The organism is Hydrogenophaga luteola (assembly GCF_042648585.1).
In the GTDB taxonomy this organism is placed as follows: domain Bacteria; phylum Pseudomonadota; class Gammaproteobacteria; order Burkholderiales; family Burkholderiaceae_C; genus Hydrogenophaga; species Hydrogenophaga luteola.
In genome coordinates this window covers 494,815-718,694 of sequence record NZ_JBHRXX010000002.1, presented here as the reverse complement: position 1 = coordinate 718,694, position 223,880 = coordinate 494,815, and the positions used below count along the sequence as shown (strand labels likewise).

At 67.9% G+C, this 223,880-nt stretch carries 213 protein-coding genes, 2 pseudogenes and 1 riboswitch (2 of these 216 only partly in view); of the genes and pseudogenes, 117 read left to right on the top strand and 98 right to left on the bottom strand.

The genetic code is table 11. The features are described from left to right. Window positions 1-364: the 5' portion of a LysR substrate-binding domain-containing protein gene (locus tag ACFOPI_RS07220; RefSeq protein ID WP_382172479.1), read on the bottom strand. It extends 593 nt beyond the left edge of the window; 364 of the gene's 957 nt are visible here — the first part of the coding sequence; its start codon is at window positions 362-364; the stop codon falls past the left edge of the window. A gap of 115 nt (window positions 365-479) precedes the next feature. Between ACFOPI_RS07220 and ACFOPI_RS07215 the strand changes: the two genes are divergently transcribed. The 13 genes from ACFOPI_RS07215 (at window position 480) to dgoD (ending at window position 15,931) form a co-directional block, all read left to right on the top strand. After that, window positions 480-1,931, top strand: a complete 1,452-nt coding sequence (locus ACFOPI_RS07215; protein WP_382172478.1) for an aldehyde dehydrogenase family protein — start codon at window positions 480-482, stop codon at window positions 1,929-1,931. Window positions 1,932-1,970: 39 nt separating this feature from the next. Continuing rightward, on the top strand, window positions 1,971-2,939 hold the full coding sequence (locus ACFOPI_RS07210; RefSeq protein WP_382172476.1) for an ABC transporter substrate-binding protein: 969 nt from the start codon (window positions 1,971-1,973) through the stop codon (window positions 2,937-2,939). Window positions 2,940-3,004: 65 nt separating this feature from the next. Next, the gene (chvE, locus tag ACFOPI_RS07205; RefSeq protein WP_382172474.1) at window positions 3,005-4,075 is read left to right on the top strand and encodes a multiple monosaccharide ABC transporter substrate-binding protein; all 1,071 of its coding nucleotides are present in this window, start codon (window positions 3,005-3,007) and stop codon (window positions 4,073-4,075) included. 82 nt (window positions 4,076-4,157) lie between these two features. Continuing rightward, window positions 4,158-5,663, top strand: coding sequence for a multiple monosaccharide ABC transporter ATP-binding protein (gene mmsA / locus ACFOPI_RS07200; RefSeq protein ID WP_382173083.1), 1,506 nt, complete (start codon window positions 4,158-4,160; stop codon window positions 5,661-5,663). A 5-nt stretch (window positions 5,664-5,668) separates the two neighbouring features. Then, window positions 5,669-6,877, top strand: a complete 1,209-nt coding sequence (gene mmsB, locus ACFOPI_RS07195) for a multiple monosaccharide ABC transporter permease (RefSeq protein WP_382172472.1) — start codon at window positions 5,669-5,671, stop codon at window positions 6,875-6,877. After that, on the top strand, window positions 6,874-8,397 hold the full coding sequence (locus tag ACFOPI_RS07190; protein WP_382172470.1) for a sugar ABC transporter ATP-binding protein: 1,524 nt from the start codon (window positions 6,874-6,876) through the stop codon (window positions 8,395-8,397). Before mmsB ends, ACFOPI_RS07190 begins: the two co-directional genes overlap by 4 nt. After that, window positions 8,390-9,436 carry an ABC transporter permease gene (locus ACFOPI_RS07185; RefSeq protein WP_382172468.1) on the top strand — a complete coding sequence of 349 codons (1,047 nt, stop codon included), beginning with the start codon at window positions 8,390-8,392 and terminating at the stop codon, window positions 9,434-9,436. Before ACFOPI_RS07190 ends, ACFOPI_RS07185 begins: the two co-directional genes overlap by 8 nt. Beyond that, a complete protein-coding gene (gene yjfF, locus ACFOPI_RS07180) occupies window positions 9,433-10,425 on the top strand; it encodes a galactofuranose ABC transporter, permease protein YjfF (protein ID WP_382172466.1) in 993 nt (330 codons plus the stop codon). Before ACFOPI_RS07185 ends, yjfF begins: the two co-directional genes overlap by 4 nt. Before the next feature lie 26 nt (window positions 10,426-10,451). After that, window positions 10,452-12,185 carry an IlvD/Edd family dehydratase gene (locus ACFOPI_RS07175; protein ID WP_382172464.1) on the top strand — a complete coding sequence of 578 codons (1,734 nt, stop codon included), beginning with the start codon at window positions 10,452-10,454 and terminating at the stop codon, window positions 12,183-12,185. A gap of 8 nt (window positions 12,186-12,193) precedes the next feature. Continuing rightward, window positions 12,194-13,126: a dihydrodipicolinate synthase family protein gene (locus tag ACFOPI_RS07170; RefSeq protein ID WP_382172462.1), complete on the top strand. Its 933-nt coding sequence runs from the start codon at window positions 12,194-12,196 to the stop codon at window positions 13,124-13,126. A 1-nt stretch (window position 13,127) separates the two neighbouring features. Further along, window positions 13,128-14,126: a 2-dehydro-3-deoxygalactonokinase gene (locus ACFOPI_RS07165; RefSeq protein WP_382172461.1), complete on the top strand. Its 999-nt coding sequence runs from the start codon at window positions 13,128-13,130 to the stop codon at window positions 14,124-14,126. After that, window positions 14,123-14,767 carry a 2-dehydro-3-deoxy-6-phosphogalactonate aldolase gene (locus ACFOPI_RS07160; protein ID WP_382172459.1) on the top strand — a complete coding sequence of 215 codons (645 nt, stop codon included), beginning with the start codon at window positions 14,123-14,125 and terminating at the stop codon, window positions 14,765-14,767. Before ACFOPI_RS07165 ends, ACFOPI_RS07160 begins: the two co-directional genes overlap by 4 nt. A 15-nt stretch (window positions 14,768-14,782) precedes the next feature. Next, window positions 14,783-15,931 (top strand): galactonate dehydratase, encoded by a 1,149-nt coding sequence (dgoD, locus tag ACFOPI_RS07155; RefSeq protein WP_382172457.1) that lies wholly within the window; start codon window positions 14,783-14,785, stop codon window positions 15,929-15,931. Between the two features lie 22 nt (window positions 15,932-15,953). On the opposite strand, the gene ACFOPI_RS07150 is transcribed toward dgoD, so the two are convergent. Genes ACFOPI_RS07150 through ACFOPI_RS07140 form a run of 3 tightly spaced genes read right to left on the bottom strand, consistent with a single transcriptional unit; the run spans window position 15,954 to window position 18,469 of the window. Continuing rightward, entirely contained in the window at window positions 15,954-16,601 is a 648-nt protein-coding gene (locus ACFOPI_RS07150; protein ID WP_382172455.1) for a hypothetical protein, read from the bottom strand. Further along, window positions 16,598-17,620 (bottom strand): MlaD family protein, encoded by a 1,023-nt coding sequence (locus ACFOPI_RS07145; RefSeq protein WP_382173081.1) that lies wholly within the window; start codon window positions 17,618-17,620, stop codon window positions 16,598-16,600. The genes ACFOPI_RS07150 and ACFOPI_RS07145 overlap by 4 nt, the downstream gene beginning before the upstream one ends. A gap of 30 nt (window positions 17,621-17,650) precedes the next feature. Then, entirely contained in the window at window positions 17,651-18,469 is an 819-nt protein-coding gene (locus tag ACFOPI_RS07140) for an MlaE family ABC transporter permease (protein WP_382172453.1), read from the bottom strand. 582 nt (window positions 18,470-19,051) lie between these two features. On the opposite strand from ACFOPI_RS07140, the gene ACFOPI_RS07135 reads away from it, so the two are divergent. The 3 genes from ACFOPI_RS07135 to ACFOPI_RS07125 are packed head-to-tail and all read left to right on the top strand — an operon-like array spanning window position 19,052 to window position 23,985. After that, a complete protein-coding gene (locus ACFOPI_RS07135; RefSeq protein ID WP_382172451.1) occupies window positions 19,052-23,206 on the top strand; it encodes an RHS repeat-associated core domain-containing protein in 4,155 nt (1,384 codons plus the stop codon). Between the two features lie 2 nt (window positions 23,207-23,208). After that, a complete protein-coding gene (locus ACFOPI_RS07130; protein ID WP_382172449.1) occupies window positions 23,209-23,508 on the top strand; it encodes a hypothetical protein in 300 nt (99 codons plus the stop codon). A 24-nt stretch (window positions 23,509-23,532) separates the two neighbouring features. Next, entirely contained in the window at window positions 23,533-23,985 is a 453-nt protein-coding gene (locus tag ACFOPI_RS07125; RefSeq protein WP_382172448.1) for a hypothetical protein, read from the top strand. On the opposite strand, the gene ACFOPI_RS07120 is transcribed toward ACFOPI_RS07125, so the two are convergent. Both ACFOPI_RS07120 and queG read right to left on the bottom strand, forming a co-directional pair. Next, window positions 23,915-24,382, bottom strand: a complete 468-nt coding sequence (locus ACFOPI_RS07120) for a DUF2798 domain-containing protein (RefSeq protein WP_382172447.1) — start codon at window positions 24,380-24,382, stop codon at window positions 23,915-23,917. The two genes, ACFOPI_RS07125 and ACFOPI_RS07120, sit on opposite strands and share 71 nt — an antisense overlap. A gap of 69 nt (window positions 24,383-24,451) precedes the next feature. Continuing rightward, complete coding sequence (gene queG / locus ACFOPI_RS07115; RefSeq protein ID WP_382172446.1) at window positions 24,452-25,540, bottom strand: tRNA epoxyqueuosine(34) reductase QueG; 1,089 nt, start codon at window positions 25,538-25,540, stop codon at window positions 24,452-24,454. Between queG and tsaE the strand changes: the two genes are divergently transcribed. Both tsaE and ACFOPI_RS07105 read left to right on the top strand, forming a co-directional pair. Continuing rightward, a complete protein-coding gene (gene tsaE, locus ACFOPI_RS07110; protein WP_382173079.1) occupies window positions 25,523-26,086 on the top strand; it encodes a tRNA (adenosine(37)-N6)-threonylcarbamoyltransferase complex ATPase subunit type 1 TsaE in 564 nt (187 codons plus the stop codon). The genes queG and tsaE overlap by 18 nt on opposite strands. Beyond that, window positions 26,083-27,480 carry an N-acetylmuramoyl-L-alanine amidase gene (locus ACFOPI_RS07105; protein WP_382172445.1) on the top strand — a complete coding sequence of 466 codons (1,398 nt, stop codon included), beginning with the start codon at window positions 26,083-26,085 and terminating at the stop codon, window positions 27,478-27,480. Before tsaE ends, ACFOPI_RS07105 begins: the two co-directional genes overlap by 4 nt. On the opposite strand, the gene ACFOPI_RS07100 is transcribed toward ACFOPI_RS07105, so the two are convergent. Further along, window positions 27,481-28,146: a DedA family protein gene (locus tag ACFOPI_RS07100; RefSeq protein WP_382172443.1), complete on the bottom strand. Its 666-nt coding sequence runs from the start codon at window positions 28,144-28,146 to the stop codon at window positions 27,481-27,483. A gap of 38 nt (window positions 28,147-28,184) precedes the next feature. On the opposite strand from ACFOPI_RS07100, the gene mutL reads away from it, so the two are divergent. Continuing rightward, window positions 28,185-30,134 carry a DNA mismatch repair endonuclease MutL gene (mutL, locus tag ACFOPI_RS07095; protein ID WP_382172441.1) on the top strand — a complete coding sequence of 650 codons (1,950 nt, stop codon included), beginning with the start codon at window positions 28,185-28,187 and terminating at the stop codon, window positions 30,132-30,134. 21 nt (window positions 30,135-30,155) lie between these two features. Here the strand turns inward: mutL and ACFOPI_RS07090 are convergent, their stop codons facing one another. Continuing rightward, window positions 30,156-30,557: a GreA/GreB family elongation factor gene (locus ACFOPI_RS07090; protein WP_382172439.1), complete on the bottom strand. Its 402-nt coding sequence runs from the start codon at window positions 30,555-30,557 to the stop codon at window positions 30,156-30,158. Window positions 30,558-30,883: 326 nt separating this feature from the next. Between ACFOPI_RS07090 and ACFOPI_RS07085 the strand changes: the two genes are divergently transcribed. From ACFOPI_RS07085 to ACFOPI_RS07070, 4 genes are all read left to right on the top strand, one after another. Then, on the top strand, window positions 30,884-31,726 hold the full coding sequence (locus tag ACFOPI_RS07085; RefSeq protein ID WP_382172438.1) for an alpha/beta hydrolase: 843 nt from the start codon (window positions 30,884-30,886) through the stop codon (window positions 31,724-31,726). A gap of 132 nt (window positions 31,727-31,858) precedes the next feature. Next, window positions 31,859-33,115 carry a Bcr/CflA family efflux MFS transporter gene (locus ACFOPI_RS07080; RefSeq protein ID WP_382172437.1) on the top strand — a complete coding sequence of 419 codons (1,257 nt, stop codon included), beginning with the start codon at window positions 31,859-31,861 and terminating at the stop codon, window positions 33,113-33,115. After that, entirely contained in the window at window positions 33,105-34,079 is a 975-nt protein-coding gene (gene miaA, locus ACFOPI_RS07075) for a tRNA (adenosine(37)-N6)-dimethylallyltransferase MiaA (protein WP_382172435.1), read from the top strand. Before ACFOPI_RS07080 ends, miaA begins: the two co-directional genes overlap by 11 nt. Further along, on the top strand, window positions 34,076-34,735 hold the full coding sequence (locus ACFOPI_RS07070; RefSeq protein WP_382172433.1) for an ABC transporter ATP-binding protein: 660 nt from the start codon (window positions 34,076-34,078) through the stop codon (window positions 34,733-34,735). Before miaA ends, ACFOPI_RS07070 begins: the two co-directional genes overlap by 4 nt. A gap of 89 nt (window positions 34,736-34,824) precedes the next feature. On the opposite strand, the gene ACFOPI_RS07065 is transcribed toward ACFOPI_RS07070, so the two are convergent. The 6 genes from ACFOPI_RS07065 to ACFOPI_RS07040 form a co-directional block, all read right to left on the bottom strand. Next, complete coding sequence (locus ACFOPI_RS07065) at window positions 34,825-35,382, bottom strand: hypothetical protein (protein ID WP_382172431.1); 558 nt, start codon at window positions 35,380-35,382, stop codon at window positions 34,825-34,827. Window positions 35,383-35,404: 22 nt separating this feature from the next. Then, a complete protein-coding gene (locus tag ACFOPI_RS07060; protein ID WP_382172430.1) occupies window positions 35,405-36,652 on the bottom strand; it encodes an ROK family protein in 1,248 nt (415 codons plus the stop codon). Window positions 36,653-36,668: 16 nt separating this feature from the next. Beyond that, window positions 36,669-37,121, bottom strand: coding sequence for an RbsD/FucU family protein (locus ACFOPI_RS07055; RefSeq protein WP_382172428.1), 453 nt, complete (start codon window positions 37,119-37,121; stop codon window positions 36,669-36,671). 9 nt (window positions 37,122-37,130) lie between these two features. Next, window positions 37,131-37,922 carry an ATP-binding cassette domain-containing protein gene (locus ACFOPI_RS07050; RefSeq protein ID WP_382172426.1) on the bottom strand — a complete coding sequence of 264 codons (792 nt, stop codon included), beginning with the start codon at window positions 37,920-37,922 and terminating at the stop codon, window positions 37,131-37,133. Next, window positions 37,922-38,881 (bottom strand): ABC transporter permease, encoded by a 960-nt coding sequence (locus ACFOPI_RS07045; RefSeq protein ID WP_382172424.1) that lies wholly within the window; start codon window positions 38,879-38,881, stop codon window positions 37,922-37,924. Before ACFOPI_RS07045 ends, ACFOPI_RS07050 begins: the two co-directional genes overlap by 1 nt. A 195-nt stretch (window positions 38,882-39,076) precedes the next feature. Continuing rightward, on the bottom strand, window positions 39,077-40,060 hold the full coding sequence (locus tag ACFOPI_RS07040) for a sugar ABC transporter substrate-binding protein (protein ID WP_382172423.1): 984 nt from the start codon (window positions 40,058-40,060) through the stop codon (window positions 39,077-39,079). Window positions 40,061-40,229: 169 nt separating this feature from the next. On the opposite strand from ACFOPI_RS07040, the gene ACFOPI_RS07035 reads away from it, so the two are divergent. The 7 genes from ACFOPI_RS07035 to ACFOPI_RS07005 all read left to right on the top strand — a co-directional run bounded on the left by ACFOPI_RS07035 (window position 40,230) and on the right by ACFOPI_RS07005 (window position 48,011). Beyond that, window positions 40,230-41,237: a PfkB family carbohydrate kinase gene (locus ACFOPI_RS07035; protein WP_382172421.1), complete on the top strand. Its 1,008-nt coding sequence runs from the start codon at window positions 40,230-40,232 to the stop codon at window positions 41,235-41,237. Window positions 41,238-41,346: 109 nt separating this feature from the next. Continuing rightward, a complete protein-coding gene (zwf, locus tag ACFOPI_RS07030) occupies window positions 41,347-42,816 on the top strand; it encodes a glucose-6-phosphate dehydrogenase (protein WP_382172419.1) in 1,470 nt (489 codons plus the stop codon). Window positions 42,817-42,818: 2 nt separating this feature from the next. Next, entirely contained in the window at window positions 42,819-43,523 is a 705-nt protein-coding gene (gene pgl / locus ACFOPI_RS07025; RefSeq protein WP_382172418.1) for a 6-phosphogluconolactonase, read from the top strand. A 5-nt stretch (window positions 43,524-43,528) separates the two neighbouring features. Next, window positions 43,529-45,364 carry a phosphogluconate dehydratase gene (edd, locus tag ACFOPI_RS07020; RefSeq protein ID WP_382172416.1) on the top strand — a complete coding sequence of 612 codons (1,836 nt, stop codon included), beginning with the start codon at window positions 43,529-43,531 and terminating at the stop codon, window positions 45,362-45,364. 16 nt (window positions 45,365-45,380) lie between these two features. Next, the gene (gene eda, locus ACFOPI_RS07015; RefSeq protein ID WP_382172414.1) at window positions 45,381-46,019 is read left to right on the top strand and encodes a bifunctional 4-hydroxy-2-oxoglutarate aldolase/2-dehydro-3-deoxy-phosphogluconate aldolase; all 639 of its coding nucleotides are present in this window, start codon (window positions 45,381-45,383) and stop codon (window positions 46,017-46,019) included. 34 nt (window positions 46,020-46,053) lie between these two features. Then, window positions 46,054-47,643, top strand: coding sequence for a glucose-6-phosphate isomerase (pgi, locus tag ACFOPI_RS07010; RefSeq protein ID WP_382172413.1), 1,590 nt, complete (start codon window positions 46,054-46,056; stop codon window positions 47,641-47,643). Next, window positions 47,643-48,011, top strand: a complete 369-nt coding sequence (locus tag ACFOPI_RS07005; RefSeq protein WP_382172412.1) for a methylglyoxal synthase — start codon at window positions 47,643-47,645, stop codon at window positions 48,009-48,011. The genes pgi and ACFOPI_RS07005 overlap by 1 nt, the downstream gene beginning before the upstream one ends. A gap of 41 nt (window positions 48,012-48,052) precedes the next feature. On the opposite strand, the gene ACFOPI_RS07000 is transcribed toward ACFOPI_RS07005, so the two are convergent. The 6 genes and pseudogenes from ACFOPI_RS07000 to ACFOPI_RS06975 all read right to left on the bottom strand — a co-directional run bounded on the left by ACFOPI_RS07000 (window position 48,053) and on the right by ACFOPI_RS06975 (window position 51,352). After that, entirely contained in the window at window positions 48,053-48,427 is a 375-nt protein-coding gene (locus ACFOPI_RS07000; protein WP_382172410.1) for a putative quinol monooxygenase, read from the bottom strand. A gap of 134 nt (window positions 48,428-48,561) precedes the next feature. After that, window positions 48,562-48,948 (bottom strand): carboxypeptidase-like regulatory domain-containing protein, encoded by a 387-nt coding sequence (locus ACFOPI_RS06995; protein WP_382172409.1) that lies wholly within the window; start codon window positions 48,946-48,948, stop codon window positions 48,562-48,564. Window positions 48,949-49,016: 68 nt separating this feature from the next. Next, window positions 49,017-49,631, bottom strand: a complete 615-nt coding sequence (locus tag ACFOPI_RS06990) for an HD domain-containing protein (protein WP_382173077.1) — start codon at window positions 49,629-49,631, stop codon at window positions 49,017-49,019. 405 nt (window positions 49,632-50,036) lie between these two features. Next, window positions 50,037-50,312 (bottom strand): annotated as a pseudogene (locus ACFOPI_RS06985) (VOC family protein); the annotation flags it as partial. A 10-nt stretch (window positions 50,313-50,322) separates the two neighbouring features. Continuing rightward, window positions 50,323-51,039 carry a hypothetical protein gene (locus ACFOPI_RS06980; protein ID WP_382172407.1) on the bottom strand — a complete coding sequence of 239 codons (717 nt, stop codon included), beginning with the start codon at window positions 51,037-51,039 and terminating at the stop codon, window positions 50,323-50,325. A gap of 33 nt (window positions 51,040-51,072) precedes the next feature. Continuing rightward, a riboswitch (FMN riboswitch) is annotated at window positions 51,073-51,248 on the top strand. Next, window positions 51,221-51,352, bottom strand: a complete 132-nt coding sequence (locus tag ACFOPI_RS06975) for a hypothetical protein (protein WP_382172406.1) — start codon at window positions 51,350-51,352, stop codon at window positions 51,221-51,223. Its footprint overlaps the riboswitch before it by 28 nt. On the opposite strand from ACFOPI_RS06975, the gene ribBA reads away from it, so the two are divergent. Then, the gene (ribBA, locus tag ACFOPI_RS06970) at window positions 51,351-52,460 is read left to right on the top strand and encodes a bifunctional 3,4-dihydroxy-2-butanone-4-phosphate synthase/GTP cyclohydrolase II (protein ID WP_382172404.1); all 1,110 of its coding nucleotides are present in this window, start codon (window positions 51,351-51,353) and stop codon (window positions 52,458-52,460) included. The genes ACFOPI_RS06975 and ribBA overlap by 2 nt on opposite strands. Here the strand turns inward: ribBA and phhA are convergent, their stop codons facing one another. Then, window positions 52,461-53,345, bottom strand: a complete 885-nt coding sequence (gene phhA, locus ACFOPI_RS06965) for a phenylalanine 4-monooxygenase (RefSeq protein ID WP_382172403.1) — start codon at window positions 53,343-53,345, stop codon at window positions 52,461-52,463. It abuts the gene before it with no gap. 1 nt (window position 53,346) lies between these two features. Further along, window positions 53,347-53,655, bottom strand: coding sequence for a 4a-hydroxytetrahydrobiopterin dehydratase (locus ACFOPI_RS06960; RefSeq protein ID WP_382172402.1), 309 nt, complete (start codon window positions 53,653-53,655; stop codon window positions 53,347-53,349). 115 nt (window positions 53,656-53,770) lie between these two features. On the opposite strand from ACFOPI_RS06960, the gene ACFOPI_RS06955 reads away from it, so the two are divergent. Beyond that, window positions 53,771-54,265, top strand: coding sequence for an Lrp/AsnC family transcriptional regulator (locus ACFOPI_RS06955; protein ID WP_382172401.1), 495 nt, complete (start codon window positions 53,771-53,773; stop codon window positions 54,263-54,265). Between the two features lie 12 nt (window positions 54,266-54,277). Here ACFOPI_RS06955 and ACFOPI_RS06950 read toward each other — a convergent pair whose 3' ends face one another. The 4 genes from ACFOPI_RS06950 to ACFOPI_RS06935 form a co-directional block, all read right to left on the bottom strand. Further along, a complete protein-coding gene (locus ACFOPI_RS06950) occupies window positions 54,278-54,946 on the bottom strand; it encodes a metal-dependent hydrolase (protein ID WP_382172400.1) in 669 nt (222 codons plus the stop codon). A 13-nt stretch (window positions 54,947-54,959) separates the two neighbouring features. Further along, the gene (gene creD / locus ACFOPI_RS06945) at window positions 54,960-56,324 is read right to left on the bottom strand and encodes a cell envelope integrity protein CreD (protein WP_382172398.1); all 1,365 of its coding nucleotides are present in this window, start codon (window positions 56,322-56,324) and stop codon (window positions 54,960-54,962) included. An 87-nt stretch (window positions 56,325-56,411) separates the two neighbouring features. After that, complete coding sequence (locus tag ACFOPI_RS06940) at window positions 56,412-57,773, bottom strand: MATE family efflux transporter (protein WP_382172396.1); 1,362 nt, start codon at window positions 57,771-57,773, stop codon at window positions 56,412-56,414. Then, window positions 57,766-58,236, bottom strand: coding sequence for a MarR family winged helix-turn-helix transcriptional regulator (locus ACFOPI_RS06935; RefSeq protein ID WP_382172395.1), 471 nt, complete (start codon window positions 58,234-58,236; stop codon window positions 57,766-57,768). The genes ACFOPI_RS06940 and ACFOPI_RS06935 overlap by 8 nt, the downstream gene beginning before the upstream one ends. A 52-nt stretch (window positions 58,237-58,288) precedes the next feature. Here ACFOPI_RS06935 and ACFOPI_RS06930 point away from each other — a divergent pair, with 52 nt between their 5' ends. Beyond that, window positions 58,289-58,843 carry a PaaI family thioesterase gene (locus ACFOPI_RS06930; RefSeq protein ID WP_382172393.1) on the top strand — a complete coding sequence of 185 codons (555 nt, stop codon included), beginning with the start codon at window positions 58,289-58,291 and terminating at the stop codon, window positions 58,841-58,843. A gap of 19 nt (window positions 58,844-58,862) precedes the next feature. Here ACFOPI_RS06930 and creC read toward each other — a convergent pair whose 3' ends face one another. The 9 genes from creC to ACFOPI_RS06885 form a co-directional block, all read right to left on the bottom strand. Next, window positions 58,863-60,302, bottom strand: a complete 1,440-nt coding sequence (creC, locus tag ACFOPI_RS06925; protein ID WP_382172392.1) for a two-component system sensor histidine kinase CreC — start codon at window positions 60,300-60,302, stop codon at window positions 58,863-58,865. A gap of 50 nt (window positions 60,303-60,352) precedes the next feature. Then, window positions 60,353-60,721 carry a hypothetical protein gene (locus ACFOPI_RS06920; protein WP_382172390.1) on the bottom strand — a complete coding sequence of 123 codons (369 nt, stop codon included), beginning with the start codon at window positions 60,719-60,721 and terminating at the stop codon, window positions 60,353-60,355. Then, complete coding sequence (creB, locus tag ACFOPI_RS06915; RefSeq protein ID WP_382172388.1) at window positions 60,708-61,409, bottom strand: two-component system response regulator CreB; 702 nt, start codon at window positions 61,407-61,409, stop codon at window positions 60,708-60,710. The genes ACFOPI_RS06920 and creB overlap by 14 nt, the downstream gene beginning before the upstream one ends. 19 nt (window positions 61,410-61,428) lie before the next feature. Further along, complete coding sequence (locus ACFOPI_RS06910; RefSeq protein ID WP_382172386.1) at window positions 61,429-61,734, bottom strand: hypothetical protein; 306 nt, start codon at window positions 61,732-61,734, stop codon at window positions 61,429-61,431. A 27-nt stretch (window positions 61,735-61,761) separates the two neighbouring features. Continuing rightward, window positions 61,762-62,610: a shikimate dehydrogenase gene (gene aroE, locus ACFOPI_RS06905; RefSeq protein ID WP_382172385.1), complete on the bottom strand. Its 849-nt coding sequence runs from the start codon at window positions 62,608-62,610 to the stop codon at window positions 61,762-61,764. 103 nt (window positions 62,611-62,713) lie between these two features. Then, window positions 62,714-63,727 carry a TRAP transporter substrate-binding protein gene (locus ACFOPI_RS06900; RefSeq protein WP_382172384.1) on the bottom strand — a complete coding sequence of 338 codons (1,014 nt, stop codon included), beginning with the start codon at window positions 63,725-63,727 and terminating at the stop codon, window positions 62,714-62,716. 37 nt (window positions 63,728-63,764) lie between these two features. Then, complete coding sequence (locus tag ACFOPI_RS06895; protein WP_382172382.1) at window positions 63,765-65,057, bottom strand: TRAP transporter large permease; 1,293 nt, start codon at window positions 65,055-65,057, stop codon at window positions 63,765-63,767. A gap of 4 nt (window positions 65,058-65,061) precedes the next feature. Next, window positions 65,062-65,568: a TRAP transporter small permease gene (locus ACFOPI_RS06890; RefSeq protein WP_382172381.1), complete on the bottom strand. Its 507-nt coding sequence runs from the start codon at window positions 65,566-65,568 to the stop codon at window positions 65,062-65,064. Further along, window positions 65,565-66,092 (bottom strand): gluconokinase, encoded by a 528-nt coding sequence (locus ACFOPI_RS06885; RefSeq protein ID WP_382172380.1) that lies wholly within the window; start codon window positions 66,090-66,092, stop codon window positions 65,565-65,567. The genes ACFOPI_RS06890 and ACFOPI_RS06885 overlap by 4 nt, the downstream gene beginning before the upstream one ends. Window positions 66,093-66,242: 150 nt before the next feature. Between ACFOPI_RS06885 and ACFOPI_RS06880 the strand changes: the two genes are divergently transcribed. From ACFOPI_RS06880 to ACFOPI_RS06845, 8 genes are all read left to right on the top strand, one after another. After that, on the top strand, window positions 66,243-67,280 hold the full coding sequence (locus ACFOPI_RS06880) for an HTH-type transcriptional regulator GntR (RefSeq protein WP_382172378.1): 1,038 nt from the start codon (window positions 66,243-66,245) through the stop codon (window positions 67,278-67,280). A gap of 320 nt (window positions 67,281-67,600) precedes the next feature. Further along, window positions 67,601-68,803 (top strand): ABC transporter substrate-binding protein, encoded by a 1,203-nt coding sequence (locus tag ACFOPI_RS06875; RefSeq protein ID WP_382173075.1) that lies wholly within the window; start codon window positions 67,601-67,603, stop codon window positions 68,801-68,803. Window positions 68,804-68,883: 80 nt separating this feature from the next. Beyond that, window positions 68,884-69,756 carry a carbohydrate ABC transporter permease gene (locus ACFOPI_RS06870; protein WP_079366209.1) on the top strand — a complete coding sequence of 291 codons (873 nt, stop codon included), beginning with the start codon at window positions 68,884-68,886 and terminating at the stop codon, window positions 69,754-69,756. A 7-nt stretch (window positions 69,757-69,763) separates the two neighbouring features. Next, entirely contained in the window at window positions 69,764-70,594 is an 831-nt protein-coding gene (locus ACFOPI_RS06865; RefSeq protein ID WP_382172376.1) for a carbohydrate ABC transporter permease, read from the top strand. Between the two features lie 21 nt (window positions 70,595-70,615). Further along, window positions 70,616-71,659: an ABC transporter ATP-binding protein gene (locus ACFOPI_RS06860; RefSeq protein ID WP_382172375.1), complete on the top strand. Its 1,044-nt coding sequence runs from the start codon at window positions 70,616-70,618 to the stop codon at window positions 71,657-71,659. A 4-nt stretch (window positions 71,660-71,663) separates the two neighbouring features. Then, window positions 71,664-72,398 (top strand): SDR family oxidoreductase, encoded by a 735-nt coding sequence (locus tag ACFOPI_RS06855; RefSeq protein ID WP_382172374.1) that lies wholly within the window; start codon window positions 71,664-71,666, stop codon window positions 72,396-72,398. Window positions 72,399-72,423: 25 nt separating this feature from the next. Further along, window positions 72,424-73,815: a D-arabinitol 4-dehydrogenase gene (gene dalD / locus ACFOPI_RS06850; protein WP_382172373.1), complete on the top strand. Its 1,392-nt coding sequence runs from the start codon at window positions 72,424-72,426 to the stop codon at window positions 73,813-73,815. A 38-nt stretch (window positions 73,816-73,853) separates the two neighbouring features. Continuing rightward, a complete protein-coding gene (locus ACFOPI_RS06845; protein ID WP_382172371.1) occupies window positions 73,854-74,789 on the top strand; it encodes an AraC family transcriptional regulator in 936 nt (311 codons plus the stop codon). Here the strand turns inward: ACFOPI_RS06845 and ACFOPI_RS06840 are convergent. Beyond that, window positions 74,773-77,811, bottom strand: coding sequence for a transglycosylase domain-containing protein (locus ACFOPI_RS06840; protein ID WP_382172370.1), 3,039 nt, complete (start codon window positions 77,809-77,811; stop codon window positions 74,773-74,775). The two genes, ACFOPI_RS06845 and ACFOPI_RS06840, sit on opposite strands and share 17 nt — an antisense overlap. Before the next feature lie 134 nt (window positions 77,812-77,945). On the opposite strand from ACFOPI_RS06840, the gene ACFOPI_RS06835 reads away from it, so the two are divergent. Next, window positions 77,946-80,228 carry a penicillin-binding protein 1A gene (locus ACFOPI_RS06835; RefSeq protein ID WP_382172368.1) on the top strand — a complete coding sequence of 761 codons (2,283 nt, stop codon included), beginning with the start codon at window positions 77,946-77,948 and terminating at the stop codon, window positions 80,226-80,228. A 24-nt stretch (window positions 80,229-80,252) separates the two neighbouring features. On the opposite strand, the gene ACFOPI_RS06830 is transcribed toward ACFOPI_RS06835, so the two are convergent. From ACFOPI_RS06830 to ACFOPI_RS06815, 4 genes are all read right to left on the bottom strand, one after another. Next, window positions 80,253-81,233 (bottom strand): NAD(P)H-dependent flavin oxidoreductase, encoded by a 981-nt coding sequence (locus ACFOPI_RS06830; protein ID WP_382172366.1) that lies wholly within the window; start codon window positions 81,231-81,233, stop codon window positions 80,253-80,255. Window positions 81,234-81,264: 31 nt separating this feature from the next. After that, window positions 81,265-83,055, bottom strand: coding sequence for an acyl-CoA dehydrogenase (locus tag ACFOPI_RS06825; RefSeq protein ID WP_382172365.1), 1,791 nt, complete (start codon window positions 83,053-83,055; stop codon window positions 81,265-81,267). Between the two features lie 73 nt (window positions 83,056-83,128). Beyond that, window positions 83,129-84,058 carry an electron transfer flavoprotein subunit alpha/FixB family protein gene (locus ACFOPI_RS06820; protein ID WP_382172363.1) on the bottom strand — a complete coding sequence of 310 codons (930 nt, stop codon included), beginning with the start codon at window positions 84,056-84,058 and terminating at the stop codon, window positions 83,129-83,131. 37 nt (window positions 84,059-84,095) lie between these two features. After that, a complete protein-coding gene (locus ACFOPI_RS06815) occupies window positions 84,096-84,845 on the bottom strand; it encodes an electron transfer flavoprotein subunit beta/FixA family protein (protein WP_079365935.1) in 750 nt (249 codons plus the stop codon). A gap of 367 nt (window positions 84,846-85,212) precedes the next feature. On the opposite strand from ACFOPI_RS06815, the gene ACFOPI_RS06810 reads away from it, so the two are divergent. The 3 genes from ACFOPI_RS06810 (at window position 85,213) to ACFOPI_RS06800 (ending at window position 88,102) form a co-directional block, all read left to right on the top strand. Further along, a complete protein-coding gene (locus tag ACFOPI_RS06810) occupies window positions 85,213-86,229 on the top strand; it encodes a TRAP transporter substrate-binding protein (RefSeq protein WP_382172361.1) in 1,017 nt (338 codons plus the stop codon). 86 nt (window positions 86,230-86,315) lie between these two features. Continuing rightward, window positions 86,316-86,810, top strand: coding sequence for a TRAP transporter small permease (locus tag ACFOPI_RS06805; RefSeq protein WP_382172359.1), 495 nt, complete (start codon window positions 86,316-86,318; stop codon window positions 86,808-86,810). Next, window positions 86,807-88,102 carry a TRAP transporter large permease gene (locus ACFOPI_RS06800; protein ID WP_382172357.1) on the top strand — a complete coding sequence of 432 codons (1,296 nt, stop codon included), beginning with the start codon at window positions 86,807-86,809 and terminating at the stop codon, window positions 88,100-88,102. The genes ACFOPI_RS06805 and ACFOPI_RS06800 overlap by 4 nt, the downstream gene beginning before the upstream one ends. Here ACFOPI_RS06800 and ACFOPI_RS06795 read toward each other — a convergent pair. Genes ACFOPI_RS06795 through ACFOPI_RS06785 form a run of 3 tightly spaced genes read right to left on the bottom strand, consistent with a single transcriptional unit; the run spans window position 88,079 to window position 91,134 of the window. Further along, window positions 88,079-89,404, bottom strand: coding sequence for a mechanosensitive ion channel family protein (locus ACFOPI_RS06795; RefSeq protein WP_382172355.1), 1,326 nt, complete (start codon window positions 89,402-89,404; stop codon window positions 88,079-88,081). The genes ACFOPI_RS06800 and ACFOPI_RS06795 overlap by 24 nt on opposite strands. Then, on the bottom strand, window positions 89,398-90,171 hold the full coding sequence (locus ACFOPI_RS06790; RefSeq protein WP_382172353.1) for an enoyl-CoA hydratase: 774 nt from the start codon (window positions 90,169-90,171) through the stop codon (window positions 89,398-89,400). Before ACFOPI_RS06790 ends, ACFOPI_RS06795 begins: the two co-directional genes overlap by 7 nt. 9 nt (window positions 90,172-90,180) lie before the next feature. Then, window positions 90,181-91,134, bottom strand: a complete 954-nt coding sequence (locus ACFOPI_RS06785) for a histone deacetylase family protein (RefSeq protein ID WP_382172352.1) — start codon at window positions 91,132-91,134, stop codon at window positions 90,181-90,183. 26 nt (window positions 91,135-91,160) lie between these two features. Here ACFOPI_RS06785 and ACFOPI_RS06780 point away from each other — a divergent pair, with 26 nt between their 5' ends. From ACFOPI_RS06780 to mltB, 4 genes are read left to right on the top strand one after another with little or no spacing between them, the layout of a single operon-like run. Next, window positions 91,161-92,081 (top strand): AAA family ATPase, encoded by a 921-nt coding sequence (locus ACFOPI_RS06780; protein ID WP_382172350.1) that lies wholly within the window; start codon window positions 91,161-91,163, stop codon window positions 92,079-92,081. A gap of 5 nt (window positions 92,082-92,086) precedes the next feature. After that, window positions 92,087-93,070 (top strand): DUF58 domain-containing protein, encoded by a 984-nt coding sequence (locus ACFOPI_RS06775; RefSeq protein ID WP_382173073.1) that lies wholly within the window; start codon window positions 92,087-92,089, stop codon window positions 93,068-93,070. Continuing rightward, window positions 93,067-95,175: a transglutaminase family protein gene (locus tag ACFOPI_RS06770; RefSeq protein ID WP_382172348.1), complete on the top strand. Its 2,109-nt coding sequence runs from the start codon at window positions 93,067-93,069 to the stop codon at window positions 95,173-95,175. Before ACFOPI_RS06775 ends, ACFOPI_RS06770 begins: the two co-directional genes overlap by 4 nt. Continuing rightward, the gene (gene mltB, locus ACFOPI_RS06765) at window positions 95,172-96,392 is read left to right on the top strand and encodes a lytic murein transglycosylase B (protein ID WP_382172347.1); all 1,221 of its coding nucleotides are present in this window, start codon (window positions 95,172-95,174) and stop codon (window positions 96,390-96,392) included. The genes ACFOPI_RS06770 and mltB overlap by 4 nt, the downstream gene beginning before the upstream one ends. A gap of 9 nt (window positions 96,393-96,401) precedes the next feature. Here the strand turns inward: mltB and ACFOPI_RS06760 are convergent, their stop codons facing one another. From ACFOPI_RS06760 to ACFOPI_RS06745, 4 genes are read right to left on the bottom strand one after another with little or no spacing between them, the layout of a single operon-like run. After that, window positions 96,402-97,235, bottom strand: coding sequence for a transglutaminase family protein (locus tag ACFOPI_RS06760; protein WP_382172345.1), 834 nt, complete (start codon window positions 97,233-97,235; stop codon window positions 96,402-96,404). 45 nt (window positions 97,236-97,280) lie between these two features. Continuing rightward, complete coding sequence (locus ACFOPI_RS06755) at window positions 97,281-98,240, bottom strand: alpha-E domain-containing protein (protein ID WP_382172344.1); 960 nt, start codon at window positions 98,238-98,240, stop codon at window positions 97,281-97,283. Window positions 98,241-98,252: 12 nt separating this feature from the next. Then, window positions 98,253-99,692, bottom strand: coding sequence for a circularly permuted type 2 ATP-grasp protein (locus ACFOPI_RS06750; RefSeq protein ID WP_382172343.1), 1,440 nt, complete (start codon window positions 99,690-99,692; stop codon window positions 98,253-98,255). A gap of 46 nt (window positions 99,693-99,738) precedes the next feature. Then, window positions 99,739-102,111: a DNA internalization-related competence protein ComEC/Rec2 gene (locus ACFOPI_RS06745; protein WP_382172342.1), complete on the bottom strand. Its 2,373-nt coding sequence runs from the start codon at window positions 102,109-102,111 to the stop codon at window positions 99,739-99,741. Between the two features lie 125 nt (window positions 102,112-102,236). Between ACFOPI_RS06745 and ACFOPI_RS06740 the strand changes: the two genes are divergently transcribed. Genes ACFOPI_RS06740 through ACFOPI_RS06720 form a run of 5 tightly spaced genes read left to right on the top strand, consistent with a single transcriptional unit; the run spans window position 102,237 to window position 109,907 of the window. Continuing rightward, window positions 102,237-105,755, top strand: coding sequence for a transglutaminase family protein (locus ACFOPI_RS06740; protein WP_382172341.1), 3,519 nt, complete (start codon window positions 102,237-102,239; stop codon window positions 105,753-105,755). 23 nt (window positions 105,756-105,778) lie between these two features. After that, complete coding sequence (locus tag ACFOPI_RS06735) at window positions 105,779-108,436, top strand: circularly permuted type 2 ATP-grasp protein (RefSeq protein ID WP_382172339.1); 2,658 nt, start codon at window positions 105,779-105,781, stop codon at window positions 108,434-108,436. Window positions 108,437-108,439: 3 nt separating this feature from the next. Further along, a complete protein-coding gene (locus ACFOPI_RS06730; protein WP_382172337.1) occupies window positions 108,440-109,414 on the top strand; it encodes a transglutaminase family protein in 975 nt (324 codons plus the stop codon). Window positions 109,415-109,462: 48 nt separating this feature from the next. Continuing rightward, window positions 109,463-109,609 (top strand): hypothetical protein, encoded by a 147-nt coding sequence (locus ACFOPI_RS06725; protein ID WP_382172336.1) that lies wholly within the window; start codon window positions 109,463-109,465, stop codon window positions 109,607-109,609. A 16-nt stretch (window positions 109,610-109,625) separates the two neighbouring features. After that, window positions 109,626-109,907 (top strand): DUF427 domain-containing protein, encoded by a 282-nt coding sequence (locus ACFOPI_RS06720; RefSeq protein WP_382172334.1) that lies wholly within the window; start codon window positions 109,626-109,628, stop codon window positions 109,905-109,907. Window positions 109,908-109,926: 19 nt separating this feature from the next. On the opposite strand, the gene ACFOPI_RS06715 is transcribed toward ACFOPI_RS06720, so the two are convergent. From ACFOPI_RS06715 to ylqF, 3 genes are all read right to left on the bottom strand, one after another. Then, on the bottom strand, window positions 109,927-110,523 hold the full coding sequence (locus tag ACFOPI_RS06715; protein ID WP_382172332.1) for an NAD(P)H-dependent oxidoreductase: 597 nt from the start codon (window positions 110,521-110,523) through the stop codon (window positions 109,927-109,929). A gap of 61 nt (window positions 110,524-110,584) precedes the next feature. Further along, a complete protein-coding gene (locus tag ACFOPI_RS06710; protein WP_382172330.1) occupies window positions 110,585-110,986 on the bottom strand; it encodes a carboxymuconolactone decarboxylase family protein in 402 nt (133 codons plus the stop codon). Window positions 110,987-111,002: 16 nt separating this feature from the next. After that, window positions 111,003-111,986 carry a ribosome biogenesis GTPase YlqF gene (gene ylqF, locus ACFOPI_RS06705; RefSeq protein ID WP_382172328.1) on the bottom strand — a complete coding sequence of 328 codons (984 nt, stop codon included), beginning with the start codon at window positions 111,984-111,986 and terminating at the stop codon, window positions 111,003-111,005. 72 nt (window positions 111,987-112,058) lie between these two features. Here ylqF and ACFOPI_RS06700 point away from each other — a divergent pair, with 72 nt between their 5' ends. Continuing rightward, window positions 112,059-112,541: an SRPBCC family protein gene (locus ACFOPI_RS06700; protein ID WP_127803615.1), complete on the top strand. Its 483-nt coding sequence runs from the start codon at window positions 112,059-112,061 to the stop codon at window positions 112,539-112,541. Here the strand turns inward: ACFOPI_RS06700 and ACFOPI_RS06695 are convergent, their stop codons facing one another. After that, window positions 112,542-112,730, bottom strand: a complete 189-nt coding sequence (locus ACFOPI_RS06695; RefSeq protein ID WP_382172326.1) for a YgaP-like transmembrane domain — start codon at window positions 112,728-112,730, stop codon at window positions 112,542-112,544. A 222-nt stretch (window positions 112,731-112,952) separates the two neighbouring features. Between ACFOPI_RS06695 and ACFOPI_RS06690 the strand changes: the two genes are divergently transcribed. After that, window positions 112,953-113,249: a 2Fe-2S iron-sulfur cluster-binding protein gene (locus ACFOPI_RS06690; RefSeq protein ID WP_382172324.1), complete on the top strand. Its 297-nt coding sequence runs from the start codon at window positions 112,953-112,955 to the stop codon at window positions 113,247-113,249. 6 nt (window positions 113,250-113,255) lie between these two features. Here the strand turns inward: ACFOPI_RS06690 and ACFOPI_RS06685 are convergent, their stop codons facing one another. The 3 genes from ACFOPI_RS06685 to ACFOPI_RS06675 form a co-directional block, all read right to left on the bottom strand. Next, complete coding sequence (locus ACFOPI_RS06685) at window positions 113,256-114,155, bottom strand: dienelactone hydrolase family protein (protein WP_382172322.1); 900 nt, start codon at window positions 114,153-114,155, stop codon at window positions 113,256-113,258. A 103-nt stretch (window positions 114,156-114,258) separates the two neighbouring features. Next, the gene (gene gshA, locus ACFOPI_RS06680; RefSeq protein WP_382172321.1) at window positions 114,259-115,824 is read right to left on the bottom strand and encodes a glutamate--cysteine ligase; all 1,566 of its coding nucleotides are present in this window, start codon (window positions 115,822-115,824) and stop codon (window positions 114,259-114,261) included. 31 nt (window positions 115,825-115,855) lie between these two features. Beyond that, on the bottom strand, window positions 115,856-116,848 hold the full coding sequence (locus ACFOPI_RS06675; RefSeq protein ID WP_382172319.1) for a tRNA dihydrouridine synthase: 993 nt from the start codon (window positions 116,846-116,848) through the stop codon (window positions 115,856-115,858). Window positions 116,849-116,987: 139 nt separating this feature from the next. Between ACFOPI_RS06675 and ACFOPI_RS06670 the strand changes: the two genes are divergently transcribed. From ACFOPI_RS06670 to ACFOPI_RS06625, 10 genes are all read left to right on the top strand, one after another. Next, a complete protein-coding gene (locus ACFOPI_RS06670; protein WP_382172317.1) occupies window positions 116,988-117,527 on the top strand; it encodes a FecR family protein in 540 nt (179 codons plus the stop codon). Beyond that, window positions 117,524-118,135 carry an OmpA family protein gene (locus tag ACFOPI_RS06665; RefSeq protein WP_382172315.1) on the top strand — a complete coding sequence of 204 codons (612 nt, stop codon included), beginning with the start codon at window positions 117,524-117,526 and terminating at the stop codon, window positions 118,133-118,135. Before ACFOPI_RS06670 ends, ACFOPI_RS06665 begins: the two co-directional genes overlap by 4 nt. Window positions 118,136-118,144: 9 nt before the next feature. Then, window positions 118,145-118,627 (top strand): HugZ family pyridoxamine 5'-phosphate oxidase, encoded by a 483-nt coding sequence (locus ACFOPI_RS06660; protein ID WP_382172314.1) that lies wholly within the window; start codon window positions 118,145-118,147, stop codon window positions 118,625-118,627. Next, the gene (locus ACFOPI_RS06655) at window positions 118,624-119,295 is read left to right on the top strand and encodes an RluA family pseudouridine synthase (RefSeq protein ID WP_382172313.1); all 672 of its coding nucleotides are present in this window, start codon (window positions 118,624-118,626) and stop codon (window positions 119,293-119,295) included. The genes ACFOPI_RS06660 and ACFOPI_RS06655 overlap by 4 nt, the downstream gene beginning before the upstream one ends. Before the next feature lie 29 nt (window positions 119,296-119,324). After that, entirely contained in the window at window positions 119,325-120,092 is a 768-nt protein-coding gene (locus ACFOPI_RS06650) for an SDR family NAD(P)-dependent oxidoreductase (protein WP_382172311.1), read from the top strand. Between the two features lie 34 nt (window positions 120,093-120,126). Further along, window positions 120,127-120,720, top strand: a complete 594-nt coding sequence (locus tag ACFOPI_RS06645; RefSeq protein ID WP_382172310.1) for a histidine phosphatase family protein — start codon at window positions 120,127-120,129, stop codon at window positions 120,718-120,720. A gap of 96 nt (window positions 120,721-120,816) precedes the next feature. Further along, window positions 120,817-122,001 (top strand): beta-ketothiolase BktB, encoded by a 1,185-nt coding sequence (bktB, locus tag ACFOPI_RS06640; RefSeq protein ID WP_382172309.1) that lies wholly within the window; start codon window positions 120,817-120,819, stop codon window positions 121,999-122,001. A 5-nt stretch (window positions 122,002-122,006) separates the two neighbouring features. Then, entirely contained in the window at window positions 122,007-123,365 is a 1,359-nt protein-coding gene (locus ACFOPI_RS06635) for an AAA family ATPase (RefSeq protein WP_382172307.1), read from the top strand. Between the two features lie 11 nt (window positions 123,366-123,376). Next, the gene (locus tag ACFOPI_RS06630) at window positions 123,377-124,831 is read left to right on the top strand and encodes a VWA domain-containing protein (protein WP_382172306.1); all 1,455 of its coding nucleotides are present in this window, start codon (window positions 123,377-123,379) and stop codon (window positions 124,829-124,831) included. Between the two features lie 131 nt (window positions 124,832-124,962). Further along, window positions 124,963-125,274, top strand: coding sequence for a YkvA family protein (locus tag ACFOPI_RS06625; RefSeq protein WP_382172304.1), 312 nt, complete (start codon window positions 124,963-124,965; stop codon window positions 125,272-125,274). Here ACFOPI_RS06625 and ACFOPI_RS06620 read toward each other — a convergent pair. Next, window positions 125,244-125,984, bottom strand: a complete 741-nt coding sequence (locus ACFOPI_RS06620) for a 2OG-Fe dioxygenase family protein (protein WP_382172302.1) — start codon at window positions 125,982-125,984, stop codon at window positions 125,244-125,246. The two genes, ACFOPI_RS06625 and ACFOPI_RS06620, sit on opposite strands and share 31 nt — an antisense overlap. Window positions 125,985-126,128: 144 nt before the next feature. On the opposite strand from ACFOPI_RS06620, the gene ACFOPI_RS06615 reads away from it, so the two are divergent. After that, a complete protein-coding gene (locus ACFOPI_RS06615; RefSeq protein ID WP_382172300.1) occupies window positions 126,129-126,572 on the top strand; it encodes a bacteriohemerythrin in 444 nt (147 codons plus the stop codon). 86 nt (window positions 126,573-126,658) lie between these two features. After that, a complete protein-coding gene (locus ACFOPI_RS06610; protein WP_382172298.1) occupies window positions 126,659-127,513 on the top strand; it encodes a DUF2189 domain-containing protein in 855 nt (284 codons plus the stop codon). 7 nt (window positions 127,514-127,520) lie between these two features. Here the strand turns inward: ACFOPI_RS06610 and ACFOPI_RS06605 are convergent, their stop codons facing one another. Continuing rightward, window positions 127,521-129,230, bottom strand: a complete 1,710-nt coding sequence (locus ACFOPI_RS06605; protein WP_382172296.1) for a long-chain fatty acid--CoA ligase — start codon at window positions 129,228-129,230, stop codon at window positions 127,521-127,523. A 365-nt stretch (window positions 129,231-129,595) separates the two neighbouring features. Here ACFOPI_RS06605 and ACFOPI_RS06600 point away from each other — a divergent pair, with 365 nt between their 5' ends. The 5 genes from ACFOPI_RS06600 to ACFOPI_RS06580 all read left to right on the top strand — a co-directional run bounded on the left by ACFOPI_RS06600 (window position 129,596) and on the right by ACFOPI_RS06580 (window position 134,066). Further along, window positions 129,596-130,567: an amino acid ABC transporter substrate-binding protein gene (locus tag ACFOPI_RS06600; RefSeq protein WP_382173072.1), complete on the top strand. Its 972-nt coding sequence runs from the start codon at window positions 129,596-129,598 to the stop codon at window positions 130,565-130,567. Window positions 130,568-130,674: 107 nt separating this feature from the next. After that, window positions 130,675-131,874: an amino acid ABC transporter permease gene (locus tag ACFOPI_RS06595; RefSeq protein ID WP_382172294.1), complete on the top strand. Its 1,200-nt coding sequence runs from the start codon at window positions 130,675-130,677 to the stop codon at window positions 131,872-131,874. Between the two features lies 1 nt (window position 131,875). Beyond that, the gene (locus ACFOPI_RS06590) at window positions 131,876-132,979 is read left to right on the top strand and encodes an amino acid ABC transporter permease (protein WP_382172293.1); all 1,104 of its coding nucleotides are present in this window, start codon (window positions 131,876-131,878) and stop codon (window positions 132,977-132,979) included. 31 nt (window positions 132,980-133,010) lie between these two features. Further along, complete coding sequence (locus tag ACFOPI_RS06585) at window positions 133,011-133,766, top strand: amino acid ABC transporter ATP-binding protein (protein ID WP_066262178.1); 756 nt, start codon at window positions 133,011-133,013, stop codon at window positions 133,764-133,766. 12 nt (window positions 133,767-133,778) lie between these two features. After that, complete coding sequence (locus ACFOPI_RS06580) at window positions 133,779-134,066, top strand: hypothetical protein (RefSeq protein ID WP_382172291.1); 288 nt, start codon at window positions 133,779-133,781, stop codon at window positions 134,064-134,066. 17 nt (window positions 134,067-134,083) lie between these two features. Here the strand turns inward: ACFOPI_RS06580 and ACFOPI_RS06575 are convergent, their stop codons facing one another. Beyond that, a complete protein-coding gene (locus tag ACFOPI_RS06575; RefSeq protein WP_382172290.1) occupies window positions 134,084-134,551 on the bottom strand; it encodes a Cd(II)/Pb(II)-responsive transcriptional regulator in 468 nt (155 codons plus the stop codon). A 70-nt stretch (window positions 134,552-134,621) separates the two neighbouring features. Between ACFOPI_RS06575 and ACFOPI_RS06570 the strand changes: the two genes are divergently transcribed. From ACFOPI_RS06570 to ACFOPI_RS06530, 9 genes are all read left to right on the top strand, one after another. Continuing rightward, window positions 134,622-135,257 carry a cation transporter gene (locus ACFOPI_RS06570; RefSeq protein WP_382172289.1) on the top strand — a complete coding sequence of 212 codons (636 nt, stop codon included), beginning with the start codon at window positions 134,622-134,624 and terminating at the stop codon, window positions 135,255-135,257. A gap of 31 nt (window positions 135,258-135,288) precedes the next feature. Continuing rightward, window positions 135,289-135,633 carry a hypothetical protein gene (locus tag ACFOPI_RS06565; RefSeq protein ID WP_382172287.1) on the top strand — a complete coding sequence of 115 codons (345 nt, stop codon included), beginning with the start codon at window positions 135,289-135,291 and terminating at the stop codon, window positions 135,631-135,633. A gap of 69 nt (window positions 135,634-135,702) precedes the next feature. Beyond that, a complete protein-coding gene (locus ACFOPI_RS06560; RefSeq protein ID WP_382172286.1) occupies window positions 135,703-136,974 on the top strand; it encodes a hypothetical protein in 1,272 nt (423 codons plus the stop codon). 1 nt (window position 136,975) lies between these two features. Next, complete coding sequence (locus ACFOPI_RS06555) at window positions 136,976-138,364, top strand: multicopper oxidase family protein (RefSeq protein ID WP_382172284.1); 1,389 nt, start codon at window positions 136,976-136,978, stop codon at window positions 138,362-138,364. Window positions 138,365-138,411: 47 nt separating this feature from the next. Beyond that, the gene (locus ACFOPI_RS06550; RefSeq protein ID WP_382173071.1) at window positions 138,412-138,897 is read left to right on the top strand and encodes a cupredoxin domain-containing protein; all 486 of its coding nucleotides are present in this window, start codon (window positions 138,412-138,414) and stop codon (window positions 138,895-138,897) included. Between the two features lie 27 nt (window positions 138,898-138,924). Continuing rightward, window positions 138,925-139,407 carry a DUF411 domain-containing protein gene (locus tag ACFOPI_RS06545; RefSeq protein WP_449272015.1) on the top strand — a complete coding sequence of 161 codons (483 nt, stop codon included), beginning with the start codon at window positions 138,925-138,927 and terminating at the stop codon, window positions 139,405-139,407. A 15-nt stretch (window positions 139,408-139,422) separates the two neighbouring features. Continuing rightward, the gene (locus ACFOPI_RS06540) at window positions 139,423-139,719 is read left to right on the top strand and encodes a copper-binding protein (protein ID WP_382172282.1); all 297 of its coding nucleotides are present in this window, start codon (window positions 139,423-139,425) and stop codon (window positions 139,717-139,719) included. Between the two features lie 163 nt (window positions 139,720-139,882). After that, a complete protein-coding gene (locus ACFOPI_RS06535) occupies window positions 139,883-141,457 on the top strand; it encodes a methyl-accepting chemotaxis protein (RefSeq protein WP_382172281.1) in 1,575 nt (524 codons plus the stop codon). Window positions 141,458-141,497: 40 nt separating this feature from the next. Beyond that, on the top strand, window positions 141,498-142,832 hold the full coding sequence (locus ACFOPI_RS06530) for a TAXI family TRAP transporter solute-binding subunit (RefSeq protein ID WP_382172279.1): 1,335 nt from the start codon (window positions 141,498-141,500) through the stop codon (window positions 142,830-142,832). Between the two features lie 21 nt (window positions 142,833-142,853). Here the strand turns inward: ACFOPI_RS06530 and ACFOPI_RS06525 are convergent, their stop codons facing one another. From ACFOPI_RS06525 to ACFOPI_RS06500, 6 genes are all read right to left on the bottom strand, one after another. Continuing rightward, entirely contained in the window at window positions 142,854-144,923 is a 2,070-nt protein-coding gene (locus ACFOPI_RS06525; protein ID WP_382172277.1) for a DUF1631 family protein, read from the bottom strand. Between the two features lie 103 nt (window positions 144,924-145,026). After that, window positions 145,027-145,581, bottom strand: coding sequence for a DUF1415 domain-containing protein (locus ACFOPI_RS06520; RefSeq protein WP_382172275.1), 555 nt, complete (start codon window positions 145,579-145,581; stop codon window positions 145,027-145,029). After that, entirely contained in the window at window positions 145,578-146,225 is a 648-nt protein-coding gene (locus tag ACFOPI_RS06515; RefSeq protein WP_382172273.1) for a hypothetical protein, read from the bottom strand. Before ACFOPI_RS06515 ends, ACFOPI_RS06520 begins: the two co-directional genes overlap by 4 nt. 50 nt (window positions 146,226-146,275) lie before the next feature. Then, complete coding sequence (gene ettA / locus ACFOPI_RS06510; RefSeq protein WP_382172272.1) at window positions 146,276-147,937, bottom strand: energy-dependent translational throttle protein EttA; 1,662 nt, start codon at window positions 147,935-147,937, stop codon at window positions 146,276-146,278. A 75-nt stretch (window positions 147,938-148,012) separates the two neighbouring features. Next, window positions 148,013-148,570 (bottom strand): hypothetical protein, encoded by a 558-nt coding sequence (locus tag ACFOPI_RS06505; protein WP_382172271.1) that lies wholly within the window; start codon window positions 148,568-148,570, stop codon window positions 148,013-148,015. Between the two features lie 26 nt (window positions 148,571-148,596). Continuing rightward, window positions 148,597-150,759, bottom strand: a complete 2,163-nt coding sequence (locus ACFOPI_RS06500) for a DUF1631 family protein (protein ID WP_382172270.1) — start codon at window positions 150,757-150,759, stop codon at window positions 148,597-148,599. Window positions 150,760-151,065: 306 nt separating this feature from the next. On the opposite strand from ACFOPI_RS06500, the gene ACFOPI_RS06495 reads away from it, so the two are divergent. The 4 genes from ACFOPI_RS06495 to ACFOPI_RS06480 all read left to right on the top strand — a co-directional run bounded on the left by ACFOPI_RS06495 (window position 151,066) and on the right by ACFOPI_RS06480 (window position 156,015). Continuing rightward, complete coding sequence (locus tag ACFOPI_RS06495) at window positions 151,066-152,835, top strand: DEAD/DEAH box helicase (RefSeq protein WP_382172268.1); 1,770 nt, start codon at window positions 151,066-151,068, stop codon at window positions 152,833-152,835. A 91-nt stretch (window positions 152,836-152,926) separates the two neighbouring features. Continuing rightward, a complete protein-coding gene (locus tag ACFOPI_RS06490; RefSeq protein WP_382172266.1) occupies window positions 152,927-153,589 on the top strand; it encodes a response regulator transcription factor in 663 nt (220 codons plus the stop codon). Further along, window positions 153,586-154,935, top strand: a complete 1,350-nt coding sequence (locus tag ACFOPI_RS06485; protein WP_382172265.1) for an ATP-binding protein — start codon at window positions 153,586-153,588, stop codon at window positions 154,933-154,935. The genes ACFOPI_RS06490 and ACFOPI_RS06485 overlap by 4 nt, the downstream gene beginning before the upstream one ends. A 45-nt stretch (window positions 154,936-154,980) precedes the next feature. Continuing rightward, window positions 154,981-156,015, top strand: coding sequence for an endonuclease/exonuclease/phosphatase family protein (locus tag ACFOPI_RS06480; protein WP_382172263.1), 1,035 nt, complete (start codon window positions 154,981-154,983; stop codon window positions 156,013-156,015). Here ACFOPI_RS06480 and ACFOPI_RS06475 read toward each other — a convergent pair. The 4 genes from ACFOPI_RS06475 to ACFOPI_RS06460 all read right to left on the bottom strand — a co-directional run bounded on the left by ACFOPI_RS06475 (window position 156,012) and on the right by ACFOPI_RS06460 (window position 158,538). Continuing rightward, window positions 156,012-157,106 (bottom strand): WD40/YVTN/BNR-like repeat-containing protein, encoded by a 1,095-nt coding sequence (locus ACFOPI_RS06475; RefSeq protein WP_382172261.1) that lies wholly within the window; start codon window positions 157,104-157,106, stop codon window positions 156,012-156,014. The genes ACFOPI_RS06480 and ACFOPI_RS06475 overlap by 4 nt on opposite strands. Window positions 157,107-157,140: 34 nt before the next feature. Then, window positions 157,141-157,410 carry a MoaD/ThiS family protein gene (locus ACFOPI_RS06470; RefSeq protein ID WP_382172259.1) on the bottom strand — a complete coding sequence of 90 codons (270 nt, stop codon included), beginning with the start codon at window positions 157,408-157,410 and terminating at the stop codon, window positions 157,141-157,143. 72 nt (window positions 157,411-157,482) lie between these two features. Then, window positions 157,483-157,866 (bottom strand): hypothetical protein, encoded by a 384-nt coding sequence (locus ACFOPI_RS06465; protein WP_382172257.1) that lies wholly within the window; start codon window positions 157,864-157,866, stop codon window positions 157,483-157,485. Window positions 157,867-157,923: 57 nt separating this feature from the next. Continuing rightward, on the bottom strand, window positions 157,924-158,538 hold the full coding sequence (locus ACFOPI_RS06460; RefSeq protein WP_382172256.1) for a DUF4148 domain-containing protein: 615 nt from the start codon (window positions 158,536-158,538) through the stop codon (window positions 157,924-157,926). A gap of 264 nt (window positions 158,539-158,802) precedes the next feature. On the opposite strand from ACFOPI_RS06460, the gene ACFOPI_RS06455 reads away from it, so the two are divergent. From ACFOPI_RS06455 to ACFOPI_RS06445, 3 genes are read left to right on the top strand one after another with little or no spacing between them, the layout of a single operon-like run. Then, window positions 158,803-159,648, top strand: a complete 846-nt coding sequence (locus ACFOPI_RS06455) for a hypothetical protein (protein ID WP_382172255.1) — start codon at window positions 158,803-158,805, stop codon at window positions 159,646-159,648. Between the two features lie 32 nt (window positions 159,649-159,680). After that, the gene (locus ACFOPI_RS06450; RefSeq protein ID WP_382172253.1) at window positions 159,681-160,256 is read left to right on the top strand and encodes an RNA polymerase sigma factor; all 576 of its coding nucleotides are present in this window, start codon (window positions 159,681-159,683) and stop codon (window positions 160,254-160,256) included. After that, window positions 160,253-161,299, top strand: coding sequence for an ankyrin repeat domain-containing protein (locus tag ACFOPI_RS06445; RefSeq protein ID WP_382172252.1), 1,047 nt, complete (start codon window positions 160,253-160,255; stop codon window positions 161,297-161,299). The genes ACFOPI_RS06450 and ACFOPI_RS06445 overlap by 4 nt, the downstream gene beginning before the upstream one ends. A 37-nt stretch (window positions 161,300-161,336) precedes the next feature. Here ACFOPI_RS06445 and ACFOPI_RS06440 read toward each other — a convergent pair whose 3' ends face one another. After that, window positions 161,337-162,338 carry a GlxA family transcriptional regulator gene (locus ACFOPI_RS06440; protein WP_382172250.1) on the bottom strand — a complete coding sequence of 334 codons (1,002 nt, stop codon included), beginning with the start codon at window positions 162,336-162,338 and terminating at the stop codon, window positions 161,337-161,339. A 92-nt stretch (window positions 162,339-162,430) separates the two neighbouring features. On the opposite strand from ACFOPI_RS06440, the gene ACFOPI_RS06435 reads away from it, so the two are divergent. Next, entirely contained in the window at window positions 162,431-162,775 is a 345-nt protein-coding gene (locus ACFOPI_RS06435) for a DUF2834 domain-containing protein (protein ID WP_382172248.1), read from the top strand. 15 nt (window positions 162,776-162,790) lie between these two features. Here the strand turns inward: ACFOPI_RS06435 and ACFOPI_RS06430 are convergent, their stop codons facing one another. Next, complete coding sequence (locus tag ACFOPI_RS06430; RefSeq protein ID WP_382172246.1) at window positions 162,791-163,774, bottom strand: 2-hydroxyacid dehydrogenase; 984 nt, start codon at window positions 163,772-163,774, stop codon at window positions 162,791-162,793. Window positions 163,775-163,782: 8 nt separating this feature from the next. Next, on the bottom strand, window positions 163,783-164,130 hold the full coding sequence (locus tag ACFOPI_RS06425) for an FKBP-type peptidyl-prolyl cis-trans isomerase (RefSeq protein ID WP_066150438.1): 348 nt from the start codon (window positions 164,128-164,130) through the stop codon (window positions 163,783-163,785). 173 nt (window positions 164,131-164,303) lie between these two features. Here ACFOPI_RS06425 and ACFOPI_RS06420 point away from each other — a divergent pair, with 173 nt between their 5' ends. Further along, a complete protein-coding gene (locus ACFOPI_RS06420; protein ID WP_382172244.1) occupies window positions 164,304-165,119 on the top strand; it encodes a hypothetical protein in 816 nt (271 codons plus the stop codon). Window positions 165,120-165,123: 4 nt separating this feature from the next. Here ACFOPI_RS06420 and ACFOPI_RS06415 read toward each other — a convergent pair whose 3' ends face one another. From ACFOPI_RS06415 to ACFOPI_RS06405, 3 genes are all read right to left on the bottom strand, one after another. Beyond that, entirely contained in the window at window positions 165,124-165,852 is a 729-nt protein-coding gene (locus tag ACFOPI_RS06415) for a nitroreductase (RefSeq protein ID WP_382172243.1), read from the bottom strand. Between the two features lie 71 nt (window positions 165,853-165,923). Beyond that, window positions 165,924-166,376, bottom strand: coding sequence for an acyl-CoA thioesterase (locus ACFOPI_RS06410; RefSeq protein WP_382172241.1), 453 nt, complete (start codon window positions 166,374-166,376; stop codon window positions 165,924-165,926). A gap of 26 nt (window positions 166,377-166,402) precedes the next feature. Continuing rightward, complete coding sequence (locus ACFOPI_RS06405) at window positions 166,403-167,371, bottom strand: histone deacetylase family protein (protein ID WP_382172239.1); 969 nt, start codon at window positions 167,369-167,371, stop codon at window positions 166,403-166,405. A gap of 231 nt (window positions 167,372-167,602) precedes the next feature. Between ACFOPI_RS06405 and ACFOPI_RS06400 the strand changes: the two genes are divergently transcribed. After that, the gene (locus ACFOPI_RS06400) at window positions 167,603-168,145 is read left to right on the top strand and encodes a phasin family protein (protein WP_382172237.1); all 543 of its coding nucleotides are present in this window, start codon (window positions 167,603-167,605) and stop codon (window positions 168,143-168,145) included. Between the two features lie 224 nt (window positions 168,146-168,369). On the opposite strand, the gene ACFOPI_RS06395 is transcribed toward ACFOPI_RS06400, so the two are convergent. Beyond that, entirely contained in the window at window positions 168,370-169,293 is a 924-nt protein-coding gene (locus tag ACFOPI_RS06395; protein WP_382172236.1) for a patatin-like phospholipase family protein, read from the bottom strand. Between the two features lie 54 nt (window positions 169,294-169,347). Between ACFOPI_RS06395 and ACFOPI_RS06390 the strand changes: the two genes are divergently transcribed. From ACFOPI_RS06390 to ACFOPI_RS06380, 3 genes are all read left to right on the top strand, one after another. Further along, window positions 169,348-170,388, top strand: coding sequence for an extracellular solute-binding protein (locus ACFOPI_RS06390; protein WP_382172235.1), 1,041 nt, complete (start codon window positions 169,348-169,350; stop codon window positions 170,386-170,388). Window positions 170,389-170,476: 88 nt separating this feature from the next. After that, window positions 170,477-171,235 (top strand): 3-hydroxyacyl-CoA dehydrogenase, encoded by a 759-nt coding sequence (locus tag ACFOPI_RS06385; protein ID WP_382172233.1) that lies wholly within the window; start codon window positions 170,477-170,479, stop codon window positions 171,233-171,235. Between the two features lie 100 nt (window positions 171,236-171,335). Continuing rightward, window positions 171,336-173,180, top strand: a complete 1,845-nt coding sequence (locus tag ACFOPI_RS06380; RefSeq protein WP_382172231.1) for a gamma-glutamyltransferase family protein — start codon at window positions 171,336-171,338, stop codon at window positions 173,178-173,180. Here ACFOPI_RS06380 and ACFOPI_RS06375 read toward each other — a convergent pair. Continuing rightward, window positions 173,177-174,823 (bottom strand): acyl-CoA synthetase, encoded by a 1,647-nt coding sequence (locus ACFOPI_RS06375; RefSeq protein WP_382172229.1) that lies wholly within the window; start codon window positions 174,821-174,823, stop codon window positions 173,177-173,179. The two genes, ACFOPI_RS06380 and ACFOPI_RS06375, sit on opposite strands and share 4 nt — an antisense overlap. A 54-nt stretch (window positions 174,824-174,877) precedes the next feature. On the opposite strand from ACFOPI_RS06375, the gene dnaG reads away from it, so the two are divergent. Further along, window positions 174,878-176,863, top strand: coding sequence for a DNA primase (dnaG, locus tag ACFOPI_RS06370; RefSeq protein ID WP_382172227.1), 1,986 nt, complete (start codon window positions 174,878-174,880; stop codon window positions 176,861-176,863). A 302-nt stretch (window positions 176,864-177,165) separates the two neighbouring features. Then, window positions 177,166-179,478: an RNA polymerase sigma factor RpoD gene (gene rpoD, locus ACFOPI_RS06365; RefSeq protein ID WP_382172225.1), complete on the top strand. Its 2,313-nt coding sequence runs from the start codon at window positions 177,166-177,168 to the stop codon at window positions 179,476-179,478. 410 nt (window positions 179,479-179,888) lie between these two features. Here the strand turns inward: rpoD and ACFOPI_RS06360 are convergent, their stop codons facing one another. Then, window positions 179,889-180,737 (bottom strand): class III extradiol dioxygenase family protein, encoded by an 849-nt coding sequence (locus ACFOPI_RS06360; protein WP_382172224.1) that lies wholly within the window; start codon window positions 180,735-180,737, stop codon window positions 179,889-179,891. Window positions 180,738-180,756: 19 nt separating this feature from the next. After that, a complete protein-coding gene (locus tag ACFOPI_RS06355) occupies window positions 180,757-181,101 on the bottom strand; it encodes a protocatechuate 4,5-dioxygenase subunit alpha (RefSeq protein WP_382172222.1) in 345 nt (114 codons plus the stop codon). A 92-nt stretch (window positions 181,102-181,193) separates the two neighbouring features. Between ACFOPI_RS06355 and ACFOPI_RS06350 the strand changes: the two genes are divergently transcribed. Together ACFOPI_RS06350 and ACFOPI_RS06345 are read left to right on the top strand one after the other, a co-directional pair. Next, window positions 181,194-182,093: a LysR family transcriptional regulator gene (locus ACFOPI_RS06350; RefSeq protein WP_382172220.1), complete on the top strand. Its 900-nt coding sequence runs from the start codon at window positions 181,194-181,196 to the stop codon at window positions 182,091-182,093. A gap of 73 nt (window positions 182,094-182,166) precedes the next feature. After that, window positions 182,167-183,177: a lysylphosphatidylglycerol synthase transmembrane domain-containing protein gene (locus ACFOPI_RS06345; RefSeq protein WP_382172218.1), complete on the top strand. Its 1,011-nt coding sequence runs from the start codon at window positions 182,167-182,169 to the stop codon at window positions 183,175-183,177. Between the two features lie 30 nt (window positions 183,178-183,207). On the opposite strand, the gene ACFOPI_RS06340 is transcribed toward ACFOPI_RS06345, so the two are convergent. Beyond that, complete coding sequence (locus ACFOPI_RS06340; protein ID WP_382172217.1) at window positions 183,208-184,140, bottom strand: helix-turn-helix domain-containing protein; 933 nt, start codon at window positions 184,138-184,140, stop codon at window positions 183,208-183,210. Window positions 184,141-184,251: 111 nt separating this feature from the next. Here ACFOPI_RS06340 and ACFOPI_RS06335 point away from each other — a divergent pair, with 111 nt between their 5' ends. Genes ACFOPI_RS06335 through ACFOPI_RS06325 form a run of 3 tightly spaced genes read left to right on the top strand, consistent with a single transcriptional unit; the run spans window position 184,252 to window position 187,012 of the window. Continuing rightward, window positions 184,252-185,439, top strand: a complete 1,188-nt coding sequence (locus ACFOPI_RS06335) for a cytochrome P450 (protein ID WP_382172215.1) — start codon at window positions 184,252-184,254, stop codon at window positions 185,437-185,439. Between the two features lie 8 nt (window positions 185,440-185,447). Then, a complete protein-coding gene (locus ACFOPI_RS06330; RefSeq protein ID WP_382172214.1) occupies window positions 185,448-185,771 on the top strand; it encodes a 2Fe-2S iron-sulfur cluster-binding protein in 324 nt (107 codons plus the stop codon). Further along, window positions 185,768-187,012: an NAD(P)/FAD-dependent oxidoreductase gene (locus ACFOPI_RS06325; protein ID WP_382172212.1), complete on the top strand. Its 1,245-nt coding sequence runs from the start codon at window positions 185,768-185,770 to the stop codon at window positions 187,010-187,012. Before ACFOPI_RS06330 ends, ACFOPI_RS06325 begins: the two co-directional genes overlap by 4 nt. 7 nt (window positions 187,013-187,019) lie before the next feature. Here the strand turns inward: ACFOPI_RS06325 and arsA are convergent, their stop codons facing one another. The 6 genes from arsA to ACFOPI_RS06295 all read right to left on the bottom strand — a co-directional run bounded on the left by arsA (window position 187,020) and on the right by ACFOPI_RS06295 (window position 192,748). After that, window positions 187,020-188,777, bottom strand: a complete 1,758-nt coding sequence (gene arsA, locus ACFOPI_RS06320; protein WP_382172210.1) for an arsenical pump-driving ATPase — start codon at window positions 188,775-188,777, stop codon at window positions 187,020-187,022. A gap of 68 nt (window positions 188,778-188,845) precedes the next feature. Further along, window positions 188,846-190,222: a HAMP domain-containing sensor histidine kinase gene (locus ACFOPI_RS06315; RefSeq protein ID WP_382172208.1), complete on the bottom strand. Its 1,377-nt coding sequence runs from the start codon at window positions 190,220-190,222 to the stop codon at window positions 188,846-188,848. Continuing rightward, the gene (locus ACFOPI_RS06310) at window positions 190,219-190,920 is read right to left on the bottom strand and encodes a response regulator transcription factor (protein ID WP_382172206.1); all 702 of its coding nucleotides are present in this window, start codon (window positions 190,918-190,920) and stop codon (window positions 190,219-190,221) included. Before ACFOPI_RS06310 ends, ACFOPI_RS06315 begins: the two co-directional genes overlap by 4 nt. A gap of 23 nt (window positions 190,921-190,943) precedes the next feature. Beyond that, window positions 190,944-191,243, bottom strand: coding sequence for a hypothetical protein (locus ACFOPI_RS06305; RefSeq protein WP_382172204.1), 300 nt, complete (start codon window positions 191,241-191,243; stop codon window positions 190,944-190,946). Continuing rightward, complete coding sequence (locus ACFOPI_RS06300; protein ID WP_382172203.1) at window positions 191,236-191,706, bottom strand: Spy/CpxP family protein refolding chaperone; 471 nt, start codon at window positions 191,704-191,706, stop codon at window positions 191,236-191,238. Before ACFOPI_RS06300 ends, ACFOPI_RS06305 begins: the two co-directional genes overlap by 8 nt. Window positions 191,707-191,761: 55 nt before the next feature. Then, window positions 191,762-192,748 (bottom strand): LysR family transcriptional regulator, encoded by a 987-nt coding sequence (locus ACFOPI_RS06295; RefSeq protein ID WP_382172201.1) that lies wholly within the window; start codon window positions 192,746-192,748, stop codon window positions 191,762-191,764. Window positions 192,749-192,840: 92 nt separating this feature from the next. Here ACFOPI_RS06295 and uraD point away from each other — a divergent pair, with 92 nt between their 5' ends. From uraD to ACFOPI_RS06270, 5 genes are all read left to right on the top strand, one after another. Further along, window positions 192,841-193,428 carry a 2-oxo-4-hydroxy-4-carboxy-5-ureidoimidazoline decarboxylase gene (gene uraD / locus ACFOPI_RS06290; protein ID WP_382172199.1) on the top strand — a complete coding sequence of 196 codons (588 nt, stop codon included), beginning with the start codon at window positions 192,841-192,843 and terminating at the stop codon, window positions 193,426-193,428. Then, complete coding sequence (locus ACFOPI_RS06285; protein ID WP_382172198.1) at window positions 193,425-194,396, top strand: Bug family tripartite tricarboxylate transporter substrate binding protein; 972 nt, start codon at window positions 193,425-193,427, stop codon at window positions 194,394-194,396. Before uraD ends, ACFOPI_RS06285 begins: the two co-directional genes overlap by 4 nt. 2 nt (window positions 194,397-194,398) lie before the next feature. Beyond that, on the top strand, window positions 194,399-194,767 hold the full coding sequence (locus ACFOPI_RS06280) for a hydroxyisourate hydrolase (protein WP_382172196.1): 369 nt from the start codon (window positions 194,399-194,401) through the stop codon (window positions 194,765-194,767). 111 nt (window positions 194,768-194,878) lie between these two features. Then, a complete protein-coding gene (locus ACFOPI_RS06275) occupies window positions 194,879-196,225 on the top strand; it encodes an esterase-like activity of phytase family protein (RefSeq protein ID WP_382172195.1) in 1,347 nt (448 codons plus the stop codon). Between the two features lie 112 nt (window positions 196,226-196,337). Then, window positions 196,338-197,123: an alpha/beta hydrolase gene (locus ACFOPI_RS06270; protein WP_382172193.1), complete on the top strand. Its 786-nt coding sequence runs from the start codon at window positions 196,338-196,340 to the stop codon at window positions 197,121-197,123. A gap of 11 nt (window positions 197,124-197,134) precedes the next feature. Here ACFOPI_RS06270 and ACFOPI_RS06265 read toward each other — a convergent pair whose 3' ends face one another. After that, window positions 197,135-198,028 carry a LysR family transcriptional regulator gene (locus ACFOPI_RS06265; RefSeq protein WP_382172191.1) on the bottom strand — a complete coding sequence of 298 codons (894 nt, stop codon included), beginning with the start codon at window positions 198,026-198,028 and terminating at the stop codon, window positions 197,135-197,137. A gap of 137 nt (window positions 198,029-198,165) precedes the next feature. Here ACFOPI_RS06265 and ACFOPI_RS06260 point away from each other — a divergent pair, with 137 nt between their 5' ends. The 7 genes from ACFOPI_RS06260 to ACFOPI_RS06230 all read left to right on the top strand — a co-directional run bounded on the left by ACFOPI_RS06260 (window position 198,166) and on the right by ACFOPI_RS06230 (window position 205,388). Beyond that, the gene (locus ACFOPI_RS06260) at window positions 198,166-199,143 is read left to right on the top strand and encodes a Bug family tripartite tricarboxylate transporter substrate binding protein (RefSeq protein WP_382172190.1); all 978 of its coding nucleotides are present in this window, start codon (window positions 198,166-198,168) and stop codon (window positions 199,141-199,143) included. 80 nt (window positions 199,144-199,223) lie between these two features. Next, a complete protein-coding gene (locus ACFOPI_RS06255) occupies window positions 199,224-199,997 on the top strand; it encodes an SDR family NAD(P)-dependent oxidoreductase (protein ID WP_382172188.1) in 774 nt (257 codons plus the stop codon). An 18-nt stretch (window positions 199,998-200,015) separates the two neighbouring features. Next, window positions 200,016-201,674: a (2,3-dihydroxybenzoyl)adenylate synthase gene (locus ACFOPI_RS06250; protein ID WP_382172187.1), complete on the top strand. Its 1,659-nt coding sequence runs from the start codon at window positions 200,016-200,018 to the stop codon at window positions 201,672-201,674. 22 nt (window positions 201,675-201,696) lie between these two features. Continuing rightward, window positions 201,697-202,539, top strand: a complete 843-nt coding sequence (locus ACFOPI_RS06245; protein ID WP_382172185.1) for an amidohydrolase family protein — start codon at window positions 201,697-201,699, stop codon at window positions 202,537-202,539. A gap of 2 nt (window positions 202,540-202,541) precedes the next feature. Further along, window positions 202,542-203,756 carry a 3-oxoadipyl-CoA thiolase gene (gene pcaF, locus ACFOPI_RS06240; RefSeq protein ID WP_382172183.1) on the top strand — a complete coding sequence of 405 codons (1,215 nt, stop codon included), beginning with the start codon at window positions 202,542-202,544 and terminating at the stop codon, window positions 203,754-203,756. Continuing rightward, window positions 203,753-204,559: a crotonase/enoyl-CoA hydratase family protein gene (locus tag ACFOPI_RS06235; protein WP_382172181.1), complete on the top strand. Its 807-nt coding sequence runs from the start codon at window positions 203,753-203,755 to the stop codon at window positions 204,557-204,559. Before pcaF ends, ACFOPI_RS06235 begins: the two co-directional genes overlap by 4 nt. 61 nt (window positions 204,560-204,620) lie before the next feature. Beyond that, window positions 204,621-205,388 carry an enoyl-CoA hydratase-related protein gene (locus tag ACFOPI_RS06230; RefSeq protein ID WP_382172180.1) on the top strand — a complete coding sequence of 256 codons (768 nt, stop codon included), beginning with the start codon at window positions 204,621-204,623 and terminating at the stop codon, window positions 205,386-205,388. A 155-nt stretch (window positions 205,389-205,543) separates the two neighbouring features. Here ACFOPI_RS06230 and ACFOPI_RS06225 read toward each other — a convergent pair whose 3' ends face one another. The 3 genes and pseudogenes from ACFOPI_RS06225 to ACFOPI_RS06215 form a co-directional block, all read right to left on the bottom strand. After that, entirely contained in the window at window positions 205,544-206,524 is a 981-nt protein-coding gene (locus ACFOPI_RS06225; RefSeq protein WP_382172178.1) for a Bug family tripartite tricarboxylate transporter substrate binding protein, read from the bottom strand. A gap of 25 nt (window positions 206,525-206,549) precedes the next feature. Further along, the gene (locus ACFOPI_RS06220) at window positions 206,550-208,001 is read right to left on the bottom strand and encodes an aldehyde dehydrogenase (protein ID WP_382173067.1); all 1,452 of its coding nucleotides are present in this window, start codon (window positions 207,999-208,001) and stop codon (window positions 206,550-206,552) included. Window positions 208,002-208,115: 114 nt separating this feature from the next. Beyond that, window positions 208,116-209,777 (bottom strand): annotated as a pseudogene (locus tag ACFOPI_RS06215) (thiamine pyrophosphate-binding protein); the annotation flags it as partial. A 121-nt stretch (window positions 209,778-209,898) separates the two neighbouring features. On the opposite strand from ACFOPI_RS06215, the gene ACFOPI_RS06210 reads away from it, so the two are divergent. Continuing rightward, window positions 209,899-210,786 (top strand): helix-turn-helix domain-containing protein, encoded by an 888-nt coding sequence (locus tag ACFOPI_RS06210; protein ID WP_382172176.1) that lies wholly within the window; start codon window positions 209,899-209,901, stop codon window positions 210,784-210,786. 54 nt (window positions 210,787-210,840) lie between these two features. Here the strand turns inward: ACFOPI_RS06210 and ACFOPI_RS06205 are convergent, their stop codons facing one another. The 4 genes from ACFOPI_RS06205 to ACFOPI_RS06190 are packed head-to-tail and all read right to left on the bottom strand — an operon-like array spanning window position 210,841 to window position 213,104. Continuing rightward, entirely contained in the window at window positions 210,841-211,839 is a 999-nt protein-coding gene (locus ACFOPI_RS06205) for an aldo/keto reductase (protein WP_382172174.1), read from the bottom strand. Between the two features lie 25 nt (window positions 211,840-211,864). Further along, a complete protein-coding gene (locus ACFOPI_RS06200) occupies window positions 211,865-212,452 on the bottom strand; it encodes a hypothetical protein (RefSeq protein ID WP_382172172.1) in 588 nt (195 codons plus the stop codon). Next, the gene (locus ACFOPI_RS06195) at window positions 212,449-212,685 is read right to left on the bottom strand and encodes a YlcI/YnfO family protein (protein WP_382172170.1); all 237 of its coding nucleotides are present in this window, start codon (window positions 212,683-212,685) and stop codon (window positions 212,449-212,451) included. The genes ACFOPI_RS06200 and ACFOPI_RS06195 overlap by 4 nt, the downstream gene beginning before the upstream one ends. After that, the gene (locus ACFOPI_RS06190; RefSeq protein ID WP_382172169.1) at window positions 212,682-213,104 is read right to left on the bottom strand and encodes a putative toxin-antitoxin system toxin component, PIN family; all 423 of its coding nucleotides are present in this window, start codon (window positions 213,102-213,104) and stop codon (window positions 212,682-212,684) included. The genes ACFOPI_RS06195 and ACFOPI_RS06190 overlap by 4 nt, the downstream gene beginning before the upstream one ends. A gap of 85 nt (window positions 213,105-213,189) precedes the next feature. Here ACFOPI_RS06190 and ACFOPI_RS06185 point away from each other — a divergent pair, with 85 nt between their 5' ends. Next, a complete protein-coding gene (locus tag ACFOPI_RS06185; protein ID WP_382172167.1) occupies window positions 213,190-218,424 on the top strand; it encodes a WD40 domain-containing protein in 5,235 nt (1,744 codons plus the stop codon). Here the strand turns inward: ACFOPI_RS06185 and ACFOPI_RS06180 are convergent, their stop codons facing one another. From ACFOPI_RS06180 to ACFOPI_RS06155, 6 genes are read right to left on the bottom strand one after another with little or no spacing between them, the layout of a single operon-like run. Continuing rightward, window positions 218,425-219,375: a Gfo/Idh/MocA family oxidoreductase gene (locus tag ACFOPI_RS06180; RefSeq protein ID WP_382172165.1), complete on the bottom strand. Its 951-nt coding sequence runs from the start codon at window positions 219,373-219,375 to the stop codon at window positions 218,425-218,427. Between the two features lie 10 nt (window positions 219,376-219,385). Next, window positions 219,386-220,264, bottom strand: a complete 879-nt coding sequence (locus tag ACFOPI_RS06175; protein ID WP_382172163.1) for a class III extradiol dioxygenase subunit beta — start codon at window positions 220,262-220,264, stop codon at window positions 219,386-219,388. Between the two features lie 2 nt (window positions 220,265-220,266). Further along, a complete protein-coding gene (gene ligA / locus ACFOPI_RS06170; protein WP_382172161.1) occupies window positions 220,267-220,710 on the bottom strand; it encodes a protocatechuate 4,5-dioxygenase subunit alpha in 444 nt (147 codons plus the stop codon). A gap of 1 nt (window position 220,711) precedes the next feature. Continuing rightward, on the bottom strand, window positions 220,712-221,644 hold the full coding sequence (locus ACFOPI_RS06165) for an amidohydrolase family protein (protein ID WP_382172160.1): 933 nt from the start codon (window positions 221,642-221,644) through the stop codon (window positions 220,712-220,714). Between the two features lie 9 nt (window positions 221,645-221,653). Further along, window positions 221,654-222,337: a 4-carboxy-4-hydroxy-2-oxoadipate aldolase/oxaloacetate decarboxylase gene (gene ligK, locus ACFOPI_RS06160; RefSeq protein WP_382172158.1), complete on the bottom strand. Its 684-nt coding sequence runs from the start codon at window positions 222,335-222,337 to the stop codon at window positions 221,654-221,656. A gap of 28 nt (window positions 222,338-222,365) precedes the next feature. Further along, the gene (locus ACFOPI_RS06155) at window positions 222,366-223,412 is read right to left on the bottom strand and encodes an amidohydrolase family protein (protein WP_382172156.1); all 1,047 of its coding nucleotides are present in this window, start codon (window positions 223,410-223,412) and stop codon (window positions 222,366-222,368) included. 213 nt (window positions 223,413-223,625) lie between these two features. On the opposite strand from ACFOPI_RS06155, the gene ACFOPI_RS06150 reads away from it, so the two are divergent. Then, window positions 223,626-223,880, top strand: partial view of a Bug family tripartite tricarboxylate transporter substrate binding protein gene (locus tag ACFOPI_RS06150; protein WP_382172155.1) — the 5' end (the start) only. Its footprint extends 747 nt past the window's final position; only the first 255 of its 1,002 coding nucleotides appear in the window; its start codon is at window positions 223,626-223,628; the stop codon falls past the right edge of the window.

The window sequence follows — 223,880 nt, the reverse complement described above, 5'->3', positions numbered from 1 at the left end:
CCGCCGGCGGCAGCAGACTCAGGCCCGGCGAGGTGACGGCGCCGATGCCCACCTGGCCGAAGTGGCCGGTCTTGAGGGCCGTCAGCTCGTCGTGCGCCTGGTTCAGGCTGGCCAGGGCCATGCGCGCGTGGCGGATCATGGTCTCGCCGTACCAAGTGGGGCTCATGCCCCGGGGCAGGCGCTCGAACAGCGGCACGCCCAGCACATCCTCCAGGTCCTTGAGCAGCTTGGACGCCGCCGGCTGGGTCATGCTCAGCACCTGGGCCGCGCGGTGGATGTTGCCCTCCTCGGCCAGGGCCACCAGCAACAGCAGCTGGCGGGTCTTGAGCCGGGCGCGGATGAACCAGTGGTTGTAGTTGCTCATCGGGGGTTTTCGAGAATGCCAAGAAAGATATCAATTTTGTCTGAAAAACGATTGGATTGATATTAGAAACGCTCCTAGACTGCCGCCCAACGTCACACAAGGCAGCAGCAATCCCATGAAACTCGGCGAGATCCGGCAACAGCCGCGGCACCTGATCAATGGCCGCTGGGTCAGCGGTGCCACCACCGGCATCAGCATCAACCCCTCGGACACGCGGGAAGTGGTGGCCGAGTTCGCCCGCGCCGACCGCAACCAGACCGAACTGGCGATTGCCGCCGCGGTCGACGCCCTGCCGCAGTGGAGCCTGAGCACACCGCAGCGCCGCGCCGACGCGCTGGACCTGGCCGGCAGCGAGCTGCTGGCGCGCAAGGAAGAGCTGGGCCAGCTGCTGGCGCGCGAGGAAGGCAAGACCCTGCCCGAGGCCATCGCCGAGGTCGCACGGGCCGGCAACATCTTCAAGTTCTTCGCTGGCGAGGCGCTGCGCATCGGCGGCGAGACCCTGGCCTCGGTGCGCCCCGGGGTGCAGGTCGACATCACCCGCGAACCGGTGGGCGTGGTCGCGGTGATCGCACCCTGGAACTTCCCCTTCGCGATCCCCGCCTGGAAGATCGCGCCGGCCCTGGCCTACGGCAACACGGTGGTGTTCAAACCCGCCGAGCTGGTGCCCACCTGTGGCTGGGCGCTGGCCGAGATCCTCAGCCGCTGCGGTCTGCCCGCCGGCACCTTCAACCTCATCATGGGCAGCGGCCGCGAGGTCGGCCAGACCCTGGTGGAGCACCCGCGCGTGAACGCGGTGAGCTTCACCGGCTCGGTGTCCACCGGGCGCCGCATCCTCACGGCCACCGCCGCGCGCCAGGCCAAGGTGCAGCTGGAGATGGGCGGCAAGAACCCGCTGATCGTGCTGGCCGACGCCGACCTGGACCAGGCGGTGGACTGCGCACTGCAGGGCTCGTATTTCTCCACCGGCCAGCGCTGCACCGCGTCCAGCCGCCTGATCGTGGAGGCGCCGGTGCACGACGCCTTCGTCGCCCGGCTGACCCAGCGCCTGGCCGCGCTCAAGGTGGGCCATGCGCTGACCCGCGGCACCGAGATGGGCCCGGTGGTCGACGGCGCCCAGCTGGAACAGAACCTGTCCTACATGGCGATTGGCGCGGACGAAGGCGCCCAGCACGTCTTCGGGGGCGAGCGCCTGGAGCGCGAGACCCCCGGCCACTACATGAGCCCCGCGCTGTGGCTGGCCGAACCCGGGCACCGCATCGCCCGCGAAGAAATCTTCGGTCCCATCGCCTGCGTGCTGCGGGCCGACGACTACGGGCATGCGCTCGAACTGGCGAACGACACGCCGTTCGGTCTGTGTGCCGGCCTCTGTACCACCTCGCTCAAGCACGCGACGCACTTCCGTCGCCACGCGCAGGTGGGCATGACCATGGTGAACCTGCCGACCGCCGGCGTGGATTTCCATGTTCCGTTCGGCGGGCGCAAGGACTCCAGCCACGGACCCAGGGAACAAGGCCGCTATGCGGCGGAGTTCTATACCACCGTCAAGACCAGTTACATGCTGGCCTGACCTCTCGTTTCAACCACCCTCAGACAGGAGACAGACAACATGAAACAAATGCAACGCCGCACCCTGGTGACCGCCCTGGCGGCCGCCCCCGTGGCCCTGATGCTGCCCGGCGGCGCCTTCGCGCAAAAGCCCATCGTGCTGGGCTTCAGCCAGATCGGTGCCGAGTCGGAGTGGCGCACCGCCAACTCCGAGTCGATCAAGTCTTCGGCCAAGGAAGCCGGCATCGACCTGAAGTTCGCCGACGCCCAGCAGAAGCAGGAGAACCAGATCAAGGCGATCCGCTCGTTCATCGCACAGAAGGTCGACGTGATTGCCTTCTCGCCCGTGGTGGAAAGCGGCTGGGGCGCCGTGCTGCGCGAAGCCAAGGCCGCCAAGATCCCGGTCATCCTGACCGACCGCGCCGTCAACGAGAAGGACGACTCCCTGTGGGTGACCTTCATGGGTTCGGACTTCGTCGAGGAAGGCCGCAAGGCCGGCCGCTGGCTGGTCGAGAAGATGAAGGACCAGAAGGGCGAGGTCAACATCGTCGAGCTGCAGGGCACGGTGGGATCGGCCCCGGCCATCGACCGCAAGAAGGGCTTCGAGGAAATCATCAAGGCCGATCCGAAGTTCAAGATCATCCGCAGCCAGACCGGTGACTTCACCCGCGCCAAGGGCAAGGAAGTGATGGAAGCCTTCCTGAAGGCCGAAGGCAAGAAGATCAACGTGCTCTACGCGCACAACGACGACATGGCCATCGGCGCCATCCAGGCCATCGAGGAAGCCGGCATGAAGCCCGCCAAGGACATCGTGATCATTTCGATCGACGCCGTGAAGGGCGCGTTCGAGGCCATGATCGCCGGCAAGCTGAACGTCAGCGTCGAGTGCAGCCCGCTGCTTGGCCCCCAGCTGATGGCCGCCGTCAAGGACCTCAAGGCCGGCAAGACGCTGCCCCGCCGCATCGTGACCGAAGAAGGCATCTTCCCCATGGAGACCGCCGCCGCCGAGTTCCCCAAGCGCAAGTACTGATCCCCCACAACAACCAACCCGCCGCGCGGATGACCGCGCGGCACCATCACCCCGAGGAGACCCACTTGAACACCCCCAACCGCCGCCACGTCCTCTGCGCCGTCGCACTGGCCGCCGCTGCCTTCACCACCGGCGCCTTCGCGCAGGACAAAGGCACCATCGGCATCTCCATGCCCACCAAGTCCTCCGCGCGCTGGATTGCCGACGGTGACAACATGGTCAAGGTCCTCAAGGACCGCGGCTACAAGACCGACCTGCAGTACGCCGAGGACGACATCCCGAACCAGCTGGCGCAGATCGAGAACATGATCACCAAGGGCGTGAAGGTGCTGGTGATCGCCTCCATCGACGGCACCACGCTGTCCAAGGCGCTGCAGAACGCGGCCGACAAGGGCATCAAGGTCATCGCCTACGACCGCCTGATCAAGGGCAGCAAGAACGTCGACTACTACGCCACCTTCGACAACTTCCAGGTCGGCGTGCAGCAGGCCACCTCCATCGTCGACAAGCTCGGCCTCAAGCAGGGCAAGGGCCCGTTCAACATCGAGCTGTTCGGCGGTTCGCCCGACGACAACAACGCCTTCTTCTTCTACGACGGCGCCATGAGCGTGCTCAAGCCCTACATCGACAGCGGCAAGCTGGTGGTGCGCAGCAAGCAGATGGGCATGGACAAGGTCGGCACGCTGCGCTGGGACGGCGCCGTGGCCCAGGCCCGCATGGACAACCTGCTGTCCGCCTTCTACGGCAAGGACAAGGTGCACGCGGTGCTGAGCCCGTACGACGGTCTGTCCATCGGCATCCTGTCCTCGCTCAAGGGCGTGGGCTACTGCACGGCACAACAGCCCTGCCCCGTCGTCAGCGGCCAGGACGCCGAGATCCCCTCGGTCAAGTCCATCCTCAAGGGTGAGCAGTACTCGACCATCTTCAAGGACACGCGCGAGCTGGCCAAGGTCACGGCCAACATGGTGGACGCCACGCTCTCGGGCAAGCAGCCCGAGATCAACGACACCAAGACCTACAACAACGGCGTGAAGGTGGTGCCCAGCTACCTGCTCAAGCCGGTGCCGGTCGACGCAAGCAACTGGAAGAAGGTGCTGGTGGACAGCGGCTACTACAAGGAATCGCAGCTCAAGTGAGCGGCCTGACGCCGGGAGCCTGACCGATAGGGCTCCCGGCCCCCTGTGTACCGAGGAATCCGCCTTGCAAACCCTTCTGGAAATGCGGTCCATCCGCAAGACCTTCCCCGGCGTGGTCGCTCTCAACCAGGTGAACCTGCGCGTGCGCGCCGGCGAGATCCATGCCCTGGTGGGCGAAAACGGCGCCGGCAAATCCACGCTGATGAAAGTGCTCTCGGGGGTCTACCCCTCGGGCAGCTACACCGGCCAGATCCTGTTCGACGGCCAGGAACGCCACTTCGGCGGCATCCACGACAGCGAAGCGCTGGGCATCATCATCATCCACCAGGAGCTGGCCCTGGTGCCGCTGCTGTCGATCACCGAGAACGTGTTCCTGGGCAACGAAGTTGCGCACCGCGGCGTGATCGACTGGATGGCCGCGCACCGCCAGACGCAGGACCTGCTGCGCAAGGTGGGCCTCAAGGAGTCGCCCTCGACCCGCATCACCGACCTGGGCGTGGGCAAGCAGCAACTGGTGGAGATCGCCAAGGCGCTGTCCAAGCAGGTCAAGCTGCTGATCCTGGACGAGCCCACCGCCAGCCTGAACGAAAACGACAGCCAGGCCCTGCTGGACCTGCTGCTTGAACTCAAGGCCCAGGGCATCACCTGCATCCTGATTTCTCACAAGCTCAACGAGATCGCCCGCGTGGCCGACTCGGTGACCATCCTGCGCGACGGCAGCACGGTCGAAACCATCGACTGCCAGGGCGCGCCCGTCAGCGAGGACCGCGTGATCCGCGGCATGGTCGGCCGCGAGATGGCCGACCGCTACCCGCGCCGCACGCCCGACATTGGCGAGAGCGTGTTCGAGGTGCGCGACTGGCGGGTGCATCACCCGCAGCACGCCGACCGCGAGGTCATCAAGGGCGTGAACCTGCATGTGAAACGCGGCGAGATCGTCGGCATCGCGGGCCTCATGGGCGCGGGCCGCACCGAGTTCGCCATGAGCGTGTTCGGCCGCGCCTGGGGCCAGCGCATCAGCGGCGAGGTGCGGCTGCACGGCAAACCGATCGACGTGAGCACCGTCGGCAAGGCGGTCGCGCACGGCCTGGCCTACGTGACCGAAGACCGCAAGGGCAACGGCCTGGTACTGGCCGAGGACATTCAGTTCAATACCTCGCTCGCCCGCCTGGAGGCGGTCTCGCGCGCCGGCGTCATCGACGACGGCCGCGAGTACAGCGTGGCCCAGGGCTACCGCGAGAAGCTGCGCATCCGCTGCTCGGGCGTGGACCAGAAGACGGTCAACCTCTCGGGCGGCAACCAGCAGAAGGTGGTGCTGAGCAAGTGGCTCTTCACCGAACCCGAGGTGCTCATCCTCGACGAGCCTACGCGCGGCATCGACGTGGGCGCCAAGTACGAGATCTACACCCTCATCGCCCAGCTCGCGGCCGAGGGCAAGTGCGTGATCGTGATCTCTTCCGAAATGCCCGAGTTGCTGGGCCTGTCCGACCGCATCTACGTGATGAACGAAGGCCGCTTCGTCGCCGAGATGCCGGTGGCCGAGGCCTCGCAGGAAAAGATCATGCGCGCCATCGTGACCAGCCACTGAACCCCATGGAACAACAACAACACTCCCCCGCGGCCCTTGCAGCGCCGACCGACAGCCGCTCCGTGCTGGACTTCCTCAAGCACAACTTCCGAGAGTACGGCATGCTGATCTCGCTGGTCGCGATCATGGCCTTCTTCCAGGTCATGACCGACGGCACGCTCATGCAGCCGCTGAACCTGACCAACCTGGTGCTGCAGAACAGCTACATCGTCATCATGGCGCTGGGCATGCTGCTGGTCATCGTGGCCGGCCACATCGACCTCTCGGTCGGTTCGGTCTGCGGCTTCATCGGCGCTCTGGCGGCGGTGCTGATGGTCTCCTATGAGTGGCACTTCATCCCTGCCTCCATCGTCTGCCTGATCGTGGGCGCGGTGATCGGCGGCGCACAGGGCTGGTTCGTGGCCTTCTTCCGCATCCCCTCGTTCATCGTCACCCTGGCCGGGATGCTGGTGTTCAAGGGCCTGGCGCTGGCGCTGCTGCAGGGCCAGTCCATCGGTCCCTTCCCCGAAGAGTTCCAGATGCTCAGTTCCGGCTTCATTCCGGACCTGTTCAGCAGCGAAAGCCTGCGTCTGACCTCGCTGCTGATCGGCGTGGCGGCCGCTGCGATGCTGGCCCTGTCCAGCCTGCGCGCGCGCAACAACCAGCTCAAGCACGGCATTGAGACCGAGCCTTTCGGGCTGTTCGCACTCAAGCTGGCCGTGTTCGCGGGCCTGCTGGTGTTCTTTAGCTACATGCTGGCCTCGTACAAGGGCCTGCCCAATGTTCTGGTGGTGATGGCGCTGCTGATCGTGGCCTTCGACTTCCTTACCTCTCGCACCATCGTGGGCCGCCGCATCTACGCGCTGGGCGGCAACGAGAAAGCCGCCCGCCTCTCGGGCATCAAGACCGAGCGCCTGACCTTCTACACCTTCGTCACCATGGGCGTGCTGGCCGCACTGGCCGGCCTGGTGTTCGCGGCGCGCCTGAACACCGCCACGCCCAAGGCCGGCCTGGGTTTCGAGCTGGACGTGATCGCGGCCTGCTTCATCGGCGGCGCCTCGGCCTCGGGCGGCGTCGGCAAGGTGATGGGCGCAGTGATCGGCGCTTTCATCATGGGCGTGATGAACAACGGCATGTCCATCATGGGCATCGGCATCGACTACCAGCAGGTCATCAAGGGCCTGGTGCTGCTGGCCGCCGTGTTTGTCGACGTCTACAACAAGAACAAGGCATGAGCGGCGCCACCACTTCTCCGGTGCTGCAGCTCTCGGGCGTGGGCATGCGCTTCGGGCGCACCACCGTGCTGCAGGACGCCCAGCTGCGCCTGTTCCCAGGCGAGGTCCATGCCCTGATGGGGCAAAACGGCGCCGGCAAGTCGACCCTGATCAAGGTGCTGACCGGCGTGGTCACGCCCGTGGCCGGCCAGATGCGCCTGGGCGACGACACCGGCTGGCCCGCATCGCCGCTGCAGTCGCAGCAACAGGGCATCAGCACGGTCTACCAGGAGGTCAACCTCTGCCCCAACCTCACGGTGGCTGAGAACATCTTCGCCGGCCGCTACCCGCGCCACCCGGCGTGGCAGGGCCGTCGCATCGACTGGGCCGCCACACGCGAGGGCGCCCGCCGCCTGCTGGCGCGCGTGGGGTTGGACATCGACGTCACGCGGCGCCTGTCCGACTATCCGGTGGCGATCCAGCAGCTGGTGGCGATCGCGCGTGCCCTCGGCATCGACGCCCGCGTGCTGATCCTCGACGAGCCCACCTCCAGCCTGGACGACGACGAGGTCAAGGGCCTGTTCCAGGTGCTGCGCCGCCTGCGCGAGGAAGGCCTGGCCATCCTCTTCGTCACCCACTTCCTGGACCAGGTCTACGCCATCTCCGACCGCATCACCGTGCTGCGCAACGGCCGCTGGATCGGTGAGTGGCTGACGCGCGACCTGCCGGCGCAGGGCCTGATCGAGGCCATGGTAGGCCGCGAGATGGGCCCGGCCACGGCGCCCGCCGCCACGGCCGCGCTCGACAGCGGCGCCACCGCCCTGCTGCAGACCGAGGGCCTGGCGCGCGCGGGCAGCATCCAGCCGACCGACCTGGTCATCCGACCCGGCGAGGTGCTGGGCATCGCAGGCCTGTTGGGCGCGGGCCGCACCGAGCTGGCGCGCCTGCTGTTCGGCCTGGACAGCCCCGACGCCGGCGTGATGCGCATCGACGGCGAGGTGGTGCGCTTTGCCAACCCGGTCGATGCCATCGCGCGTGGCCTGGCCATGTGCCCGGAAGAGCGCAAGACCGAAGGCATCTTTGCCGACCTCTCGGTGCGCGAGAACATCGCCATCGCCCTGCAGGCCATGCGCGGCCTGCGCCGCCCGCTGCCGCTGGCCGAGCAGCGCGAGATGGCCGATCGCTACATCGCCCTGCTGGGCATCCGCACGCCCGGACCCGAGACGCCGGTGGGCCAGCTCTCGGGCGGCAACCAGCAGAAGGTCGTCATCGCCCGCTGGCTGGCCACCGCGCCACGACTGCTGATCCTGGACGAGCCCACACGCGGCATCGACGTGGCGGCCAAGCAGGAAATCATGGACCAGATCCTGCGCCTGGCCGCGCAGGGCATGGCGGTGGTCTTCATCTCGTCCGAGATGAGCGAAGTGGTCCGGGTGTCGCAGCGCATCCTGGTCCTGCGCGACCGCCGCCCCATCGGCGAGCTGCCGGCCGGCAGCAGCGAAGACGCCGTGTACGAACTGATTGCCGACGAACATGCCTGAAACCCCTTCCAAGATCCACGTCCTGCTGGGGCACCGCCTCACCTGGCCGCTGGTCACGCTGGCCCTGCTGCTGCTGGTCAACGTGGTCGCCAACGAGCGCTTCCTGCACATCGAGTGGCGCGACGGCCACCTCTACGGCAGCCTGATCGACATCCTCAACCGCGCCGCGCCGCTGATCCTGGTGTCGCTGGGCATGACGCTGGTGATCGCCATGCGCGGCATCGACATCTCGGTCGGCGCCGTGGTCGCGATCTCGGCCGCCGTGGCCGCCTGGATGATCGGTGGCTCGGTCGACGGTGCCACCACCCGCCTCCCCCTGGGTGTGGCCATCACCGGTGCGCTCGCGGTGGCCATGCTGTGCGGCCTGTGGAACGGCACGCTGGTGGCCGGCATCGGCATGCAGCCCATCATCGCCACGCTGATCCTGATGGTCGCGGGCCGCGGCATCGCCCAGCTGATCACCGACGGCCAGATCATCACCATCTACTACCAGCCCTACTTCTTCATCGGCGGCGGTTACCTGCTGGGCCTGCCGTTCTCGCTGTTCGTCTGGGTCGGAGTGCTGGCGCTGCTGGCCGGGTTGCTCTACAAGACGCCCCTGGGTGTGTTCGTGCAGGCGGTCGGCGTGAACCCCGCGGCAGCGCGTGTGGCGGGCATCCGCGCGCGGCAGCTGATCCTGGGGGCCTACGTGTTCTGCGGCTTCTGCGCGGGCGTGGCGGGCCTGCTGATCAGCTCCAACGTCAAGAGCGCCGACGGCAACAACGCCGGCCAGCTGATGGAGCTGGACGCGATCCTGGCCGTCACCCTGGGCGGCACCTCGCTGGCCGGTGGCCGCTTCAGCCTGCTGGGCACGCTGATCGGCGCGCTCATCATCCAGACACTGACCTACGCCATCTACTCCCTGGGCGTGCCGCCCGAGATCAATCTGGTGGTGAAGGCCGCGGTGGTGTTCGTGGTGATGCTGCTGCAGTCGCCCGAGTTCCGTGCCCAGGTCTGGGCGCTGGCCAAGCGCCCGTCGGTGTCCGGAGGTGCCGCATGAGCACCGCACCCAACACCCTGGGCCGCCTGGACCTGCGCTTCCTGCCGCTGGCTGCGACGGTGGGCCTGTTCCTGCTGATGGGTCTGGCCGGTTCGCTGAGCTACACCGGCTTCTTCTCGGCGCAGGTGTTCCTGAACCTGCTGATCGACAACGCCTTCCTGCTGATCGTCGCGGTGGGCATGACCTTCGTCATCCTCAGTGGCGGCATCGACCTCTCGGTGGGCTCGGTGGTCGCGCTCTCGACCATGGTGCTGGCGACGCTGATCGAACACCACGGCTGGTCGCCGCTGCCGGCCATCGGCGTGGTGCTGGTGATGGGCATCTCCTTCGGCGCCTTCATGGGCTTCCTGATCGAGCGATTCCGGCTGCAGCCCTTCATCGTCACGCTGGCGGGCATGTTCCTGGCGCGCGGCCTGTGCTACCTGATCAGCATCGATTCGATCAGCATCGGCAACGAGGCCTATTCGAACCTGGCCTACTGGCGGCTGGAACTGGCCGAGGGCGCTTCGATCAGCCTGGGCGCGTTGATCGCCATCGCCTGCCTGGCGCTGGCCCTGTTCGCGGCCCACAGCAGCACCTTCGGCCGCACGGTCTACGCCATCGGCGGCAGCGAACACTCCGCCATCCTGATGGGCCTGCCGGTCCGTCGCACCCTGGTCGGCGTCTACGCGGTCTCGGGTCTGTGCGCCGCGCTCGGCGGCGTGGTGTTCACCTTCTACACGCTCTCGGGCTACGGCCTGCACGCCGTCGGCATGGAACTGGACGCGATCGCCGCTGTGGTCATCGGCGGCACCTTGCTGACCGGGGGTGTGGGCTACGTCTTCGGCACGCTGTTCGGCGTGCTCACCCTCGGTCTGATCCAGACACTGATCACCTTCGACGGCACGCTGAGCTCCTGGTGGACGCGCATCGTCGTCGGCCTGCTGCTGTTCCTGTTCTGCCTGCTGCAGCGCCTGATGGTGCGCCGCCCCGGCGCAGGGTCCCACTGAAACTCCCCACCTCACCGCACACCACCATGTCCGACACACCCCGCAAGCTGCGCTCCACCGAATGGTTCGGCAGCGCCGACAAGAACGGCTTCATGTACCGCAGCTGGATGAAGAACCAGGGCATCCCCGACCACGCGTTCGACGGCCGCCCCATCATCGGCATCTGCAACACCTGGTCCGAGCTGACGCCCTGCAACGCGCACTTCCGCAAGCTGGCCGAACACGTCAAGAAGGGCGTGCTCGAAGCCGGCGGCTACCCGGTCGAGTTCCCGGTCTTCTCCAACGGCGAGTCCAACCTGCGGCCCACCGCCATGCTCACGCGCAACCTGGCGTCGATGGACGTGGAGGAAGCGATCCGCGGCAACCCCATCGACGCCGTGGTGCTGCTGGTGGGCTGCGACAAGACCACGCCCGCGCTGCTGATGGGCGCGGCCAGCTGCGACGTGCCAGCCATCGTGGTGACCGGCGGCCCCATGCTCAACGGCAAGCTCGAAGGCAAGAACATCGGCTCGGGCACGGCCGTGTGGCAGCTGCACGAGTCGCTCAAGGCCGGCGAGATCAACATGCACCAGTTCCTCGCGGCCGAAGGCGGCATGTCGCGCTCGGCCGGCACCTGCAACACCATGGGTACTGCTTCCACCATGGCCTGCATGGCCGAGGCGCTGGGCACCTCGCTGCCGCACAACGCCGCCATCCCCGCGGTCGACGCGCGCCGCTACGTGCTGGCCCACATGTCGGGCCGGCGCATCGTCGAGATGGCGCACGAAGACCTGCGCCTGTCCAAGATCCTCACCCGCGAGGCCTTCGAGAACGCGATCCGCACCAACGCAGCGATCGGCGGTTCGACCAACGCGGTGATCCACCTCAAGGCGATTGCCGGGCGCATCGGCGTGGAGCTGGAGCTGGACGACTGGACCCGCATCGGCAAGGGCACGCCCACGGTGGTCGACCTGCAGCCCTCGGGCCGCTTCCTGATGGAGGAGTTCTACTACGCCGGCGGCCTGCCGGCCGTGCTGCGCCGCCTGGGCGAAAACAACCTGCTGCCGCACCCGAACGCGCTCACCGTCAACGGCAAGAGCCTGTGGGAGAACGTGGCCGACGCGCCGCAATACAACGATGAGGTGATCCGCCCGCTGGACAACCCGCTGGTGCCCGATGGCGGCATCTGCGTGCTGCGCGGCAACCTGGCGCCGCGCGGTGCGGTGCTCAAGCCCTCGGCCGCCTCGCCCCACCTGCTGCAGCACCGCGGCCGCGCCGTGGTGTTCGAGAACCTGGAGCACTACAAGGAACGCATCGTCGACGAAGACCTGGACATCGACGAAACCTGCGTGATGGTGCTCAAGAACTGCGGCCCCATGGGCTACCCCGGCATGGCCGAGGTGGGCAACATGGGCCTGCCGCCCAAGCTGCTGCGCCGGGGCATCAAGGACATGGTGCGCATCTCGGACGCGCGCATGAGCGGCACCGCCTACGGCACCGTGGTGCTGCACGTGGCGCCCGAGGCCGCGGCCGGTGGCCCGCTGGCGGCCGTGCGCGACGGCGACTTCATTGAACTCGACTGCACCACCGGCCGCCTGCACCTGGACATCAGCGACGAAGAACTGGCCGCCCGCCTGGCCCAGGTGACGCCGCCGGAACACGCGATGAAGGGCGGCTACCAGCGCCTCTACGTCAACCACGTGCTGCAGGCCGACCAGGGCTGCGACTTCGAATTCCTCGTCGGCTGCCGCGGCTCCGCGGTGCCCCGCCATTCGCATTGAGAGAGACCATGACCGCTTCCGCCCGTGCGCCGCGCTACCGCGGCATCTTCCCGGTGGTGCCCACCACCTTCACCGAAACCGGCGAGCTTGACCTGGACAGCCAGAAGCGCTGCCTCGATTTCATGATCGACGCCGGCGTCGACGGCCTGTGCATCCTGGCCAACTTCTCCGAGCAGTTCTCGCTCTCGGACGACGAACGCGAAGTCCTCACGCGCACCTGCCTGGAACACGTGGCCGGCCGCGTGCCGGTGATCGTGACCACCACGCACTACGGCACCTCGGTCTGCGCGGCGCGCAGCCGGCGCGCGCAGGATATGGGCGCGGCCATGGTGATGGTCATGCCGCCCTACCACGGCGCCACCTTCCGCGTGCCCGAGGCGCAGATTTTCGAGTTCTACGCCCGCGTGTCCGACGCCATCGGCATCCCGATCATGGTGCAGGACGCACCCGCCAGCGGCACAGTGCTTTCCGCGCCGTTTCTGGCCCGCATGGCGCAGGAGATCGAACATCTGGCCTATTTCAAGATCGAGGTGCCGGGCGCGGCGAGCAAGCTGCGTGAGCTGATCCGCCTCGGCGGCGACGCGATCGAAGGGCCGTGGGACGGCGAAGAGGCCATCACGCTGCTGGCCGACCTCGACGCGGGTGCCACCGGCGCCATGACCGGCGGCGGGTTTCCCGACGGCATCCGCCCCATCCTCGAGGCGCACCGCCAGGGCGACATGGACCAGGCCTTCGCGCTCTACCAGCGCTGGCTGCCGCTGATCAACCACGAGAACCGCCAGGGTGGCATCCTCACCGCCAAGGCGCTGATGAAGGAAGGCGGCGTGATCGCCTGCGAGGCCGGGCGCCACCCCTTCCCGGCCATGCACCCCGAGGTGCGGCGCGGCCTGATCGACATCGCCAAGCGTCTCGACCCCCTGGTTCTCCGCTGGGGCAAGTGACATGCACGCCGCGCTGGCCGGAACCCCCAAGCTGTTCGCCCTCGACTGGGGCACCAGCTCGCTGCGCGCCTACGCCCTGGGCCCGGGCGGTCAGGTGTTGGCCACCCGCCGCAGCGAGCACGGCGTGATGAACCTGCCCGCCGGGCCGGCGATTCACACGCCCGCAGAAGCCTTCGAGGCCGCGCTGCAGGCACTGTGCGGCGACTGGCTCGCGGCCCATCCGGACACGCCGCTCATCGCCTGCGGCATGGTGGGCAGCGCCCAGGGCTGGCGCGAAGCGCGCTACCAGCCCCTGCCGGCCCGCGCCAGCGAACTGGCCACGGCCATGACCGTGATCGCACGCCCCGGCGGCGAGCCTTTGCATGTGGTGCCGGGCCTGCTGCAATCCGGCGAACTGCCCAACGTGATGCGCGGCGAAGAGACCCAGATCGCCGGCGTGCTGCAGAGCCTGGCCGACGAAGGTCGCACGCCGCCATGCCTGCTGATCGGGCTGCCCGGCACCCACACCAAGTGGGCCTGGGTCGAGGACAGCGCCGTCGTTCGCTTCGAGACCTTCATGACCGGCGAGGTCTACGCCGCGCTGTCGCAGCACACCATCCTGGGTCGCACCATGGTGGCGGGCTCACCGCACGACGAGCCCGCCTTCGCGCGCGGCCTGCGCGTGGCGCGCTCGCCGCTGGGCGCGCTGGGCGTGCTGTCCACGGTGTTCAGCGTGCGCACCCTGGGCCTGACGGGTCAGCTGACCGGCGGCGCCCAGCCCGACTACCTCTCGGGCCTGCTCATCGGGCACGAGGTGGCGGCGCTGGCGCCCGGGTTGCGGGACGGTATCCCCGTGGTGCTGTGCGGCGAGCCGATGCTGTGTGTGCGCTACGCGACGGCCCTGGAAGCGCAGGGTCTGGCGGAACCCGAGATCCGATCCGGTGTCACACCGCTGGGCCTGTGGCGCATCGCGCAGGCCGCCGGCCTGGCCGTCCCCTCCCCTGTCCGCCGTTGCGCATGAACCTCTCTTCCCTGTTCCGCCAGACCCTGTCCACCCACGGGCTGATCGCCATCCTGCGCGGGCTGCGGCCCAACGAGGCGCGCGGCATCGGCCGGGCCCTGCACGGCGCCGGCATCCGCCTGATCGAGGTGCCGCTGAATTCGCCCGATCCACTGCAGAGCATCCGCATCCTGCGCGACTCTCTCCCCGACGACACCCTGGTGGGCGCCGGCACGGTGCTGCAGCCCGAAGCCTGTGCGCAGATCGCTGAAGCCGGCGGCCAGCTGGTCGTCATGCCGCACAGCGACCCGGCGGTGATCCGTGCCGCCAAGGCCCAGGGCCTGGCCTGCGCACCTGGGGTCGCGACACCGACCGAAGCCTTTGCCGCACTCGCCGCGGGCGCCGATGTGCTCAAGATGTTCCCGGCCGAGACCCTCGGCCCGGTGGGCCTGAAGGCCTGGCGCGCGGTGCTCACGCCGCCGGTGGCCATCGTGCCGGTCGGCGGCGTCACGCCCGACAGCCTGGGCGCCTACCTCGCGGCCGGCGCCTCCGGCTTCGGGCTTGGCAGCGCGCTGTACCGGGCCAGCGACGGCGCCGCCACCGTGGCGCAGCGGGCCACCGCCTTCGTCCAGGCCTGGCAGCAAGCCCGCGCCCCCGCCTGATTCCGCACATCCCTCATGAAAATCACCCGCCTCACCACCTTCATCGTTCCGCCGCGCTGGTGCTTCCTCAAGATCGAGACCGACGAGGGCATCGTCGGCTGGGGCGAGCCGGTGCTCGAAGGCCGCGCCCACACCGTGGCCGCCATGGTCGACGAGCTGGCCGACTACCTGATTGGCAAGGACCCGCGCCAGATCGAAGACCACTGGACCGTGATGTACCGCGCCGGCTTCTACCGCGGCGGCGGTATCCACATGAGCGCACTGGCCGGTATCGACCAGGCGCTGTGGGACATCAAGGGCAAGGCGCTGGGCGTCAGCGTCTCGGACCTGCTCGGCGGCCAGGTGCGCGACCGCATCCGCGTCTACAGCTGGATCGGCGGCGACCGGCCCAGCGACACCGCCGCCGCGGCCCAGGCCGCCGTGGCGCGCGGCTTCACCGCCGTCAAGATGAACGGCACCGAGGAGCTGCAGTTCATCGACAGCCACGACAAGGTGGAGCGCTGCCTGGCCAACGTGGCCGCCGTGCGCGACGCCGTGGGGCCGAACGTGGGCATCGGCGTGGACTTCCACGGCCGGGTGCACAAGCCCATGGCCAAGGTGCTGCTGCGCGAGCTGGAACCGTACAAGCTGATGTTTGTCGAGGAACCGGTGCTCAGCGAACACCACGAGGCGCTCAAGGAGCTGGCCCACGCGGCCACCATGCCCATCGCTCTGGGCGAGCGGCTGTACTCGCGCTGGGACTTCAAGCGCATCCTGTCCGAGGGCTATGTGGACATCATCCAGCCCGATCCCTCGCACGCGGGCGGCATCACCGAAACGCGCAAGATCGCGGCCATGGCCGAGGCCTACGACGTGGCACTGGCGCTGCACTGCCCGCTGGGCCCCATCGCGCTGGCGGCCAACCTGCAGATCGACGCCGGCTGCTACAACGCCTTCATCCAGGAGCAAAGCCTGGGCATCCACTACAACGCGGCCAACGACCTGCTGGACTACGTGAGCAACCCGGAGGTGTTCGCCTACGAGGACGGCATGGTCACGATCCCCTCCGGCCCGGGACTGGGCATCGAGGTCAACGAGGCCTATGTGCGCGAACGCGCGGCCGAAGGCCACCGCTGGCGCAACCCGGTCTGGCGTCACAAGGACGGCAGCTTCGCTGAGTGGTGAGGGCCGCTGCGCGGGCCGGCGCTCAGGGCGCCAGCAGCTGGATGCGCCGCTGGATGCGCGCCGCCTCGTCCGCCGCGCCGGCGGCCTGGGCCTGCCGCTGCTGCACGCCCAGCCAGGCCAGCACCGGCCGGCGCCAGCCGCGCTGCGAGGCAGTCTCCACCGCCTCCGCCACCACCGTCGGCGTGGCCACGCCACGGCGCAGCAGCACCCCGGCCGCGATCAGTCGCGACAACGGGTCCTCAATGCCCCCCAGGCTGGCTGGCGCGGTGCCCACCAGAGCGCGGTGCGCGGGCGGCAGCAGCGCCGCATCGGCCGCCGTCGCCTGGCCAGCCAGGTAGCGCGCATAGGCCTGCTCGGCCGGCGCCGCGTCGGGTGCCAGCGCCTCGTAACCCGCGCAGGGCTCGAATATCAGCGCCGCCACGCGGGTGGCGCAGCGTGTGAGTTCCAGCCGCGCCAGCAGCGCCGGCTGCGCGGTGCGCGCCACCTCGCTGCGCGCGCGCAGGAACTCCACCTCTTCCACCTTGCTGTTGCCGCTGAGCCAGGCCTCGGCCGCGCGCTCGGCGCTGCTCTTGGCGTTCATCTGCCAGTCGGGCGGTGGCGGCGTGCTGCTGCAGGCAGACAACAGTGCGGCACAGCAGAGCCACAGGGCGCTTCGGGGTGTGATGTTCATTTGAGCTGGATCTCGGCGTCGCGCTTGAGCGGCCACAGGCGGTTGACCTCGTTGATCAGCGACTCCACCTTGCGCAGGCTGGCGTCGACCTCGGCGCGCAGCAGGTGCAGGTCGGTGGTGGCCTCGCGGGTGTTGGCCGTGATGGCCTGGGCGTCCACCAGCAGCTTGTCCACCTTCTGCAGGCTGGTGCGGGCGTCCGCCAGCAGACCGTCGAGCTGTTTCACCGTGCCGCGCGCGTCCTGCACCAGCCCGCCCTGCGCGGTGCCACCCGGCCCGGCGCCCTGGCCGAACACCTGGCGGTCGGCGTTGGCCACCAGGCTGTCCAGCCGGCCGGTGAGCTGGTCAACCCGGGCCAGCAGCTTGTTGGCACGGTCGATGGCTTCGACCACCTTCTTTGCATCGGCCTCATTGCCGAACAGCGCGCCCATCGCCCCCTGCGGTCCGTTGAGCTTCGCCGCCGTGCCCTGCAGGTGCACCAGGCTCTGCGGCAGCGGCGCGTCGGCGGCCGTCAGCGCGTTGAGGTTGCCGACCAGTTCCTTGACCGAGGCCACGATGCCCGGGATCTCGGCCGCCGCATCGCCGCTGAGCACCTGGCGCACCGCACCGTCTTCCAGCGGCGGATCGGTCAGCACGCCGCTGTAGGCCTTGATCTTGGTACCGCCCACCAGCGCCTTCTCCATGGTGAAGATGCTGGAGCTGCGCAGCCACTTCGCATCCTTCACCGGCACGTCCACCAGGATGTGCACATTGCCGTCCTCGGCCAGCTCGATGCGTCCGACGCGGCCGATGGCAAAGCCGGCGAAGGTGATGTTCATGCCCACCGACACCCCTTCCGAATCGGGCGCCACCAGCACCAGCCGCTGGGTGCGCTCGAAGGCGCCGCGCGCGTAGGCCACGTACAGCGCCGAGCCCACCACCAGCAGCAGCAGGAAGACCAGCAGCAGCGCCGCCTTGAGTTCCAGGTTCTTCACCGGCGGCGGCACGGGGTCCAGTGGGGGCGGGGCGTCGGCAGGGGTCATCGGTGAACGGTTCACGAATGGGTCCATGAATCAGTAGTAGTTGCCCAGCAGCGAGGTCACCTCGACCAGCAGCAGCACCGAGAGCAGGCGCGCGAACTCGGAGATGTCGCTCAGGCGGCCGAAGCCACCCGTCTCGTCGCGCCGCGCGCTGGCGGCCAGCGGCACGATGGCCACGGACAGGCTGAAGAACAGGGTCTTGAGGCTGAAGATGAGCACCACGGCCGGCGTGAACACCTGACCGACCGCGAGGGTGTAGGCCGGCAGCGCCCAGTGCGAGAAACCATAGACATTGAAATAGGTGAGCACCAGCGCGATCACGCTGCTCACCGCCGCCAAGAGCAGCACCGAAAAAATGCCCGCCAGCGCGCGCGGCAGCAGCTCGTTGCGCAGCAGGGTCTGCTGGTCGTGCGTCATGCCCTGGCGGTGCTGCTGCGACAGCAGCTTGCGGATGCGCTGGCCCTCGGGCATGGTGTGGCGCAGCGCCACGAACATCGCCGCGTACAGCGGAATGATCTCCAGCACCAGGGTGCGCACCAGCACCTCCAGCGCGTACTGCGACAGGCCATAGCTGTAGGCGGTGGCGACCACGATGCGGATCAGCACCAGGCTCAGCAGCGCCGACAGCGTGAGGAAGCCGGTCAGCAGCGGCGCCGAGGCGCGGTAGAGGTGGCGCAGCACCGCGCTGCGCTGCGCGCCCTGGGCGTAGCTCGACGGCGTCATGGCCAGCACCAGCACCTGCGCACCCAGCAGCAGCACGTGCCACCATGCCGCCCAAGAGGCCCGGATGCGCCGGCCCCAGGCGCCGAGCGAGCGGTCCAGGACGGGGGGAACGAGCGGTGAGCCGGACATGCGAAGGATGATAGCCCTCGACACCCAGGCGACAGCCCCGGCGCGCGGGTTGCAATCAGAAACAACTGTACGATCTCGCCCCAAGACAAACGCCCACAGGGAGGACACATGAAGGCTTTGAAGTCGTTCAGGCAATTTCTTTTGTTCGTAGGCATCTGCCTTGGCCATTGGCCTGTTTTTGCGGACGACCCCTATGTCTGTGAAACTGTCGGATGGCAAATGGGGCCGGCCAGCACCGGATACGTGAACTCGGTCGTAACGGGAGGCTCTCCAGGCAATCTCTGCGCGCAGGTAGCCAAAGAGCAGACGGTCCAGAACTGCCAGGCCAACGGCACATACACCAATGTCTATTGGGGCAAGCTTGTGCCGGTGAGCGGGACTGATTCCTTCATTTGCGAACAATGGGTACGCCGCCAGGAATGCCAGTCCGGAGGAACCCTGGAGCAAGTGACTGTCACATACGGGCTGAACCCCATCAAGAAGTGCGGATACGCGGTCATACCGCCAGACCCGCCTTGCGAAGACGGTGCCTGTCAGTGCAAGAAGCCCCCTCAAGACGGCTCCGGCATGGGCAATCCCATCATGCCCGCCACCGCAGAAAAGCTGCGGCAAGAGCAAGACATGGCGCTGCCGGAGCCGCACAGCATTCCGCTCGTTCGCACCTACCGCAGCAGCCGAGTCGGCGCCAGCACTGCCACCCTCAGGACTCTCGACAGCGGCACCACAGTCTCTATGGGCAGCGGCTCCAGCGGCGGCGGCTCATCAGGCATGTCCGCCTTCACTGCCTACACCGAACCCAGCCATTCCATCGTCGGCAAAGGCTGGTCCATCAACCTCGTGTCCCGTCTGCACTTCAACCAATCCGTTTACCAAGGCTATGCCCGACCCTACTGGCTGGGCTGGGCCAACGTCCGCTTGGGCGATGGAAAGTACCGTGTCTTTGCCCCCAGCAGCAGCAGCGCCGACGGCTGGATACCGATGGGCGGGCACAAGGACCGGCTATACCCCTTGACCCCGGGTCCCACCACCCAAACCAGCCTGTTCGTCTATCAACCGGCGGACTCGGACGACAAATATGTCTTTGCACTAGCACCGGCCGAAGAAATCAACCCTGGCCTGGGTTACACGGCCTACCTGCAGCAGATACAGCACCGCAACGGCTGGGCCACCCGCTTCGAGGTGGACCCCAACAGCCCTCCCAGAGAACCACGCCCCATCAAAGTGACGAACCACTTCGGGCATGCTTTCGGTTTCGCCTATTCCACGACCGGCGAACTGGTGTCGGTCACGCAGCTGTCCCCCACCGGTCAAGTGGTCGGTGTGACGACCTACCAGTACGAAACCGACAACCGCCTCGGCACCATCACCCTGCCAGATGGGGCGGTACAACGGCTTCACCACGAAGACAGCAACAACCCCCTGTGGCTCACGGGCTACAGCAAGAACGGCCAACGCATCGCAACCTACCGGTACGACGAACGGGGACGCGCGGTGGAAACCACCAGAGCCAACGGCGCCGACCGGTTCCTGATGGACTACAGCGCCAGCACGCTCACCGCGCAGACCGGTGCCTACAACTCGGTCAACGTGATCGACCCACTGGGCACCGTGCGCAACTACGGCTATCGGATCGCAGGAAAACAGTTGGTGGTCAGCGCTGCCAGCCACCCGCCCATGGACCCGGAAGCACATGCAGTGAAAAACCGGGGCACCAGCAGCGACGGGCTGATCACCAGCGAAACCACCTTCAGAAATTCGAGCACCTCGTGGGGCTACGACTACACCCGCCGGCTCCCGACCAGCATCTCTGAAGGCAGCCAGACCCGCACCCGAACCATCGCCTGGCACCCGACCTTCCGCCTGCCCACCCAGATCGACGAAACCGGGGGCAAGCGCACCACCTTCGCCTACGACGACAAGGGCAACCTGCTGCAGAAGACCGTCACCGCCACCACCGGCACGCCGGTCAATGAAGTCTGGACCTGGACCTACAACGCCCAGGGGTTGATGGCGACTGAGACCGACCCACGTGGCTCGGTCACCACCTTTGCCTACAACAGCCATGGGCAGCTGGTGCGCATGACCAATGCCCTGGGTCAGGTCACCACCTACGCCTACAGCCCGGCCGGGCTGGTGTCGCAGATCAACGAACCCGATGGCCTGGTCCGGCGCATGACCTACACACCGCGCGGCTGGCTGGCCACATCCACGCTCTCGGCCGGTGGTGTGCACCTGGCCACGGCCTACACCTACACGGTCGACGGCCAGATCAGGAGCGCGGCGCTGCCCAGCGGGCACACCATCACCTACCACTACGACGCCGCGCTGCGCAACACCGGCTGGAGCGACAACCGCGGTCAGAGCGCCACCTACACACTGGACCCCGCCGGCAACGCCACCGACGAACAGGTGCGCAACAGCGGCGGGGCGCTGGCCCTGCAGATCCGCCGCACCATCAGCGCGCTCAACCGTGTGCAGAGCGAGACCTGGGGTTCCGGCGTCACCGAGACCTACACCCAGGACGCCAATGGCCGACTGGCCTCGGTCACCGACGCGCTGAGCAAGACCACCACTTATGGCCGCGACGGTCTGGACCGCATCAACCGTGTCACCGACGCCACCAGCCGCGCCGCCACCATCACCTACAACGCGCAGGACGCGGTCACCCAGGTGGTGGACTTCAAATACATCATCACCAACTACACCCGGGATGTGCAGGGCAACGCTCGCACCGAAGCCACGGCCGACGCCGGCACCACCACGTCTACTTACGACGCCCTGGGCCTGCCCAGCCGCATCGTGGACGCCATGGGCCGCGCCAGCGCCATCACCCGCGACGCCCTGGGACGCCCCACGCTGATCACCCACACCGCCAGCGGCGGCAAGACCCTGACCACCACGCTGCGCTACGACCTCGCAGGCACCGCCTGCGACGCCCCGGGCCACCCCAGCGCCGCCATCGGCCGCCTGTGCGAGATGGTCGACCAGCAGGACGGCCCCAACGGCCTGTTCACCCTGGCCACCACCCAGTACCAGTGGGATTCCTTCGGTCGCCTGACGCGCCAGACGCAGACGCTCTCCAGCGCCATCGCCTACCTCACCACTGTCCAGACCACCGCCTTCTCTCACGTCGCCAGCGGCGCGGGCCAGGGTGAGCTGGCCTCCATCACCTACCCCAGCGGCTCCGTGCTCACGCACCAGTACAGCGCCAGCGGCCGCCTCTCGGGTCTGCTGTGGAACGGCCAGCCGCTGATCGAGAACCTGCAGTACAACGCCCTGGGCCAGCCCCTGTCCTGGTCCTGGGCCTTTGGCCAGTCCTCCGGGTTCAGGCTGCCGGCCTCGCGCCAGTACAACACCGCCGGGCAGCTGACCGCCACCGAGTTCGCCAGCTTCACCCCGGACGCCACCGGCCGCGTGACCGCGCTCACCCAGAAGCTGCTGCGCTCCAACGGCTCGGGCGGCTGGGTGGAAGAGTCCGTGCCTTTCACCGCCCTCTACAACGCCCTGGGCCAGCTCACCAGCTTCACCGCCACCGGCGCTTCGCCCGTCTTCCAGTGGGGCCACACCTACACCTACGACAACAACGCCAACCGCACCGGCGGCACCATCACCGCCAACGGCGCTTCCATGAGCTTCACCAACGGGGTGCAGAGCTACAGCAACCGCCAGACCGATGCCGCCGGCATCACCGTCACCTCCAATGCCGCCGGCGACATCACCAGTCTGCTGGGCAAGACGCTGGCCTACGACACGGCCGGGCGCCTGTCCCAAGCCACGGGCGTTCCGCCCTGCCCCGGCGGTGTGAACTGCTCGGGCCTGCAGACCACCACCAGCCGCTACAACGGCTGGGGCCAGCGCTTCCTGCGTGAGAACGATCTGGAGCAGAGCGTGTTTTCTTACGGGCTGGAGGGCTTCACGCTGCTGTCGCAGACCACGCGCCGCCTGGCCACCTCCCAGCAGTCCACCACCGAACACATCTGGCTGCCCACCGCCTCTGGGCCGTTGCCCATTGCGGCCGTCATCGACGGCGTGCACTACGCGGTGCATGCGGATCATCTGAACACGCCTCGGCGCCTGTCGGATGCCAGCGGCCAGACCCGCTGGCAGTGGCCCTACAGCGGCTTTGGCGAGATCGCCCCACAAGCGACACCCGCCGCCGGGCAAGCCCCGCTCAGCTTCGCCCTGCGCTACCCCGGCCAGATTGACGATGGCAACGAGCTGTTCTACAACTGGCACCGGTTCTACGAGCCTCGGGTGGGGCGGTATACGAAGGCTGATCCGATTGGGCTCGAAGGCGGGTGGAATCGGTTTGGGTATGTGGGGGGGGATCCGCTGGGGTTTGTGGATTCGAACGGGTTGCAACCAGTCATTCCGGTTCCTGTCCCTGCTCCTCCAGTAACTCCGCCTGGGAGTCCAAGCGAAAGTCCGGGTTACACGCCTGTGCCAGACTTGTTCAAACCAAGTCCGCTCTTACCGACATGGAATTGGGACGGGATAACTTGGCCTAATTGGATGCCTTCGTGGTCTCCAAAACCAGGACATAGCTGGCCCACATTCCCTCCAAGTCGACCAAATGGAACGCCTGATGCAGACAAAGAAAGCCGTGACAAATGCTATGCGGCATATATCGCACAAGTCGAGGTGTGCAAAATGACTAGCACCACACTAAAGGCTCGTGAAGCTTGCTACTCCCGAGCTGCAAATGTATACGCTGAATGCCTCAAGAAGGGATGCTAAGAATGAAGCATGAAAAATTTTCCAGCATAGTCGAAAGAGAATTACTTTTGCATGATGAAAATTCCGGCAAAAAAAGTCAATTAACAGTGGCAATTGGAACCCCTTATTGGACTGAAATAAATTTTGAGGCAGCCTGCCCAATAGCACTATACGGTTATCACGGCAGATTGGCCGACATTCGCGGAATCGACCCCCTCAGCGCGCTATCACTAGCAATTCAGTTCCAGGAATCCCTACTTCTTGGACTCCCAAAAAATCTGACGGTCCTTTGGCCGAATGGTGAAAGGTATTTTGAAGAGTAAGTGAAGGCGAAAGACTGAAAACTTGTGCAAAGAAGTTATGGCTGTTCCGGTGATGTCACACACAAATGGCAGCACAACGATTTCGCCAACTTCGCCCCCGAGACCACCGGCCGCATCGGCTCGGTCACGCAGACGCTGGTGAAGTCCGACGGCGCGGGCGGCTGGGTGGAGGAAGAGGTGCCCTTCAACGCCCTCTACAACGCCCTGGGCCAGCTCACCAGCTTCCAGGCCGTGGGCGCATCACCGGTGTTCCAGTGGGGCCACACCTACACCTACGACAACAACGCCAACCGCACCGGCGGCACCATCGCCGCCAACGGCGCTTCCATGAGTTTCACCAATGGTGTGCAGAGCTACAGCAACCGCCAGACCGATGCCGCCAGCATCACCGTGGTGAGCTCTACCTTCACTCCTTCGGCCCCATCCCAAACCGCAGCATCCGCGCCTGCAGCCAGGGCCGCACCACAAATGCCATGAACAGGCCGATGCACAGGCCCAGCGGCAGGGCGCGCACGTAGGCGTGGGCCCACTGGGTCAGGGCCTCCACACTCAGGCCCAGGTTGGCGCCGGTGGCCATGCCGGTGGCCAGCGCTTCCATCGACAGGCCCATGAGCAGCGCGAACACGATGCGCTGCCGCAGTTCGCTGTGGTGGCCCCACCAGCGGCTGACGATGCGCCCCACCTGCACCATGACCAGGCTGCCCATCGGCAGCATGACCACCACGGCCATGGCGGCGGCCTTGAGCCAGCGTTGCACGAAGTCGCCGCCGGTGCCGGTCTGCAGCCAGGTCACCAGACCGGTGATGCACAGGGCGATGGTGATGGAGATGAGGAAGACGGGGTACAAGGCCTGGAATCTGCGAAACGGAGTCATGGCTGTGGTTTCATGTTGATAGTGTCAACCATTTTGCCACAAGGTTGACTTCATCAACAAATATGGGGCTCAGCCCGCCGGCGCGTCCCGCCCAAGTGCCCAGACCACGGCTTCGCGGACCGTGGCGTCTGGATGGGACTGCCGGCCGGACAGGACTGCCCGCAGTGCAGGATCGTCGTTGCGGCCCAGCGCATTCCCCATCGCCACCGCGATGTTCCGCAGCCAGCGCGCATGCCCGATGCGCCGGATCGGGCTGCCCTCGGTACGGCGCAGGAACTCGTCTTCGCTCCAGCCGAACAGCTCGGTCAGCGTGGCGCCGGTCAACCCTTCGCGCGGGTCGAAGTCGGGCAGCGGGCTGCGCTGGGCGAACTTGTTCCAGGGGCAGACCAGCTGGCAGTCGTCGCAGCCGTAGATGCGGTTGCCGATCAGCGGGCGCAGGTCTTCCGGAATCGGCCCTTCGTGTTCGATGGTGAGGTAAGAGATGCAACGGCGTGCGTCGAGCCGGTAAGGGGCCACGATGGCCTGTGTGGGGCAGGCGGCCATGCAGGCGCTGCAGGAGCCGCAGTGCTCGCTGACCGCTTCGGTGGGCGGCAGGGCGAGGTCGATGTAGATCTCGCCCAGGAACGCCATCGAGCCGCCCTCGCGGCTGAGGATCAGCGTGTGTTTGCCGCGCCAGCCCTGGCCGCTGCGGCGGGCGAGTTCGGCTTCGAGCACGGGCGCGGAGTCGGTGAACACGCGGTGGCCCAGCGGGCCGACAGCGTGGCCGATGCGGTCGGCCAGCTGCTGCAGGCGGCTGCGCAGCACCTTGTGGTAATCCCGCCCCCGGGCGTAGACCGAGACGATGGCCTCGCCCGGGCGCTGCAGGCGGGCCAGTTCCTGTACCGTCCAGCCCTCGGGTGTGTTCCGTGGCAGGTAGTCCATGCGCGCGGTGATCACGCTCACGGTGCCCGGCACCAGCTCGGCGGGGCGTGCTCGCTTCATGCCGTGGCGTGCCATGTAGTCCATGTCGCCGTGAAATCCGGCCGCCAGCCAGGCCGAAAGGCCGGGTTCGGCGTCTGAAAGGTCAATGCCGGCCACCCCGATTTGGGAGAATCCCAGTTCCCGGCCCCAGGCCTGTACCTGAGTGAGCAGTTGAGCAGCATCGAATCCGGATCGCATCGTCCGCGCATTGTAGGAACGCCCTCCCCCGACGGCACGCGCTGGGAAGGCCGCTGGCCGGACGAAGCGGGCACCGCCCACTTCGCGCAGCGGCTGGCCGCGAGCCCGGCCATCACCAACGCCACCCTCACGCTGGCGGGCGACCTGGGCGCGGGCAAGACCACCTTCGTGCGCCACCTGCTGCGCGCGCTGGGCGTGCAGGGCCGCATCAAGAGCCCCACCTACGCGGTGGTCGAGCCGCACCGCGCCGAGGCCGGACCCCACGGAGCCCTGTCCGCCTGGCACTTCGACTTCTACCGCTTCGGCGACCCGCGCGAGTGGGAAGATGCGGGCTTTCGGGAACTGTTTGCGAGCCCTGGCCTCAAGCTGGTCGAATGGCCCGAGCGCGCCGCGGGCCTGATGGGAGCGGTCGACGCGGCCCTGACCATCGGTCCGGAAGACACACCCGGTGACGATACCGAGTTCACCGACGGCCCGCGCCAGGTGACGATGCAGGCCTTCACCGACACCGGCCGGCGCCTGCTGGCCGCCCTGAACAACGCATGACCCAGACGCATCCACACCAACCAGACCGCCGCCGCCTGCTGCAGGCCGGCGCGCTGGTGCTGCTGATCGGCGCGCCGCACCTGGCACACGCTGGCCGCGTGGTGGCGGTGCGCATCTGGCCGGCGCAGGACTACACCCGCGTGACCATCGAGTCCGACGGCGAACTCAAGGCACAGAAGACCACGGTCGACCAAGCGTCGCGCCTGGTGGTCGACATCGAGGGCATCGACCTCATCGAAGGGATGCGCGAGCTGGTCGGCAAGCTGCAGAGCGACGACCCGAACATCGCGGCGATCCGCGTGGCGCCGGTCAGCGCCAACGTCGCACGCCTGACGGTCGACCTGAAAAAACCAATCAAGCCCCAGGTGTTCAACCTCGAACCGGTCGCGGCCTACGGTCACCGGCTGGTGCTCGACCTCTACCCGGTGCAGACGGTCGACCCCTTCGAGGAACTGATCCGCCAGCACACGGCCTCGGTCGACGAATCGGCCCGGCGCGCCGCCGACCTGCTGGGTGCCGAGCTGCGGGACATGCCAGACACGCAGGCGGACGACCCGCTGGGCGACCTGATCGCCCGCCACGAGAAGCCGGCACCGCCCAAGACCCCCGGGGCCTCCACGGGCAAGCCCGCCCCAGCCGGTGACCCGAAGACCACCCCCGGCAAAAAGACCGAACGCCTGATCATCGTGGCGCTCGACCCGGGCCATGGTGGCGAAGATCCGGGCGCCATCGGTCCCGGTGGCACGCAGGAAAAGGACGTGGTGCTGCAGGTGGCCAAGAAGCTGCGCGAACGCATCAACGACACCACGGTCAACGGCAACCCGATGCGCGCCTACATGACGCGCGACGCCGACTTCTTCGTGCCCCTGGGCACACGGGTGAAAAAGGCGCAGCGGGTCCGCGCCGACCTGTTCATCAGCATCCACGCCGACGCCTTCATGTCGCCCCGGCCGCAGGGCGCGAGCATCTTTGCGCTCAGCACCAAGGGCGCCAGCAGCGCGGCCGCGCGCTGGATGGCCAACAAGGAAAACGCCGCCGACCTGGTGGGCGGCATCAACGTCAAATCCAAGGACGCGACCGTGGCCCGCACCCTGCTGGACATGAGCACCACGGCCCAGATCAAGGACAGCCTCAAGCTCGGCGGCGCGATGCTGGCCGAGGTGGGCCGGGTCGGCAAGCTGCACAAGCCGCGCGTCGAGCAGGCCGGCTTTGCGGTGCTCAAGGCGCCGGACATCCCCAGCGTGCTGGTGGAAACGGCTTTCATCAGCAACCCCGACGAAGAATCCCGGCTGCGCAGCGAGGCCTACCAGAACCAGCTGGCCGACGCCCTGCTCAAGGGCATCGTCAAGTACTTCGCGGCGAACCCGCCGCTGGCACGCAAGCAGCAGGCCTGATCAGGCCTGCCCCGCCGCGGCCCGGGCCTTCTCGGCCTTGGCCGCCCGCCAGCCGCCGAAGATGGCGATCAGGCCCGGCACGAAGATCAGCGCCCAGATGATCTTGGACAGGTTGGCCTGCACCCAGGGCAGGTTGCCGAAGAAATAGCCGGCCGCCGTCAGGCCGATCACCCAGATGACCGCGCCGATCACGTTGTAGGCGGTGAACTTGCTGCGCGTCATCTCTGCCACGCCCGCCACGAAGGGCGCGAAGGTGCGGATGAAGGGCATGAAGCGCGCAATGATGATGGTCACGCCGCCATAACGCTCGTAGAAGTTGTGCGCCTGGTTGAAAGCGTTCTTGTTGAAGAAACGCGAGTTCTCCCACTGGAACACCTTGGGGCCGAAGTAGCGCCCGATGCTGTAGTTGGTCTGGTCGCCCAGGATGGCGGCAGCCAGCATCAGCCCCGCCGCGATCGACCAGTCCATCAGCCCGGCGCCACACAGCGCACCGACGATGAACAGCAGCGAGTCGCCCGGCAGAAAGGGCATGACCACCAGGCCGGTCTCGACAAAGATGATGAGGAACAGCAGGGCGTAGACCCAGGCGCCGTAGGCTTGTACGAAGGCCTGCAGGTGTTTGTCCACGTGCAGGATGAAGTCGATCAGGTAGAGGGCGAAATCCATAGCCCGCGATTATCCCCGGGCGCTGCCCCCCGCCTAGAATGCCCTGGGTGAACGCAGCCCACCCCGCCCTCCGCCGCCCCATCTGTGAACTGCCCGACGAGCTGATCAGCCAGATCGCGGCTGGCGAGGTGGTCGAACGCCCCGCCTCGGTGGTGCGCGAACTGGTGGACAACGCGCTGGACGCCGGGGCCACCCAGATCACCGTGCGGCTGCAGGCCGGCGGCGTGCGCCTCATCAGCGTGGAGGACGACGGCATCGGCATCCTGCGCGAGGAACTGCCCACCGCTCTCAAGCGCCACGCCACCAGCAAGATCGCCAGCCTGAACGACCTGGAAGCCGTGGACACCATGGGTTTTCGCGGCGAGGCGCTGGCCGCCATCTGCTCCATCGCCGAGGTATCCGTGCTCACCCGCACCGACGAAGGCGCGTCGCATGGCTGGCTGCTCGACGGCCGCAGCGGCGAGCTGCAGCCCACCGCCCGCGCCCGCGGCACCACGGTGGAAGTGCGCGAGCTGTTTTTCGCCACGCCGGCGCGGCGCAAGTTCCTCAAGTCCGAAAGCACCGAGCTGGCCCACTGCTTCGAAGCCGTGCGCCGCCACGCGCTGGCCCGGCCGGAGGTGGGCTTCGCCATCTGGCACGACGGCAAACTGGTGGCCCAGTGGCGCGCGGTGGCGCCCGACCTGGCCGGTGGCGAGCACCTGCTGGACGCGCTGCGCCGCCGCCTGGCCGACGTGCTGGGCGAGGAGTTCATCGAACAGGCAGTGGCGGTGAACTGGCCGGTCGACGACGTGCCCGGCGAAGCCGCCACCGCCGGCGGCCAGCAGCGCCTGCGGGTCTGGGGCTTTGCCGGCGTGCCCGACGCGGCCCGCTCGCGCGCCGACTGGCAGTTCGCCTACGTCAACGGCCGCTTCGTGCGCGACAAGGTCATCACCCACGCTGCGCGCAGTGCCTATGAAGACGTGCTGCACGGCCACCGCCAGCCGGTCTACGCGCTGTACGTGAGCATCGACCCGACCCGGGTGGACGTGAACGTGCACCCGACCAAGATCGAGGTGCGCTTTCGCGACAGCCGCGAGGTGCACCAGGCCGTGCGCCACGCCGTGGAAGGTGCGCTGGCCGCGCCGCGGTCGGCGCAGACGCTGCCCGTCACTGCCACGCCACTGTCAGCGCCCCCGACCGAAGCGCCAGCCTCAGCCTTCCTCAGCCCGGTGCCGCGCCAGCAACCCCTGCCCTGGCGACCCGACACGCCACAGGTCGGCCAGCGCGTGAGCGACCTGGAGGCGCTCTGGCGCCCGTCGGAGCGGATCGCGGCGCCGCTGGACGCGCCGGACATCCGCCGCGCGGAACCTGTGTTCACACCTGCCCAGCCCGCGCTGGAAGCGTCGGCCCCGCTGCCCGACGGCGAATGGCCGCTCGGCCGCGCCGTCGCCCAGCTGCACGGCGTCTACATCCTGGCCGAAAACGCACAAGGCCTGGTGGTGGTGGACATGCACGCTGCGCACGAGCGCATCGTCTACGAGCGCCTCAAACAGCAGCTGGACGCGCACCAGATCAGCAGCCAGCCGCTGCTGATCCCGGCCACCTTCGCTGCCACGCCCGACGAGGTCGCCACCGCCGAGACCGCGGCCGAGGTGCTGGCCCAGTTGGGCCTGGAGATCGTGCCCTTCTCGCCCAAGACCCTGGCGGTGCGCGCCGTGCCCACCACCCTGGCGGCCGGCGACCCGGTGGAACTGGCCCGCAGCGTGCTGGCCGAACTGAGCCAGCACGACGCCAGCACCGTGGTGCAGCGCGCCCGCAACGAGCTGCTGGCCACCATGGCCTGCCACGGCGCGGTGCGCGCCAACCGCCGCCTGACGCTGGACGAGATGAACGCCCTGCTGCGCCAGATGGAAGTGACCGAACGCAGCGACCAGTGCAACCACGGCCGGCCCACCTGGCGCCAGCTGGGCATGAAGGACCTGGACGCGCTGTTCCTGCGCGGGCGCTGACCTCGCACGAGGAGTTTGGGCTCAGGTCGTGTAGTCCCCGCTGGCCTCGGGCTGAAACAGGATCGACTGGATCTTTGCTGAACGCGCCTCGCCCTGGGGCGTGGTCCAGCGGGCGCGCGCGCCGACCCGCAGCCCCAGCAGGCTCGCGCCCACCGGCGAGAGCACCGAGACGAAACCCTGGGCCGGTTCGGCATCGTGGGGGTAACAGACCGTGAGCGTTTTGGGCTCCCGCGCACCATCCTCCAGGATGCGAACCTGCGAATACATGGTGACGACGTTGGCTGGCACCGCCGGGGAAGGCACCTGTTCGGCCAGCTCCAGCGCGTCGGACAGGCCGTCGGGCCAGCGGGCCGCCCCCAGTTTGGTCAGACGGACGAAATCGAGTTCGGTGACGACGCGGTCACCGCGGGAAAACAAGGACATGAGAACTCCGGAACGGCAATGCCCCCGACCGGACGGCCGAAGGGCGGTGTTGCGCTGGTGGAGGGCCCGGCGACCGGTGGTCGCGCTGACGAGGTGAAGGGTGGTCGCCGGGCTCAGGAATCTGCGGCCGTGTGGCGGACTCCGGTCGGCTGCCTGACGACGCGCACCGACCCGCCACGCAGCGCCAGCGGCGCGCACGAGGGACAGGGTGGGTGGGGGAGGCGGCGGATCACGGCAGGGACTGTAGGAGATGCCCCGTGCACTGTCAAACAGGCTGAGCCGTACATTGGGTGAACTTTTCCCGCCGGGAGGCATCCTTTTCCGGGATGAAACGCCTGATCGCCCTCGTCCTTCTGGCCGCCGCCGTGCTGGCCGGCTGCGCCAGCCTCGACGAACGCCAGCGCGGCTGGATCTTCCAGCCCTCGGACCGCAGCTGGTGGCGCGGCGAAGAAGCTGCCCAAGGCATGCAGGACGTGTGGATCGAATTCCAGTCGCAGGAAACCGGCCAGCCGGTGAAACTGCACGGCCTGTGGAGCGCCCACGAACGTTTTGCGAACGACCCCAAGGCCCCCGTGCTGCTCTACCTGCACGGCGCCCGCTTCAACGTGGTCGGCTCGGCCTTCCGCGCGCGGCGCATGCAGGAACTGGGTTTTTCGGTGCTGGCGGTGGACTACCGCGGTTTTGGCAAGAGCACCAACACCCTGCCCTCCGAAACCATGGCCTACGAGGACGCGCGTGCTGCCTGGGACTGGCTCGCCCGGCAATACCCCGACCGGCCGCGCTACATCTTCGGCCACTCGCTGGGCGGCGCCATCGCCATCGACCTGGCGGCCCAGGTGTCCGACGAGTCCGGCACCCTGGTCGAAGGCACCTTCACCTCGATTCCCGACGTGGTCGCTTCCTACAAGTGGGGCTGGCTGCCGGTCGGCCCGCTGATCACCCAGCGCTTCGAGACCGTGGAGCGGGTCAAGAAGATCGGCTCGCCGCTGCTGGTGGTGCACGGCAGCGAGGACCGCACCATCGCACCGGAACTGGGCCGCAAGCTGTTCGAAGCCGCCACCGGCCCCAAGCGCTTCGAGCTGGTCGAAGGCGGCTCGCACCACAACACCAACGCGGTGGGACAGCCGCAGTACCGCATGGCCCTGGCAGAGCTGTTCGGGATGCGTTGACCCCCCCGCGCCGCCTTCGGCGTCACCCCCCAGGTGGCGATGCGAGTGGCCCGGCAAAGCCGGTTCCACCGCATCCTGGCCGAAGGCACGTCGCTCCGGTTAAACATGAGGGCATCTGCTACCCTCAGTCGGATGTCCGCTTCCCGTTCCGCCATGTCGCCCAGCCTGATCGTGCTGGTGCTGTCCCTGCTGCTGGGTCTGCAGCCGGTCACCACCGACCTCTACCTGCCCGCCCTGCCCTCGATCACCCAGGGCTTCGGCGCCAGCATGCCGCAGGCGCAGCTCACGCTCACCGCCCTGCTGCTGGCCTTCGGCCTCTCCCAGTTGGTCTGGGGACCTCTGTCCGACCGCTTCGGCCGCCGCCCGGTCCTGCTGGTAGGCACCGCCCTGTATGTGCTGGCCGCGGTGGGCAGCACGTTTTCGGCGTCGATGGAGCAGCTCATCGTCTGGCGCATCCTGCAGGGCATCGCCATGGGCGCGGGCGTGATGTGCGCGCGCGCCGTGGTGCGCGACCTGTACGCGCCAGTCGATGGCGCGCGGGTGATGTCCAAGGGTCTCACCGGCCTGGGCGTGATCGCCTGCGCAAGCGCGCCGATCGGCGGTCTGCTGGCCGATCTCGCCGGCTGGCGCGTGGCCCTGTTGGCGCTGGCGGTGTTCGGTGCCGGCACGCTGGCGCTGCTGATCTGGCGCTTCGATGAAACCCTGCCCCAGAAGAACCCGCGCGCGCTGGAACCGCTGACCCTGCTGCGCACCTGGGGCACCATCCTGCGCCACCCGACCTTCTGGGCCTTCACCCTGCTCTCGGCCACCTCCTACGGTGGTCTGTTCACCTTCCTGGCCGCCTCTTCGTTTGTGTTCATCGGCGTGCTGGGCCTGAGCAAGACCGCCTACGGTCTGCTGATGCTGGTGATGTCGCTGTCCTACATCGTGGGTACCTTCATCTGCCGCCGCCTGCTGCAGAGCCTGGGCGTGCGGATCACGGTCGCCATCGCGGGCGGCTGCACCCTGCTGGCCGGCAGCACCATGGGGCTGCTGGCGCTGGCGGGCATCCAGCACCCGGCGGCCATCCTCGGGCCCTTCATCCTGTTCATGCTCGGCCATGGTGTGCACCAGCCCTGCGGCCAGAGCGGCGCCGTCGGCCCGTTTCCGCAAGCGGCCGGCGCGGCCTCGGCCATGAGCGGCTGCCTGATGATGCTGACCGCCTTCTTCATGGGCGGCTGGCTCGGCAAAAGCCTGGCCGAGAACCCCGGCAGCGTGCGGCCGCTGACCAATGGCCTCTGGTTCTGGAGCGTGCTGATCGCGCTGACCGCCTGGACCCTGGTGCAGCGCCATGGCGAGGTGAAGACGCCACCAGTGCGCGTCACCAGCGGAGCGAGCGATGCCCGCTGAGCCCATGCGCTGCATCGCGCTCGCCGGCCCCACCGCCAGCGGAAAAAGTGCCGCCGCGCTTGCCATCGCCCAGCGCTGGCCGGTCGAGATCATCAGCGTCGACTCGGCCCTGGTCTACCGGGGCATGGACATCGGCACCGCCAAACCTTCGCGTGAGGAACAGGCGCAGGTGCCGCACCACCTGATCGACATCACCGATCCGCTGCGCGCCTACAGTGCAGCCGAGTTTGTTCGCGACGCGCAGCGACTGATCGAAGAGATCCGGTCCCGCGGTCGCACGCCGCTGCTGGTGGGCGGCACCATGCTGTATTTCAAGGCGCTGATGCAGGGCCTGGACGACATGCCGCGCGCCGATGCCGATGTCCGGGCGCGCATCGAGGCCGCCGCCGCGGCCCACGGCTGGCCCGCGATGCACACCGAGCTCGCGAAAGTCGACCCGACCACCGCGGCGCGGCTGGCGCCCAACGACGCCCAGCGCATCCAGCGCGCACTCGAAGTCTTCGAGGTCTCGGGCCGGCCGATCTCGGCCTTCCAGACCGGCGACCGCCGGACGGCGAACAACCCGGTTCCGGAAGGTGCCTTCCTCAGCCTGGAACCCGCCGACCGCGGGTGGCTGCACGAACGCATCGCCCAACGCTTCGACGCCATGCTCGCCGCCGGCTTCGTCGACGAGGTGCGGCGACTGCGCGCGCGGGGCGACCTGCACCCGGACCTGCCTTCGATGCGCTGCGTCGGCTACCGCCAGACCTGGGAGGCCTTGGATGCGGCCGGCGATGCGCCGCTGAATGCCGCCCAGCGGGCCGAACTGCGGGATCGCGGCATCTTCGCCACCCGCCAGCTCGCCAAACGCCAGATCACCTGGCTGCGCTCGATGCCGCAGCGGCGAGTGGTGGCCTGCGATGCGCCGGATGCGCTGGCGCAGGTGATGGTGGCGGTGGCGACGCTGCTGGAAGGTCGGCCATGAGTCTGGTAATCCAGGGCCTGGGCAAGCGCTACGGCGACACACCCGTGTTCTCCAGTGTCTCGCTCACCCTCGCCCCAGGCGAGTTCGTCGCCATCGTCGGCGAGTCCGGCGTGGGCAAGTCCAGCCTGCTCAACTGCATGGCGGCGCTGGACGACTGGCAGGAGGGGTCGATCACCCTCGACGGCACCGACCTTGGCCGGCTCGATGAGACCCAGCGGGCGCACTGGCGGCGCCAGGCGCTGGGCTTCGTTTTCCAGGCCTTCCACGTCCTGCCGCACCTGGACGTGGCGCAGAACGTCGGCCTGCCGCTGCTGCTGCTCCAGCGCCCGGACCCGACGCGGGTCGCACAGATGCTTGATGCGGTCGGTCTGTCCAGGCTCGGTGAGCGACTGCCGGCGCAACTCTCGGGCGGCCAGCTGCAGCGCGTGGCCATCGCCCGCGCGCTGGTGCACAAGCCCCGCCTGATCCTGGCCGACGAGCCCACCGGCAACCTCGATCCGTCCACCGCGGCGCAGGTGATGGACCTGCTGCAGGCGCAGACGCGGGAGAACGGCGCCTCGCTGATCCTGGTCACGCACTCGGAACACGCCGCAGCGCGGGCGGACCGGGTGTTGCACCTGAGGGCTGAGGGATTGGTGGCAGAAGTTCCGGATTGACCGAACATCGACGCCATCACGTCCGACGTCCACTACCCTGCGGGTGTTGGCGAAGACGAGGGCGAACGGCTCGTGGCTGAAAACGACCATCAGTGCTCGGTGGTGCCCGAGTGCTTGGCATTGCCTTTCGGCAGTACGTGCCGCACCAGTGAGAACCCGAGCAGCCCCTTCTGGATGGTGACCTCCACTTGCTGGCCAAGGGTGAATGACTGACCTTCTTCGGGTCGATAACTCAAGGTCCCAGATTCATTGCCAAGCTGCAGATACCCAATAAAACGATAGCGGGTCCAGAACCGGTCAAGGCTCTTCACTTCGTATGACTCGACCCGCCGAACCCCGGTGTCGGGCACGTTGTTCAAAAGGGAAACCCCGAGCACGCCGAACAAAATACTGAAAAAGAAAGTCTGCAGATGGTCAGGTGGCCGCTGATGCCAAGCCTGCTTGGGAGGGTAGTGCAGCACGTTCGAGGATCGCTGCGACAGCCATCCTCGAAAAACAAGGTACAGGACGCCCACCGCCAGGCCCGACAACACGCCGATCAACGTGAGGTAATGACCATGGATGACCTCGACGTTCATCAGCAGTCCCAGCTGGAAAATGGACGCGGCAAGTATGAAAAGTACCACCGCAGGCAGGAGCTTCTTCATATATGCAACCAGGCCGTCCGGCTCAAGTTTTGAGGAACAGATCCCGATCCGGCGCGAAGCTCGCGTGCAACGGCAGCAGTGCACCACCCAGCGCGCGTGCATCGGACCCGATGCTGCCGGCGCGCAGCGGCGGCGGGGTCTGCAGGCCTTCCCAGTTGTAGGCACTCAGCGCCTGCTGGGTGTGTTCGATCAGTTCGGCCAGCAGGTCCGGGGTGACCACGCCGTCGATGACCACCGCTTCCAGGTCCAGGAATGCGGTGCCCGAGACGACGCAGTGCGCCAGCGCGAGGGCGGCGCGTTCGATCCACTCGCGGGTGTGGGGCAGCCAGGGCGCCTGCAGGGCGCGCACGTCGTAGGCGGCCATGGGGTCCAGGCCGTGTTCGCGCAGGCGCTGCTCCAGGTCCCAGAGCGAAGCCTGGCTGATGAGCTGGGGCGGCACCTCCTTGAGGTCGGCCGTGGCCCTGCCAGCAACACCCAAGGGCAGCGAGGCCACCGCACCGGCGTTGCCGTGTTCGCCACGGTGCAGGTGCGAATGCAGCACCAGGCCGCCGCCGACAAAGGTATCGAGGAAGAGGTAGAGGAAGCTGTGGATCTCGCGGCCCTTGCCCTGCAGCAGCTCGGCCACACAGGCGGCGGCCGTGTCCTTGGCAAAGCTGACCGGCAGGTGGGTCATGCGCTGCACCTCGGCCGCCAGATCGAGGTGGTTCCATGCGTCGGACTGGGCTTCGGTCAGGCCCAGCATGCGGTGCCAGCCCCCCAGTTGGAACGGTGCGGCGACACCGACGCCGACCACACGCGGCGCCAGCGGACCCAGGCGCGCCAGCAGTTCATTCAGGTTGCGCTGGATCAGCGGCAGCAGGGTGATGGCGTCGGGGAAGTCGTAGGCGACGCTGATGCGTTCGCGCACCGCGCCGGTGAAATCGACCAGCAGCCAGTCGGCGCTGCGGCGCGCGATCTTGATGCCGATGGCGAAGGCGCCGTCCGGGTTGAGGCCGATGGGCACCGAGGGTTGGCCCACCTTGCCGCGCACCGGCTCTCCTTTGGTGAGCAGCCGGTCTTCGTCGAGTCGGGCGGTGATCAGGCCGATGGTCTGCGCGGTCAGGCCCGTCAGTCGGGCCAGATCCGCCTTGGCCAAGGCGCCGTGCGCGCGCAGGGCCTGGAGCACCACGCGTTCGTTGAACTGGCGCACGCCCTCCTGGTTGGAGCCGCGCTGGCGCAGGGGTTGCGCTTCGGCGGATCGGGTCGGGAGGTCGGTGGCGGCGTCGTTCACGGTGGTCGAGTGTGCCTCAAGGGCGCAGCGGCTGCCCCAGCACGCCCTTGCGCAGCAGAAAGTTGCCCCAGGGCTCCAGCTCGCCGGTGACGACGATGGCGTAGGCCTTCTTCACCCGATCGTAGAACTCGTAGCGCTCCACGGCCTGCACCCGTTCGGGCGGCAACCCTGCCGATGCCAGCAGGGCCACAGCCTCGCGTTGCAGGGCCGACCGGTAGCCTTCCGGCGTGTCGCTCACCTGCATGTAGGCCACGGGATGGGTCACATCCTCGGCCAGGGGAAATACGCTCACCACCGCCTCCAGTGTTCGAAGCATGCCCACGCCCGGCAGGCGCAGCACCGGCTTGCCGGCGCCCAGGCTCATGGCGGTGAAGTTGGCATCCGCCAGCACCACCGCGTCGTCATGCCCCATCTCGGCCAGCAGCTTGAGCAGCTCCGGGCTGAGCAGGGGATCAATTCCTTTGAGCATGGTTGATCCTTATGCGAGGCACTCGGCGGGCAGCGTCGCGGGGTCGCGCGCGCCCGTCATCACCGCCACGGTGTCGCTCATGCTGATGGTCTTGGGATTGACCACGCAGGCGCGCTTGCCCAGGCGGGCGATGTGGATGCGGTCGGCGATCTCGAACACGTGCGGCATGTTGTGGCTGATCAGGATCACCGGCAGACCCTTGTCGCGCACGCGGCGGATCAGTTCCAGCACCATGTTGCCTTCCTTCACGCCCAGCGCGGCGGTCGGCTCGTCCAGGATGACCACGTGCTGCGCGAAGGCCGCGGCGCGCGCCACCGCCACGCACTGGCGCTGGCCGCCCGAGAGGGTTTCCACCGCCTGCGTCATGGAACGGATGCCCACCTTGAGGTCGGCCATGCGCTGCACGGCAATCTCCAGCATCTTCTTCTTGTCCAGCATGCGCAGGGTGTTGCCCAGGAAACCCTCGCGGCGCATCTCGCGGCCCAGGAACAGGTTCTCGGTGATCGTCATGGCAGGGGCCACGGCCAGGTCCTGGTAGCAGCACTCGATGCCGGCGCGGCGCGCGTCGATCGGGGTGTTGAAGTGGATCTTCTGGCCGTCCAGGAAGATCTCGCCCTCGTCGGGGATGGTGGCACCGGACAGCGCCTTGATCAGGCTGGACTTGCCGGCGCCGTTGTCGCCGATCACCGCCAGAATTTCACCGGCGCGCAGCTCGAAGTCCGCGCCGTCGAGCGCGGTGACCTGGCCGTAGCGCTTGACCAGGCCCTTGGCCTGCATCACGAGTTTGTGAGAAGTGCTCATTACCGGGCTCCTTTGCGGGAGAGTTGGTCCACAGTCACGGCGATGATCACCAGGATGCCGGTGATCAGCACCTGGTACACCGACGAGACGCCCATCAGCGTCAATCCGTTGCGCAGCACGCCGACCACGATGGCACCGATCAGCGAACCGAGGATCATCCCGCGGCCACCGAACAGGCTGGTGCCACCCAGCACCACGGCGGTGATGGCGTCCAGGTTCTCGGTCTGGCCGGCGTTGGGGTCACCCACTTCGGTACGGGCCACCAGCAACAGCGAGGCGATGCCGTAGAACACACCGGCCAGCACATAGACACCCAGCAGCACGCGGTCGGTCGGAATGCCGACTAGGCGGGTCGCCTCGGGGCTGTTGCCCACAGCGTAGACGTGGCGGCCCGAGGCGGTCTCGCGCAGCCAGAACCAGGCACCCAGGTAGAGCAGGATCATCAGGATCGTGCCGTAGCTGATGGGCGTGCCGGCGATGTCGAAGGTGCCGCCCAGCGCGGTCATGAACGGTGGCAGGTTCGAGACGGTCTGCGCTTCGGAGTACAGCTGGGTGATTGCGAAGGCGATGTTCATCGTGCCCAGGGTCACGATGAAGGACGGCAGCTTGATGCGGGTGACCAGCAGGCCGTTGATGAGGCCGAAACCGGCGGTCACGCCGATGCCGCAGAGGATGGCCAGCGGCGCGGGCATACCCATTTCGACCGCGAACTTGGTCATCACGATGCTGCCCAGGGCCATCACCATGCCGCACGAGAGGTCGATGCCAGCGGTCAGGATGACCAGGGTCTGGCCGATGGCGATGACGCCCACCACCATCACCTGCTGGAGGATCAGCGCGAAGTTCGCGCCGGTGAAGAAGTTGTCGGTCGTCATGCCGAAGACGGCACAGGCGATCGCGAGGGCAATGAAGGGCCCCATCTGGCTGATGGGAGGCAGCCTGTCCTTGAAAGAGCTCATGACGAGATCCCCGGTAGAGAGCAAACAGAGAAAAGAAAAGGGCGCCCTTGCTTCGCCGGGATTCGTGGTTCCCGGTTCAAAGGGGCGCCCCTGGCGCCTTGGTGGCGGAGATGAAGACCCGGCGCAGGGCCGCCCCAAGCCGGGTCAGCGCCCATGGGGCAGCGACCCGTGAAGCGGCGGAGCGTGGGGCCTACATCACTTCTTGTCGCCCCAGCACAGCTCGGTACCGACCTTCACGTCCTTGCTTTCCACGCCGGGGACTGCCTTGGCGGCGATCAGGGTCACGCCGGTGTCGACATAGCCCGTGGCCTTCTTGCCGCCCTTGGCGTACTCGACGCCCGCGGCCACGCCCATGGCGGCCATCTTCAGCGGGTACTGCTGGCTGGTGGCGGCGATCACGCCCTTGCCCACATCGGCCACGCCGGCGCAACCGCCGTCGACGGACACGATGATCACGTCCTTCTCCTTGCCGGCCTTCTTCAGCGCGTTGTAGGCGCCGGCGGCTGCAGGCTCGTTGATGGTGTAGACCACGTTGATGGCCGGGTCCTTCTGCAGGCAGTTCTCCATCGCGGTCTGGCCCTTGGCCTGGTTGCCGTCGGTGTCGGCGGCGCAGACGGTCTCAGGCGTGGACGACAGCTCGTTGCTCTTGGCATCGTTCGCCTTCAGGCCGAAACCGGTCATGAAGCCGTTGTGGCGCTGGGCGCCCACGGGGTGGCCGGGGAACAGGTCGAGCATGGCGATCTTGGCGGGCTTGCCACCCAGGGCGGCCTTGGCGTACTGGCCGATCAGGATGCCGGCCTTGTAGTTGTCGGTGGCGAACAGGGCGTCAGCGCCTTCGAACGGGCTGTCCAGGGCGATCACCTGCACGCCCTTGGCCTGGGCCTTCTTCACGGCCGGGATGATGGCGTCGCCGGAGGACGTGATCAGGATGGTCTTGGCACCAGCGGTGACCATGTTCTCGATGGCAGTGATCTGGGCGGCGGTGTCGCCGTCCTTCTTGCCGGCGGCGGTCATCAGCTTGGCGCCCAACTTCTTGGCTTCCGCCTGCGCACCTTCCTTCATCTTCACGAAGAAGGGGTTGGTTTCGGTCTTGGTGATCAGGCCGATCACGGGCTCGGCGGCGAAGGTGGAGCCAGCGGCCAGGGCCAGGGCGGTGAAGGCGAAAGCGACTTTTTTCACAGATGTCTCCTGAGGAGGATGGATGGGATCAGACGTTGTTGAACCAGGTTTTCTCTGCCGCCAGACCTTCGGGTTAGCCCGAGTCCGACTGCAGAGTGACTGAACTATAGTTGTTGCACGTTAAATAAATCAACTGGATTTAGTTATGGTTTTCCCTACTCCCGACCAAATGCAGCCGAACACCCCGATCACCGTCGCCACCGCCGGCGAAGCCCTGATGGACATGATCCAGGAGGCCGACGGCCGCCTGCGCCCTTGCGACGGCGGCGCGGTCTACAACCTCACGCGGGCGCTGGGCCTGCAGGGCGTGGGCACGCTCTACCTCAACCCGCTCTCGCAGGACCGCTTCGGCCGCGGCCTGGCCCACGCCATTGCCCAGGCGCGGGTGACGCAGGCCCACCCCGAGCCGGCGCACGAGCCCACGTCGCTGGCCGTGGTCAGCCTGGACGAAGCCGGCAAGGCCAGCTACAGCTTCTACCGAGAGGGTGTGGCCGACCGCCGCGTCGACGCCGCCACCATGACGGCGCAGTGCGCCGCCCAGCCCGCGCTGAAGATGGTGGTCACCGGCTGTCTGGCCCTGGTGGCAGACGACACGCACAAGTACCTGCCCTGGCTGAAGGCGCAGCGCGCCGCCGGCAAGCTGGTGGTCGTCGACGCCAACCTGCGCCCTGCCATCGTGCCGGACATGGCGGCCTACCAGGCCAGCGTCATGGCGGCGCTGGGCGAGGCCGACATCGTCAAGGTGAGCGACGACGACCTGGGGATCCTCGGCTTCACCAACCCCGACCCGCTGCTCGCAGCGCGCGAACTGCTCGCGAAGACACCGGCCCGCTGGCTGGCCCTGACCCTGGGTGCCAAGGGCGCAGTCATCCTGGCGCGCGACGGTGGGGCCTGGCAGGCTTCGGAATCACAGCCGGTGCAGGTGGCCGACACCGTGGGCGCGGGCGACAGCTTCCTGGCCGGGATGCTGGTCGCGCTGCTCGACCGCCCGGCCATGCGCGCCGTCAAGACCGCCGCCGAGCTGACCCTGGATGCGGGCGACGTGGAAGACCTGCTGGCCAACGCCATCGCCTGCGCCAGCCTGTGCGTCATGGAGACCGGCTGCGTGCCGCCGACGCGGGAACAGGTCTTGCAACGCTTGGCCAAGGGCCGGCCGCATTTCAAGGCCCTCGCCTGAGCGTCCTGCCGAGGTGCTCGCAGCCTCTGCAGGGGCTGCTGCAAAAAAGTACCCGGCATGTAACTTAATTACCATAAACTCCTCCCATCAACGGTAACCCGGTAAAGCCATGGCCACTTCCTCGACCCCTTCTTCCGCCCCGCTGGACATCGTCATCTTCGGTGGCGTGGGCGACCTGTCGGTGCGCAAGCTGCTGCCCGCGCTCTACATGGCCCACCTGCACAACAACCTGCCGGAAGAGACCCGCATCCACGCCCTGGGCCGCCAGAGCTGGGACCGCGCGGCCTTCCTGCATTTCATTCAAGAGAAGGTGCGTGGCTTCATTGGCGAGAAGGCTTACACCGACGAAGCCTGGGCCACGTTCGTGCGCCGGCTCACTTATGTCCGTGTCGACGCCACCGAGGCGGCGAGCTTCCTGGACCTCAAGGCCGAAATGCAGCCCGGCTCCGACCGCGTCTATTACCTGGCCACCGCGCCCAGCCTGTTCGTCGGCATCTGTGCCAACCTGCAGGCTGCCGGCCTGATCGACGAACGCGCCCGCGTGGTGCTGGAAAAACCGCTGGGCCACGACCTGGCCTCGGCCCGCCAGATCAACAACGACGTCGCCCAGTACTTCGAGGAACACCAGGTCTTCCGCATCGACCACTACCTGGGCAAGGAAACGGTACAGAACCTGATGGTGCTGCGCTTTGGCAACAGCATCTTCGAACCACTGTGGCGCAGCCCGCAGATCAAGAGCATCCAGATCACCGTGGCCGAAAGCGTGGGCGTGGGCAGCCGTGCCGGCTTCTACGACGGCACCGGCGCCATGCGCGACATGGTGCAGAACCACTTGCTGCAGCTGCTGTGCATCGTGGCGATGGAACCTCCAGTTTCACTGGACCCGGACGCGGTGCGGGACGAAAAGCTCAAGGTGCTGCGCTCACTTCGCCCGATGACCGTGGCCGACGTGGCCAAGGACACCGTGCGCGGCCAGTACACCGCCGGCGCCTCGGGTGGTGAAGCCGCCGTAGGCTACCTGCAGGAAGAGAACATCCCCGAGGACAGCAGCACCGAAACTTTCGTTGCGCTCAAGGCCCACATCAACAACTGGCGCTGGGCCAATGTGCCCATCTTCCTGCGCACCGGCAAGCGCATGGCGGCGCGCCAGTCCGAGATCGTCATCGAGTTCGCCGAACTGCCCTTCACCATCTTCAATGATTCGGCTCACAAGTCGGTCAACCGCCTGCTGATCCGCCTGCAGCCAGAAGAACATATCCAGTTGCAGATGATGGCCAAGGAGCCGGGCAGCGGCATGAAGCTGCGCCCGGTCAAGCTCGACCTGGACCTGCAAACCGCCTTCACCGGTCGACGCGCCGAGGCCTACGAACGCCTGCTGATCGACGTCATCAAAGGCCGCCTGACGCACTTCATGCGCCGCGACGAACTGGAAGCTGCCTGGGCCTGGGTCGAACCCATCATCGACGGCTGGCAGCAGCTCGGCGAAAAACCCAAGGCCTACACGGCCGGCAGCTGGGGCCCGGCGGCTTCTTCCGCGTTGATGGCGCGCGAAGGCAGCTCCTGGGTCGAGGAATCCTGAACATGGCAGTGACCGAACACCCCGGCGCCACGCCCGCCGCCATCGCGGCCCACATCGCCGATGCGCTGCGCGCCGCCATCGCCACGCGCGGCCAGGCCAGCCTGGCGGTGTCGGGCGGCAAGTCGCCCATTCCCATGTTCGAAGCCCTGCGCGAGCAGGATCTCGACTGGTCGAAGGTGTGCATCGTGCTGGTGGATGAGCGCATCGTCCCGCGCGACCACGCCGCCAGCAACACCGCGCTCGTGGTCCAGCACCTCTTGCAAGGCAGGGCCGCAACGGCCCGCTTCCTGCCGTTTTTCCGCGAGCTGGCACCCCAGTTCAACGCCGCGGTGCTGGACGCCCTGGTGGAAGACGCCACCCGGCGCATCGAGGCCCTGCCCTGGCCGCTGGACGTGGCCGTGCTCGGCATGGGCGAAGACGCCCACACCGCCTCGCTGTTTCCCGGCGCCCCCGGCTACGCCCGCGCCATCGCCACCGACGAGCGCCTGGCCTGGGTGGTGCCCGAACAGGCGCCCATTCCCGCGCCGCACGCCCGCCTGACCTTCACGCTGCACGCCCTGCTCGCTTCGCGGGAACTGTTGCTGTCCATCGCCGGCGAGTCCAAGCTCGCCGTGTATGACCGCGCCTCGCAAAAGGCCGACGACACCCTGCCCGTCTCGCTGATCCTGAACCAAACACAGACGCCCGTGAGCGTCTGGAAGGGATGACCACCATGAACGCCCCCCTGCACCCCACCCTCGAACGCGTCACCCAGCGCATCATCGCCCGCAGCGCCGGGCCGCGCGGCCAGTACCTGCACACCGTCGAGACCTCGGCCAAGGCGGGCACCCAGCGCGCCGGCATGGGCTGCGCCAACATGGCCCACACCACGGCCGCGCTGCCCGCCAGCGACAAGCTGCGCATCCACGCCGAGAAGGCGCCGCACCTGGGCGTGGTCACCGCCTACAACGACATGCTCTCGGCCCACCAGCCCTACGAGCACTACCCCGAACTGCTGCGCGCCCATGCCCGCTCGCTCGGCTTCTCGGCCCAGGTCGCCGGTGGCGTGCCCGCCATGTGCGACGGCGTCACCCAGGGCGCGGCCGGCATGGAGCTCTCCCTGTTTTCGCGCGACGTGATCGCGCTCTCCACCGCGGTCGCGCTCTCGCACAACGTGTTCGATGCGGCGCTGATGCTGGGCATCTGCGACAAGATCGTGCCCGGCCTGTTCATGGGCGCGCTGCAGTTCGGCCACCTCTCGACCGTGTTCGTGCCGGCCGGCCCGATGACCACCGGCCTGTCCAACGACGCCAAGGCCAAGGTGCGCCAGCAGTACGCGCAGGGCCTGGTCGGCCGCGACGCGCTGCTGGAGAGCGAGGCCCAGGCCTACCACTCACCCGGCACGTGCACCTTCTACGGCACCGCCAACAGCAACCAGATGCTGATGGAGATCATGGGCCTGCACCTGCCGGGCGCGTCCTTCGTGAACCCGGGCACGGAACTGCGTGAGGCCCTGACCAAGGCGGCCATGGACCGCGCCTTCGCCAACACCGGCCGCACCGGCGCCCCGCGCATCCGCCTGGCGGACATCGTGACCGAGAAGACCATCGTCAACGGCATCGTCGGCCTGCTGGCCACGGGCGGTTCGACCAACCACACCATCCACCTGATCGCGATGGCGCGCGCCGCCGGCATCGTGATCGATTGGGACGATTTCGCCGAGCTTTCACACGTCATCCCGCTGCTGGCCCGCGTCTACCCCAACGGCAAGGCCGACGTGAACCACTTCCACGCCGCCGGCGGCATGGGCTTCCTGATGCAGGAACTGCTGGAGGCCGGCCTGCTGCACGCCGACGTGAAAACGGTCATGGGCGAAGGCCTGGCCGCCTACACGCAGGAACCCTGGCTGGACAACGGCGCGCTCGCCTGGCGCCCGGTGCCGAAGACCAGCGCGGACACGTCGGTGCTGCGCCCGGTGAGCGAGCCCTTCAGCGCCGACGGCGGCCTGCGCCTGCTGCAGGGCAACCTGGGCCGCAGCGTGGTCAAGGTCTCGGCCGTGGCGCCCGAACACCGCGTGGTGCGCGCGCCCGCCGTGGTCGTGAGCGACCAGCAGGACCTGCTGGCCCTGTTCAACGCAGGCCAGCTGGAGAAGGACCTGATCGCCGTGGTGCGCTACCAGGGTCCGCGCGCCAACGGCATGCCCGAGCTGCACAAGCTCACGCCCCCGCTGGCCGTGCTGCAGGACAAGGGCTTCAAGGTCGCGCTCGTCACCGACGGCCGCATGAGCGGTGCCTCGGGCAAAGTCCCGGCGGCCATCCACCTCAGCCCCGAAGCCCTGGCCGACGGCCCGATCGCGCGCGTGATGGATGGCGACATGATCACGCTCGACTGCGAACGCGGCGTGCTGGAGGTGGAGGTGGACGCCGCCACCTTCGCCGCGCGCGCGGTCGTCCACCCCGATCTCAGCCACAACGCCCATGGAACCGGCCGCGACCTGTTCGGCCTGTTCCGCGCCCACGCCAGCACCGCCGAATCCGGCGCGTCCCCCTTGTTCGGCGACCGCCCCTGAACTGGACCCACACACCATGACCACCACCTGCTTCACCCGCCCCGCGTTCACCTCTCGCGTCGTCCCCGTCATCGTGCTGCAGGACCCGGCGCACGCCGTGCCGCTGGCGCACGCCCTGCTCGAAGGCGGCATCGACGTGATGGAGATCACCCTGCGCTCCGACGCCGCGCTGAAATCCATCGAGGCGGTCGCCAAGGCCGTGCCGCAGATGCACACGGGGGCCGGCACCGTGACCCGCGTGGCCGAGGTGCAGCAGGTGATAGACGCGGGCGCCAGCTTCGCCCTCTCGCCCGGCGCCACCGACGCGCTGGTCAGCGCCGTCAAGGCCGCCAACCTGCCCTTCATCCCCGGCGTGATGACGCCCGGCGAGGTCATGCACCGCCGCGAACAGGGTTTCACGCTCATGAAGCTCTTCCCCGCCCAGCAGGCCGGCGGCATGGGCATGCTCAAGGCGCTGGGCGCGCCGATCCCCGACGTGATGTTCTGCCCCACCGGCGGCGTCAGCCCCGAGAACCTGAAGGATTTCCTCAAGCTGTCCAATGTGGCCATGGCCGGCGGCAGCTGGCTCACCCCGGCCGACGCGCTGGCGGCCGGCGACTGGGCGCGCATCACGCGCCTGGCGCGCGAGGCGACCGAACTCGCGGCGCAGGTATAAACGGGCGCATCTGAAGGGAAGAGGAACCACCACCATGACCAGCCCCACCACCCTGCCCGCCTGGCAGACGCTCACCCAGTTCGCCGCCCTGCCGCAACCGCACCTGCGCGAGCGCCTGGCCCAGCCCGGCCGCGAGGCGATGCAGGCCAGCGCCGACGGCACCGGCATCCGCCTGGACTTCACCCGCCAGGCCTTCGACGGCGCGATCTGGGCCGCCCTGCTGCAGCTGGCACGCGAAGCCGGCGTGGAAGCCCAGCGCGACGCCATGTTCCGCGGCGACACCATCAACACCAGCGAACAGCGCGCCGTGCTGCACGTGGCCCTGCGCGGCACGCCCGGCGCCACCGGTGACGCGGCGCCCTGGGGCGCGGAGATCCAGCAGCTCGTGCAGAACGAACTCGACCGCGTCTGCGCATTCGCCGACCGCGTGCGCGCGGGCGAGGTGAAGAGCAGCACCGGCGCGGCCTTCACCGACGTGGTGAACATCGGCATCGGCGGCTCGGACCTGGGCCCGCGCATGGCGGCCGACGCGCTGGCCCCGCTGTGCAGCGACGGCAAGACCGGCCTGCGGGTGCACTTCGTCAGCAACCCCGACGCCTGGGCGCTGCACAGCACGCTGCGCAACCTGGACCCAAAGACCACGATGGTGATCGTCGCCAGCAAGACCTTCACCACGCAGGAAACCATGACCAACGCCGCCAGCGCCCGCCGCTGGCTGGAAGACGGCGGCGTCATAGACGGCCAGCAGAGCGCGCACCTGGTCGCCATCACCGCCGCACCGCAGAAGTCCGGCGCCGCCGGCTACCCGGCCGAACACACCTTCACCTTCTGGGACTGGGTCGGTGGCCGCTACTCCGTCTGGTCCGCGCTCGGCATGCCGCTGGCCATGGCGATTGGCTCGAAGGCCTTCCGCGAGTTCCTGGCCGGTGGCCAGGCCATGGACGCGCACTTCCGCTCGGCGCCCCTGGAACAGAACCTGCCCGTCATCCTGGCGATGAGCGGCGTGTGGAACCGCAACTTCCTCAACTGCCCGACCCAGCTGCTCAGCTGCTACCCCAGCCGCCTGGTGCGCTTTGCGCCCTTCGTGCAGCAGATGGACATGGAGAGCAATGGCAAGCGCACCCGCAAGGACGGCCAGCCAGCCGACACCGGCACCGGCGCCATCCTCTGGGGCGGCCTGGGCATCGACGGACAACACGCCTACTTCCAGCTGCTGCACCAGGGCACGCACCGCGTGCCGGTGGAGTTCGTGGGCGTCGAGTCCGAAGACACGCCGCTGCCGCTGGCGGCCGAGCACCACCGCGTGGTCAACCTCAACCTGCGCGCCCAGTCGCAGGCCCTGGCCGTGGGCCGCAACGCCGCCGACACCCTCAAGGCCCTGATGGCCGAAGGCCAGACCCTGGAGCAGGCCGAACCCTTTGTGACCCAGCGCAGCTTTGCCGGCGACGTGCCCAACAGCGTGCTCTGGATCGACCAGCTCACCCCGCACCGCCTGGGCGCCCTGATCGCGCTGTACGAACACAAGGTCTTCGTGCAGGCCGCGGTCTGGGGCATCAACGCCTACGACCAGTGGGGCGTGGAGCTTGGAAAAACCATGGCCAAATCCATGGAAAAACAGAGCTGATGCGCATCGCCCTCGTCGCCCACGACCGCAAGAAGGACGACATGGTGGCCCTGGCCACCGAGTTCGCGCCGCTGCTGCGGCAACACACCCTCATGGCCACCGGCACCACCGGCGGCCGGCTGCAGAACGAGGTTGGCCTGACAGTGGAACGCCTGCTCAGCGGCCCGCTGGGCGGTGACCTGCAAATTGGCGCGCGGCTGTCGGTCGGCGAGGTCGACGCGGTGATTTTTCTGCGCGACCCCATGACCGCACAGCCCCACGAACCCGACATCAACGCCCTGGTGCGGGCGTGTGACGTGCACAACGTGCCGTGTGCGACGAATGTCGCGACGGCGCGGGTGCTGCTGGGCGAGGTGGCGCGCCGCTGAGTCCCCGCCGCGTCGTCGGTCGCACCCCGGACATTCGACGCTCAGGCCCCGCCGCTGCGGCGGATGCCCTCTTCAAGCACAAAGAACTGCGGGTTGAGATTGGCCATCGGCCCGCGCAGCTTCTCGACCTCCGCCGCCGGCGCGTGCACCTCCAGGCGGACGATCTTCGCGATCTTCAGGGCTTCGCCCAGCAGCTCCCCGACGTTCTGCAGGTGGGCCAGCACGGCGGCCGCATCGACATAACCCTCGCGGCAGTGGGCGGTGTTCCCGTTGAACGAGAAGGCGTAGTGCACACAACCGGGTTCGGTGCGGGTCTTTGCCACAAACTGCGGGCCCAGCGCCTTGAAGGCTTCCAGCTGACCTTCCTGGACTTCGAAATACGGCACCAGGGTGCAGCAGGTATCGAGGGTGAACATCCTTGTCTCCTTGTGTCTTGGCGGGCGGGTTGCCCGAAGAACATTCTGCATGCCAACGCGATTGCTGTGTTGTGGTGCTGGGCAGTCCGCACCGTCGATGACCGTGTGTGACGGCAACTTCTCTGCGTCAGCAGCTACTCCTTCAATCTGACGGTGATTTCGGCGCCCTTCCAGTGCCTCGGAGAGATGCCCTTCTCGAAGTCGACCAAGCGCGACGAGTACAGCGACTCCTCGCCGCTCCTGACTTCCAGCCGATACCTGGACGGATAGTAGGCTGCCTGGCCAGCGAAGAAAACGCCCCATCCGGTGTTCGGCGGAATCAGGAACCGCCCTTCCTTGTCGGTCGTGGTCGAAGCGGTCACTTGCTCCTTTTTGCTCAGTGAGTCCGTTTCCACGACGCCCACCCACAAGCCCGCGACACGGTTGCCATGCTGATCGACCACCCGCCCACTCACCTCGGGCACCCACTCGTAGTGGTAGGGAAAAACGCATCCCGCAAGCACCACAACCACCAGCAGCATCAACCTTCTCATTCCATCCCTTTCATGTTGAATCGCCCGTCCGACCGGCGACGGATTCCCTGACGCATCTATTCAACGGCCGTGCCCAGATTCTCCCGCGCCCGTCCCTCGAACCGATCCCTGAACCGCTCGGTCCCATAGATCGCCGGCCGCGCCAGAAACCCCGCCAGCACCTCCTTGCGCTTGCGCCGGTACAGCCAGCCAGGCACCCAGCGGTACTCCTCACGCACCTGTGCGTCGTACTCGGCGAACCGCGCCGGGTCGGCGCCCAGGATCCCGAGGTCGATGTCGACCAGCAGCCGCGCGTCGTCGTCCACCGGCTCGGCGTCGTGGCAGGTGGCCATGATCAGCGCGCGCACCCGCCGCGGCACATCGCCACTCGCGCCCGCCGCAGCAAGCGCTTCAACGGCCCAGTCGGCGCTGCGGGCTTCATTGCCCTTGCCCTGCGGGTCGTAGACGGCGTCGTGGAACCACAGGGCCAGTTCGACCTCGCCGGGATGTTGCGCCAGATCCAGCGCCGGTTCCAGCAGGGCCAGGCATTCGTGCAGGTGCTGCTGCGAGTGGTAGTGGCGCTGAGACTCGGCCCAGGCGTCCAGCAGTCGCTGCATAAGGCCTTCGGGCGCGCGCAGGCTCAGGGCGGCCCAGGCGCGTTGCCAGGAGCGCTCGAGCAGGTGTTCGTCAATCAGCGAGGTGCGCCAACGCCCGATGGCGGTGGACGCGAAGTCCAACGTGTGGGTGTGCCGCCCCTGTGCATCGGCCAGGGCCAGCCGCAGGCTGTGCCGGTCGTCGCTGCGCGCCTTGACACACAAGGGCGGCTGGGTTCTGTCCATGGCGCGCAATAGCGGGGCCGACACCTTGGACGCTGGCAGGCCCAGTTCAACCGACAGGGCCTTGCCGAACCCGGCGGATCGTTGAAGTGGGCCACGCCGCGCTTCTGGCCAGTCGGCGGGGCTCTGGTGCCCTGGCGAGACGAACACCATCGGCAGCGCCGGGTCGTCGCTTGCAGAGGCCACCGGAATCGCCACACCCTCGGGCAGGTAGGGTGGACGGTAGTCCCAGGTCGGCACGCCCGCGGCCGCCAGGTCGCCACGCACCGCGAGGCCGAACGGACTGGCGCCTGTCTCGCACCACCGGCTGCGCTCCCAGAGGCGCGTGCGGGCGATGGGCTCGCTGCGGGCCTCGGCTTCGCTGGCGAGCCAGAGCAGTTCGAGGTAGAGGTTGTCGAAGGCGAAGCAGGCATTGGCCGTGCCCTGCCCCGGGTGCGCGCGGCGGCAGGTTTCGCTCAGGCCCAGGCGCTTGAGCGCCTCGATCTCGGGGCCGTCGGGCTCAATGAACAGGAAGAAGTGGTCGACTGACAGCGTCATGGTGGGCACTTCACAACAGCGCCTTGGCCGCCTTGATGCGCAGCTCCATCGCCACCGACGGGTCGTTCATCACGTCGAGCAGGAACTGGCGCGGGTCGTCGTGGCGGCGGATGGTGCTGGCCGGTGCAGCAGCAGGGGCCACGACCGCAGACACGGGCGGCTGCACGGCCGGCAGAAAGGGCGAAGGTTCGGGCGTCAGCCGCGCCAGGGCGATCTGGAACTCGGCGCGGGTCACCGGCTTGAGGCGCGAGAGCAGTTCGGCCTGCGCCTCCTCTCCCGGCGGGATGTCGAGCGAGGGGTCGTCGCCGAACACCGCGGCCAGGTCGGGTGCGACAAAGGCCGACCAGCGGCCGGTTTCGGCCTGCAGCTGCGGCACACGCCCGGGTTCCACCTGCATCCCAGGGTCGGACGATGGCCAGCAGCGGCGGCGCGCCGGCGCCACATCGCCCAGGTAGCGGGCGCACAGGCCGTCGAGGAAGGCGGCCGCCGTGTCGGCCGGCACCGGGTCCGCGAGCGAAAACCAGAGTTCGAAGGCGTCCACGCCGTTGACCGCGATGGCGGGTGCGGGCAGGTCCAGATCGGCCTGCACGCCGCGCCACACGGCCGACAGCGGCGCCCAGTCGGCCGGACCGCAGACGGCCAGCACCAGGTGGCGCACCCGGCCTTCGGCGGTGGCATCGGGGTCGGAGACGAAGAGTCGCTGGTGTTCGGTGTCGAGTCGGTTCATGCGGGCAATGGTAGCCGCGGGCATAATTCACCCCGACGTTCTCAGGGCGGGGTGAAACTCCCCACCGGCGGTGTCCGAGGCTTCGGCCGAGGGAGCCCGCGAGCGCCTGCTGGCTCATGCCGACAGGGTCAGCAGACATGGAAGGCGACGCCTCGCGCAAAGCCGAAGCCATGGCCGACGGTCACAGTCCGGATGAAAGAGACACGTAACCCAATCCAGCCACGCGCTCGTGCAGCGCCGTGGCTGTTTTGGCTTCGTCGCGCCCTGCGAGCGGTGTTTGTTCAACCCGTTCACCCCTGACGACCGAAGCCATGTCCGAATTCCAGCTCGCCCCCATCCCCGAACTCGTGGCCGACATCGCGGCCGGCCGCATGGTCGTGCTCGTCGACGACGAGAACCGCGAAAACGAAGGCGACGTGATCATCGCCGCCGACAAGATCACGCCCGAGGCCATCAACTTCATGGCGCGCTTCTGCCGCGGCCTGATCTGCCTCACGCTGACCGCCGAGCGCTGCGACTTCCTGCAGTTGCCGCCCATGGCCTCGCGCAACGGCACCAAGCACAGCACCGCGTTCACCGTCTCCATCGAAGCCGCCACCGGCGTCGACACCGGCATCTCGGCCGCCGACCGCGCGCGCACCATTCAGGTCGCCGTGGCGAAGGAAAGCACCCCCACCGACCTGGTACAGCCGGGCCATGTGTTCCCGCTGCGCGCCGCGGCCGGTGGCGTGCTGATGCGCGCCGGTCACACCGAAGCGGGCTGCGACCTCGCGGCGCTCGCCGGCCTGCAGCCGGCGGCGGTGATCTGCGAAATCATGAAGGACGACGGCACCATGGCCCGCCTGCCCGACCTGGTGGAATTCGCCCAACAGCACGGCATCAAGCTCGGCTCGATCGCCGACCTGATCCGCTACCGCAGCCAGAACGAGCGCCTGGTCCGCCAGGTGGCGGTGCGCCCGGTCGCCACGCCCTACGGCGAGTTCGACCTGCACACCTACCAGGACGAGTTCGGTGGCGCCCACCTGGCGCTGACCTTCGGCCAGTGGAGCGCCGACGAGCAGGTGATGGTGCGAGTGCACGAGCCGCTGTCGCTGATGGACTGGCTCGACACCGCCAGCAGCCCGCACTCCTGGCCGCTGCAGGCTGCGCTGGGCGCGATCAAGGCCGAGGGCAAGGGTGTGGCCCTGCTGCTCAACCCCACCGAGTCGTCCGAGGACCTGATCGCCGCGGCCAGCCAGCCGCGCGCAGCCAAGAAACGCAGCGAGCCCGGCAACGACGCCGACCTGCGCACCTACGGTCTGGGCGCTCAGATCCTTCGCGACCTGGGCATCTCACGCATGAAGGTGCTGGGCAACCCGCGCCGCTTCCCTAGCATGGGCGCCTACGGCCTCGTTGCTGAGAGCTTCGTCTCGCCGTCCTGATCAGGCCTTGCGCGCGCGGTGGTAGCTGCCATCGCCGCGCTGGAACAGCACGTCGTCGGGCAGCAGGTCGCCGGGCTGCAGCTCGCGGGCGTTCAGCGCACGCTGGTACAGCGGCGCGAAGTCGACACGGGTGAAGTCCAGCAGCTCGTCGAGGTCGCGGATCACGAAGTAGCTCTCCTGGAAGTCGTCGATCCGGTAGTGCGTGCGCATGACACGCTCGAGGTCGAAGCGCACGCGGTTGGGCGAGGGGCTGTCGAGGCAGAACACCGATTCGGTGAACGACGAGGCGATGCCCGCACCGTAGATGCGCAGGCCATCGCGCTGCTGCAGCAGACCGAATTCGATGGTGTACCAGTACACCCGCGCCAGCTGCGGCAGGCAGCCCAGCTGCTGGGCGCGCAGCCCGCCCTGACCATAGGCCTGGATGAAGTCGGCGATGGCCGGGTTCATCAACATGGGCACATGGCCGAACACGTCGTGGAACACGTCGGGCTCTTCGAGGTAGTCCAGCTCGTGCGGCTTGCGGATGAAGTGGCCCGCCGGAAAACGCCGGTTGGCCAGGTGCTCGAAGAACACGTCGTCGGGCACCAGGCCCGGCACCGCCACCACCTGCCAGCCAGTGCGTTTCATCAGCACGTCCGACAGGGCCCGGAAGTCGGGGATCTGGTCCGCCCCGATGGGCAGGTCCTTCATGCCCTGCACGAACTCGTCGCAGGCGCGGCCCGGCAGCAATTTGGTCTGGCGCTCGAACAGGGTCTTCCAGGTGGCGTGTTCGGCGGCGCTGTAGTGGTCCCAGCCCTGGTCGATGGTCCAGTCGGCGTTGGCGGGGCGGCCGGCCTCGCCAGCGGCCAGGCCATGTTTGGCGGCAACAGGTTCGGCCAGCATCTCAGCCCCCATTGCGCTGGCGCGTGGCGTAGGCCCCGTCGGCGGCTTTGGCCCAGGTGATGTCGCGCTCGGACAGGCCGTCCGCGTCGTGGGTGGTGAGCGTGATGTCGACGCGGTTGTAGACGTTGAACCACTCGGGGTGGTGGTCCAGCCGCTCCGAGACCGCCGCCATCTGCGCCATGAAGCCGAAGGCCTCGGCGAAGTTGGCGAAGCGGAAGCTGCGCGAGATCGAGCCGGATTCGGGGTGGTGGGTCCAGCCGGGCAGGCCGGCGAGGTGGTGTTTCAGGGACTCGGCGTCCAGCGGTGTCATGGTGTCTCCTTGTGATGGGCCCTTGGGAGCCCCGAGCTGTGCAGTTTGCGCCGTCTGACGGACAATTTGCTCTCGTTTTCGTCCACGCTCCCCCGCTTTCACGAGAGACCCTTTCATGAACGAAGCCATCGGCAAGGATTCCTTGCACACCCTCCTTGACCGTCTGGACCGGCGCATCCTGGCCGCGCTGCAGGCCAACGGCCGCATCAGCAACCAGGAACTGGCTGGCCTGGTGCACCTGTCACCGGCGCAGTGCAACCGGCGCCACCGGCGGCTGGAGGCCATGGGCGTGATCCGGCGCTACGAGGCGCGGCTGGACGCCGACCGCCTCGGCCTGGGCGTGACCGCCTTCGTGCACATCTCGATGGAGCGCGGGCAGCACAAGGAGGTGCTGAAGTTCCAGCGCACCGTCGGCAAAATGCCGCAGGTGCTGGAGTGCTACGCAGTGACCGGCGACTTCGATTACGTCTGCAAGGTGGTCGCACACGATCTCAAGGGCCTGTCCGACTTCCTGCTCGGCACACTGGCGCAGCAGCCCGGTGTCAGCGGCGTGCGCTCGAGCATCTGCCTGAACGAGCTCAAGTGCACGGGTGCGCTGCCGCTGGAGTGAGGTGGGGTCTGCTCATAGCCGTTGCGCCCGCCGCCCCATCCAGGCCAGCGCCACGGCATTCATGTAGCGCACCCGCTGCCGACGGCGTGCGCGCGGCCCCTGGGCTTCGGCGGTGGTCGTCAGCGGCACCGGGACGGGGTGCGGGGGGTTGCGCCGGGCCCATCCGGCCCAACGTGCCCCGAGGTGCCGAAGCAGCATGCCCACGTTCGCCAACACCAGCAGCGGCACGCCGATCCACCGCAGCTCCATCAGCAACCACTCCTGGCTGAACATGTAGAGCCCGCGCGCAGGGATCGGTCGCCAGCCGAAGCAATGCCGTTGCCCATCCAGCGGCCAGTACCACGCGCTGCAGATGTGCACGTTGAACAGGCTGTCCAGCAACGGGTGCGACGCGGTGCACAGCGCGAGGAAGGCGCCCCGCCCGACCCGGCGTCGCCAGCTACCCGCTGGCCACAACGCCCCCACCAGGCCGATCAGCAGCGCGAAGCCCAGCGAATGGGTGAAGCCCCGGTGGCCGTAGGTGCCGCTGTAGCGGTCAAAGCCCAGCATGACCGAGAGAAAGTCGAGGTCGGGCATGACGCCGCAGACTGCGCCGGCCAGCATCAGCCGCCAGCCGACCCGGCGCGGCCCCAACGCCACGGCCAGGGCGACCGCAGGGGCGAAGTGCAGGTATGTGGCCATGACTGCGCCCGCCTCAGGCACGCTCGGCCGCCACGCCGGGAACCGTTGCTGCGGGACCGGGGCCCATCACGCTGTACCAGTCGATCTTGCGCGTCGCCACCATGACCGCGGCCAGCACGCCGAACAGCAGCAGCGAGCCCATCACCAACGCGTTGTCCTCGGATTGCAGGATGCCGTAGAGCACGCCGTAGAGCGCCACCAGCAGGCCGCTGATGCCCAGCGCGGGTCGCCAGCCGCCGAGCACGTGTCGCAAGTAGTGGGTGAGCAGCGCGATGCAGGCGGCGCTGGCGGCCAGGTAGGCGATGAAGAAGCCCAGCTGTTCCGACAGCGAGAGCAGCAGCAGGAAGAACAGCACCAGGGCCGCGCCGATCATCAGGTACTGCATGGGGTGGATGCGCCAGCGTTTGACCATCTCCAGCACGAAGAAAGCGGCAAAGGTCAGCACGATGAACATCAGGCCGTACTTGGTGGCGCGCTCGGTCAGGCGGTAGACATCGACCGGGTCGCCCAGCGACACCGAGAAGCTGTCCATGGCCACCCGCTCCTTGCCCTGAGACAGGAACTGCTGCTGGGCCTGGGTCGAGAGCGATGGCACGCTCCAGCGCGCCTCGAAGCCATCGGCGTTCACCGTGCGCTGGCGCGGCAGGAAATCGCCGCCGAAGCTCGGGTGTGGCCAGGCCGAGGTCAGACTGACCTGGTTGTCATCGGCCAGCGGCACGAAGCCGATCTGCCCGGTGCCGGCCAGGTCCATGCCCAGGGTGAAGTCCAGCGTGGCGCCGGGCTGCAGCAGGTCGGCGCCCAGGGCCGCGGCCAGAGGCAGCGGGAGGTCCGCATCGGCGGGCGCCGCGGTGACCGTCAGGGCCTGGCCTGCGAGCTTCAGTTCCGGCTGGCCCTGCAGCCCGCGCAGGTCGCTCACACCGAAATTCAGCCAGGGCTGCCCCAGCGTGATTTGGCCGCCTTTCTCGCGCGGCGCCACGCCCCCCCAGACGAAGCGCCCGGCGCTGTCGTGGCGGCTGTTGTAGACCGTGACCGGAAAGATGCCGCGCCAGCGCACCTCGGTCGTCAGGCGGCTGCGCGTGTCCATGGTCTGCGGGAACACCGTCGCCACGCGGTGCTCCTTGACCGTCTCTTCGCGCTCGACGTTGCGCGCCACGTCGACCACCACCTTGCGGGTGAAGGTCTCGGTGTAGGGCACGTGCAGCACCGGACCGGTGAGGGTCTGTGTGCCGGCATGGGCACGAGCCACCTCGCGCGCGGCCTGTTCACGGTTCTGGGTGCGCTCACGGATCAGGTCGCTCACCATGGCCAGGGGAATCAGCAGCAGGACCATCAGAAAGCCGATGATGGCGGTCTTGCTCAGCAGGGGAAAACGGTTCACTTCTCGCTCCTTGGGTTGTGACGGAGCGATTCTTCAAAGCGCCTGTGCGGCGCCCACGCAGCCTGTGTGAAGCGAATGTGAAACGGATCAGGACCTCTCGACGCCCCACGGGGTGAGGCGCACGAACAGTACCGAGCTGAGTCCGTAGACCGCCATGCCCGCCGACAGCAGCGCGAAGATGGTCCAGGTCGGCGTCTGCCACAGCGCCAGCAGCGCGCCGCCGCCGGCCACCATCACCAGCCGCAGCGTGCCCGCCAGCACCGGGCCAATGGCCTTGCCCGCGCCCAGCGACGAGAAGTACAGCGACAGGCCCAGGCCGAACAGCCCGTAGACCGGACCGGCCCAGAGGAAGTAGCCCGCCGCCGCTGCCAACACCGCCGGGTCTTGCGAGAACAGGCCGGTCCAGAGGTCGGGTGCCAGCGTCACGATCAGGCCCAGCCCGCCCAGGATCACCGTCGCCAGAGCGGCCGCCGTCCAGGCGGCGCGGCGCGCGCGGGCGATGCGGCCGGCGCCGATGGCCATGCCCACCAGCGGCACCGATGCCACCCCCACTGCGAAAGCGATGGGCACCAGCAGGAATTCGAGCCGCGTGCCGATGCCGTAGCCCGCCAGTGCTTCGGTACCGAACTGCGCCACGAGCCGCGTGAGGATGAGGATGGTCAGCACGGTCTGCAGCGGCGAGATGCAGGCCACCGCACCCACACGCAGGATGTCGGCGAACAGCGCGCGTTCGAAGCGCGTGGCGCGCATGTTCAGCGCGATGCGTGCCCGGCCCGAGGCCAGGTGCCACCACAGCCAGGCGGCCCCTGCCCCGTAGGCGACCACACTGCCGGCCGCGACGCCCGCCATGCCCAGCCGCGGGAACGGCCCCCAGCCCAGCCCGAGTGCGCCGCCCAGCGCCACCTGCAGCAGCGCCACGGCGAACAGCGTCACCGAGGGCACGGCCATGTTGCCTGCGCCCCGGATCACCGAGGCCAGCGTGTTCACCAGCCAGACGAACACCGAGCCCAGAAACGCCACGTGGGCATACGCCATGGCCTGGGCCAGCGCCTCGCCCTGCCCGCCCAGCGCCGACAGCAGGGCCTCGCCCAGCGTGAGCATCGCGACCATGTACACCGCGCCGGCCGCCAGCGCGATCCACACCGCGTGCACCGCCAGCGCGTTGGCCCGTTCGGGATGGCCCGCCCCCAGCGCACGGCTCACCGCCGACGACACGCCGCCGCCCATGGCCCCGGCCGACAGCATCATCTGGAACATCACGAAGGGAAACACCAGCGCCATGCCGGCCAGCGCGGGCGAGCCAAAGCGGCCGACGTAGGCGGTCTCGGCAATGGCGGCGAGCGCCGTCGCCAGCATCGCGCCCATGTTGGGCAGCGCAAAGCGCAGCAGCGTCGGCAGGATGGGCGCGGTGAGCAGGGGGCTGGGCGCGGCCGCGCCAGGCTCACTCATCGCTGTCCCCAGCGATCTCCACCGGGTCGAGCTTGTCCATCGATGCGTCGATCAGCGCGTGCAGCGCCACCACCTGGTCCTCGCCCAGCAGGCGGTTGATGCCCACCTGGGCCACCTTCCAGCGCCGCTTGGCCTCTGCCCGCTTCTCGCGGCCGGCGGGCGTGAGGCTCACCCGGCGGCTGCGCGCATCGTCACCCGCCGAGACCACGACCCAGCCCGCATCGATCAGCGGCCGGAGGTTGCGCGTGAGCGTGGAGGCGTCCATCTTCAGGCCCGCCGCCAGCTCGCCGGGACGCACCGGCCCCAGCTTGTCGACGTAGGACAGCAGCGAGTACTGCGTGGTCTTGAGCCCCACCTGTGCCATCTCGGCGTCGTAGAACTGGCTCACGCGGCGCATGAACTGGCGCAGCTTGAGGTTGGTGCAGCCTTGCGGCAGGGTTTTGGGAGGGGTGCTTGCGGCCATGGAATGATTGTATCTACAATGATTGCATATGCAACTATTTTGAGATCACATCATGGACACTGAGAACATCCGCCTGCGCTGGGAGCAGGAAGAAGCCGCCGTGCGGCAGCGCATCGAGGCCGGCGGCGGCAAGGCCGGCGTGGCCCGGCCCGAACAGATCGCCGGCAAGACCGGGCTGGAGATCATGCAGGCGCTGCTTCGCGGGGAGCTGCCCTACCCGCCCATCAGCGAGACCCTGGGCTTCTTCCTGATCGAGGTCGGCGACGGCCACGCGGTGTTCCAGGGCGAACCGCAGTTCAAGCACTACAACCCGCTGGGCACGGTGCACGGCGGCTGGTACGCAACCCTGCTCGACTCGGCGCTGGGTTGCGCGGTGCAGACCAAACTGCCCGCCGGCACTGGCTACACCACGGCCGAACTCGGCCTGAACATCGTGCGCGCCGCCAGCGACAAAACCGGCCCGCTGCGCGCCATCGGCAAAGTCATCCACAGCGGCCGGCAGATGGCGACCGCCGAGGCGCGCATCGTCGGCCCAGACGGCAAGCTCTACGCCCACGCCACCACCACCTGCTTCATCTTCGACGCCGCGGCACGCGCCAGCCGGTGAGCCGCGGGCCGGCGGCGCGTCAGACCGGCAGCGTCCAGCTCGCGCGGCAGCCGCGCGGGTGGTCCACGTTCTCGATGCGGAGCGTGCCGCCGTGCAGCTCGCTGACCTCCTTCACCAGGCACAGCCCCAGGCCCGAGCTCTTTTCCTGCGTGTCCGCGCGCGGCAGCGAGTAGAAGCGCTCGAAGATGCGGTCGACTGCGTAATCGGGCACGCCCGGCCCTTCGTCGCGCACCGACCACTCCACCTGCGCGCCCACGCGCCGTGCCGACACCCCCAACGCGCCACCCTGCGGTGAAAAGTCGATGGCGTTGTCCAGCAGGTTCTGCAGCGCCTGCGCGATCAGGAAGCGGTCACCGCGCAGGGCGGCGCCCTCGTCCAGCGTGGTCTGAACCCGCAGGCCCTTGCGCCGCAGCCTCGGCTCGGCCGTGTGCAGCAGCTCGCGCGTGAGCGCGGTCAGGTCCACCGGCTCGACCGTGCGCAGCTGCCGCATCTGCTCCACATCGGCCAGCGCCAGCAGCCGGTCGATGAGTTGCTGCAGGCGCTCGGTCTGGCGCTGGATGTTGCCGGCGAAGCGCTCGCGGTCGGCCTCGGGCATGGGCTCCTGCAGCAGCTCGGCCGCACCGCGGATCGCCGCCAGCGGGCTCTTGAGCTCGTGCGTCAGCGTGTGCACGTAGTTCTCGACATAGGCCTTGTCTTCGAGCTTCAGGCGCATGCGCTCGACCGCCTGCGCCAGGTCGGCGAACTCGGTGTTGCCCGAGAGCCGACCCATGCGCGGCAGCTCGGCCCGCTCGCCGCGCGCCACGGCGTTGGCGTAGCCGCGCAGGCGCGAGAGCGAACTCGCGATCCACCAGGTGAACAGCAGGCCAATGGTCAGCGACAGCCCCAGCAGCACCCAGGACCAGTTGAGGATGCGGTCGCGGCTGCGCTGGATGTAGGGCTCCAGCGTCTGGTTCGGCCGCGAGACGGTGAGCACGCCGATGATGCGGTCACCGTCCTTCACCGGCGCCGCCACGTGCATCACCGTGCGGTCGGCGTCGTATTCACTCTCGCCGCTGGACCGCGCGCCGTACTCGCCGCGCAGCGTGCGCAGCACGTCGTTCCACTGCGAATGGTCCTTGCCCAGGTCCTGCCCGCGGCTGTCGAAAACGACGATGCCGCGCGCGTCGGTCACCGTGACGCGGTAGTCGATGCGCGACTTGCGAAAACCCCAGATCGTCGCGCCCGGGTCCACCGTGGGCAACGCCGCCATCGCCTGCGCGAAGTGGCCGGTCGCGATGGTGCCCGCCTTCATGTCCGGCGCCGCCACCAGCGCCAGCGCGTTCGCCGCATCGACCAGGCTGTCCTCCATTGCCAGCCGCGTGCCGGGCTTGACCTCCTCGACGAAAACGCGCAGCACGACGAACAGCGACAGGCCGAGCACGAGGAAGAAGGCGAGCAGGAGGCGGAGGCCGATGCGCATGTCGGGTGATCAAAAACCAGAAAGAGGCCTGGAATGAGCGAATACAAAGCTCATATCGGATCACTCGAGATCGCCACCGATCCTCCTACATCGAAATCATGGTGTGCTTTGATCTTGTCGTAGCAACCGGAACACACCACGGTGTGCTGGTTGAACGCTATGAAGCGATCTGTTTTCCCTTCTTCCTGAAGGAACACCAATTCACAGGCGTAGCACCACCCTTGCTTGTTGTTAGGGTCGTCGCTGTTGACGACAAACCCCAAAGGAGCGCCGTGGTTGTTGACGACGTGTCCGCACACCGAAGAAATGGAAGACAACCCGTGAGTCGGGCAGTTGATTTTTGGATCTTCTTGCATGTCAACCTGGAGGAAGAGGACGTTGAAGTGAAAGGAGGGCGCAAACGCTTCAAACAGTCGCATGGATCGAGTAACCCATGTTCCGGTGCGTCTGGATCAGCTCAGGCGACAGGCCGCGCTCGCGCAGCTTGGCGCGCAGCAGCTTGATGTGAGCGTCGACCGTGCGGTCCAGCGTGTCGGGCGCGTCGGCCCAGACCAGGTCCATCAGCTCGGCGCGCGAGAAGATGCGGCCCGGTCGACGCAGCAGCGTCGCCAGCAGCAGGTACTCGTAGCGCGTGAGCGCGAGGTAGCAGCCGCCGCAAGCAATGCGCTGCGCGGCTTCATCCAGTCGCAGCGTGGCAGCCCCAGCGGTCGATGGCGCCGCGCCCTGCTCCGCCATCCTGCCGTTCGCCGTGCGCCGCAGGATCGCCTTGACCCGCGCGCAGACCTCGCGCGGCGAGAACGGCTTGCTCACGTAGTCGTCCCCGCCCAGCTCCAGGCCGAGCACCCGGTCGATCTCCTCGCTGCGCGCGGTGAGGAAGACGATGGGCAGCTCGCTGGTCTTGCGGATGGCGCGGCAGACGTCGAAGCCGTTGCCGTCGGGCACGCCGACGTCGAGGATGGCGAGGTCGGGCGGTTGGCGCGCAAACGCTGCCAGCGCTTCGCGCGCCAGGGTGACGTGGGTGACTTCGAAGCCGTCGCTGCGCAGGGCATAGAGCAGCGTGTCGGCGATGGCGGGCTCGTCTTCGAGCAGGAGGATCTGGGAAGCCATGTTTCGCTGGTGGCCTGTATCAGTCAGAAGCATCAGCGCCGCTTGCTTCGTGAGACTCAAAAGTCTCCATGCGGCCACCAGAACGCCAACCACTGTGGTTGTGGATATCGGTCGGCATGGCGTGACCAGACCCGTCCGCACTGGCTGCGCCGTTGGATGACCTGCTCAGCTTGCGCACCACTCGTTCGGTGAAGAGCAGCCACAAACCCAGCACCGTGCACGCGAAAACCGCGGCCCACATCGAACGACTCGATACCCACGCCACCGGAGTGAGCGCCAAACCGATCACCGTCACGACCAAGCCCACAATTTCCCTGAAAACCATGCCCGTCCCCCCATCAGACTGGCGGCATTACACCATCCCCAACACCCTCTCAAGCTCCCTGCGCATCACCCCCCGGTCCACATCCACACCGCTCCACAGCCGGATCGCCACTGCGCCCTGGTTCACCAGCATGCCCAGCCCGTCGAGCACGGTGCAGCCCGCGGCTTCGGCGGTGCGGATGAGGTGGGTGCGCGGCGGGTTGGGGATGGCGTCGGCGACCACCGTTCCGGGGCGCAGGGTGCTCCAGTCGATGTCGAGCTGGTCGTCACCGTTCGGGAACAGGCCGATGGAGGTCGCGTTGACCACGATGCCCGTGCCGGCCGGGACCGGCATGGCGGGGTGCCAGTGCAGGTACTCGGCGGTGGCGCTGGTCTTGGCCGTGATCAGGTCGGCCAGCTCCTGGCCGCGCAGCCGCCCGCGGTTGACCACGGTGATGTGCGCCGCACCGGCCAGGGCCAGTTCCACCGCCACGGCGCGCGCCGCGCCCCCGGCGCCGAACAGCAGCACGCGCTGGCCGTCGATGGTGCAGACCGGGCGCAGCGCCTCCACAAAACCCTGGCCGTCGGTGTTCTCGCCCACCAGCAGGCCATCCCGGTGAACCACGGTGTTGACCGCGCCGATGATCTGCGCCGACGGTGCCAGACCATCAAGGTGCTCGATCACGGTCACCTTGTGCGGCAGCGAGCAGTTGAAGCCGGCCCAGCCCATGGCGCGGGCGCCGCGCACTGCGTCGGCCAGCTTGTCCGGCGGCACCTCGCAGTTGACGTAGCGCCATTCCATGCTGTGGTGCCGGTAGGCGGCCTCGATCATGGCGACCGTCGGGTTCTCGGCAGCGGGCTGGGCGAAGGAACCGGTGAGGGTGTGGAGGAAGTTCATGGCGGCTCCCGGCGAATGAGGGGCCCCATGAAAACAAAAAAGCCGGTCTGGGGCAAGACCGGCTTGGGAAAAACGCCCGCCGGCTGGCGGGCGCCGGAGACATTCACTTGCGCGCAGCCGCCACAGCCTCCTGCGTCTCCTTCCACAGCGCCTCGCCCACGTTGGCGGCGATGCTGGCGTTGACAGCGCCCAGCTTCTCGCGCATGCGGTTGGCTTCGGCGGCCGAGAGTTCGTTGACCTGCATTCCCTTGGCCTTGAGGTCGCCCAGGGCCTTGGCGGCTTCGGCGCGCGTGTCCTGGCGCTCGAAGTCGCGGCTCTTCTTCGCGGCGTCGGCCAGCACCTTCTGCTCGTCCTTGGAGAGGCCGTCCCACCACTTCTTGCTCACCGTCACGATCCAGGGGCTGTAGACGTGGTTGGTCACGGTCAGGTACTTCTGCACCTCGTAGAACTTGCTCGACAGGATGGTGTTGTAGGGGTTCTCCTGGCCGTCGACGGTCTTGGTCTCCAGCGCGGTGAACAGCTCGGAGAACGGCAGCGGAATGGCATTCGCGCCCAGGGTCTTGAAGCTGTTGAGGAAGACGTCGTTCTGCATCACGCGCAGCTTGATGCCATTGAGGTCTTCCAGCTTGGCCACGGGCTGCTTGTTGTTGGTGAGGTTGCGGAACCCGTTCTCCCAGTACACCAGGCCCACCAGGCCTTTTTCCTGCAGCTTGTCCATCACCTTCTGGCCCACGGGGCCGTCGAGCACCACGTCGGCTTCCTTCGCGTTGTTGAACAGGAAGGGCGTGTCCCAGATCGCCATTTCCTTGGTGATGCCGACCAGGGTGGCGGTGGAGCCGACCATCATTTCCTGCGCGCCGCCGATCAGGGCCTGCTGCATCTGCACGTCGGAACCAAGCGCGGCGGCGCCGATGGCGCGCACCTTCATCTTGCCGCCGGAGGCCTTCTCGACCTCTTCGGCAAACAGCTTGACGGCGCGGCCCTGGTTGGACTGCTCGTTCAGGCCATAGCCAAAGCGGATCAGGCGGGGCTTGATGTCCTGCGCGAAGCTGGCGAACGGGGCGGTGAAGGCGGCCGCTGCGGTGGCGGCGATCAGGGTGCGGCGGAAGATGGACATGGCAGTCTCCTTGGGTGAAAAAACGAACGGACGGGAATCAGCGCATCCACGCCACGGGGGCGGTGACGATCTGCGGGAAGAGGACGAACAGGGCCAGCACCAGCGTGTAGGCCAGCAGGAAGGGGTTCACGCCCTTGATGACCTGGTGCATGGGCAGGCGGCCCACGCCGGCCACCACGTTGAGCACGGTGCCCACGGGTGGCGTGATGAGGCCGATGGCGCCATTGAGGATGAACATCAGGCCGAAGTACACCGGGTCGATGCCGGCCTTGACGGCCACCGGCAGCATCACCGGCGCGAAGATCAGGATGGTGGGCGTGAGGTCCAGCGCGGTGCCGATCAGCACCAGCACGACCATCATCACGGCCATCAGCAGGCGCGGGTTCTCCACCAGCGGGCCCAGCCAGCCGCCCAGCACACCGGGCAGATCGGCCAGGGTGATCATGTAGCTCGCCACCTGGGCACCGGCGCAGAGGAACATCACCACGGCCGTGGTCCTGGCGGCACGCACCAGCACGCCGTGCAGCTCGCTGAACTTCATCTCGCGGTGGATGAACAGCGACACCACCAGCGCGTAGAAGGCGGCCACCACGGCGGCCTCGGTGGGTGTGAACACGCCGCTCTTCATGCCACCAATGATGATCAGCGGCATGAGCAGCGCCCACACCGCACGCCCGGTGGCGCGCAGGCGGCCGGCCATGGGCACGGGCGGGTTGTCCTGCAGGTCCATGCCCTTGAGCACGATCTTCCAGGTGACGATGAGCGCGGCGCCCATCAGCAGGCCGGGCACGATGCCCGAGAGGAACAGGGCCGAGATGGAGGTGTTGGTGGTGACGCCGTAGATGATGAACGGCATGGACGGCGGGATGATGGGGGCGATGATGCCGCCCGAGGCGATCAGCCCGGCCGAGCGGTGCATGGGGTAGCCGTGCTCGCGCATCATGGGCAGTAGGATGGTGGCGAGCGCCGCGGTGTCGGCCAGGGCCGATCCGCTCATGCTGGCCATCAGCACCGCCGCGCCGATGGCCACGAAGCCCAGGCCACCGCGGATGTGGCCGACCCAGGTCTGCGCCATTTCGATGATGCGCCGGCTGATGCCGCCGCTGTTCATCAGCTCGCCGGCCAGGATGAAGAAGGGCACCGCCAGCAGCGGGAAGCTGTCCACGCCGGCCACCATGTTCTGGGCCAGCAGCTGGGTGTCGAAGAAGTCCATCACCCAGGCCATGGCGGCGCCGGTGAGCAGCAGGGCGAAGGCCATGTTCATGCCGATACCCATGAGCACCAGCATGCCGAGGACGAAGACGATGAAGGCTTGTGCTTCGAGGCTCATCACATCACTCCACGTCCACGCTGTGGCCAAGATCGAGCGGTTTGGCTTTCACGATTTCCCACACCACCATCGCGCCGATGGCGATCGCGCACAGCAGCGCCGGCAGCGGCAGCAGCGCGGCCGGCGCCTTGAGCACCACCGAATGGCTGTCCATGCCCACCACCACCTGCTGCCAGGCGCCCCGGCCCAGCAGCACGCAGGCCAGCAGCACCAGCAGCCGGATCAGCAGCGTGGCCGCCTTGAACGCCAGCGGGCGGCGCTTGAGCAGGCCCACCAGGCTGGTGAAGGCCATGTGTTCGCCCGCCGGGTAGGCCGCGGCGGCGCCGAGAAACACCATCCAGACGAACAGCAGGCGCGAGAGTTCTTCGCTGGCGGCGATGCCGCTGCCGAAGCCATAGCGCAGCACCACGTTGAGAAACACGGAGCAGGCCATGACGGCCAAGCAGGTGGCCATCAGGGTCTGGGCCACGCGCTGCAGGGGATGGGCTTTGGGGTGGTCGGGCGTGTTCATGTGGCCTCCTGGGTCGGGGACGGAACAGCGGCCCAGGCGGCCACCTGGTCCAGCAGCTGCGGCAGGGGTTCGGCCGCATCGACGCGCAGCACGCCGGGCTCACCCACCGGGGATTCCAGGGTGGCGAACTGGCTGTCCACCAGCGCGGTGTTGAAGAAATGCGAAGAACGCGCGGCCACGCGCTCACTGGCCAGCGCAGGCGAGATGTCGATGAAGACAAAGCGCAGGCCCGGGGCGGCCTCGCGCAGCTGGTCGCGGTAGGCCCTGCGCAGGGCTGAGCAAGTCAGCACCACGCCGCCGGGCGAACGGGCCAGCAGCCCGGCCAGTGTCGCCAGCCAGCCGGCGCGGTCGGCGTCGGTCAGTGCGATGCCCTGGCGCATCTTGTCGCGGCTGGACAGGCTGTGGTGGTCGTCGCCTTCGATGAGCGGCAGCCCAAGGCGTTCGGCCAGTCCGGCGCCCAGGCTGGACTTGCCGCAACCGGCCACGCCCATCACCACCAGCGACGAATTTTGAACCGTGTTCATGTTTGAGATAGCGCTATCTTTTGCCGAAAGAAAAAACGGCCTGTGGCCAGGCCGGGCTTTGGGGCGGCTCGGGTTTCCGAGGGTGTCCACCCTTCTGAGATAGCGCTATCTTACGGCTATCATTCTCCGCCGACACCCGGACAAACCCTGATGCCACCCGCCCCACCGCCGCCTCCTTCCCGCCCCCGCGCCACCGGCCGGGTGACCCTGGCCGATGTCGCGGCGCTGGCCGGCGTGAGCCCGATCACGGTCTCGCGCACCCTGCGCGGCGAGCGCACCGTGGACCCGGTGCTGGCAGCGCGGGTCAAGGAGGCGGCCCAGCAGCTGCGCTATGTGCCCGACCCCGCGGCGCGCGCCCTCGCCTCGCGCCACGGCTCGCACGTCGCGGTGCTGATCCCGATGCTGTCCAACGCCCTGTTCGTCGACCTGCTGGAGGCGGTGCAGCGCACGCTGCGCCCGGCCGGCTACCAGACGCTGATCGGCATCACCCACTACAGCCCCGACGAAGAAGAACAGCTGCTGCGCGAACAGCTGCAGCACCGGCCGGCGGGCCTGCTGGTGACCGGCATCGACCAGAACGCCGCCACGCGCGACCTGATGGCGCACAGCGGTGTGCCCTGCGTGCACCTGATGGAACTGTCCACCGACCCGGCGCAGTACTGCGTGGGTTTCTCGCAGCGCGACGCGGGCGAGGCCATCACCCGCCACCTGCTGGAACGCGGCCGGCGCCGCATCGCGTTCGTCGCCGCCCAGCTGGACCCGCGCACCCTGCAGCGCGCCGAGGGCTACCGCCGCGCGCTGCAGGCCGCGGGCCTGTACGACCCGGCGCTGGAGCGGCTGGATCCCCGCCCCTCGTCGATGGCGCTGGGCGGCGAACTGCTGGAGCAACTGCTGCGCGAACAACCCGGCTGCGACGCCGTCTTTTTCTGCAACGACGACCTGGCCCAGGGCGGGTTGCTGGCCGCCCTGCGCCTGGGCGTGGCCGTGCCGCAGCGGCTCGCGGTGGCGGGTTTCAACGACCTCTCGGGCAGCGACCAGATGCTGCCGCCACTGACCACGGTGGCCACGCCGCGCGGGGCCATCGGCGAGGCCAGCGCGCAGATGCTGCTGAGCCTGATGCGCGGCGACACGCCCGCCCGCCACTCAGTGGACCTGGGTTTCGAGTTGCGGCTGCGCGCTTCCACCTGAGCGTTTTCGATACCTTGCTGCACCCGCGAAGTACTTTTTCGCTGTGCATCCATACTTTTTGCCGATGACTAGGGTTTTTCCTAGATATCTGGCGCAATAACGTACATACCTGACCAGATTGCGTACAAACCGCGGGTCAGAAGGTGCCCAGAATCCGGTCCACGGTTTCAGACACCGTTGAACCCAAAACACCTCCCATCCACCTCAGGAGACAAGCTGTGAATTTCCGACTCGCCACCGTGTGCGCCGCCGGCCTGCTGGCCGCTGCGGGCGCCCACGCCGCCACCGAACTCGTGATCGCGACCGTCAACAACGGCCACATGATCGAGATGCAGAAGCTGTCCAAGAACTTCGAAGCCGCCAACCCCGACATCAAGCTCAAGTGGGTGACGCTGGAAGAAGGCGTGCTGCGCCAGCGCGTGACGACCGACATCGCCACCAAGGGCGGCCAGTTCGACATCATGACCATCGGCATGTACGAAGCGCCGATCTGGGGCAAGAAGGGCTGGCTCACCGAGCTCAAGACCGACGCCGCCTATGACGTGGACGACCTGCTGCCCGCCGTGCGCGGCGGCCTGACGGTCGACGGCAAGCTGTTCGCTGCCCCGTTCTACGGCGAGTCGTCCATGCTGATGTACCGCAAGGACCTGGCTGACAAGGCCGGCGTCAAGGTCGCCGACAACCCGACCTGGACACAGATCGCCGACCTGGCCAAGAAGATCCACAACCCGCCCAACGTCTATGGCATCTGCCTGCGCGGCAAGCCGGGCTGGGGCGACAACATGGCCTTCCTGTCCACGCTGGTGAACACGCACGGCGGCCAGTGGTTCGACATGAGCTGGAAGCCGCAGCTGGAGAGCAAGCCCTGGAAGGACGCGATCACCTTCTACGTCGACCTGCTCAAGAACTACGGCCCGCCCGGCTCGTCGAACAACAGCTTCAACGAAATCCTGGCGCTGACCAACTCGGGCAAGTGCGGCATGTGGATCGACGCCACCATCGCCGCCTCGTTCGTGAGCGACCCCAAGCAGTCCAAGGTCGCCGACCAGATGGCCTTCGCCCAGGCCCCCACCGCCGTCACGCCCAAGGGCGCGAACTGGCTGTGGTCCTGGAACCTGGCCATCCCCGCCGGTTCGAAGAAGGTGGACGCCGCCCAGAAGTTCGTGACCTGGGCCACCAGCAAGGACTACATCCAGCTGGTCGCCAAGACCAACGGCTGGGCCAACGTGCCGACCGGCACCCGCAAGTCGACCTATGCCTCGCCGGAGTTCCAGAAGGCCGCCCGCTTCGCAGCCGCCGAACTCAAGGCGATTGAATCGGCCAACCCGACCGATTCGACCCTGCCCAAGAGCCCGTACGTCGGCGTGCAGTTCGCCGCCATCCCTGAGTTCCAGTCCATCGGTATCGCCGTGGGCCAGCAGATGAGCGCAGCGCTCGCCGGCAAGACCAGCGTCGACGACGCGCTCAAGGCCTCGCAGGTCGCCGCCGACCGCGAAATGAAGAAGGCCGGCTACTACAAGTAAGCCGCCGCAGGCCCCGACCGGTCTGACCGCCCCCTCTCCCGCCCGCGGGGGAGGGGCTTTCTCCTCTCACGCCCATGGCCATGAACCGCCCCACATCGCGCACCCTGCCGCGTCTGCTGCTGACGCCCGCGGTGGCCACGCTCTTCCTGTGGATGATCGTGCCGCTGGTGATGACGATCTACTTCTCCGTCATCCGCTACAACCTGATGCAGCCCGACCAGAGCGGCTTCGTCGGGCTGGAGAACTTCGAGTACTTCGTGACCGACCCGTCGTTCACGACCTCGGTGATCAACACCATCCTGCTGCTGGGCAGCGTGATCCTGATCACCGTGATCCTGGGCGTGGCCATTGCCCTGCTGATCAACGAACCGTTTGCCGGCCGCGGCCTGGTGCGCGTGCTGCTGATCTCGCCCTTCTTCGTCATGCCCACGGTCAACGCGCTGATGTGGAAGAACATGATGATGAATCCCATCTACGGCGTGTTGGCCCAGGTCTGGGCATTCTTCGGCGCCGCGCCGGTGGACTGGCTCACCGACCACCCGCTGTTCTCGGTGATCGTGATGGTCAGCTGGCAGTGGCTGCCCTTTGCCACACTGATTTTCATGACCGCGCTGCAGAGCATGGACCGCGAACAGCTCGAGGCCGCGCGCATGGACGGCGCGACATACGGCCAGCAGCTGCGCTACCTCTACATCCCGCACCTGGGCCGCTCGGTGGCAGTGGTTGTGATGATCGAGCTGATCTTCCTGCTCTCGGTCTTCGCCGAGATCTACACCACCACCGGCGGTGGTCCGGGCGACGCCAGCACCAACGTGGCCTTCCTGATCTTCAAGCAGGCGCTGCTGAACTTCGACGCTGGCGTGGCCTCGGCTGGGGCGCTTTTCGCCGTCGTGCTGGCCAACATCGCCGCGATCTTCCTGATCCGCATGGTCGGAAAAAATTTGGACAAGTGAGATCACGATGGCACGTCAATCCACCCTCACCCCCGCCTACGCGGTGCGCACCGTGGCCGCCTGGGCCGTGGCGCTGCTGCTGTTCTTTCCGCTGGGCTGGCTGCTGCTGACCGCGTTCAAGACCGAGCTGCAGGCCATCGCCGTGCCGCCCGAGCTGTTCTTCTCGCCCACGCTGGAGAACTTCCACGAGGTGCAGGAGCGCAGCGACTACCTGCATTACGCCTGGAACTCGGTGATCACCAGCGTCGTGTCCACGCTGGTCGGCCTGGCGATTGCCGCCCCCGCCGCCTACGCGATGGCCTTCCACAAGGGCAAGCGCGACAAGGACATCCTGATGTGGATGCTGTCCACCAAGATGATGCCCGCCGTGGGTGCCCTGGTGCCCATCTACGTGATGGCGCAAAAGAGCCAGCTGCTGGACACGCAGCTGGGCCTGATCATCGTGTTCACGCTGTCCAACCTGCCCATCATGGTCTGGATGCTGTACTCCTCGTTCAAGGAGATCCCGCACGAGATCCTGGAGGCCGCGCGCATGGACGGCGCCACGCTCTGGCAGGAGGCCACCAAGGTGCTGCTGCCGCTGGGCATGGGCGGCCTGGCCTCCACCGGCCTGCTGTGCCTGGTGCTGAGCTGGAACGAGGCCTTCTGGTCGCTCAACCTCAGCTCCGCCAAGGCCGGCACGCTGGCCACGCTGATCGCCAGCTACTCCAGCCCCGAAGGCCTGTTCTGGGCCAAGCTGTCCGCGGCCTCGCTCATGGCCATCGCCCCCATCGTCGTGTTCGGCTGGTTCAGTCAGAAGCAGCTGGTGCAAGGCCTGACCTTCGGCGCCGTCAAGTAACTCCATACCCAGAGACAACCCATGGCCTACCTGCAACTCCAAGGCATTGAAAAGTTCTTCGGCGAGAACCGCGCCATCAAAGGCATCGACCTGTCCATCGAGAAGGGCGAGTTCATCGTCTTCGTCGGCCCCTCGGGCTGCGGCAAGTCCACGCTGCTGCGGCTGATCGCCGGGCTCGAACACATCGACGGCGGCCAGCTGGTGCTCGACGGCAAGGACATCACCCACGCGCCCTCGTCCAAGCGCGACCTGGCGATGGTGTTCCAGAGCTACGCGCTGTACCCGCATATGAGCGTGTACGAGAACATGTGCTTCGCGCTCAAGCTGGCCAAGGTCGACCCCAAGGTGATCGACGAGAAGGTGCAGAACGCGGCGCGCATCCTCAACCTCACCCAGTACCTGCAGCGCACGCCCAAGGAACTCTCGGGCGGCCAGCGCCAGCGCGTGGCCATCGGCCGCGCCATCGTGCGCTCGCCCAAGGTCTTCCTGTTCGACGAGCCGCTGTCCAACCTGGACGCGGCCCTGCGCGGCCAGACCCGGGTGGAGATCGCCAAGCTGCACCGCGACCTGGGCGCGACCACCATCTACGTGACGCACGACCAGGTGGAAGCCATGACCCTGGCCGACAAGGTGGTCGTGCTGCGCGACGGTGTCATCGAGCAGGTGGGCACGCCGCTGGAGCTGTACGACCAGCCGGCCAACCAGTTCGTGGCGCAGTTCATCGGCACGCCGCAGATGAACGTGGTGCCCCTGCAGCAGGTGCCCGCCGTGGTCGCCCAGCAGGCACCGGCCGGCGCCGTGGGGGGCGCCATCGGCCTGCGACCGGAAAACGTGAGCGTGCGCAGCAACGGCAGCACGCCAGTGGTCGGCCAGGTGGACCTGGTCGAGGCGCTGGGCGCCGAGACCCTGATCTACGTGAGCACGCCCAACGGCGCCCAGTTCGTGGCGCGCCAGAACGAACGCACCGGCCTGCACGCGGGCGATGCGGTGAGCCTGGACATCGACGCCTCGCAGGCCCACTGGTTCGACACCGCCGGCCGCGTGGTCGCCGCGCGCGCCGCCTGACGCCATGAGCCCATCGTTTCCCCTGCAAGGCAAGACCGCGGCCGTCACCGGCGCGGCCTCGGGCATCGGTTTCGCCAGCGCCAAGGCCATGGCCGATGCCGGCGCGCGCGTGGTGCTGATCGACCGCGACATGGCCGCGCTGGACAAGGCCTGCTCCGCCATCGGAGCCAACGCCCTGCCGCTGGTGCTGGACCTGCTGGACCCGGCGCAATGCAACCGCCTGCTGGAGTGCACGCTGGCGCTGACCGGCCAGCTGGACATCTTCCATGCGAACGCTGGCCTCTACGTCGGCGGCGACCTGCTGGACGCCACGCCCGAGGCCATCGACCGCATGCTCAACCTGAACGTGAACGTGGTGATGAAGAACGTGCACAACGTGCTGCCGCACATGATCGACCGCGGCACGGGCGACATCCTCGTCACCAGCTCGCTGGCCGCGCACTTCCCCACGCCCTGGGAGCCGGTCTACGCCTCGTCCAAGTGGGCGGTGAACTGTTTCGTGCAGACCGTGCGGCGCCAGGTGTTCAAGCACGGCATCCGCGTGGGCTCGGTCTCGCCCGGCCCGGTCATCACTTCGCTCCTGTCCGACTGGCCGGCCGACAAGCTCGCCGAGGCCAAGGCCAGCGGCAGCCTCATCGAAGCCACCGAGGTGGCCGAGGTGCTGCTGTTCATGCTGACCCGCCCGCGCGGCATGACCATCCGCGACGTCGTGCTCATGCCCACGAACTTCGACCTCTGACACGCCCCCTTTTCACCGACGCACCATGAACTTCATCCTGCACCTGGGCCTGGGCTCGTTCCACCGCGCCCACCAGGCCGTCTACATCCACGAGCTGCGCCAGCAGGGCGATCTGCGCTGGGCCATCGCCGGCGGCAACCTGCGCCCCGACATGGCCGAGACCATCCATGCCCTGCAGGCGCAGGGCGGACGCTACACGCTGGAGACCGTCACCCCCCAGGGCGAGCGCAGCTACACCCGCATCGAATCGATTCAGCGGGTGATCCCCTATCAGGACGACCTGGCCCCGCTGATCGCCACCGGTGCGGACCCGGCCACCCGCATCATCAGCTTCACGGTCACTGAGGCCGGTTACTACCTCGACGCGAACAACCGGCTCGACTGGGCCACCTTCCCCGACCTGCGCGCCGACCTCGACGCGGTGAAGGACGGCCAGGCCGGCCACACCCTCTACGGCGGTCTGGTCAGCATCCTGCGCGCGCGCATGCGGGCGGGCGCCGGCCCGGTGACGCTGATGAACTGCGACAACCTGCGCCACAACGGCGAGCGCTCGCGCGGCGGCCTGCTGCAGTTCATCGACGCGCTGGGCGACGGCGCCCTGCGCGCCTGGGTGGAAACCAACACCACCAGCCCCAACGCCATGGTCGACCGCATCACGCCGCGCCCCACGCCCGACGTGGCCGAGCGGGTCAAGGCCGCCACTGGCTGGGAAGACAAAGCCGCCGTGATGGGCGAAAGCTTCATCCAGTGGGTGATCGAAGACAACTTCATCGCGGGCCGCCCTGAATGGGAGAAGGTCGGGGTCGAGATGGTCAACTCGGTTCAAGCCTACGAAGAAGCCAAGATCCGGCTGCTCAACGCCACCCACAGCTGCATCGCCTGGGCCGGCACACTGGCGGGCTACCGCTACATCCACGAAGGCACGCACGACGCCGCCATCCGGAAGATGGCCTTTGACTACGTCACCGACGACGCCATTCCGGTCCTGCTGCCCTGCCCGATCAATCTGGAGCAGTACCGCGACGTGGTGCTCGACCGCTTCGGCAACCCCGCCATCGCCGATACCAACCAGCGCGTGGCAATGGACGCCTTCTCCAAGATCCCCGGCATGATCGCGCCCACCATCCGCGACCAGCTGGCGCGCGGCGGCTCGTTTGACAGTGTGGCGATGCTGCCCGCGCTGTTCCTGGCCTACCTGCAGCGCTGGCACGCCGGCCAGATCCCCTACACCTACCAGGACCAGGCCATGGACCCGGCGGCGGCCCAAGCCATCTGCGAGGCCGCCGACCCGGTGGCCGCCTATGCCGCCGACACCACGCTCTGGGGCGAGATGGCCGGCCATACGCAACTGGTCGAGACCCTGCGCAAGGCCTTTGCACGCGTGCAAGCCTTCGTGGCGGAGCGCGCCGGGGCCTGAACAGGTGTAACTTAGGCGCCCTGACGCCGGAGCCCGCCATGACCGTGAAGACGCCTACCGCCCCACGACAGCTCAAACCCGAGCTGGAACACGAGTTCGTGCGCTCGCCCGACCTGGGCTATGAGCTGTCCTCGGATGTCGGCTTCGTGCGCTGTCTCTCCCACGGCTTTCCGACACCGCTGGCGCGCTGGCACTACCACGACGAGTACGAGCTGCACCTGATCACCAGCACCAGCGGCAAGGTGTTCGTGGGCGACTGGATTGGCCCCTTCCAGGCCGGCCAGCTGGTGCTCACCGGCCCGCGCCTGCCGCACAACTGGGTCACGATGGACATGCCCGAAGGCGGCGTGGCCCAACGCGACCTGGTGATCCAGTTCACCCACGAACCCCTGATCCGCGCCGCCGAAACCATCCCCGAACTGCGCGAGGTGCTGCCCCTGCTGGAACGCGCCAAACACGGCATCGAGTTCTTCGGTCTGTCCGAAACGGCCGAGCGGCACTGGCACCGGGTCAAGAACGCGCGCGGCCTGCGACGGCTCACCGCCTTCTGCGACTTCATGGCCGATCTCACGGCCTGCACCGACTACCGCCTGCTCTCCAGCGTGCAGCTGCAGAGCGACGACGACGACGCCTCCATCGACCAGATCCACGCCGTGGTCAGCCGCATCACCGACCACCTGGCCGACGACCACTCGGCCGGCGCGCTGGCGGCCGAGCTGGGCATGAGCGAGAGCCGCTTCAGCCGCTTCTTCCGCAAGGCCACCGGCAACACCTTCACCGACTTCGTCAACCGCGTGCGCATCAGCCGCGCCTGCCAGCTGCTGATGGACACCGACCAGCAGGTCACCCACATCTGCTACGAGGTCGGCTTCAACAACGTCGCCAACTTCAACCGCCGCTTTCTGGAAATCAAGGGCATGACGCCCACCGAGTTCCGGCGCCAGAGCCTCACGCGCTTCAAGGGCGCGGCGTGACCGGGCAGCCCCGGCCCTGGGTGCCGTCCAGATAGGGCATCAGGCCCGGCCCCATCGAGGTCAGGATCTGCACCGGCAGGCCCGAGGTGAAGCGGTACTTCGCCGCGTCCGGCCCGACCACGTAGGCGGTGAGGCTGCCGAAGTAGCGCGGCCCGAGATGGAACACGAAGGTGGCGGTGCGGTTGAGCGCCAGCGTGGCGCGCCCGCGCACCACCACGCGGTTGTCGCCGGTGCCGGTCTTGCCGCCCGGGGACAGGTCCTCGCCCCCCTCGGTCTTGAAGCTGCCGGACAGGCGGCGCGCGGTGCCCCGCTCCACCACCTCGGACAGGGCCTTGCGCAGCGCGCGCGCCACCTCGGGCGCCATGACGCGCTCCCCGTCTGCCGCCGCGCGGCCCAGCGCCGTCTCCCAGGGCGTGCCGCTGGCCAGGTGCACACCGGTGATGTGGCGGGTGGGCAGGCGCACCCCGTCGTTGACGATGATGCCCATCAGCTCGGCCAGGGCCGCCGGACGGTCGCCCGAACTGCCCAGAGCCGTCGCCAGCGAGGGAACGAGGTGGCCGAAGGGGTAGCCCAGCCGCGCCCAGCGGCTGTGGATCTCGAGGAAGGCCTCCACTTCCAGCAGGGTGTAGATGCGGGTGTCCTGCGCGCTCTTGACGCGGGTGCGGAACAGCCAGCCGTACACCGCCTGCCGCTCGTCGGCGCTGTCCTCCAGCGCCTGCGACAGGCTGGCGCCCGGGTGCTGCAGGCGGTAGGCCACCAGCCAGAGTTCCAGCGGGTGCACGCCGGCCAGATAGCCCCGGTCGGGCAGGTCCAGTGCATCCGGCGCAAAGCGCTCGTGCAGGCGCTGCACCCGCGCGGCATCGGGCGCCTTTTCGCCCAGGCGCTCGCGCAGGAACGTGCCCAGCGCCTCGGCGCTGGCGCCGGGCTCCAGGTAGCGGAACACCGCGGCCAGCCGCTCAGGCGTGGGGCGCAGCCCGTCCAGCAGCAGGGCCCGCAGCTCGGCCGGGTTGCGCTGGTCGGTCTTGCGCCAGAAGCGGCGCAGGAAGGTCTGGCCCTCGCGGTCGGCAAAGCGCGCCAGGTAGGCGCTGCGCCGCGGGTCCTGGTCGTCTTCGAGCAGGCGCGCAGTGCTGCCCGGCACCTGGTACATGGTGTGGCGCACCACCTCGCGCATCAGCCGCACGAAGGGCAGGTTGATCGAGGCCTGCATGGCCTCGCGCACGGTCGGCGTGCGCCCGTTGTCGTCGGCGTTGAAGTTGTTGAACGTGTGCAGGCCGCCACCGGTGAAGAAGCGCTCGCCCGGATCGGCCGAGAACCGGCGCTCCAGCGCGGCCTCCAGCATGGCGTCCAGGCTGTGGTCGGGGCTGGTGGCCAGGTGCTGCACGGCCCAGCGGGTAAGCGTGTCCTGCCGGTCGAAGGCGATGCTGCCCAGGGTCTTGGGGTCCTGCGGCGCCAGGCGGGCGTGCAGTTCGGCCACCAGCTCCAGGTAGGTGGCGAGCACCCGCAGCTTGGCGGTGGAGCCCAGTTCGAGCTTGCTGCCTTCGTTGATGTCCAGCGGCTGGTGGGTGGTGTCGGTCTGCACGCGCACCTGGTTGCCTTCGGGCGTGCGTTCCAGCAGGGTGAAGCTGTAACGCACCGCGCCCAGCGTGCCGGGCTGCAGCAGGCGCTCGCCGATCAGGCCTTGGCTGCGCGCGAACTCGGGGTCGCCCAGGCGCCCGAGGTAGCCGCTCACCGCGTCCTGAAGGGCGGCGTTGAGCGTGGTGTCGAGGCGGGCGTCGAGCCGGTCGAGGTTGTAAAGCGAGGTGCCCAGCCAGCCCGCCAGGCGGCTGCGCGCGGCGGTGGTGCCCTTGCCCGGACTGGCGGGCAGCTTGGGCGGCTGGCGGGTCATGTCGCGGAACACCAGCCGCTGCCGCAGGGCGGCGTCGCGCCAGCCGTCGTCGATGAGGCCTTCGGCGGCCAGCAGCCGCAGGTACGCGTCGGTGGTCTGGTCGAGTTCCTCGCGCCCCTCGGCGAGGTACCAGGACGGCCGCCGGTGCGCAACCATGAGCGCCACCACCTGCCGCAGCACCTGGGCGCGCTCGGCCGGGTCGGCAGCGAGGCCCTGGGCGGGCGTCAGCAGCGCCCGTGCACGCTCGAAATCGGTCCCGAACCACACCCACAGGCCGTCACCCAGGCCGTGCACCTCGCCATGCCGGGGCGCCGCCGACAGCGGCACGGTGTTCAGGTAGTCCAGCAGGATCTGTCGCCGCACCGGCAGCGTGTCGGCGCCCTGCCGGTAGGCGCGCACCGAGGCCGACGCCATCTGGCGCAATTTTTCACGGGCGTCCAGCGTGAACCCATCGGGCGAGTGACGGTACTTTTCAATCTGGGTCGCCAGCGTGCTGCCGCCGGGGGTGTCCAGCTCGGGGTTGATGCGGCTGCCCAGCTGGCCCAGCACGGCACGCGTGAAGCGCACCCAGTCGACCGCCGGGTTCATCTGGGGCCGGTCGGGATCGAGCAGGTCGCGGTTCTCGATGAACATCAGGGCCTGGGCTACCAGCGGCGGCACCTGCTCGAAGCGCTCGAACGTGCGGTACGGATAGCGGAAGCTGTAGACCGGCTCGCGGTGGCAGTCCAGCACGGTCAGACCGGTCCGGCTTTTCTCAGCGAACGGCGCGTACAGGCCACGGTCAAGGTGGGACTGCAGCTCAGGGCTCTGGCGGGCCTGTTCGGTGACCACGAACCCGCGTGGCGCCAGCCGGGACACCATGCCCGGTATGGCCGTATAGCCCAACCGCTGGTCGAAGGGGCCGTGGGTCGGGAAGCGCATCGGGTCGCTCGCGCCCGGGGCGGACTGGTACTGCAAACTGGCGGCGTAGCGGGTGAGGAACCGGGCCTGCAGGCGGGAGGTGTGGGCTTCGTACACGAACAGCCCGCCGCCCCCCGCCGCCACCACCAGCAGCGCCGCACCGATCCACACCAGGCGCCGGGAGGGACGCCATCCGCGCAGCGGCGGGGAGGCCGCGAGGCCGGGTTCTTCAGGCAAGGGGGACTCCATCTGCTGCATCGCAACAATTGTGGGCCATCAGGTCCGGCGCCGGGACGAACCGTGGATCGAAGCCACATTCGGTTACGTCCCATTCACCTGTGCCGCACACGCCGACCGGATAATTCGCGCCCATGTCTTTGCGTCTCTCGCGCCGCCTCCTTCTGGGCCTGGTCCTCGCCGCCCCTGCCCCGCTGCTGCTGACCGCGCCAGCGGCCCACGCCTCCACGTTCGACCTGCCGCCCATCGACAGGATCGTCCACTACCAGCCCAAGCTGCCCCTGCAAGTGTTCACCGCCGATGGCGTGGAGCTGGCCCAGTTCGGCGCCGAGCGGCGTGAATATGTGCCGCTGTCCAAGACGCCCAAGCTGCTGCAGGACGCGGTGCTGGCGGTGGAGGACGCACGCTTTCGCGAGCACTCCGGCGTCGACCCCAAGGGCATGGCCCGGGCGGCCCTGGCCCTGATCACCGGCGGCCGCAAGCAAGGGGCCAGCACCATCACCCAGCAGCTCGTGCGCACCATGCTGCTCACGCGCGAACTGACGGTGGAGCGCAAGGCCAAGGAAATCCTGCTGGCCTTCAAGGTGGAAGAGGCGCTGTCCAAGGACCGCATCCTGGAGATCTACCTCAACGAGATCTTCCTGGGCCAGCGGGCCTATGGCTTCGCTGCCGCCGCGCAGACCTACTTCGGCAAGTCCATGGACCAGTTGACCATCGCCGAGACCGCGATGCTCGCGGGCCTGCCGCAGAACCCGTACTACGCCAACCCGGTGGCCAACATGGCCCGCGCAACGGCGCGCCAGCGCGTCGTGCTGCAGCGCATGCACACGGTCGGCGTGATCAACGACGCCCAGCTGGCCGCCGCCCGCGCCGAGAAGATCACCCTGCGCTCCCCCGGCGAACGCGATGTCGACGCCGCCCACGTGGCCGAGATGGCGCGGCGGGTGGTGTTCGAACGTTTCGGTGAAGCCGCCTACTCGCGCGGCATCCGCGTCACCACTTCGCTGCGCGCCGCCGACCAGCGCGCCGCCTACGCCGCGGTGCAGCGCGGGGTGCTGGCCCAGGACCGCCGCAACCCCTGGCGCGGCCCAGAGGCACGCGAAGACCTGCCGGCCGCCGACGACGCCGAGCTGGAACGCGCCGCCGCCGAGGCTTTGAAAGACCACCGCGACGACGACACGTTGCGCGCCGCCATCGTGCTGGGCGCCACGCCCAAGGAGGTGCGCGTGCAGTTGGCCAGCGGCGAACAGTTGCGCATCAAGGGCGAAGGCCTGCGCTGGGCCCAGCCCGGGCTGTCGGCCAAGGCCAAGGACGCGCTGCGCATCCAGCGGGGCTCGGTGCTGCGCGTGGTCAAAAACGGCAAGGACTGGTCGATCACGCAATGGCCCGAGGCCGAGGCCGCCCTGGTCGCGCTGGACACGCGCAGCGGTCGCGTGCGGGCCCTGGTCGGTGGCTTCGACTTCGCGCGCCAGCCCTTCAACCACGTGACCCAGGGCTGGCGCCAACCCGGCTCGACCATCAAGCCGTTGCTGTATTCGGCCGCGCTTGAAGAGCGTGTGATGCCCTCGACGCTCGTCGAAGACGGCCCGTTCACCGCGCCCAACGGCTGGTCGCCCGGCAACAGCGGGAACGGCACGGGCGAACCGCTGACGGTGCGCCAAGCGCTGGCGAAATCCAGCAACCTGGTGAGCGTGCGCGTGCTGCAGCACACCGGCACGCAGCGCGCACGCGACTGGCTGGGGCGTTTCGGCCTCGACGTCGCCAAGCAGCCGGACAACCTCACGCTGGCGCTGGGCACCGGGCAGGTGACGCCGCTGCAGATGGCCCGCGCCTACGCCACGCTGGCCAACGGTGGCTGGTCGGTCGAACCGGTGGTGATCGAGAAGATCGCCGATGCCCAGGGCAAGGTGCTGTTCGAGGCGCCCGCCGCGCCCGTGCTGACGGAAGAGAACCGCGCGATCCCGGCGCGCAACGCCTATGTGATGGGCAGCATGCTCAACGACGTAACCAGCGTCGGCACCGCCGCACGCGCCCAGGCCCGGCTCAAGCGCACCGACATCTATGGAAAGACCGGCACCACCAACGACGTGCTCGACGCCTGGTTCGCCGGTTACCAGCCCGGGCTGGCGGCGGTGGTCTGGATGGGCTACGACAAACCCCGCAGCCTGGGCGACCACGAGTCTGGCGGCCGGCTGGCGCTGCCGATCTGGACCGACTACATGGCCGCCGCGCTCAAGGGTGTACCGGTCGCTGCGCCGGGCGATGCGCCAGCGGGCCTGGCCCGCGTGAACGACGACTGGCTCTACGCCGAATGGGCCAACGGCGGCGCCGTGGCCACCATCGAGGACGCAGCGGGCGCGCAGTACGCCGGACCGCCGACGATCCTCGACGCGATCCGGGAACTGTTCAAGAACTGAGCGGAGCGGGCCCGCACAGCCCGCTCAGCCCGCGCAGATGCGCGCCTTGGCGTCGGCGTATTCGCGCTTGAAGCGCGCCACCAGATCGGCCGCCGGCACCACCTCTCGGATGGCGCCGATGCCCTGGCCGCAGCCCCAGATGTCCTTCCAGGCCTTGGCGGCATTGGCGCCCTCGCCGGTGCTGAAGTTCATCTTGCTGGGGTCGCTGACCGGCAGGTTGTCCGGGTCCATGCCCGCGTTGCGGATGCTGCCCTTGAGGTAGTTGCCGTGCACGCCGGTGTAGAAGTTGCTGTAGACGATGTCGTCCGAGTTGCATTCGGTGATCATCTGCTTGTAGCCCTCGACCGCACGGGCTTCATCGGTGGCGATGAAGGCCGAACCGATGTAGGCGAAGTCGGCGCCCATGGCCTGCGCCGCCAGGATGGCGCCGCCCGAGGCGATGGAACCGGACAGCGCCACCGGGCCGTCGAACCACTCGCGGATCTCCTGGATCATGGCGAACGGGCTCTTGACGCTGGCGTGGCCGCCGGCGCCGGCCGCCACCGGGATCAGGCCATCGGCGCCCTTCTCGATCGCCTTGTGCGCGAACACGTTGTTGATCACGTCGTGCATCACCACGCCGCCCCAGCTGTGCACCGCCTGGTTCACGTCTTCGCGGGCGCCCAGGCTGGTGATGATCACCGGCACCTTGTACTTGGCGCAGAGCTCCAGGTCGTGTTCCAGACGGTCGTTGCTCTTGTGCACGATCTGGTTGATCGCGAACGGCGCAGCCTTGTTGTCGGGGTTCGCCTTGTCGTGGGCGGCCAGCGCCTCGGTGATCTCGGCCAGCCACTCGTCCAGCTGCGAGGCCGGGCGCGCATTGAGTGCCGGCATGGAGCCCACCACCCCCGCCTTGCACTGGGCGATGACCAGCTTGGGGTTGCTGATGATGAACAGCGGCGAGCCGATCACCGGGAACGGCAGGTTCTGCAGCACCGGGGGCAGGTAGCGTTGGCGTTGGGTCATGTCGTCTCCAGTGGGTGATCCGTGTATGGTCTCAGAAGGCCTCGGCCGGCAGTGCGGTCACGGCCTCAGCGCCTTCCACGATCGCATCGCGCACGCCCGGAGCGCGGCTGAGCAGGTGGTCGGCGTAGAAGCGGGCGGTCGTGATCTTGGCCTGCATGAAGGGCACGTCCTGTCCCTTGGCGGACAGGTCCTCGGCCACCAGCAGCGCACGCGCCAGCTGCCAGCCCGCCACCAGGTTGCCGGCCAGCATCAGGTAGGGCACGCTGCCGGCAAAGGCCGCGTTCGGGTTGCTCTTGCTGTTCGCAGCGATGAACTCCACCACGTCTACGAAGGCCAGGCGCGCGGCGGTCAGCCGCTTGGCCACAGCGAGGGCATTGGCGCTGCCACGGGCCGTGAGTTCGGTTTCAGTTTTCTGAATCTGCGCTGCAATCGCTTTGGCCGAGGTGCCGCCGTCACGCGCGGTCTTGCGACCCACCAGGTCGTTGGCCTGAATCGCGGTGGTGCCTTCGTAGATGGTCAGGATCTTGGCGTCGCGGTAGTACTGGGCCGCGCCGGTTTCTTCGATGAAGCCCATGCCACCGTGAACCTGCACGCCCAGCGATGTGACTTCCAGGCTCATCTCCGTGCTGTAGCCCTTGACCAGCGGCACCAGGAATTCATAGAAGGTGGCATTCTGCTTGCGCACCTCGGCGTCCGGGTGGTGGTGCGCCGCGTCGTAGGCAGCGGCGGCCACACTGGCCATGGCGCGGCAGCCCTCGGTGGCGGCGCGCATGGTCATGAGCATGCGCTTGACGTCGGCGTGGTGGATGATGGGCGCGGCAGTGGTGAAGCTGCCGTCCACCGGGCGGCTCTGCACGCGGTCCTTGGCGTAGCCCACGGCCTTCTGGTACGCACGCTCGGACACCGCGATGCCCTGCACGCCCACGGCGTAGCGGGCGGCGTTCATCATGATGAACATGTACTCAAGACCGCGGTTCTCTTCGCCAACGAGATACCCCACGGCGCCGCCGTGGTCGCCGTACTGCAGCACCGCGGTGGGCGACGCCTTGATGCCCATCTTGTGCTCGATGGACACGCAGTGCACGTCGTTGCGCGCGCCCAGCGAACCGTCGGCGTTGACCATGAACTTGGGCACCACGAACAGGCTGATGCCCTTCACGCCTTCCGGAGCGCCGGTGACGCGGGCCAGCACGAGGTGGACGATGTTCTCGGCCATGTCGTGCTCACCATAGGTGATGAAGATCTTGGTGCCGAAGACCTTGTAGGTGCCGTCGGGCTGCGGCTCGGCGCGGCTGCGCACAGCGGCCAGGTCGGAACCGGCCTGCGGCTCGGTCAGGTTCATGGTGCCGGTCCACTGGCCGCTGACCAGCTTTTCCAGATAGACGTTCTTCAGATCGTCCGAACCGGCAGTGATCAGCGCTTCAATCGCGCCGTCGGTCAGCAGCGGGCACAGCGCGAAGCTCATGTTGGCGCTGTTGAGGATTTCACCGCAGGCCGCGCCGATGGTCTTGGGCAGGCCCTGGCCGCCAAAGTCCACCGGGTGCTGCAGGCCCTGCCAGCCACCTTCGGCATACTGCCTGAAGGCTTCCTTGAAGCCGGGGGTCGTGGTGACCTTGCCGTCGTGGAAAGAGGACGGGTACTTGTCGCCTTCCCAGTTCAGCGGAGCGATGACGCCTTCGTTGAGCTTGGCGCACTCCTCCAGCACGGCCTGCGCGGTCTCCAGGCCGGCGTCCTCAAAGCCGGGCAGCTGGGCCACCTGGTCGATGCGGGCCAGATGCTCGATGTTGAACAGCATGTCCTTGAGGGGGGCGGTGTAGCTCATGAAAGTCTCCTTGGATCGAATGCAGGTGCAAAAAAAGGGCATCGCACGCGATGCCCTTGTGGGTGCCGTTGCCTTACAGCTTCGACACCAGCTCGGGCACAGCCGTGAACAGATCGGCCTCCAGGCCGTAGTCGGCGACCGAGAAAATCGGCGCCTCGGGGTCCTTGTTGATCGCCACGATCACCTTCGAATCCTTCATGCCCGCCAGGTGCTGGATGGCACCCGAGATGCCGGCGGCGATGTACAGCTGCGGCGCCACGATCTTGCCGGTCTGGCCGACCTGCAGGTCGTTGGGTGCGTAGCCCGCATCGACGGCGGCGCGAGAGGCACCGATGGCCGCGCCCAGCTTGTCGGCCAGCGGGGTCATCACTTCGTTGAACTTCTCGCTGCTCCCCAGCGCACGACCACCGGAGACGATGATCTTGGCGGCTGTCAGTTCCGGGCGGTCGTTCTTGGCAATTTCGCTGCCCAGGTAGGCGCTCTTGCCGTTTCCCGAGGCAGCGGCGACGGTCTCCACTGCGGCGGAGCCGCCCTGGCCCGCGGCGTCGAAGCCGGTGGTGCGCACGGTGATGACCTTGGTCGCATCGGCGCTCTGCACGGTGGCAATCGCGTTGCCGGCATAGATGGGGCGCTCGAAGGTGTCGGCGCTCACCACCTTGGTGATGTCGCTGATCTGCGCGACGTCGAGCTTCGCGGCCACGCGCGGGGCCACGTTCTTGCCGCCCGCGGTGGCGGGAAACAGGATGTGGCTGTAGTTGCCGGCGATGGCCAGCACCTGGGCGGCGACGTTCTCGGCCAAGCCGTGAGCGAAGCCTTCGCCGTCGGCGTGGACCACCTTGCTGACGCCGGCGATCTGCGCGGCCGCCGCGGCGGCGGCACCGGCGTTGTGGCCGGCGACGAGGACGTGCACATCACCACCGCAGGCGGCGGCGGCGGTGACGGTGTTGAGCGTGGCGCCCTTGATGGAAGCGTTGTCGTGTTCGGCAATGACGAGTGCGGTCATGTTCGGTATTCCTCTGGATCGTTGGGTTCAGCGGTCTTCAGATGACCTTGGCTTCGTTTTTCAGCTTGTCGACCAGCGTGGCCACATCCGGCACCTTGACGCCAGCGCCGCGCTTGGCCGGCTCGGCGACCTTGAGCGTCTTCAGGCGCGGGGTCACGTCCACGCCCAGATCCGCGGGCTTGACGGTCTCCAGCGGCTTCTTCTTGGCCTTCATGATGTTGGGCAGCGTCACGTAGCGCGGCTCGTTCAGGCGCAGGTCGGTGGTGACAACCGCCGGCAGGCTCACTTCCAGGGTTTCCAGACCGCCGTCGATTTCGCGGGTGACCTTGGCCTTGTCACCGGCCACTTCCACTTTGGAAGCGAAGGTGGCCTGCGGCAGGTCCGCCAGCGCAGCCAGCATCTGGCCGGTCTGGTTGGCGTCGTCGTCGATCGCCTGCTTGCCCAGGATCACCAGGCCGGGTTGCTCCTTGTCCACCAGGGCCTTGAGCAGCTTGGCCACGGCCAGCGGCTGCAGCTCCACGTCGGTCTCGACCAGGATGGCGCGGTCGGCGCCGATGGCCATGGCCGTGCGCAGGGTTTCCTGACACTGGGCCACGCCGCAGGAGACGGCGATCACCTCGGTAGCCGCGCCCTTTTCCTTCAGACGCACGGCTTCTTCCACCGCGATCTCGTCAAACGGGTTCATGCTCATCTTGACGTTGGCGATGTCCACGCCGGTGCCGTCGCTCTTGACGCGCACCTTGACGTTGTAGTCCACCACGCGTTTGACGGGGACGATGACCTTCATGTTCGGTTGCTCCTGATGAATGGAAAAGGCAGGTTGAAACGGGTGCTCGAATTGACGTGCACGTCAACTCGGATTGTAGGCGTCTGACGAGCAACGCGACATTTGTGGCCAGACATTTGCTGCACGGCCACAAAATAGAACGATCGTGCTTTTTTTGAATTATAGAAGAAGAATCGTGATGATCGCGAATGCCCCCAAGCGCGTCTGCCGCCACAACGACAAAGCAAGGGAAATCCCTATTAACCGACCAGTCGGTCGGCCAATTCGGGTAAGTCACTAGGGGGCCGACAAGGGGATTCGCCTATAGTGAATCAGGGTATTTTGCTTATCTTTCGTAACGATCCAACCCACCCCCAGGAGACAACGCATGAAGTTCCGCCTTGCCGCCACCGCGGCGTTCACCGCCACCCTGTTTGCGGGCGTCGGCGCCCAGGCCCAGACCGTGTTCACCGCCTCGACCTGGGTACCGCCCACGCACACGCTGAGCGTGGCGCAAAAGGAATGGTGCGATGCGCTTGAAAAGGAAAGCGCCGGGCGCATGAAATGCAACATCCTGCCCAAGGCTGTGTCCGCCCCTCCCGGCACGTTTGATGCCGTGCGCGACGGCCTGGCGGACATCTCCTTCACGGTCGACGGATACACGCCTGGCCGCTTCATCAACACCCAGATGGCCGAGTTTCCCTTCCTGGGCGACAACTCCATGGCCACCTCGGTGGCCTACCAGCGCATCTACAGCAAGTACTTTGCGCCGCTGGGCGAGCACAAGGGTGTAAAAGTGCTGGGTGTGTTCACCCACGGCCCCGGCACCATCTTCAACAGCAAAAAGCCGGTCAACAGCATCGCCGACGGCGCCACGCTCAAGTGGCGCATCGGCGGCGGCAACATCAACGAGCTGACCAAGCTGATGGGCTGGAACACCACCCTCAAGCCCGCCACCGAAGCGTTTGAACTGCTGTCCACCGGCGTCATGGACGGTACCCTGTTCCCCGACGAGTCCATCGCCTCCTTCAAACTGAGCATGATCAAGCACGCCACCACGTTGCCCGGCGGCCTGTACAACACCAGCTTCGTGTTCATGATGAACCCGGCCAAGTACGACGCCCTGTCCGCGCAGGACAAGGCCGTGGTCGACAAGCTGTCGGGAGAGTACGTGGCCCGCAGCTTTGGCGCGGGCTGGGACAAGGTCGACGACGCCTCGGTCAACGGCGTCCAGAAAGCCCAGGGCGTGCAACGAATCAAGGCATCGGACGCTTTCGTTGCCGAGGTCAAGGCCAAGCAGGCCCCGCTGGAAGACAAGTGGGCCGCCGCCGCCGAGGCCAAGGGCCTGAAGAACGCCAAGGCGGTGCTGGCCGAGTTCCGCGCCGAAATCGCAAAGGTCAAGTAAGCCTGGTGCCAGCCAGGCACCGTCTGATGACCGGCGGGGTGGCCGCGGTGGCCGCCCCGCCGGTTTGTCTTGTCTGACACCCCACCATGCTCCAGACCCCCGAGAAGTTCCTGCGCTGGTCCAGCGGCCTGATCGCATCCATGGCGTTGTTCGCCATCATGTGGCTCACACTCATCGATGTGACGGGCCGCAAGTTCTTCAACCATTCCGTGCCGGGCGGCCTGGAACTGACGGAGATCCTCATGGTCATCGTCATCTTCGGCGCGCTTCCGCTGGTTTCATGGCGCAGCGAGCACGTGGTGTTCGACTCGCTGGACGCCGTGATCCCGGTCTGGCTCAAAGGCATCCAGGCACGGCTGGTGCACCTGGTCTGTGCAGGCACGTTCGGCCTGTTGGCCTGGCTCATGACCACCCGCGCCCAGCGCTTTGCCGAGTACGGCGACACCACGGTGCACCTGCAGCTGGCCATCTCGCCGGTGGCCTGGCTGATGGCGGCGCTGTTGCTGCTGACCGCACTGGTACACGCCGTCTTCGTGTTCTCGCCGCCCATTCCGGTGACCCACGGGGAGACCGCGCCATGACCGCCGCGCTGCTGGGTTTTCTGGTGGTATTCGCGCTGGCGTTCCTGCGCGTGCCCCTGGCCGTGGCCATGTCCATTGCCGGCCTGGGTGGTCTGGGCCTCATGCGCGGCTGGCAGCCGGCTTTCGCCAGCACCAGCCAGGTCATCTTCGAAACCGGCTTTCACTACGTGCTCTCGGTCATTCCTCTGTTCGTGCTGATGGGAAACCTGGTGGCTCGCGCGGGCATGGCCAAGGAACTGTTCACCGCCGCCAACGCCTTCGTGGGGCACCGCCGTGGCGGGCTGGCCATGGCCAGCATCATCGCCTCGGGCGGCTTCGGCTCCATCTGCGGCTCGTCCATCGCCACCGCCGCCACCATGTCGCGAGTGGCCTACCCAGAGATGAAGGCCCACGGCTACAAGGACACGCTGGCCACCGGGTCGATTGCCTCGGGCGGCACGCTGGGCATCCTCATCCCACCGTCCACCATACTGGTCATCTACGGGATCATCACCGAGACCGACATTGGCAAGCTCTTCATCGCCGGCATCCTGCCCGGCATCGTGGCCATCGTCTGCCTGTGCATGGCGGTGGTGTTCGTCACCTGGCGCGACCCTTCCGCCGGACCGCCTGCCGAGCGCTTCAACTGGTCCCAGCGCCTGGCCGCCATCCGCGGCATCTGGAGCGTGGCCCTGCTGTTTGCCCTGGTCATCGGCGGCATCTACGGCGGCGTGTTCACCGCCACCGAGGGTGCGGGTGTCGGCGCGGCCGGGGCTTTCCTGTTTGCACTGGCCCGCCGCACGCTCACGCCGCGCGTGGTCATGGACATCCTGCAGGAGAGCGCGCGCACCACGGCCATGCTGTTCACCATCCTCATCGGGGCCATGGTGTTCACCAGCTTCATCAACTTCACCAGCATGCCCGGAGATCTGCGCGACTTCGTGCTGCAGTTCAGTCCCCACCCCATCATGGTGGTGATCGTGATGATGGGCATCTACCTCGCGCTGGGCATGGTGATGGAGGAACTGGCCATCGTGCTGCTGACCATTCCGGTGTTCTTCCCGGTCATCACCGGCCTGGGCTTCGACCCCGTGTGGTTCGGCATCCTGATCGTCACCATCGTCGAGATCGGCATGATCTCGCCACCAGTGGGCCTGAACCTCTTCGTGCTCAACTCCCTGTTGCCCACCGTCAAGCTCACCACCCTCTACCGCGGCGTCTGGCCCTTTGTATTCGCTGACATCGTCCGCCTGGGCATTCTGATCGCCTTCCCTGTCATCTCACTCTGGCTACCGGGGTTCATGGCCCGCTGAGGACCTGGGCTGCTCGCCGCTGGCGCGCATGTGCACCACGCGCTGCGGGTACGGGATCTCGATCCCGTGCGTGCGCAGCGCGGCCAGCACCGCCAGGTTGATGTCGGAGCGCACATTGAGCTGCCCGTTTTCGGGATCTGCAATCCAATAGCCCAGCGTGAACTCCAGCCCATCGGCGCCGAATGCGGACAACGCTGCATTCGGCGAAGGCTCGCGCAGCACGCGCGGCTGCGCCAGCGCCGCCTCGACCAGCAAGCGCCGCACCGTGTCGACGTCACTGTCATAGCCCACCGAGACCACAGTGGACTGCCAGACCTTCGGGTCGGCCAGCGACAGGTTCTCAACGCGGTTGGTGATGAGCATCTCGTTGGGCACGATGGATTCGCGCCCCGCTGCCGAGCGGATCAAGGTGTAGCGGGTGGTGATGTCGGTGATGCGACCTTCGAAGTTGTCGACCCGCACGTTATCGCCGATGCGCATGCTGCGCTCGGCCAGGATCACGAAACCGCTGACGTAGTTGGCCGCCAGCTTCTGCAGGCCAAAGCCGATGCCCACACCCACCGCACCACCCAGCACGGACAGCGCCGTCAGGTCGATGCCCACCGCGGACAGCGCGACGATCAGGCCCAGGAACATCAGGATGGCGCGGGTCGCGTTGCTCAGGGCCTTGCGCAGCGACAGGTCCCCACCAATGGCCGACTTGAGCAGGCGCGCCTCGATCGCCGCGGAAATCCAGAGCGTCACGATGAGCATGGCGCCCGCGGTCAGCGCCCCTTCGATCAGGGTGCGCAGGCTCACCGTGCTGGAGCCCATCTTCCAGGTGATCTGCTCCATCTCCTCCAGCACGATGGGCAGCAGGCCGCTGACCCACAGCACCATGAAGCCCCAGGCCATCCAGGAGATGGTGCGCTCCATCACCCGCACCCAGGGCGCCGACGAGAACGCCGCCTGCAGCACCTTCACGCCGACCCGGATCACCACCAGGGACACCAGCACCGGAATCGCGACCTTGAACACCGCCAGTGGTATCTGTTGCGCAAGCACGCTGCGGGCCACGTAGGCCAGGGTCAGCAACAGCAAGGGGAACAGAACACCGTCGACCACCTGCCGACCGAACAGGATCGACGATTCCTCATGTTGTCTGTTGAGCGCGCGCCGCAACAGGGCACCCAGCCCCCAGGCCATGCCGACGCACAGCGCCAGGACGCCGAGTTCAATCCACACGGTGGTCTGCTGAAATCCGGAAAGCCAGGCGTCGAAGTCCTGAATGGGCGGTGGTGCAGCGGTGTTGTTGCTCACCATCGGGGCGCCCTTTTCTCGATGAAGGCCTGCACACCCTCTTGCGCCACTTCGTGCACCATGTTGCAGGCCATGGTCTGACCAGCCAGCTGGTACGCCGATTCCATGCTGGTTTCCAGTTGCCGGTAAAACAGCGCCTTGCCCATGGCGAGCGCCTCGCGCGGCTTGCCCAGGATGCGATCGACCAGCGCGGCCACCTCGGCGTCCAGGGCGTCGGCCGTCACCACGCGGTTGACCAGCCCGCGCGCCTTCGCCTCGTCGGCCGAGATGAAGTCACCGGTCAGCAGCATTTCCATGGCCTGTTTGGGCAGCATGTTGCGCGAGAGCGCCACGCTGGGCGTCGCGCAGAACAGACCGACGTCGATGCCGTTGACACCGAAGCTCGCCTCCTTCACGGCCACCGCCAGGTCACACTGCGCGACCAGCTGACAGCCAGCAGCGGTGGCCAGGCCATGCACGCGTGCGATCACCGGCACTTCCAGCTTGCGAATCGACAGCATCAGCTTCGAGCAGGTCGCGAACAAGGCTTGGTAGTAGGCCAGCTCGGGTCGGGCCTTCATCTCCTTCAGGTCGTGCCCTGCGCAGAAGGCCCGGCCTTCGGCGGCGATCACCACGGCTCGCGCGGCAGAGTCGGCGGCCACGGCTTCCAGCGCCTGCTGGAACGCCACCATCATGGCCTCGGACAGGACGTTGAAGGCCTTTGGGTTGTTCAATGTGAGCGTGTGCACGCCGCGGTCGTCGCGGGTGGTGAGAAGAATGTCGTCGGTCATATTCAATGTTCAGAGCCCTGCCAGCACGCGCAGATGCGCCTCCACACTCCGCGCCAGGGCACTGAGGTCGTAGCCCCCTTCGAGACAGCTCACGATGCGCCCCTGGGCGTGGCGCTTCGCGACTTCCTTGATGCGCTCGGTGATCCAGGCGTAGTCGTTTTCCACCAGCCCCATCTGGCCCATGTCGTCCTCGCGGTGGGCATCGAAACCCGCGCTGATGAAGATCATCTGCGGCCGGTGGGCATCGAGCCGTGGCAGCCACATCATGTCGACCAGCTCCCGCACATCCATGCCCTTGGTGTACGCCGGCACAGGAAGGTTCACCAGGTTGGGAGCGGTGGAATGGTTCCAGGGTGGGTAGAAGGGGTGCTGGTAGAAGCTGCACATCAGGATGCGTTCGTCGCCCGCGACGATGTCCTCGGTGCCGTTGCCGTGGTGCACGTCGAAGTCGACGATGGCCACGCGCTGCAGGCCGTGGCGCTCCAGGGCGTACTTGGCCGCCACCGCCACGTTGTTGACGAAGCAGAAGCCCATGGCCTGGTTGCGCGTGGCGTGGTGACCAGGCGGCCGCACCGCGCAGAATGCATTGGCGAGCTCGCCGGCTATGACCGCATCGGTGGCGTCGATGGCGGCGCCCGCGGCCATCAGGATCGCGTCCCAGCTGTGCACGTTGATCGAGGTGTCGGGGTCGATCTGCGCATGGGCCGGTCCACCGGCGGCGATGTCGTCGCGCAACTGGTCCGACAGGCCGCGCAGCGCCGCCAGATGCATGCGGCCGTGGGCCAGTTCGAGGTCGGCCAGGGCGGCCGATGTGGCCTCGCGTTTGTCCAGGGCAATGTCCAGACCGGAGGCGAGCAAACGGTCCTGGATGGCGTCCAGGCGGGCGGGGCATTCCGGGTGCCCCGGCCCCATCTCGTGCCGCCAGCAGTCCCTGTGGGTGAAATAACCGGTGGCCTGGCTCATCACTTTTTTACGGTAAGGTTCGCGGCATGCAAGCCGACACAACAATCAGACAGCTTCTGGACCAGCTTAACACGGTGATCGTGGGCAAACCGGCCCAGGTTTCGGACTGTGTCGGCTGCCTTCTGGCCGGTGGACACCTGCTGATCGAAGACGTTCCCGGCGTCGGCAAAACCACCCTCGCCCACGCCCTGTCCCGCTCTTTCGGGCTGCAGTTTGCGCGCGTGCAGTTCACCGCCGACCTGATGCCCAGCGACCTGGTCGGCATATCGATCTACGAGCGCGGCCGCGAGGGCTTCGTGTTCCATCCCGGCCCGGTGTTCGCACAAGTGCTGCTGGCCGACGAGATCAACCGCGCCAGCCCCAAGACCCAGAGTGCGCTGCTTGAAGCCATGGAAGAAAAGCAGGTGACCGTCGAGGGCCAGACCCGGGCCCTGCCGGTGCCCTTCTTTGTCATCGCCACCCAGAATCCATTCGACCAGCTCGGCACCTACGCCCTGCCCGAGTCGCAGCTGGACCGCTTCCACATGCGCATCTCGCTGGGCTATCCGGACCGCGCTGCCGAGCGCGAGCTGCTGCGCGGTGCCGACCGGCGCGAGCTGATTGAACAGCTGCCAGCCGTGCTTTCCCCGGCCGATCTGGCGCGTCTACAAGCCGAGGTCCTGTCCGTGCACGCAGCCGAGCCCGTGCTGGAATACCTGCAGGATCTGGTGGCCGCCACGCGCTCGGGCCGCTGGTTCGCCCAAGGGCTCTCGCCCCGAGCTGCGCTGGCGGTGGTGCGGGCGGCCAAGGCGCAGGCCTTTCTGCAAGGTCGTAACTACGTGGCGCCGGACGACATCGCCGCCATCCTGCCGCAGACCGCGGCGCACCGGCTGGTTCCCGTCAGCGACGCCGGCCGCGGTGCGATGGAACAGGTGCGGGCCATGATCGACGCCACGCCCATCCCGTGAGCCCGCTGGCCCCGCTGCACGCCCTGCGCCAACGGCTGCGACAGTGGTTCCACGCGCGGCTGCCGCGCACCGACACCCTGCTGCTGACCCAGCGCAACGTCTACATCCTGCCCACCCGCGCCGGCTGGATGCTGGCACTGACCCTGTTGCTGCTGCTGGTGGGCAGCATCAACTACCAGCTGAACCTGGGGTATCTGCTGACCTTCCTGCTGGCCGGCAGCGCGCTGACCGCCATGCACAGCAGCCACGCCAACCTGCGTGGCCTCACCCTGCACCTGAGCCCGCCCGCTCCGGTGCACGCTGGTCATGCGGCGGCGCTGGACATCCGGCTGGGCAACGAGCAAGGCCAGGCGCGCCACGGCATCGGCATCGGCGTGATCGGTGAGGCGTCCGCCAGCGACAACCACCTGGCCTGGACCGATGTACCAGCCCAGGGCAGCACGCGCCTGCAGGTGGCGTCGGTGTTTCCCCGGCGCGGCCTGCATGCACTGGCACCGCTGACCGCCGTCACGCTGTTTCCGATGGGCACCTTCCGCGTCTGGACCGTGTGGCGTCCCGCGGCCCAGGTGCTGGTCTACCCCGCCCCCGAGGCCCACCCGCCGCCCCTGCCGCCCGGCGAGCCGCAACCGGGTTTCGCTGGCAGCGCGAGCGTGCAGACCACCGGCGAGTTCGACGGCGTGCGCGCCTACCGGCGGGGCGACCCGCAGAAGTCCATCGTCTGGAAGAAGGCCGCACAGACTTTTGCCGCCGGTCGCGACGACCTCGTCAGCCGCGACGCCCTGTCCACACAGCGCCAGCAGCTCTGGCTGGACCACACCCGCTGCGGCGCCCCCGACCTGGAATCCCGCCTGTCGCGCCTCACCGCCTGGGTGCTGATGGCCGAGCGCATGGGGCTGGACTATGGCCTGCGCATCCCCGGCCGCGAACTGGCACCTGACCAGGGACCGACCCACCGCGCCCGCTGCCTGGAGGCAATGGCTCTGGTATGAAGCTCCCACTGCGCCGCTCCGCGTCTTCCCCCTCTCCTGCGGGAGGGGGACGCAGCCTGTGGCCGGGCCAAGCCCGTTCCACGGCTGCCCGCGGCAATTGGACATCCACCTTGCCCAGGGACACCCGCGACACCCTGTTCCTACTGGCCGTCATCGCCTGGGTGGTGATGATGCAGGTGCCACACATCCCCTGGTGGTGCTCAGCCCTCACCGCGTGCGTGCTGGTCTGGCGCGCGGTGCTCACCCTCCGGGGCCGGCCACTGCCCGGATGGCGCTGGCGCATCGGCCTGCTGCTGGTCACGATGGTCGCCACCTGGTGGACCCACAAGACTCTGCTCGGCCGCGACGCGGGGGTCACCCTGATCGTCGTGCTGCTGGCGCTCAAGACCCTGGAGCTGCGGGCGCGGCGCGATGCCTTCGTGGTGTTCTTCCTCGGTTTCTTCACACTGCTGACGCACTTCTTCTATTCGCAATCGCTGCTGACGGCGGCCGGCATCCTGGTCGCGCTGCTGGGGCTGCTGACCGCCGTCGTGAATGCCCACATGCCGGTGGGGCATCCGCCGCTGCGGCAGACCGCGGGCATCGCGGCGCGACTGGCGCTGCTGGGCGCGCCGATCATGGTGGTGGCGTTCATGCTGTTCCCCCGCCTCTCGCCGCTGTGGGGCGTGCCGGGCGATGGCATGGACGGCCGCTCCGGCCTGTCCGGAAAGATGCGGGTCGGCCAGATCGCCGAGCTGGTGCTGGACGACCGCATCGCGCTGCGTGTGCGCTTTGACGGCCCGGTGCCGCCCCAGCGCGAGCTGTATTTCCGCGGACCGGTGCTCACGGATTTCGACGGCGTCGAATGGAAGCCCCTGCGTTCGGCCTTCCCTCCCCACATGGAACTGCAGGCCCACCTGGCGTTTGCCGGCGAGCCGATCCGTTACGAAGTCACCATGGAGCCCAACCACCGGCCCTGGGTATTCGTGCTCGAAGCCGCCACACAGGCACCCGAGCTGCAGGGCCTTAAGGCATTCATGACACCGGAGCTGCAGTGGTTCGTGCGGCGGCCGGTGACGGAGCTGGTGCGCTACCGCGCCGAGAGCCACACCCGCTTCCGCCACGGCCCGCTGGAGCCGTCGCTGGCGCTGCAGGACCAGATCGCGCTGCCTGCCGGCTTCAATCCGCGCACCCTGGCCTTCGCCCAGGAGCTGCGGCGCGAGCACGGGTCGGGGCCGCAGTCCGCTCCGGCGCTGATCGAGGCGGCGCTCAACCGCCTGCGCACCGGCGGCTACACCTACACGCTCGACCCCGGGGTCTATGGCCAGCACACCGCCGACGAGTTCTGGTTCGACCGCAAGGAGGGTTTCTGCGAGCACATCGCATCCAGCTTCGTGATCCTGATGCGCGCGCTCGACATCCCGGCCCGCATCGTCACCGGCTACCAGGGCGGCGAGCTCAACGCCGTCGACGGCTACTGGACGGTGCGCCAGCGCGACGCCCACGCCTGGGCCGAGGTCTGGCTGCAGGGTCAGGGCTGGGTGCGTGTGGACCCTACGAGCGCGGTGGCACCGTCCCGCATCGGGTCGTTTGAACGCCTGGTCGCGCCCCAGGGCGCCATAGGTGCCGCTCTGGGCACGCTGGACCCCACCCTCGCACAACAGCTGCGCGACGTCTGGGAAGCCGTGAACAACGGCTGGAACCAGTGGGTGCTGAACTACACCCAGGGCCGCCAGCTGGACCTGCTGAAGAGCCTGGGCTTCGATTCACCGAGCTGGACCGATCTGGCCTACGTGCTGATCGGCGTGATCGTGGTGGTCAGCCTCGCGGGCGCCGCCTGGGCCCTGTGGGAGCGCCAGCAGCACGACCCCTGGCTGCGCACGCTGGCGCGCGTGCGGCGTCGACTGGCCGCACTGGGCATCGAAGCTGGCGAGCACGCCACGCCGCGCGAGCTGGCGCGCTTGGCTTCGGCGCAGCTCGGTGACGGACTTTTCACGCAGCAGCTGATTGCCTGGCTGCTGCGCCTCGAAGCGCTGCGCTACGCACCCCACAGCCCGGATACGCTGGCTGCGCTTCAAAAACAGTTTCAACAGATGCCCTGGCCCGAACGGCGGGCAAGCTCATGAGTCCACGATCCCGATCCACCCTGGTGCCCGCCCTGCTCTTGCTGTCTCTGGCCGGTGTGGCCGCGCAGGCGCAGACGACGGTGGAGACCACACCCGTGGCACCCACCGACGTTCCCGCCATCACCCTGCCCCCGGCCCCTCCGTCGGCTGAGCCAGCGCCCACGGCACCACTGCCCGCTGCAACTGCGCCCGCTGAGCCCCCGCCAGCGGCACCGGCGGCCACACCCCCAGCGGCCGACATCACGGTGTACGCCGAATCGCCAGCGGCCATGGCCTTTGCAGACGATCTGGCCCAGCGCCGAGGGCTCGATCCCTTGTGGGTGCGTGAACAGATCGGCGCCGCCCGCCGCCAGCCCACCTCGATCCGGCTGTCACTGCCGGCGCCCCGCGCCGCCTTCAAAAACTGGGCGGCCTACCGCGCGCGCTTCATCGAACCGGTGCGGCTGCGCGCCGGGCAGCGCTTCTGGGACACCCACCGCGCAGCCCTGGAGCGCGCCGAGCGCGAGTACGGTGTGCCCGCCAGCCTGATCGTCGGCGTGATCGGGGTCGAGACCCTGTATGGCCAGCACACCGGCAATTTCCGCGTGATCGACGCGCTCGCCACGCTGGCCTTTGATTTTCCGGCCAGCCACCCCCGCGCCGAAGCCCGGGCCGAGTTCTTCCGCAGCGAGCTGGAGCAGTTCCTGAGTCTGAGCCAGCGCACCGGCATGGACCCGCAGGCCCTGCGCGGCAGCTACGCCGGCGCCATGGGCTGGCCACAGTTCATGCCCAGCAGCTGGGCGCGCTTCGCGATCGACTTCGATGGCGACAGCAAGATCGACCTGTTCAACAGCCCGGTCGACGCCATCGGCTCGGTGGCCAACTACTTCAAGGCCTATGGCTGGCAGCCTGGCCAGCCGACGCACTACACGGTGGGCTTCGACCTGAACAGGCTGGACAAGGAGGCCCTGCTCGCCCCCGACATCCTGCCCAGCTTCAGCGTCGAGAGCTTTGTCGCCAAGGGCGCCGTGCTCGACGCCGAGGGGAAAAAGCACGTCGGCAAGCTCGCGCTGATCGAACTGCAGAACGGAGACCCGGCCAATGGCGGGTCGGCCCCCACCTACCTCGCCGGCACCGACAACTTCTACGTCGTCACCCGCTACAACTGGAGCAGCTACTACGCGATGGCGGTGATCGAACTGGGCCAGACCATCGAAGCCTTAGTCAAGCGGCCCTGATCGGCTCGCTCACGCTGGTGTGATCCGCACGTCCACCGCCATGTCCTCGTCACCCCCGCCACGCCTCAGCCCCTTGACTGGCGTGCAGGCGCTGTAGTCGGTGGCGGCCGCCAGGCGGATATGGCGTTCGTCGGTCGGGCACCGGTGGGTCACGTCCAGGCTCAGCCAGCGGCGGTTCTCCGGGTCCACACACACGTCCACCCAGGCGTGGCTGGCCAGATCGGGCTCGTTGGCAGCGTAGAAATAACCGCTGACATAACGCGCCGGCAGACCGATGCTGCGGCACACCGCCACCATCACATGCGCCTGGTCCTGGCACACGCCCAGCTCCCAGTCGAAGGCCTCTAGTGCGGTGGTCTCCACCCCGGTGCTGCCCTTGCGGTACTGCACCTTGTCGGCGACCGCGCCGGCCAGGGCCACCAGGTCGGCGGTGCTCGGCCGTTCACCCCGCCCACGCGCAGCCATCAGGCCCGGCACGGCCTGTAAAGCCCACATGGCCATGCGCGGGTGCGGCTCGGCCAGCGGGGTGGAGCGTAGGTAGAAGCCCGGCGGCGGCAGTGTCGGCGGATCGGTGAACTCTGAAACGCCGTGGGTGACCACGGTGCCCCGGGCGGTGACGCTGTTTTCGCACAGGTTCTTCTCGGGCCGTGCCGAGAGCGAGAAGCTGTGCACGCGGTTTCCCTCGATGTCGGGCTGGCTGCACAGCGTGCCGGGCACGCGCAGCTCCCAGTGCTCCACGCTCTGGCAGGCGCTGCTGACCGGCCACAGGTGCAGCGACTGCACCGTGTAGAGCAGCGGCTGGCTGTAGCGGAAGCGGGTGTGGTGGTGGATGACGAATTTCATGCGGGTTCCGGGTTGCGCCGGGGACCCGCATGGTACCCGTCCGGATCAGTGGCTCGGAACCAGGAAGTCCTGGCTGATGCGGCCACCCAGCTCGTTCACCCGGTCGAGGAACTGCGTGAGGAAGGCGTGCAGGCCGGTGGAGAGGATCTCGTCGATGCGCGCGTACTGCAGGTCGGCCTTGAGCTTGCCGGCGCGGCGCTGGGTTTCACCGGAGATGTCGTTGGCCACCACGGCCAGGTTGGCCACCACCTCGTTCATGCTGGCGGCCAGGCTTCTCGGCATGTCCGGGCGCAGGATCAGCAGTTCGGCCACGCGCTCGGGCGTGATGACGTCGCGGTAGACCTTGCGGTAGACCTCGAAGCCGGAGACCGAGCGCAGGATCGCACTCCAGTGGTAGAAGTCGTACTCCTGATCCTGCTCGCTGGCGGCACCGAAGAAATCGCTGTGCACCGCATGGAATTTCACGTCCAGCAGTCGCGCGGTGTTGTCGGCCCGCTCCAGGAAGGAGCCCATTCGGTAGAAGTGGAAGGCCTCGTCCTGCAGCATGGTGCCCACCGCCACACCGCGCGAGAGGTGCGAACGGTGCTTGACCCATTCGAAGAAGGCGCCGGGATCGCGCTCGAAATCCCTGGACTTGAGGTAGCCCGCCAGCTTGAGCCAGGTGGCGTTCTGCGTCTCCCACAGCTCGGTGGTCAGCGCGCCACGCACCGCACGGGCGTTCTCGCGCGCCGCGCGCAGGCATGACACGATGGACGACGGGTTGGACTCGTCGCGCACCATGAAGTCCATGACGTTGCGCGGCGTGATGTCCTGCCCGTACTTGGCGGTGTAGCTGGGCATGAGCTCGCTGATGGACAGCAGGCCCTGCCAGCCCACCTGCGCCACCGCAGCGGACTGCGGCAGCAGCGAGGTCTGGTAGTTCACATCGAGCATGCGCGCGGTGTTCTCGGCCCGCTCGGTGTAGCGGGACATCCAGAAGAGGTGGTCGGCGGTACGCGAAAGCATGTCGTGTCTTTCTCAGTTTTCCAGAATCCAGGTGTCCTTGGTGCCCCCACCCTGCGACGAGTTGACCACCAGAGAACCTTCCTTGAGCGCCACGCGCGTGAGGCCCCCCGGCACCATCTGCACCTCCTTGCCCGAGAGCACGAAGGGGCGCAGGTCGATGTGGCGCGGCGCGATGCCCTTCTCCACGTAGGTCGGGCAGGTGGACAGGCTGAGCGTGGGCTGGGCGATGTAGCCATCGGGCTTGGCCTTGACCACGGCGCGGAACTCGTCCACCTCGGCCTTGGTCGCCGCCGGGCCGACCAGCATGCCGTAGCCGCCGGCGCCGTGCACTTCCTTGACCACCAGCTCAGCCATGTTGTCTAGCATGTACTTCAGGTCGTCGGGGTTGCGGCCCATGTAGGTGGGCACGTTGTTGAGGATCGGTTTCTCGCCCAGGTAGAACTCGATCATCTTGGGCACATAGGGGTAGATGGACTTGTCGTCGGCGATGCCGGTGCCCACCGCGTTGCAGATGGTCACGTTGCCGCTGCGGTAGACCCCCAGCAGGCCGGCACAACCGAGCGTGGAGGTGGGGCGGAACACCAGCGGGTCCAGGAAGTCGTCGTCCACGCGGCGGTAGATCACGTCCACCCGCTTGGGCCCCCGGGTGGTGCGCATGTAGACGAAGTTGTCCTTGACGAACAGGTCCTGGCCTTCGACCAGCTCCACACCCATCTGCTGTGCCAGGAAGGCGTGCTCGAAATAGGCGCTGTTGTACATGCCGGGCGTGAGCACCACCACGGTGGGCTCGGCCGTGGTCGCGGGGCTGACCGCGCGCAGGGTTTCGAGCAACAGGTCGGGGTAGTGGGCCACCGGCGCCACCCGGTTCTGGCCGAACAGGTCGGGGAAGAGCCGCATCATCATCTTGCGGTCTTCGAGCATGTAGCTCACGCCACTGGGCACCCGCAGGTTGTCTTCGAGCACGTAGTACTCGCCCTCGCCTTGCGCATTGGGAGCCCGCACGATGTCGATGCCTGCGATGTGCGAGTAGATCTGGTTGGGCACCTGCACGCCCATCATTTCGGGGCGGAACTGCGCGTTCTGGAAGATCTGGTCGGCCGGGATGTGGCCCGCCTTGATGATCTCCTGGTCGTGGTAGACGTCGTGGATGAAGCGGTTGAGCGCCGTCACGCGCTGCACCAGGCCGGCCTGCATGCTCTTCCACTCGTGGGCGGGGATGATGCGCGGGATCAGGTCGAAGGGGATCAGGCGTTCGGTGCCGGCCCCATCCTCGTCCTTGGCGCCATACACCGCGAAGGTGATGCCGACGCGGCGGAAGATCATTTCCGCCTCTTCGCGGCGCGATGCCATGACTTCCTCGGGTTGTTGTGCCAGCCACCGTGCGTAGTTCAGGTAGTGGGCCCGGACCTCGCTGGGCGAGGCGTTCATTTCGTCAAACATCGGTCGGCTCATGGGCTTTTTTCTCCTGTACTCAGCATAGCAAGGAGCGGGCCAGTGGTCACCCGCCGGGGTCTGTCTCATCGCCCTCGTCCGCCACGGGCGCACCCGGATGGTGCCAGTAACGGCGCACGGCGTCCCGGTGGCAATGCACGCTCAAGGGGTCATTGCTGCGCCAGAGTGCCGCACCACAGTGGGGCGAGGCGACCCAGCGCATCGCCCGCGCGTCGTAGCGGTCCTGCACCACACGGGCCGGGTGGCCGAACCGGTTGCGGTAGCCGGACTGGACCAGCGCCACCGAAGGCCGCAGGGTGTTGAGCAGCACCGGGCTGCTGGACGATGCACTGCCGTGGTGCGGCGCCAGCAGCAGATCGGCCCGCAACTGCGGCTGGGCCAGCGCCAAACGGGTTTCGCGCTCGGCGTCCAGATCGCCGCTGAGCCAGGCCCAGCGCTGGCCGTTGCCCACCCGCAGCACGCAGGACATGGCGTTGCTCGGCAGCCGGCCCTGCCCGGCATCGTCGAAATGTTCGGGCGAGGGGTGCAGCAGTTCAAAGTCCACCCCGTCCCACTGCCAGCGCTGCCCTGCCAGGCAACGTTCGCCCTCACCGAACGAGGACAGCCAGCGCGCCTGCGGCCAGGCGGCGCGCACCGCGGCCGACCCACCCGAGTGGTCGCTGTCGCGGTGGCTCACCACCACGGTGTCGGGCGCTTCGCCCAGGGCCCTCAGAAGCGGCACCACCACCCGGTCGCCAGCGTCGCTGCCAGGGCCATAGCGCGGACCAGTGTCGTAGAGCAGGCTGTGGCCGGCGGTGCGCACCAGCACCGCGCTGCCCTGGCCGACGTCGACCGCCAGCACCTCGAACTCGCCCACCTCTGGCCGGGCGGGTGACCAGAGCAGCATCGGCGTCAGCAGCACCAGGCCAGCCGAGCGCAGCGACCAGGGCAGGCGCAGCACCAGCAGCAGCCCGCCGGCCACACCGCACAGCGCCAGCGGCAGGGGCGGGATGGGCTGGAACAGCGTGGCCCAGCGCCAGCCGGCCAACCCGTCCAGACACACCACCAACCCCTGCACGGCCAGCGCCGCGAGATCCCACAGCGGCGGCACGACCACACCCAGCATGGCCAGCGGCGTGACCACCCCCGTCACCCAGGGAATGGCGAGCAGGTTGGCCACCAGCCCAGCCAGCGAGAGCTGACCGAAGAGCAGCACCCCCAGCGGCGCCAGCGCCACCGTGACCACCGCCTGCTCGCGCAGCAAGCGGCGAACCGGCCCCACTTTCTGCCGCGATCCCGAGGCGAACAGAATGCCCACCGCCACGAAGCTGAGCCAGAACCCCGGCTGCACCAGCGCCCAAGGGTCCAGCGCCAGCACCGCCACCATCGCCAGCAGCCAGATCAGGGGCCAGGGCCACTGGCGCACACCCTGCCGCAGCCCCACCACCAGCGCCAGCATCAGCACCGTGCGCTGCGCCGGCACGCCCCAGCCCGAAAACAGGGCGTAGGCCGCCGCGGCCAGCACACCGCCCCAGGCCGCCGCCCGCGGCGCCGGCACCGCCAACAGCACACCCGGCCACACCTGGGCCCAGCGGCGCCAGCCCCAGCCGATGCACGCCGTGGCCACCCATGCAAACACGGTGACATGAAGACCTGAGATGCTCATCAGATGAGCCACACCCGTGTCGCGGAACAGGGTCCAGTCGCTGCGTTCGATCGCCGCCTGGTCGCCCACCACCAGCGCCGCCAGCACGCCAGCGCTGCGCGGGTCCTGCACGCGCGCCGCGATGCGGTCCGCCACCCACTGGCGCGCGGCCTCCACCGGGTGGCTGCCGCTGGCGCCGAGGAACACCGGCGCCGGGTCGCGCGGGCCGTCGCGCAGGTAGCCGGTGGCGCCGATACCCCGCTCCCACAGCCAGCGCTCGCGGTCGAAGCCGTGGGGGTTCGAGGCACCGTGCGGACGCTTGAGCCGCACGGTCAGCCGCCATGCGTCACCGGCGCGCCAGGTGCGCCCCGTCCCTTGCCCCCGGAAGTCACTGATCAGCAGCCGCGGCGGGAGGTCCACCGCCTGCCCATCCCGCGTCGCCGATTCCACGACAAACTCGAAACGGTCGCTGTCGGTGCCACGCTGGGGCAAGGTGGCCACCTGCCCGGTGACCACCAGGTTCACGCCCTCCAGAGGGGCGGCCAGCGCCTGCGCCTGGTAGCGCGCGGCGCGCAGGCCGGTCGCCCCGGCCGCCGCGAGCGCACCCGCCAGCAGGGCCGCACCCAGCGCAAGCCCGGCGCGTCGCCCGGCCCCGACCCGTGCAGCAACGCTGGCCAGCACCACCGCCGCAGCCAGCAACCCCATGTCCGCCGCCACCGGCCACAGCCGGGCCTGCTGAAGTTGCAGCGCAACCCCCAGTACCACACCTGGCAGCACCGCCCACAGCGGGTGCATCAGGCGGTCCGCCGGACGGCCGTGCGCCGTGGCGCGGGACTTGCTAGATTCCGTCGAACGCGCGCGGCAGCCCGCCCTGGCAGCGTTTTCATTGTTTGTGACTCCCTGTTGAAAGTGACCCCAGCATGGCCATCCATGTCGCCCTGAGCCACATCACCCATTATCAATACGACCGCCTGGTCAAGCTCGGCCCGCAGGTGGTCCGTCTGCGCCCGGCGCCACACAGCCGCACCAAGGTGCTGTCGTACTCGCAGAAGATCGAACCGGCGGGCCACTTCATCAACTGGCAGCAGGACCCGTTCGCCAACTACCAGGCCCGCCTGGTGTTCCCCGAACCCACCACCGAGTTCAAAGTCACCATCGACCTGGTGGTCGAGATGGCGGTCTACAACCCGTTCGACTTCTTCCTCGAACCGCGCGCCGAGAAGTTCCCGTTCACCTACGACGAGGCCCAGAAACAGGAACTGGCGCCCTACCTGGCCACGGCGCCGATGACGCCGCTGGTCAAAAGCTACCTGGAGCAGGTCGACCGCAGCGAGCAGCGCACCATCGACTTCCTGGTCGGCATCAACCAGAAGCTCTGGAAAGACATCGGCTACACCATCCGCATGGAACCGGGCGTGCAGACGCCCGAAGAGACGCTCACGCTCAAGAGCGGCTCCTGCCGCGATTCGGGCTGGCTGCTGGTGCAGCTGCTGCGCCACCTCGGGCTGGCCGCGCGTTTCGTGTCGGGCTACCTGATCCAGCTCACGCCCGACGTGAAAGCCATCGACGGACCCAGCGGCCCCGAAAAGGATTTCACCGACCTGCACGCCTGGTGCGAGGTGTTCCTGCCAGGCGCCGGCTGGATCGGCCTGGACCCCACCTCGGGCCTGCTGGCAGGCGAAGGCCACATCCCGCTGGCCTGCACGCCGCAACCCTCCAGCGCCGCGCCGGTGGAAGGCGGCGTGGACAAGTGCGAGGTCGAGTTCAGCCACCACATGGCGGTCACCCGCGTCTACGAATCACCACGCGTGACCAAGCCCTACACCGAAGACCAGTGGGCCGAGGTGCTCAAGCTCGGCGAGCAGGTCGATGCCGATCTGGTCAAGGGCGATGTGCGGCTGACCCAGGGCGGTGAGCCCACCTACGTGGCCGTGAGCGACCGCGACGCCGCCGAATGGAACACCGATGCGCTGGGGCCCACCAAGCGCGGCTACGCCACCGAACTGCTGGGCCGCCTGCGCGAGCGCTACGGCGACGGCGGCTTCGTGCACATGGGCCAGGGCAAGTGGTACCCGGGCGAGCAGCTGCCCCGCTGGGCGCTGTCGGTGTTCTGGCGTGCCGACGGCGAACCCTGCTGGGGCAACCCGGCCCTGCTGGCCGACGAGCGCGACGAGGCCCACTACACCGCCGACGACGCCCAGCGCTTCACCCAGGCGCTGGCGCGCCGCCTGGGCCTGTCAACCCAGTACATCACCCCCGGCTACGAGGACACCTGGTACTACCTGTGGCGCGAGCGGCGCCTGCCGGTCAACGTCGACCCCTTCGATTCCAAGCTCGACGACGAGCTGGAGCGCCAGCGGCTGCGCCGCGTGTTCGGCCAGGGCCTGGACGCCACTGTGGGCTACGTGCTGCCGCTGCAGGCCTCGGGTCACGGCCCGCTCTCGAACAACGGCAAGAGCGCCTACCACCGCGTCAGCGGCACTGTCTGGTCCACCGGCCCCTGGTTCTTCCGCGATGAGCGGATGTACCTGATCCCCGGCGATTCGCCCATGGGCTACCGGCTGCCGCTGGATTCTCTGCCCTGGGTGTCGATGGGCGACTACCCCTACCACATCGAGCAAGACCCGCACAGCGCGCGCGACCCGCTGCCCACCGGCTCGGCGCTGCGACACCAGGTGCACCCGCACACCGTGGGCGGCGGCTTCGCCGAAGGCGGCACGGTCTCGCTGCAAGGCACCGACTGGTTCGACGAACAAGGCCCCGGTGGCGAGACCGAAGCGCTCGGCCTGCGCCGCGGCCAGCCGCACCCGGCCTCGTCGCCTGCGCAGCAGCTCTCGTCCCGCTTCCCGCAGCGCGGCGAATCGGCCGCCTGGCTCACCCGCACCGCGCTGGTGGTCGAGGCGCGCGACCCGCAGCGTGCCAATGGCCCCAAGGCCGAAAAGGCCAGCGGCGGCAAGCTCCAGCACCTTTACGTCTTCATGCCGCCCATGCAGCGTCTGGAGGACTACCTGGACCTGCTCTCGGCGGTGGAGGACACGGCCGAGCGCCTGGGCATGAAGATCGTGCTCGAAGGCTACCCCCCGCCGCGCGACCCACGTCTGAAAATGCTGCAGGTCACGCCCGACCCCGGCGTGATCGAGGTCAACATCCACCCCAGCAGCAGCTTCGAAGAGCTGGTCGAGCGCACCGAGTTCCTCTACGAAGCCGCGCACCAGACGCGCCTGTGCGCCGAGAAGTTCATGACCGACGGCCGCCACACCGGCACCGGCGGCGGCAACCACTTCGTGCTCGGCGGCGCCACGCCTTCGGACTCGCCCTTCCTGCGCAAGCCCGAACTGCTGGGCAGCCTGGTGGCCTACTGGCACAACCACCCTTCGCTGTCCTATCTGTTCAGTGGTCTCTTCATCGGCCCGACCAGCCAGGCCCCGCGCGTGGACGAGGCGCGCAACGACCAGCTCTACGAGCTGGAGATCGCGCTCAACCAGATCGAGCAGAACCGCCAGCGCCACGGGCAGGACATGCCCCCGTGGCTCGTGGACCGCACGCTGCGCAACATCCTGATCGACGTCACCGGCAACACCCACCGCAGCGAGTTCTGCATCGACAAGCTGTACTCGCCCGATTCGTCCACCGGCCGCCTGGGCCTGCTGGAATTGCGGGCCTTCGAAATGCCACCGCACGCACGCATGAGCATCGCCCAGCAGCTGCTGCTGCGCGCCCTGATCGCCCGCTTCTGGCAGCAGCCCTGGCGCGGCAAGCTCACCCGTTGGGGCACCGAGCTGCACGACCGCTTCCTGCTGCCAACCTTCATCCGCATGGACTTCGAGGATGTGCTGGCCGATCTGGCCGAGGCGGGCTACCGCTTCGACATGGCCTGGTTCGAACCTCATTTCGAGTTCCGCTTCCCGCTGGTGGGTCAGGTCGCCGCGCGCGGCATCGAACTGACGCTGCGCAACGCGCTCGAGCCCTGGCACGTGATGGGCGAAGAAGGTGCTGTCGGCGGCACGGTGCGCTACGTCGATTCGTCGCTGGAGCGCATCGAGGTGCGCGTGAGCGGCTACAACGACAGCCGCTATGTGATCACCTGCAACGGCCGCGCCCTGCCCCTCCAGCCCACCGGCACCGCGGGCGAGCACGTGGCCGGCGTGCGCTACAAGGCCTGGAACCCGCCGTCGGCGCTGCACCCGTCCATCGGGGTGCACGCACCGCTGACCTTCGACATCGTCGACACCTGGATGCACAAGTCGCTCGGCGGCTGTCAGTACCACGTCGCCCACCCGGGCGGTCGCAACTACGACACGTTCCCGATCAACGCCTACGAGGCCGAAAGCCGGCGCCTCTCGCGCTTCTTCCAGATGGGCCACACGGCGGGCAAGCTGGTGGTGAACGCCGCGACGCCCAGCCGCGAGTTCCCGTTCACACTCGACCTGCGACAGTGACCGCGGCCACGGGTCTGTGACGGATGCAACGGCCTGAACCGCCCCGGGGTCCCCCAAAGGAGGAGCCCCGGGCATACTCCAGACCCGTGACCCCAGAAGAATCCAGAGACTCCCTGTTCGACGAGCTCAGCCCCGAATCCCCCGGGGACTGGGCGCTGTCCCTGTCGGTACCGGCCGACGCAGGGCACCGGGACGAGCTGCGCGACAGCAGCGACCCGCAGGCCCTGGCGCCCCACTGGGGCCGCTTCTTTGACCATGTGGGCACCGACGGCCTGGCCGACCTGAACCGCCGCGCGGACAACCTGCAGCGCCAGATCCGCGACAACGGCGTCACCTACAACGTCTACGCCGACGCCGCCGGCGGCCTGCAGCGCCCCTGGGCGCTCGACCTGTTCCCGATGATCGTGAACCCGCAGGAGTGGGCCGTGATCGAGGCCGGTGTGCTGCAGCGCGCCCAGCTGCTCAACAGCATGATGGCCGACCTCTACGGCCCGCAGGACCTGCTGCGCCGCGCCCTGCTGCCCACCGCGCTGGCCCAGGGCCATCCCGGATACCTGCGCGCCATGAAGGGCGTGACACCGCCAGGCAACACCTGGCTGCACATCGCTGCCTTCGACCTCGCACATGGACCCGACGGTCGCTGGTGGGTGGTGGGCCAGCGCACCCAGGCGCCGTCCGGTCTGGGCTACCTGCTGGAAAACCGCATCGCCATCGCCAGGCAGTTCCCCAAGGCCTTCGCCGGCATGAAGGTGCAGCGCCTGGCCGCCAGCTACCGCGCGCTGATGGACGGCATCAAGGCGCTGGCACCCGAGGGCGACGACGCGCGCATCGCCCTGCTCACACCCGGCCCCTACAACGAAACCTACTTCGAGCACGCTTACCTGGCGCGCTACCTCGGCCTGACGCTGGTCGAGGGCAACGACCTGACGGTGCGCGACCAGCGCCTCTACCTCAAGACGCTCAAGGGCCTGGAACCGGTGCACGCCCTGATCAAGCGGGTGGACGACCAGTGGCTGGACCCGCTGGAGCTGCGCCCGGACTCCAGCCTGGGCGTGCCCGGCCTGCTGCAGGTGCTGCGCGCGGGCAACCTGCTGCTGGCCAACGCACCGGGCTCCGCACCGCTGGAATCGAGCGCGCTGCTGGGTTTCCTGCCCGCCATCAGCCGCCACCTGCTGGGCGAAGAATTGAAGCTGCCCTCCCTGTCCACCTGGTGGTGCGGCGAAGACGCCGCACTGCGCGAGGTGCTGCCCCTGCTCAGGGGTGGCGTGATCAAGCCCACCTACCCCGGTTCGGGTCTGGAGACGGCCATCGGCCAGAGCCTGAATCCTCGCGAACTGGACGAGTGGTCGGGCCGCATGGTGCGCCACCCCGACGACTACACGGTGCAGTCCTGGCTGCCGCTGTCGCAGACCCCGACCTGGACCGGCGAGCGCCTGCTGCCCCGGTCGGCCATGCTGCGCGTGTTCGCCCTGGCCGACGGCCCGCAGCGCTGGCGCGTGCTGCCGGGCGGCCTGGTGCGACTGGCGCCGCGCGGACAGCTCATGGCCTCGATGCAGCGCGGCGGGTCCAGCGCCGACTGCTGGGTGATGACCGAAGGCGAGGTCGACACCACCAGCCTGCTGCAATCGCAGCCCAGCACCCTGGCCCTGGCGCACCACAAGAGCCCGGTCACCAGTCGTGCGGCCGAAAACCTGTTCTGGCTCGGCCGCTACACAGAGCGCGCCGAAAACGCGGTGCGGCTCGCGCGCATCGTGCTCGACCACCTCGGCGGGGAAGAACCCAGTTCGCGAGCCCTGCTGGCCTGGCTCTCGGCCACCGCGCGCGAAAACGCGCTGGTGCTGGACGACGTACCCGGCGCCGAGCAGGCGGCGCGCGTGTTCGCGCGTTCGCTGATGGCGGGCCTGGCGCCCGCGCCAGACTCGCCGCTGGCCGGACGCAGCTACAGCGTGGGCCACAACCTGCGCGCGCTCAAGGGCGCGGCCGCCCAGGTGCGCGACCGGCTCTCGCCCGAACACTGGAACCTGATCGAACACGCCGAGGCCAGCTTCGCGCAGGACTGCGCCGCCATGGCGGCCGACGCCGAGTACGGCACCGCCGAAGCGCTGGCCGCGCTCGCGGCGCTGAGCGAGCGGCTGGCCGCCATCACCGGAGCACAAACCGACCGCATGGTGCGCGACAACGGCTGGCGCCTGCTGTCCGTGGGTCGCCACATCGAGCGCTTGATCACGCTCTCGCGCGCGCTCTCGCTCGGGCTGGAACACCGCTGCATGGACGACCCGACGGGCTTCGAGGCGGTGGTCGCGCTGTTCGACAGCACCATCACTTTTCACGCCCAGTACCAGCAGCGGCGCGACATGGTGGCGCTGATCGACCTGCTGGTGATGGACCGCGACAACCCGCGCTCCATCGCCTGGGTGGTGCAGACACTGCGCTCGCGGCTGGCCAAGCTCTCTCAGAGCGCCACACCGCAGGACGCTGTGCTGGCCCAGGGCCTGCCCGACCCCGACGTCTGGGTGCTGACCGAGCTGAGCAGCTGGCAGCGCGAGGGACAGACCATGCGCTACAGCACGCTGGCCGACCTGCTGGACGGTTGCGAGGCCGCCGCGGCCGACCTGTCCGACGAAATCACCCGGCTGCACTTCAGCCACGCCGACCGCAAGACGCAGAGCGTCGGCGTCTGAGCCATGGACCTGCGCATCCTGCACACCACCACCTACCGCTACCAGGGCAGCGTGGACATGGCCCAGCACATGGTCCACCTCTCGCCGGTGGACACGCCCACGCAGACCGTGCGCTCACACACGTTGACGATCTCGCCCGAACCCGCGGCCCGCAGCCAGACCACCGACGCCTTCGGCAACCTGCGCACCTTCTTCTCGCTGCAGGCGCCGCACGAGGTGCTGACCGTCACGGCCGACAGCCGGGTGGATACCCGGGCGCCTGCGCCGCTGCCGGACGACCCCGCCTGGCAGACGCAGACTTGGGAAGCCGTGCGCGACCATTTCCGCTACCGCGCGCGGGCCCCCTACGACCCCGCCAGCGAGTTCCTGTTCGCCTCGCCCCACGTGCCGCGCGACGACGCTTTCACCGCATTTGCCCGGCCAGCTTTTGCGGGCGGCCTGCCCATGCTGGCCGCGGCCCAGGCCCTGATGGAGCGCATCCACAACGGGCTCACCTACGAGACAGCCAGCACCGAGGTCAACACCCCGGCCCTGGTTGCGCTGGCGCAGGGCAAGGGCGTGTGCCAGGACTTCGCCCACATCATGGCCGGCTGCCTGCGCAGCCTGGGCCTGCCGGCGCGCTATGTCAGTGGCTACCTGCTCACGCAGCCGCCACCCGGGCAGCCGCGCCTCATCGGCGCCGACGCCTCGCACGCCTGGGTCTCGGTCTACGTGCCGCTGCCGCCCGGCACCGGGGCGCAGGCCGGCGACGAACCGGCGCTCGGCGCCTGGTTCGACTTCGACCCCACCAACAACCGCTGTGGCTGGGGCAGCCCCGGCGAGGACTACGTCACCCTGGCCACAGGCCGCGACTTCGCCGACGTCTCGCCCATGCGCGGCGTGATCCAGGGCGGTGCGAACCACACGCTGGAGGTCGCCGTCACGGTGGCCCCGCCCGACGAGCTGGACGCACTGCAGAACCCGCCCGCGGGCCGGTAACATCGCGCGATCGGTCGCAGCCTGCGGCCATTTCCAACGGAGCACACCATGGGCAAGGAACAGCGCAACGAAAAGATGAGCAAGAAGCCTAAGAAGGACACCTCGGTGCCCAAGGGCCCGGTCAGTTCCGACCGCCCGGTCCCGCCGGTCACCGCCGTGATCCCGCGCGGGAAAGACAAGGACAAGTACAAGTGACCCGGGGACGGAACGCATGAAAGCCACCTGGAACGGCGCCGTGATCGCCGACAGCAAGGACACGGTGCTGGTCGAAGGCAACCACTACTTCCCGGAGAGTGCGCTCAACCGCGACTTCGTCACCTTCAGCAACCACCGCAGCACCTGCCCCTGGAAGGGCGAGGCCAAGTACCTCTCGCTGCTGGTCAACGGCGAGCTCAACGCCGACGCCGCCTGGTACTACCCGGACCCCAAGCCCGAAGCCGAGAACATCCGCGGGCGGGTGGCGTTCTGGAAAGGCGTGAAGGTCGAGGACTGATCGCGTCGCAGACGGCCGCTCAGGCCGCCTGCGCGCCCAGCTTGCGCAGCTTCGCGCGCCACTGCGCCACGCCCGCCTCACCCAGGCGATCCACCAGCCCGACCAGGGTTTCGTGCACCGGGGCGATGCCGACGAAACCGAGGATGTTGCGCTCCAGCGACTTGACGCTGTGGGCGCGGAAGTACCAGCGGTAGACCAGGGCCGGCATGCCCATGGTCACCACGATGCGGGCCGAGCGCCCGCCCAGCGCTTTCTTGCCAAACGGATTCCTCTCGTCGCGGTGGAAGGCAAAACCGGGCCGGGCCACCTGCTCCAGAAAGCCCTTGAGCACGGCCGGCATGTCGCCCAGCCAAAGCGGAAAACACAGCACCAGGTGCTGACACCAGGCGATGTGATCCTGGGCCGCCTGCAGAGAGGGCGGCAGCGCACCGTGCTCCCAGTCCGCCGCGCTGCGCAGCAGCGGAAAGTCCAGCGCCCCGACATCCACCCGCCGAAGCTCGTGGCCCGCCGCCTGTGCGCCCTCGGCGTAGGCATCGATCAGCTGGTGCAGCAGGTGGCGCGACCCGGCGTCGGGGTGGCCGTTGACGATCAGGATGCGGCGGGCTTCGGTGCTCATGGCGGGGCTCCCCAAAAAAGACCATGCTGTACCCGCGCGCCGGCGCCGTCCTTGACCGGGCTCAAGCCTTCGGGAACTCCGGATCGACCGGCACCTGCAGACCCGTGGCGAGCTGGTTGGTCTTGGCGGCCAGCGCAATGATCGACAGCAACTCGGCGTGCTGCTCGCGCGTCATGCCCTTGGCCGTGGCCGCCGCCGTGTGCGAGTGCACGCAGTAGCCGCAGCCGTTGATGATGGATGCGGTGATGTAGACCATCTCCTTGGTCAGCGGGTCCAGCGCGGACGGCGTGGCCATCACCCGCTTGACCTCGGCCCAGGTCTGCTCCAGCAGCGCCGGGTCGAAGGCGAGGTAGCGCCACATGTTGTTGATGAAGTCGGTCTTTCGCGTGGCACGGATGTCGTCGAAGACGGCCTTGACGCGCGGATCTGCTTCGGGGTTCGCGGGCGGGGTGATGGTGGACATGGGCGTCTCCGGTGTGTCAGCGGGGCTTGCGCGTCGACGGGCGCTTGTCGGGTTTGGGCTTGCGCTCCGGGCTGATGTGCCCGTCCTCGCGCAGCTTCTTCTTGCGTGCCGCGCGTTCGGCGTCGGCCTGCTTGCCGGCCTTGAGCCAGCGCGCGAACTGCTCGGGCGTTTCCAGGGTGATGCGGCCGATGTGCAGGGCGCGGAAGTCGGCGATCACCAGCTCGGCCGCCTTCTGCATGTTGACCCGGCCGCCGCCGGCCAGCGCACCGCGCTTGCGACCGATGGCATCGACCAGCTCGTCGTCGTGCGTCTGCGCCCAAGCCTCGGGCGACAGGCCCAGCTGGTAACGCGCTTCCATCAGCGCCGGGTAGTCGGTCTTGAGCTTGGCGATCAGCTCGTAGGCCACCTCCTCCTCGTCGTAGGCGTTCTTGCCCACCGCGCCGCTGGCGGCCAGGTTGTAGCCGCTCTCGGGCACGAAGATGCGCGGCCAGAGCATGCCCGGCGTGTCGTACAGGTAGAAGTCGTCGGCCAGCGCGATGCGCGCCTCGGTGCGGGTGACGCCGGCCTCGTCACCGGTCTTGGCCGCGCGCTTGCCCTTGAGCGTGTTGATCAGGGTGGACTTGCCGACGTTGGGGATGCCGCAGATCAGCACCCGCATCGGCTTGACCATGCCGCCTCGCCTGGGGGCGAGTTCGAAACAGGCGTCGATGAGCGCCCGCGCGGGCGCCGTGACGCTGGCGTCCAGCGCGATGGCACGGGTGTCGGGTTGTGCGTTGTAGTGCGCCAGCCAGAGCGCGGTGCGCGCCGGGTCGGCCATGTCCTGCTTGTTGAGCACCTTGAGCGTGGGCCGGCCGCTGGTGAGCTGCTGCATCAGCGGGTTGGCGCTGCTGCCAGGCAGGCGCGCATCGAGCATTTCGATCACGACGTCGATTTCCTTGACGCGCTCGGCGATCGCCTGCCGCGTGAGGTGCATGTGACCGGGGAACCACTGGATGCTCATGTATTGCCGTTCTGTGTGCGTGGCCTCTGCGTGCCACAATGATTTGTCCTGCCAACCACAAGAGGAGACCCCATGGCCATCACCGTGAAGATCGATCTGGGCTACGAATTCAATGTCAAGGCCAAAGCCGCCGAGGTGTTCGAGCTGCTGTCGGACGTGCCGACGTCGGTCAGCCATTTTCCCAAAGTCGACCAGCTGGTCGATCTGGGCGGTAACAGCTACCGCTGGGAGATGGAAAAGGTGGGCACGGCCCAGGTCAACATCCAGACGGTCTACGCCTGCAAGTACGTGAGCAAATGGGACGCGGCCAAGGGCCAGGGCACGGTGAAGTGGACCCCGGTCAAGGGCGTGGGCAACGCCCTGGTCTCGGGAAGCTGGGACATCAGCGACCAGAAGAAACACACCGCGATTGCGCTCGCCATCCAGGGCGACATCGAGGTGCCGCTGCCCGGGCTGATGAAGATGGTGGTGGTGCCGGTGGTCGAGGGTGAGTTCGAGAAGCTGGTCGAAAAATACATCGCCAACCTGATCAAGCGCTTCGGCGGCGAGGCCTGATCAAGAAGCGCCGCCGACCTGCAACTCCACCAGCGGGCAGGCGTTGATGATCGCGGTGGTGAGCACCAGGCCGGCCGAGGCGTAGGCCAGCACCTGCAGCAGGCCGGTGAGCGAAAACACCGCCACCAGAAGGATGGCTGCGCCGGAGAGAAAGCGGTAGACCCGGTCTGCGCCGGTGAGGCTGTACATGGTCAGAGAGCAGGTTCAGGGAAAACCCTGAACTCTAGCCAGACCAAACCCCCACGGCTTTGATACTTCTCAACTTGTCCCAAGATTTCCGGGACAAGCTTGTGGATAAGCTTGGAGAAGTCCTGTACGGGGCGTCCAAGTCCTTGATGTACAAAGGCATTCTTCAATCTGCCTGTTGAACAGGCAGGCGCCAGCGCCCCGCCCAGCGGTTAGATTCGGACCATGCCGACAGAAGATATCCCCCGCCGCTGGGTGCTGGACCTGCCCGAACAGGGCCTCAGGCTGCAGGCACCCGAGCAGCGCACCCTGCTGCAGACCCTGCAGGCGGCTGGCGTGCCCTGGCCCGCCTCCTGCCGCAACGGCACCTGCCGGACCTGCATTGGCCGGCTCACCGCGGGACAGGTGCGCTACGGCGTGGACTGGCCCGGGCTGCTGCCCGAAGAGAAGACCTCGGGCGCGGTGCTGCCCTGTGTGGCCTACCCGCTCAGCGATGTGAAGCTGGAAGGGCCGGGCGACTGAGCCCGCTCAGGCCTTCAGGTGCTGGGCGAAGAACGCCAGGGTGCGCTCCCAGGCCAGTTTCGCGGCGGCGGCGTCAAAGCGCGGCGTGGTGTCGTTGTTGAAGCCATGCTGGGTGCCCGGGTACTGGTGGGCGGTGTAGCGCACCCCGGCGGCCTTGAGTGCGGCCTCGTAGGCGGGCCAGGCGGCGTTGATGCGCTCGTCCACCGCGGCGAAATGGATCAGCAGCGGCGCCTTGACCTTGGCCGCGTCCTCGACCGGCGGGTGGTTGCCGTAGAACGGCACGGCCGCTGCCAGATCAGGCAGTTGGGTGGACAGGTAGTGCGCCATGCCGCCGCCGTAGCAGAAGCCCACCACCCCCAGCTTGCCGTTGCTGTCGGGACGGGCCTTGAGCAGGGTCGCCGCGGCCAGGAAGTCCTGCCGGGTCTTGCTCTGGTCGAGCTGGGCGAACAGTGCACGGGCCTTGTCCTCATCGCCGGGGTAGCCGCCCAGGGGAGTGAGCGCATCGGGGGCCAGCGCCAGGTAGCCGTCCACCGCCAGGCGGCGGGCAATGTCCTCAATGTGCGGGTTCAGGCCGCGGTTCTCATGCACCACCAGCACCGTTGGCAGCTTGCCCGAGGCGTTGGCCGGTTTGGCCAGATAGGCTTTGACCTTGCCCGAACCGTTGGGCGAGTCGAACTCAATGCGCTCGGTGCTGATGCGCGGATCACCCTGGGGCACCACCTGCGCGATCGCGAAGTCCGGACTGAGCGCCGCGAGCAGGCCGGCCGCCGTGACGCCGCCGACCGCGAACTTCGCCGCCTTGTCCAGAAACCCCCGGCGGTCGATGTCGCCGTGCACGTAGGCGTCGAAAAGAATGAGCAGTTCCTGGTCGAAATCGGCGGCGGTCAGGCGCGGGGTGGGTGCCATGGCGGTCTCCTGGATGAAAAGGAGGGCACAGGATAGGACCGGAGGCCACGGGGATTCACCGCCGCGGACATACACCCTGCACCAGCAGGGTTTCGCAGCGGCGTCAGGCCGCCTGGGCCACCGCGGAACGCGGCATCAGGCGGGCCGGGGACACGTACTCCTGGCGGTAGATCTCGAACGGCATGGAATCGGCCGCTTCGATGGCCTGCTGATCGGCCATGGAACGCACTGCCATGTCCACAAAGCGCGACTGTTGCTCCGCATTCCAGGGCAGGTCCAGCAGCTCCTGGCGGATGGCCCGCGAGCGGGTGCGGACAAAGTCGATGAACGAAGACCCGTGCTGCTGCCGGGTGGCGGCGAGCACACGGGCCGACGGCAGGGTGTCCGGGGCCAGCAGCGCGGCGCGCGCGTCAGCGACCGCCTCTTGATGGAAGGCGCCACCGTGCAGCGCGTCGAGGTGATCGGCAATCGGCGCGAGCTGGTCAATGATCTCCAGCCCCCACGCCTGCAGCGCCACTTCGCTTCCCCCGCGCAACAGGTGCAGACCGGGTTCGCGGCCGCGGGCGGCGGACAGGTGCTGGTTGTGGGCCAGTTCGCTGATCTCCTCCGGCGTGTCGGGCGGGCTGTCGGACAGCAGGCAGTGCAGCAGGAACACGTCGAGGAAGCGCAGCGTGGCCGCATCAATGCCGATGGCCTCGAAGGGGTTGAGGTCCATCAGGCGCACCTCGATGTACTCGACCCCGCGCTCGCGCAGGGCGTGCAGCGGGCGCTCGCCCTGGTGGATCACGCGCTTGGGCCGGATGGTGCCGTAGAACTCGTTCTCGATCTGCAACAGCGTGGTGGCCAGCTGGTTGTAGTCGCCGCCGGGGTTGCGGATGCCCACCGTTTCGTAGGCCGGCCATGGCCGCGTGAGCGCATCGTGCAGCGAGGCCGCGTAGCCCTCCAGTCCGTTGTAGCTCACGGCCAGCGAGGCCTGCGCATCGCTCTGGTAGCCCAGCCGCCCCATGCGCAGGCTGGTGCCGTGCGGCATGTGAAGGGTGCCGCTGTTGCCCAAAGGTTGGAGCTCGTGCTGGCGTCCTTCGACGAAAGTCGAGCACAGGGCGGGCGAAGCACCGAACAGGGTGAGCAGCAGGAAGGCGTGGCGGCGGAAGTTGCGGATGAGCGCAAAGTAGCCTTGGTTGTCCACTCCGGGCAGCGACCAGTTGTAGTGAATGCCGCTGATGGTCTGCATGCGGCGGCCGTAGCGGTGCCCCAGGCCCATGCGGTACACGCTCTTGGCACGACCCACGTTGGAAGAACCGTAGCGCCCGAGCGGAATGGTTTCGTCGGTCGGGAGGCCACACGGCATGCTGGACGCCCAGAGCATCTCTTCACCTGCCGCGCCACCCTGCGCCTGCAGGCTGCGCAAGGTGAACTGGTGAATCTCGGTGAGTTCGGCCAGGCAGCTTTCCACGCTGGCGTGCACGCCGGTGATCAGCTCCAGCTGCGATTCGGAATAGTCGGTGGTGATGTGCGGGTGCGTGAGCGCGCTGCCAAGCGCCGCGGGATGCGGTGTCAGCGCCAACTTGCCGTCGGGTTGCGACCTCAGGCTCTCCTTCTCCAGCCCACGCCGCATGCCGCGCAGTCGTTCGGCTCCCAGGCTCTCCAGCCGCTGTTCCAGGGTCTTCATGGTGGTTTCTAGTCTTGACCGGGGCCGGACCTTAGCACGCCACCGGAATTTCCGCTGCCGGCACGGGCATGGGGTCCTGTGGCAGCGTTTGCGCCTGCAGCCAGGCCTCCACACGGGCCGGGTCGTTCGACTCGCGCAGCTCGTCGAACGCGCGCTGCCCTTCGGGATGGTGCTTGCGCAGGTAGTTCAGCCACTGCTTGAGCCGGCCGGCGCGGTGCCGCCGCTCGACCCGGCCGCACACCTGGGACCAGAACACCGACAGCAGCGGCAGGATCTGCGACCAGGACACACCGCCCCGCCCCTTGATCGCCAGTGCCAGGCCGGGATCGGTCACCATGCCGCGGCCGATCATGAGCCTGTCGCAGCCCGTCACCTCGCGGCAGCGCTGCGCATCGGCCACCGTCCAGATCTCACCGTTGGCGATCACCGCCAGATCGGCCGGCAGCACGGTCCGGACCTCGGCGATGCGCTCCCAGTAGGCCGGTGGCCGGTAGCCCTGGGCCTTGGTGCGCGCATGAATCACGAGTTCGTCGGCGCCGGCCCCGGCGATGGCCAGCGCGCAGTCCTCGGCCACGCGGTCGTCGCCATAACCCAGCCGCATCTTGGCCGACACCGGCAGGTGCGCCGGCACCGCGCGCCGCACCGCCGACACGATGCGCCCGATCAGTTCGGGTTCGTCCAGCAGCACGGCGCCACCCCGGCTGCGGTTGACCGTCTTGGCGGGGCAGCCGAAGTTGAGGTCGACGCCAGACGGGCTGAGCGCCGCCAGCCGCGCGGCGTTCTCGGCCAGGCAGACCGGGTCGGAACCGAGCAGCTGCGGACGCACCGGCACGCCCGCCCAGGTCCGCCCACCGTTGAGCAGTTCGGGCACCACGCGCACGAACGCCCGCTCGGGCAGCAGGGTGTCGGTGACCCGGATGAACTCGCTGACGCAGCGGTCGACGCCGCCGGTGCGCGTGAGCACGTCGCGCAGCGTGGCGTCGAGCAGGCCTTCCATCGGCGCCAACAGCAGGGTCGGGTTCATCACGGCAAAGGGGGTTGGGACCGACAGAAACGTGACACTTGTCACTGGAAGTCCTGCCGGGTCGCGGATTGTAGGTGCATGCCTTGTGCCACGCGAAACGCAGCGACTAGGATGCCGAGTTAAACCATTTGGAGTAAAGATGCCCACCCTGTCCGCCCGCAGCCTGTTCCGCACCTTGCCCGCCGGCGTGCTGGCACTGGCCGCCGCAGTGGTATCGGCGCAGACGCCAGACGCCGCGTCCGACACCCGTGCCGGCACCATCAAGCAGGTGCAGGGCGAGGTGCGGCTGGGTCGTGGCGATGGTCGCGCCGTTCAGCCGGGCGAGGCCGTCCGCGCCGGCGAACGCATCCGCACCGGCAAGGACGGTGCCGCCAGCATGGTGCTCAAGGACGGCACGGTGATGGTGCTCGGCCCGGACAGCACCGCCGACCTGAGCCAGTACCAGTTCAATGCCACCACCCAGGAAGGCAATCTGCTGGTGGAACTGCTCCAGGGATCGGTGCGCGTGGTCACCGGCCTGCTGGCCCGGGTCAACCCCGACCGATTCAAAGTCAAGACCCCGACCGCGGTGGTCGGCGTGCGCGGCACCGACTTCATCGTCGAGGCCAACCCCAGGGCCGAGCCGCTCTATTACTACCTGCGCCACCACTGGAGCGACGATAGTAGACTGCGTCGATGACGTTTCCCCTGATCCGGCGCATCACCGTCCTGTCCGCAGCCGCTGCATCCGCGTCCGTCTTGTGCGCCGCCTGCGCACCGGCCGGCCGAGTCACCCTTCTGCCCCAGCCCGAACGGCCCAGCGCCGTGGTGGTCTCCACCGCCCAGGGATCGGCCGAGCTGGCTTCTCCGTATGCAGCCGCCGAGCTCGGCCACAAGGGTGAGCTTCAGCCGGCCCAGTCCAGCGAGGCCGAGGTACGCGAGCGCTACCCCGTGCTGCTGAAGCTGGCACCACCGGCTCCGCAGCGTTTCACGCTCAACTTCCAGCCGGGCACGTCGGACCTCACGCCGGAGTCGGCGGCCGAGCTGGACCAGGTCTTCGCCACCGCCCGCGCGCGCAGCGGTGGCGAAATCGTGATCGTCGGCCACACCGACCGCCAGGGCGCAGCCGAAGCCAACGACGCCCTGTCCCTGCAACGCGCCAACGCCATCCGCGACCTGCTGGTGGGCAAAGGCTTCCGACCCGAGCTGATCGAGCCCGTGGGGCGCGGCGAGCGCGAGCCGGTGGTGCCCACGGACGACGACGTGCCGGAGCCGCGCAACCGCCGGGCCGAGATCGTTGTCCGCTGAAGGGTTCCCGTGGGAGAACACAGCCTGACCCGGGCCCTGCGCGAGCTGCTGCTGGCGCGCCGCACCGCCGCGCTGGGCACGCTCGACGAACACGACGGTGTGTTCGTTTCCATGGTGCCTTTCGCCATCGACAGCGCAGCCGGTGAACTGGTGCTGCACGTCAGCGGTCTGGCGGCCCACAGCGGCAACATGCAGCGCTCGCCCCGTGTCTCGCTGCTGGTGTGTGCCGCCGAGCCCGAGGGCGAGCCGGTGCACGCCCTGCCGCGTGTGACGCTGGATGCGCAGGCCCGGTTCGCCGAACCCGGGAGCCCCGAGGCCGTGTCGTCGCGCTTGGTCTACCTGCAGCGCTTCCCGGAGGCCGAGATGATGACCACGCTGGGCGACTTCCGCTTCGTGCGCCTGCAGCTGTTGGGCGCGCGCCAGGTCGCGGGCTTCGGCGCCGCGCGCAGTCTGCCGGCCGAGGAAGTGCGCCGGGCGCTCACGGCAATATGAGCCCCCACGCTCCAACGCTGCGCGCCCTGCCGCTGATCCACGCCGACGAGCACCTGCTGGTGTTCGACAAGCCGGCCGGGCTGCTGGCCGTGCCCGGTCGCGGGCCCGAGAACCAGGATTGCCTGAGCGCCCGCGCCCAGGCGCAGTACCCCGACGCCCTGATCGTGCACCGGCTGGACATGGCGACCTCAGGCCTGATCGTGATGGCGCGCGGCATCGAGGCCCAGCGCCGCCTGAGCATGGCCTTCGAGAAGCGCCGGGTGCACAAGCGCTACATCGCCGCCGTCGCGGGCGAACTGCACAACCCGCTGTCGGACAACGGCTGGAACCGCATCGACCTGCCGCTGATCGTCGACTGGCTGGCGCGCCCGCGCAGCAAGGTCGACCATGCGATCGGCAAACCCAGCCTGACGCGCTGGCGCCTGGCACCCGATCCCGCACCGGTGCCAGGCTCGACCCGGCTGGAGCTGGAGCCGGTCACCGGCCGCTCACACCAGCTGCGGGTGCACCTGATGGCGATCGGCTTTCCCATCGTGGGCGACCCTCTCTACGCCAGCGAGGCACAGGAGGCGATGGCGCCCCGCCTCCTGCTGCACGCACAGGCCATCGAGATTCCCCACCCCGCGACCGACCAGCCCATGCGCTTCGAGGCACCCTGCCCCTTCTGAGTTCTGCACGGTCCTGTCACACTGGCGGCATGCAAGACCTTGTCATCCTCACCGGCGCCTCGCGCGGCCTGGGGCTGGCGATGGCGCGACAGCTGGTCGCGCCGGGCCGCCCCCTGCTCTGCCTCTCGCGCCATGCCAACGCCGAACTCAGCGAGCTGGCGCAGGCCCGCAAGGCCACGGTGCTGCAGTGGAACGTGGACCTCGCCGATCCGGCGCCGGTCGCCACGCGCCTGCAGCAGTGGCTGTGGCAGCTGGACGCGCCCAGCCTGGCCAGCGCTACCCTGATCAACAACGCTGGCGTGATCCCGGAGATTGCCCCGCTGGAGCACTGCCCACCGGACGGCATCGCCCGGGCCCTGCGCGTCGGGCTGGAGGCGCCCATGCTGCTGACCGCCGCCTTTCTGAACGCCAGCGGCGCCTGGGTCGACGCCGGCTGGCGCGGTCCGCGCAAGGTGCTCAACATCTCCTCCGGGCTGGGGCGCCGGCCGATGGCCGCCCAGGCCCCCTACTGCGCGGCCAAGGCCGGCATGGACCATTTCTCGCGCTGTGTGGCGCTGGACGAGGAGCGCCGCGCGCACGGCGCACGGATCGTCTCGCTGGCCCCTGGCGTGATCGACACCGACATGCAGACCCAGTTGCGGGCGGGCGACCCGGCCGGGTTTCCCGACCACCAGCGCTTCGTGGAACTCCAGCGCCAGCAGCAGCTCACAAGCCCGGAAGACGCTGCAGCGCAGGTGCTGGCCTGGTTGCAGCGTCCGGATTTCGGCCGCGAACCCGTGGCCGACGTGCGGGGCTGATCGCAGGAGCCGGTGCACGAACACCGCATCACGCATGCCCCCTGTCGCAACACCCACCCCGAACCGCCGCCAGGCACTGGTGCTGGCGGCCAGCGCCGCCTGTGGTTGGACACAGGCCCAGTCGGCCTCCAGCGGCTTCTGGCCCCTGCTGCGCCAGGGCGGTTGCGTGGTGCTGATGCGCCATGCCCAGACCGAGTCCGGCGTGGGCGACCCGCCGGGCTTCACGCTGGGCCGCTGCGAGACGCAGCGCAACCTGAGCTCCGCCGGCCGCGCACAGGCAGCCCGCGTCGGCGATGCCTTCCGGCGCGAGGACATCGCCATTGCGTCCGTGCGCAGCAGCGCCTGGTGCCGCTGCACCGACACCGCACGGCTGGCCTTCGGCCGCTACACCGTCTGGCCCGCCATCAATTCCTTTTTCCAGGGCCAGGGCGACCACGGCGCCCAGACCCGAGAGGTGCTGGCCACGGTCGGCGACCTGCGTGCGCCGGTCAACTGGGTGCTGGTGACGCACCAGGTGAACATCACGGCACTGACCGGCGAGCACCCCGCCATGGGCGAGCTGTTCCTGACCCGCTCCGACCCCGCCACGCCGGGACGCCTGAAGCTGCTGGCCCGGCACACGGTCTGAGCGTGTCTTCTGCTTGACGTGGCACAAGCCCCTTGTAAGGGAGCTGGCCTTACCATGTGCCGTTGACCCCATACCCCATCCACAGAGGAGCATTCCATGAGCCGTGAAGTCGTCGTCGTCAGCGCTGTCCGTACCGCCATCGGTACCTTCGGGGGCAGCCTCAAGGACAGCCCGCCCACCGAACTCGGCGCGCTGGTCGTGCGCGAAGGGCTGGCCCGCGCCAGCACTGAGGGAAAGGACGTCGGCCACGTCGTCTTCGGCCACGTGGTCAACACCGAGCCGAAGGACATGTACCTCTCGCGCGTCGCCGCCATCAACGGCGGCTGCGCCGAAGGCACACCGGCCTTCAACGTCAACCGCCTCTGCGGCTCCGGCCTGCAGGCCATCGTCTCGGCCTCGCAATCCATCCTGCTGGGCGACACCGACGTGGCCATCGGCGGCGGTGCCGAGTGCATGAGCCGCGCGCCCTTCGCGTCGCTCAACATGCGCTGGGGCGCCCGCATGGGCGACACCAAGATGGTGGACATGATGATCGGCGCGCTGCACGACCCGTTCCACAACATCCACATGGGCGTGACAGCCGAGAACGTCGCGGCCAAGTACGGCATCACCCGCGAGATGCAGGACGCGTTGGCCGTGGAGAGCCACAACCGCGCCGAGCGCGCCACCGCTGAAGGCCGCTTCAAGGACCAGATCGTGCCCGTCATGCTCAAGAGCAAGAAGGGCGATGTGGCCTACGCCACCGACGAGCACTTCCGACCCGGCTGCAAGCTGGAGGACATGGTCAAGCTCAAGCCGGTGTTCCTGAAGGAAAACGGCACCGTCACCGCCGGCAACGCCTCGGGCATCAACGACGCCGCCGCCGCCGTGCTGCTGATGGACGCCAAGGCCGCCCAGGCCCGTGGCGCCAAGCCCCTGGCCCGCCTGGTCGGCTACGCCCACACCGGCCTGGACCCCAAGATCATGGGCGTCGGCCCGATCTCGGCCACCCAGGCCGTGCTCAAGAAGACCGGCCTGACTGTCAACGACCTGGACGTGATCGAAGCCAACGAAGCCTTCGCCGCCCAGGCCTGCGCCGTGACCCGGGAACTGGGCCTGGACCCGGCCAAGGTCAACCCCAACGGCTCGGGCATTTCGCTGGGCCACCCGATCGGCGCCACCGGCGCGCTGATCACCGTCAAGGCGCTGTACGAGCTGCAGCGGGTGCAGGGCCGCTACGCGCTGGTGACGATGTGCATCGGTGGCGGCCAGGGTATCGCCGCGATCTTCGAACGGATGTGACCGATATGCGCTGGACCGCCGCCATTGACGAACTCGAGCGCGGCCTGCTCCAGCGTGATGTGGCCGCCCGGACGCTGCTGCTGGCGGCGCTGGCGGGCGAACACGTGCTGCTGCTCGGCCCGCCAGGCACGGCCAAGAGCGAACTCGCGCGCCGCCTGCAGCGCCTGCTGCCCGGTGCGCACTACTTCGAGCGGCTGCTGACCCGCTTCTCGGTGCCCGAGGAGCTGTTCGGCCCGCTCTCGCTCAAAGCCCTGGAAGACGACCGTTACGAGCGCCTGACCGCCGGCTACCTGCCGTCGGCCGAGGTCGCCTTCCTCGACGAGGTGTTCAAGGCCAACTCGGCCATCCTCAACACCCTGCTGGGCCTGCTGCACGAGCGCTGCTTCGACAACGGCCAGCACCGCGTGGATGTACCGCTGGTCTGTCTGGTGGGCGCGAGCAACGAGGTGCCGCAGGACGAGAGCCTGCACGCCTTCTACGACCGATTCCTGCTGCGCGTGCCGGTGGCACCGGTGGACGACGCGCACTTCGGCGCCCTGCTGCGGACCGCCCTGCCCGACGGCGATGCCCATCCCGATGCGCAGTTGTCGTCGGCCTCGTTGCAGGCGCTGCGCGCGCAGGCGGGTCGCGTGAGGCTGGGCGACGAGGTGATCGCCCTGCTGTCCGCAGCCCGCGAACGCGCGAAGCACACGCAGCAGACCGTTTCCGACCGCCGCTGGCGCCAGACCGCAACCCTGCTGCAGGTGCAGGCCGCCAGCCGCGACGCTGCCGAGGTCTCGGTCTGGGACGCCTGGTTGCTGCCCTTCACCCTGGCCGCCGACCCGGATCAGGTGCCCGGCTGGACCGACTGGTTCCTGCTGACCGTGGCCCAGGCCGCGCCGCTGGCCATCGATGGACTGGAACGGGCGGTGACGGCGTTCGAGCAGCAGCTCGACGTGGAACGCCGTGCGCCGGCCGATGCCCAGGACGACAGCGCCGGCAAGCTCGCGCTGGCCCGCGCGATCGCCGGACCGGGCACCGAGAGCGAGCTTGTGCGCATCACCAGCGAGCGGGCGCACCGGCGCTACGGGGCGCTGCACATCCGCGCCCGCGTGGCACAGGTGTCCGAGGTGCAGCAACGCGTGACAGCAGTGCAATCGGAGGTGCACGCCACGGCGCAAGCGGTGCTGGCGCAGGCCCGCGCCCACGGCTGGCTACCGCCGTCGTGGCTCGCGCGCATCGAAGTCGTGCACGCTCAGCGCTGCGCAACGGTGGACGCACTGACCGCGCGGCTCGCCGAGTTGCACGACGGCTTCGCCGCCCTGCCCCGCCTGGCCGAGGACAGGTCCGAGTTCGTGCCGACGCCGGTCAGCTGGCAAGCCTGAACCCCACGGCCATGACGGCCCCTGCCGACCGCCCCTACCACCACCTCGATGGCATCGCGCGCGACCTGTGGCGCTGGTCGGTGGTCTGCAGCGGCGGCACGGCCGAGGCCCGGCTGGCCCAGGCCGCACCCTGGCACGACGCGCTGCTGGCCGGCCGCCTGCCCGACGCCGCGCTGGACCTGGACGACCCCGAGGCCGTCGCGCCGCTGCGCCGCCTGCTGACCGAGCTCGACCTGCTCGCGCTCACCCAGGGCAACACCTCGATCGCACGCCAGATGCTGCAGAGCTTGCTCTGGCACCTGGACAGCCTGATCGAACGGCCCGCCAGCGAGACGCGTGCCGAGGCCATCGTCCGCATGGCCGACGAATTCCGCGAGAACTGGACCCTGCAGCGCCAGGGCTGGGAAGAGGCCATGTCGCTGCTCAAGTCGCTGGGCGACCCCTCGCACCTGAACTGGGACGACCTCAAGGGCCAGCTGAGCCGCCGCGAATGGGCCGACGCCCGCCGCATCGGCAGCCTGCTCGAAAGGCTGCCGGCGCTGGCCCAGTTCATCGACGGCGTGGGCCGGCGCCAGCTGGCCGCGCACCAGCCGCTGGCGCGCACCGCCACGCCGCAGGCACAGGCCGCCGACCACGCGGCGCAGCGACCCACTGACGACGACGAGCGCCGCCCCGAACCCACTGCCGTAGACGGCGTGCACCGCTCGCGCGCCCTGGCGCGCATGACCGGCAGCGAAAGCCTGAATCTGACGCACCCGGTGCTGCGCCGCCTGTGGCGCGCCCGGTTCGCCGAGGCCCAGCTGCTGACCTACGACGATCGCGCGCGCGAACCGCGGCCGAACCCGCGACCGCAGCCCGATGGCGCCGCCGCGCGGCAACAGGATGCCCACCTGGGCCACGGACCGCTGATCGTCTGCCTGGACACCTCGGGTTCGATGCAGGGCGCGCCGGAGAACGTGGCCAAGGCCTGCGTGCTGCAGGCCCTGCGCAGCGCTCACGCGGGGGAACGCCCCTGCCGGCTGCTGGCCTTCGGCGGCCCGGGCGAGCTGCTGGAGCGGCCGCTGACGCGCGACGCCGCCGGCCTGGACGCGCTGCTTGATCTGATGGGCCAGGCTTTCGACGGCGGCACCGATGTGCAGACCCCGATCGAGCGCGCCATCGAACAGGTGCAGCAGCAAGGCTGGCAGGACGCGGACGTGCTGATCGTCAGCGACGGCGAGTTCGGCCTCACGTCCGCCACGCTGACGCAGCTGCGTCAGGCCAAGGAGCGGCTGGGCCTGCGGGTGCACGGCATCCTCATCGGGGACCGCGAGACGATTGGTCTGGTGGAGATCTGCGACGCCCTGCACTGGGTGCGCGACTGGCGGCGCTACGGCCAGGCCAGCGGCGCAGCAGCGGAAGGATTTTCACCGGTGCACAGCCGCAGCCTGACCGCGATGTACTTCCCCAACGCAATACGCCGCTGATCGTGCGTTCTGCGCACGCCCTGCAGCGGGTGACGAATGGAGGGAACCCGACCCTTGAACCGGCAGTCAACAGCCCACACTTCTGTCCGTCCGGATGGTCCGGACCTTGAGTGCTTTGGAGGTCAACTGGTATGTGGAAACGTCTGTCGGTGCTCTGGCTGGCCGTGCGCGGCGACGCGAAACGGCTCTGGTATGCGCTGGGCCATCCGGAAGCCCCGGCCTGGCTCAAGGCCGGCACGGCGGCCATCGTGCTCTACCTGCTCTCGCCCGTCGATCTCATTCCCGAGATGATCCCCATCCTCGGCGTGGTCGATGACCTGGTCATCGTCCCGACGGCATTGCGCTGGCTGCTGTCGCGGCTGCCCGCAGACATCCGGGACCATGCAGAAGCGCGCGCCAGCGGCGCGAAACCTCAGTCCCCCTGGAAGCCAGCGCGCCGGTAGGTCAGGACGAGCGTGTCCCGCCAGCCCAGTTCGCCCGCCACCAGCGGCTGGATGGGCGTCGTTTCGTGGATCACCCGCGCGTCGTCCAGCAGAAGCAGCGACCACGGCTCGGTCAGCGTGAAGCGCTGACCCGCCGGCCCCTCGGCCTCGAAGACCCGGCTCTCGCCGCCTTTGATGCGGTGGCGTTCGAGCATGAACACGGCCACCAGGTCCACGCCATCGCGGTGCGCGCCTTCGGGCGTTGGCCGGCCGATGCCGTCGGTGGTGTCGATGCGGAACGGATGTGCCTCCACATACCAGGGACGCGCGCCGTGCAGCGCCGACACCGCCTCGCCGACCCGCACCAGGATGCGCCGCCACAGCGGATCGGCGCGCAACTCCGCCGCCATGGGCTCGAACCAGCGCTGCATGCCGCCGTGCAGGGCGTTGTATTCCAGGGGCTGCCAGTGCGCACGGTGCGGTGATTCGGTGACCTGCGCACCATCCACGACGAAGCAGCTGTGGCGCCGGCGGCGGTAGCGCCCACCGTCCTTGAGGTAGGCGTCGGCTGGCAGATCGCTCCAGGCCCCGTGCAGGCGCTCCAGATCGGCCGCCGATGCGTCCAGCCAGGCCGCCACCTCGTGGGCGCCCAGCAGGCTGAAGCCCTGCCGGGCAAGGTCTGCGTCGGATTGTGCGAGGGAGGAATAGGGAGGGTCGAAGGCGCGTGTCATGCGGGCAGTGTAGCGGTCTGCGCTGGGGCAAACCCTGGCGAAAAACGGCCGAACGCCGCCCGATCCGCGCGAAAGTTCTGCGCTGGATCAAGGATCGGCTGCGTGCACGCTGTCAAGCTGTTTTCAACTGACGGAGGTGCCGCAATGAACACTGTTGAATGGTCCGAAACACTGCTGCTGGACTTCCCGCCCATGGACGAGGTGCACCACACGTTCGTGGACCTGCTGGCGCTGGCGCAGGCCGCGCCCGACGAGACACTGCCGCAGGCCTGGTCGGCGGTCATCGACCACACGGTCCGGCACTTTGGCAACGAGGACGACTGGATGAGGCGCACGCGCTTTGCCGCCGCAGACAACCACATCATGCAGCACAAGGTGGTGCTGAACGTCATGCGCGAAGGGCTGGGGCTGGCACGCGCCGGCAACATGGCGGCGGTGCGGGAGATGGCGGGTGAGCTGGCGGTCTGGTTCGCCAAGCACACCCAGACCCTGGACGCCGCGCTGGCCCTGCACATGCGCTCGGTGCAAAGCGACGCACCCGCCCGCCGTACAAACCGTGCCAACGAGCACCCAGTGTCGGCGCCCTGACCCGACGGCCCCCGGGGTCTCCGGGAAAACCATGTAAACCCTGTATGCGCGCATGGTTATATTGATTTTTATCAACAGGAGACCCCATGGCCGAGGCCTTGCACGCGCACGCAGTTCCCGCTTCTGCTACCGAGGCCGAAGCGGCGGAGTCCAACGAAGACCAACCGGACAACGGGCAGGACGCCCGCGGTCCTTCGGTGTTCTCGCTGCCGCTGGCGACGCTGTCCGCCGGTGATCCGCTGCGCTGGCTGAAGCTGGGCTGGGAAGACTTCCGTCGCTGCCCGCGCATTGGACTGTTCTACGGGCTTTGCTTTTTCCTCATGGGCCACGCGCTGCTGGCCGTGTTCCAGAACGCGCCGGCCTATGTGCTCGCGCTCAGTGCCGGTTTCCTGCTGATGGGCCCGTTCCTCTGCCTCGGCCTGTACGACGCCAGCAAGGCCTTGCAGACCCAGGACCACCGCCCGTCACTGCGTGCCTCGCTGCAGGCCTGGCGGCCCACCAAGGGCACGATGGCGATCTTCGCGGGCGTGCTGCTGATCCTGGAGATGCTCTGGGGCCGCGCCTCGCTGGTGGTGTTTGCAGTCAGCTTCAACACCATGCCCGAGAAGGCCAACATCCTGGCCATGCTGATCGACCCGGAGAACATCGGCTTCCTGGTCACCTACATGGTCGTCGGCGCGGTGTTCGCCGGCCTGATCTTCACCACCAGCGTGATCTCGATCCCGATGATCATGGACCGCCAGGTCGATGCCATCTCTGCCGGCCTGACCAGCATCCGCGCGTGTCTGCAGAACCCGGGCGTGATGCTGCTGTGGGGCGCGCTGATCACCGGCATCATCCTGCTAGCCATGCTGCCGGCGTTCCTGGGTCTGTTCGTGGCTGGCCCCGTGATCGGCCACGCCACCTGGCACGCGTACAGGCACATCGTCCCGAAGGAGTGAGCCGCGCTCACTCCTTTTCCTGCAGCAGGCGCCACATCACCTTGCCACTGCCGCTCTTGGGCAGCGCGTCGACGAACTGCACCACGCGTGGCGCCTTGTAGACGGCCATGTTCTCGCGGCACCAGTCGATGATGTCCTGCTCGGTGGTCTGGCCGCGCGCGGCCTCGCGCAGCACCACCACGGCCTTCACGCTTTCGCCGCGGTAGTCATCGCGGGTAGCGATCACGCAGGCCTCGGCGATCGCCGGGTGCTTGAACATCAGCGCCTCCACCTCGGCCGGCCAGACCTTGAAGCCGCTGGCGTTGATCATGCGCTTGAGCCGGTCGGTGATGAAGAAGTAGCCGTCTTCATCCACGCGCCCGAGGTCGCCGGAACGGAAGTACTTCTGGCCGTTGAAGTCGATGAAGGCAGCCGCGGTCGCGTCGGGCCGCTTCCAGTAGCCGCTGAAAACCTGGGGGCCGCGGATGATGATTTCGCCGGCTTCGCCGGTCGGCATCTCCTGAAGCGTGTCGGGGTCGACCACGCGGGCGTCGGTGCTGAGGAAGGGAATGCCCAGGCACTGCTGCTTGGGGTTGTCGGCCGGGTTGTTGTGCGACGGCGCCGCGGTCTCGGTCAGGCCATAGCCCTCGGCGTACCGCAGACCGAACTGCTCGAACAAGCGCTGCGCCACCGCCTGCGGCATGGCCGCGCCGCCACCACCGATGAACACCAGGCTGGAGAGGTCGTACTGGTCGAAGCGCGGGCTGGCCAGCAGGTCGATCACCATGGTGGGGATGTTGGTCCAGTGCGTGACCTTCCAGTGCGAGATCAGGCGGCCGGCCAGTTCGCGGTCCCAGCGCGGCATCAGCACCAGGGTGGTGCCGGTGTAGACCCCGCAGTGCATGCCCACCACCATGCCAGTGATGTGGAACATCGGCACCACGAGCAGCGCCACGTTCTCGTGCGTGCCACCGGTCCACAGCTGCCCGGCCACGGCGTTGTGCATGATCGATGCGTGGGTGTGCATGCAGCCCTTGGGCAGACCCGTGGTGCCGCTGGTATAGGGCAGCACGGACAGATCCTCGGGCCTTCGGTCGTGCACCGGCGGCGCGGCGCTGCAGGCCAGCGCCTCGGACCAGTCGGCCACCGTGCCGCCCGCCAGCGCCGGCAGCGGGTGCCGGGTGGCCAGCCAGTCGGCCCAGGCCGGGGGGATGTCGGCGTCCGGTCCGATGGCGTCGTGGTAGTGAGCCACCACCAGGTGCGACAGCCGCTGCGCTTCGGGCAGTTCGGCGCTGGCCTTGAGCAGGTCGCCCGCCAGATCGGCGGCCGCGATGGCCACCTTCACATCCGGGTCGGTGATGTAGTGCTTGAGCTCCTCGGCCCGGTTCATCGGGTTGACCGGCACCACCACCGCGTTGGCCCTCAGGATGGCATAGTGCGCCACCACCCACTGCGGGCAGTTCTGCATGAACAGGATGACCCGGTCACCGGCCTTCACACCCCGCGCATGCAGGTGGGCCGCCAAGCGTTCGGCCTGTGCGTGCAGCTCGCGGTACGAGGTGCTGCGGTCGAAGAACACCAGGGCCGGCTTGTCGGGGTAGCGCCGCGCGCTGACCTCGAGGTTGAACCAGAGCGAGGTGGCCGGCGGCGTGATGGCGTGCGGCAGCCGGCGCGGCCAGAAGCGGTGGTGCGGACGCAGGCCGGCGGGTGCGGCACTGGTGGTGGCTGGGTTCGTCATGGCTTGTCTCCTGATGTGCCTTTTTTCCAGCATACGAGCCGACGCTGCAAAAAGGAAAGCACGCTTGTCACTGCCGTGACGGCCCGCAGACTGCCATTTGGCATGGAACCTGCTGAGGTCATGGAGGCGGACACGAGGTTGGATCGGCGGGCCATGCAGTCATACATTCTTCGCATAGTTTTCCCACGTAAACCCCGATGTCCCGGCCCACTGGGCGGTAATACATTCGCTCAGCGGGTGCGGGGTGCTCCGATCTGGTGCGCTTCGCCCTTGGCTGTTCACAACTTCCCTACAAAACGGAGTGACCGATGAAATTGAATTCCCTCAAACTGACCGCCCTGGGACTGGGCGCCGCGGCGGCCCTGATGAGCCTGCCCGCCCATGCCGGCAAAACGGTGGACGCCATCAAGGCGCGCGGTCAGCTGATCTGCGGTGTGAACGTGGGCCTGGCAGGCTTCTCCGCCGCCGACAGCAATGGCAACTGGACCGGTCTGGATGTGGACTACTGCAAGGCCGTGGCGGCCGCGATGCTGGGTGATGCGAACAAGGTCAAGTGGGTGCCGCTGACCGCCCAGCAGCGCTTCACCGCCCTGCAGTCGGGTGAGATCGACGTCCTGGCCCGCAACACCACCAACACCCTCTCGCGCGACGCCTCGCTGGGCCTGCACTTCGTGGGCGTGAACTACTACGACGGCCAGGGCTTCCTGGTCAACAAGGGCAAGATCACCAGCGCCAAACAGCTCAAGGGCGCCACCGTGTGCGTGCAATCCGGCACCACGACCGAGAAGAACCTGACCGACTTCTCGCGCGCCAACAACCTGGGCATCAAGGCCGTGGTGTTCGAGAAGCTGGAAGCCTCCACTGGCGCCTACTTCTCCGGCCGCTGCCAGGCCTACACCACCGACGCCTCGGGCCTGGCCTCGATCCGCGCCAAGGAAGCCAAGGACCCGGCCGCCCACGTCATCCTGCCCGACCTGATCTCCAAGGAGCCCCTGGGCCCGATGATCCGCCGCGGCGATGACGAGTTCTTCGCCATCACCAAATGGGTGCTCAACGGCCTGATCGAAGCCGAGGAGTACGGCATCACCCAGGCCAACGTCGACCAGATGAAGACCAGCACCGACCCGCAGGTCGGCCGCATGCTGGGCACCACGGAAGACCTGGGCAAGCACCTGGGCCTGGACAAGGAATGGCTGGCGCGCGCCATCAAGGCCGTGGGCAATTACGGCGAGAGCTTCGAACGCAATGTCGGCCCGAAAACGCCGATCAACCTGCCGCGCGGCAAGAACAACCTCTGGAGCAACGGCGGCTTCATGTACGCCGCTCCGCTGCGCTGACCCGTCAACACACGGCACTTGGCCGTCGCAGGCACAAGTGTTCTATGAACTTCGTTCGTAGGGCACTTGTGCCATTTTTTTAGCCTCTCCTGCCCGGAGCTTCCAACATGTCCCAAACGACCATGATTGAGGCGCGCCCCATTCCCGCCAGAAAGCGGCGCTCGATCTCCTGGAACAGCCGCGAAGGTCGCGGCGTCATCTACCAGGTGGTCGCCATCGCCTCGGTGGCCACCCTGATCTGGCTGCTGGTCCGCAACACGCTGCGCAACATGCGCGAACGCGGCATCCAGAGCGGCTACGACTTCATGGGCCAGCCCTTCGGTTTCGACGTCAGCGAAACCATGATCCCGTACGACGTCATGAGCACGTACTGGACGGCCTTCTCCATCGGCCTGCTCAACACGTTGAAGGTGGCCGTGATCGGCATCGTGCTGGCCACGATTCTCGGCACACTGATCGGCGTGGGCCGCTTCTCCGCCAACTTCCTGGCACGCAAGATCTGCTACGGCTATGTGGAGTTCTTCCGCAACGTGCCGATCTACCTGCAGCTGCTGATCTGGTACATCGTCTTCACCGAAATCCTGCCGCCCTTCGAAGAGGCTTGGCAGGCCGGCCACTTCTACCTCAGCAAGGGCGGCTTCTCCTTCCCCTGGCCGGTCTGGAAGCTGGGCCAGACGCTGGCGCTCGTCGGCCTGCTGGCGGGTGTGGTGGGGTCCTGGATGTACGCCCGCAAGGCCAGCAAACACTTCGACCTGACGGGTCAGCAAAAGCCGGTGCTGCTGGTGTCGCTGGCGCTGATCGTCGGCCTGGCGCTGCTGGGCTGGCTGGCCGGTGGCGCACCGACCGGCTGGAACCTGCCGGTCAAAGGCGCATTCCAGATTGAAGAAGGTGCGGCCTTCAGCCCCGAGTTCCTGGCCCTGCTGCTGGGCCTGGTGACCTACACCGCCTCGTTCATCGCCGAGATCGTGCGCTCGGGCATCTCGTCGGTGTCGCTGGGCCAGCACGAGGCCGCGGCCTCGCTGGGCCTGAGCAAGCGCCAATCCATGCGCCTGGTGGTGCTGCCGCAGGCGCTGCGCGTGATCATCCCGCCGCTGACCAGCCAGTACCTGAACCTGACCAAGAACTCCTCACTGGCGGTGGCCATCGGCTACCCCGATCTGGTCTCGATCGCGAACACCACGCTCAACCAGACCGGCCGGGCCATCGAGGCACTGTCGATCGTGATGCTGGTGTACCTGACGCTCTCCCTCCTCACCTCGGCGTTGATGAACTGGTTCAACGCCAGCGCCGCCATCCAGGAGCGCTGACATGCAAAGAACCTACCAACCGATCGAAGCCCGGCCGATGCCAGGGCAGCAGACTGGCGCCATCGCCTGGCTCAAGACCAATCTGTTCTCCACCCCGGGCAACAGCCTGATGACCTTGGCGCTGGTGGCGGTGACAGCCTGGGCCCTGTCCCACGCGCTGGACTGGAGCGTGTTCAACGCCGTGTTCGGAGCCAATCTGGAAGCCTGCAACAACCTGCGCGGCATCGGCGCCTGCTGGGGTGTGGTCGCCGAAAAGGGCCGCCTCATCGTGATGGGCCGCTACCCCGACACCGAGCACTGGCGCCCGGTGATCGCTACCGCGCTGATGCTGGGCGTGGTGGTCGCCAGTTGCATGCCGCGCTTCTGGAACAAGGCGCTGCCGCTGGTCTGGGTGGTGATGCTGGCCGTCTACTTCACGCTCATGAAGGGCGGCGTGCTGGGCCTGACCGAGGTGCCCACCGACCAGTGGGGCGGCCTGCCGCTGACCGTGATGCTCACCGTGGTGTCGATGACCATGGCCTTCCCGCTCTCGATCTTCGTGGCGCTGGGGCGGCGCTCCAACATGCCGGCCATCAAGACCCTGTGCACGCTATACGTGGAGCTGATCCGTGGCGTGCCGCTGATCACGGTGCTGTTCATGGCCTCGTTCATGCTGCCGCTGTTCATGCCCCACGGTGTGAGCATCGACGTGCTGATCCGGGTGGTGGTGGGCATCACGCTGTTCTCGGCGGCCTACATGGCCGAGGTGGTGCGCGGCGGCCTGCAGGCCCTGCCCAAGGGCCAGACCGAAGCAGCCGCGACCCTGGGCCTGACCTACTGGCAGACGCAGCTCAAGATCGTGCTGCCGCAGGCGCTGACCACCGTCGTGCCTTCGCTGATGAACACCTTCATCGGCATGTTCAAGGACACGTCCCTGGTGACCATCGTCTCGCTGTACGAGCTGACCGGCGCACTGGCGCTGGCGCTCAACGCCGACGCCGACTGGCGCCCGTTCAAACTCGAAGCCTATTTCTTCATCACGCTGATCTATTTCGTGTTCTGTTTTGCCATGTCGCGCTACTCGCTCTGGGTCGAGAAGCGAACCGCCGTCAGCAAGGTCCGCTGAGCACCGAACACCTTAATAAAGAAAGCCTCTCATGAATTCGCAAGAAGCTCCCATCATCCAGTTCGAAGGCGTCAACAAGTGGTACGCCAGCAATGGCTACCACGTGTTGCGCGACGTGAACCTGAGTTTCGCCAAGGGCGAGAAGGTCGTGATCTGCGGCCCGTCCGGGTCAGGCAAGTCCACGCTGATCCGCTGCGTCAACGCCTTGGAGGAATACCAGCAGGGCAAGCTCACGGTGGACGGCACCGTCGTCGGCGACGACGTCAAGGGCATCGACAAGGTGCGCCGTGAGGTCGGCATGGTGTTCCAGCAGTTCAACCTGTTCCCGCACCTGACCGTGCTGGAGAACCTGATCCTCTCGCCCACCTGGGTGGCCAAGATGCCGCGCAACGTGGCCATCGAGAAGGCGATGGTGCAGCTGGAGCGGGTGCGCATCGCCGAACACGCCAACAAGTACCCGCTGCAACTCTCCGGCGGCCAGCAGCAGCGCGTGGCGATCGCGCGCGCACTGTGTCTGACGCCCAAGATCATGCTGTTCGATGAGCCGACCTCGGCGCTCGACCCGGAGATGATCAAGGAAGTGCTGGACGTGATGATCGGCCTGGCCGACCAAGGCATGACCATGCTGTGCGTGACGCACGAAATGGGATTTGCCAAGGCCGTGGCCGATCGCGTGATCTTCATGGACCAGGGACAGGTGGTGGAACAGAACACCCCCGAGGAGTTCTTCAACCACCCGCAGACCGACCGCAGCAAGGACTTCCTGTCCAAGATCCTGGGGCATTGAAGGAGCGCCGCCATGGGCACCGATCCCTCCGCTCGGCTGGCGGCGCTGGCGCAGTCCCTGGATGCGCTGCGCCGCGGCGAGCTGTCGCTGCAGGACTTTTCGGCAGCGGCACGTGGCGACACCCTGTTGCTGGCCGCCCTGCCGCCGCGCTACGCCGAGGTGCTGAACAACCTGCTGGACCGGCTGGAAAGCAGCGCGCTGTTCAGCGAGGAGAGCTGCTCCTTCAGCCAGAACGACCTCACCGGCGCGGTGCAGCACTGGATCGACAAAGCCGGCGCCACACTGGCCGGTGGTCGCTGAGGACGCGGCCCGCGCATTCAGACGTGCCGCCGCGGGCCCGCCGAGGCGGCTTCCGCCAGGGGCGCATCGGCCCGCTCGTGCAGGGCTTCGATGATGTGGCAGTGGTCGTCTGAGCCGTCGCACCGGTCGCGCAGGCCGCGCAGGTCTTTCTCCAGCGCGCGCAGCTCGGCCAAGCGCTCGCGCACATGCGCCAGGTGCTCGTCCAGCACCTCGCGTGCCCGCTCGCAGTCGGCCTTGCGCCCCAGGTCCAGTGACAGCAGCGACCGCACCTCCTCCAGCGACATGTCCATCGCCCGGCACAGCCGGATGAAGCGCAGGCGGTGCACGTCGTCCTCGCTGTAGAGGCGGTAGTCGTTGTCGGCACGGGCCTGCGGCGCCAGCAGCCCCTCGCGCTCGTAGTAGCGGATGTTGGCCGCGCCCACGCCACTGCGGCGCGCGGCCTCGCCGATCTTCCACCGGGGTTCGTTCGAGAGTGCTGACGACATGGGGCTTGACCTTGAAGTGACTTGAAGGTTTCCAATCGTGGCACGAATTCACCTCCAGCGAAAGGAACCCATGTCCTGCGAATGCCACGACCACTGCACCATCGAATCCCGGGGCCGCGACAGCGTCACCAACCCGGCCTGGCGCCGCGCGCTCTGGATTGCCTTGGTGCTCAACCTCGCGATGTTCATCGTCGAGCTGGCCGCCGGCCTGCAAGCCGACTCGGTGTCGCTGATGGCCGACGCGGTGGACTTCGCCGGCGACGCGGCCAACTACGGACTGTCGCTGGCCGTGCTGGGCATGGCTGTGGTCTGGCGCAGCCGTGCGGCCCTGGTCAAGGGCCTGTCCATGACGGCCTACGGCCTGTTCGTCATCGGCAAGGCGGCCTGGGTGCTGCACAGCGGCACCGTGCCCGAACCGCTCACCATGGGCGTGGTGGGGGCCATCGCACTGGTGGTGAACACAGGGGTGGCGGTGCTGCTCTACGCCTTCCGCACCGGCGACGCCAACATGCGCAGCGTCTGGCTCTGCTCGCGCAACGACGCGCTGTCCAACCTGGCGGTGATGCTGGCGGCGCTGGGCGTGTTCGGCACCGGATCGGCCTGGCCCGACCTGGTCGTGGCCGGCGTGATGGCGGTGCTGGCGCTCAGCGCCGGGGTCACGGTGGTTCGGGAGGCCCGGCGCGAACTGGCCGCGGTGCCCGCCTGAACTTTCCTCGCCGGGACGTATCATCCACCCCATGCGCCGCTGGTTCGTCGTCCTCCTCATCGTGCTCCTGCCCTGGCGGGCCTGGGCCGGCGACGTCATGGTGCTCTCGATGGCTGCCCCGGAGCAGGTCCAGACAGCCGCGGTCATCGGGACAGCCACCTCGCCCCACTGCGCCGACCACGCAGCCGCCGACCCCGCCACCCCTGGCCAACCGGCGCTGCACGCCGTCTGCGACATCTGCAACGGCCCGTTGCTAGCGACCACACCCTGGGCGGCCACCGGACCAGAGCCGCTGCCCCCCTCGCGCCTGACCGCCGGCGCCGTGCGCTTTGCCAGCGCCCTGCCCCACCCGGGGCACAAGCCGCCCATTTCCTGACTCACCTACCCGTGGTGCGTCCGCTCGCTGGTCGGGCGGCGCATTGGTTCGTGACGTCAGGAGATTCACATGCATGCAATGAAGCGGGCCTGGCCCGCCGTCGTCGCGCTCGCCGTGCCGTGGTGGTCGGCGTGGGCGCAGACACAGACACCGACCCCGCCTGAAAACCCGGCCCTGAACGAAGCCCGGCAACAGTGGCGCGAGGCCAACGAGCGCGTGGGCGAGTTCCCGCGCGGGCACATCGACCTGCTCAAGTGGGAGCAGCGCAACCTGCCACCTGCAGCCACTCCGGCCCGGACCGGACCGGTGCTGACCGCCGACGAAGCGGTGCGCCGCGCCCTGCGGCTGCAGCCTGAGCTCTTCGGCGCCGCGCCTGCCAACCCTGTGATCGCCCGCGAACGGCACCAGTCCCTGCTGGCCCACATCACCCGGGTGCGCCAGGCCTGGCAGGACGCGGTACTGGCCGCGCAGACGCTGGCGCTGCAGCAGGCGCGCAGCGAGGTGGCCGACAGCGGCGCCGAGCTGGGCCGGCGCATGGTGCAGGCCGGCAACTGGAGCCAGGCCCGTCTCATGCGCGAACAGGTGACGCAGGCGCGCGAAGGCCTGGCCCTGGTGCAGGCCCGGCAGGCCGAGCGCGGTGCGCGCGAGCGCCTGGCGCGCGAACTGGGGCTGACCAGCGCCGGCGAGGTCGCGGCGCTGGCGCAGCAGTTGCCCGCCGAGCTGCCCGAGCCGCCCGCGACCCTGGATGCGCCGGACATCGACGCCACGGCCGCCCGGGTCCTCGCCGCCGACGCGGCGCTGCAACAGCGGCGGCTCGACACGGCGCGCCAGGTCGGTGCCCTGCCGGACGGCCTGCTGGAGCACCTGGCCCGAGCCCGTGAAAGCGCCGTGGCCGCCCTGCCCGCCGACGGCCTCCCATCCACCGCCCCGGTCATCACCGACACCCGCCTGACGCGCGAGCACGCGCTGGGCGAAGCCGCCGAGGCCCAGGCCGCCCTGGCCCGCGCCGAAGCGGATCGCCGCTCGCAGGCGCGCGAGGCCTGGGGCCGTCTGCAGGACCAGCACGCCCTGGCCCGGCAGACGGGAACGCTGATGCTGCCGCTGGTCACCGCGCAGGAGCAGGAAACCCTGCTGCGCTACAACGGCATGCTGCAAAGCACCTGGGACCTGCTCGACGCCACGCGCGAGCGCCTCTCTGCTACCGCCGCCGCTGCACAAGCCCGTCACGCCTACTGGACCGCCTGGCTCGACTGGCAGCTGCTGCTGGCCGGCGGCCCTTACCGGGCCACCGCCACCGATGCCCCGTCGGCCTCCGCCGGCACCGCTTCCGAGGACCACTGAGATGCAACGACGCCATTTCTTCACCGGCGCCGCCACCGCGCTCGCCGCCGCCAGCGTGGGCCGCGCCGCCCTCGCCGCCATTCCCGAGGCCGTGCAGCAAACTTCGGCCGACACCGCCCCGCCCTGGACACCGCCCGGCGTCACCGGCGCGGGCCGCCCCTACAGCCCGGTGCTCACGCTCAACGGCTGGACCCTGCCCTGGCGCATGAACAACGGCGTCAAGGAGTTCCACCTGGTGGCCGAACCCGTGGTGCGCGAAATGGCGCCCGGCTTCCTGGTCAACATGTGGGGCTACAACGGCCAGAGCCCGGGCCCTACCATCGAGGTGGTCGAGGGCGACAAGGTGCGCCTGTACGTGACCAACCGCTTGCCCGAACACACCGCTGTGCACTGGCACGGCCAGCGCCTGCCCGCCGGCATGGACGGCGTGGGTGGCCTGAGCCAGCCGCAGATCCCGCCGGGCAAGACCTTCGTCTACGAGTTCGAGGCCCGGCGCCCCGGCACCTTCATGTACCACCCGCATGCGGACGAGATGGTGCAGATGGCCATGGGCATGATGGGCTTCTGGGTCACGCACCCGAAGGGCAAACACCCGCTCATCAACGAGGTGCAGCGCGACGTCTGCTTCCTGCTCAACGCCTTCGATGTCGAGCCCGGCAGCCGCACGCCCCAGGTCAACACCATGCTGGAGCAGAACATCTGGGCCTGGAACAGTCGCGTCTTTCCGGGCATCAGCCCGCTGGTGGCGCGCCTGGGCGACCGGGTGCGGGTGCGCATCGGCAACCTGACCATGACCAACCACCCGATCCACATCCACGGCATCGAGTTCGAGGTCACTGGCACCGACGGCGGCCCGGTCCCGAAAACCGCGCGCTGGCCCGAGGTGACGACCGACATCGGCGTCGGCCAGATGCGGCAGATCGAGTTCATCGCCGACGAGCCCGGCGACTGGGCCATGCACTGCCACAAGAGCCACCACACCATGGGCGCCATGGGCCATGGCGTACCGACCATGATCGGTGCCGACCATCGTGGCCTGGTGCAGAAGATCCAGCGACACACGCCGGACTACATGGTCATGGGCGAGCGCGGGATGGCCGACATGGGCGAAATGCAGATGGAGCTGCCTGAGAACACCTTCCCCATGATGACCGGCACCGGCCCCTACGGCCCGATCGAGATGGGCGGCATGTTCACCACCCTCAAGGTGCGCGCCGACCAGAAGCCCGGTGACCACAGCGACCCGGGCTGGTACGCCATGCCGCCCGGCACGCAGGCGCGCGAGGTGCCGACGCCGGGCGCCACTTCGCGCGCCCCAGGCAGCGCTGCCGATCCCCAGACCCCGGCCGCCGCGTCCGCCCGCAAGCCGGCGGGCCACCACAACCACTGAACCACATCGACACCATGACCCCTTTTACCCTCCACCGACGCCGGCTGCTGCACACGCTGGCGCTGCTGACGGCCCCCGCCCTGTTGCCCGCTACCGTGCGGGCCCACGGCGACAGCCATGCCGGCGGCCCGCGCGAAGTCGTGCGCGAACAGAAGCCGTGGGGCATCGCCGCCGCTCCGACCGAGGCCGCGCGCACCATCGACATCCGCATGGACGACAAGATGCGCTTCACGCCCTCGCACCTGGATGTGCGCGAAGGCGAGACGGTGCGCCTGCGCATCGCCAACCGCGGCAAGCTGCTGCACGAACTGGTGATCGGCACGCGCGAGGAGCTGCAGGCCCACGCCGAGCTGATGAAAAAGCACCCCGGCATGGAACACGACGAGCCCTACATGGCCCATGTGAATGCCGGCAAACGCGGCGAGATCACCTGGACCTTCAACCGCCCGGGCGACTTCGAGTTCGCCTGCCTGATCGCCGGCCACTTCGAGGCCGGCATGCGCGGCACCATCCGCGTCACCCCGAAATCCTGACCCCCCTTTTCATATATAGAGCACACCATGCAACGACGTTCCCTCCTTCTCGGCGCCACCGCCCTGCTGGGCGCCACCACCCTCGCCGCCCGCGCCGCGGCACCCGCGACCAAGACCGACGCCCTGCCCGTGATGCAGGTCTGGAAAGACCCGAACTGCGGCTGCTGCAAAGACTGGGTCAGCTACCTGCAGCGCGACGGCTTCCAGGTGCAGGTCTTCGAAACAGGCAACACCGCGATGCGCCAGCGCCTGGGCATGCCGCAGAAGTTCGCCTCCTGCCACACCGCACTGATCGGCGGCTACGTGATCGAAGGGCATGTGAACGCCCCGGAGATCCGGCGCCTGCTGGCCGAAAAGCCCCAGGCCCTGGGCCTGTCTGTGCCGGGCATGCCCATTGGCAGCCCCGGCATGGACGGCCCCGAGTACGGCGGCCGCAAGGACCCCTACGACGTGGTCCTGGTCCAGCGCAACGGCAGCAGCCGTGTCTACCAGTCCTATTTCCGCACCTGACCCCTGGAGCCCCTCATGACCCACTTTCTGCGCACCCTCATCGCATCCACCAGCCTCGTCACCACGCTGGCGGTCGCCGCCGATCCACTGCCGCTGGTCGACGCCGAAGTCCGCAAGGTCGATACGGCGGCCGGCAAGATCACGCTCAAACACGGCGACATACCGAACCTGGACATGCCGGCCATGACCATGGTGTTCCAGGTCAAGAACCCGGGCACCCTGCCCCCTCTCAAAACGGGCGACCAGGTTCGCTTCCGCGCGGAAAAAGTCAATGGCGCCTACGTGGCTTCTGACATCGAACCCAGGCGCTGAGCCCCTCGAACAGCGGGCATTTGCTGGCGCTGCTTGGTCCTTTGCACACCCTGGGGGGTTCCTAGACTAGAGGCACCAAAGGTCTCAATTTGAGACAGACGGCCTCAAGTCGGACAAGCCACATGACGAAAAGTCACTCAGCGAACTCCAAAGGAACTCTCTCATGCGCACCAATCTGCCCGTCACACAGCAAGAGTTCGTCATCCCGGATGGCGTCACGCTGGTCTCCACCACCGATCTGACCAGCCGCATCACCTACTGCAACCCGAACTTCGTCTCGGTCAGCGGGTACAGCAGGGAAGAGCTGATCGGCCAGCCGCACAACCTGGTGCGCCACCCCGACATGCCGGCCGAGGCTTTCCGCGACATGTGGGCCACCCTGCAGAGCGGCTCGCCCTGGAGCGCGCTGGTCAAGAACCGGCGCAAGAACGGGGACCACTACTGGGTGATGGCCAACGCCACGCCCATGCTGGAAAACGGCCAGGTCACGGGCTACATGTCGGTGCGCACCAAGCCCACCCGCGAGCAGGTCGAGGCGGCGGAGTCGCTGTACGCCCGCATGCGCGCCGAAGCCGAATCAGGGCAACGAAGCCTGGCGCTGCGCCGGGGCCATCTGGTCCGCACCGGCTGGCGTGGCAAGCTGCGCGACTGGACACGCCCCACCCTGGGCCGCAAGCTCTCGCTGCTGACCCTGGGCCTGGCGTTCGGCGTCCAGTTCCTGGAAAGCGCCACCGAAGGCATGCCAGAGTGGGTGCATCTGGCCGCGGTTGCCGTGACCGCCATGGTCTCGCTGGTGGCCGCCGCGTTCATCAAACGCATGCTGGTGGCGCCAGTCGAACAGGTGCTGGCCTTCGCCAACCGGATGGCCGCCGGTGACCTCTCGGCCCGACTGGAATCAAATCGGACCGACGAAATCGGCGAGCTGATCCGGGCGCTCAACCAGCTCAATGTGAACCTGATGGCGGTGGTCACCGACGTGCGCCACGAGGTCGAGGGTGTGCAGGTGGCCTCGGGCGAAATCGCCAGCGGCAACCAGGACCTGTCGGCGCGCACCGAGTCGCAGGCCAGCAGCCTGGAGGAGACAGCTGCGTCGATGGAAGAGCTCACCAGCACGGTCGAAAACAGCGCCAACTCGGCCCGGGAGGCCGCGACACTGGCCGGCAAGGCCTCCGACGTGGCCCGCCAGGGCAACGAGGCCATGGGTGCGGTGGTCCAGACCATGGGGGACATCAGCCGCTCGTCCAGCCGCATCGGCGAAATCATCCAGGTCATCGAAGGCATCTCCTTCCAGACCAACATCCTGGCCCTGAACGCGGCCGTGGAAGCGGCCCGGGCGGGCGAACAGGGCCGCGGCTTTGCCGTCGTGGCCGGCGAGGTGCGCAGCCTGGCCCAGCGCACCTCCGAAGCCGCCAAGGAAATCAAGCAGCTGATCGACGACTCCACCACCCAGGTGCGGCGCGGCAGCGAGCTGGTCAACAACGCGGGCAGCACCATGGGCCATGTGGTCGATGCGGTGCAGCAGGTCAACACCCTGATCGGCGAGATCACCAGCGCCGCGCAGGAGCAGACCATGGGCCTGGCGCAGATCAACCAGGCCATCGGCCAACTCGACTCGGTCACGCAGCAGAACTCGGCCATGGTCGAGGAGCTGGCCGCCGCGGCGTCCTCGCTCAAAGGACAGGCCACCGTAATGCAGGAATCGGTGAAGGTGTTCCGCCTGAACAGCGCGTCGCGCTGACCGTCACGGGCGGACAAGCCGCCCGTGCTAAGGTAGCGCGATGCCCCACAACATCCGCTACACCCTGCTGTCGCTGCGCGATCTGCTGGCGTCGATCGGGCCCTTCGCGCTGCTGACGCTGCTGCTGCTGGCACTCACCTACTGGTGGCTGGACCCGAACCCGCCCAAGCGCGTGGTGCTGGCCACCGGCCCGGCGCAGAGCGCCTACGACGAGTTCGGCAAACGCTACGCCCAAGCCCTGGCGCGCTACGGCATCACCGTCGAACTGCTGCCCTCCCAGGGCTCCTCGGCCAACCTCGAATTGCTGCGCACCGGCCAGGCCGACCTGGGTTTCGTCCAGGGCGGCAGCGCCGACATTGGCTACGACGACGAAGAGGCCATCACCTCGCTGGGCAGCCTGTTCGTGGAACCCCTGTGGCTGTTCTACCGCGAAGACTCGGCGCAGCGGCTCAAGCAGAGCCCGACCATCCAGTCGCTGGGCGACCTGGTCGGCTGGCGGGTCAACGTCGGCACCCCGGGCAGCGGCGTGCCGCGCCTGTTCTCCACCCTGCTGGACGTCAACCGCATCGACCGCCAGCAGCTGCAGCTCAGCGAGCTGGAGCAGACCCCGGCCACGGTGGCCTTCCTGGACGGCCAGATCGACGCCATCGTGTTCGCCTCCGCCCCCGAGTCGCTGATGGTGCAAATGCTGCTGCAGTCGCCCGGCGTGCGCCTGCTCAACTTCTCGCAGAGCGAGGCCTATTCGCGCCGCTTCGGCTACCTCACACCGGTGGTGATGCCGCAGGGCGTGGTGGACCTGTCGAAGAACATCCCCGAGACCGACATGCACCTGGTCGCCTCGACCACCAGCCTGCTGGCCGGCGCCAAGACCCACCCGGCGATCCTGCAGCTGTTCGCGCAGACAGCCACCGGCCTGCACAGCGGTGGCAGCTGGTTCAACCGGGCGCGCGAATACCCGAGCCTGGAGCACAGCGAGGTGCCGATCTCGCCCGAAGCGGTGCGCGCGATCAAGAACGGCCCACCGTTCCTGCAGCGCTACCTGCCGTTCTGGCTGGCCAACCTGGTCGAGCGCATGTGGCTGGCCATGGGCCTGATCCTGGCGCTGGCCCTGCCGCTGTCGCGTGTGGTGCCGCCGCTCTACACCTTCCGCATCCGCTCGCGCGTGTTCCGCTGGTACGCGGAGTTGCGCAGCATTGAGCAGCGGTTCACCGAGCCGGGCGATGCGCCGGTGCCGGTGGACGAACTGGTCGAGCAGCTCGACCGGCTGGAGGCCCGGGTAGAGCAGGTGGTGGTGCCACTGTCGTACACCGACGAGCTCTATGCCCTGCGCAGCAACATCGGGCTGGTGCGCAAGAAGCTGCTGCGCAAGGGCTGAAGGCCCGAACGGGCAGGCGCCTCAGGCCAGCTTGCCCGAGTTGACCCAGGCCAGCCGTGCAACGGCGGCCAGGGCTTCGTCCACCACGCCATGTTCGGCCACCACACGCAGCTGGCCGCTGGCTTCGAGACGGTCCATACCCTGCCGGGTGAGCGACACCGACTGCCCTTCGGCGGTGGCGAACAGGAACAGCGTGCGATGCGGACTCGCCCAGCGCAGCTGGCAACGCTGCACATGGTCCGTGTATTGCAGCTCTATCCAGGCGCCCACCGCCAGCGTGTCCCCGCTGCCCAGCGGCTGCCGGCAGGTGGCCGGCTCGGTGTCCGCGAATTCGGTGACCATCAGCTGGGTGTCGATGAACCCGGACTCCCGGGCCTCGTGGCCCTGCAGCCAGGGCTCCGGCGCCGCCGCGGGCTCCTCCTGGCGACGCAGGCCGGCTTTCAGCAACTCATCGCTGCGGTGCGACTTGTAGGCCGCTTCGTGCAGCCCCATCAGCGCCTGGAAGAAGGACTCGGCCTGCGGGCGGGGGAAGTCGATGGCGTCCAGCCCTTCCCGCAGCGTACGCAGCACCACTGGCACCACGCGCACCAGGCGCGGCCGGTTCTGGCTCGCCTGCGCGAGCTGGCAGGACCAGAGCAGATCGGTGAGGATGCCCATGTAGCGATCCGAAGGTGCATCGCACGCCTCCAGCAGATCGGGTTGCGCCGCCAGCTCCCCCAGGATGTCGGCAGACAGGCGGGCATGAGCCACCGCCTGCGCCCAGGGTCCGCACAGGAAGCGCTTGACCAGGGCGGGCGCACGTCCGAAATCGTCCCGCGCCCGGATCTCCCGCGCCACCCGTTCGGCCAGCAGGTGCCGCTGCTCGACGCGCACCAGGGTCTGCATGGCCGGGCCCTGGTCGGTCAGCCCCAGGGACTCCATGCGCTGCATGCAGGCCACCACGCGCTCGGGCAGGTCGGCCGACAAGGCCTGCAGCGACTGCACCGTGTGCAGCACCTGCCCGGCGAACTCGCCGAACCCGGTGTCCTGCTCGTGGATGTAGGCCAGGCTGCGCGCGGTGATCGCGTCCAGCAGACGGCGGGCCGGGTTGTCGCGGTCGGCGAAGAAGCGCGGATCGGTCTTGGCCAGGTGCAGCAGCGCAGGCTTGAGCTGCATCACCAGATCCCGCACAGGCGTCAGCAGCCGCCGGTCTTCGGCGATCGTGCGCAGCATCAGCGTCACCACCTCGGCCGCCAGCGTCCGCACCAGGGCATTGCCCGAACCCGATGCGCCATGGTCGGACACGCCGGCACCGCCCTGGGCCAGGTTGCCCACCAGCAGCCTGTGCAGGTGGTCCAGCGTCAGCACCAGCGGGGCACCGTCGGCATCCGCGCCGGACGGGCGGTCTTCACCATGATCGGACACAGACGTATGGACCGGGCGTGCCGGCAGCACCGTGGGCACCACCACATAGCCGGCCGGCTGCACGCCGTCCGCCTCCAGGTGCCGCACCAGCGCGGCGTAGAACCGGCCCAGTTCCTGCCCCAGCGACACGGCACCTGCATGCAGCCAGTGCAGCCGTGCCGCTTCGTCGATGCGCAGTTTGGCCAGCACCGCCATCAGGGTGTCGATGACGACATCGGGTCGCAGCGGGTTCGCCTCTGCCCGCACGGTGCGCAGGCCGCGCGCGGCGCTGAGCAGGGCGCTCAGGGTGATCAACTCGTCCTCGACCGCCATCTTGACCACCTGCTGCAGCCGGGCCAGCTCCACTGAGGCCTGCACCTCGTGGTGGTCCATCAACGTCAGATCGTCCAGGCTGAGGGAGGCCCTTGGCTTGCGGGAAGCGGCCGTTGGCGAGCCGTTGTCGCGCGCCACGTCGGCGTGAACCGCACTGGAAAACGCCGTCACCAGACTGTCTGCGAGCTGGCCTCGGCATTCGATCAGCACCGAGCGCGCGTGGCCGAAGGCGCGCTTCTCGTGTGTGGCACCAGTCGCCTCCCGGTGCACCAGAGCAGCATGCAGCAGATCCAACCAGCGCGGAATCCACTCGCCGGAGAGGACCAGCGCAGCCTTCAGGCAGCTGTCAAAAGGGGTGTAGGTGCGGGCGTTCATGGGGTGGAGAGCACAGATCGTTCGGTCGGGACCTCATGACCGAGGATTGTGGGCAACCCCACCGGGCGACAAAGCCCGGATCAGCCCTGGAATTTCGCGCAGTTCAGGGCTTAGACAGCAGGGCTTTCCATCCCTCTGCGCCCAGCGTGCGCAGCGTGGCGATGTTGCGTTCCACGATCTTTTCGGCGTCCCCGCCCTCGCTGGCCACCGCGCGCTCCACGCTGTCCTCGCGCAGCAGGTGCAGCGTGGGGTACGGCGCGCGGTTGGTGAAGTGGCTGGGGTCGTCCGCCGCCTCTCCATCGAACAGGAACTGCGGGTGGAAGTTGGCCACCTGGATCACGCCTTCGAGCTCGTGTTCGGCCACCACGTCGTCCACCACATTCATGAAGTCGTTGAAGACCTCGAAGTCCGGGAACAGCGTGGGGTGCACCAGCAGCGTGGTGTCGATCTCTTCGGCCGGCGTATTCACCAGCAGGTCCAGCTCGCGGTCCAGTTCGTCCAGGAATGCGTCCAGGTGCCGCGCGCGGCTGACCACGATGCGCACCTGGTTCTTCACGTACACCGAACGGGCAAACGGACACAGGTTCAGCCCGATCACCGCCCTCTCGATCCAGCGGCGGGTGTCGGCAAGCACCTGTTCGTCGTCGGTTGCACTCACTCGACAGCTCCCTTTCGAGGGCCAGGCGACGCGGTCCAGTCTCCCAAGGGCAGGAGCCGGGTAGCCACCCGGCCCTTGATGGAAGCGACCCTCTTCTCAGCCAGAGGAATGTCGATCGCAGCCCGGTCCCGGACTTCGGGCACGGCCCCGGCGACCGCCTTGACACCGATCAAAGAGCGACCGGCCACATGGTTCAGGTTGAGATTCCCGATGTAGACCACTTCTCCGGCCCGGACATCGAACGTGAGCGCGGGCGGTTCGGTTCGAGGCTCCAGTCGGGACATGCCGGTGATCGTGAACCATGAGCTGACCGTGTGGGTTCCCGGCTCCACGTCCAGCACATAGACCCGCCCGTGCACATCATCGAAATCACTGCCCTTCGGCACGCCCAGCACTTCTTCGATGGAGCGCAGGACGCGTGTTGAATGGATCTTGCTGTCGCGGTCCAGCACGAACCCTGCCTTGGCGCGACGCCCCGTCTCTGCGTCGTGGGTGACCGACACCACGACCACCGCCTTTTCACCAACGCTGGAAGCGGGTGCATCGGCGGCAACCTGGTTTCCCGCGCAGCCTGCCAGCATCAGCAAAAAAACTGCTGACCCCGCCATGAGGCGGCGCACAGTCGAACGCTTTCCCTGTTTCATGTCTTGGTCGCTCCCAGTTCGTCTGTCAAACCACGCATCCGATCAGGACGTCAGATGGACTTGAAGCGCGTGCGCTTGGGCCGCGCACCCTCTTCACCCAGGCGCTTCTTCTTGTCGGCTTCGTACTCGGTGAAGTTGCCGTCGAAGAAGTACCACTGGGAGTTGCCTTCGCAGGCCAGGATGTGGGTGCAGATGCGGTCGAGGAACCAGCGGTCGTGCGAGATCACCATGGCCGAACCGGCGAACTCCAGCAGCGCCTCTTCCAGCGCGCGCAGGGTTTCCACGTCGAGGTCGTTCGAGGGTTCGTCGAGCATCAGCACGTTGCCGCCCTGGGCCAGGGTCTTGGCCAGGTGCAGGCGGCCGCGCTCACCGCCGGAGAGGTTGCCCACCAGCTTCTGCTGGTCGTTGCCCTTGAAGTTGAAGCGGCCGATGTAGGCGCGCGAGGGCATCACGAACTTGCCCACGGTGATGTTGTCGAGCCCGCCGGAAACGTCTTCCCACACGGTCTTGCTGCCGTCCAGGCTCTCGCGGCTCTGGTCCACAAAGGCCAGCTTGGCGGTCTGGCCGATGGTCACCGCGCCCGAATCGGGTTGCTCCACGCCCTGGATCATGCGGAACAGCGTCGACTTGCCGGCGCCGTTGGGACCGATGATGCCGACGATGGCGCCCGGGGGCACTGAGAAGCTCAGGTTGTCGATCAGCAGGCGGTCGCCGAAGGACTTGCTGACGTTCTTGAACTCGATGACCTGGTTGCCCAGGCGCTCGGCCACCGGGATGAAGATCTCGTTGGTCTCGTTGCGCTTCTGGTATTCGACGTCGCTCAGCTCCTCGAAGCGGGCCAGACGCGCCTTGCTCTTGGCCTGGCGGCCCTTAGCGTTGGAGCGCACCCACTTGAGTTCTTCCTTCATCGCCTTGGTGCGGGCGTCTTCGGACTTCTGTTCGGTCTCCAGGCGGCGTTCCTTCTGGTCCAGCCAGTCGGTGTAGTTGCCCTTGTAGGGGATGCCGTGACCACGGTCGAGTTCGAGAATCCACTCGGCGGCGTTGTCCAGGAAGTAGCGGTCGTGGGTGATGGCCACCACGGTGCCGGGGAAGCGCTGAAGGAAGTGCTCCAGCCACTCCACCGACTCAGCGTCCAAGTGGTTGGTCGGTTCGTCAAGCAGCAGCATGTCGGGCTTTGACAGCAGCAGACGGCACAGGGCCACGCGGCGCTTCTCGCCACCCGACAGGTTCTTGATGGTGGCGTCCCAGGGCGGCAGGTTCAGCGCGTCGGCGGCCAGTTCCAGCTGCAGGTCGGAGTTCTCGGAGCCGCTGGCGGCGATGATGGCTTCCAGCTCGGCCTGCTCGGCGGCCAGGGCGTCGAAGTCGGCGTCGGGTTCGGCGTAGGCGGCGTACACCTCTTCGAGGCGGGCCTTGGCCTTGAGTGCACCGCCGATGCCCTCTTCCACCGCCTGGCGCACGGTCTGGTCGGGGTTGAGCTGCGGCTCCTGCGGCAGGTAGCCGATCTGGATGCCCGGCATGGCAATGGCTTCGCCCTCGATCTCCTTGTCGATGCCGGCCATGATCTTGAGCAGCGTGGACTTGCCGGAACCGTTGAGGCCCAGCACGCCGATCTTGGCGCCGGGGAAGAAGCTGATGGAAACGTCCTTCAAGATCTGCCGCTTGGGCGGCACGGTCTTGGTGACACGGTTCATGGAAAAGACGTACTGGGCCATGGCTGATGGACTCGCTGGTGAGGTCGCGGTGGTCCGGCGCTGGTGCCGGAGGAAGCAAATGGGGGAAACCGGGGATTATCGCCCGGTGGCCGGTTCGTCGAGATCGGGCGGCAGCGGACGGTCCAGCAGATCGCGCACCGCGGCCGGCGTCATGGGTTCCTGCAACCACTCCGGCAGGGGCTCGGGCAGGTTCCAGTGGGTCTGCTGGAGCACCAGGGCCAGCCCCCGGTACCACAGATGCATGCCCTTGCGGCTGAGCCGCAGCACCAGCGGGCCAGCGCCGGTTTCGAAGTTCAGGGTGACGCCCTGGGGCGTGGCCTGGGTCGTGATCCTGGTGCACAGGCGCTGCTGCGGATCGCTCGCCTGGTCGGGGCGCTCACGGCCCGCCCGGATCTGGGGTGGTCGCTGGCCCGGCGCTGACTCGTGCAGCGAGAGCTGGTGTTCGATCGACGCCCGCGCCCGGGGCGCGGCCCCACCCTGCTGCCCGGGGGTGGATTCCTCGAAAACCTTGAGCATGGGCCCCAGCACGCTGCGCACCATGCGCCGGGTCAGCCAGAGGGTGGTGTCCTGGTCGTGCACCCGCATCCAGATGCGGTCCTGCGCCGGGTCGTAGCCGAAGGTGGTCGTGGTCAAGAGAAAAACCTGTGCGGGCCGGCGCCTCAGAGAGCCGCGTCGGGATCGGCCCCGTGCGCGTTGCGCAGCGCCTGCTGGGCCACCGCATCCAGCGCTCCCTCAACCACCCCGCCGCGGGAGATGATGCGCAGCGCGTCATTGCCCAGCAGTTTCTCCAGCGTGCGCCGGGTCATGGAATGGGCCAGGCCGTTGGCCGAGATGAACATGAACAGGCTGCCCCGCGGGCTGGTCCAGGTCAGCTGGGCCCGCAGCCACTCGCCCTGCACCTTGAGGTCGACCCAGGCGCCGGGCGCCAGATCCATTTCAACCACGTTCAGGCCTTCGAGCGGCATGGGGCCGGTCTCGGCCTCCACAAAACCGGCGTCTTCGGCCTCCTTGCCTGCGATCCAGAACGAGTCGTCGATGGGCACCTCCTCGACCGACATGCCCAGGGTGATCGGATCGTCGAGCACATCGCTCACCAGCTCGGCCGCGGGTGCGTCGGTCAGGGTCGGCACGTCGAAGGCCTTTTCGTGCACCGTCACCAGCGCGTCGAAGAACTGTCCGGTGAGTTCGGCCGGGTAGGCGATGCGCTGCAGGCCCTGGCGCATCTGGCCCAGCAGGCGGGGTACCAGCCGCGCCAGGCGGTCGGTGTCTCGCCGAATCAGGGCCGGCTGCACACTCCAGATCAGGTCGTCCGCAACGCCGTCCAGAGAGTCGCCCTCGTTGCCCGGCAGGCGGCCCTCCAGCTGCGCTTCCGCAAGCGCCTGAGCCCAGGGCCCGGTCAAAAAGCGCTGCACAAACTCCGGCACCTCCTTGTCCTGCATGCGCTGCTGGAACTCGGCGCCCAGCCGTTCGGCCAGCACCTGCCGCTGCTCGGCGTGCAGCAGCGCACGCGCCGCCTCGGCCTGCCGCTGGTTCTTGCGGGCGTCGTCCTCTTCCCAGCGGCGGCGCAGGCGCTTGAGCAGGCGGGAGAATGCCTCCTCGCTGGCGTCGACGCGCTGCAACGAACGGACCGCAGCGGTCACCGACCGCAGCAGGTCGCTGAAACCGTCCTCGCTCTGGCTCTGGTAGCCCAGGCTGCGTTGGGTGATGCTCTCCAGCAGCTGGCGCGCGGGGTGCTGGCGGTCGCTGAAGAAGCGGGGGTCGGCCTGCGAGAGCCGGGTCAGCGAAGGTTCGAGCAGTCCGATCTGCTGGCGGATGGCCGGCAGCAGGCGCTCATCCTGCGTCAGGTTGTCCAGCATGAGGCACACCACCTCCTGGCCCAGCAACCGCCCCAGCTGATGGCCCGAGACCACCGGCAGCTCAGCGGCGGGCGCCTGGCCGGAGGCCCGGGCCGGCCGCTGGCGCAGGCGCTGCATCAGCGGCTCGATGAGGTCCATATCTTCCAGAGCCGACATCGACGCCGGCACGGTGTGCAGGAAGATCGGCCCACCCTCCTGCTCGCCGTTGAGATCGCCGGCCAGCAACTGGCGCAGCCGGCTCAGCGTGAGCAGGGTGCGCCCCACGGCGTTGCGCGGCGCCTTGTCGGCCTGCAGCGACTGGGTGGCGTTCTCCAGCGGCTCGACGCCGTGCGCCATCAGCCACTGAATCAGCTCGCGGTAGACCTGCCGCAGGCTCTCGCCCAGGATGCCGGCCACAGGCACGAACAGCGCCGTGCGCTGGTGCGGATCGGGCACGTGCTGGACCATCACGGCGCGCAGCGCACGCGCATAGGCCGAGGGCCGCAGCGGGTTCAGCTCGGGCTGCACCGTGAGCCAGCCCATGAGGTTGCTCACCAGTGCGTTGAGGCGCGGCAGCAGCTCCTGCGTGGACTTGGTCAGCGCCTGTTCGGCGATGGCGAACTCGATGCTGGCGTCCAGCTGCCGGTCGTCCAGCAACCGCAGGTCGTCGAAACGCACCGTGGCATGCAGGTCCGGGTCCTGAACCTCACCGTGGTAGAAAACTTGGCGCAGCTGCTGCGACCAGGTGCGCTTGATGGCATCGGCCTCGTGGACCCAGCGGTCGATCTGTCCCACGTCCACATGCTCCAGCTCCATGGGCAGGTTGGCCAGGCGGTCCGGATCGGCCACCGCCGCCAGCTGCGTCAGCAGCTCGTCGATCATGGAGTCGGCGATCGACAGTGCGGCTTCCAGACAATGCTGGAGTGTCGGGCGCAGCTTTCCCGCGTCATTGGCCACACCGGACCGGATCAACTTGTGCGAATCCATGGCTTCTCGTGGAGGATGGGAAACGTCCCGGCCGGTGCCGGCGGGAGGTCGGATCGACATTATGGGGACAGGCGCTGACAGGAGGCTCCCGCAATTCTCCAGACGGTCGCTGGGCAAGACGTGCGACAATACGACCCGTTGCGTCGCATCAGTGGCCCGCAACACCGGCAACCCCGCCGGAGGGTCGGCCCCCAGTTCCTGGTCCTGCCACCCGCTTTGTAGACCCCGTCTGCCTTCAACTGAACAGTTGCTCCGGCAACCGCACAGGCAGATGCCCCCAGCGCCCTGGACGGGTGCCTCTCATTGATGAAATTCGAAGATCTGAACCTGGCCCCGGCCATCGTGCAAGCGGTGCGCGAACACGGGTACGAAACCCCCACCCCCATCCAGGTCGAGGCCATCCCGGCCGTCCTGGCCGGCCGCGATCTGCTCGGAGGCGCCCAGACCGGCACCGGCAAGACCGCAGCCTTCACCCTGCCCATGCTGCAGCGCCTCTCGCAAAGCGAGCGCGGCCAGAACCGCTTCGGCGGCAACGCCATCCGCGCCCTGGTGCTCACGCCGACCCGCGAACTCGCGGCCCAGGTCGAAGAGTCCGTGCGCGTCTATGGCAAGCACCTGTCGCTGACCTCCACCGTGGTCTTCGGCGGCGTCGGCATGAACCCGCAGATCAACGCCATGAAGAAGGGCGTGGACATCCTGGTCGCCACCCCCGGCCGCCTGCTCGACCTGCAGCAGCAGGGCTTCCTGGACCTGTCGCAGGTACAGATCCTGGTGCTCGACGAAGCCGACCGCATGCTGGACATGGGCTTCATCCACGACGTGAAGAAGGTGCTGGCCCTGCTGCCCCAAAGCAAGCAGAGCCTGCTGTTCTCCGCCACGTTCAGCGACGAGATCCGCGACCTGGCCAACAACCTGCTCAAGGACCCGCAGAGCATCCAGGTCACCCCGCGCAACACCACGGTGCAGCGCATCACCCAGGTGATCCACCCGGTCGGCCGCGGCAAGAAGAAGGCCCTGCTGGTGCACATCATCAACCAGCACAACTGGAGCCAGGTGCTGGTCTTCACCCGCACCAAGTTCGGCGCCAACAACGTGGCCGACTACCTCACCAAGAACGGCATCAAGGCGATGGCGCTGCACGGCAACAAGAGCCAGGGTGCCCGCACCCAGGCGCTGGCCGACTTCAAGAGCGGCGAGATCCGCGCCCTGGTGGCGACCGACATCGCGGCCCGTGGCATCGACATCGACGAGCTGCCGCACGTCGTGAACTATGAGATCCCCAACGTCTGCGAAGACTACGTGCACCGCATCGGCCGCACCGGCCGTGCCGGCCGCGAAGGCCAGGCGGTCAACCTCGTGAGCCTGGACGAAGAAGGCTTCATGATGGACATCGAGCGCTTCACCAAGCAGCAGATCCCGGTCGAGATCTTCCAGGAGTTCATGCCCGAGCCGGGCGAGAAGGCCGAGCCCATCGCCATGGGCCGCCAGACCATCTGGGGCGGCGCAGGCAAGCCGCCCAGCCGCGAAGTGATGGCCGCCGCCGCCAAGGCCGCACGCCAGGAAATGATGACCCGCATCCGCGAGAAGAAGGCCGAGGGCGGCAACAGCGGGCGCAACAACAACAACGGCGGCGGTCAGCCGCGCCAGCGTGCCGAATCCGGTGAGGGCCAGCCGCCCGCCGAGGGCCAGGGCGAAGGCCGGCGCCGCAACCGCAACCGCCGCGGCGGTGGTGGCGGCAACGGACAACCACGCCAAGCCAACGCCAACGGAAACCCCAACCACAACGGTCAGCCCCGCCAGCACCAGGAGCGTCCGCCGCGCGCGCCGCGCGAGGACCGCTACGACGGCGAAGACCGGCCTGAGCGCCAACCCGGCCCCAACGCCCACCTGGGCAGCCTGCGCATCCGCGAACCGCGCGCCCGCGCCGCCGCACCGGGCGGCCAGCCCGATCCGCTGCGCACCAGCATCGATTCCATGCGCACCGGCAACCGCAACAAGAACAAGGGCGGCGGTCAACGTGGTGGCAACGGCGGCGGTGCCGATCCGCTGCGCACCAGCTACGGCCGCATCCGCTGAACCGTGCCCTCGGGGGCGCTCACAGGCAACAAGGCGGGCATGTGCCCGCCTTTTTTTCGCCGTTACCATTGCGCTCCAGAGGTCATCCACCATGAAGCTGCTGCTTGCCGAAGACGACGTGATGCTGGGTTCCAGCATGGAAAAGGGCCTTGATCTGGCCGGGTTCCAGGTGGACTGGGCCAAGACCGGTGACCAGGTCGTCGACGCACTGGGCCGCCGCAGCTACGACGTCGTGCTGCTGGACATCGGCCTGCCGCAGCCCGACGGGCTGCAGATCCTGCGCTGGATGCGCAACGAGGGCCAGACCACGCCGGTGATGTTGGTGACCGCGCGCGACGCGGTGCCCGACCGCGTGGCCGGGCTCAACCAGGGCGCCGACGACTACCTGACCAAACCCTTCGACCTGGACGAACTGTGCGCACGCATCCACGCGCTGGCGCGCCGCCAGGGCGGCCGCGTCACCACCCACATCCAGCTGGGACGCCTGGAAGTGCGGCCCGCCGAGCGTGAAGCCCTTCTGTCGGGCAAGCTCCTGCAGTTGTCGCAGCGCGAGTTCGACCTGCTGACCACCTTTGCCCGGCAGCCGGGTGTGGTGCTCTCGGTCGAGCAGCTGGAGAAGCAGCTGTACGGCTGGAGCGAGGACATCTCCAGCAACGCCGTGGAGGTGCACCTGCACCACCTGCGCCGCAAGCTCGGCGAGCCCTGGATCGTCAACGTGCGCGGCGTCGGTTACAAGCTGGTGCAGTTGCCTTGAAGCTGCACTCGATCCGCTCCCGGCTGCTGCTCTGGCTGATCTCCTCGGTGCTGATCACCACTCTGGTGGTCGGTTACCTGACGGCGCGGCTGACCTGGAGCGGGTTCAACAATGTGCGCGACATGGGACTGGAGCAGATCGCCCAGACGGTCATGCGCCACGATGAAGCGGCGCCTGGACAGCCCAGGGCACCGATGCCATCGACCGCACTGGCCGACGACGACCTCGACCAGTTCGTGAGCCAGATCTGGGAGCACTCGGGCCAGTTGGTCTACTCCTCGCTGGCCGATGTCGGCCCGCCCCTGCAGATGCCGGGGCACCACATCGTCACCTGGGAAGGTGAAAGCTGGCGCGTGTACACGCAGGCGCACGATCGGCGCATCGTCCAGGTCGCGGTCACCACCAAGATACGGCGCCAGCATTTCTACTCGCTCACCCCTTGGCTGCTGATTCCGCTGGTGCTGCTGGTGCTGGTGCTGGCGGTGCTCACCAGCACGGGCGTCGACCGTGTGCTGCTGCCGCTGGAACAGCTGCGCAGCGACATCGCGCGCAGCAACCCGGAAGGCCTGCGGCCCATCGACACCTCCGGCCTGCCCGCCGAGGTGGCGCCACTGGCCGACACGCTCAACCATTTGCTGGCCCGCATCGAGCACATGCTCAAGCACCAGCGCCGCTTCCTGGCCGACGCCGCGCACGAGCTCAATACACCACTGGCCGTGGTCAAGCTGCAGGCACAGCTGGTCCGACGCTCAAAGCCGGGCGAATGGGAGGTGGCGCTGGACCAGCTGGATGCGGGTATCGAACGCGCCTCCCGGCTGGCCTTCCAGCTGCTCCAGCTCGCACGCCTGGAACCCGAAGCACAGACTTCGCAGCAACAGACTTTGCGGCTGGACGACCTGCTGCGCGAGGCCGTGGCCGGCTTTTCTGCGCGCGCCGAACAGCAGGGCAGCGACCTGGGTCTGGTGCACGCCGAGCCGGTGTCCCTGGTCGGCGACCCGCACGCGCTGCGCACCCTGGTGGACAACCTGATCGGCAACGCGCTGACCCACAACCCGGGGCCGGTGCGCATCGACGTGGGGCTGCGCGTCGCTGGCGGGGCTGCGGTGCTGGAAGTCAGCGACAACGGCACCGGCATCGCACCGCAGGACCGGGCGCGGGTGCAGGAACGGTTCGTCCGGCTTTCGCCCGGCGACGGCAAGGGCAGTGGCCTTGGTCTGTCCATCGTCGGCGAAATCGCCGCCCTGCACGACGGCCAGGTGGAACTGGCCGACACGCCTGGTGGAGGTCTGACGGTGCGCGTGCACCTGCCGCTGCCTGCTGCCCGCACCGAGCCGCAAAGCACCTGATGCGGCAGCGCCTCGCCGCACCACACATATATATACAGTGCAGCCATGGCCAACACGCCCCCTCCGCCCTCACGCTGGGCCACACTGACCGTCGCCAGCGCCAACGTGCTGAACCTGGCGCAGCCGGGGCGCCACTTCTACGAAGGGCAGGACCCATACAGCCAGAACGAGTTCGAGCGCAAGGTCGAGTGGCTGGGCGAGCGCTTTCGCGTGCTCAACGCCGACGTGCTGGCGGTGCAGGAGGTCTGGGACGAGGTGGCGCTGCGCTCCGCCATCGCCCGCAGTGGCCTGCAGTACAGCACTGTGGCCGTGCCCGGCGCGGAAAACGGCCCCGGGCAACACGGCGCGCAGGGCACCCCGCGCGTGGGTCTGGTGACGCGGCTGAAGCTGGAATCGCTGCAGTCCATCGCCGATTTCCCCGCCGCGGCGGTGGTCCATGTGCCCGGGATCGGGCCGCACACCCGCTTCGAGCGCCCGCCCCTGCTCGCCACGCTGCGCATGAAACACGGCCAGGAGGTCGCGGTCATCACCGCCCACCTCAAGTCCAAGCGCCCCAAGTACCTGCAGGACGCCAGCGGCAAGACCCTGGAAGACACCGAGGACCCGTCCGTGCAGGCGCTGGGCTCGCTGCGGTCGCTGCTGATGCGCGCGGGCGAGGCGCTGGCACTGCGGCTCAAGGTGGTGGAGCTGCTGCACCGCACCCGGCTGCCGCTGATCGTGATGGGCGACTTCAACGACGGCCCGCACAGCGTGACCACCCAGCTGATCGCCGCCACCTCGCAAGTCGCCTACGACAAGGGCGCGCGCGACAACGCCCTGTTCAACGCCTGGGATGTGCAGGGTGATGCCGCGCTGCGGCGCGACGTCGCCTATTCACACATCCACCAGGGCTACCCCGAGGTGCTGGACCAGGTGCTGGTGAGCGAGGAGTTCGTTGCCACCAGCCGCGCCGCCATCGGCGATGTGCGCCGCGTGGAGGTGTTCAACGACCACCTGCACGAAGGCCGCGACCGCAGCCGCAGCGACCACGGCTTCGTGCGCGCGCTGCTGCGGCTGAAGCTGCCGGATATGCTGGTTTAGACGAACCGGACCGTCGAAAGCGGCGGCAGGTCGCGGGAGAGTTCCTGCCAGTGCTCGCCGGCATCGGCGCTGACCCAGAGCCCGCCCGTCGTGGACCCCATGGCCAGCGTGCGGCCGCTGGCATCCACATCCAGCGCGTGCCGGTAGACCAGGTGGTAGGCGTGGCGCTGCGGCAGGCCATCGCCAAAGGCCTGGAAGCTCTGGCCGCCGTCGTCGGTGCGCAGCACCACCAAACGCCCGTCCACCGGGATGCGGCAGACATCGGCCTGCGCCGGCGCGAACCAGGCCCGCTGCGGGTTGACGGGATCACAGGCGACAGCAAAGCCGAAGTCCGATGGGGCCGGCGCCGCGATGGCCTGCCACAGCACGCCGCCATCGGTGGAACGGTAGATGCCGCAATGGTGCTGCACCCACAGGGCATCGGGCTGCGCCCGGCACTGCACCATGGCGTGCGGGTCCTGGGTGTTGCCGTCGTCGGCGCTTTCGGCCGGCAGGTAGTCGGCTTTCATGCCCTGGGCGGTGAGGGACCAGCTGGCACCACCGTCGCGCGTCTGCCAGACGCCGCCGCAGGAAATGGCCAGCGTGAGATGACGGGCGTCCCGCGGGTCAACCACAATGGAATGGATGCCCGCATGGTCGTAGCCACCGCCGAACCATTCGCGCCGCCCGGGCTGGTCCCACAGGGGCCGGTTCAGCGACCAGCTCGCGCCCCGGTCGTCCGAGCGGAACAGGCCCGCCGGCAGGCCACCGGCCCAGATCACGCCCGGCTCATCCGCGCCGCCGGCCGCCATCGACCACACCAGGTCCACACTCCAGGGTGTGGCGTCGTCGGCCATAGGCCCCTCGGTGGGTTTGGGCGGAAATGCCGGCGCGGCCACCTCGGTCCATGTGGCACCCCGGTCGGCGCTGCGGTGCAGCTTGACGCCGAAGTGACCCAGACGCAACGCGGCGTACCAGTGGCCATCGCGCGGGTCGGCCAGCACGCTGGTGACCGGCTCGCCGGGAAAATGCAGCGCCGTGATGCGCCAGTCGGTGCCCTCACCCTCCCATACGAACAGGCCTTTGCGGCTTGCCACCAGCATCGTCGCCATCGTTGTCTCCTTGGATTGAGTCGGGGACGGCAGCTCAGCCGCCACTCAGCGCCTGCACCACCAGCACCCGGTCGCCGGCCAGCAGCGCCCGGTCCAGCCGAACCCTGTCGGCCACCAGCTCGCGGTTGACGAACACCGCCACGTGTTTGCGCACGGCGCGCTGGTCGTCGAACACATAGGCCGCCAGGGCCGGCGCGGCCTGCAGGGCCTGTTCCAGCGCGTCGCGCAGCCTGCCCGGCGGCACCTGCTGGGGTTCGCAGTCCACGTGGCGGCGCAGGGCGGGGGCGAATTCGACCGTGACCATGGTGAAGGTTCCGGACGCAGTGTCGATTCGGTCGCCCGCGGGCGCAAGTCCGGAACCCCTCTGAAGGCAGGGTCAGCCGCGCACGAACAGTGTCACCAGCGGCTGGTCGCCGACCTGGCGGCTCCAGTGGCCGTGCACGGTCGGGTCGAAGGTCGCGCCCTCGGGCAGGGTGTCGGCGGAATAGAAGTGATCGCCCGGGCCGAAGGTGCGCGAGCTGCCGTCCTGCAGCCCGATCTCCATTTGCCCCTGCAGCACGAACAGCCATTGCGGCGCGCCGGTGCAGTGGAACTGGCTGCGAAAGCCGACCGGGCTCTGGCGCAACTGGTAACCGCCCGAGGGCATCAACGGCGAAAGGCACGCCGCTGGCGTGCCTTCGCTGAGTTCGACCGATTCCTCGCGGAACGCGGCCCGTCCGTCGGTGCCGGTGTAGAGCACCACCTTGGTGAAGGTCGTCATGGTCATCTCCTGAGGAGGAGCGTTGTACCAGACGACCGGACAGCGCCGGTGGCGGGGTCAGTTCTTCGGGTAGCGGCTGGGGTAGAGCTCGTTGAGCTTCTTGCCACTTTCGCCGTCGGCAATGATGTCGCCGGTGCGCTGGGCTTCGGCCAGCTCGGCCTTGACCTGCTCACGCGTCTTGGCCTGGGCCACGGTGTCCTTGGGGTAGCGGTTCGGGTAAACCTCGCGCAGGGTGCGGCCCGACTCGTTGTCGGCGATCACGTTGCCGCTTTCCTGGGCCGCGCGCAGCTCGGCACGCACTTCCTCACGGGTCAGGCCCTGGGTCTTGGGCGCGGCGGCGTAGGCCGTGGGGTTGATCTCGCGGGCGGTGCGGCCGGACTCGTTGTCGGCGATCACGTTGCCATCGCGCTGGGCGGCGGCCAGCTCGGCCTTGACCTCGGCGCGGGTCTTGGCCTGGGCGGTGGCGGCGGCCGGGTAGCGGTTGGGGTACATCTCGCGCAGGGTCAGACCGGACTCGTTGTCGCCGATCACGTCGCCGGCCTGCTGGGCCTGGATCAGTTCGGCGCGGACCTGCTCACGGGTCAGGGGCGCATCGGCGTCGGCGGCGAAAGCCTGACCGGCCGAGAGGGCGGCCACGGCGAGGGCGATGCTGGAGAGGTAAGAGGCTTTCATGGTGCTTCCTTTCAAGAAGGTGTGAAACGGTGAAGTGATGGTGCCGGCCCGGGGGTCGGGCGTCTTTTCGCGGCGGTTTCGCTTCTTTGCGTTGTGTTTCGGAAGGGATTCTTTCGCGATGGGTGAACTTTAAAATTTCATCCGAAGAAGAAAAATCACCGGACCATCTTCAGTCCATTGCGGATTTAGAAATAATCACCTGGGTTAACCCCGAAAAAATCTGTCATTCGTTTCAGTGGACTCCCCACCTTTTCTGGAGTCCCCATGAACACTTCCCTGAGCCGCCTCACCCTGTCCGCCTTCGTGGCGGGGGCCCTCCTGTCCGCCCTGCCCGTCCAGGCCATCGGTCGGCTCGCCGACGTTCATGTGATCGACCGCGACAGCGGCGACACCCTGCCGGTCTACCGGCACCGGGGCGAACACTGGGTCGCCGGCCGGCCGGGCGCCCGCTACGCCATCTCGGTGCGCAATGCACAGCCGAACCGCCTCATGGCCGTGGTCTCGGTCGACGGCGTCAACGTGGTCTCGGGTGAAACCGCCGCCTGGCACCAGACCGGCTACGTGCTCGGCCCCTGGCAGTCGTACGACATCACTGGCTGGCGCAAGTCTGACCACGAGGTCGCGGCCTTCCACTTCACTGCCCTGCCGGCGTCCTACGCCGCACGCACCGGCCGCCCGGCACATGTGGGCGTGATCGGCGTGGCGCTGTTCCGCGAGAAGGCCCCGGCCCTGACCCCTCTGCCGGAGCCGGTGCACCCGTCCTGGCGCGAGCGGCGCGAACTCAATGACGCCGAAAGCGGCCCCACTGGCAGCAGTCCGCTCGAACGCGGCGCGCCTTCGGCCTCAGCCGCCGACTCGGTCGCAGAAGCCCGCCGCCAGGCACCAGCAGCGCCGAAGCTGGGCACTGGCCACGGCGAGCGCGAACACGACCGCGTCGGCCACACCACGTTCGAGCGCCGCAGCCACCAGCCCGACGAGGTGATCCGCATCCGCTACGACAGCCGCGAGAACCTGGTGGCAATGGGCATTCTGCCGCCCGACGTAGCGCCGCACCGCCCGCAGCCGTTCCCGGGGTCGCGTTCGCCACGCTATGTGCCCGATCCAGACTGAAGGCGTGACCGCCGCCGCCCATAATCGCCCGCATGACCGCGGCCGACACGCCCACCGACGAAGAGCTCATGCAGGCCTACGCCCGCGGAGACATGCGCGCCTTTGAAACCCTGTACGACCGCCACGCCCTGCCGGTGTGGCGCTTCGTGCAGCGCAGCGTGCAGAACGCCGCGCTGGCCGACGACCTGGTGCAGGACGTCTGGTTCAGCTTGGTGCGCCACGCGCCACAGTACGAGATGCGGGCCAAGTTCCGCACCTGGCTGTTCACTCTGGCGCACCACCGCGTGGTCGACCACTGGCGCACGCAGAAGAACCACACCAGCCTGGACGCCGAGAGCGAGGACGGCGCCGCGCTGGCCGAGATGCTGGCAGCCGAGTCGGGCTTCGGCCCTGAGCGCCGCCTCGACTCGCGCGAACTGGCTCAAGCACTGCTCGACGCACTCGCGGCGCTGCCCGAGGTGCAGCGCGAGACCTTCCTGCTGCAGGCCGAAGCGGGCATGAGCCTGGCCGAGATTGCGCAGGCCACCGGCGTCAACATGGAAACTGCCAAGAGCCGCCTGCGCTATGCCCGCGCCCGCCTGCGCGAGACCCTGGAGGCCCACGCATGAACCGCGATCACCTGCCGCCGACGCCCGATGACGCGCTGCTGCAGCGCTACCGCGAGGCCAACGAACTCGACACCGCACGGCCCAGCGCCGCGCTGCGAGAGAACGTGCTGGCGCACGCACGCGTCGCTGCCGCCTCGCGCCTCGAAACGCCGCCCCCCACCGCGCGGCCGGCCGCCAACGACAGCAACTGGACCTGGCGGGCCCTGGGCAGCCTTGCTGTGATCGGCCTGGTCGGCCTGCTGGTGCTGCAGTTCGACCGCGGCACCCCCGAGGAAAAGGAGCTGGCCATGGGTGCCGGCAGCGCGCGCCCCGCCACAGAAGTTGCGGCCATGCAGGCTGCACCGGCCGCTCCCGCCGTCACTGCGGAGTCCGCCTCGCCTCAGGCACAGCCGCCTCAACCCGAGCCGCCACAGCAGAAGCAGCCGTCGGAGGCACCGCCCCGACCCATGACACGGCCGCCAGCGCCAGGGGCCGTCGCTCCTGAAGCGGCAGACCGCATGGCCAACGCCGAGCCTGCGCAAGAGATCGAGCGTGCGGCCCCCACCGCGTCGGCCGAGCTTGCTCCGCCACCGCAGCCGCCAGCTGCCGCAGTCGCGCCCGCCCCCGCGGCAAAGGCCATGGCGCCCCAGGCCCCCGCCCCCATCCCCCGCGCGGCACCTGCCGCCGCAGCGCCCGCGCCAGCCACCGCCGACAGCGCGGCATCGGCAGGCATCTCGCGCAACGCCGCCGAAGGGATGATGCGCGAGCGGCGGGAGATCGCGGCCGCCCGCCCGGCGCCACCGCCCTCGCCCCTGTTCGCCGCCATCGCGTCCGGCAACGCAGAGGCCGTGCAGCAGCGGCTGAACGAAGGCGCCGACCCGAACGCACCCGACTCCACAGGACGCACACCGCTGATCGCGGCGGTGCGGACCGGCAACGAAGCGGTGGTGCGGCGGCTACTGGCCGCAGGGGCCGACCGCACGCTGCGCGACCGCGACGGCCTCAGCGCCACTGACCACGCCGAACAGAGCGGCCACCCGGGCCTGCTGCCGCTGCTGCGCTGAGCCGGTGCCGGAGGCGGTGAACACCGCCTCCGGCGCGTCAACCCGCCGGCCGGGCCGGGTCGGCCACCAGGCGCTGTCGCCGAACCTGGCGCGGCGTGGCATCGGTCAGCCGCTGCAGCATCCGGCGCAAGGCCGTGGCGTCCTGGTAGCCGACGGCGGCCGCGACCTGTTCCACCGGCAGCCGCGTGCGCTCTAGCAGGGACCGCGCGCGCCGCAGCCGTACGCTCTGAATCAGCGCCATGGGCGACTTGCCGGTGGCGCGCTGCACATGGCGGGCCAGCGTCCGGGTCGACATTGCGGCCTGCTGCGCCAGCATCGCCACGCTCACAGGCTCAGGCCAGCGCGCCTCGATCTGCTGCACCAGACCGCTGACGAAATCGTCGCCGGCCACCAGGGCCTGGGGCACCACGTAGGGTGACTGTGCCGAGCGGGCGTCGATCAGCAGCACACGGCCGATCCAATCGGCCAGCTCGTGCCCGCCGTGATCGCGCAGCAGGTGCAGCATCAGGTCGGTCTGCGCCAGGGCCGCCCCGCCGGTGGCGACGGGGCCGTCCACGCACACCATGCGGTCGGCCTCCACGCGGCAGGCGGGAAACCGCTGTTGCAGCAAAGGCGCCAGCCACCAGGTGGTGGTGGCGCGGCGCCCGTCCAGCACACCCGCCAGACCCAGGACAAACACCGAGAAACACGAAGCCGCCACGCGCCCGCCCGCGGCCACATGACGGCGGACCGCAGCGGCCGCCGTCTGCACCCCCGGGTCGCCCAGGTGTTGCGCCAGTTGAGCGGTGTCCTCCAGGCGAAGGCCCGGCAGCACCCACACCGAGGGGTCGGCGCCCGCACGCCGCGGCAGGGGGCGCGTGTCCACGGTCAGGCCCATCGACAGCGTCACCGGACCGCCTGCCGGCGACAACACCCGCCAGGTCGGCACGGGCACGCCACAGCGCGGCGCCATCACCTGGGCCGCCGACAGCATGTCCAGCGTCACCGCCACACCGCTGGTCAGGCTGCCAGGCAAGACGATCAGGCTGAAATCGGGCATGTCTGAAAACGCTTCAAAGATGTCATTCCGGACACTTTAAGACCAGGCGACCCCCGGGTCCAATGCGATCCATCGATTCATGGAGCCGCTGCATGACACCCCCGCCATCCACACCCATCTCCCGCTGGTACCTGGCGCTGGCACTGGCCGGACTGGTGGGCACCTGGTTCTTCAACCTGCGCTATTTCCTGTCGGGGGGCAGCGTGGCACCCGAGCGCTTCTGGGCCGATGCCATGGTCAACCCGCTGACCAGTGCGATCACGGTCGACGTGTACCTGTCGGCGCTGGTATTTGCGGTCTGGGTCTGGCGCGAAACGGCCCCGCTCAGCCGCTGGCGCTCCCTGGCCTGGATCGCGCTGTGCTTCTGCATCGGGCTGGCGGTTGCGCTGCCGCTGTACCTCGCATGCAGGGACCACGCCGCCGCGCCCCGGCGCTGAAGTAGCCTTGCGGCCTCAGCGCGGTGCGACGCGGTTGAGCGGTGTCTTGGCCTGGCCGGTGCTCAGGTAGGCGATCAGGTTGTCGGCCGCGAGCATGGCCATGGCCATGCGCGTGGGCAGCGTGGCGCTGGCGATGTGCGGCGTGAGCACCACATTGGGCACGGTCAGCAGCTCGGGGTTGACCTGGGGTTCGCCCTCGAACACGTCCAACCCCGCTGCGGCGATGCGCTTCTCGCGCAGTGCCGCGACCAGCGCGTTTTCATCGACGATGCCGCCGCGCGCGATGTTGACCAGGGTGGCCGTGGGCTTCATCAAGGCGATCTCGGCCGCACCCACCGTGTGATGCGCAGCGGGTGTGTAGGGCAGCACCAGAACGACGTGGTCGGCCTGTGAGAACAGGTCTTCGCGCGAAACACAACTCGCGCCGCAGGCGGCTTCCTTCCCTGCATCCAGGCGCGAACGATTGTGGTAGATCACCCGCATGCCGAAGCCGTGGGCACCGCGGCGGGCAATCGCCTGGCCGATGCGCCCCATGCCCAGAATGCCAAGCGTGCTGCCGTGGATGTCGGCGCCCGCGAACAAGTCCAGCGCCCACTGGTTCCACTTTCCGGCGCGCAGAAAGTGTTCACTCTCCGAGATGCGCCGCGCGGTCGCCATGAGCAGCGCGAAGCCGAAGTCGGCCGTGGTCTCGGTGAGCACGTCGGGCGCGTTGGTGGCCTGCACTCCGGCCGCCGTCATCGCGTCGAGGTCGAAGTTGTTGTAGCCCACCGCGAGGTTGGCCACGATCTTCAGCTGCGGGCAGGCCGCCAGCAGTGCCGCATCGATGCGCTCGCTGCCGGTGGTCAGCACCCCGTCCTTGCCCTGCACGCGCTCAATGAGCTCGGCCGTGGACCAGACCACGCCGGGCGGTGTGGTTTCGACCTCGAAGTGCTCGCGCAGGCGCTCCACCACTTCGGGGAACACAGCACGCGCGATCAGGATGGCGGGGCGCTGGCTCATGCGTGTTCTCAGACGGCCAGCAGGTCGACTTCGAACAGCAGGGTGGCGTTGGGCGGGATCACGCCGCCGGCGCCGCGCGCGCCGTAGCCCAGCGCGGCCGGGATCACCAGGCGGCGCGTGCCGCCGACGGCCATGCCCTGCACGCCCTCGTCCCAGCCTTTGATCACGTGACCGGCGCCGAGCGGAAATTCGAAGGGTTGTCCGCGGTCCTTGCTGGAGTCGAACTTGGCGCCCTGCACGCCATCGTTGTAGAGCCAGCCGGTGTAGTGCACCTGCACACGGCGGCCGGCCTGGGCGACCTCGCCGTTGCCGACGGTGGTGTCTTCGTACTGCAGGCCGCTGGGGGTGGTGATCATGGTGTGTCCTCGGGTTGAAAAAACGGAAGGCCGATTATTCCAGTCCCGCACCGCCCCAGTATTGGCACCACTTCAAACACCTGTTTACACAGGCTTTGCACGCCGTGGGGCAAACGTTGACGCGGCCGCGATGTACTGCAGTCCTCGCAACCACCGGTCCCAGGAGACCCACGATGACCACCTCCACCCCCCTGCTTTCCCGCCGACTGGCGCTGGGCGCCATTGCCGGTTCGGCCCTGCTCACCGCGTTGCCGGCCATGGCCGAGGGACGCCTGACCGACGTGCGCGTGATCGACCGCGACCGTGACGCGGTGCTGCCGCTCTACCGCTTCCGCGGCGAGTACTGGGTGGCGGGCGAACCGGGCGCCCGCTATGCCATCGAGCTGCTCAACGACAGCCGCGAGCGCCTGCTCAATGTGGTGTCGGTGGACGGCGTGAACGTGATCACCGGCGAGACCGCCGACTTCGACCAGGCCGGCTACGTGCTGGAGCCGATGCAGCGCTACGACGTGGCCGGCTGGCGCAAGAGCAAGCGCGAGATCGCGGCCTTCGAGTTCACGCGCCACTCGCGCTCTTACGCGGCGCGCACCGGGCGCCCGGACGACGTGGGCGTGATCGGCGTAGCAGTGTTCCGCGAGCGCGAGGCTTTCCACCTGCCGCGCCCGCCGCTGCCGCCCTTCCCGCCGTTTGACCGCAGCGAGCCGCGCTCGGGCAGCAAGTCCGGTCCGCAGTTGCAGGAGCGCTCCCACAGCGGCGCGCAGGCGGGGCCCCAGCTGGGCACCGGCCATGGCGACCGAGAGCGCGACCGCGTTGGCGAGACCGAATTCGAGCGCCGCAGCAACCGGCCAGACGAGATCATCCGCATCCGCTACGACAGCCGCGAGAACTTGGTCGCGCTGGGCGTGATCCCTCCGGAACGCCGCCGCTGGCGCGACCGGCCCAGTGCCTTCCCGGGCGCGAACCGCGGCTACGTGCCGGATCCCTATTGAGGGCTCACTCCAGCCAGTGCGTGAAGCTGGCCACCGGCTCGCGCGGCGTGATGAACCCGTTCACCTTGTCCGCCGGATCGGCGTAGCCCAGCGCCATGCCGCACACCAGCATCTCGTTGTCGCCCGCGCCGATGTGCGGCAGGATGATCTTGGCGAAGCCGTTCCAGGCCGCCTGCGGGCAGGTGTGCAGGCCATGGCCGCGCGCGGCGACCATGAGGTTCTGCAGGAACATGCCGTAGTCGACCAGCGAACCGCGGCCCATGACCCGGTCCAGCGTGAACATCAGGCCCACCGGTGCGTCGAAGAAACGGAAGTTGCGCTGGTGCTGCGCGTGCATCTTGTCCTTGTCGCCCTTGGTGATGCCCAGCAAACCGTAGAGGCTCCAGCCGTTCTCGCGCCGGCGGTCGATGTAGGGGCTGACCCACTGCGTCGGGTAGTAGTCGTATTCCTCGCGGTACTGCTCGGCCAGCGACGGATCGGCGCGCAGTGCGTCGTGCGCGGCGCAGCATTTCTCCACCAAACTGTCGCGGCTGGCGCCCTGCACCACATAGACCTTCCAGGGCTGGGTGTTGGTGCCCGAGGGCGCGCGCGAGGCCACCTCAAGCAGGTGCTCCAGCGTGGCGCGCGGCACCGGCTGCGGCAGGAAGGCACGCGCCGACATGCGGCTGGTGATGGCGGCGTCGACGCTGGCGGCGTCGATAACAGGCGTGGCGGAAGGCGGGTTCTGGCTCATGGTGTCTCCTGGATATGACGTTTACGTCAACGTCAATTATGGCAAGCGGTGCCGCCCTGCGCTGGCCGGGGTCAGGTGATGGTCTGCAGGGTGGCCTTGAGTTTCTCGGGTAAGGGGACGGGCCGGCGGGTTTCGCGGTCCACATACACGTGGATGAAGTGGCCACAGGCGGCGGCCATCGGCTCGCCTTCGGCGAACAGGCCGACCTCGTAGCGCACGCTGGAACTGCCCAGGTGCGCCACCCGCAGACCGGCCTCGATGGTCTGCGGAAAGGCCAGCGGCGCGAAGTAGTTGCACTGGGTCTCGATCACCAGCCCGATCACGCTGCCGGCGTGGATGTCCAGCGCGCCCTGCTCGATGAGCCAGGCGTTGACCGCGGTGTCGAACCAGCTGTAGTAGACGACGTTGTTGACGTGGCCGTAGACGTCGTTGTCCATCCAGCGCGTGCCGATGGAGCGGAACACGCGGTAGTGGTCCCGGGGCTTGGCCTGGGGGCGGTTGTTCGGGGTGGCAGGGGCGTTCATGGCGGCGGATTCTGCCTTCGCGGTCTTCAGGCGGCTGTCACCGCGGTGCGCTCGCTGTCGCGCGAGAGCGCCCTCCAGCGCGCGTGGTATTCCAGCGCCACCCGGTAGGTGTTCATCTGCACCTGCACGGTGGCCTCCATGTCGGTGCCGTAGCCGCCGGCCATCGCAAAGGCCAGCGGCAGGCGCCGCTGCCAAGCCCAGTCCATCACCCGGCGGTCGCGCGCCTCCAGACCGTCGAAGCTGAGCTTGAGACGACCGAGGCGATCTCCTTCGTGCGGATCGGCGCCAGCCAGGTAGATGACCAAGCCGGGCTCGAAACGATGAGCCAGCTCGTCCAGCGCACGCTCCAGCGCCTCCAGATAAGCAGCGTCGCCTGTGCCGTCGGGCAGCTCCACGTCCAGGTCGCTCGGCTCCTTGCGGAAAGGGAAGTTCTTTTCGCCGTGCAGCGAGAGGGTGAAGACCGAATCGTCGTTGGCGAAGATGCGCGCCGTGCCATTGCCCTGGTGTACATCGAGATCAACGATGGCCACCATCAGCGGGCCACGTGCCCGGTGCAGCCGCGCATGTTCGGCCTGCATCAGGCGTGCGGCCACCGCCGCGTCGTTGAAGACGCAGAAGCCGCTGCCCTTGTCGGCGTAGGAATGGTGGGTGCCGCCTGCGATGTTGGCCGCCAGACCTTCTCCGGACATCGCGGCCCGGCAGGCCTGGATCGTCGCTCCCACCGAGCGCCGCGCCCGCTCGGCCATCGCCGGGCTCCACGGGAAGCCGATCTCGCGCTGGGCCGCTGCGCTCAGCGTGCCGGTCTGGACGGCCTGGATGTAGGCCGGCGTGTGCACCAGCGCCAGTTCGCCGTCGCTCGCCGGCAGAGCCTGGCCCAGCCGGATCTGCGGACACTCGGCCGCCAGCCGCTCGCGCAGGCGCCCGTACTTGGCCATGGGAAAACGGTGCCCGGCGGGCAGCGGGAGGATGAAGTGGTCGGCGTAGAAGACGTGCACAGCCCATTGTGGCCGGCGCATCAAATCCGTCCGGCGCCACCCGGTTTTAGAAAACCGCACCTAGATTGCTGCAGCGCAACAAAAAACCCTTGCACCCATCCCGCCAGTCCCTATAATTCGAATCATGTTGCAGCGCAGCAAAGCGAACGAAAACAACAGCGTCCAGACAGCGCGGTGTTCTCGAAGCAGCCTTCAACTACCCTTTTAAAACCCTCTACAGGAGCTAAAAACATGTTGACCGCTGAACAAATCGTTGCCGCCCAGAAAGCCAACATCGAAACCCTCTTCGGCCTGACCCAGAAAGCCTTCGAAGGCGTGGAAAAGCTGGTCGAGCTGAACGTGCAAGCCACCAAGGCCGCCCTGAGCGAATCCGCCAACAATGCCCAGGCCATGCTGTCCGTCAAGGACGCCCAGGAACTGCTGACGCTGCAAGCCAGCCTGATGCAGCCCCTGGCCGAGAAGACCGTGGCCTACAGCCGCCACCTGTACGACATCGCTTCGGGCACCGGCGCCGAGTTCGGCAAGGCCGCTGAAGCGCAGGCCGCCGACGCCCAGAAGAAGTTCATGGCCGTCGTTGACAACGCCGCCAAGAACGCTCCCGCCGGCTCGGAAACCGCCGTGGCCGTGATGAAGAGCGCCGTGTCGGCCGCCAACAACGCCATGGAATCGGTGCAGAAGGCTGTCAAGCAAGCCACCGAAATGGCCGAAGCCAACTTCAACACCGTCACCGCCCAGGCCGTGACTGCCACCAAGGCCGCTGCCAAGAAGCGCTGAACAGCACCGGGTTTCTGCGAATGTTCAGGCCTTTGACTTCGATCAAGGCCTATACCATTGAACTCAAGCAGACTAGCGCCAGACCTGTGAAGGCGGCGCTGAACCCTCAGACCGTTTTTCTGGTTGTCTCCTCGGGTCCTTTTCGAAATCCCGATTTCATCGGACCCCTTCAAGCCCTCGCTGCAAAGTGAGGGCTTTTTTTATGTCCTTCTGCAGGGGACCGATCAGTGGAGTTCCGCCGGGCGCAGGCGGGCCAACAGCTGCTTCAACCTGGGCAAGGCCGCCAGCATCGCGGCCCGGCCCGCCTCGATGGACCGCTGGCGCGAGGCGAAATCGGCGCTGCCCACGCCCGCCAGCGAAGGCCGCACGACCACGTCGGCGCGGGCCAGTTCCAGCCGGTTGATGCTCTGCCCCATGATGGCCGTGGTCTTGGGCAGCAGACTGAACAGGCCGTTGGCCGGGATGTCCTGCGGATCGGCCGAAATGTCGATTGCCAGCACCACCTCGGCCCCCATCTCGCGCGCCTGGCGCACCGGCACCGGTGCCACGAGGCCGCCATCGACGTAGTCCCGACCGGCGATCGACACCGGATTGAAGACGCCGGGCACCGCGCTGGAGGCGCGCACGGCCTGCGCGGTATCGCCCCGGCGAAACAGCACACCGCTGCCGTTGGCGAGGTCGGTCGCCAGGATGCCCAGCGGTAGCGCCATCTGCTCGATCAGCTTGCCGTCAACCGCCTGCCGCACATAGCGCGCCAGCGCCTCGCCCCGCAGCAGACCCCGGCTGGCCAGGGGCATGGTCCAGTCTGTCAGCAGGGCCTCGTCCATGCCCATCGCCACGCGCTCCAGCTCAGCTGAGCGCTTGCCGCTCGCGTAGAGGGCCGCCACCAGGCTGCCGGCGGAAGTGCCCGTCACCACATCGGGACGGATGCCGTTCGCCTCCAGCACCTGGATCACCCCCACGTGGGCAAAACCGCGCGCCGCACCACCCCCCAACGCCAGCCCGAGCCGCGGCGGGCGCTGGGGCACCTCCACCACGGGCGGGATCACCACCGGGGGTTCTGAGGGCGGTGCCACGGTGGAACAACCGGCCAGGACGGCCAGCAACAGGGCATTGACCCAGATCAACAACCTCTTATCAAGAACCATTCGCATTTGTGTTAGCATCCGCCGCAATTCATTCCCCACCCTGAAAGACAACCCATGCGCTCATTCGCCGTGCTCCCGATTGTCCTGGCTGCCGCCACGTCCCTGAACGCCCTGGCCCAGGACAAGGTCCTGAACATCTACTCGGCCCGCCACTACCAGACGGACGAGGCGATGTACGAGAACTTCACCAAGACCACGGGCATCAAGATCAACCGCGTGGATGCTGACGACGCTGGCATCGTGGCCCGCCTGAAGGCCGAGGGCGCAGCCTCCCCTGCCGACGTGATCCTGCTGGTGGATGCCGCCCGCATGGCCAGCGCCGACAAGGATGGCCTGTTCCTGCCGATCAAGTCCGCCAAGCTGGACGCCGCGATCCCCGCCAACCTGCGCGCCGATGCCACCAAGGATGGCGTGACCTGGACCGGCTTTTCCACCCGCGCCCGCGTGATCGTGTACGACCCGCTGCGCGTCAAGGCCGCCGACGTCGCCACCTACGAACAGCTGGCCGACCCCAAGCTCAAGGGCCTGCTGTGCACCCGGTCGGGCTCGCACCCCTACAACCTCTCGCTGTTCTCGACCGTGGTCGAGCGCCTGGGCGATGCCAAGGGTGAAGCCTGGCTCAAGGGCCTGGTCGACAACATGGCGCGCGCGCCAAAGGGTGGCGACACCGACCAGATCAAGGCCGTGGCCTCGGGTGAGTGCGGCGTGGCCATCACCAACACCTACTACATCGCCCGTCTGGTCAAGTCGTCCAAGCCCGACGAAAAGGAAGTGATGGAGAAGGTGAAGGTGGTGTTCCCGAACCAGGGCACGACCGGCACGCACGTCAACATCGCTGGCGCCGCCGTGGCCAAGCACGCCAAGAACAAGGACAACGCCATCGTCTTCATGGAATACCTGGCCAGCCCCTATGCCCAGGACTATTTCGCCAACGGCAACAACGAGTTCGCTGCCGCCAAGGGCGTGAAGATCGAGAACGCGGCCCTCAAGGCCATCGGTGGCGACAACTTCAAGGCCGAGCAGATTCCGCTGGGCGTGGTGGCCAAGAACATGGTGAAGGTGCAGCAGATGCTGGACCGCGTCGGGTTCAAGTGATCGCCTGAAAGCCCGCTTCCCGCGGGCTTTTTTGTGGGCGATAATTGACGTTTACGTTAACGTCAATCCACCCATCGAGGAGCAACACATGGAGATTGCAGGCAAGGTTTTCATCGTCACCGGCGGCGCATCGGGTCTGGGCGAAGGCACGGCGCGCATGCTGGCGGCCAATGGCGGCCAGGTGGTCATCGCCGACATGCAGGCTGAAAAAGGCGAAGCGGTCGCCAAGGAAATCGGTGGCGCCTTCGTCAAGTGCGACGTGAGCAGCGAGGCCGATGGCCAGGCCGTGGTCGCCAAGGCGGTGTCCATGGGCAAGCTCATGGGGCTGGTCAATTGCGCCGGCATTGCCCCGGCCGAAAAGACCGTGGGCAAGAACGGCGCCCACTCGCTCGCCGTCTACACCAAGACCATCATGGTCAACCTGGTCGGCAGCTTCAACATGATCCGTCTGGTCGCCGACGCCATGTGCAAGAACGAGCCCGAAGCCACGGGCGAGCGCGGCGTGATGATCTCGACCGCTTCCGTGGCCGCCTACGACGGCCAGATCGGCCAGGCCGCCTACGCGGCGTCCAAGGGCGGCGTGGTCGGCATGACGCTTCCCATCGCGCGCGACCTGGCCCGCAACGGCATCCGCAACATGACGATTGCCCCCGGCATCTTCGGCACACCCATGCTGTTCGGCATGCCGCAGGAAGTGCAGGACGCACTGGCCGCCAGCGTGCCCTTCCCCAGCCGCCTGGGCACGCCGAACGACTACGCCAAGCTGGCCAAGCACATCATCGAAAACGACATGCTCAATGGCGAGGTGATCCGCCTGGACGGCGCGATCCGCCTGGCGCCCCGCTGACAGAAATCGCCCCCGCCGCGCTGCGCGCGCCCCGTCCGTGGGGGCGATTCGACCACCCGGGCCAGCCCCTGCAACATCAAGTTACAAAATGGGCCACTTCATGAAAGAGTGCACAAAACAGATGGTGCATCGCGTGCTGGTCCTGGCCATCGGCGCGATCATGGGGGCCTGTGCCGGATCGGCGGACACGCACCGGTCGACCGGCGTGGCATCGTCACCGGCACAGCCCGAATTGGCTTCCGGCCTGCAGGCCAAACCCGGCTGGACCTTCAGCCAGCAGGCGGTGGCGGCGGCCAACCCGCTGGCCGCCGAAGCCGGTCTGCAAATCCTGCGCGCCGGCGGCAGCGCGGTCGATGCCGCGGTCGCCGTGCAAATGGTGCTGACCCTGGTCGAGCCGCAATCGAGCGGCATCGGCGGCGGCGCCTTCCTGCTGCACCACGATGGTCGCCGCGTACAGGCTTTCGACGGTCGCGAGACGGCGCCCGCCGGCGCCGCCCCCCAGCTTTTCCTGGCCGGCGACGGCAAGCCCCTGCCCTTCATGGAGGCTGTGGCATCCGGTCTGTCAGTGGGCACGCCCGGCGCGGTCGCCATGCTCGCCATCGCCCACCGCCAGCACGGTCGCCTGCCCTGGGCGGTGCTGTTTGAACCCGCCATCGTGCTGGCCGAGCAGGGATTTGCCGTCAGCCCGCGCCTGCACACGCTGCTGGCGGCCGAAAGCGCGCTCAAGGCCGACCCGGTGGCCGCGGCCTACCTCTACCGCCCCGACGGCACACCGCACCCGGTGGGCCACCTGCTGAAGAACCCCGAGCTGGCGGCGGTGCTGCGCGGCATCGCGACGCAGGGCCCCAGCGCACTGCACGAAGGCCCGGTGGCGCAGGCCATCGTGGACAAGGTGCGCCTGCATCCGAGGATGCCGGGCACGCTGTCGCTGGACGACCTGCAGCGCTACCAGCCCCGCGAGCGCGAAGCGCTGTGCATGGACCACACCGCGGCGGCAAAGGCGCTGCGCATCTGCGGCTTCCCGCCCCCGAGCTCGGGCGCGATCGCGGTCGGGCAGATCCTCGGGCTGCTGGCCCGCACGTCGCAGGGCGCCGCCCCGCTGGCCGGCACGCCCGGCGCCGACTGGCTGCACGCCTACCTGGAGGCCTCGCGCCTGGCGTTTGCCGACCGCGCGCAGTACCTGGCCGATCCGGACTTCGTGGCCGCCCCGGGCGGTCGCTGGGACAGCCTGTTGCAGCCGGCCTACCTCGACGAGCGCGCGCGTCTGATCACGCCAGCCCGCGCGCCCCAGGTCGGACCTGGCCGTCCGGGCGGCGCGCCCCTGGCCCACGCGCCCATGCCCGACCAGCCCGAGTACGGCACCAGCCACATCAGCATCACCGACCGCTTCGGCAACGCGCTGGCCATGACCACCACCATCGAGGCGGGCTTCGGGTCGCGGCTGATGGTGAACACCGGTCAGGGCCGCAGCGGCGGCTTCCTGCTGAACAACCAGCTGACCGACTTCAGTTTTTCTCCCACCGACGCGCTGGGACAGCCCATCGCGAACCGGGTGGAGCCCGGCAAGCGCCCGCGTTCGTCGATGTCGCCGACGCTGGTGTTCGACCAGGCCTCGGGGCAGGTGCTGATGAGCGCGGGCAGCCCGGGCGGCGCACTGATCATCCACTTCACGGCCAAGACCCTGCTGGGCACGCTGGGCGGCGGTCTGTCGCCGCAGGCCGCGATCGACCTGCCCAACTTCGGCACGCTGGGCGGGCCGGTGATGTTGGAAGCAGGCCGGTTCCCACCAGCCACCGTGCAGGCCTTGCAGACGAAGGGCCACTCGGTCAGTGAGGCACCGATGCCCAGCGGCCTGCAGGCGATCCAGCGCGGCCTGAAGGATGGTCGGCCGGTGTGGTTCGGCGGCGCCGACCCGCGGCGCGAGGGCATAGTGGCAGGGGACTAAACGTCAATGGCCGATGCCGACCCGGCCTGCTTGCGCAGCTCGAACTTCTGGATCTTGCCGGTGCTGGTCTTGGGCAGTTCGCCGAACACCACGTAACGCGGCACCTTGAACCCGGCCAGGTGCTGCTTGCAGTGCTTGACGATGTCCTCGGGCGTGGTCTGGGCGCCGAACTTCAGCTCCACAAAGGCGCAGGGCGTCTCGCCCCACTTCGGATCGGGCCTGGCCACCACGGCGGCGGCCAGCACGTCGGGGTGGCGGTAGAGCACGTCCTCGACCTCGATGGACGAGATGTTCTCGCCGCCCGAAATGATGATGTCCTTGCTGCGGTCCTTGATCTTGAAGTAACCATCGGCGTACTGCACCGCCAGATCGCCGCTGTGGAACCAGCCACCGGCAAAGGCCTCGGCCGTCGCCTTGGGATTCTTGAGGTAACCCTTCATGGCGATGTTGCCCTTGAACATGATCTCGCCCATGGTCTCGCCGTCCTGCGGCACCGGCTGCATGGTCTCGGGGTTGAGCACGCGCACATCGCGCTCCAGGTGGTAGCGCACACCCTGGCGCGCGTTCAGCCGGGCGCGTTCACCGATGTCGAGCTCGTTCCAGGCGTCGTGCTTGGCACACACCGTCGCAGGGCCGTAGACCTCGGTCAGCCCATAGACGTGGGTCAGGTCGAAGCCCATCTGCTCCATGCCCTCGATCATCGAAGCCGGTGGCGCGGCACCCGCAACCATGGCCTTGATGCCTGCAGGAATGCCCGCCTTCATCGCGGCCGGCGCATTCACCAGCAGGCCCTGCACGATGGGGGCGCCGCAGTAGTGCGTCACGCCATGCTCACGCATCAGGTCGAAGATGGTCTGAGCCTCCACGCGGCGCAGGCAGACGTTGACGCCCGCGCGTGCCGCGACCGTCCAGGGGAAGCACCAGCCGTTGCAGTGGAACATGGGCAGGGTCCATAGGTAGACCGCGTGCTTGGGCATGTCCCACTCCAGCACGTTGCTGATCGCATTCATGGCCGCGCCGCGGTGGTGGTAGACCACGCCCTTGGGCTTGCCGGTGGTGCCACTGGTGTAGTTCAGCGCGATGGCGTCCCACTCGTCGCCCGGCAGCTGCCAGGCAAAGGCCGGGTCGCCGCCCGCAATGAGCGCCTCGTAGGTGGTGCTGCCGATGGGCTGGCTCTCGCCGGTGAACAGCGTGTCCTGCACGTCGATCACCAGCAGCGGCTCGGTGCGCTGGCGCAGCTGCAACGCTTTCGCCATGGTGCCGGCGAACTCGGGGTCGACGATCACGGCCTTGGCCTCGCCGTGGTCCAGCATGAAGGCGATGGCTTCCGGGTCCAGCCGGGTGTTGAGCGCGTTGAGCACGGCGCCAGCCATGGGCACGCCGAAGTGCGCCTCCACCATGGGCGGCGTGTTGGGCAGCATCACCGCCACGGTGTCGTTCTTGCCGATGCCGGCCTTGTGCAGCGCGCTGGCCAGTTGGCGCGTGCGGGCGTAGGTCTGGGCCCAGGTCTGGCGCAGGCCGCCGTGCACGATGGCCAGCCGGTCCGGGTAGACCTCTGCCGTGCGTTCGATGAACGACAGCGGCGAGATCGGCGCAAAGTTGGCTTCGTTGCGGGGCAGGTCCTGGTCGTAGATGCTCGTCATTCGGGTCTCCGGTTGCTTGGACATCGTGAGGGAGTCGTGGGGGAGAATAGCCCCGTGGCCATACCGCAATCTTTCATCCAGGAACTGCTCAACCGCGTCGACGTGGTCGACGTGGTGGGCCGCTACGTGCAGCTGAAAAAAGGTGGCGCCAACTTCATGGGCCTGTGCCCGTTCCACGGCGAAAAGTCGCCGTCGTTCAGCGTCAGCCCGACCAAGCAGTTCTACCACTGCTTCGGCTGCGGGGCCAACGGCAACGCCATCGGTTTCCTGATGGAACACGCCGGCATGAACTTCGTCGAGGCGGTGAAAGACCTGGCCCAGCAGGTCGGGCTGCAGGTGCCTGAAGACGACATCTCGCCGCAGGAGCGCGAGCGCGCCGCCCAGCAGCGCCAGAAGCAGGCCACGCTGACCGACGTGCTGGAGAAGGCCGCCAAGGCCTACCAGAAGGACCTCAAGGGTTCGCCGCGTGCGGTGAACTACCTCAAGGGCCGGGGCCTGTCGGGCCAGATCGCCAAAACCTTCGGTCTGGGCTACGCGCCCGAAGGCTGGCGCCACCTGGCCAGCGTGTTCCCGGACTACAGCGAGCCTCTGCTGGTCGAGTCGGGCCTGGTGATCGAGCACGAGGACGAAAAAGGCCAGGATGGCGAAGCCAAGCGCTACGACCGCTTCCGCGACCGCATCATGTTCCCGATCCGCAACGTCAAGGGCGAGTGCATCGGCTTTGGCGGCCGCGTGCTCGACAAGGGCGAACCCAAGTACCTGAACTCGCCCGAGACGCCGGTGTTCAGCAAGGGGCGCGAACTCTATGGCCTGTTCGAGGCCCGCACCGCGATCCGCCAGCATGGGTATGCGCTGGTCACCGAGGGCTACATGGACGTGGTGGCTCTGGCCCAGCTGGGCTTTGCCAACGCCGTGGCCACGCTGGGCACGGCCTGCACACCCGACCATGTGCACAAGCTGTTCCGCTTCACCGACGCCGTGGTGTTCAGCTTCGACGGCGACGCCGCCGGCCGCCGCGCCGCACGCAAGGCGCTGGACGCCGCGCTGCCACTGGCCACCGACACCCGCAGCGTCAAGTTCCTGTTTCTGCCGCCCGAGCACGACCCCGACAGCTACATCCGGGAGCATGGTGCCGACGCCTTTGCGAACTTCGTCAAGCAGGCGGTGCCGCTGTCGAAATTCCTGGTCGACGCCGCCAGCACCGACTGCGACCTGGGCAGCGCCGAAGGCCGCGCCCGCCTCTCCAGCCAGGCGAGGCCGCTGTGGAGCGCCCTGCCCGAAGGCGCGCTCAAGCGACAGCTGCTGGGCGAGCTCGCGCAGCAGATCGGCATCGGCACCCCGGACCTGCAGCAACTGTGGCAGCGCGACGAGCGCGGGCCGCGCCGACCGCGCGAAGAGCGCCAGCCCCCCACCGCTCACGCCGCTCAGCCGCCGGTCGATGGCGGTGCGGCGCCCTACCCGGCCGCCGCACCCGCCGCTGTCTCGCAGCACGAGCAAGGGGCGTGGGGTGCTCCGGCCGAACCCCGCAGCCGCGGCTCCTGGAGCGGCGGCAGCCGGAGCAGCTGGCGCAAGGGCCCACCACCGCCGCCGCGCATGCTGGGCCGTCAGACCGCCAGCAAGAGCCGCACGGACCGGGCCGTGGGCCTGTTGCTCGCCAACGCCGCCGCCTGGGACAGCCTCTCGGCCGACGACCATGCCATGCTGGCCCATCTGCCGGCGCCCCATGGGCCGGTGTTCGCCTGGCTGGAGGCCCAACTGCACGAGCACGGCCCGCAGCCCTGGGCGGCGTTGCGCGAGGGCCTGCGTGGGGAACCGTTCGAGGCCTATGTCTGCGCAGAGGTGGAGCAGGCCACCATCGCCGCCGACTCCGCGTCCGAGCTGGAGGAACTGGCGGGTGTGATGGACCTGCTGCGCCGGGACGAACTGATGCGCCAGAGCCAGGCGCTGTCCCTCCAGGCCGCCACCGACCCAGAGGCCCGCGAACGCCTGCGGGAGATCAATGAACGCATCAAGGCACTGAAACCGGGCTCAGCGGTATAATCGCGCGTTTTGCACCGCAAGCGCGACAGCAGCACCTCCGGCACCGGCCACCCCCCAGCACAGGGGTTTCGGATACAGACATCCCGGCCACCTCGGCGCCCCTGGCCCGACGGAACCCCGCAAGGACTGCACACCAAATGTTCGCCCACACAGCTTGCAGGCCCGCCCTTCCCCGGCGAAGTGCGGGCTCCAGTGTTTGATTCGCCCGACAAAAACCACCGGACTTGTGCCCAGAGAGGCGGAATTCTGGCGATTTTTGTGTGTCTCAGCCGGTATCTTTCCTGACGTTTTTTGAGGTTCCCATGCCCGCGAAGAAAGCCAGTACGCCTGCCCCCAGCACCAAAGCCGCCCAGAAGCCTGCCACCAAGGCCGCCGCCCCGGAGCCCAAGAAGAAAGCCCCTGCCCCCGTGACCGACAAAGCCCCCGCCAAGACCGCCGCCAAAGCGACCAAGACCGGCAAGACCAAGGCCGAAGAACTCGACACCGTCGACGCCGACGAACCGGCCAAGAAGAAGCCCGGCCGACCCGCCAAGGCCGCTGCCGACAAGCCGGCTGCCAAGCGCGGCCGCAAGCCCAAGGCCGCCGCCAAGGAAGAAAGCGACCTGGACGATGCCGACCTGAGCGACATCGAAGAGGATCTGGCCGAAGAGGTTGTCGAGGAAGTCGCCGACCCGGCAGCACCGGCCGAGAAGGTCAAGCCGCTGCGCATGAAGATCAGCAAGGCCAAGGAGCGCGCGCTGATGAAGGAATTCGGCCTGGACGAAACCGTCCTGTCCGAAGAAGAAGCCAAGCTGCGCCGCGAACGCCTGAAGACCCTGATCAAGCTGGGCAAGACGCGTGGCTACCTGACGCACGGTGAAATCAACGACCACCTGCCCGACAAGCTGATCGACGCCGAGACGCTGGAAGTGGTGATCGCCCTGCTCAACGACATGGGCGTGGCGGTGTACGAGCAGACCCCGGACGCCGAAGCGCTGATCATCACCGACAACGCCCCGACCGGTTCGAGCGAGGAAGAAGCCGAAGAAGCCGCCGAAGCCGCGCTGTCCACCGTGGACTCCGAATTCGGCCGCACCACCGACCCGGTCCGCATGTACATGCGCGAGATGGGCACGGTGGAGCTGCTGACGCGCGAGGGCGAAATCGAGATTGCCAAGCGCATCGAGGGCGGCCTCAACGACATGATGGCCGCGATCAGCGAGAGCCCGGCCACCATCGCCGAGCTGCTGGCCATGGCCGAGGAAATCCGCGAAGGCAAGGTCGTCATTTCGACCGTGGTGGACGGCTTCGCCGACGCCGATGCGGCCGACGACTACGTGGCCGAAGAAGACTTCGACGACTACGACGAGGCCGACGACGACGACGGCAAGGGCGGCTCCAAGGCCCTGACCCGCAAGCTCGAAGAACTCAAGCGCGAGGCGCTGGATCGCTTCGACACCATGCGCAACCTGTTCGAGAAGCTGCACAAGATCTACGACAAGGAAGGCTACGGCACGCCCTCGTACATCAAGACGCAGCAGGCCATCACCGAAACGCTGATGACCATCCGCTTCACCGCCAAGGCGATCGAGAAGCTGTGCAGCACGCTGCGCGGCCAGGTCGACGAGGTGCGCAAGAAGGAGCGCGAGCTGCGCCGCATCATCGTGGACAAGTGCGGCATGCCGCAGGAGAAGTTCATCGCCGACTTCCCGGCCAACCTGCTGAACCTCAAGTGGGTCGAGAAGCAGGCCGCCGCCGGCAAGCCCTGGAGCACGGTGATGGAACGCAACATCCCGCCGATCCAGGAACTGCAACAGGGCCTGATCACGATCCAGAACAGCGTGGTGGTGCCGCTGACGCACCTCAAGGACATCCACAAGCGGATGAACGAGGGCGAGGCCAACTCGCGCGATGCCAAGAAGGAAATGATCGAGGCCAACTTGCGCCTGGTGATCTCGATCGCCAAGAAGTACACCAACCGCGGCCTGCAGTTCCTGGACCTGATCCAGGAAGGCAACATCGGCCTGATGAAGGCGGTGGACAAGTTCGAATACCGCCGCGGCTACAAGTTCTCGACCTACGCGACGTGGTGGATCCGTCAGGCGATCACGCGCTCGATCGCCGATCAGGCGCGCACGATCCGCATCCCGGTGCACATGATCGAGACGATCAACAAGATGAACCGCATCAGCCGCCAGCACTTGCAGGAGCATGGCTTTGAACCTGATGCGTCCATCCTGGCCGAGAAGATGGAGATGCCCGAGGACAAGATCCGCAAGATCATGAAGATCGCGAAAGAGCCGATCTCGATGGAAACGCCCATCGGCGACGACGACGATTCGCACCTGGGCGACTTCATCGAGGACCAGGCCAACACGGCGCCGATCGAAGCGGCCATGCAGGCCGGTCTGCGCGAGGTGGTCAAGGAGATCCTGGACAGCCTGACGCCGCGCGAAGCCAAGGTGCTGCGCATGCGTTTCGGTATCGAAATGTCGACCGACCACACGCTGGAAGAGGTGGGCAAGCAGTTCGATGTGACGCGCGAGCGGATTCGTCAGATCGAGTCGAAGGCGGTGCGCAAGCTCAAGCACCCGAGCCGCTCGGACAAGCTGCGCAGCTTCATCGATTCGCTGTAATCCGTTTCAGCGTTTCTTTGTCACACAGCGGGGGCCTTCGGGCTCCCGTTTTGCTTTTGGGCTCCCTGTTGTTGAACTCCTTCTCTGTGTTGACCGCGACTGGGTGGGCCTGCGCCGCTCATGTCCCCCGGCGGCCTGCGGCCGCCTCCTCCTCTACTTCGCTCTGCAGGCCCACCCAGCCACGGTCAACGCGATCACCAGGGAGCGCCACCAGTGGTGCGCCAACGGTGCTTCGGTGCCGGAAGTGATCGGTGCCTGACGCAGCGAAGTAAAGGAGGAGAACCGGCGCAGCCGGTTCGGGGGACATGAGCGGAGTCGGGTACCGATCGCTTCCGGCACACGCCCAACAAGCCGGCATGAAAAAGGGGCCAACAAGCCCCTTCCGAAGACTGCACAGTTCAACCGGCAGGTCAGACCGTCTCCAGCGCCAGCACACCCGTCGCCGTGTTCGAAATCGGGATGTGGTAGTTGCTGTGCACCTTGCGCACACCAGACCCGGCCACCGTCAGCGCCGCCCGCATCGCCAGCCACATCAGCAGCTCCACACCCTGCGTGCCCGCCTTCTCCACCAGCTCCAGATCGGTGAACTGCGTCGCCCACTCCGGGTTGGTCTCCATGCTGTCCAGAAACTGCAGGTCGAACTGCTTGTTGATGAAGCCCGCGCGCTCACCATCCAGCTGATGACTCAGCCCCCCCGTGGCCATCACCGCCACGCGCAGGTTGCTGTTCCAGCTTCGGATGGCTTCACCCACCGCCTTGCCCAGCTTGTAGACGCGCTTGGCGGTCGGCAACGGGAATTGCACCGTGTTGATGCTGATCGGCACGATCTGCACCGGTGCCACGGCGTGCTCCGGCCAGAACAGCTTGAACGGCAGCGTGCACGCATGATCCACCAGCATCTCCTGGCAGGTCACGATGTCGAATTCCTTGGCGATCAGCTCGCGGATCAGGTGCCACGACAGGTCCGGGCAGCCCGGGATCGGCGGCAGCGTCGGGATGCCCCAGCCTTCGTCCGCGTTGCTGTAGGTCGCCGCGGCGCCCACGGCAAAGGTCGGCATCTTGTCGAGGAAGAAGTTCAGGCCGTGGTCGTTGTAGAACACCACGACCACGTCGGGCTTCACCTTGCCCAGCCACTGATGGATCGGCGGGAAACCATCGAAGAACGGCTTCCAGTACGGCTCGTTCTGCAAGCCCTTGTGGATGGCGCCGCCGATGGCGGGGATATGCGATGTGGCCAGGCCACCGATGAGTTGTGCCATGTTTATGTCTCCGGTGGGTTCAGCACTGCTCGTTGGCAGCAACGAGCTTGGCTTTGAATTGATCTTTGGTCATGCCGGTCTGCTGGGCGCCAATGTCCTGCATGTCCAGGCCGAAGATGCCGGCGAACTTGGCCAGGTAGTAGGCGTTGCCGCCGGCCGAGATCAGGGCCAGCACCTGCTTGGAGCGGATGGCCTCGGCCTGCTGCTCGTTCAGGCCGTATTGCTTCATGTAGGCCTCGGGGTCGGCCACGAACGCGTCGCGGTTTTCCTTGTGATTGAAGGAAAAACACATCTTGTTCAGCGCGTAGCCCTTCTGGGCCGCGTCGCCGTCGAACGGCGTGGTGCCGGGGATGGTCTTGCTCACGGAAGTCTCCTGCGTGGGGTGGTTGACGTGGGTCAAACCGGAGTATTCCGCCCGCATTGCCAAAGATAAACAGATGAATGATCATCTAACGCATGAGCGATTTCGATTGGTCAGACCTTGATGCCCGCCTGCTGCAACTGCTGGTGGCCGTCGTCGAGGCGGGAAGCATCACCGGGGCAGCGCAGGCGCTCGGTGTGACGCAGTCGGCGGTGAGCCACCAGCTGGACAAGCTGCGCGCCATCACCGGCGACCCGCTGTTCGTCAAAAGCGGGCGCGGCATCGTCGCCACGGCCCGCGCGGCGGGGCTGGCGGTGCAGGCGCGCGAGCTGCTGCGGCAGCTGCAGGGCTTTGCGCAGAGCGGCGCGTTCGACCCGGCGCGCTGGAAGGGCACGGTCACCATTGCGGCCAACGACTTCCAGCGCGAGGTGCTGCTGCCGGCCCTGGCGCAGCGGCTGCGCGAGCAGGCGCCCGGACTGGCGCTGCGCATCATTCCGTCCGACGTGCCGAGCCTGGAGATGCTGCGCGACGGCGCCTGCGACCTGGCCATCAGCCCTCGTCCGCCCGAAGGCAGCGACATCATGCAGAAGCGCCTGTTCGAGGACCGCTACATCGTCTATTTCGATGCCGGCGTGCGCACCGGGCCGGCGTCGCTGCAGGACTACCTGGCCGCCGACCACATCACCGTGGTCTACGAACCCCGGCGCACGCTGCACCTGGACCGCACGCTCGAAGCCCGCGGCCTGCACCGCCGCTTTGCGGTGATGGTACCGGGCTTCGGCGCCCTGCCCGCCTTCCTGCGCGGCAGCCCACTGCTGGCCACCGCCCCCTCGCTGCTGGCCGACCGTTTCATGGCGGGTTTCGGCACCTGCGAGGTGCCTACGCCCTGCCCTTCGCTGCCCATGTACCTGATCTGGCACCGGCGCCACCAGGACGATGCCGCGCACCGCTGGCTGCGCGATCAGATGGTCCAGTCCACGCCACCGCTGCCTTAAGCCCGCACCGGATCGTGAGAGCATGCCCCGATAAAATCCGGGCCTTCTTTCGACTCTGTGCAGGACGCAGAACATGACCCACGCCTCTGCGTCCACCCTCAACGGGGAAGCCGCACCCCGCCCCTCCCGATCCGCCCGCTACTGGTTGCTGCGCGGGCTCGCCCTGGCCCTGCTGCTCGCCTCCTGCGGCTACTTCGGCTACCACCTCTGGGACAACCTGCACCAGCTGCCGCCCATTGAATGGGGCTGGTCGGCCGTCGGCGTCATCGCGCTGGCGGTGCTGGGCTGCCTCACCAGCGTCCCGCTGATCGCCCTGATGTGGCAGCTGCTACTGCGCGACCAGGGCGTGAAGTTGCCCTACCGCCAGGCCCTTCAGATCATCGCCGTCTCGCAGATGGGCAAGTACCTGCCCGGCAATGTGGGCCATTTCGCGGGCCGGGTGCTGCTGGGCAGCCAGGCCGGCATCCCGGCGGGCAAGACCATCGCCACCATGGCCATGGAGACCTTCTGGGTGCTGGGCATCAGCGGCATCTTCGCCGTGGCGGCCCTGCTGTTCGTGGTCAACGATCTGCACGAGGGACTGGTCGACACCAGCCACCCGGGCTATCTGGCTGCCGTCGCCGTCACCATGCTGATCGCGCCTTTTCTGGCGGTGCGTGTGGTCAACCGCCTGCTGCCAGGTCTCAGCCGCAAGCTCGGCCGTGGCCAGCTGCTGGCCGAACCCCGCCTGCTCACCGCCATGAGCGTGGCCGGGCTGATCGCCTTCTCCTTCGTGGTGCTGGGCGGTGTGGTGGAACTGCTGGCGGCCGAACTGTTCCAGCACCCCGAGATCGACCTGCTGGAAATGGTCCTGCTGTTCTCGGTGTCGTGGACCGCCGGCTTCCTGGTGCCCGGGTCGCCAGGCGGCATCGGTGTGCGCGAAGCGGTGATGATCCAGCTCATGGGGCCGGCCATCGGCCTGGAAACCGCGCTGGGCGTGGCCCTGGTGATGCGCCTGTGCTCCATGGGAGCGGACGCGCTGGCCTTCGGCGTCGGTCTGTATTTCCGGCCGCGGCAGCAGGCGCCGGAAGACACCCAGCCCTGACGGCCCTGACCGGCCGGGACGTTCAGTCGGTCAGTCCGACGCGGCGCGCTGCGCGTCCCGCCAGCGCTGGGGCGACAGGCCGGTGCGGCGCTTGAAGAAGCGGGAGAAATAGGCCGGGTCCTCGAAGCCCAGCTCCAGCGCCAGACTGGCGGCGGGCGCGGCGATGTAGACCAGCCGCCGGCAGGCCTCGCGCGTGAGCCGCTCGTGCACCAGCTCCAGCGCGCTGCGCCCGCTCTCGGCGCGCACCAGCCGGTTCAGACGCTGCGCCGACAGCCCCAGGCGCGAGGCATAGCGCTCCATCGGCCAGTGCTCCAGAAAGTGCTCTTCCACCAGCAGCAGGAAGCGGGTGAACAGGGCCTGGTGCCGGTGGGCCGGGTCGCTGCTCCCGTCGCGCTGGCCCTGCGCACTGGCGCGCGCCAGCCGCCAGACCACCGCACGCGCCAGCCACAGCACCACCGGCGAGTCGGCCGAACCTGGAAGCGCGAACTCCGCCGCCAGTTCTGAGAGCTGCACGCTCAGCCGCTGCGCCTCGCCGTCATCGGCTGAAAAATGCAACACCCCGGGCGCCGAGAACAGTGCCCGGAACGACTCACCCACCTGCTGGAACTCCCCCTCGACCAGAAAGCGCGCCGAAAGCGTGAGCACCCGGCCGTCGGTGTCCGGCGCAAAACGGAAACCGTGCACCACACCGGGCGGCACCACGATGGCGGCCGGCCCGTGCACGGCAGCGCGCCATTCGTCCAGCCCGACCTCGGCCGAACCAGTCTGGATCCAGAGGACCTGGTAGAGCCCCTGGTGCAGGTGCGGGTCGATCTCCCAGTGGTGGAGGCGGCTGCGCGACTGCACCTCCTCGATGTGCAGCAGCTCCTGTCCGGGGGAGGCGGTCTCGCCGTAGAGCGCGAAGCGCGGGATGGCGCGCGCACCGCGTCGGACGGTGGCCGGGGGGGGTGCGGGCGGGTTCATCGTTCGTCAGCCTGATCGAAAAGTACAAGACTTGACCCTGATTATTGCAGTGCCATCGGCCCGACGGCCACCTACAGTTCATGCCGCCACCCACCCCACCGGAGACAAGACATGACCCTGGGCAGCTTCCATTTCGACCCCTACAGCCCGGCCATCGACGCCGACCCCTTCCCCTACTACCGCCACCTGCGCGACGAACACCCCTGCTTCTGGAGCGTAGAAGCGCAGATGTGGATCCTCTCGCGCTACAGCGACATCGTCACCGCCGGCCAGGACTGGCAGACGTATTCGAGCGCCAGCGGCAACCTGATGACCGAACTGCCCGGCCGCGCCGGTGCCACGCTCGGCAGCTCCGATCCACCGAAGCACGACCGCCTGCGCGGCCTGATCCAGCACGCCTTCATGAAGCGCAACCTGCTGGCGCTGGAAGAGCCGATCCGCGATGTCGCGAAGCAGGTCTTCGGCCAGTTGCAGGGCGTGGGCGAATTCGACTTCAAGGACGTGTCCTCGCAGTTCACCGTCAAGGTGCTCATGGCCGCGCTGGGCCTGCCCATGGGCGACGACGCCCTGGTGCCCGAACAGGAGGTGCGCGACAACGCGGTGCTGATGGTGCAGAGCGACGCCCGCACCCGGGCCAAGGGACCCGAACACATCGCGGCCTACAACTGGATGCAGGAGTACGCGGGCAAGGTGATCGCACTGCGCCGCGCCGAGCCGAAGAACGACCTGATCAGCCACTTCGCGCTGGCCGAGATCGACGGCGACCGGCTGGACGACCGCGAGGTGCTGCTGACCACGACCACGCTGATCATGGCCGGCGTCGAATCGCTCGGCGGCTTCATGATGATGTTCGCCTACAACCTCGCCACCTTCGACGAGGCCCGCCGCGCCGTGGTGGCCAACCCGGCCCTGCTGCCCGACGCGATTGAGGAGAGCCTGCGCTTCAACACATCTGCCCAGCGCTTCCGCCGCCGGCTGATGAAGGACGTGACCCTGCACGGCCAGACCATGAAGGAAGGCGACTTTGTCTGCCTGGCCTACGGCAGCGGCAACCGCGACGAGCGCCAGTACCCCAACCCGGACGTGTACGACATCACCCGCAAGCCGCGCGGGCACCTGGGCTTTGGCGGCGGCGTGCACGCCTGCCTGGGCACGGCCATCGCACGCCTGGCGGTCAAGATCGCGTTCGAGGAATTCCACCAGGTGGTGCCCGACTACAAGCGCGTGGCCGACCAGCTGGCGTGGATGCCTTCCAGCACCTTCCGCAGCCCGCTGGTGCTGCAACTCAAGGCCCAGTGAGCGACACCATGGCACACATCACCTTCATCGAGGCCAACGGCCAATCCACCACTGCCGACCTGCCCGACGGCTGGAGCCTGATGCAGGGCGCCACCGCCAACGGTGTCGAGGGCATCCTGGGCGAATGTGGCGGCTCGCTGGCCTGCGCCACCTGCCATTGCTACGTCGACGAGCTGCTGGCCGGCGTGCTGCCGCCGCCATCACAAAGCGAGCTGGACATGCTGGACAACGTGGCTGCCGAACGCCGGCCCAACAGCCGGCTGTCCTGCCAGATCAAGGCCAGCGCCGCGCTGGACGGCGGCGTGGTGCACCTGCCGGAATGCCAGGAATGACCGCGCCCACGCACGCGGGCATCGTCATCGTCGGCGCAGGACAGGCCGGCGTGATGAGCGCCGAGGTCCTGCGCACCGGCGGTTACACCGGCGCCATCACCCTGCTCGGCGACGAGCCGCATGGCCCCTACCACCGGCCGCCGCTGTCCAAGGCCTGGCTGGCCGGCGAGATGGACGCGGCGCAGCTGGTGATGCGCGCGCCCGAGATGCTGGCGCGCAAACACATCGCGCTGCGCACGGGCGTGAGCGTCAAAGCCATCGACCGCAGCGCCCAGACCGTGATGCTCGTTGATGGCAGCGCCCTGCCCTACACCGGCCTCGTGCTCGCCACCGGCAGCACACCGCGCGCGCTGCCCCTGCCCGGCGGCGACGCGCCCGGTGTGCTGGCCCTGCGCACGCGCGACGACGCCAGTGCCATCGCCGGGCGCATGGCTGCGTGCATCGAACAGCGGCACCCGGTGGTGGTCATCGGCGGCGGTTTCATCGGCCTCGAAGTGGCGGCCACTGCGCGCAAGAAAGGCCTGGCGGTCACCGTGCTCGAAGCCGCGCCTCGCCTGCTCGGCCGCGTGCTCGCGCCGGTGCTGTCCGACTGGTACGCCGAGCTGCACCGCGGCCACGGCGTGCAGCTGCAGCTGCGCGCGCAGGTCGCGGCCATCGAAGCCGACGCAAACGGAGTGACCGGGGTGAAGCTGGGCGACGGCAGCGTCGTGCCGGCAGGGCTCGTGGTGGTCGGCATTGGCGTCAGCGCCAACGACCGGCTGGCCCAGGCCGCCGGACTCGAATGCGACCGCGGCATCGTGGTCGACGCCTGCGGCCGCACCAGCGACCCACGCATCGTCGCCGCTGGCGACTGCACCGCGCGCCGCCTGGCCGACGGATCGTTGATTCGACTGGAGTCGGTCCAGAACGCCACCGAACAGGGCAAGAGCGCCGCCGCTGCGTTGCTCGGACAGGAACGGCCCTTCACCGCCACCCCCTGGTTCTGGAGCGACCAGTACGACAAGAAGCTGCAGATGGCCGGACTGTCGATGGGCGCCGACGGCTGGGCCGTGCGCGGCGACATGGCCGCCGGCACTTTCACCGTCTACCACTTCAAGGGCGAGAAACTCATCGCCGCCGACAGCGTCAACGCCAGCAAAGACCATCTGCAGGCGCGCAAGCTGCTGGACGCACACGTCTCGCCCACGCGCGAGCAGGCGGGCGACCTGGCCTTCGATCTGTCGGGTCTGCTGAAAACCTGACGCGCCGTCAGCCGACCAGCGCGCCCAGCGCCGTCACCCCCACCGGTGGCTGCGGCAGCCAGGGCAGCACGAAGGTTCGTTTGGCCAGCCCGTTCGCAATGCGCTCGGTCTGCCGGACTTCCCCCTCCAGCCGCGCCTGCAGCAGAGGGTCGGTGGTGCCTGTGGCGGCCATGCTCTTGTTGATCACCCAGGCCCAAGGTTCGATCTTCGCGCGGCGCAGGTCGTCCTGCAGCGCCGCCGCCTGGCTCACGGGTGTGACTTCGGGCAGCGCGACGATGATCACCCGCGTGGTGTCCGGGTCCTGCAGCCGCATCAGGGGCGTGATGATGTGCTTCGCGTTGGTCATGCCCTCGTACTGCCGCGTCATCTGGCGGTGGTAGGCGCCGGTGGCGTCCATCAGCAGCAGGCTGTGGCCGGTGGGTGCGGTGTCGAGCACGACAAACGAAGAACGCGCCTCGTTGACCACGCGGCTGAAGGCATGGAACACCGCCACTTCCTCGGTACAAGGCGACTGCAGGTCCTCCAGCAGCAGGGCCCTGCCCTCGTCGTCGAGGTCCTTGCCGCGCGTGGCCATGATCTTGTCGATGTAGGCGGCTGTCTCGGCCTTGGGGTCGATACGGCCGACCTTGAGACCGTCCAGACTGCCGTTCAGGGCGTCGGCCACATGCGCCGCGGGGTCGGTGGTGGTGAGGTGCACGCTGTGGCCGCGCTGCACGAGACCCACGGCGAGCGCGGCGGCGATGGTGGTCTTGCCGACGCCGCCCTTTCCCATGACCATGATGAGGCCGTGGCCGACGGCGGCGAGTTCATCGGCCATGCGGCTGAGCGGTTCGGCGGGCAGCGCGGGCCTTGCCGCCTGGGGCGCAGGGGCTGTCACCTCACCGCCTTGCAGCAGCGCACGCAACGCCGGCAGGCCCACGGTGTCGAAGGCGCGCAGCGGCACTTCGTCGTACGGCAGGCGGGCGAGCGCGTCGGGCATCTCTGTCAGGGCCTGGCGGCCCAATGCCTCGATGGCGTTGGCAATCGGGTCGTTGGCCTCGGTGGCGTGGAACACGCCGTTGACAGCCAGCCGCTGGTTGGCCAGCCCGAGCTGTCGCAACTCGTCCGAGGTGCGAGCCGCTTCCTGCATCGGGCGCGGGTCGGGCCGGGTGACGAGCACCACGGTGGTGAGCGCGGGATCGCTCAGCGCCCGCAGCGCGGCGTTGAAGCGCGCTTCCTGCATCTTCAGGCCCGAGTGCGGGCCCAGGCAGGAGGCACCGCGGTCGTTGCCCGCGAGAAAGCCGGTCCAGGCCTTGGGCAGACTGAGCAGGCGCAGGGTGTGGCCGGTGGGCGCGGTGTCGAAGACCACATGGTCGTAGCCGCCATCGATGCCCTCGCCCGCCAGCAGCGCGGCGAATTCGTCGAAGGCGGCGATCTCGGTGGTGCAGGCGCCCGAGAGCTGCTCGCGCACGGTGTTGCGCTCGTCCTCGCTGGCACCCGCCTCCATCTGCGCCAGCACCCGCTGGCGGTAGGCCTCGGCGGCGGTGTCGGGGTCGATGTTGAGCATCTGCAGCCCCGGCACACCGGGCACGTCCACCGGACGGTTGGACAGCGGCACGCCCAGCATTTCATCGAGGTTCGATGCCGCGTCGGTGCTGACCAGCAGCACGCGTTGTCCACTGTCGGCCAGCGCAATGGCGGTGGCGGTGGACAGCGAGGTCTTGCCCACCCCGCCCTTGCCGGTGAAGAACAGGAAGCGGGTGGGGGCGGTGGCGAAACCGGGCAAACAGGAGGGTGTCGTGTGTGGCATATCACCAGCATCGCACAAGCACAAGCCGTTGGCGATGACCCTCGTCAAGCCGGCGGAAGCGTCACCGTGACCGCCAGCCCCGGCTGCGCGTTGCGCACCGCGAAGCTGCCGCCGTGGGCCTGCGCCACCAGGCGGCACAGGTACAGGCCCAGCCCCACACCACCGGCCGCCCGGGTGCGCGCGCTGTCCGGGCGGTAGAAGGCCTGCGCGAGGTGGGCCAGCTGCTCTTCGGGCACGCCCGGCCCGTGGTCGCGCACCTCCATGGTGACGGTCCCAGCGTCAGAAGTCAGCGTGACCGAAGGCGGATCCGCGGCATCGGCGCCGTGGCGCAGCGCGTTGTCCACCAGGTTGCGCAGCAGCAGACGCACGCGAGAAGCATCCACCGACGCAGCGGGCATGTTCCCAGGCGCATGCACCGCCACCTTCGCCGCAGCGGGGTGTCGTGCCCGGAGTTCGTCGATCACCTGCCGGGCCAGCGCCGGCAGGTCGGTGGGCGCGCGCTGCAGCGCTGTGTGGTTGCCGGCCAGCCGCTCGCTTTCCAGCAGGTCGCTGATCATCGAGGCCATCTCCTGCAGGTCGCGCAGCAGGGCGTCGCGCTGCGGGTTCACGTCCGCGGTCTCGGGCAACAATTCGGCGTTCAGCCGGGCACGGGTCAGCGGGCTGCGCAGCTCGTGGCTGATCGCCAGCAGCAGCGCACGCTTGGCTTCGAGCATCTGGTGGATGTCCTGGCCCATGGTGTTGATGGTGGTCGCCAGCTCGCCCAGTTCGTCGGGTCCGTGGATGCAGCGCTCGGGAATCGGCTGGCTGAAGTCGCCCTTGCCGAAGCGGCGAGCGCCTTCGCCGATGGCGTCCAGCGGTTTGAGCAGGTGACGCACATACAGCCAGGCCAGCAGCGTGAGCACCAGTAGCCCAGTGAGCGCGAAGCCGATCATGCGCGGCTTGCGCTCGAAGGCCTCGCCGTTGATACCGAAGGTGAGCACATGCCCGTCGGCGGTGGTGCGCTGCAGGATGCCCTGCCAGTCGGGTCCGTTGTCGGCATCGTCGCCCCGCCAGGACGTTCCGGCCTCGTGCTTGTCCCGCAGCCAGTCGGGCGGGTCCTGGCTGGGGTGCGACGACCAGTTGATCTGCGGGCCGGAGATGGTGACCGTCAGCGGCAGGCGCCCGATGATGTCGCGCGCACGTTCGACACTGGGCGTCGGCCCGCCCGCGGTGCACTCGCGGGTCAATTGGTCGACGTAGTCCATGAGCAGCGGGCGGGCGGCCTCGCGCCAGCCCATGGTGAATGCCCGCTGCGCGCCGGTGAAGAACACGAAGGTCATGCCCGCCGCCAGCAGCAGGAACACCAGCACCATGCGCAGCTTGATCGAATGCGCGACGCGGTGCTTGGCCCGCTTCCAGGCCGATATGCGGGCCGGGCTCACTCGGCCTCCCGCCGCAGGGCCAGCGAGTAGCCCGCGTTGCGCAGGGTCTTGATGCAGTCCAGCGGCTCCAGCTTCTTGCGCAGGCGGCTGACTACGATGTCGACCGCGCGCGTGTAAAGCTCGGCCTCGTGGCCGCGCAGCTGGTTGAGGATGTCGTCGCGGCTGAACACCTTGCCCGGCTCGCGCGCCAGCATGACCAGCAGCTCGTACTCGGTGCCGGTCAGCTCCACCGCGTCACCTTGCCGCAATACGCTGCGGCGCGCGGTGTCGATCTCCAGCCCCTCGAACTTCAGCGTCGGCGCTGCGCCGAGCACCGCAGCATGGCCATTGCCATTGGGCTTGAGTCGGCGCAGCACGGTCTGGATGCGCGCCACCAGCTCGCGCGGCTCGAAGGGCTTGGGCAGGTAGTCGTCGGCGCCGATCTCCAGTCCGACGATGCGGTCCATCACCTCGCCGCGCGCGGTCAGCATGATGATGGGAATGTCGCTGTCCTTGCGGATGGTGCGGCACAGCTCGAAGCCGTCCATCTCGGGCAGCATCACGTCCAGGATGGCGGCGTCGAAGCCGCCGGCGCGCAGCTGGGCCAGCCCGGCACTGGGCCGGGTCGCGTGGACCAGCTGGATCTCGAAGCGCTGGAAGTAGGTGGCCAGCGGCGGTCCGAGGTTTTCGTCGTCGTCGATCAGCAGGATGCGGTTCATCGGCTCATTCTGACAGGGCAGGATCAGTGCAGCGCGGGGCTCAACTCGCGGTGGCGCAGGATCAGCCGGCGCAACCGCTGCTGCTCCGCGCGGTCCATGGCGTCGAAGCGGTCGCCCACCGCCAGCAGCTCGGGCAGCAGCGGTGCAGCCTCGACCGGCCGGCGCTGCGACAGGCGCGCCCACAGGGCGAGCGCGTGTTCGCGGTCGAACTGCGGTCCCCAGAACAGGGTCAGCAGCTCGGCGTGCGGATCGTCGGCGTCGGCCAGCAGGGCCGCCGTGTGCGGACGGCCCTGCCGGGCGATCGCATGAAGGGCGTCAGCCACGGCCCCACCACCCGTGGCCACGGCGCTCCAGCTTCTCGCGCACCTGCTTCTGCTGCTCGGGGTTGAGGCTGTCGTAGAAGTCGCCGAAGGCGGCGAGCATCTTCGGACCGTTGCCCTGGGCCGCCTGCAGCTTCTGGTCCAGCATCTGCTGCGCCTTGCTGCGGTCGAACTTGTCACCAGCGATCAGCGCCGCCATGTCGGCGCGCGGGTTGGCGGAATCACCTCGGAAGGCCTTGCGCGAGGCGATCATCTCGTCGGCCAGCACGCCCAGCTTGGCCTTCTGCTCGGCGTTGAGGTCGAGCTTACTGCTGATTTTCTCGATGGCCTTGCCGCGCATCTCGGAGACGCGTTCGTCGCTCCAGCCGCGGGCGTGGTCGCCGCGGGTGCCGCAGGCGGTCAGGCCGCCGAGCACAACGGTGGTGGCCGTGAGGCCGATGAGGGTGCGTTTGATCCAGGGTTTCATGGCGGTGCTCCTTTGAGAGAACGTGTTGAACATGACCGCCATGGTGCCGACCGCCTTACCCCGGCGGGTGTCGGCGCGGTCTCGCTTTTTTTCGGTTTGTTTCAGCACCCGCGCCGCGGACGCGCGCCAGGTAGTCGGCCAGGTGGCCCCCCAGCCGCTCGGCCACCACACGCGCCATGCGGGGCAAGGCACGGGTGGCGCTGATGGCCACACCCACGGTCTGGGGCTGGGCGCTGCGGTCCTGCAGCGGGATGAAGCGCAGCTGCCCTTCCAGGATCTCGGGGCCGGCGTCGAGTTCTGAGGTGAGTGCCACATGGCTGCCGCTGCGCACCAGCCGCTTGACCAGCTGCAGCGAGTTGGTCACCAGGGGCGGGCGCGCCTCCTGCAGCAGCCAGTTGTGGCGCTTCTCCAGGTAGCGGCGGATCGCCAGCGCCCTGCTCTGCGCCGCCAGCGGCCAGGCCGCCACGTCCTTGAAGCCGACCTGGGCCTGCGCCGCCAGCGGGTGGTCGGGCGCCACAACACAACCCAACGGCAAGTCCGCGCTGGCGACGATGTGCAGCTCGCGCGAGGACTTGAGGTTGAACACGACGGCCAGGTCGACATCGCCTTCGCGCAGGCGCTGCACCGCATCGTCCGGACTGAGCACGTCGACCTCCAGCACCACGCCGGGGTGTTCCTGTGCCACCAGCTGCACGAACTCGGGCAGGAAGCCGTTGGTGTGGCTGTCCATCGCCGCCAGCCGCAGTTGGCCATGGCTCACGCCCTGCAGGTGCTTGATGTCCGAGAGCGTGCGGTTGAGGTCGGCCTTCCAGCGCTGCGAGAGCGCCAGCAGCAGTTCGCCGGCGGCGGTCAGGCGCATGCCGCGCGGCAACCGCTCGAACAGCGGCAGGCCGAGGTCTTCTTCGAGCAGCAGGATGTGGCGGTCAATGGCAGAGGCCGAGATCGACACCTCGCGTGCCGCCGCCTGCACCGAACCGAGCTGGGCCACGGCCGCCAGGTAGCGCAGCGCCTTGGGATGCAGCAGGCTGTTGAGGTTGCTCATCTGGGTCGGCTCATCTGTTCCAAAAATCAGTACGCAATGTGGCCAATTATGCGATGGACAGCAACGCTGACCCACCGCACACTGGGGCCATCATGAGCACCGCATCCCCTGTTTTTCTGAGCATGGCGTCGATCCGCACACTGGACGAAACGTCCTTCGTGGCCCTGCTCGGCGCCGTGGTCGAGCACTCGCCCTGGGTCGCCCGCCGGGCCTGGCACCGCGGTCCGTTCGGCACCCGCCAGGCCCTGTTCGACGCGCTCGCCGCCGAGATCCACGCCGCGGCCGACGCCGAGCAGCTGGCGCTGCTGCGGGTGCACCCGGAGCTGGCGGGCCAGGAAGCACGCGCAGGCACCATGACCGCCGACTCGCAGTCCGAGCAGGGCCGTCTGGGCCTGCTGCGGTTGGACGCCACCACCGTGCGGCGCCTCGACGAACTCAACCGCCGCTACCGCGAGCGCTTCGGCTTTCCCTTCATCGTCGCGCTGCGCCTGCACACCTCGCTGGAGTCGGTGCTGGCCGACGGCGAGCGGCGCCTGGGCCACGACGCGGCCACCGAACGCCGCACCGCGCTGGACCAGGTCTGCCAGGTGGTGCGCGGCCGGCTCGAACGCATGGTCAGCGACGACACCGTTTCACCCTCTCCCCTCAGCCACCCCACCCACGCAGGAACCCCGACATGAACACGCTCCGCCGCTCCCTCCTCGCCGCCGCCTTGCTGCCGTTCGCCCTACCGGCCGTGCACGCCCAGGCCTGGCCGGCCAAGCCGATCCGCATCGTCGTGACCTTCGCACCCGGTGGTTCGTCGGACATCGTGGCCCGCCTGCTGCAGCCCGGCCTGCAGGAGAAGTTGGGGCAGACAGTGATCGTGGAGAACAAGCCCGGCGCCGGCAGCACCATCGGCGCCAACGAGGTGGCCCGTGCCGCGCCCGATGGCTACACGCTGCTGCTGTCGAACACAGCACCCATGAGCATCTCGCCCTTCATGATGGACAAGGCGCCCTACGACCCGGTCAAGAGCTTCACCCACATCGCCTACATCGGCTCGGTGCCCAACGTGTTCGTCGTCCACCCCTCGGTGCCGGCCAAGACCCTGCCGGAACTCATCAAGTGGATCAACGCACAGGACAAGCCGGTCAACTACGGCTCGGGCGGCGTCGGCTCCATCGGCCACATCGTCGGCGAGATGTTCAAGAACCAGTACAAGCTGAAGATGGAACACGTGCCGTACAAGGGCTCGTCGCCGATGCACACCGACCTGCTGGGCGGCCAGCTGCAGTTCGCGGTGGACACACTGACGCAGAACGTGCCCTACATGAAGGACGGCAAGCTGGTGGGCATCGCCGTCACCTCGCGCGCCCGCGCACCGATGTCGCCCGCCGTGCCCTCGGTGGTGGAGGCTGGCTACCCCAAGCTGCTGGCCGAGAACTTCCTCGGCATCTCGGCGCCGGCCGGTGTGCCCAAAGACGTGATCGACAAGGTGCACACCGCGGTGGCCGAGGTGGTGGCACGGCCCGATGTGGCCAAGCGCCTGGCCGACCTTGGCGTGTCGCCCGAGAAGATGAGCCAGGCCGAGTTTTCGAAGTTCGTGACCGACCAGGTGACCGAGTGGGCACCGGAGGTCAAGGCCTCGGGCGCAAGGTTGAACTGAACATGGGCGGCGGACTTTCCATCCACTGCGTGGACGTGGCGGCCGGTCGCGTGGCGGCCGGTCTGAGGGTGGCCGTCTGGCGGCTCGGGACGGATGGTGAACCGGCGGGCGCGCCGCTGGCCGAGGGCACCATCGGCGGCAACGGGCTGCTGCAGCACCCGGCCCTGATGAGCGAGGCCATCACCGCCGGCGGCTACGAGGTGCGCTTCTTCGTGGGCGACTTCTACCGTGCCCAGGGCTCGGCCACGGGCACGCCCGGCTTCCTGGAAGTCGTGCCCTACCGCTTCCACATCGCCGACGTGGCGCAGCACTACCACCTGCCGTTCAAGTTCACGGCCTGGGGTTTCTCGCTGTTCCGCGGCGGCGCCTGATCGGGCCTTCACGCTCCCGTCACACACCTGTCGTCCGGGTTTCACGGCGCGCGGCGAAGCTGCGCGGCTGTGCGGTTTCACCGCCGATCCGAACCCTCACCCGACGACACCATGCAAAACGCCCTCCGGCTTCTGCCCGCCTTGCTCATCCTGGCCGCAGGCCACACCCACGCACAGACCGCCTACCCCGCCACCCTCGCGGGCCACGCGGTACTGCCCGCCAAAACCTTCATCGCCGCCCCCAAGGACGCCCCGGCCGACCTGCAGGTCAGCGGCAAGTTCACCACCGGCCAGCGCGTCGAAGCCATCGGCTCGGTGGAAGGCAAGTCCGCGGGCCGCCCCACCGGCGTGTCGCTGCCGTTCAAGGGCCAGCCGGTGCAGGGCCACTCGGGCATCAAGCGCATGGCCGACGGCAGCTTCTGGCTGCTGACCGACAACGGCGCCGGCTCGAAGGCCAATTCGCCCGACTTCGCGCTGTTCCTCAACCGCTACGCGGTGGACTTCAAGAGCGGCCAGTTCAAGCGCCTGGAAACCGTGTTCCTGCACGACCCCGACAAGAAGGTGCCATTCCGTATCGTCCACGAAGGCACGAAGCAGCGCTACCTCACCGGCTCCGATTTCGACACCGAAGGCTTCCAGATCGCTGGCGGGCACTTCTGGATCGGCGACGAGTTTGGCCCGTACCTCATCAAGGCCGACATGAAGGGCCGGGTACGGGCCGTCATCGACACCAAGGTGGACGGCAAGAGCATCGTCTCGCCCGACCATCCCTCGGTCATCACCCCGGGCGCGCCCAACGGCGAGCTGAAGTTCCAGTCGCGCCGCTCCAAGGGCTACGAAGGCCTGGCCTCGTCGCCCGACGGCAGCAAGCTCTACGCCCTGCTCGAAGGTGCACTCTGGGACGAAGCCACCAAGGCCCCCGAGATGATCGACGGCAAGCAGTACCTGCGCGTGCTGGAGTTCGACGTGAAGACCGAGCAGTGGACCGGTCGCCACTGGAAGTACGTGCTCGACGCCAACCACCACGCCATCGGCGACTTCAACATGATCAGCCCAACCGAGGGTCTGATCATCGAGCGCGACAACGGCGAAGGCACGGCCGACCAGGCCTGCCCCGAAGGCCAGAAGCGCCCCGACTGCTTCCACGATCTGGCGAAGTTCAAGCGCGTGGTGAAGGTGGAGCTGAGCGAGGCCAACGTGGGCGGCCCGCTGCGCAAGATCGCCTACATCGACCTGATGAACATCGCCGACCCGAACAAGCTCTCGAAGAAGCCGCTGACCAACGGCGTGCTGACCTTCCCGTTCTTCACCATCGAAGACGTAGACATCGTCGACGCCACCCACATCGTGGTCGGCAATGACAACAACCTGCCGTTCTCAAGCAGCCGCTCGCCCAACCAGGCCGACGACAACGAGCTGATCCTGCTGGAGGTGGGGGAGTTTCTGAAGGCGCGGTGAACGTCCACAGGCGTGGGTGATTCACCTGACGAATCGCCCCCCCGGAAGCGGCATCTGGCATGCCAGGGACCGGGCGCCTACAGTGCGGCACCCGCCCCATGCTGTCCCATCCATGCCCGATGCCGCCCCGATCCTGAACGACCTCGCCTACGGCCCACATGCCCGGCACCGGCTGGATGTGTACGCGCCCCCAGGCGCAGTAGGCGCGCCGGTGCTGGTGTTCTTTCACGGCGGTGGATTCATCCGCGGCGACAAAGGCATGCGGGCCAACGTCGGGGCCTGGGGCGCGTCGCAGGGTTTCGTCACCGCGCTCGCCAACTACCGCCTGGCGCCCGAATGCCGCTGGCCCAGTGGGCCGGAAGATGTGGTCGCGGTGTGGCGGGCGGTGCGTGCCCAGGCACGCGACTGGGGTGGTGACTCCGATCGCATCGTCCTCGTTGGCGAATCGGCTGGCGCGGCGCACGTCGCGGCCGCCGCGCTGATGACGCGCTTTCAGCCGCACGACTGGCGCCTCTCAGGCGCGGCCCTGCTCTCCGGTCCGTACAACGCAGGTCTGGAGGCCCTGGCCCCGCAAGCGCTCGGCATCGAGCAGCCCGACGTGCGCAACAACGCCTACTTCGGCGATGACCCGACGCAATGGTCGAAGGCCAGCATCGTCGATCAGGTGGACGCCGCGCCCCTCCCCTTGCTGATCGCTGCGGCCGAGCGCGACCTGCGGCAGATGCAGGTGCAGGCCGGTGACCTGTTCGCGCGGCTGGTCACGAAACACGGCTTTTCGCCCGAGCTGCACTGGTGGGCCGGGCATGACCATTTCACACCCGGCGCCTCGCTGGGCAGCGACGACACCACCGTGGATGAACCGCTCGCCGCCTTTGTGCGCCGCTGCACGGGCGGCTGAACCGCACGGCCTCAGCCGCGCGGCAGCCCGCGCAGCAGCACGTCGCTGAAGAACTCGGCCGGTGGCGACAGCGGCAGGTCGGGCCGGCGCACCATCACGATGGCCGGCGCCGGCAGCACCTCTCTCACCGGAATCACGTCCAGCACGTCGCGCGTCATCGCAAAGCTCGTCCACTGTTTCGGCAGCATGGCCAGCAGGTCGGTCTGCGCCAGCGCCACCTGCACCGACAGCGCCGAGTGCGCGCGCAGCATCACGCGCGGCGCGTCGAGGCCGTGTGCGCCGAACAGCCGCGCCAGGTCTTCTTCGGCGTTGTGGTCGATGGTCGTGGCCGCCCACTCGGCGCCAGCCAGCGCCTTGAGGCTGCGCACCCGCGCCAGCGGATGCCCCTTGCGGCAGACCACCACGCGCGTGTTGTCGCACAGGTGCTGCAGCGCCAGGCCCGGCGCGGGCTTCAGGCGCGGTGCGGCGCCCAGATAGAAGTCGATGCTGCCCTCGCGCAGCGCGCCCTCGACGGCCGGCAGCAGGCTCTCGGTGATGCTCAGCTTGACCTTGGGGTAGGTGCGGCGGAACACCGGCAGCGCCTCGGGCAGCATGCCCAGGTGCGGCATGATGGACAACGCCACCGACACCGTGCCCTCGTAGTCCGGCCCGGGCTGCTGGACCTCCTCGCGCGCGCGCCGCGCCTCGTTGGCGATCGCGCAGGCCCGGCGGTGAAAGCGCACCCCCTCGGCCGTCAGAACCATGCCGGTGGTCTGGCGCGCAAACAGATCCACCCCCAGCTCCCGCTCCAGGGCACGCACGCTGCGCGTCAGCGCAGGCTGGGGCACGTCCAGCCTGCGCGCGGCCGCTCGCAGGCTGCCGTGTTCAACGATGGCGATCAGGTGCTGGAGCTGTTCGAGTTTCATAGGACCAGGGTCTGGACAGGGTGATTCAGAAATCAAATCACTTTGAAGATCACGCCATCTTATTGGAATCCCCGCATCTCCCTAGAGTCCGCTCCACCCCATGTCGGGGACACACGAACAGACAACGGAGACACCTCATGCCCATCTCATCCAAGCGCCGACTCGTCCAGGCGGCGGCCCTGTCCCTGCTGGCCCTGGCCTGCACCACCACCCTGGCAGAAGGCTGGCCCACCAAGCCCGTGCGCATGATCGTGCCGGCCGGCGCCGGCGCCGCGCCCGACGTGATCGCGCGCATCCTCGGCGAGAAGCTTGCGGCCGCCTGGGGCCAGGGCGTGGTGGTGGACAACCGGCCCGGCGCGGGCGGCATTCCGGGCATGTCGGCCCTGGCCAAGTCGGCTCCTGATGGCTACACCATCGGTTTCGTGCCGGCCGCCATGGGCACCATCACGCCGCTGGTGTTCAAGAACCCGCAGTTCAACCCCGACACCGAACTCAGCTCGGCCGCCACCGTGGGCATCAGTCCGCTGATGCTGGCCGTTCCGGCCACCAGCGGCATCCAGTCGGTGGCCGACCTGGCGAAGCACGCCAAGGCCAACCCCGGCAAGGTGAACTTCGCCGCGCCGCAGCTCAATTCACTGCCGCACCTGGCGGGCGAGATGGTGAACAAGGCGGGCGCCATGGGCCTGTTCACCGTGCCATTCCGCGCGCCACCGGAAGCCGTCACCGCCGTGCTCTCGGGCGACGCGACGCTCACCATCGACGGCGTGCCGGGCCTGCTGCAACACGTGAAGTCGGGTCGCCTGCGCGCCATCGGCGTGACCTCGGCCAAGCGCCTGCCCGGCATCGACGTGCCGGCGGTGGCCGAGACCTACCCGGGCTACGAAGCCATCGGCTGGTTCCAGATCATCGTGCCGGCGGGCACGCCGCAGACCGTGATCGACCGCATCAACGCCGACGTCAACCGCATCACCGCATCGCCCGAGATCACCACGCGCCTGAACGAGATGGGCGTCTATCCGCGACAGGACAGCGTGACCGCAGCGCGCAGCTTCTTCGACGAGCAGCAGAAGGCCATGAAACGCCTCGTCGCGGACCTGGGCATCCAGGCCCAGTAAGCCCCACCTTTCGCACCGCCAAGGCCCCGGACCGCCGGGGTCCGGGCCCTGCACACCCATCTTTCAACCGGAGACCCTTCATGACACAACGCAAAAAAGCCCTCGTCACCGGCGGCGGCACCGGCATCGGCCGCAGCGCCGTGCTGGCCCTGGCCCGCGCCGGCTTCGACGTCGCCATCAACTACGCATCGAGCGCCCAGGCCGCGCAGGCCGTGGCCGAAGAAGCCCAGGCCCAGGGCGCCCAGACCCTGCTGCTGCAGTGCGACGTCAGCGACGACGCGGCCGTGCGCCAGATGCTCGCCAAGGTGGGCGAGACCTTCGGCCACCTCGACACGCTGATCAACAACGCCGGCACCACCGCCAGCTGGAAGGTCAAGGACCTGGACAGCCTGGACATGGACGCCTGGGACCGCACCTTCGCGGTCAATGTGCGCGGCAACTTCCAGGTGACGCGCGCGGCGGTGGAGCTGCTGCGCAAGAGCAAGGAAGTCGGTGGCGAGCCCTGCATCGTCAACACCGCCAGCATCGTGGGCCTGCGCCCCGGCCCGCAGCCGCCACCGTACGCCGCCAGCAAGGCCGCGGTGGTGAGCCTGACCAAGATGATGGCCTGGAACCTCGGTCCGGACATCCGCGTGAACGCCGTGGCCCCGGGCTGGATGGAAGGCGACTGGATGGAACGAATGCTGGGCGACAAGTACGACGCGCTCATGGGTGCGCGCGCCAAGGCCACGCCGCTCAAGCGCTGCGTGACGGCCGACGACGTGGCCGAGGTGATGCTGAACCTGATCACCGGCATGCGCTTCGTCACGGGCGAAGTGGTCGTCATTGACGGCGGTTTCACGAGCTCGACCTGACACCCCGAGGAGACTCCCATGCTTGAAGGATTCGTACCCTTTCCCCCCGAGTTCGCTGCGCGCTACCGCGCCAAAGGCTACTGGCAGGACCGCTCGCTGGCGCAGGAATTCGCCGACGTGTTCCAGCGTTACGCCGAGCGCGTCGCACTGATCGACGGCGACACCGTCTACACCTACGCCGAACTGGATCGCGTCAGCACCAACCTCGCGCTCAACCTGCTCGAGCTCGGCCTGCAGCCGCTGGACCGTGTGGTGCCCACGCTGCCCAACGTGCACGAGTTTGTGGTGCTGTACTTCGCGCTGCAGAAGATCGGCTGCATCCCCATTGCGGCCCTGGTCACGCACCGCTACGCCGAGATCAGCCAGTTCGTGCAGCTGTCGGGCGCGACCACCTGCGTCTACCCCGAGGCCGCAGGCGACTTCGTCTTCGCGCCCGTGATTCAGCGTGTGCAGAACGAGAACCCGTCGCTGAAGTTCCGCATCGTGCTGGGCGAAGCCGGCGCCGGTGAAGTCTCGCTGCGCGAACTGATCCGCAAGCCCGCCACGCTTCCGGCCTCGCGTCTGGCCGACATCCGGATCGACCCGACCGACCCCTGCATCTTCCAGCTCTCGGGCGGCACCACCGGCATCCCCAAGCTGATCCCGCGCACGAACAACGACTACGCCTACAACTCCAAGGTGGCGGCCGAGGTGTGCGAGATCACGCCCGACTCGGTGCTGCTGCTGGTGCTGCCGATCGCCCACAACCTGCCGCTGGCCTGCCCGGGCATCCAGGGTTTCCTGTTCAAGGGCGCCAAGGTGGTCCTTCACGGCAACACGCGGCCGGCGGAGATGTTTGCGCTGATCGAGAAGCACAAGGTCACGCACCTCAAGGTCGTACCGGCGCTGCTGATCCGCCTGATCAACGACCCGGCAGTGGAGAACTTCAATCTGTCCAGCCTGAAGCTGATCCAGAGCGGTGGACAGCGCATGCAGCCCGAGGTGCGCGCGAAGACGCGCGCGCTGATCCCCGGTGTGTTCGTGCAGGAGAACTTCGGCATGTCCGAGGGCACGCTGATGTTCGTGCGCGCCAGCGATCCGGAAGAAGTGAAGCTGGAAACCTGCGGCCGCCCGGTCTGCGAAGACGACGAGGTGCTCCTGCTCGACGACGAGGGGCGCGAGGTGCCCGAGGGCGAGGTGGGCGAGTTCACGGTGCGCGGCCCGTACACGCTGCGCGGCTACTACGGCGTGCCTGAATACAACGCGCGACAGTTCACGCCCGAGGGCTTCTACCGCTCCGGCGACCTGATGCGCAAGCACCCCAGCGGCAACTACATCGTCGAGGGCCGCAAGAAGGACCTGATCAACCGCGGTGGCGAAAAGATCAGCGCCGAAGAAGTGGAGAACCTGATCCTCATGCACCCCGCGGTGCAGAACGTGGCCTGCGTGCCCATGCCCGACGCGGCCATGGGCGAAAAGATGTGCGCCTTCGTGATCCTCAAGCCCGGCCAGAAGCTGCACCTCAAGGAACTGGTGGGCTTCCTGCTGACCAAGGAAATCGCCAAGTTCAAGCTGCCCGAGCGGCTGGAAGTGCTGCCCGACTTCCCCGTCTCCACCTTCGGCAAGGTGTCCAAGAAGGCTCTGGGCGAACTCGTCGCCAGGAAGCTGCTGGACGAACAGGCCGCGGCCGCCCACTGACCCACATCACAAGAGACACACCATGCGCATCATCGACCTGCACTGCTACCCCGGCACCCCCACCTGGATCGAATCACAAGGCCCCTACCCGGCCGAACTGGCCCGCTACTGGAAGCGCGATTGGGTGGGCAAGAGCGAAGACGACGTGATCGCCGAGTTCACCGGCGCCGGCGTCGAGGCCTGCCTGGTCGCGCTCGACCTGGAGACCACCGTGGCCGCCCCGCCCTGCACCAACGAGTACGTGCATGGCATGTGGAAGCGCCACCCCCAGCGCGTGATCCAGTGCTGGGGCGCGGTGGAGCCGGCCAAGGGCGAGATCGCGATGATCCAGGCCCGCAAGGCCATCAAAGAGCTGGGCTTCATCGGCTTCCACTTCCACCCCATCATGCAGCACTTCGCCGTGAGCGACCGGCGCTACTACCCGCTGTTCGAAGAGATCAACGCCATGGGCGCGGCGGTGATGATCGACGTGGGCACAACCGGCATGGGCGCCGGCATGCCCGGCGGCAACGGTGCGCTGGTGCGCCACGCGCACCCCAAGCACATCGACCAACTCGCGGCCGACTTCCCTCAGCTCAAGATCATCATGGCCCACCCCGGCTGGCCCTGGGTCGACGAAACCACCGCCGTCGCGCTGCACAAGGGCAATGTGTACTGGGAGATGTCGGGCTGGGCGCCCAAGCACTTCCCGGGCAACCTCAAGGTCGACATCCGCGGCCGCCTGCAGGACAAGATCATGTTCGGCAGCGACTACCCCAGTCTGCCCTACGAACGCATCCTGCGCGAGTGGGACGAGCTGGGCTACAAGCCCGAGGTGATGGAGAAGATCATGCACGGCAACGCCGAGCGGGTGCTGGGCCTGTGAGCATGGACGCCTATCTCTGTGACGGCGTGCGCACGCCCATCGGGCGCTACGGTGGTGCGCTCTCGTCGGTGCGCACCGACGACCTGGGCACGATCCCGATCCGCGCGCTGATGGCGCGCCACCCGGACCTGGACCCGGCGCTGGTCGACGAGCTCTTCTACGGCTGCGTCAACCAGGCCGGCGAGGACAACCGCAACGTGGCGCGCATGAGCGCACTGCTGGCGGGCCTGCCGGTGGAGGTGCCGGCCGTGACGGTGAACCGGCTCTGCGGCTCGGGACTGGAAGCCGTGGCGCAGGCGGCGCGCGCGCTGCACGCGGGCCAGGCGCAGATCGCCATCGCGGGCGGTGTCGAGAGCATGAGCCGCGCGCCGCTGGTCATGCCCAAGCCCACGGCCGCGTTTTCGCGCCACGCCGAGATCCACGACTCCACCATCGGCTGGCGCTTCGTGAACCCGCGCATGGAAGCCCTGCATGGCACCGACGCCATGGGCGAGACGGCCGAGAACGTGGCGCAGGAACACGGCATCTCGCGCGCCGACCAGGACGCGTTTGCGCTGCGCAGCCAGCAGCGCGCTGCGGCCGCGAAGCGCTCGGGTGTGCTCGCTGAGGAAATCACACCGGTCGACGTGCCGGGCCGCAAAGGCGCGGTCACGCAGGTCACGGAGGACGAACACCCGCGCGCCGACACCACGGCCGAGAGCCTGGCCGCGCTCAAGCCCGCGTTCCGCAAAGACGGCAGCGTCACCGCCGGCAACTCGTCGGGCGTGAACGACGGCGCAGCGGCCCTGCTGCTGGCCAGCGAGGCGGCCGTGTCGCGGCACGGCCTGCGCCCGCTGGCGCGCATCGTGGGCTGCGCCAGCGCCGGCATCGCGCCGCGCGTCATGGGCTTCGGCCCGGTGCCCGCGGTGCACAAGCTGCTGGCACAGACCGGTCTGCGCATGCGCGACTTCGACGTGATCGAACTCAACGAAGCCTTCGCCGCGCAGGGCCTGGCCGTCACACGCGCACTGGGTCTGCCCGACGACGCACCGCACGTCAACCCCAACGGCGGTGCCATTGCCTTCGGCCATCCGCTGGGCATGAGCGGCGCTCGACTGGTGCTCACCGCCGCGCGCCAGTTGCAACGCACTGGCGGTCGCTATGGCCTGATCACCATGTGCGTGGGCGTGGGCCAGGGCGTGGCCCTGGTGATCGAACACCTCGGAGAACCCGCATGACCGCTCCCCTGCTCATCACCCGCCGCCAGCACATCGCCCTCATCACCCTCAACCGCCCCGACACGCGCAACGCGCTCAGCGGCGAGGCCATGTTCTCGGCCTTCGAGTCGCTGGTCGACGAACTCAACGCCGACCTCTCGGTGCGCGCCGCCGTGCTCACCGGCGCCGGCACGGCCTTCTGCTCGGGCGGCAACGTGGCCGAGATGCGCGACCGCACCGGCATGTTCGCCGGCTCGCCCGAGGAAATCACCGAGCGCTACCGCCAGGGCATCCAGCGCATCCCGCGCGCGCTGGCGCGGCTGCAGGTGCCGCTGATCGCAGCGGTGAACGGACCGGCCATCGGCGCGGGCAACGACCTGGCCTGCATGTGCGACCTGCGCATCGCGTCGAGCACCGCGCGCTTCGCCGAGAGCTTCGTCAAGGTCGGCATCATCCCGGGCGACGGCGGCTGCTGGCTGCTGCCGCGCGTGGTCGGCCATGCCAAGGCGGCCGAATTGGCACTGACCGGCGACACCATCGACGCCGAAGAAGCCCTGCGCATCGGCCTGGTCTCGCGCGTGGTGTCGCCCGACGAGCTGCTGCCCGAAGCGCTGAAGCTGGCCGGTCGCATCGCCGCCAACCCGCCGCAGGTGTTGCGATGGACCAAGCAGCTGCTGCAGCAGGCGCGCACCGGCACGCTGGACGAGGCCCTGGACGCCGCGGGTCGGCTGCAGGGCCTGGCTCACCACACGGCCGACCACGCCGAAGCGGTGGCGGCGTTCTTCGAAAAGCGTGCGCCGGTGTTCAGCGGAGGCGCCGCATGAACGCCGCCGGGCCGCTCCCAAGGCGTTCAGCCCCGCAGTGCGCAGCACGGAGGGTTGCCCAATGAGCGAGGTGCTGATCGAAGAGCGACCCGCCGACGGCGTGGTGCTGCTGCGCATCCACCGGCCCGAGGTGCTCAACGCGCTCAACCTCGAGCTGCGCCGAGCGCTGGCCGAGGCCTTCCGCCGGCTCGACGCCGACCCCGCGGTGCGCGTGGTGGTGCTGGCCGGCGGCCCCCGGGCCTTCTGCGCCGGCGCCGATCTGGGCGAGTACGTGGACGCCACGCCCATCGACCTGCTGCAGCGCCGGCACGACCTGCTGTGGGGCGCCATAGCGGCGTGCAAGAAGCCCGTGATCGCAGCGGTGCGCGGTCACGCGCTGGGCGGTGGCTGCGAACTCGCGCTGCACGCCGACCTGATCCTGGCCGGGCGCAGTGCGCGTTTCGGTCAGCCCGAAGTGAAGGTCGGCATCATGCCCGGCGGTGGCGCCACGCAACGGCTCACGCGGGCCCTGGGCAAACACGGCGCGATGAAGCTGCTGCTGCTGGGCGACCCCATCGACGCCGACACAGCGGCGCGCATTGGCCTGGTGGCCGAGGTGCTGGACGACGAGGCGGTGGAGTCCCGCGCGCTGGCGCTGGCGCAGCAGCTGTGCGAGCTGCCGGCCGTCGCGCTTCGGCTGATCAAGGAATCGGTGCTGATGGCGATGGAAACGCCGCTGTCGGCCGGCCTGGAGTATGAGCGCAACGCCTTCCAGACCGCCTTCGCCAGCCCCGACAAGCACGAGGGCATGCGCGCCCGGCTGGACAAGCGGCCGGCACGGTTTGGCTGACGGTCGAGGCGCCTGGCCGCCGCGACACCGGCGGCGCAGATGAGCTCGTCCTCGTCCACCACGGCCATGCCCATGGGTTAGAAGCCCTGTTCGCGCGAGCGGACCAGCGCGCCAGCGATGATGCGCTGGGCCTGCTCCAGTGTGAGCAACGCCATTCAGTCCTCCGGGGTGAAGCCGGTGGTCTTGACCACCCGTTGCCAGAAGGCGTGATTCTCTTTCACCGTCGCCGCGAATGGTTCCGGTGCCATCTTCATGACCTCCAGGCCCAGCTTGCCCAGCACCTCCCCCATGGCGGGTGTGTCCAGCGCAGCACCCACGGCGGCGTTCAGCGCCGCCACCTTGGCCGCGGGTGTGCCGGCGGGGCCGTACCAGCCCAGCCAGTCGACAAACGCCACTTCCTTGAAGCCCAGCTCGGTGAGCGTCGGAACATCGGGCAAAGCCTTCCAGCGCGTGGGCGCGGTCACGGCCAGCGCGCGCAGCTTGCCCGAGCGGATGTGCGGCAGCACCTCGCTCACCACGTTGAAGCTCACCGGAATCTGCCCACCCAGCAGGTCGTTGAGCAACGGCGCACCGCCCTTGTAGGGCACGGCGCGCAGGTCCACGCCGGCCTGTTTGCCCAGCAGGGCACCGGCCAGGTGCAGCGTGGAGCCCATGGCCGGTACGCCGTAGTTGGCCTGGCCGGCGTGGGCCTGTGCCCACTTGAGGTAGTCGGCGGCGGTGCGGATCTCGGCCGGCAGACCTGGTCCGGCGGTGAACACCGCCGTGTACGAGCACTGGCTGGCGATGGGCACGAAGTCGGACAGGGTGTCGTAGGGCAGCTTCTTGAACACGTGCGGGTGCAGCGTGATGGTGGAGCTGGGGCACTGCAGCAGATTGCCGCCATCGGGCGCCGAGCGCTTGACGAACTCGGCGGCAATGCGCCCGCCGGCCCCGGGTTTGCTGTCGTAGACGAAGTTCTGCGGGTACTTGCCGCGCATCTGCTCCAGCATCGGCCGGGTGACCTGGTCGCCCAGCCCGCCGGCCGGGAAACCGGACCACACAAACACGTTCGGGTTGCTCTGGGCCAGTGCCACCCAGCCGGTGGTGGCCAGACCACCGAAGGCGGCGCTGGCGCGCAAAAGGGTTCTGCGGTGCATGGTGTGTCTCCTCTTTGGGTTGGGTTCAGAACGGATAGTGGCGTGGCGTGGTCTGCACGGTGATCCAGCGCAGTTCGGTGAAGGCCTCGATACCGGCCTTGCCGCCGAAGCGGCCGTGGCCCGAGTCCTTCACACCGCCAAACGGCATCTGGGCTTCGTCGTGCACCGTGGGTCCGTTGACATGGCAGATGCCGGACTCGATGCGACGCGCGACCTCCAGCGCACGCGCCACATCGCGGCCGAACACGGCCGCCGACAGGCCATAGGGGTTGTCGTTGGCGCAGGCCACGGCGGCCTCCACACCGGCCACGCGCACCACCGGCTTGACCGGGCCGAAGCTCTCCTCGTGGTAGATGCGCATGTCGCGGGTCACATGGTCCAGCACGGTGGCCGGCATCAGCGTGTTCTCGGCCTTGCCGCCACACACCAGAGTGGCACCCTTGGCCAGTGCGTCGTCGATCAGCGCGTTGCAGCGTTCGACCGTGCCCCTGTCCACCACCGAACCCAGCACCACCGGCCCCTTGCGCGGATCGCCCAGCGGCAGGCCCACGGCACGGGCCGCGAGCTTGGCCACAAAGGTGTCGGCCACCCGCTCGTCGACCACCAGGCGCTCGGTGGACATGCAGATCTGTCCGGAGTTGGCGAAGGCGCCGAAGATGGCCCCGTCCACGGCGGCGTCCAGATCGGCGTCGTCGAGCACCAGGAGCGGCGCCTTGCCCCCCAGCTCCAGCACCACCGGCTTCAGGTGCTGGGCGCAGGTGACTGCCAGCAGGCGACCGACGCGCGTCGATCCGGTGAAGTTGACGCGGCGCACGGCCGGGTGGGCCACCATGGCCTCCACCACCTCGGCCGCATCGGCGGGGGCGTTGGTGACGAAGTTGACCGCGCCCGGCGGCAGGCCGGCCGCCTGCAGCGCTTCGACGATCAGGCCGTGCGTCGCCGGGCACAGTTCGGAGCCCTTGAGCACCACCGTGTTGCCGCAGGCCAGCGGTGTGGCGATGGCCCGCACCGCCAGGATCACCGGCGCATTCCAGGGCGCAATGCCCAGCACCACACCCGCCGGCTGGCGCACCGCCATGGCCAGGCTGCCCGGCACATCGGAAGGGATCACCTCACCACTGACCTGGGTGGTGATGGCCGCCGCTTCCTGCAGCATGCCGGCCGCCAGGTGCACGTTGAAGCCGGCCCAGGGCGCTGCCGCACCGGTCTCGGCCGCCATGGTCTCGATGAAGCGCGGCGCCCGCGCCTCCAGCTCCGCGGCGGCCTTGAGCAACAGGGCACGGCGCGCGCCCGGCCCGAGGCGGGACCATTCACCAAAGGCGGCGGCCGCTGCGTCCACCGCGGCCCGGGCGTCCGCGGTGCTCGCGGCCGGCGCGCGCGTGGCCACGCTGCCGTCCAGCGGGTTGCGGCGCTCAAAGGTCTGGCCGCTGGCCGCGGCGACGCGCTCGCCCCCCACCAGCATCGTGATCTCGTTCATGCGTGGCTCCTTGTGCATTTCCACCCGCGAGAGCGAATGGAAGCCGTACTTGTTCATGCTGACAAACTGACCCACCGCAGGGTGCGGCAGGAACTTGGTGCGGCAGTCGAGCACGGCGGGCAAGCCCGACGCGATCGCGCGCTGCAGAGCGGCCGCCACATCGCCAGCGTGTGTGACGACCTCCCCGTGGCAACCGAAGCCCCGCGCGATGGCGGCGTAGTCGGTGTCCTCCAGGGCGGTGCCCATCTCGAAATTCATGCCCGCCTTCTGGCCCATGCGGATCACGCCCCAGGCCGCGTTGTTGTGCACGATGGTGATCACCGGCAAGCCATGGCGCCGCGCGGTGTCGAGCTCGTTGAGAGTGAAGCCGAAGGCACCGTCGCCGGTGATGTTGAAGACCGGCTGTCGGGGGAACTGGCTCTTGAGCGCGATCGCCGCCGGCAGGCCGAAGCCCAGGTGGCTCATGCCGGGCTCGTGAAAGCGGGTGCGCACCGCGCGCACCGGCGTGAAATCGTTGCTCCAGAAGGTGGTGTGTCCGCCGTCGTAGACCGCCAGCGCATCGTCCGGTAGCGCGTCGGCCACGGCCTTGGCCAGCGCCGCCGGGTGCATGGTCTCTTCCGTGTCGGCCGCCATCAGCGCGAGCTTGTGTTCGTAGCGCCGGCGCACTGCCCGCACCTCGGCCAGCCATTCGCCACCGGGCGGCGGGGCGTCCTCCAGAGCCGCCAGCAGGTCGCGCAGGGCCTCGCCGGCATCGGCCTGCATGCCCACCTCGTGCACCACGGCCTGGCCCAGCGCCGAGGGGTCGATGTTGATGTTGATCACCCGGTGGTGTCGCCGCGCCAGCGCGCCGCGCTCGTCCCACATCCACGACGACCAGCGGCAGCCCACGCTGAGCACCACATCGGCCCGTTCGAAGGCGTGGCGCACCGCATCGCCCGCGATGATGCCGCCGTGGCCGATGAAGTGCGGGCTGTCGCTCGGCACCAGGCCCAGCGCCATCTGGGTCGGCAGCACGGGCGCGTTCAGCCGTTGCGCCAGCGTGCGCACCTCGGCCACCGCACCCGCCGCCACCACGCCGCCACCGCCCACGATCAGCGGCCGGCGAGCCGCGCGCAACAGCGCCACGGCCGCAGCCACCGAGCGCGCGCTCGGCCGCGGCGGTTCGGTCACGCGGTAGCGCGCGGGCGGCAGTTCGAACTCGTCGGCGGCAAACACTTGCACCTCGCCCAGCACGTCCTGCGGGATGTCCAGGTGCACCGGGCCGGGCCGGCCACTCAAGGCCTCGCGGATCGCACGGCGCGCCAGTTCCGGCATGCGGCGCGCGTCGTTCACCACCGCATTCCATTTGGTCAGCGGCGCGGTGACGGCCCGCGTGTCGAGGTCCATGAACACGCCCACGTGCGGGTAGGACGCGGCGCGGTGCTGGTTGGTGGTGATGGCCAGCAGGGGCAGGTGGTTGTTCAGCGCCACGCCCAGGCCCGACGCCAGATTCAGACCGCCCGGGCCGAGTTCGCCCACCGCCACCGCCAGCCGGCCGGTGCCGGCGTGCACCGCGGCGGCCATCATGGGACCCGCGGCCTCGTGGCGCACCCCGATGAAGCGGATGCGCGGCTCGCGGCTGAGCGCATGGAACAGCGGCGAGAGCTTGCCGCCCACGATGCCGAACACCGTGTCGACGCCTTCGGCCAGCAGCACCTGCACCAGCGCCTGCGCGCCGGTCAGTCGCAGTGGCGCCGCGCGCGTCGATGCGGGGACAGGTACAGAGGGGTCGGGCATTCGGGTCATGGGTCGGACAGGACAGCAGGTGGAGCGCGATGGTGCGCGTTTTCCCGCGGTGCGGCGATGGACGATTCGGCGCATGCTTGTACTTTTCCGGCACCTCCTGACGCCCATACCGATGAAGCCTGCACCGCTGCTGCTGGTTCCCTTCAAGGAAATCCGCCACGACCAACCCGACGACTGCCTGCACTACGAATCGGTGGCCGTGCGCGGCCAGGAGATGGACTGGACCATTCCGGCACACCGCCACGAGGGTCTGCACCAGTTCCAGTTCCTGCGCCGGGGCAGCGTGCGCGGCACCATCGACGGGCGTGAGTTCGAGGTGTCGGCACCCGCGCTGCTGATGCTGGCGCCGGGCTCGGTGCACGGCTTTGCGTACACGCGCGACACCGAAGGCCATCAGGTGACCGTGCCCACGGGCACGCTGCGCGAACTGCTCGCCGATGCGCAGTTCCTCGGCACCGAACTGAAGGCCTCGTTCGTGCTGCCGGCGCTCGACAGCGCCCAGGCGCAGGAGTGCCAGGACCTGTTCCAGCGCATCGCCACCGAGTTCCGGCAGCAGCGCCCGGGGCGCGTGCATGCGCTGCTGGCCTGTGCCACGCTGCTGGCCGTGCTGTTCGTCCGCGGGCATGGCGAGGCCTTTGACCGGGCGCGCCCGCAAGGCGCGCGCGACACGCTGGTGCAGCGCTACCTGGCCCTGGTGGAACAGCACTACCGCCAGCACCAGCCGCTGGGCTTCTACGCCGAGACGCTGTCGGTGACGCCCGATCATCTCAGCCGCAGCTGCCGTGCGGTGCTCGGGCAGTCGGCGCTGGACCTGCTCAACGAACGCCGCATGCTCGAAGCCCGCCGCCTGCTGGCCTACACCTCCCAGAGCGTGGCCGAGGTGGCGCAGCAACTGGGCTACGACGACCCGGCCTACTTCAGCAAGTTCTTCCAGCGCAGCACCGGCAATGCGCCGTCGGCCTACCGGGCCCTGGTGGCCCAGGGCGTGCGCGTGCGCTGAACGCAGACCCTGGGCATCCAGCCGGAATGAGCCCGTCGGACTGACCCGCTCGGCTCAGAACACCTCGGTGTCCACCTCGCTGTTGGCCTGCGCGTTGTAGCGGTCGCCGTGCACCGTGTGCTGGTTGATCAGCGCATTCAGTCGCGCGATCACGTCCGCCGACAGCACCACATTGACTGCGCCGAGGTCGTCCATCAGGTGCTCCACGCTGGTGGTGCCGGGGATGGGCAGGATGTCCTGGCCCTGGTGCAGCAGCCAGGCAATCGCCAGTTGCGACGGCGTGCAGCCGACCTCGGCTGCGATGGCGTTGTAGGCCGGCAGCAGGGCCTGGTTCTTCGCGTAGTTCTCGGGCGAGAAGCGCGGCATGCTGCGGCGGATGTCCTTGGCGTCGAAGGCGCTCACGTCCATCGGGCCGCACAGGAAGCCGCGCGCCACCGGGCTGAAGGCCACGAAGCTCACGCCCAGTTCGCGGCAGGCCTGCAGCACCGCAATCTCTGGGTTGCGCGACCACAGCGAGTACTCGGTCTGCAGCGCCGCGATGGGGTGCACCGCGTGCGCCTTGCGCAGCGTCGGCGCCGACACCTCGGACAGACCGATGCTGCGGATCTTGCCTTCGCGCACCAGATCGGCCAGCGCGCCCACGCTGTCTTCGATGGGTACCTTCTTGTCCCAGCGGTGCAGGTAGTAGAGGTCGATCACATCGGTCTGCAGGCGGCGCAGCGCGTCTTCGCAGGTCGCCTTGATGGTCTCGGGCCGCCCGTCAATCACACGCACCTTCACGCCCTGCTCGTTGGGCACGCCCTGCATGCCGCACTTGCTGGCGAGCGTGAACTTCGAGCGGTGTTTCGAGAGGACTTTGCCCACCAGCGTTTCGCTGGTGCCGAAGCCGTAGAGTGCCGCGGTGTCGAAGTGCGTGACGCCCGCGTCCAGCGCGGCCAGCAGCACGCGCTCGGCCTGCTGTTCGGACACGGGCGCGCCGTAGGCGTGGCAGATGTTCATGCAGCCCAGTCCGATGGCAGAGACCGTGAAAGAACCGAGTTGGCGTTTTTGCATGGGTGGGCCTTCGAAAAAGAGGAAATCAGAGCACCTGCAGGTCGCGCACGAAGATGACTTCGCAGGCGCCGGCGCCGGTGTCGTTGCGGGTGAGCGAGCTGCGCCAGCGCCAGCCGTCACTGCCGCGTGCTTCGACCAGCCAGCCATCGATGCGCACCACCTGACCGGGGCGCACGTCCTTGAGGCGGCGCTCAATCGTGCCGTCGGCGGGAATCATGTGCATGTTGGCGCTGGACTGCTCGATCTCCTGACGCGGGATCGGGAACTCGTCGACGCGCCAGTAGTAGAAGCGGCCAGTCTGGCTGATCTTCACCTTGTCGAGCACCGCACTGTCCGACATCGGCCCCCAGCCCAGGGCCAGGTCGACCGGGGAGAGCTCGGCCTCGCGGTCGCTGCGGTAGGTCTCGCTGGCCAGCACGCGGGCCTCGATGGTGAAGTCCTGCAGCGGTTGCAGGGTGTAGCCCTTGAAGGCAAAGACGTCCGAACTGGTGTCGCCCTGCCGCGGCTCCGCGGCAGCGACCACACCCGGGCCGGTGCTCACCGGCCGGTTCTGCAGGTGCTGCCAGAGACCGAAACCGATCAGGGCAGCGAAGGCGAGGGTTTTCCAGTTCATGCCTTGTTGTCGGCCTCGTCCGGCACGTCGGGCACCGCACGCAGGAAACGGTCGAAGTCTTCGCGACGACCCCGAGAGGCCTCCTGGCGCAGGTAGTCCACCGTGAGCACCGAGGCCAGCTTCTCGCCGGCTGCACTGGCGATGAACTGGTTCACCGACACGCCATCGCGCGCCGCCAGTTCACGGATCTTGGCGTGCAAGGAGTTCGGCAGGCGGATGGTCAGGGCGGTCATGGCGTGCTCCTCAAGAGGGCGAGAAATTCGGCGGGGGTGACAGGCTGAACCCCGAGCTGAGTGATTTTCTGGAAATCACGCAGGTTGTGCGTGACGAGATAGCGACTGCCCGAGGCCACCGCGCACTCCAGAACCATGTCGTCGTCCGGGTCGCGCAGAAACGGTCGCCACAGGTAATAGACATCCTGCAAATGGGCCACGGAAGCCAGGTAGCGCAGGAAACCCTGCGCATCCTCCGGCCCCATGCCCGGCGGCAGGTGCTCGGGCCGGGTCATCACGTCCTGCCACTCGGTGTACAGCGCCACGCTCAGCGCGATCTGGAACCGAGCATCGGGCAAAAGGGATAGCAACTCGAAACTGGCACCGCGCCGCGAACGCGCCGCGGCGACCAGCACATTGGTGTCCAAAACGATCTTCATGGTTACGCCAGCATACCCAAAAACTGCTCAGGTTGACCAGAAAACATCAAAACAACACAATACAACCAAAACAAAGGAGTCCAAGTTGACCAATGCCACCCACCCGCTGTCGCGCGAACACATCCGCACCGCCTTTGGCCGCCTGATCCCGCGTTTGTCCGACGGCATGCGCCGACTGGCCGAAGCCCTTCTGGACCTCATCGGGGAAGACGGCTCGGCATCGGTGCAGCAACTGCACGCTCGCCTCTTCCCCGCCACCGACAACACCAAATCGGCCAGCGCCCAACTCAACAATGTGCTCAAGGCAATCACGGCTGCCGCACAAGCCAGCGGCCTTGTGCTGAGCCACCAGTTCGAAGGCTCCAAGCAAGGGGGCATTGCAGGTCGAAAGCTGCGTTTCCTCGGCCCCCCTCCGCTGCTGGTCGCAGAAACAGAAACGCTCAGCGCCATCGCCGATGCTCAGCGAATCAACGACCAGCAGGGTGATCCTCTGATGCAGGAGCACAAGGTGGTGCTCCTTACGTTCAACGAACATGAGTTCAACGCAGTCCGCCGCACCTTTTGGCTCGACACCCAAAGCTTGCCTACGGCGCTGTCGTATCCGCTCAAAGACCGGCCACCCGTGTCGGTGGACGTGCTGGGCAGCTTCGGCAACATCCGCCTGTTTCATCACCATAGCCGCCAGGGCAACCGCGAATCACAGCGCGCCGCTGCAGACATCCAAGCAGCCCTGCAACCGCGCGCCATCGTGGCCGTAGGGATCGCCTTTGGTACCGAAGAGGGCAAGCGAGCCGTGGCGGACGTGTTGGTATCGAAGTTCTTGGTCGACTACGAGCTGGGCAAAGTCCACAGCGACGGAACCCTTTCATTGCGCGGCCCCCGCCCGCCCGCTTCGCGCACTTGGGTGCGTGCGCTGGAACAGCTAGATATTCGACAGAACGCAAGCACGGCCAGAACCACCTGGCCCAGGTTGCACTTCGGCGGCTTGCTCAGCGGCGAAAAGCTGGTGGACAACATCGACTACCGCAACCGCTTGCTGCAGCTGGCCCAACAGGACGACATCGTCGGCGGAGAGATGGAAGCCGCCGGCTTGTTCACCGCACTGGATGGCACCCGTACCGAATGGGTGGTGGTCAAGGCCATCTGCGACTGGGCCGACGGAAACAAAGGCCAGGACAAGGAGCGACGCCAACAACACGCCGCGGCCAATGCGGCACAGGTGGTGCATGCACTCATCACCAGCAGCTCGCTGTACCCCGACGCCATCGATTCCGAAGCAGCCTCCTCCGGCTTCAACGCCATGCAGCCGAACAGCCCCAAGCTCCCCTTTGACGCCAAACAACTGATGCGCCGCGCCCGCCTGAGCGAGGTGGACGACTGCGCCTTGCCCTACGAACCCAATTGGGGCTCCCAGGTCAGCCTAGACACCCTGGACGAAAACGCCCACAAGCTCACAGCAGCTTCGCCCCAGGAGGACACCGGGCTGGTGGCTTTTGACGACATCCTTCAATGGGTCAACGACCCCGACAGCCCGCCGCTGTACGCCCTGCTGGGCGAGTACGGCATGGGCAAGACCACCACCAGTCAGCGGGTGTTTGAACACCTGAGGGCGCAACACCTGCGCGGTGAACTGGCACGCCCCGCGCTGTACTTTGACCTGCGCAAGGTGGAGCGTCTAGTTCCTGCCAGCGACGTCTCGGCCGGCACCGTCCCCAGCCTGCAGGAGACTATTGAGGACTGCCTCAAGAACGGCTATGTGTCCGATGGCATGCACACGCCAGGTTATGCCGATGTGGTCAGCAGCATCGACCAGGGCGCAGTAGTGATCTTTGACGGTCTGGACGAAGTGCTCTCGCGCATCCAGGACAAACAGGGCTTGACCTTCACTGCCAACCTGCTGCGCGTACTGGCCGACGCCAAGGCCCGCCGCCCGGCCGACGCCAGCGTGCCCACCCCGAAGCTGCTGCTCTCATGCCGAACCCAGTTCTTCCGCAGCCTGCGCGAGCAGAACAATCACCTGACCGGCGAGCACCGTGGCGCCCAACCGGCCCGTCAATACCGCGCTCTGGTGCTGCGCCCGTTTACCGAGCAACAGATCAGGACATACCTGCAAGCAGCCTTGCCCGAAGCGAATATCGATCAGTTGATGCAACGCATCGCCTCGGTGCACAACCTCACCGATCTGAGCAAGCGCCCCTTCACCCTGAAACTGGTCAGCCGCTTCCTGCCGCAGATCGAACGCTGGCAGGCCGAGGGCCGCACCGTCACTGGCGCTACGCTCTATCGCGAAGTGGCCCGTGAGTGGCTGATCCGCGACAAGGAGAAGCAGAGCTTTCAGCCCGAAGACAAAGAGCGACTGGCCGCAGACCTCGCGGCACACCTCTGGCGGCAAAAGTTGCGAGGGCTTGACGCGCCAGCGCTGGAAGCCTGGCTGGGCGCCTGGCTGGCGCAACAACCAGCTGGCAGCGACTGCCTGACCAAGCCCCGCAACCTTTTGCAGCAAGACCTGCGAAACGCTACGTTTCTGCGCCGCATTGACGACGAGAGGACCAGCCGCTTCGAGTTTTCACACAGCTCTTTGCAGGAGTTCTTCTTAGCAGAGCATCTTGCCCAGCAGGTCCTGCGCTGCGTCGACCACACGGACGACTCGGCCCTAGTGGACGGGTACTTTGCGGCTTGGGTAGGCCCCACGCCGAGCGACGAAACACTGGACTTCCTGACTCAGATCCTGAGCGAGCATGCAAGTAGCACGGCGGTGGTTGCCGTGCTCAACCGCTGGCGAAAAGCTTACCGTGCGCAAGCCTCCGAGCTGCTGCTGCGCTACGCGCTAAAGGCACCCTCTACCGCCCCGACTCCGCTGCTGGCAGGTTTTGACCTGCGAGGAGCACAGCTCAGAAACTGGACGTTCGATGGTCAGCCATCTGGTAAGACTACGGGGACACCTCTGCTTATGCAGGGTTGCCTTCTGCAAGGAGCTGACTTACGGGGCACATGCTTCCGAAAAGTCCGGCTCGAAGGCACTGATTTCTCAGGAGTCCGACTCGCACAGGCATCTTTTGATAGCTGCAACCTCCAGCGAACTCTCTGGAACAAGGCCTCACTGGTAGGTACTGTGTTTCGAGACTGCAACCTGTCAGAAAGCCAGCTGTACGGGGCCAACGCCTACCGCGCACAACATGCAGGTTGCAAAGGCATACCTGCCTATCTGAACCAGTCGACATCTCTTGCCTGGCTAACGACACCCAGCTATTCGGTTCAAGCGGAACAGCGAAGTACCTTGACATGGTTTCCGGGACAGGCGGAAACAGCGAGTGCCTTGGCCTTCTCCCCTGACGGCAAGCGCATAGCCTCCGCACCCTTCCGGAGCCCCACCCTGTGTCTTTGGGACACGGAGACCGGTGAGCAGCTGCTAAGGCTGAGGAGTTTCTATGGCTGGTTCAACGCCGTTGTCTTTTCTCCTGACGGAACGCAGATCGGCTCCTATTCACATGACCTCACCGCACACCCGTCGAAATCTGGCACGTTGTGTCTTTGGGACGCGGCCTCAGGCGAACAGCTTCTGTCCGTCTCTGGTCTTCATGGAGGGCTGGTCACCCTAGTCTTCTCTCCCGATGGCATGCGCATCGCCGCTTCAAACAGCGACCAAGGCGTGTTTGTTTGGAGTACCGCATCAGGTGAACAGCTACTCAACTTCAGACCGACTCAGGGCAAGGTTGCCTCGGTGGCATTTGCGCCTGATGGAAGACTCGTTGCTACGGTCGCAACGGAAGGCATGCCGCATTTGTTGGATGTAGCGTCTGGCGAACAGCTGGTCTCCCTTCAGGACACCACAGGCAAGGTCGGATGCTTGGTCTTGTCATGCGACGCAAAGCGCATAGCTGTATCGCAGCAAGGCTCGTTGAGCGTATGGGACTCAACCACTGGCGATCAATTGCTCAGCCTTCAGGGTCACAAAGACAGGTTCAGCTCCGTAGTGTTTTCTCCCGACGGCTCGCTCATCGTATCCACCTCAATTGAACGAAGGACGGTGAGCGTGTGGGATGCAGCTACTGGGGAAGAGCTGCTGGTATTTCGGGGCCACCAGGGAGAACTTAACGCTGTCGCTATTTCTCCAGACAGCAGGCAGATTGCCTCTGCCTCGCACGAAGGTGCCACCTATCTTTGGAACGCAACCTCTGGCGAACAACTGCTAAGCCTTCCGCTCCAGCAGGGAGGTATGAATGCCGTTGCCTTTGCTCCAGACGGTAGAAACATCGCCGCCGCGTCTCAAGATGGGACGGTATACCTTTGGAATGTTAAGTCTGGCAAGCAGCCAACCAGCTTCGTTGGCCACCAAGGCTGCGTTAACTCGGTGAAATTCTCTCCAGACGGTTCACGAATCGCATCAGCAGCTAACGACCATACTGTGCGTATTTGGGACACCTCATCCGCAGCGCATCTGTTGTGCCTAAAGGATCACCCGGGCGATGTCAGGTCAGTGGCCTTTTCCCCTGACGGTAAACGAATCGCATCAGTCAGCAACCAAGTTGGTTTCTTTTGGGATGCCACCACAGGGGAACGTCAGCATGGGGCTTTGGCTCTAGGCAGAGTCCTATCGATGGCCATTTCTCCTTGCGGCACTCTTGTTTCTGCAAGCCTATGCATCATGGACTATCCCTTGAACATCCTTGACACCGCCACAGGCGAGCTGCTACGTAGTCTCCCAATTCAAATCGACTGGAACACAATTCCTAGCGGACTGGGTCAGATCCAGTGTGCAGTGTTTTCTCCCGATAGCCTGCGAATAGCCACCGGCGGAAGGAACGGAAACCTGGCCATATGGGATGTCACCACCGGTGAAAGGCTGCTCCTAATCAAAGGACACCTGGGCGGTGTGAACTCTGTTGCGTACTGTGGACAGGGCTCACGAATCGCCTCAGCCTCTGACGACAGCACTGTGCGCCTGTGGGACGCGATTTCTGGCCAGCAGCTTCTGGCTCTTCAGGGGCATCTGGGCAGGGTTAGCTCTGTAGTCTTCTCCCCAGACGGAAACCTCATTGCCTCTGCATCCCACGATGGCACGGTATGCCTATGGGATGCGAACACAGGTGCGTGTGTACGCTGCTATTGGGCCCAAACCAGCACGAATGGCTTGAGCGGGCACGCTGTTTGGTCCCCGCCCGGGGCTGAACCAGAACACCCAGAGGGCCGCGTTATCAGCGCCAGCGGTGACGCCTGGCGCCTCTTAGGCTGGCAGGTGTGGGACCACCCCAGCGCACCGGGGCAATGGACCCGCTTGCCACTGGGGCCCTACCCCAGCAAAGCAGCCGTTGCGGCCTGATCAGCCCGCCAGCTGTTGCTCCAGCTGGTGCAGCACCTGGTAGCAGTTGAACACCTTGCCCACGCTGGAGTTCGGCTCGCGGCCTTCCTTGATCGCGGCGAAGAACTCGCGATCTTGCAGCTCGATGCCGTTCATGGACACGGCCACCTTGGACACGTCGATCTTTTCTTCCTTGCCGGTGAACAGGTCGTCGTAGCGCGCGATGTAGGTCGCGGTGTCGCCGATATAGCGGAAGAAGGTGCCCAGCGGGCCGTCGTTGTTGAAGGACAGCGAGAGCGTGCAGATGGCGCCGTTGGCGGCCTTGAGCTGGATGCTCATGTCCATGGCGATGCCCAGCACCGGGTGGATCGGGCCCTGGATGGCATTGGCCTGAACGATAGGGCTGTTGCACTGGTAGGCGAACAGGTCCACGGTGTGGGCGGCGTGGTGCCACAGCAGGTGGTCGGTCCAGCTGCGGGCCTGGCCCAGCGCGTTGGTGTTGGTGCGGCGGAAGAAGTAGGTCTGCACATCCATCTGCTGGATGTTGAATTCACCGGCCTGGATCTTGTTGTGCACGTACTGGTGGCTGGGGTTGAAGCGGCGGGTGTGGCCGCACATGGCCACCAGGCCGGTCTGCTTCTGCAGGGCCACCACTTCTTCGGCGCCCTTGAGGCTGTCGGCCAGGGGAATCTCCACCTGCACGTGCTTGCCAGCCTTCAGGCAGGCGATGGTCTGCTCGGCGTGCATCTGCGTGGGAGTGCACAGGATGACAGCGTCCAGCTCTTTGAGCGCCAGGCTGTCGGCCAGGTCGGTCGTGACATGGCCGATGCCGTACTTGTCAGCGACCTCCTTGGTCTTGTCCAGCTCACGGCCGATCAGCGAGATCACTTCAACGCCGTCGATGTTCTTGATGCCGTCCAGGTGCTTGACGCCGAAGGCGCCGGCGCCAGCGAGTGCGACTTTGATGGTCATGATGTGTTCCTTATGCGTTCTCGAGGATCAAATGGCCCACAGCCGTGTTGGACGCGGGCACATGGTAGAAGCGGTGCTTGACGATGGGCGCGGGCCCTTGCACCTTGCCGTCGACGATGTCGGACATGGCGCCGCGGGCGATCAGCCACATCACGAGTTCGATGCCCTCGCTGCCGGCTTCGCGCACGTAGTCGATGTGCGGCGTGTCGGCGCAGCCCACCGGGTCGGCAATCATCTTGTCGAGCCAGGCGTTGTCCCACTCGCGGTTGATCAGGCCGGCGCGCGCGCCCTGCAGCTGGTGGCTCATGCCACCCGTGCCCCAGATGTGCACATTGAGGTCTTCGTCGTAGCTCTCGACCGCCTTGCGGATGGCCTGGCCGAGCATGAAGCAACGCTTGCCCGAAGGCACCGGGTACTGCACCACGTTGACCGCGAACGGAATCACCGGGCAGGGCCAGGCGTCCTTCTTGGGGTCGAGCTCGCCGCACATCAGCGACAGCGGCACGGTCAGGCCGTGGTCCACGTCCATCTTGTTGACGATGGTGAGGTCGAAGTCCTGCTGGATCACGCTCTGCGCGATGTGCGAGGCCAGATCGGGGTGACCGATGACCTTGGGCACCGGACGCGGGCCCCAGCCTTCGTCGGCCGGCGTGAACTCGGCCGCGGTGCCGATGGCGAACGTGGGGATCATCTCCAGGCTGAAGGCCGTGGCGTGGTCGTTGTAGACGAGGAAGATGACGTCGGGCTTGTTGTCCTTCATCCACTGCTTGGAGTAGTCGTACCCCGCGAACAGCGGCTTCCAGTAGTCCTCTTTCGTCTTGCCCAGGTCCATGGCCGCGCCGATGGCGGGAACGTGCGAGGTGAAAACGGATGCGGTGATCTTTGCCATGGTCAAGCCTTCTTTCCTGCGGCGCCAGAACCCTGGGGCTGGCGGTGCGGCTGCGCATCACCGTCTTCGCCCAGGTAGCGGTTGCCTTCGACACTGCGGCCGCCGCTGATCATCATGTTGCGGTATTCCTCTTCGGTCATGCCGGTCATGGAGCCCGCCATCTGCTGGAAGCTCTTGCCGTCGGTGGCGCCGATCTTGGCGAGGAAGTAGATGTTGCCGCCCGTGCGCATGCACCAGTTGAGGTCACGGGCCAGCACGGCCTGCTTCTGCTCTTCGGTCATCGGCCACTGGTCGAGGTAGGCGCGTTCGTCGGCCTTGAACTTCTCGCGGTTCTCGGCCTTCATCAGGCTCATGCAGAACTGGTTGAGCCAGAAGCCTTTGCGCGATTGCTCGGCATCAAAAATGATGGTGCCGGGCACGTCCTTGTAGGGTTTGTCGAGTGCCATGTCAGACCTCCTCAGGCCAGTAGAGCTTCATGGGATTGGTCACGAGCAGCTTCTGCTGCAGTTCGGCCGTGGGCGCGATCTGCGGAATGAAGTCCACCAGCAGTCCGTCGTCCGGCATGTGGTCCTTGAGGTTGGGGTGCGGCCAGTCGGTGCCCCAGAGCACGCGGTCCGGGAATTCCTCGACCACCTTGCGCGCGAAGGGCACCACGTCCTGGTAGGCCGCCTGCTCGCCATTCAAAGCCTTGGGGCCGGTGACCGACAGACGCTCGGGGCAGCTGACCTTGCTCCACACGTTCGGATGCTCACGCATGAACTTCAGGAACAGCTCGAACTCGGGGCCGTCGATGGGCTTGCTCACGTCGGGGCGGCCCATGTGGTCCACCACCACGGTGGTGGGCAGCGCGGTGAAGAAGTCCCACAGCTCGGGCAGGTCCACCGCCTCGAAATAGATCACCACGTGCCAGCCGAGCTTGCCGATGCGCGCGGCAATCTCCATCAGCTCGTCCTTGGGCGTGAAGTCCACCAGGCGCTTGACGAAGTTGAAGCGCACGCCGCGCACACCGGCGGCGTGCAGCTGCTGCAGTTCTTCGTCCGTCACCGAGCGCTTGACCGTGGCCACGCCACGCGCCTTGCCGCCGCTGGACAGACAGGCGTCGACCATGGCGCGGTTGTCCGCGCCGTGGCAGGTGGCCTGCACCACCACGTTGCGGGCGAAGCCCAGGTGGTCGCGCAACGCGTACAGCTCGTGCTTGCTCGCGTCGCAGGGTGTGTACTTGCGCTCGGGCGCGTAGGGGAATTCGGCACCCGGGCCGAACACGTGGCAGTGGGCGTCCACAGCACCGGCAGGCAGCTGGAACTTGGGCTTGGACGGGCCGGTGTACCAGTCGAGCCAGCCTGCGGTCTTGGTGAAGTCACCGGAAACGGGTTTGCTCATGCTGTCTCCTCAATCGATGTACTTCAGGCCCTTGGCGGCCAGGGGTTCGCGCATCTTGTACATGTCCAGCCCCAGCACACCCGAGGCCAGCTTGGCGCGCTTCTCGCCTTCGAAGCTTTCGCGCTTCTGCGCCGCAGCCAGTGTTTCCACCGCGCGGGCGGCGGGCACGCAGACCACGCCGTCGTCGTCGGCCACGATCACGTCGCCCGGAGTCACCAGCATGCCGGCGCAGACCACGGGGATGTTCACCGAGCCCAGGGTTTCCTTGATGCAGCCCTTGCTGGAGATGCACTTGCTCCAGACCGGGAAGTTCATCTCGTTGAGCGTCTTGACGTCGCGCACACCGGCGTCGATGATCAGCGCGCGGGCGCCACGGGCCTGGAAGCTGGTGGCCAGCAGGTCGCCGAAGTAGCCGTCGGTGCACTCGGCGGTGATGGCCGCGACGACGATGTCGCCCGGCTGGATCTGCTCGGCCACGACGTGCATCATCCAGTTGTCGCCGGGGTGCAGCAGCACCGTCACGGCCGTGCCCGAGACCTGCACGCCGGTCTGGATCGGGCGCATGTAGGGCTTCAAAAGGCCGACGCGGCCCATGGCTTCGTGCACCGTGGCCGAGCCCAGCGCGGCCAGGCCGTCGGCGGCTGCACGGTCGGCGCGCTTGATGTTGCGGTAGACAACGCCCAGTTCGTACATGTTCTTTCTCCTCGGGTTCTGTGATGGGTTACTTGCCGGCGGCCTTCAGGCGGGCGTCCAGGCGCGGGAATACGCGGCGCGCGTTGCCTTCGTAGACCTGGTAGCGCTGCTCGTCGCTCAGGTTGCCGGTGGCCTGCACGTAGCGCTTGGTGTCGTCGTAGTAGTTGCCTGTCTCGGGGTCGATGCCGCGCACGGCACCGATCATCTCGGAGGCGAACAGGATGTTGCCGACCGGGATCACCTTGGTCAGCAGGTCGATGCCGGGCTGGTGGTACACGCAGGTGTCGAAAAACACGTTGTTCAGCAGGTGGTCCTTGAGCAGGGGCTTCTTCATCTCCTGCGCCAGGCCGCGGAATCGGCCCCAGTGGTAGGGCACCGCGCCGCCGCCGTGCGGGACGATGAACTTGAGCGTCGGGAAGTCCTTGAACAGGTCGCCCTGGATCAGCTGCATGAAGGCCGTGGTATCGGCGTTCAGGTAGTGCGCGCCGGTGGTGTGGAAGCAGGCGTTGCAGGACGTCGAGACGTGGATCATCGCGGGGATGTCGTACTCGACCATCTTTTCGTAGATGGGGTACCAGGACTTGTCGGTCAGCGGCGGGCTGGTCCAGTGGCCGCCCGAGGGATCGGGGTTGAGGTTGAGACCGACGTTGCCGTACTGCTCCACGCACTTGACCAGTTCGGGGATGCAGGTCGCGGGGTCCACGCCCGGGCTCTGCGGCAGCATGGCGGCCGGCACGAAGTGGTCGGGGAACAGCTGGCTCACGCGGTAGCAGAGCTCGTTGCAGATCGCGGCCCAGGTGGACGACACGTTGAAGTCGCCGATGTGGTGGGCCATGAAGCTGGCGCGCGGGCTGAAGATGGTGATGTCCGAGCCGCGCTCCTTCATGAGCCGGAGCTGGTTGGTCTCGATGGATTCGCGCAGCTCGTCGTCGCTGATCTTGAGGTCGGCGACCTTCGGCATGGCCGCCGGGTCCTTGATGCCGGCGATCTGCTGGTTGCGCCAGTTCTCCAGTGCCTTGGGGGCCGTGGTGTAGTGGCCGTGGCAGTCGATGATGAGGGGCTTTTGCAGGCTCATGCGCAGGTCTCCTGGGTGCTTTCGGTGGTGGCGCATTCTGGTTCGGCACTGTGAGCATCACAAGCGACATAACCCTCTACCAGATATCGCAAAAAATCATGAGACTACCCATCCATACCGGGATGCGATACCTGACAGATGCCTGAGCGACTGCCGCGCGGGAAACGACGCTGCTAGATTGGCCACACAACACCAACACTCTGGAGACACACCATGCACCGTACCCTGCCCCGCCGCCGGCTCTTCGGCCAGTGGACCGCCCTCGCTGCTCTCGGCGTGCTGTCCATCCTTCCCGTGGCCGCCCAGGCCCAGGCTTATCCCAGCCGCCCGATCCGCCTGGTCGTGCCCTTCACCCCCGGCGGCAGCACCGACATCCTGGCGCGCGCCATCGGCCTGGAGCTGGGCAAGGCCTGGAACGCCTCGGTGGTGGTGGAGAACGTGCCCGGCGCAGGCGGTGCCATCGGCGCC

Coding starts and splice junctions, on each gene's coding strand:
- ACFOPI_RS06250 (WP_382172187.1), top strand. CDS start 200,016: ATGCTTGAAGGATTCGTACCCTTTCCCCCCGAGTTCGCTGCGCGCTAC.
- ACFOPI_RS06260 (WP_382172190.1), top strand. CDS start 198,166: ATGCCCATCTCATCCAAGCGCCGACTCGTCCAGGCGGCGGCCCTGTCC.
- ACFOPI_RS06750 (WP_382172343.1), bottom strand. CDS start 99,692: ATGAGCCGACCGATGTTTGACGAAATGAACGCCTCGCCCAGCGAGGTC.
- ACFOPI_RS06360 (WP_382172224.1), bottom strand. CDS start 180,737: ATGGCACAACTCATCGGTGGCCTGGCCACATCGCATATCCCCGCCATC.
- ACFOPI_RS06450 (WP_382172253.1), top strand. CDS start 159,681: ATGACCGCGGCCGACACGCCCACCGACGAAGAGCTCATGCAGGCCTAC.
- ACFOPI_RS06895 (WP_382172382.1), bottom strand. CDS start 65,057: ATGAGCCTCGAAGCACAAGCCTTCATCGTCTTCGTCCTCGGCATGCTG.
- ACFOPI_RS06785 (WP_382172352.1), bottom strand. CDS start 91,134: ATGAGCCAGGCCACCGGTTATTTCACCCACAGGGACTGCTGGCGGCAC.
- ACFOPI_RS06155 (WP_382172156.1), bottom strand. CDS start 223,412: ATGAGCCTGCAAAAGCCCCTCATCATCGACTGCCACGGCCACTACACC.
- ACFOPI_RS06385 (WP_382172233.1), top strand. CDS start 170,477: ATGGAGATTGCAGGCAAGGTTTTCATCGTCACCGGCGGCGCATCGGGT.
- ACFOPI_RS07050 (WP_382172426.1), bottom strand. CDS start 37,922: ATGAGCACTTCTCACAAACTCGTGATGCAGGCCAAGGGCCTGGTCAAG.
- ACFOPI_RS06495 (WP_382172268.1), top strand. CDS start 151,066: ATGAAATTCGAAGATCTGAACCTGGCCCCGGCCATCGTGCAAGCGGTG.
- ylqF (WP_382172328.1), bottom strand. CDS start 111,986: ATGAGCATCCAGTGGTTCCCCGGTCACATGCACCTCACGCGGCAGGCG.
- ACFOPI_RS06590 (WP_382172293.1), top strand. CDS start 131,876: ATGCAAAGAACCTACCAACCGATCGAAGCCCGGCCGATGCCAGGGCAG.
- ACFOPI_RS06955 (WP_382172401.1), top strand. CDS start 53,771: ATGAACGAAGCCATCGGCAAGGATTCCTTGCACACCCTCCTTGACCGT.
- ACFOPI_RS06380 (WP_382172231.1), top strand. CDS start 171,336: ATGAAAGAGTGCACAAAACAGATGGTGCATCGCGTGCTGGTCCTGGCC.
- ACFOPI_RS06430 (WP_382172246.1), bottom strand. CDS start 163,774: ATGAGCCAGCGCCCCGCCATCCTGATCGCGCGTGCTGTGTTCCCCGAA.
- ACFOPI_RS06900 (WP_382172384.1), bottom strand. CDS start 63,727: ATGTCCATCTTCCGCCGCACCCTGATCGCCGCCACCGCAGCGGCCGCC.
- ribBA (WP_382172404.1), top strand. CDS start 51,351: ATGTCCGAATTCCAGCTCGCCCCCATCCCCGAACTCGTGGCCGACATC.
- ACFOPI_RS06345 (WP_382172218.1), top strand. CDS start 182,167: ATGACCCACGCCTCTGCGTCCACCCTCAACGGGGAAGCCGCACCCCGC.
- ACFOPI_RS07080 (WP_382172437.1), top strand. CDS start 31,859: ATGTCCGCTTCCCGTTCCGCCATGTCGCCCAGCCTGATCGTGCTGGTG.
- ACFOPI_RS06815 (WP_079365935.1), bottom strand. CDS start 84,845: ATGAAGGTCATCGTCCCCGTCAAACGCGTGGTGGACTACAACGTCAAG.
- ACFOPI_RS06870 (WP_079366209.1), top strand. CDS start 68,884: ATGAACCGCCCCACATCGCGCACCCTGCCGCGTCTGCTGCTGACGCCC.
- ACFOPI_RS06390 (WP_382172235.1), top strand. CDS start 169,348: ATGCGCTCATTCGCCGTGCTCCCGATTGTCCTGGCTGCCGCCACGTCC.
- mmsA (WP_382173083.1), top strand. CDS start 4,158: ATGCGGTCCATCCGCAAGACCTTCCCCGGCGTGGTCGCTCTCAACCAG.
- ACFOPI_RS06940 (WP_382172396.1), bottom strand. CDS start 57,773: ATGAGTGAGCCTGGCGCGGCCGCGCCCAGCCCCCTGCTCACCGCGCCC.
- mutL (WP_382172441.1), top strand. CDS start 28,185: ATGCCCTGGGTGAACGCAGCCCACCCCGCCCTCCGCCGCCCCATCTGT.
- ACFOPI_RS06220 (WP_382173067.1), bottom strand. CDS start 208,001: ATGAACGAGATCACGATGCTGGTGGGGGGCGAGCGCGTCGCCGCGGCC.
- ACFOPI_RS07215 (WP_382172478.1), top strand. CDS start 480: ATGAAACTCGGCGAGATCCGGCAACAGCCGCGGCACCTGATCAATGGC.
- ACFOPI_RS06995 (WP_382172409.1), bottom strand. CDS start 48,948: ATGCTGCTGGTGGTTGTGGTGCTTGCGGGATGCGTTTTTCCCTACCAC.
- pgl (WP_382172418.1), top strand. CDS start 42,819: ATGGCAGTGACCGAACACCCCGGCGCCACGCCCGCCGCCATCGCGGCC.
- ACFOPI_RS06175 (WP_382172163.1), bottom strand. CDS start 220,264: ATGGCAAAGATCACCGCATCCGTTTTCACCTCGCACGTTCCCGCCATC.
- ACFOPI_RS06420 (WP_382172244.1), top strand. CDS start 164,304: ATGACCACCTCCACCCCCCTGCTTTCCCGCCGACTGGCGCTGGGCGCC.
- ACFOPI_RS06610 (WP_382172298.1), top strand. CDS start 126,659: ATGGCCGAGGCCTTGCACGCGCACGCAGTTCCCGCTTCTGCTACCGAG.
- ACFOPI_RS06545 (WP_449272015.1), top strand. CDS start 138,925: ATGCAACGACGTTCCCTCCTTCTCGGCGCCACCGCCCTGCTGGGCGCC.
- ACFOPI_RS07085 (WP_382172438.1), top strand. CDS start 30,884: ATGAAACGCCTGATCGCCCTCGTCCTTCTGGCCGCCGCCGTGCTGGCC.
- ACFOPI_RS06465 (WP_382172257.1), bottom strand. CDS start 157,866: ATGACGACCTTCACCAAGGTGGTGCTCTACACCGGCACCGACGGACGG.
- ACFOPI_RS06805 (WP_382172359.1), top strand. CDS start 86,316: ATGCTCCAGACCCCCGAGAAGTTCCTGCGCTGGTCCAGCGGCCTGATC.
- ACFOPI_RS06195 (WP_382172170.1), bottom strand. CDS start 212,685: ATGACCGCCCTGACCATCCGCCTGCCGAACTCCTTGCACGCCAAGATC.
- ACFOPI_RS06770 (WP_382172348.1), top strand. CDS start 93,067: ATGAAGCTCCCACTGCGCCGCTCCGCGTCTTCCCCCTCTCCTGCGGGA.
- mltB (WP_382172347.1), top strand. CDS start 95,172: ATGAGTCCACGATCCCGATCCACCCTGGTGCCCGCCCTGCTCTTGCTG.
- ACFOPI_RS06410 (WP_382172241.1), bottom strand. CDS start 166,376: ATGAACGCCCCTGCCACCCCGAACAACCGCCCCCAGGCCAAGCCCCGG.
- ACFOPI_RS06165 (WP_382172160.1), bottom strand. CDS start 221,644: ATGAGCAAACCCGTTTCCGGTGACTTCACCAAGACCGCAGGCTGGCTC.
- ACFOPI_RS07190 (WP_382172470.1), top strand. CDS start 6,874: ATGAGCGGCGCCACCACTTCTCCGGTGCTGCAGCTCTCGGGCGTGGGC.
- ACFOPI_RS06585 (WP_066262178.1), top strand. CDS start 133,011: ATGAATTCGCAAGAAGCTCCCATCATCCAGTTCGAAGGCGTCAACAAG.
- ACFOPI_RS06440 (WP_382172250.1), bottom strand. CDS start 162,338: ATGCCCGATTTCAGCCTGATCGTCTTGCCTGGCAGCCTGACCAGCGGT.
- ACFOPI_RS07000 (WP_382172410.1), bottom strand. CDS start 48,427: ATGTTCACCCTCGATACCTGCTGCACCCTGGTGCCGTATTTCGAAGTC.
- ACFOPI_RS06810 (WP_382172361.1), top strand. CDS start 85,213: ATGAAGTTCCGCCTTGCCGCCACCGCGGCGTTCACCGCCACCCTGTTT.
- ACFOPI_RS06665 (WP_382172315.1), top strand. CDS start 117,524: ATGACGTTTCCCCTGATCCGGCGCATCACCGTCCTGTCCGCAGCCGCT.
- creC (WP_382172392.1), bottom strand. CDS start 60,302: ATGCGCATCGGCCTCCGCCTCCTGCTCGCCTTCTTCCTCGTGCTCGGC.
- ACFOPI_RS07120 (WP_382172447.1), bottom strand. CDS start 24,382: ATGACTCCGTTTCGCAGATTCCAGGCCTTGTACCCCGTCTTCCTCATC.
- ACFOPI_RS06445 (WP_382172252.1), top strand. CDS start 160,253: ATGAACCGCGATCACCTGCCGCCGACGCCCGATGACGCGCTGCTGCAG.
- ACFOPI_RS06880 (WP_382172378.1), top strand. CDS start 66,243: ATGCCACCCGCCCCACCGCCGCCTCCTTCCCGCCCCCGCGCCACCGGC.
- ACFOPI_RS06695 (WP_382172326.1), bottom strand. CDS start 112,730: ATGTACAGCCTCACCGGCGCAGACCGGGTCTACCGCTTTCTCTCCGGC.
- ACFOPI_RS06820 (WP_382172363.1), bottom strand. CDS start 84,058: ATGACCGCACTCGTCATTGCCGAACACGACAACGCTTCCATCAAGGGC.
- ACFOPI_RS06675 (WP_382172319.1), bottom strand. CDS start 116,848: ATGAACCCGACCCTGCTGTTGGCGCCGATGGAAGGCCTGCTCGACGCC.
- ACFOPI_RS06645 (WP_382172310.1), top strand. CDS start 120,127: ATGCCCCCTGTCGCAACACCCACCCCGAACCGCCGCCAGGCACTGGTG.
- ACFOPI_RS06860 (WP_382172375.1), top strand. CDS start 70,616: ATGGCCTACCTGCAACTCCAAGGCATTGAAAAGTTCTTCGGCGAGAAC.
- uraD (WP_382172199.1), top strand. CDS start 192,841: ATGAGCACCGCATCCCCTGTTTTTCTGAGCATGGCGTCGATCCGCACA.
- ACFOPI_RS06535 (WP_382172281.1), top strand. CDS start 139,883: ATGCGCACCAATCTGCCCGTCACACAGCAAGAGTTCGTCATCCCGGAT.
- ACFOPI_RS06825 (WP_382172365.1), bottom strand. CDS start 83,055: ATGAGCTACACCGCCCCCCTCAAGGACATGCTGTTCAACATCGAGCAT.
- ACFOPI_RS07130 (WP_382172449.1), top strand. CDS start 23,209: ATGAAGCATGAAAAATTTTCCAGCATAGTCGAAAGAGAATTACTTTTG.
- aroE (WP_382172385.1), bottom strand. CDS start 62,610: ATGAACTTCCTCCACACCCTCACCGGTTCCTTCGCCCAGCCCGCTGCC.
- yjfF (WP_382172466.1), top strand. CDS start 9,433: ATGAGCACCGCACCCAACACCCTGGGCCGCCTGGACCTGCGCTTCCTG.
- ACFOPI_RS06285 (WP_382172198.1), top strand. CDS start 193,425: ATGAACACGCTCCGCCGCTCCCTCCTCGCCGCCGCCTTGCTGCCGTTC.
- ACFOPI_RS06475 (WP_382172261.1), bottom strand. CDS start 157,106: ATGGCGACGATGCTGGTGGCAAGCCGCAAAGGCCTGTTCGTATGGGAG.
- ACFOPI_RS06740 (WP_382172341.1), top strand. CDS start 102,237: ATGGCCATCCATGTCGCCCTGAGCCACATCACCCATTATCAATACGAC.
- ACFOPI_RS06845 (WP_382172371.1), top strand. CDS start 73,854: ATGACCGTGAAGACGCCTACCGCCCCACGACAGCTCAAACCCGAGCTG.
- ACFOPI_RS06425 (WP_066150438.1), bottom strand. CDS start 164,130: ATGATCACCACCCCCAGCGGCCTGCAGTACGAAGACACCACCGTCGGC.
- edd (WP_382172416.1), top strand. CDS start 43,529: ATGAACGCCCCCCTGCACCCCACCCTCGAACGCGTCACCCAGCGCATC.
- ACFOPI_RS07090 (WP_382172439.1), bottom strand. CDS start 30,557: ATGTCCTTGTTTTCCCGCGGTGACCGCGTCGTCACCGAACTCGATTTC.
- ACFOPI_RS07035 (WP_382172421.1), top strand. CDS start 40,230: ATGCAGCCGAACACCCCGATCACCGTCGCCACCGCCGGCGAAGCCCTG.
- ACFOPI_RS07135 (WP_382172451.1), top strand. CDS start 19,052: ATGCCCGCCACCGCAGAAAAGCTGCGGCAAGAGCAAGACATGGCGCTG.
- ACFOPI_RS06500 (WP_382172270.1), bottom strand. CDS start 150,759: ATGGATTCGCACAAGTTGATCCGGTCCGGTGTGGCCAATGACGCGGGA.
- ACFOPI_RS06375 (WP_382172229.1), bottom strand. CDS start 174,823: ATGACGAGCATCTACGACCAGGACCTGCCCCGCAACGAAGCCAACTTT.
- ACFOPI_RS06515 (WP_382172273.1), bottom strand. CDS start 146,225: ATGAAACAGGGAAAGCGTTCGACTGTGCGCCGCCTCATGGCGGGGTCA.
- ACFOPI_RS06205 (WP_382172174.1), bottom strand. CDS start 211,839: ATGCAAAAACGCCAACTCGGTTCTTTCACGGTCTCTGCCATCGGACTG.
- gshA (WP_382172321.1), bottom strand. CDS start 115,824: ATGAAGACCCTGGAACAGCGGCTGGAGAGCCTGGGAGCCGAACGACTG.
- ACFOPI_RS06950 (WP_382172400.1), bottom strand. CDS start 54,946: ATGGCCACATACCTGCACTTCGCCCCTGCGGTCGCCCTGGCCGTGGCG.
- ACFOPI_RS06960 (WP_382172402.1), bottom strand. CDS start 53,655: ATGACACCGCTGGACGCCGAGTCCCTGAAACACCACCTCGCCGGCCTG.
- ACFOPI_RS06455 (WP_382172255.1), top strand. CDS start 158,803: ATGAACACTTCCCTGAGCCGCCTCACCCTGTCCGCCTTCGTGGCGGGG.
- queG (WP_382172446.1), bottom strand. CDS start 25,540: ATGCGATCCGGATTCGATGCTGCTCAACTGCTCACTCAGGTACAGGCC.
- ACFOPI_RS06525 (WP_382172277.1), bottom strand. CDS start 144,923: ATGAACGCCCGCACCTACACCCCTTTTGACAGCTGCCTGAAGGCTGCG.
- ACFOPI_RS06570 (WP_382172289.1), top strand. CDS start 134,622: ATGTCCTGCGAATGCCACGACCACTGCACCATCGAATCCCGGGGCCGC.
- ACFOPI_RS06780 (WP_382172350.1), top strand. CDS start 91,161: ATGCAAGCCGACACAACAATCAGACAGCTTCTGGACCAGCTTAACACG.
- ACFOPI_RS06670 (WP_382172317.1), top strand. CDS start 116,988: ATGCCCACCCTGTCCGCCCGCAGCCTGTTCCGCACCTTGCCCGCCGGC.
- ACFOPI_RS06340 (WP_382172217.1), bottom strand. CDS start 184,140: ATGAACCCGCCCGCACCCCCCCCGGCCACCGTCCGACGCGGTGCGCGC.
- pcaF (WP_382172183.1), top strand. CDS start 202,542: ATGGACGCCTATCTCTGTGACGGCGTGCGCACGCCCATCGGGCGCTAC.
- ACFOPI_RS06225 (WP_382172178.1), bottom strand. CDS start 206,524: ATGCACCGCAGAACCCTTTTGCGCGCCAGCGCCGCCTTCGGTGGTCTG.
- ACFOPI_RS06415 (WP_382172243.1), bottom strand. CDS start 165,852: ATGAGCCAGAACCCGCCTTCCGCCACGCCTGTTATCGACGCCGCCAGC.
- ACFOPI_RS06230 (WP_382172180.1), top strand. CDS start 204,621: ATGAGCGAGGTGCTGATCGAAGAGCGACCCGCCGACGGCGTGGTGCTG.
- ACFOPI_RS06875 (WP_382173075.1), top strand. CDS start 67,601: ATGATCGAGATGCAGAAGCTGTCCAAGAACTTCGAAGCCGCCAACCCC.
- ACFOPI_RS06555 (WP_382172284.1), top strand. CDS start 136,976: ATGCAACGACGCCATTTCTTCACCGGCGCCGCCACCGCGCTCGCCGCC.
- pgi (WP_382172413.1), top strand. CDS start 46,054: ATGACCAGCCCCACCACCCTGCCCGCCTGGCAGACGCTCACCCAGTTC.
- ACFOPI_RS06295 (WP_382172201.1), bottom strand. CDS start 192,748: ATGAGCAACCTCAACAGCCTGCTGCATCCCAAGGCGCTGCGCTACCTG.
- ACFOPI_RS06605 (WP_382172296.1), bottom strand. CDS start 129,230: ATGACGAACCCAGCCACCACCAGTGCCGCACCCGCCGGCCTGCGTCCG.
- ACFOPI_RS06745 (WP_382172342.1), bottom strand. CDS start 102,111: ATGCACCCGCTGTGGGCGGTGCTGCCAGGTGTGGTACTGGGGGTTGCG.
- ACFOPI_RS06980 (WP_382172407.1), bottom strand. CDS start 51,039: ATGAACCGACTCGACACCGAACACCAGCGACTCTTCGTCTCCGACCCC.
- ACFOPI_RS06715 (WP_382172332.1), bottom strand. CDS start 110,523: ATGAGCACCGAAGCCCGCCGCATCCTGATCGTCAACGGCCACCCCGAC.
- ACFOPI_RS06830 (WP_382172366.1), bottom strand. CDS start 81,233: ATGACCCAACGCCAACGCTACCTGCCCCCGGTGCTGCAGAACCTGCCG.
- ACFOPI_RS06565 (WP_382172287.1), top strand. CDS start 135,289: ATGCGCCGCTGGTTCGTCGTCCTCCTCATCGTGCTCCTGCCCTGGCGG.
- ACFOPI_RS07065 (WP_382172431.1), bottom strand. CDS start 35,382: ATGAAGAAGCTCCTGCCTGCGGTGGTACTTTTCATACTTGCCGCGTCC.
- ACFOPI_RS06865 (WP_382172376.1), top strand. CDS start 69,764: ATGGCACGTCAATCCACCCTCACCCCCGCCTACGCGGTGCGCACCGTG.
- ACFOPI_RS06530 (WP_382172279.1), top strand. CDS start 141,498: ATGCCCCACAACATCCGCTACACCCTGCTGTCGCTGCGCGATCTGCTG.
- ACFOPI_RS06400 (WP_382172237.1), top strand. CDS start 167,603: ATGTTGACCGCTGAACAAATCGTTGCCGCCCAGAAAGCCAACATCGAA.
- ACFOPI_RS06560 (WP_382172286.1), top strand. CDS start 135,703: ATGCATGCAATGAAGCGGGCCTGGCCCGCCGTCGTCGCGCTCGCCGTG.
- ACFOPI_RS06835 (WP_382172368.1), top strand. CDS start 77,946: ATGTCTTTGCGTCTCTCGCGCCGCCTCCTTCTGGGCCTGGTCCTCGCC.
- ligK (WP_382172158.1), bottom strand. CDS start 222,337: ATGTACGAACTGGGCGTTGTCTACCGCAACATCAAGCGCGCCGACCGT.
- ACFOPI_RS06600 (WP_382173072.1), top strand. CDS start 129,596: ATGAGCCTGCCCGCCCATGCCGGCAAAACGGTGGACGCCATCAAGGCG.
- ettA (WP_382172272.1), bottom strand. CDS start 147,937: ATGGCCCAGTACGTCTTTTCCATGAACCGTGTCACCAAGACCGTGCCG.
- ACFOPI_RS06885 (WP_382172380.1), bottom strand. CDS start 66,092: ATGAACACGGTTCAAAATTCGTCGCTGGTGGTGATGGGCGTGGCCGGT.
- ACFOPI_RS06625 (WP_382172304.1), top strand. CDS start 124,963: ATGTGGAAACGTCTGTCGGTGCTCTGGCTGGCCGTGCGCGGCGACGCG.
- eda (WP_382172414.1), top strand. CDS start 45,381: ATGACCACCACCTGCTTCACCCGCCCCGCGTTCACCTCTCGCGTCGTC.
- zwf (WP_382172419.1), top strand. CDS start 41,347: ATGGCCACTTCCTCGACCCCTTCTTCCGCCCCGCTGGACATCGTCATC.
- ACFOPI_RS06180 (WP_382172165.1), bottom strand. CDS start 219,375: ATGACCATCAAAGTCGCACTCGCTGGCGCCGGCGCCTTCGGCGTCAAG.
- ACFOPI_RS06575 (WP_382172290.1), bottom strand. CDS start 134,551: ATGTCGTCAGCACTCTCGAACGAACCCCGGTGGAAGATCGGCGAGGCC.
- ACFOPI_RS06635 (WP_382172307.1), top strand. CDS start 122,007: ATGCGCTGGACCGCCGCCATTGACGAACTCGAGCGCGGCCTGCTCCAG.
- ACFOPI_RS06890 (WP_382172381.1), bottom strand. CDS start 65,568: ATGAACACGCCCGACCACCCCAAAGCCCATCCCCTGCAGCGCGTGGCC.
- ligA (WP_382172161.1), bottom strand. CDS start 220,710: ATGGCACTCGACAAACCCTACAAGGACGTGCCCGGCACCATCATTTTT.
- ACFOPI_RS06210 (WP_382172176.1), top strand. CDS start 209,899: ATGAAGCCTGCACCGCTGCTGCTGGTTCCCTTCAAGGAAATCCGCCAC.
- ACFOPI_RS06920 (WP_382172390.1), bottom strand. CDS start 60,721: ATGCGACTGTTTGAAGCGTTTGCGCCCTCCTTTCACTTCAACGTCCTC.
- ACFOPI_RS06710 (WP_382172330.1), bottom strand. CDS start 110,986: ATGTCCACCATCACCCCGCCCGCGAACCCCGAAGCAGATCCGCGCGTC.
- rpoD (WP_382172225.1), top strand. CDS start 177,166: ATGCCCGCGAAGAAAGCCAGTACGCCTGCCCCCAGCACCAAAGCCGCC.
- ACFOPI_RS06735 (WP_382172339.1), top strand. CDS start 105,779: ATGCAACGGCCTGAACCGCCCCGGGGTCCCCCAAAGGAGGAGCCCCGG.
- ACFOPI_RS06235 (WP_382172181.1), top strand. CDS start 203,753: ATGACCGCTCCCCTGCTCATCACCCGCCGCCAGCACATCGCCCTCATC.
- ACFOPI_RS06800 (WP_382172357.1), top strand. CDS start 86,807: ATGACCGCCGCGCTGCTGGGTTTTCTGGTGGTATTCGCGCTGGCGTTC.
- ACFOPI_RS06470 (WP_382172259.1), bottom strand. CDS start 157,410: ATGGTCACGGTCGAATTCGCCCCCGCCCTGCGCCGCCACGTGGACTGC.
- bktB (WP_382172309.1), top strand. CDS start 120,817: ATGAGCCGTGAAGTCGTCGTCGTCAGCGCTGTCCGTACCGCCATCGGT.
- ACFOPI_RS06655 (WP_382172313.1), top strand. CDS start 118,624: ATGAGCCCCCACGCTCCAACGCTGCGCGCCCTGCCGCTGATCCACGCC.
- ACFOPI_RS06255 (WP_382172188.1), top strand. CDS start 199,224: ATGACACAACGCAAAAAAGCCCTCGTCACCGGCGGCGGCACCGGCATC.
- ACFOPI_RS06350 (WP_382172220.1), top strand. CDS start 181,194: ATGAGCGATTTCGATTGGTCAGACCTTGATGCCCGCCTGCTGCAACTG.
- ACFOPI_RS06855 (WP_382172374.1), top strand. CDS start 71,664: ATGAGCCCATCGTTTCCCCTGCAAGGCAAGACCGCGGCCGTCACCGGC.
- ACFOPI_RS06725 (WP_382172336.1), top strand. CDS start 109,463: ATGGGCAAGGAACAGCGCAACGAAAAGATGAGCAAGAAGCCTAAGAAG.
- dgoD (WP_382172457.1), top strand. CDS start 14,783: ATGAAAATCACCCGCCTCACCACCTTCATCGTTCCGCCGCGCTGGTGC.
- ACFOPI_RS06245 (WP_382172185.1), top strand. CDS start 201,697: ATGCGCATCATCGACCTGCACTGCTACCCCGGCACCCCCACCTGGATC.
- ACFOPI_RS06650 (WP_382172311.1), top strand. CDS start 119,325: ATGCAAGACCTTGTCATCCTCACCGGCGCCTCGCGCGGCCTGGGGCTG.
- ACFOPI_RS07045 (WP_382172424.1), bottom strand. CDS start 38,881: ATGAGCTCTTTCAAGGACAGGCTGCCTCCCATCAGCCAGATGGGGCCC.
- creB (WP_382172388.1), bottom strand. CDS start 61,409: ATGGCTTCCCAGATCCTCCTGCTCGAAGACGAGCCCGCCATCGCCGAC.
- ACFOPI_RS06790 (WP_382172353.1), bottom strand. CDS start 90,171: ATGACCGACGACATTCTTCTCACCACCCGCGACGACCGCGGCGTGCAC.
- ACFOPI_RS06300 (WP_382172203.1), bottom strand. CDS start 191,706: ATGAAACCCTGGATCAAACGCACCCTCATCGGCCTCACGGCCACCACC.
- ACFOPI_RS06685 (WP_382172322.1), bottom strand. CDS start 114,155: ATGGCACCCACCCCGCGCCTGACCGCCGCCGATTTCGACCAGGAACTG.
- ACFOPI_RS06460 (WP_382172256.1), bottom strand. CDS start 158,538: ATGAAAGCCTCTTACCTCTCCAGCATCGCCCTCGCCGTGGCCGCCCTC.
- ACFOPI_RS06795 (WP_382172355.1), bottom strand. CDS start 89,404: ATGGTGAGCAACAACACCGCTGCACCACCGCCCATTCAGGACTTCGAC.
- ACFOPI_RS07210 (WP_382172476.1), top strand. CDS start 1,971: ATGAAACAAATGCAACGCCGCACCCTGGTGACCGCCCTGGCGGCCGCC.
- ACFOPI_RS06330 (WP_382172214.1), top strand. CDS start 185,448: ATGGCACACATCACCTTCATCGAGGCCAACGGCCAATCCACCACTGCC.
- ACFOPI_RS06310 (WP_382172206.1), bottom strand. CDS start 190,920: ATGAACCGCATCCTGCTGATCGACGACGACGAAAACCTCGGACCGCCG.
- ACFOPI_RS06630 (WP_382172306.1), top strand. CDS start 123,377: ATGACGGCCCCTGCCGACCGCCCCTACCACCACCTCGATGGCATCGCG.
- ACFOPI_RS07140 (WP_382172453.1), bottom strand. CDS start 18,469: ATGTCCGGCTCACCGCTCGTTCCCCCCGTCCTGGACCGCTCGCTCGGC.
- ACFOPI_RS06730 (WP_382172337.1), top strand. CDS start 108,440: ATGGACCTGCGCATCCTGCACACCACCACCTACCGCTACCAGGGCAGC.
- ACFOPI_RS06580 (WP_382172291.1), top strand. CDS start 133,779: ATGGGCACCGATCCCTCCGCTCGGCTGGCGGCGCTGGCGCAGTCCCTG.
- ACFOPI_RS06200 (WP_382172172.1), bottom strand. CDS start 212,452: ATGAACTGGAAAACCCTCGCCTTCGCTGCCCTGATCGGTTTCGGTCTC.
- ACFOPI_RS06690 (WP_382172324.1), top strand. CDS start 112,953: ATGCCGACAGAAGATATCCCCCGCCGCTGGGTGCTGGACCTGCCCGAA.
- ACFOPI_RS06395 (WP_382172236.1), bottom strand. CDS start 169,293: ATGGTTCTTGATAAGAGGTTGTTGATCTGGGTCAATGCCCTGTTGCTG.
- ACFOPI_RS07170 (WP_382172462.1), top strand. CDS start 12,194: ATGACCGCTTCCGCCCGTGCGCCGCGCTACCGCGGCATCTTCCCGGTG.
- ACFOPI_RS07055 (WP_382172428.1), bottom strand. CDS start 37,121: ATGCTCAAAGGAATTGATCCCCTGCTCAGCCCGGAGCTGCTCAAGCTG.
- phhA (WP_382172403.1), bottom strand. CDS start 53,345: ATGCTGGCCGAACCTGTTGCCGCCAAACATGGCCTGGCCGCTGGCGAG.
- ACFOPI_RS06540 (WP_382172282.1), top strand. CDS start 139,423: ATGACCCACTTTCTGCGCACCCTCATCGCATCCACCAGCCTCGTCACC.
- ACFOPI_RS07185 (WP_382172468.1), top strand. CDS start 8,390: ATGCCTGAAACCCCTTCCAAGATCCACGTCCTGCTGGGGCACCGCCTC.
- ACFOPI_RS07100 (WP_382172443.1), bottom strand. CDS start 28,146: ATGGATTTCGCCCTCTACCTGATCGACTTCATCCTGCACGTGGACAAA.
- ACFOPI_RS07070 (WP_382172433.1), top strand. CDS start 34,076: ATGAGTCTGGTAATCCAGGGCCTGGGCAAGCGCTACGGCGACACACCC.
- ACFOPI_RS06435 (WP_382172248.1), top strand. CDS start 162,431: ATGACACCCCCGCCATCCACACCCATCTCCCGCTGGTACCTGGCGCTG.
- ACFOPI_RS07150 (WP_382172455.1), bottom strand. CDS start 16,601: ATGAACATCACACCCCGAAGCGCCCTGTGGCTCTGCTGTGCCGCACTG.
- ACFOPI_RS06700 (WP_127803615.1), top strand. CDS start 112,059: ATGGCCATCACCGTGAAGATCGATCTGGGCTACGAATTCAATGTCAAG.
- dalD (WP_382172373.1), top strand. CDS start 72,424: ATGAACTTCATCCTGCACCTGGGCCTGGGCTCGTTCCACCGCGCCCAC.
- ACFOPI_RS06325 (WP_382172212.1), top strand. CDS start 185,768: ATGACCGCGCCCACGCACGCGGGCATCGTCATCGTCGGCGCAGGACAG.
- ACFOPI_RS06910 (WP_382172386.1), bottom strand. CDS start 61,734: ATGGTTTTCAGGGAAATTGTGGGCTTGGTCGTGACGGTGATCGGTTTG.
- mmsB (WP_382172472.1), top strand. CDS start 5,669: ATGGAACAACAACAACACTCCCCCGCGGCCCTTGCAGCGCCGACCGAC.
- ACFOPI_RS06335 (WP_382172215.1), top strand. CDS start 184,252: ATGACCCTGGGCAGCTTCCATTTCGACCCCTACAGCCCGGCCATCGAC.
- ACFOPI_RS06975 (WP_382172406.1), bottom strand. CDS start 51,352: ATGGCTTCGGTCGTCAGGGGTGAACGGGTTGAACAAACACCGCTCGCA.
- ACFOPI_RS06490 (WP_382172266.1), top strand. CDS start 152,927: ATGAAGCTGCTGCTTGCCGAAGACGACGTGATGCTGGGTTCCAGCATG.
- ACFOPI_RS06280 (WP_382172196.1), top strand. CDS start 194,399: ATGGGCGGCGGACTTTCCATCCACTGCGTGGACGTGGCGGCCGGTCGC.
- ACFOPI_RS06275 (WP_382172195.1), top strand. CDS start 194,879: ATGCAAAACGCCCTCCGGCTTCTGCCCGCCTTGCTCATCCTGGCCGCA.
- ACFOPI_RS06930 (WP_382172393.1), top strand. CDS start 58,289: ATGGACACTGAGAACATCCGCCTGCGCTGGGAGCAGGAAGAAGCCGCC.
- ACFOPI_RS06620 (WP_382172302.1), bottom strand. CDS start 125,984: ATGACACGCGCCTTCGACCCTCCCTATTCCTCCCTCGCACAATCCGAC.
- ACFOPI_RS07005 (WP_382172412.1), top strand. CDS start 47,643: ATGCGCATCGCCCTCGTCGCCCACGACCGCAAGAAGGACGACATGGTG.
- ACFOPI_RS06190 (WP_382172169.1), bottom strand. CDS start 213,104: ATGAAGATCGTTTTGGACACCAATGTGCTGGTCGCCGCGGCGCGTTCG.
- ACFOPI_RS07105 (WP_382172445.1), top strand. CDS start 26,083: ATGACCCAGACGCATCCACACCAACCAGACCGCCGCCGCCTGCTGCAG.
- ACFOPI_RS07165 (WP_382172461.1), top strand. CDS start 13,128: ATGCACGCCGCGCTGGCCGGAACCCCCAAGCTGTTCGCCCTCGACTGG.
- ACFOPI_RS06595 (WP_382172294.1), top strand. CDS start 130,675: ATGTCCCAAACGACCATGATTGAGGCGCGCCCCATTCCCGCCAGAAAG.
- ACFOPI_RS06935 (WP_382172395.1), bottom strand. CDS start 58,236: ATGGCCGCAAGCACCCCTCCCAAAACCCTGCCGCAAGGCTGCACCAAC.
- ACFOPI_RS06760 (WP_382172345.1), bottom strand. CDS start 97,235: ATGAAATTCGTCATCCACCACCACACCCGCTTCCGCTACAGCCAGCCG.
- ACFOPI_RS06265 (WP_382172191.1), bottom strand. CDS start 198,028: ATGAAACTCGAACAGCTCCAGCACCTGATCGCCATCGTTGAACACGGC.
- miaA (WP_382172435.1), top strand. CDS start 33,105: ATGCCCGCTGAGCCCATGCGCTGCATCGCGCTCGCCGGCCCCACCGCC.
- ACFOPI_RS07175 (WP_382172464.1), top strand. CDS start 10,452: ATGTCCGACACACCCCGCAAGCTGCGCTCCACCGAATGGTTCGGCAGC.
- ACFOPI_RS07160 (WP_382172459.1), top strand. CDS start 14,123: ATGAACCTCTCTTCCCTGTTCCGCCAGACCCTGTCCACCCACGGGCTG.
- ACFOPI_RS06615 (WP_382172300.1), top strand. CDS start 126,129: ATGAACACTGTTGAATGGTCCGAAACACTGCTGCTGGACTTCCCGCCC.
- ACFOPI_RS07145 (WP_382173081.1), bottom strand. CDS start 17,620: ATGACCCCTGCCGACGCCCCGCCCCCACTGGACCCCGTGCCGCCGCCG.
- ACFOPI_RS06720 (WP_382172334.1), top strand. CDS start 109,626: ATGAAAGCCACCTGGAACGGCGCCGTGATCGCCGACAGCAAGGACACG.
- ACFOPI_RS06270 (WP_382172193.1), top strand. CDS start 196,338: ATGCCCGATGCCGCCCCGATCCTGAACGACCTCGCCTACGGCCCACAT.
- ACFOPI_RS06755 (WP_382172344.1), bottom strand. CDS start 98,240: ATGCTTTCGCGTACCGCCGACCACCTCTTCTGGATGTCCCGCTACACC.
- ACFOPI_RS06480 (WP_382172263.1), top strand. CDS start 154,981: ATGGCCAACACGCCCCCTCCGCCCTCACGCTGGGCCACACTGACCGTC.